The organism is Enterococcus sp. DIV1368d, from assembly GCF_050542975.1.
In the GTDB taxonomy this organism is placed as follows: Bacteria; Bacillota; Bacilli; order Lactobacillales; family Enterococcaceae; genus Enterococcus_D; species Enterococcus_D casseliflavus.
Window position 1 is genome coordinate 2,648,015 of the sequence record NZ_CP172939.1, and the last position, 230,686, is coordinate 2,878,700.

Genomic DNA, 230,686 nt, shown 5'->3' on the forward strand with positions numbered 1-230,686 from the left:
ATCATACCACCACGAATGGAAAATTTCAAAGCATTTTCAAGAAAATTAGACAAAAAACTCACAATGCCAAAAATCCTAAATTAAATGAAAAATCCCCGTGTCGCTATGTGGAAGAAAAAGCCTGTTATATCAACAGCTTTCCCTTAAATGCTACCAAATTTAGCGTGATTTTCAAAGCAATAACCTCTATCGGATTCTAAAAGAAGTTCTTAGAAAATTAGAAATTTCTAAGAACTCGGTCAATTTGTCTTTCTTGATCTTTGCGTTTCAAGGATTCCCGCTTGTCATATTCGCGTTTTCCTTTCGCTAAACCAATCAAAACTTTGGCATAACCATCCTTGATATACACCTTTAACGGAACGATCGTCATGCCGGTATTTTTTGTTTCGCCAATCAGACGAGCAATCTGCTTTTTATGCAGTAACAGTTTTCTTGTCCGTAGTGGATCATGATTAAAAATGTTTCCTTGCTCGTAAGGGCTGATATGCACATTGACTAAGAATGCCTCACCGTTACGAATACGTACAAAGCCGTCTTTCAAATTGATCCGACTGTTACGGATCGCCTTGATCTCGGTTCCCTGTAAGACGATCCCCGCTTCGATCGTATCGAGGATCGTGTAATCATGGCGGGCCTTTTTGTTTTGGGCGATTAATTTCCCTTCTCCTTTAGGCACGGGCCATCCCTCCAATTATTTTTTCTTGATTCCTTTGTAAAAAGGTTTTTTCTTTTTCACTTTGCCAGCTTTTTTCGGCTTGCCTTTGCCTGATTGCTCAAAGCGTTTCCCTTGGTTTTTCTCAGGGTTTCGTTGTTTTTTTCCACGGCGGCTAGCTTCATTTTTTTGATTGTTGTTACGTTTGTTGGCTTTTGGTGCTTGCAGTTTTTCAACTTCTTCTGCTGCTACCAGTTCGAAATCGATCTCTCTTGTTTCTGGATCAGCCTTTACGACTTTGATGCGAACTTTCTGACCAATTTTAAAGGTCAGACCTGTCCGTTCACCCACAAGTGCCAGATGGTTTTCCAAATAATGGAAGTAATCTTGCTTCAGATTATTGATATGGATCAACCCTTCAATCGTGTTAGGCAGTTCAATAAACAAGCCAAACTTAACGACGGAACTGATGATACCGTCAAACTCTTCTCCTACTTTATCGGCCATATACTCAGCTTTTTTAAGCGCATCGACTTCTCTTTCTGCATCGACTGCTCGTCGTTCCATTTGGGAGCTGTGCAGCGCGATGTCCGGCAAGATTTCAGCCCATTTGTTTTGGTTGGCTTCTGAGACATCTTCACTGTAAGATCGAATCAAACGATGCACGATCAAGTCGGGATAACGACGGATCGGTGACGTGAAGTGGGTATAATCTTCCGCTGCCAAACCATAGTGACCGACGTTTTCTTCAGAATACTTCGCTTGTTGCATACTTCTTAGTAGCATCGTATTGACAACCATTGCCTCTGGCTTATCTGCGACATCTTCAACAACTTTTTGCAATTGTTTTGGTGAGATCGAGCCATTGGTCTGCTTGACTACGATCCCTAAAGCAGATGCAAAATCAAAGAAGCGGCGCATTTTCTCTTCTTTTGGTTCCTCATGGATCCGGTAAATAAATGGTAAATGCTTCTGATTGAAATGACGCGCCACGGTTTCATTGGCTGCCAACATGAATGATTCGATCAATCGTTCGCCGACGCCCCGTGCTCGTAGAACGATTTCTTGCGGGTGTCCTTCTCCATCGACCAAGACTTTTGCTTCTCGGTCTTCAAAAGAAACTGCCCCACGTTTGATGCGCATCGCTTCTAACACGTGATGCAAGGCGGCCATATCATGGAACATCGGTACTAATTCCGCATATTCTTTGGTGGTTTCTGGATCATTGTCTTCAATGATTTGATTGACTGCTTGATACGTCATACGGGCACTTGTTTGAATAATACTTTGGAAAATATTGTAATCTGTGACGATCCCCTCTTGGTTGATCCACATTTCACAGCTCATAGTCAACCTTGGGACATTCGGATTCAACGAACAGATCCCGTTTGATAAACGCTGTGGGATCATCGGAATCACACGATCCGTAAGATAGACACTCGTTCCCCGATCAAACGCTTCTTTATCCAATGCGCTGTTTTCGGTCACATAATAAGAAACATCGGCGATATGCACGCCCAAATAGAAGCTACCGTCAGGCAATGCTTTTACGGTCACCGCATCATCCAAATCTTTGGCATCCGCTCCATCGATTGTTACAATCTGTTGATCTCGTAAATCCCGCCGTTCCGGAAAGTCGGCAGGATCGATCGTATCTGGTACTGCATCTGCCGCTGCTAAGGTTTCTTCCTCGAATTTTGTTGGAATCCCGTTCGCCACGACGATCGATAATATATCCATTCCAGGATCGTTTTTATGTCCTACAACTTTCGTGATCAACCCCTCTAAGCTTTTCGAATAGCCTTTTTCTGGGTAATGGCTGATCTCAACGATCACGATGCTGCCGTCTACTGGACGAATTCCTTGGGCGCCGATAAACACCTTTAAATCGCTTAGTTTTTTATCTTTAGGTTGAACAACGCCATATAGATCCGATTCTTCGATCTCTTTTTCGTCAAATAATGTAAACTCGCCGACCAACTGACTGATGGCGCGTTGTTTGATTTCTACGACCTTTCCCTCTGCGCCGCGATCTGAAAAAGGATCGGCAACATGCACGATGTCTACAGCAACGGTATCGCCGTCCATGGCATAGCCTGTTGCTTCTTTAGGGATATAAATATCGTCTTCTTCTTCATCCAACGTGACAAAGCCGAAGCCCCGCTCGTTGGCACGAAAGGTTCCTTCCACAAACACTCGTTTCATTGGTAATTTCACTTTGCCTTTTTTGTTAAAAATCACACTGCCTTCTCGTTCCATCGCCGCTACTGTCTGGACAAGATTCTTAAAGTCTGTACTTTTTTGAAGTCCTAGACCTTCAGCAATTTCTTCCATTGAAAAACTTTTTTTACGGCTTTCTTCGAGAAACTGAACAATTTTTGTTTTAATCGTTTCTGTCATAACTCACTCTTTCCAAGCAAGTGTTTCTAAGAAAGCAAACACATCCTGCTCTAATTTTTTCCGTTCTGGTCCAACTGTCACCACATGACCACTTTGAGGATACCATTGAAGCGTATAGGGAACATGGGACAATGCCGCTGCGGTTTTGAAAACCGTCTGTGGATCGATCATTTGGTCCCTTCCTGCTTGCGCCAGGAAGATTGGGCGCTCGATTTTTCCTAAATGCTCAGCTGTGGTTTGTCCGACTGTTTCGATTCCTTGCAGTTGTTCTCTGACCTTACGAGGGACTTCTGCCAATATTTCTTTTTGGGTCGCCTCATCTAAATCAGCGTAGGGTATGACCATTTCAGCATACTTTTCAAAATTGACTGGTACTTCGTTCTTGGTTTCAAATAACGGTGAGCAAAAAAGACCGCCGCCCATCAATGTTGGGTCTTGCGTCAAACGATCCATCGCTAAAATCCCACCCATCGAAAGTCCAAGAACGGTAACTTCCTCATAGCCTTTTTCTTTCACATAAGCAACTGCATCCGCAGCATCCTGCTGCCAAACAGTCATTCCTTGATTTAAGATATCATCTGGATTCGGTGTACCATGTCCAGTAAACATCGGTGTATAAACCGTGTAGTCTTTTTGTTCTAACGAACGACAAAGCATGCGCACATCGTTAGGACTACCTGAATAGGCATGGAACAAAATGACCGCTCGTTTGCCGTGTTCAGCAAAAACCGGTTTTGGTTGATTAAATGTTTTCATGTTTCCTTTCACCTCACGTCCAATTCTACCATAGTTAGCAAGAATACTTCGACAAATGCGATCAAAATCTTCCCGTTAAAAAGAAAAAAACCTCTCTTTACGAGAGGTTCGCTAACAAAGTGATTAGTTTGATGAAAGAAAAGCCAAAATAAAGAGCAAGACCATCCAAACAAAACCTAAAATGGCCGTTGAACGCTGCATCACCGCTTCAAATCCACGGGCTTTTTGCTTACCAAACAATTGATCTGCACCGCCGGTAAAGGCACTAGCTGCACTATTTTGCTTGCTAGGCTGCATCATGATCGTAATGACCATTAAAATCGAAATAACGATCACAGCAGTTAATAAGATGTTATACACGTTAGCTCCTCCTTGCTTGCTAAAGTCGTCCTTTCCATTTTAGCATTTTCCGCTGGAAATTACTACTCTCTTTTTGTCATTGACCGTTGCAGGACGGTTTAAAAAAAGACTGTCCTTTCTGACAGCCTTTTTCTCATAGATCACTTTCGTTCAAATCAGCGAACGAGTACGTCATCGTATTCTGGTTTTTCTTTGAACTCTTTGACCGCAAAGGAGCAGACAGGCATAATTTTTTTCTCTTCCCGTCTTGCTTTTTCAACAACCGCTTTGAGTAATTTTTGCGCCAATTGCTGTCCGCGATAATCAGGGTTGACGAAGGTGTGGTCTACTTCTAGAACATTATCTGGCGTTTCTTGCCATGTGATTTCTCCCACCTCTTTTTCTCCATCATACAAAGCAAAACGTTTATTTTCTTCTTTGATTTCCATTGCTTTCTTCCTTTCTATCAGACGATGTCTGTATTTTGTTTGATATTCTCAATGAATTGCAAAACGGTTGGCCAATATTCTGGTGCATCTTTCACTGCCTGTAAATGTCCCATATTCGCAAAGAGGACTTTTTGTTTCGGTCCAGCCGTTGCTTCCATTAAGGTATTGATCTCTTTTTCCGAAAGAAACGAATCTTTTTCTCCTTGTAAAAACAGCACAGGTAAATGGTTGCTGCCGACTTGTCGGGTCACCGAGATCTGCAAGAAGGGATAACCGACTAATTGTTTGCTATAGCGATTCGCTAAGCGCAAAAAGCGTTTGATCGGTAACCGAGAAAATTGCGGCAAACTTGATCGGATCGCACTGTAAACGGACGTATAGCTGCTGTCTGAGATCAACCCAGCCACTTGCACCGGCATGACTTCTCCACTAGCCAGCAGCAAGGTCGCAGCCCCCATTCCTAAACCATAGAGGAAGATTTGTGTTTGTGGGTCTTTTTCCAAAATCTTATCGATCCACAAAAGCAGATCCATCCGATCTAGCCACCCTAAACCGATCTCTTTGCCTTCACTGCGGCCATGTGCACGTAAATCAGGAACTAAAACATTGTAACCAGCAGACCAGAATTTCTCGGCTGCCTCTTGACAATCTGCTTGCCCATCACTGCGATACCCATGCAAGCAGATCACCCACGTTTTTGCACACTGATCAAAGACTTCCGCTGTTAGGATCAGATCATCGGCGGTCGTTACCGTACATTCCGAACCTTGTGTCCAAAAAGCCGAACTCTTTGTTGCGATCCGCTCTTTGTATGGAATCCCCAGTTTCTTTCTGCCTTCTTTTTCATACCATTCATTGTTTCGCATAATGATCGCCGAAACAAAATAGCGTACGCCCTTTTTCAAAACAGACGTGCGATATACATAGTACACCAAAAAACCAAAAATAAGCAGTAGTAGCAATAGCCAAACCATAGGATCCCCCCTTAATTTTAGTTTACCATTTACAATGGATTTCAGCCAAAGTTTTGTCGCAGGTCTTAATTAAGTCCTATACTTTTAAAAAAACTTTGCCCTGCTTATCTGTTAGAAGTCAGGGCAAAGTTTTGATTGGTTAACTATGTTTTCGTCGATAAAGTATGCCAACGCTTGTAACGAGTAAAATACTTCCAAGGATACTCCACACATAAGAAGAGCGCTCGTTTGTCTTAGGCAATCGTTTTTCAGTAGTCGCATGGTTTGCGTCATTCTTGTTGTCATCTTCCGGTTGTTTAGATGTATCTGGCTTTTTAGGTGATAACGGGACCTGCGGCTTTTTAGGATCACTCGGGGTTTTCGGTGTCTCTGGCCCTGTATAAGTGTTGACTAAGTTATAGCCATTTATTTTGGTGGTGTAATCTGGAACTTTTCCTTCTTGGATCGTGTAGGTATAGGCTTTTCCTTCGGGATCGTATTTTGGCAGCTTATCAAAGCGATAGGTCCAGTTGCCTTTTTTATCGGCTTTTACGATTTTTTCTGCGTATTTTTCGCCGTTTTGCATCAGATTGACAGTGATGCTTTCAGGGCGGGTATTGAACTTGTTGTCGTAGTCATTCCATGTCTTTGTTCCTGATACTTCTGTCGTTTCGGTGTTACGGTAGGTGTTGACTAAGTCATAGCCGTTTACTTTGGTGGTGTATCCTGAAACTTTTTCTTCTTGGATCGTGTAAGTGTAGGCTTTTCCTTCGGCATCGTATTTTGGCAGCTTATCAAAGCGATAGGTCCAGTTGCCGTGGTTATCTGATTTTACATTTTTTTCTGCGTATTTTTCGCCGTTTCGCATCAGCTTGACAGTGATGCTTTCTGGGCGTGTGTTGAATTGGTTGTCGTTGTCATTCCAAGTTTTTCTTCCTGAAACTGTGGTTGTTTCCGTATTGACTAGGTCATAGCCGTTTACTTCACTGATATATCCTGGAACATTTTCTTCTTGAATCGTGTAAGTGTAGGCTTTTCCTTTGGCATCGTACTTAGGAAGATTGTCAAAGCGATAGGTCCAGTTGCCGTGGTTATCTGACTTTACATTTTTTTCTGCGTATTTTTCGCCGTTTCGCATCAGCTTGACAGTGATATTTTCAGGGCGGGTGTTGAATTGGTTATCGTTGTCATTCCAAGTTTTTCTTCCTGAAACTGTGGTTGTTTCCGTATTGACTAGGTCATAGCCGTTTACTTCACTGATATATCCAGAAACGTCTGCTTCTTGAATCGTGTAAGTGTAGGCTTTTCCTTCGGCATCGTATTTTGGCAAATTATCAAAGCGATAGGTCCAGTTGCCTTCTTTATCGGCTTTTACGATTTGATTGTCGATCTCTTTACCGTTTTGCATTAATTCGACAGTAATACTTTCTGGTCGGATATTGAGCTGATTGTTGTTATCATTCCATGTTTTCGTACCTGAAACTGTTGTTGTTTCCGTATTGCGGTACGTATTGACTAGATCATAACCGTTGATTTCACTGGTGTATCCTGGAACATTTTCTTCTTGGATCTTGTAAGTGTATGCTTTTCCTTCGGCATCATACTTAGGCAGATTGTCAAAGCGATAGGTCCAGTTGCCGTGGTTATCTGATTTTACGACTTGCTTGGCGATTTCTTTATCATTTTGAATCAGTTTGACAGTGATGCTTTCAGGACGGGTATTGAACTTATTTTCATAGTCATTCCATGTCTTTGTTCCTGATATTTCTGTCGTTTCGGTGTTACGGTAGGTGTTGACTAGGTCATAGCCATTTACTTTGGTGGTGTATTCTGGAACATTTTCTTCTTGGATCGTGTAAGTGTACACTTTTCCTTCGGCGTCATACTTAGGCAGCTTATCAAAGCGATAAGTCCAGTTGCCGTGGTTATCTGATTTTATGACTTGCTTGTCGATTTCCTTATCATTTTGCATCAGTTTGACAGTGATGCTTTCAGGGCGGGTATTGAACTTATTGTCGTAGTCATTCCATGTCTTTGTTCCTGATATTTCTGTCGTTTCGGTATTGCGATAGGTGTTGATTAGGTCATAGCCGTTTACTTTGGTGGTATACCCTTCAACGGGTGTTTCTTGAATTGCGTAATCATAGGTCTGACCAGATTCGTCGGTTGTCGGTAGATCGGTAAATTCATAATGCCATTCCCCCTCTTTATTTGGGGTAACCGTTTTTGTTTGGAACACTTCACCGTTTTGCAGTAATTGAACCGTAATGCTTGTCGGACGGGTATTAAATTTGTTGTCATAATCGTCCCACGTTTTGGTTCCGCTGACTGTCGTTGTATCAAGAGACAGCAGGTGATTCATTGCAGCTAGTTTGATTATCGGTACAACTGTTTCATTGGCTTGAAGATCCCAGCGATGGGTTTCCGCATTGACCAATACCGTATCAGCAATGATACTGCCGTCAACATTTTGGTGGACATCAACTGTATCACCAACAGCCAAAATCGTTCCTTGGAAGGGACTATTAATCGAAATCATTTGATTTTCTGGCTGATTAATAAAATTCCACAGGATAACGGCATCATCAAAATCTTCTGTTTCATGACTATTGCGCGTCGTGCCATCTGTATATTCTAGTTTGATTTGCGACTTGATATTAACGGCACTTGCTCCTTCGGTATCCACATTGATGAGCACAGGAGACGTGCCTTTTGTTAGCCCTTTGATGGTAATAGGTGTATCTTTTTCTAATTCTGTTTTTGAAAGAGTAACGACTACCTTTTGATCTTCTTCATCAATAGTATCTGCCGAAAAGGAAATTGGTTTCTTGTCGACTAGATAACCGTCTGGCGCTTCTGTTTCAACAAAAGAATAATCCCCTTCTGGAAGATCCGTTTCGATTACTTGTCCATCATCATTTGTGACCTCTTCATCAACCTCTTTATGTGTCTTTTTATTTTGAAGTTCGTAAACACCGTCATCAAGCGGGTTGCCTTGTTCATCCGTTAAGGTCAAAACAACCTCTTGAGTATCATTTTCAGCACGGGCGGTATTGATGACCCGCTGATTATTATCAGTAAAGTCTTTGGTTACACCGGGTGTTTGCGGATAGGCTCCTAGCCTTTCTGACGTCGCCTGTAACGTTGAAAATACCTTTTTAAAATCTATATACGGTTCACTTGCGGATTGATCTTGGAAAACTTCGGAAGTTTTCAAGTGATCCATTCTCTGTCCATTTACAAAAACGGCAGGTTGTTGATTTTGATCTGCTAAATCTACTGTGACTGATGGGCCAAAGACAACTTTGTTTTTTCTGCTATCAGTTCCTGACACAAAAGAAGAATTTGCGATCGTATTGACCTTTTGAATATAATTGATTTCTGTTGCCAACGAACCATCCTGAACACTGGTTCCAAAATTGACATTGCCATTTAGTTCCCCCACTGCTAAGTTTCCGTTCGTGTGGGTATTTAGCGTCGCATGGTTAGCAAAAATATGAAAGAACTGGGCTTCCCCTAGAAGTGCGTCATCAACTTCTGGCACATCATTTTTAAAGATGCCGCCACTTGATAGTTGTGCAGCTGATGGCGCACTTGCTTGTGTATCAGGCGTAGATTCTATTGCTGTTGATGCGGTAGTTGATTCTGCTTGTGGTTTTGACTCGCTGCTTTTTGTTGCAGGCTGGTTTTCGGAAGCATCTGTTTGTTCCTGACTGTCAGCAAGCACTGCTTCGGCACTCGTTGCTTCTGTGGATTCATTTTCAGGTAGAACAACTGCTACATCTGTTGTATTGATGATGTCTTCTTTCACTTGTCCATTTTCTTCCTCTGTTTGAAGAAAGGCGGATTTGATTGTCAATGTTTTAAGAGCTTTTGTTTGAAACGTTAGCGTCATTTGGCTAAAGGAGCTGCTAGTAGTTTCTTCCATCAGCTGCTGTCTTTGCGGATCATATGTAAATGGCGTGCCGTTGCTTTGGATTGATTCTGGCAGAACCGTTTGTTCTCCTTCACTCAAACTGAATGCTAGTTGATTAGCAGCAGACTGCTGATTCTTTTCTACCTCGATCGTCCAAGTGATTTCTCCTGTGGTAGGATCTGGTAATGAGGTCACTTGCGCTGTGCCCTTTTCGTTTTGAAATAGGATTGTTTTGGGATTCTCCTCGGTGTCCGCATTGGCTGTGATGACTGATAATAAAGGCGCCAAATAGGATAACATAATTAAGGACAGCATGAACATTGGGTAAGCTATTTTTTTCACATAAGTACACATTTCTCTTCCTCCAAACAACAAATTTTACTCAGGTGATTATCCTAATCGGAAAAAAGAGAAAATGCAAAATGACCCAAATTTTGATTCTGTGAGAAAAATGAGAGCAAAAACCGAAAAATGGGTCCTGCTCTCAAGGAAATTTGTGAAAATGAAATAGGATTCCTTTTGTTTGAAAAACAATAGAATATTTTTTTCATGATAAATACTCATAATCCAGAAAGAATCTTTTGTTTGTGATAAAAGTTCTTTCATTGAAAACTCTTAAACATCAGGAGTGATTGGCTACTCGCTAAAATTTCACTTGTCAAAAAAAAATAATTGTAAACTGAAAATGAAAATTTTCATAAACAATCATATTATTTTCATTTTCGGTTACAAAAATTTTAGCAGATTCTTTAAAATCTTATTGTTATTTTCCCTCTATTTATAAGTTCTCTTAACTTTTCAACTTACATTCTATAGAAAAAAACTGTTCCTTGTTCATCTACTAGAAACAGATTTTTTCTATATAGCTTTCATTCACTTTTAATTACTAAAAGTTTGAACAATCTCCTCTTGATCAAAGTCACAAGCCACATCCAAGGACAAAGAATCTGCAGTAGCCAATGCACCCCATGACAAACAAAATCTTAAATCAGCTGGACTTTGATTCCCCTCAATATAATAAGCTGGGAATCCCGAGTCAGATCTGTCAAGTTGATATACACCCCCGGATTTTTTCAGGAAACACTCATCGTCATAATATTGAGTTACAGCAAAATTAAGGTTATTGGCAGATTTTTTTAACAAATATTGCGCGCCATAGTATCTTTGCCCACTAACGATTTCAAAATCACGGAAAGAGTGTCGAGGAAGATCCGTTTTTATCTCAAGTTTTCCCTTCCCTTTGATCATTTTTAAATTAGGCAATAAGATAAAGCGACCGATTATTTCGCTGACCCAATCTGGATGACTTTCACCGTAGTCACTCGAAAAATTGCTATGACCATCGATTACTTTAAAAGAAATCGGCTCCCCGTTAAAAGATAACCACCAGTTGCCAACAGTTGTGGGTAGCAACTGTTGACTATAAAGATCGCCAAACGATCTGTCTGGTCTTTCATCACATGAATCAGACACAGCTATATCCTTACAATGCTTTTCTATATATACCAATAGATCTGTATCGTCTGTAACGACAGAATATGAGCTACCATCATCAATGATTAATTCTAAGCTGCCTAATGGATGCTGAATGTACGGAAGATCTACATCACGATTCCAGCCTTCCCACTCAGGATAAGAATCAAAGATCAAAAGATCATCCAAAGAAATGCTGGGTAAAAAACCAGTTAGCACCCCTTCATAAAGATAAGTATCTTTGATTGCATCCAATAAATTATGGCCGCTCAGCCAAATAAGCGACTTTCCATTTTTCTTCTTTTCAATCGAATGCAAAATACTTGTGTCACCTGAATAATCGGTAATCAGCCAATTATACTGGAGGATCACTTCTTTTGGAAGTAGGTCAATAATTCCTGCAGCCGAAACAATATGTTCTACTTCCTTTGATACTACATTATTTATGTACAATTTTTTCATCAGCGTTCTCTCCTAAAATACTAAGTTTTCCTATAGTCTATCATACAATTAGCATACCGATAAAACTCGTAAAAAAGTCCCCCCATGTCAATTACACATGGGGGGACTCTACCATCATTTCAGTTCAGCCAAACGAAAATGTTTGATCAAACTAAAATTATTTATTTTTTAAGTTGTAGAAAGCTTGCAAGCCTTTGTATTCAGCAACTTCACCAAGTTGGTCTTCGATACGTAGTAATTGGTTGTATTTTGCAATACGGTCAGTACGTGAAAGAGAACCAGTTTTGATTTGGCCAGCGTTTGTTGCAACTGCGATATCAGAGATTGTTGAATCTTCTGTTTCACCTGAACGGTGAGAAACTACTGCAGTGTAACCAGCTTCTTTCGCCATTTCGATAGCATTGAATGTTTCCGTCAATGTACCGATTTGGTTAACTTTGATCAGGATTGAGTTACCGATACCGTTTTTGATTCCTTTTTCAAGGATTTCAGTATTTGTAACGAACAAGTCATCCCCTACTAATTGAACTTTGTCGCCTAAGCGTTCAGTTAATAGTTTCCAACCATCCCAGTCGTTTTCATCCATACCATCTTCGATAGTGATGATTGGGTATTTGTTAACTAATTCTTCTAAGTAGTCAACTTGTTCAGCAGCAGTACGTTTTACGCCGTTTTCGCCTTCAAATTTAGAGTAGTCGTAAACACCGTTTTCGTAGAATTCTGATGATGCACAGTCAAATCCTAGGTATACATCTTTACCTGGTTCTAAACCAGCAGCTTTGATTGCTTCTAAGATTGTTTCAACACCGTCTTCAGTTCCTTCAAAACGAGGAGCGAAACCACCTTCGTCACCTACTGAAGTTTCTAAACCACGTTTAGACAAGATTGATTTCAAAGCGTGGAATACTTCAGTACCCCAACGTAAGCCTTCTTTGAATGTAGGTGCGCCTACAGGCAAGATCATGAATTCTTGGAAAGCGATTGGTGCGTCAGAGTGAGAACCACCGTTGATGATGTTCATCATAGGAGTTGGCAATACTTTTGTATTGAATCCGCCTAAGTAGTGGTATAAAGGTACTTCTAGGTAATCAGCAGCTGCACGAGCAACAGCGATAGAAACACCAAGAATCGCGTTTGCGCCTAATTTGCCTTTGTTAGGAGTTCCGTCTAAAGCGATCATTGCTTTATCGATAGCCATTTGGTCACGGACATCGTAGCCGATGATAGCTTCTGCAATGATGTTATTTACATTGTCAACTGCTTTCGTTACACCTTTACCGCCATAACGAGCTTTGTCGCCATCACGTAATTCAACTGCTTCGTGTTCACCTGTTGAAGCTCCTGAAGGAACCATTCCGCGGCCGAAAGCACCTGATTCTGTGTAGACTTCTACTTCGATAGTTGGGTTACCACGTGAGTCTAAGACTTCGCGTGCGTAAACATCAGTAATAATTGACATGTTTTGTCTCTCCTTTGAGTTTGTTTTATCTTAAGGGGAATGCCCCTTGCGAACAACTTAATTGTAGTGAAAAAGTGACGATTCTGCAAATGTTATTTTCATGAAAATGAAATTATTTTACAGCATCTAATAATGCTAGGAATGAATCAGCTTGCAAGCTTGCGCCGCCAACTAATGCTCCGTCAACATTTTCTTTTGCCATGTATTCAGCAATGTTTTCAGGTTTTACAGAACCGCCGTATTGGATACGTACGCTGTCTGAAACTTCTTTGCCGTATAATTTTTCAACGGTTTTGCGGACAACGCCACAAATTTCGTCTGCGATGTTTGCATCCGCTGATTTACCAGTACCGATCGCCCAGATTGGTTCGTACGCAATCACAAGATTACTTACTTGACCGTCTGTTAAACCGTCTAAGCCAGCAGTGATTTGTCCTTCGATCCACTCCGCTGTTTTGCCAGCTTCATAGGTTTCTAAAGATTCACCACAGCATAGGATTGGGATCATGCCGTTTGCAAAGATTGCTTTGGCTTTTTTGTTGATGTCTTCATCTGTCTCATGGAAGTATTCACGACGTTCTGAATGACCAATGATGACATAGTCAACACCTAGATCTGCTAAAGCTGCTGGTGAAGTTTCACCAGTAAAGGCACCTTCATTTTCCCAGTAGCTGTTTTGAGCAGCAATTTTTAATTCTGTTCCTTCAGCAGCATTCACTAATGTTTCTAAGAATAGAGCTGGCGAACCGATCACAGAGTCAACTGTATCGTTGCTAGGAATTTTTGTTTTGACTGCTTCAGCAAATTCTTTTGCTTCTTTCGCAGTTTTGTTCATTTTCCAGTTTCCGGCAATAATTGGTTTGCGCATGTTCTGGCACTCCTTTTCGTTATCAAGCGTGCAAAGGAGATCCTTTGCACGGCTTGTCATTGATTATTTATCGTTGATCGCAGCTAGGCCAGGAAGTGTTTTTCCTTCTAGCAATTCAAGGCTGGCACCGCCACCTGTTGAGATGTGGGTAAATTTGTCAGCAAAACCTAATTGTTCTGCTGCAGCTGCAGAGTCACCGCCACCGATGATCGTTGTTGCATCTTCAAGGTTGGCAATTGCTTCACAAACACCAATCGTACCATTTGCGAAGTTAGACATTTCAAACACACCCATAGGTCCGTTCCAAACGACTGTTTTTGCGCCTTTTAATGTTTCAGCAAACAAAGCGATAGTTTCAGGTCCGATATCTAAGCCCATTTGTCCTTCAGGAACATCACCAGTATGTTCTTCTGTTGGGACATCATTTGAAAATTCAGCAGCAGTGATTGAATCAACTGGTAATACTAATTTATCGCCAGCTTTTTCGATCAATTCTTTTGCTAATTCTACTTTGTCTGCTTCCACAAGAGAATTACCGATTTCCATACCTTTTGCTTTGTAGAACGTATACGTCATTCCGCCGCCGATCAAGATTTTGTCTGCTTTAGGAATCAAGTTTTCGATTACGCCGATTTTGTCAGATACTTTTGCTCCACCAAGAATCGCGATCATTGGACGTTTTGGTTCTTCGACTGCTTCACCGATGAATTTGATTTCTTTTTCCATTAAGAAACCAGCAACTGTTGGGATACCTGTTGAAGCGATCCCTACGTTTGAAGCGTGTGCGCGGTGTGCGGTACCAAAGGCATCATTTACAAAAACATCGCCTAAAGAAGCCCAGTATTTACCTAGTTCAGGATCGTTTTTGCTTTCTTTTTTGCCATCGATGTCTTCGAAACGAGTGTTTTCAAAAACAACGACATCGCCATCTTGCATGTTGTTGATCGCTGCTTCTAATTTTTCGCCTCGGGTTTCATCCACGAAAGTTACTTCTTTGCCTAACAATTCGCCTAGACGTTTCGCAACTGGCGCTAAAGATTTTCCAGCTTTATCTGCTTCTTCTTTCACACGACCTAAGTGTGAGAAAAGAATTGCTTTTCCGCCGTTTTCGATCACGTAATTGATTGTTGGTAATGCTGCTTTGATCCGTGTATCATCTCCGATCACTCCATCTTTCAATGGAACGTTGAAGTCCACACGTACAAGAACTTTTTTATCTTTTAAATCGATATCTTGAACTGTCATTTTCGCCATGAACAGATTCCTCCTAGCATAATTGTTAAAAAAAGCGGAGAAGCGCGATGCTTCCCCGCTTTCTCTTGCGATGGTTTAAATTAAAGTCGTTCGCAACTCTTATAGGTTAGCGAAGTATTCTAAAGTACGTACTAATTGTGCAGTGTATGACATTTCATTGTCGTACCAAGCAACAGTTTTAACTAATTGTTTGTCGCCAACAGTCATAACTTTTGTTTGAGTTGCATCAAATAATGAACCGTAAGTCATACCAACGATATCAGAAGAAACGATTTCGTCTGTGTTGTAACCGTAAGATTCGTTTGAAGCTTCTTTCATTGCTGCATTGATTTCATCAACAGTTACTTCTTTGTCAAGAACAGTAACTAATTCAGTTAATGAACCAGTTGCAACAGGAACACGTTGAGCAGCACCATCTAATTTGCCGTTCAATTCTGGGATTACTAAGCCGATCGCTTTAGCAGCACCAGTTGAGTTAGGCACGATGTTTGCAGCAGCAGCACGGGCACGGCGGAAGTCACCTTTAGGGTGTGGTCCGTCTAGAGTCATTTGGTCACCTGTGTAAGCGTGGATTGTAGTCATTAATCCTTCAATCACACCAAATTTGTCGTTCAATGTTTTCGCCATAGGAGCTAAACAGTTTGTTGTACATGAAGCACCAGAGATAACTGTTTCTTCACCTGTTAAAGTTTCATGGTTTGTGTTGTAAACGATTGTTGGAACATCGTTTCCACCAGGAGCTGAGATAACTACACGTTTTGCACCAGCTGTTAAATGTTTTTCAGCAGCTGCTTTAGAAGTGAAGAATCCAGTACATTCTAACACGATTTCAACACCTAGTTCGCCCCAAGGCAATTCTTCAGGGTTGCGGTTAGCTAAAACTTTGATTTCGTTTCCGTTCACATTGAATGAACCTTCGTGAACTTCAACTGTACCGTTGAAACGTCCTTGTGTTGTATCATATTTTAACAAGTGAGCTAACATTTTAGCATCTGTTAAGTCATTGATAGCCACAACTTCGATTCCTTCTACTTCTTGGATACGACGAAATGCTAAGCGTCCGATACGTCCAAATCCATTAATACCTACTTTAACTGTCATTTAAGATTTCCTCCTTATGAAAATCATAAAAATATTTATTTTAAAGGGTTGCCCCTTTTAAAATCTCATTTGCGCAAGCTTCATCGGTGATGAGCCAGGTTTGTTTTGGTGCATTTTTCATGTATGCATTGACCGCTTTGGCTTTTGATTGTCCGCCAGCGACCGCAAAAATGATTGGGACTTTTTGCAAATCTTTTAATTGAAGTCCGATGCGAGGAACTTTGTAGACGACCTCGCCAGCTTCGTTAAAGAAATACCCAAAGGATTCTGCAACTGCATTTTTTTGTTTTAACATCAGAATTTCTTGTTCTGACATTTTTCGTCGAGCCGCCATATGCAACGCCCGTCCAATACTATGAATAACACAATTCGCTTGACTTATCAAGTTTAAGACATCAACGATGGCGGGTTCTTTCAAGAGAAACTCGTAGGTGTTCATGCTTAATTGTTCTGGTACAAACAAGGAGCGATAATCGCCGTTTGTCTGCATCGCCATTACTGAGCTGACTGAGTTTGCTTGCACGTTGACTGATTCTCCGATACCGCCACGGGCTGGAACAAACAAGTTATGACGTTTGGCGGTTTCCAAATTGCCCAATTCCTCGGCAACTTTCGCCATTGTCGTCCCTCCCATCACTGCGATGGTGTTTTTGCCTTCTGGCAATAAGAGATCCAACGATTCATTCAGCAACTGGCCAAATTCAGCAATCACTTTCGGTTGTCGATCACCATCGCCGCTCGCAATCAAACAACGTTCGATGCCAAAGGTCTCTGATAATCGTTTTTCGATTTGGTGCATTCCGAACAGCTGATCCATCAGTGCACCGATCTTCGTGTACACTTCTTCTCCATAGGCGGTCAATTGCATGCCGCTTTTTGAAGAGTCGATCAGTTTTAGCTTTTTAAGGATATCTGTTTCCGTCCTCAACACGCGTTCCGTCATTGATAAACTTTCCGAAAGTGTCCGGCGGCCAACGGGCTGCATCCAATAAATATTTCTTAAGATACGGTAACGTTCCTGGAGTACAGCGAGAATATCCGGGGTGATTGCCTCAATCAATTTTAATTCATCGAGCATTTTATATCCTCCCGTTGGACAATTTTCGTCCTACAATGACTTAAAATGACCCATCGATTGCAAAAAAAATTTAAATCTGTTTCCTACACCAATAATAGTAGCACTTATCGCCTTGATACGCAACTATTTCAGTCACAAAATCTTGCTTTTCATAAAATCGTCATAATTTGAAAAAGAGGAAAGGATCGATAAAAAAAGGAAAGGCTTTGCTGCCTTTCCTACTCGTTAATAGTACGTTTTGCTTTACTCGAATCGTTTCCGCTTGGAAGAACCTGGGATATTCATAGCTTCACGATACTTTGCCACCGTTCGTCTGGAAATATCGATGCCCTGGGCTTTGAGGGCATCTGTCAACTTCTGATCTGACAATGGTTTATTTTTGTTTTCTTCATCGATCAGTGCCTTTAGCTGCTGTTTGATCGATGCCGTCGTCAGGTCATCACCGCTTTCTTGTGTCGAAACTTTCTGTCCAAAAAATAGTTTTAATTCAAACACCCCAAAGGAGGTTTCCAAGTATTTCCCGTTGACCGCTCGGCTGACCGTTGATTCATGAATCCCTAATTCTTCGGCAACTTCTCTTAAAACCAATGGCTTTAATGGGCGATCTGGTTGAGTGAAAAACTCCTTTTGCCGTGCAACGATCTGCACCCCGACACGATAGATGGTATCCCCTCGTTGCAGCAAGGTCTTTTTCAGCCACTCGAACTCTTGGGCTTTATTGTCTAAATAACTTAAGACCTCTGGATCACCGCTTTGCTTCAATTGATCAAAATATTGCTGCTGAAAGCGAACCTCTGGTAAGGCGCGTTTGTTTGATTTCACGATCGGCTGTCCTTTTTCAACCGTCACCCGCAGGTCAGGAACGATGTAAAGCCCATCGGTTGACCCAAACGCAGCCCCTGGTGTGGGGGTCAATGTTTGAACATAATCAAAGACCTTTTGGATCTCAGTTAATGGAATCTGCAGCGCTTTGCTGATTTTGTCCCACTTGCGCTCTGCCATTTCCGTAAAAAATTCTTCTAAAATGAGATAGGCCATTGGCGGCGCATAGTCATCTCTTTCCGTTTGCAGCATCAAACACTCTCTTAGATCACGAGCACCGACGCCTGCTGGATCTAGCTGCTGGATCAAGGTCAAGGCATCGAGCATTTGGATTGGGGTCCCACCAACAAGTTTTCCAGCTTCTTCCAGATCAATCGTCAAAAAGCCGTTTAAATCAATGTACTCGACTAAAAATAAAACGATCGTCCGCAAGAAGGTATCTCGGTAGTTTAAATGCACTTGATCAATGAGGTATTCGAATAAAGACGTATGCTGGTCAGGGATCTGGCTTAAATAATCCATCAATTGTTCTGATGAGCCATTGCTTTTGCTTGGTGTGATGGGCGAATCATATTCCCCCAGATCAATCAATGGATTTTCTAATGCTTGGTTATCTATGAAGGACAATAATTCGTCTGCAGAAAATTGCAACACTTGGATCGATTGCTGTAATTTCTGCGTCATAGCAAGCTTTTGCGTCTGTTTTTGTTGTTGTGAAAATTGCTGTTGAAATTTCATCATTCTACCTCTTGTTTTTTTCACTGAAATTGGTTAAACTAATATTTGTGCTTCGCGCCTTTAGTGTAGTGGATATCACGTAAGATTCCGGTTCTTGAGACGGGGGTTCGATTCCCTCAAGGCGCGTTTTTTCTTTTCGTTACAAGTATACTCGATTCAAATCAATAATTCAAAAGCACTTAGGGACCGCTGATGCGGTTCCTTTTTTATTTGTATCTATGTAAGAAGGCGAACTCGTCCTTCAACGATTAAAAGCTGCTTGCAGCCATAAGGCGAAAAAAAGAAGAGGATTACTCCTCTTCTTCCTCTTCATCCGCAAAATCATCTTCATCATCGTCATCGATAATGGTTAGATCTTCCTCAATGCTGTCAGGTAATTCTTCTTCATCATCGGTGCTATTGTCGGCGCCGATTTCTTGCAAGTCTGAATTGTATGCCGAGATTTCTTCATCCTCGTCATCATCATCATCAAAGAGATCATCTTCTTCGTCATCTGACAAATCAGTATCCTCAGGATCATCATCGTTATAATCGATTGCGTCTTCATCATCGTTGATAAAGGCATTGACTTTTTTACGTTTGCGACGACGTGGTGTATCTTCATCCTCGTCTTCGATGCCATGGTTGACTTCTTCATCGATCGAATCAATGGCGTACCATGAACGTAAGCCCCAACGATTGTCGCCTAAAGAAATAAAACTACCGTCGATATTCAAGTCTGTATAAAACTGCGCCAATGAATCACGAATCTCGCTGTCTGAAGTTTCAAGATAGTTTTGAATTTGGTTGACCAAATCAGAAAAATCCATCACGTCACCGCGCTGCTCTAAAATCGCATGGGCAACTTCAATCATCGACAATTCGTTTTTATTTACACCTTCAAATACATTAATTTCCAAACGGGACACGTCCTTTCACAGTCTACTCCTAATCATACAAAATTCCGCCTCAAATTGCAATTTTTTCTTTCAATTTCCCTTTGATCAAGCGGTAAATTCTAAAGATAGTTTGTATTCGCCGACTTTGTCAGCAGCCATGAACAAGTCATAATCGATATCGATCTTTCCCGAATATGGACGGTCTTTCAAGCTAACGTGCAAGTGATTGGTGAAGGTGTGGAACATCATCAAGCCATACGGGGTTTGGTAGCTCGTCTCTAACCGTTCCTTATAAGAAAATTTCAAACGCATGCGCATTTCCCCTGAGCGAATCAATTGAATCAATCCGTCTGGCATGATTTTCATCGTGACGGGAACGTCGGTACCGTCTGGCTGGATCTCTTTGTAACGGATATATAAGGTATCACCGATCTTGACTGCTTGTCCTTGCAGATCAAACAGAAAGTTCTCTGTTTCCCCTGCTTGACGTACATTGGTTGTTAAATGAATCGAGATTGGGATTCCTTTTGATAATTCTTGCATGTACGTGTGCCTCCTTTGAAGATTTCAGTTTCATTCTTGCTTTTTTTCATTCGTTTGTCAATCATTTCAGTTGATTCTCCTTGGTCTATTTCTTCATTGAAAATAAAAAAGCGAAAACAAAAGCAAGTTTTCATTCTTTTCTCCAAGTAATTTTCCAAGAATCGTATATAATAAGGATAACAGGTATTTTTAAAGGAGTTTAACCGATTTGACTATCTATATAATGGATCAAACCTTACCACGTATCCACAATCCTTATGAGCCGTTTGCTTTTACCGATGTTGCCACCGAAGCTGCTGGCAAACTGGAACAAGTTTATTGTCATTTTTGGCAGTTGTCCGATACGATGATTTTAGGAATGAAAGATACCCGGCTGCCTTTTTTGATAGATGGTCTGCAGGTTTTGAAAGAAGCTGGCTATGACTCGATCATCCGCAACTCAGGCGGGCTTGGGGTCATCAATGATGCCGGTATTTTGAATGTCTCCCTCATTTTCCCTAAACATTTGGCTGCCACTACGGATGCAGCCTATGAAATGATGGCGACATTGTTGCAAACAGCCTTTCCTGAGCGGATAATTTTGGCTTATGAAATTGCTGACTCGTACTGCCCAGGCACCTATGACCTGAGTATTGACGGAAAAAAAATTGCTGGCACAGCACAACGACGGATCAAAGACGGCGTGGCTGTCATGATGTATCTGAGCATCAATGGCGACCAACCAGCCCGCGGCTCTCTCGTTCGTCGTTTTTACCAAGCAGGTTTAAAAGAGCGCTTTGGTACGGATGGCTATCCAGCCGTCAATCCTGCGAGCATGACCACTTTAGAAGCGGCTCTCGGCCGTAAGTTTACCACACAAGAGGTGATTGACCGCTTGCAAAAAGCCCTGCTTTTCTTGATCACAGACCAATCCCTATATCCGCTTGAGTCACTGGATCAATGGCTTTCAGAAAATGACCTTAGCGAACAAATGCAGCAACGCTTAGCTGGCATGGAAAAGCGAAATCACCCAATAAAGGAGTTTAGCGATGAGCCTACCATATAAATATCAAACCTTAGCGATAGAAAAAGTGTTTCGTGACCCTGTTCATAACTATGTCCATGTGCAGCACCAAGTGATTTTAGACTTGATCAATTCCAAAGAAGTGCAGCGTTTGCGACGAATCAAACAACTAGGGACTGCTTCTTTCACCTTTCACGGAGCAGAACACAGCCGCTTTTCTCACTCCTTGGGGGTTTATGAAATCAGCCGCCGCATTTGCGATATTTTCCAACGCAATTATTCGATTGAAAAAGTTGGACCGAACGGCTGGGATGATAAGGAGCGTTTAGTGACCTTGTGTGCAGCATTGCTTCATGATGTGGGCCATGGTCCATACTCCCACACCTTTGAGCATATTTTCCATACAGACCATGAAGCCATCACAGTGGCGATCATCACTTCTCCTGAAACGGAAGTTCATCAGATATTGAACCGAGTGGAGGCTGGATTTCCTGAGAAAGTGGCAAGTGTCATCACTAAAACCTATCCAAATCCCCAAGTCGTTCAAATGATTTCCAGTCAAATCGATGCTGATCGGATGGACTACTTGCTGCGCGATGCTTATTTTACCGGCACTGAATACGGCACGTTTGATCTGACCAGAATTTTACGAGTGATTCGTCCGTACGAAGGCGGTATTGCTTTTTCTATGAATGGCATGCACGCTGTGGAGGACTACATCGTCAGTCGTTACCAAATGTATGTGCAAGTTTATTTCCATGCGAGTTCTCGAGGGATGGAAGTGATCTTAGCCCACTTGCTGGATCGTGCTGCAGAACTTTATCAAGTGGATCAGGAAATGTTTCAAAGCCATTCGCAACTGCTTCTCCCATTTTTAAAACAAGAATTCACTTTAGATGAATACTTGAAACTCGACGATGGCGTGTTGAATACCTACTTTACCCAATGGACGGAAGAGAATGATCCGATCCTCAGCGATTTAGCCAAGCGGTTCTTAAATCGTAAACCGCTAAAATCCGCTCGCTTTGACGATGAGACACAGTTGCCGATGATTGAAGAAATGCAGGGACTGGTGGAAAAAGTCGGCTTCAATCCCCGCTACTATACTGCCATCAATTCAAGCTTCGATCTGCCTTATGATTTTTATCGACCAACTTCTGGTAAGCATCGGACACAGATCGAATTACAGGAAAAAGATGGTTCCCTTGTAGAATTATCCCAAGCCAGTCAACTTGTTGCAGCCTTAGCAGGACAAACCCAAGGTGACCAACGCTTTTATTTTCCAAAAGAAATGATTGACCCCAACATCCAAAATCACTATGATTTATTTGGAGAGACGTATCAAGAGTTTGCCAAGCACATTCGCAATGGTGCTTTGATCAAACCAAGCCACTAGGAGGAACTTATGAGTATCAAACTGATCGCCATCGATATCGATGGCACCCTGCTGAACAACGACCGCAAGATCACTCCAGCAGTTTACAAAGCATTAAAAGACGCAGAAGCACAAGGCGTGCGCATCGTTTTGTGTACGGGACGCCCCTTAACTGGTGTCCAAGATTTATTGAAGGAACTAGACTTATTTACGGACAATGATTTCGTGATTACCTACAATGGCTCTTTGGTTCAAAAAACCAAAAATCAAGAGATCATCTCTGAATTCGGCTTGTCCCAAGATGACTATCTCTTTGTTGAGATGACTGCGAGAAAATTAGGGGTTCACCTTCATGTAGAAACTGAGGATACCATGTATACCGCTAACCGCGATATCAGTCCTTACACGATTTATGAAGCCTTCTTAGTCAACATGCCATTGAAATATCGGACACCAGAAGAAATGACTGCTGACTTGAATATCATCAAAATGATGATGATCGATGATCCCGAAATACTGGATCAGATCATCCCACAATTGCCGAGTAGTTTGACCGACAACTACAATGTGGTTAAAAGTGCTCCATACTTCTTGGAAGTCCTAAATAAACAAGCCCATAAAGGAGCTGCTGTCAAAAAATTGGCGGAGCACTTAGGCATCAAACAAGAAGAAGTCATGGCGATCGGCGATAATGAAAATGATTTAACCATGGTGGAATATGCTGGTATCGGTGTGGCGATGGCCAATGCTACTGAAAACGTGAAAAATGCCGCAGATGTCCTAACCGCTTCAAATGAAGAAGACGGTGTAGCAGAAGTGATCAACAAGTATGTTTTAACTAATAACTAAGTGCAAAAAAGTCAGGTTTCCTTTTTATCGGAAACCTGACTTTTTTATTTTGCCAACCACTGTTCAACTGCCCATTTATGGCTGCCGCGTTTCAATCGTTGGATCGCTTCTTCTGGCGTGTGCCAAGACAATTGATTGGTTTCTTCTGTCGGTTCGCAAACTTTTTTCCACTGTGTCATTAAATAGAAATAGCCCGGGTGATGGTAAAATGTATCGCGATGGCGCGAATAGAAGTATTCAACTGCCTCCCCTAGATACTCAGCAATCTCCCCTTCAAATCCAAGTTCTTCAATCAATTCTCGTTGGATCGCTTCTTCTTTGCTCTCATTTGGCTCAATTTCACCACCAGGCAAAAAGTATGCGCCGTTGGGTGCTTGCACCAAGATCACTTCATTTTTTTCGTTTGGAAGAACGACATACGCCCCATATCTTGATTTGTATGGTTTCCCCGCTTCTTTTTCCCCGAACACAATTTCCTTTTCTGGCATGATTCCCTCCACCAACACTTTCTTTCCATTTTACCCTATGCCAATAGTCTGGACAAGCTGGAAATAACGCTCGGTTGTCTTTTATTCGTTACAAAAAGAGAAAATATGTTATCATACAACTATCAAGATCGAAAGGATGATTTACCCATGAAAATGGCTCACACATGTGTCCGCATCAAAGACTTAACGGCTTCTCTAGATTTTTATCAAACTGCCTTTGGTTTTGAAGAATCTCGCCGTCGTGATTTTCCTGAACATAAATTTACTTTGGTTTACTTAACTTTGCCTGGTGATGATTACGAGCTAGAGTTGACGTATAACTATGACCATCCTGGCTATGAGTTAGGCGACGGCTATGGCCACATCGCCATCAGTACCGATGATCTAGAAGCGCTTCATGAGAAGCACCAAGCTGCCGGATTTGACGTCACTGACTTGAAAGGACTACCAGGGACTTCTCCATCTTACTATTTTGTGAAAGATCCTGATGGCTACAAAATCGAAGTTATTCGCGAAAAATAAAGCGAAGGTGATCGAAAAAAGGACCTCGTGTCCTTTTTTCTTTTTCGATTCATTTCGATTCATTTACTAGTAGAAAGGTTTGATCAAATGAAACCCATTATCGGCATCGCTGCTAATGAACGACCAATGATTGAAGAAGCAGAACATTGGTTGTCCTATACACCCAAAAATTTTGTGACCCATATCCAACAAGCCCAAGGCATTCCCCTATTATTACCAATGGGTGTCGTGGAAGATGCTGCGACTTACATCAGCAAAATCGATAAACTCTTGTTAGCCGGTGGTCACGATGTCTCCCCTGTTCACTATGGCGAAGATCCTCATCCATTGATTCAAGGCATTCACCCTGATCGTGATGTCTTTGAATTGGCATTGATCAAAGAAGCAGTGGCTCAAAACAAACCGATCTTTGGAATCTGCCGCGGCATGCAGTTACTCAATGTCGCATTTGGTGGGAGTTTGTACCAAGATCTCTCTTTGATCGATCACCCAACGATCAAACACGTGCAATTGCCGACGTTCTTTCAATTCCCTACACATCGGGTAAAAATCAAGGCAGACAGTCGTTTGGCTGCTCTTTTAGGCACAACCTATCACGTCAATTCTTTTCATCACCAAGCGGTCAAAACCGTTGCGGATGATTTCAACGTGATTGCCACCGCTCCTGATGGTGTCGTTGAAGCCATTGAATCCACTGCCTATGGCGCACCGATCTTAGGCATTCAGTGGCATCCTGAGCTAGCCGCTCACAAGCTGCCTTCTGAGCAATCGATCTTCAACTTTTTTGTGCAGGAATTCTAAAGTCTTGCCCCTTGTTTTCTAGATTTTAGCGAATAAAAAACGCCCGATCACGAAAAGGATCGGGCGTTTTGCTTATTTTTCGTTTTTCATTAACACTAGTGATTGTTTCAACGTTGCTAAAATTCCATTGTCGTTATAGATCAAGACATTTGATTTGTACATTTTTGCAGAAACCAGCATCAGGACAATTGTGGTAACAGCAAGGATCCCTACTGAAATCAATGCACCGCCGATACCCACTGTATCATTAGCAAGCCGTACTGGCATAATGAAGGAAGATAAAAATGGTACATAGGAAGTTACTCGCAAGACCACGTTATGAGGATCCATACCGCCTAGCACGATTCCAAGCATATACCCGCCTAATGAAAGATACGTTACTGGAATGATGGCTTTCGCCGTATCTTCTGCTTTGTTCACTAACGACCCGCAAAGGGCTGACAAGACCGAGTAGATCAAAATTCCTAAGAAGACGAAAACGATCGCAAACACCAGGAAGGGACCAAAAATGCCATCTGTCGAAAAGTTTGCCAACAAGTCTTTTACCATTGGGTTATCCTTGATCCAGAAATAGCTCCCGCCAAAAATCGCAACATAAGCAACTAGCTGGGTCGCTGCAACCATGATTACACCCGTCAATTTGGCATAGTAATGGATTTGCGCCCGTGTACTAGACAAAATGACTTCCATGATGCGTGTGCCTTTTTCAGAAGCGATCTCTTGTGCAATGATCTGTGCGTAAGTAATGATAAAGAAAAAGAGGATGATTGTTGCGATCATACTTACTAGTGATTGCATCGCGGTATTGTCTTCCCCATAAGTCATTTCGCCATCTTCACCGAAGGAAACTTTTTGACGATCAAGCGGTGCGACTTCACTAAGGACTGCCACTTGCTCAGCAGTCAAGCCAAGCTCACTAGCTCTATAGGAAGACTGCAACCCCGTCAATAACTGTTGGATCGTCAGCTCTAATGCTTGCCCCATTGAGGACTCGCTTAGTAATTCCCCTTGGAGCGTATCCCCTGAAGCAGTAATAAGTAACAAAGCATCAGCATCTTTGTCTGCCATCTGTTGCTGCCCTTGTTCTTCGCTGTCAACAATTTCAAATTCAAAATCATCGCCGCTTTGGTCCACAAAGGTCTGCGCAATGGCTGGTTCATTCGCATAAACGGCAATTTTGTCGACACTGTTCATACCATCAGCAAAATAACCAATGAGATAAAATGCCCCCGTTGCAATAAATGGCACGAGAATCATAATCAAAAACGAAATTGATTTGATATTTTTTTTATAAACATCTAATGCGATTACCCAAAACTTACTCATTTATTTTTCCCGCCTTCCGCTTAAAGATTTCTTCTAACGTTGGCGGTTGTTGATTGAACATAGGGATATAACCATCCGCCGTTGCTAAATCAAATAAGGTTTTTCCTACTGCAGGATCAGCGATCGTAATATCATAGCTGCCATCTTCTCTGGCAAGAACTTCCTCGACACCTGCCACTGCCAAGAGCTGTTCTTTCGTCAAGTTGGATTCTAAATAGACTTTCGTCCGCCCAAAGGATTCGCGAATTTCATGAACTTTTCCGTTTAAGACGGTTTGACCATCCCGCAGCATAATCAAGTGATCGCAGATTTTTTCCACATTATCCATATTATGACTGGAGAAAATGACACATGAGCCATTTTTTTTCAGTTCAATGATCCCATTTTTCAACAGTTCTGCATTGACGGGGTCTAACCCACTAAATGGCTCATCTAAAATCACCAATTTTGGTTCATGGATCAACGTTGAGATCAGCTGAACTTTTTGCTGATTTCCTTTTGATAGCGATTTGACTTTATCGGTTTTCTTGCCTTTGACTTTAAATTTGTCCATCCAATAGTCGATTTTTGGTACGATGTCTTCTTTCTTCTTGCCTCGTAACCGCGCGAAATAGATCAATTGATCTTCAATCGTTACTTTTGGAAACAAGCCGCGTTCTTCTGGCAGATAGCCGATAATATTGTATTCTTTTTCACTAATTTTATGGCCATCCCACAATACTTCCCCTTGATCAGCTTTCAAGAAATCCAAGATCAATCGGAATGTCGTCGTTTTACCAGCACCATTTTGACCAATCAAGCCCATGATCTGTCCATCATTGATGGTAAAGGACAATTGATCGACTGCTGTATAATCGCCAAATGTTTTTACTAATTGTTTTGCTTCTAACACATGCTCACCTTCCCTATCTAATAAAATATATCACTAAAGAAAAAGCCGATAACGGCGCCAATGATCGCTCCGACAAACATCAAGATGACGGTATCGCGGATCACTCGTTGACGCTTCGCCAGTTTCTCTGGTTCATTGTAATAACTTGCTCGATTTTTATATAAGAATTTCATCAGGATCGTGGTCAATCCTACCCCAATCGGGATAAACACCAGCCCCGTAATCAATCCTAGTCCAAAGGACCAAAATGGATTTGTGCGAATATTGAAATAACGGATCAGAAAATAAATTGCTGCTAATATCACTAAACTGATCACCGAAAGTAGAATCGATTTTTTCATTAAATACCGTGTTTCATTATCGATCCGTTCTTGATAGCTTTCTTGGTCACTGAAAATCGCTGGTGTGTCAGGAGACGCTTTAAAATAAAAATAGCGATCTTTATAATTGCTGATATAAGTCCAGCCTCCTGCTTGATACATCGCTAAGTAATCAACGATCTCAGAGGGCTCTCCTTCGAAAAAGTCTACTGCATATTTGGTCGTTTCTGGGTCTCCTTTGATAAACTTCAAAAACCCTAACCGATTCATCTTCACAAAGTGCCACCCTAACGACGCTTGTTTTTGCAGACGAACCATTTCCTTTTCTGGGTAATAGGCTACACCAAGTGAAAGAAGGTATTTCTTATTGATGCCCATCTTGCTCTCCCCCTAACGCTTCGAAAACCTGTTCTCCGATTTGATAAAATAATTTGCGCCGTTGAATATCTTTCTCCAGAACTTGTCTTCCTTCTGGTGTAATCTGATAGATTTTTTTTCGGTCAACGCTCTCCTCTAAATCGATCCACCCCTTTTTCGTCAGCTTCTTTAAAATCGTATACATCGTTGCGGGACCAATCTCAAACGTCCCTTGGCTCAGCTCATGGATCTGTTTCATGATGAGATACCCATGTTTCGGCTTTAAAAGCGCTAATAAAATCAAATAGGTTGAATCTGTCAATGCCTCATCCATTTGATTCCTCCGTCCCACTAGCTATATCACTTAATGATATATTATCGAATGATATAACCAGCGTCAATCTTTTTTTTCTGATCTGCTAACATTGCTGGAGAATGACTGCTTTCTTAATGTTCATTCTCACTTTTCTCGTTAGCAATTGAGTGAACCCCAACAGCAGTGCATGGAACAAAGAGTAGAAGTTAGAAACGTCAAAGACATTCTTCAAAGACTTTGTCCCCAAAATAAAAAAAGCAATAGCCACTTTCGGCTATTGCTTCAAAAACGTTTCTTCTATTACATATGTTCCGCAACTAAAGCTTTCAATTGATCTTTTGTATGCACCCCAATTGCTTTATCAACGACTTGGCCGTCTTTTTTCAACAACAAAGTTGGAATAGACATGATCCCGAATGAAGCTGGTGTTTCAGGATTTTCATCCACATCCATTTTCACGATCTTCAATTCGTCTTCCTCATATTCATTCGCTAATTGTTCCAAGATCGGCGCTTGCATCCGACATGGACCACACCAAGTTGCCCAAAAATCAATAAGGACTAAGCCTTTATCGGTTTCTTCTGAAAAAGTTTTATCAGTAATTTCTTTTGCCATCGTACTTCCCCTCCATTTTTAAAACTAAAAAAAGTATACCACGTATCGGAAGTTTTTTAAAATCGTCTGCTTACAAAAGGTAAGGGGTCTTAACGATTAGTTAAACTTCACAATGGTCGCCCCATTGCCCCCTTGATTTGCTGGCGCAAATTCAAAACTTTTCACCGAGCGATGGTTTTTCAAATAATCGGTAATCCCTTGACGCAGCGCACCGGTTCCTTTTCCGTGGACGATCGTCACTTGCGGGTAGCCTGCCAAAATCGCTGCATCCAAATACTGATCCACTTCATTAAGGGCTTCTTCGTACCGCTTGCCTCGTAAATCCAACTGATTGACCACTGGACTGCTGTCAGCAGAACGAATCGTATTGACGATACGCTGTGTAGGCTCCTTCACTGGCGCTGCTGGTTGCAGATCTGTTTCTGGCAAATTCATTTTCAAAATACCGATTTGGACTTGCCATTGATTTTTGCCTGCTTTTTTCAACAAGACTCCTCGCTGCCCATAAGAAGTTACGAGCACTTCGTCTCCTTCTTTCAGTGTCTTGGCTGCCTTGGCTTTTTGCAGAACCTTGTTTTTTTGCAGATGTTCTTCTTGCTGTAGCCCTGATAACTTGGTGCGCGCGTCGATCAGCTCGTGTTCTTTGACCTTCGATTGACCGCCGGCTAACTGCATTTTACGAATATCGGCAATGATTTTTTCAGATTCTTCTTTGGCTTCTTCAACGATCTGATTGGCTTTTTGCCGAGCTTTCGCCAATTCTTTTTCACGTTCTTCAAAGAAATAACTATAGGCTGCTTCTAGCTCTTGGTGCAAGCGGGCCGCTTCTTTTACATGATGACGGACTTCAAGATACTCGGTTTCCGTCATTTTTCTTCGATTTTCTAAATCAGCGATCATTTCATTCAGGTCTTGGCTTTCTCCATCCATGATCTCTTTGGCTTGATCAATGATCGTATCTGGCAAGCCAAGTCTTTTCGAAATCTCAAACGCATTGCTTCGTCCTGGAACCCCGATCAACAAGCGATAGGTCGGACTTAAGGTATCAACATCAAATTCCATAGAGGCATTGATCGTATTGGATCGGTTATAGCCATAAACCTTCAATTCAGGATAATGGGTCGTCGCCATGACATAAGCCGACTTAGCCCCAAGTTCGTCCAAAATCGCAATCGCTAGTGCCGCCCCTTCTTGAGGATCGGTTCCTGCGCCTAATTCATCAAAGAGAACTAAGCTTGTCTCGTCGACTTTTTTCAACACTTCAACGATCGTTGTCATATGAGAAGAAAAGGTCGATAGACTTTGCTCAATGGATTGTTCATCCCCAATGTCCGCAAAAATCTCATTGAAGACACCCATTTGGCTTTCTTCTTCTGCCAGAATTGGTAAACCAGCTTGGCCCATGATCTGTAATAGCCCTAATGTTTTTAAGGTGATGGTTTTCCCACCGGTATTCGGCCCAGTAATGACAACGGCTTGATAGTCTTTTCCAATCGTAATATCGTTAGGAACGACTTTTTCTTGATCGATCAATGGATGACGTGCTTGCTTAAAAAAGACATGGTTGTCTTGATTGATTGCTGGTACGATTGCCTTCATCTCTTTTCCAAAACGAGCCTTGGCATTCATGAAATCCATGATCCCGATCACATACGCATTATGGAGGATCTCTCTTTGATATGGGGCTAACTCTGCTGACAATTCTGCTAGAATACGTGTAATTTCATCCCGTTCCGCAATTTGATGCTGGCGCAAACGGTTATTTTGTTCCACTACTTGTTTCGGTTCGATAAACAAGGTTTGACCAGAGGAACTTTGGTCGTGGACTACCCCGCCGAAAACACCTCGGTACTCTTGTTTGACTGGAATCACATAACGCTCATTTCGCATGGTTACGATCGTATCACTTAAATACTTTGCATTGCCACCTCGGACGATGCCATCCAATGTCTCGCGAATCGTCCGTTCTGCTCGTCGGATCGATTGGCGAATTCCACGTAGTGCTGGAGAGGCATCATCTGTGACTCGGCCATCCTCATCGATCGCTTCTTTCAAGCGTCGATTCAAGGTTGGTAAAGACACCAACTGTTCTTCCCAGTGATACAAGCGGGAAAATTCAATCTCGCTTTCAGACAAATCAGCAAAAAAGCGTTTCAATTCCTGCGTAGTTGATAGGACACGGGCAACTTGTGCCAACTCAATGCCGTTTAAATCGGCGCCAATTTCGATCCGTTTCATTTGGGGACGAATATTCTCAATCTTCGGTACAGGGATTCCGCCTCTTAAACGTTGGATCTTGATCGCGTCTTCTGTTTCTGCTAGCCAAGAGGAAATGACCTGCGCATCACTTGATGGCGCAAGCTTTGCTAAAGCTTCTTTCCCTTGGGCTGTTACAATATACTGACCGATTTGACTCTTTACTTGTTCAAATCCTAAAACATCAAGGATCTTAGTATTCATTCTTTTCTCACCTGCTTTGTTTTAACTTTTTGTTCCTAAGAAAAAGGCAGAATGGCTCTGCAACCATCTGCCTGCTTTTTACCCAATCACATCTGTGATCCACAATCGATAGAAGTAATCTGAGAGAATCGGCGACCGATCAACGATGAAATTCGCAGTTCCGCTCGTTTCAAACAGATTTTGAATCGTGGCAAACGGGATCATTGAGAGGATCATGAAAAACATGTACAAATTAATATACATCAAGATAACATTCAAAACACCCGCAACTGCCCAGTCATAACCACCTAAAAAACGTAGGCGTTTGTAACGCAAACTGTCTGCAAAAATCACTAATAGTTTGGTGATCAGCCAACCAGCAAAGAGCACCATCACAAAAGCGATGGCCGCATAATAGGCTTTGTCTAAATCTAAAGCCAGTTCCATATCGTAGTATTTTAACTTTGAATCCGCCGTTACTGACATATAAGGAACATAGAGCTCAATTTTTTTCGCAATTTCTTGGTAATTCGCAACTGCAAAGAAAAAAGAGATCAAATAGCCCAAAACTGAGACCAATTGTAAACTGGTTCCGCGCCGCGCGCCGCCATAAAAGGCTGCCAACAACAAAACCAAGACAAATAATCCAATCATTTAGGAATCCTTTCTACGCCGCACTACCCATGGGCTGTCTTTTCTTGAATTTTTCGTTTCCTTTGTTCATTTAAGATCTGTTGTGCTTCCACATGATTATGGATCTCCACATCACTGCGACCTGTCTCATCGAGAACTTTCCGTGCTTCGGATTCGATCGCTTCGATCCGCTTGATGCGATTCTCAAGCTCCGTTGCTTTAATGGCTTGTCCCCGCAACTCGTCCACTTTTTTTTGTAGGACCAACAGCTGTTCTTGTTTTTTCAGCTGGTCGGAAACAGCGTTGATCGCTAATAAGATCGACGCTTGTTCTTGATCGGTTTGTGGCGATAATTGCATGATCTCAAGCAGTTGGTCATTGACCAATCTTGTCACCATATCCATGTGTTCTTTGCTTTCGCGTCCAATAATCGTGTAACTTTGATTCGCGATAACTGCTTTATAGCGTTTCTTTTGCTCCGTCATAGGAATATTTCCTCCCATTGCTTACATTCTGCTCTATTCTATCACTTATTGAACATGTGTCGCAAACTCTTAACTATTATACGTGATTTTCTTATGAATTTCCATGCCAATCGTTTGTTTGCTGATCGTCTTAGTAAAAAAGAATAAGAAGTATGGTAAAATCTTAAAGTATCCTTTTGTCTACCTAAAAAAAGACAAAAAATCAGGAGGAATCAAATGAGTACGATCGTTATCAAAGTACCAACTTCAACTATCCAAAAAATGCAGCAATTTTATCAACGAGAATTGCTGGCGAAGAAAGTTCCTTATACAGTGTTTGTCGCCAAAAAAGGGCCAACGACGATCACTGCTTATACGTCTGGAAAAGTCATGTTTCAAGGAGCGACTGCTGAAAAAGAAGCTTCCTTATGGGGCGATACGGCTAGTGCTGTACCGGATAAGAAAAAAGCGACTGTTTCAACCACTGCGTTGCCAGCAGGATTTAGCGAAAAAAGCGTCGTCGGCAGTGACGAGGTCGGCAACGGCAGTTATTTCGGTCCTTTGGTGGTCTGTGCCGTCTATGCCAAAAAAGAGCAATTGCCACAGCTGAAAGTCTTAGGTGTCAAGGACTCAAAAATGCTGACAGATCCAGAGATCCGTAAGATGGCGCCGAAAATCAAAGAATTGGTTCCTTACCAATTGCTCACTGTCACGCCCAGAAAATACAACGAGATCCAACCAAAATACAACACGGTCCGAATGAAAGTTGCTTTGCATAATCAAGCCATTCGTTTGCTTTTGCAAAAAATTGCTCCTGAGACACCAGATGCCATTTTGATCGATCAGTTCACGAGCGAAAAAAATTATCGCACCTATTTAAAGTCGGAACAAGCAGCGGTCACTGAAAAGCTCTATTTTGCGACGAAAGGGGAACAATATCATCTGGCAGTAGCGGCAGCCTCTATTTTATGCCGTACAGTCTTTTTGGATGAATTAGATGCAGCCTCCAAAGAAGTCGGTATGCGTTTGCCTTCTGGCGCCCACGCAGCTGCTGACCAAGTTGCAGCAAAATTACTGCAGCAAGGTGGCATAGCACTATTAGGCCAATATGCCAAACTGCATTTTGCGAATACCGAAAAAGCACAGAAACTCGCCAAGCTGTGAGTTATCGTATTTTCAAAAAAACTGCCGCTACTTCTGAATAAAGGAAGCAGCGGCAGTTTTTGTCCTCAGTACCAGTTGAATGCTGGGAATCAAAGCCCTAAGCCCGCTGCTTCGATTCCCATCGTGATCAACCCAGCCAAATAATTTTCTGAAAACCGATCGGAAAAGTGTAATTTTGGCAAGACGCCATATTGAAACACTGCTGCCAGCTGCTTTTCCAAAAAGGAGCGCGACACGAGCGCCTGCCATTCAGAGGGCAAAAACAAAATGACTTGATGCGGGTCCGTCACTGCCACGATCGCTTGAAGAGTGGCAGTCACTTGTTCTGGGATCGCCTCTGTTGCCAAAGGGTAAGAAGCCGTGTAGAGATGCGGCAAATGCTTGATTTCGCCACTTAAATGGTTGGCTCCTTTAAAGAGCTGTTGGTCGATGACCAGTCCCGCACCTGGCGGATAATTTTTCGGAAAATAAATGCCAGCCACGATTTTTTTCTCTTCTTTGAAATGGAATACCGCTGCATTCACGTCATTCTCAATAAGCGTTTTTACCGCGATCTCCTTTTCAATCAATTCCCCTAGCGCCATGTCCTTAAATGCTGGAGCATCCATGATCTTCAGTCTTCCAGCAATTTCCACACCAGGAATTCCCACGACTGCCAAGCTGATTTTCGGGTATTCCTGTTTTATCTGACGAATCACTTGCAAGAACTGCGGCAATCGGCCCTCTGCTGACTGCTCATAATGCAAAATGTTCCCGATGAGATCGACGACTGAAAAACGAATCACGATCTGCTGGTCTTCTTCGATAAACTGAATGATCAACAACAGTGTCCGTTGCGCATTGTACTGGTAAGCCGCAGCTTGACGTCCTCCCGTTCGTTGCGGTTGATCCGTCGTCAAAAGCAACTGCTTTTCAATCAATTCAGGAAGCAGCTTGTTGATCGTTACCACGCTTAATTGAGAGGCATCTGCCAGTTGGCGCTTGGTCATAGGCGCTTGCTGCTGTTTTAGCAAATCCAGCAATACTGCCTGATTATGTAATTTAATGGTCGTTGGCTGATAAGCTTTCATTTTTCTCCCCCTCAACGCTCCTATTTTAACAGATAAAAAGCTGGGAATATACCTTTATTAATTTTGTTAACAAAGGTATAATAGAAGCAACTTATTAAACAAAGTTTACTAAGTTCAAAAAAAAACGATTTATGTTGCTTATTAAAGGAGTTGTCGATAATGAAAATTGAACACATCGCACTATATGTCAATGATTTGGAAAAAATGAGGACATTTTATGAAACCTACTTTCAGGCGGTCAGCAACCCAAAATACCATAATCCGAAAACAGGCTTCCAATCCTATTTTTTGACTTTTGATTCTGGAAGTCGGTTAGAATTAACGACCAAGAAATTTTTAAGCCCTCGTGTCAGCGAGAGCTTAGGCTACACTCACCTTGCGATTGCAGTTGGTGATCAAGCTGACGTCGATCGATATGCTCAACGGTTTGTTGAAGATGGCTACCCTCTTTTAAATGGTCCTCGTACAACAGGCGATGGCTATTATGAAGCAGTTGTCCAAGACCCCGAAGGCAATTTGATTGAATTAACCACCGACGATTTACCGTCTTAGAAAGGATTTTGCAATGAAAGAAGACTTTGATTATCAAGCGATGTTGGCTGGTCAATTGTATCAAGCTGCTGGCATTCTCCCTGAGAATGGCTCAGCAGAGGGAAAAAAACGTGCCCAGGAAATCAACCATTTACCAGTCGATGACCGAGAAGGAATCATCGCCAAAGAAAAAGCACTCTTTGGCAAATTTGGGCAGCATTGCTTTGTCCAACCACCCCTTTTTGTTGATTATGGTCGCCATGTTGAGATTGGTGATCACTTTTATGCCAATATGGATTGCATTTTTTTAGATGTCAATAAGATTCTGATTGGTGATCATGTGATGGTGGGACCACGGGTCAGCTTCTATACCGCCGGTCATCCGATCGATTCTGTGGTCCGCAGTCAAGATTTGGAATTTGGTCTCCCGATCACCGTCGAAGATTACGTTTGGATCGGGGGCAATAGTACGATTTTACCAGGTGTAACGATCGGCAAACATGCCATCGTCGCTGCTGGTTCCGTCGTCACAAAAGATGTGTCGCCGAATACGATCGTCGGCGGCAATCCAGCCCGTGTGATCCGTGAGATTCAGCCGGCTGACAAAGAACATTGGGAAACTGCCGCCCAGCTCTATCATCAAAAACGAGCAGACTGGCAGAAGCAGCAAAAATAACGAAACAAAAGGAGACGCCATGATTTTTACAGACTATCACGTCCATAGTGATTACAGCGATGATTCTTGGTATTTGATGGAAGATGTAGTCAAAGACGCCATTAAACTAGGCTTAGCAGAAATCTGCTTTACCGATCATGTGGATTATGGAGTCAAAGAAGACTGGCAAGCGACGGATACGTACCTCGTCGGGGCCAATAAAGTTGTAAAAAATGTCTACTACGACTTGTATTTTAACGAACTGGCACGCTTAAAGGAAACATACAGTGACCAAATCAAGCTAAAAACTGGGCTGGAATTTGGGATACAAATGCACACGATCCCACAATTTACCCGTCTTAATCATTCGCATCCCTTTGACTTCATTTTACTTTCCGTTCATCAGGTAGACGATCAAGAATTTTGGACTGGAGAATTTCAAAAAGGACGCAGCCAACAGGAATGCTACGAGCGCTATTATGATGAAATGTATCAGCTAGTCACGACATATAAAGAGTATTCCGTCTTAGCCCATATGGATTTGATTCGTCGTTATTTAGATAAAGAGAAGGACGCTTTTGAACAAACGAAAGAACAAATCGCAGAGATCTTGAAAGTCGTGATCAAAAATGGCAAAGGCATTGAACTGAATACCTCTTCCCACCGTTACGGAATCAACGGGTATACGCCATCGATCGAGATCCTCAAGCTTTATCGTGACTTGGGGGGAAGCGTGATAACCATCGGCAGCGACAGTCATAAACCAGAGCAGCTCGGGTTTCAAATCAAAGAGGGACAAGATCTTTTACGGTCATTAGGATTTACTAAGCTCTGTACGTTTGAACAGATGCAGCCGATTTTTCATCGTTTTGCTTAACCTGCACAAAAGCTCCGTCTTTTGCAAAAATCATCCCCTCTTCTTTCGTTATAAACCTAAGTATTTTAAACAACAAAAAGAACGACCGCTTCAATCTGCGGTCGTTCTTTTTTTAGACATTAGTTCGTCCAAGAAGCAACTTCTTCTGGGTGATTGGCTACCCATTCTTTGGCTGCATCTTCGGCTGACGTTCCGTCATTGATTGCTAACATGACTTCTTCCATATCTTCTTGTGTCCAGTTGAAACGATCAAGTACTTCGTAAACTTCTGGCATATCATCTGCTAATCCTTGGCGTACAACAGTATTGATGCTTTCTGCTTCACCCATTGTTCCTTCTGGATCATCCAGATATTTCAGATCATATTTCGCAAACATCCAATGTGGAGACCAGCCAGTAATAACGATCTCATCTTGGTTCTTGATGGCTTGGCCTAATGCCACTGTCATCGCTCCTGAAGAAGAGGTAGCGACATTCCAATCTGAAAGGTTATCATACGTTGCAACTGTATTTTCCGCTGCATTTACAACACCAGCGCCTGGTTCGATACCAGTGATGGTTTTTCCAGCTTCGTCAGAAAGGTCTGCGATGGAATCTACATCCATATAACTTGGTACAACGATCCCCAGTTTTGCCCCCTCTAAGTTAGGACCTAAGTTTTCAACTTGGTCTTGGTACTGTTCATACTGGGATTGATGCGTAGATGGCAGCCAAGCAGCGACCATCCCGTCAACTTCCCCTTTTGCCACCGATTCCCACATGATGGCATTATCCAAAGGCGTCGTATTGACTTCGTAGCCCATTTGCGACAAAACTTCTGCCACCACATGGGTAGATGCAACTTCCGTATCCCATTCGACATACGCCAAGTTCACCGTGCCTTTGCTGTCAGAAACATTTCCAAAGGCAAACGATGCTCCAATCAAAGCAACGACTGCCGCTGCAGCAATCCCGCCAAAAAGACGTTTTTGTTTACGACTTGTCTTGCTGGCTGCTTTTTGATGTGCCGAACGATTCAAATTCTGGGTAAAGCGATCCATGATGATCGCCAAAATAACTAAGGATACCCCACTGACAAATCCGTTACCGACTTGTGCTCGTTGTAAGGCGGACAAGACGCCGCGCCCTAACCCAGGAGCACCGATCATTGACGCGATCACGACCATTGATAATGCCAGCATCGTGGTTTGGTTGACCCCAGCCAAAATAGTGCTTTTGGCTAGTGGCAATTCTAATTTGATCAGTTTTTGCCAGCCAGTCCCACCGAAGGAATCAGAGGCTTCCACCAATTCACGAGAAATTTGGCGAATCCCTAAGTTCGTCATCCGAACGGTTGGTGGTAGAGCAAAGATCACTGAGGCGAAGACCCCTGGAACCATCCCGATCCCAAAGAAAGCAACCGCAGGAATCAAATAAACGAAACCAGGCATCGTTTGCATAAAGTCTAAGATCGGCGTCACGATACTTTGCGCTTTTTCGCTTTTCGCCATTAAGATCCCTAGTGGAATCCCAATGATGATCGAAACCAAACTCGACAACAAGACCAACGTCACGGTGTTCATCAAGTCTGTCCATAACCCTTGGTTATAGATGAACAGCAACCCGACAAAAGTAAAAGCTGGCAAGCCGAATTTTTTGCGTGAAACGAAAAAGGCAGCAGCCGTCAATAAGACAATCATTAATAACGGTGGTACAAACAGTAATACATTTGTAATAGCGTCCATGATAAATTGTCCGAAAGACTGTAAGGCTGAAAACAATCCACTGAAAGTTCCTGTTAGCCAATCAGTAAAGTTTTCGACCCAATCAGCCACCGGAATCGTATGTTGTAAGAAATTATCCATTTGTCACTACCCCTTCCTCTGCTTGAGCGGCTGAATCAGTCTCAGCCAATGCTTCAATCACACTTCCGCGGATCACGACTCCGATCAAACGATCGTTTTCTACCACGGCTAAAGGTGTAGGCGAATCATAGATCAAATTGAAGATATCCGTTACCAGCATATCTTTATCGATCTTTTTAACATTTTTATCAATAACTTCCTTCAAGGTCAGATTGTTTTTCCGTGCCTCACGAGCAGACTCGGCTGTCAGGCTTCCTTTTAGGTGACGACGTTTGTCGACGGCTAACAGCATGCTGACTTCTTCTTTCCGCATCCGGTTCAATGCTACGCTTGGTCCATCGATCTCGATGTTCGTCGTCAATGCTGGGACCATGATGTTTTGCGCAGTCAAGACTTTGGAACGATCGACATCTTCCACGAAATCACGCACGTATTGGTTGGCAGGATTCGTCAAAATATCTTCTCCTGTACCGATCTGCATGATCTGACCATCTTTCATTAAAGCGATCCGGTCACCGATCCGCAAGGCCTCGTTCAAATCATGGGTGATAAAGATAATCGTTTTTTGAACATTGGCTTGCAATTCTAAAAGTTCATCTTGCATTTCACGGCGAATCAGCGGATCTAATGCTGAAAAGGCCTCATCCATCAAGAGGATCTCTGGATCATTGGCTAACGCACGGGCAAGTCCCACACGCTGTTGCATCCCTCCAGACAGCTGGTCAGGGTATTGGTCTTTAAAAGAAAGCAATCCTGAGTTTTCTAACGCTTTTTCCGCTTTCGCTGTTCGTTCTTCTTTCGAGACCCCACGGACTTCTAGTCCGTATTCTGTGTTCTCTAAAATTGTCCGATGAGGGAAAAGGCCAAAGCTTTGGAAAACCATGTTGATTTTGTGACGGCGAACTTCTCGTAGTTCCTCTTTACTCATTTTGGCAACATCCACGCCATCTATGTAAATATCTCCGCCAGACGGCTCGATCAATCGATTCAATAGTCGAATCAATGTTGACTTCCCGCTTCCAGAAAGGCCCATGATGACGAAAATCTCGCCTTCGTTGACTTCAAAGTTCACATCATAGACCCCGACGGTGGCACCCGTTTTTTCTAAAATCTCGTTTTTGCTGCGTTGTTCTTTGACCATGGCAAGAGCTTGCTGCTTTTTCTTACCGAAGATTTTGGTTAAGTGTTCCACTTTAACTTTACTCAAATGATTAATACTCCTTTTTCTGAAAAATTCCACGAAAGTGACCATACTATCTTAACAAGATGTGGTCACTTTGTCAAAAAAAATTTCCCAATGCTTTTTCTTTTGCAAAAAAAGCATGGGAATCAGGAAAAAGAATTACGCTGAATGGTCCGTTGGATAGAAGAAATTGATCATGCGCTGCAACGCCAGTTCATTTCCGACAAAATAAATCGTATTGCCTGCACTGAATTTCGCATAAGGTCCTGGTGACAACAACAATTCTTCGGTTGTTTGGATTGCGATAATCGTCGCCCCTGTGGCTTGCCAAATATTCAATTCATTGATACTTTTTTCCAAATGCTGCGCTTGTTCCGTCAACTGAAGTTCAAAGGGCACAAACGGACTCATATGGTGTACCTTTTTGGTCTGCTGCACTAACATGTTCAACAAGTCAGAAAAATTATCCAGCTCTTGCTGCTGCCGCTCCACACTGTCTAAAATGTCTTGTCTGATTTCTTGGATCGACTGCACATCTTGGTATTGTTCAACAAAGGCCTGTGCTTTTTCCTTTGAAGCAATATAGGCGCCGCTGCCATGACGGACGTCCATGATTTCTAAATCAACTAATACATTGATCGCTTTGCGGGCTGTTTCAGGAGAGACATTGAAATTGCTGGCTAATGTTGAGCGTGCATGGATCTTTTGCCCAACTTGGTAGCGATTTTCAACGATTCGTTCCGCGATCGCTACGGCAATCTGCTGATAACGAGGCAAAGCGACCTTCTTTTTATCTTGAAACTTATTCGTCATGATGAACTTCCTTTACTTTTTTTTCATCATAACAAGAAACATTGTTGGTGGCAACTATTCACTGGTTCGCGAATTTTTGATCAAGCGGGCACGAATGATCGCTGTTTCTTGCTGTATCTGCTGCTGTAGATCTTGCAGCAGTGTTTCATTTGTCTCATCAAGATCAATCAAAGTATAGGCAACTCCGGCTTTTCTCTCACTCGCCAAATTATCGATATCCACGCCTGCTTCAGAAATGATCCGCAATAATGGGGCAAAAGCACCAGGCTTGTCGTGATAAAACAGCGCTAAGCGATACGGTGCCAAAAAAGGCAACTCTGCATGGGGGAAATTGACCGATTCTTGAATCGTCCCAGCGCGTAAATAGGCATGCATGCGATCAAAAACTACGTGATCCCCCTTTTCCAAGGCATTGGTAGTACTGCCGCCGATATGCGGATAACACAACACTTTCGGTTGTCCGATCAAGCCCGCACTAGGAAAATCAGTGATGTATTGTTTGAGCTGATTTTTGGCTAATGCTTCTAAGACGGCTGCTTCTTCCACGATTTCCCCGCGACCAAAATTCATCAACACTGCATTTTTTTTCATCTGCTGAATCGTTTGTCGATTCAGCATGCCTTTGGTCTCTTGACTTAAAGGGAGCAAGACCACCACAAAATCTGATTCGGTCAACAGCATTTGCAGGTCACTGACTTGCTCGTAATCGTGTGCTGCTTTCTTCGTTCGGGCATAGCCCAAAACCTCCATCCCTAGCTGATGACAGGCTTTTGCCACCCGTTCACCGATCTCTCCTAACCCTAAAATACCGATGGTTTTTCCAGCTAATTCTTCGCCAATCACTTCTTTTCGCCGTTCTTCAGCTACCTTCAACACCTCTTCTGCTTCAATTTGACCGGACGCTAGTTCTTCTTGTAAATCGGCTACCGTCTGGATCGCTTTGAATAAGGGGCGAACGCTGAGAAATAAATTGGATAGCACCAACTCTTTGACTGCATTGGCATTGACACCATGACTATTGAAAACTACTGTGCCATTTTGAGTACACCGTGCCAAATCGATCGTATTGGTGCCTGTTCCTGAGCGAGCGATCACAGCTAATTCTGGTGTGATCCATTCGTTAGGAACCGTTGAACTGCGCACAAACAGCGCCTCTGGGGCCGCTTGATTTTTTAACGAGTATCCTTTTTTGATTGCTCGCTTAGCTATCGTTTCGGTCATCTTATCTAACTGATAAATCGTCTCCATAAAGCAGACCTCCTTTTGTCTTTAGTGCGTATTAGTCAAATAGTACAAAAAAGTGCGGTAAAATGATAGCAATACGCAAGAGAGGATGATTTCTATGCACCTGTCGATCACAAATTTTCCAGATGAACAGCCGATCGTTGGCAAAGACTCGCAGCTTCAAGACACAACTTTAGGAGACTATGTCGAAATTGGCGAAGCCAATCACATTGATCATTCTTCCATCGGCAATTATACCTATACGGGGCAATATTGCTTTATTCAGAACAGCCAATTAGGACGTTTTATCAGTATCGCAGCGATGGTCCGCATCGGCCCTACCAATCATCCCTATGAACGCCCTAGTCAGCATCTTTTTGCCTATAATGGCGAAGGCTATGGATTTGCGCCAAAGGACGAGTCCTTCTTAGAAAAACGCAAAGCAAAAACGACCGTCATTGGCAATGATGTCTGGATCGGCCACGGTGCCGTGATCCAATCTGGTTTGACCGTCGGTGATGGTGCCGTGATCGCCTCAAACGCAGTCGTAACCAAAGATGTGCCGCCTTATGCGATCGTCGGCGGGGTTCCAGTAAAAGTGATCAAATACCGCTTTGATCCAGAAACGATCACTGCTTTGCAAGAAATCGCTTGGTGGAATTGGAATCGTGCAGAATTAAAAGCACGCTATTTAGACTTTCGCCTCCCAATCGAAGATTTTGTAGCAAAATACACCCGTTGATTATGCACTTTTTCCGCTTAGTACGAGGAATGAATGATAACACATCACAGTCATTCATTCTTCGAAAGTCTTTGCCCGGATGATTTTTTAGAAATAAATAAAAAACACAAAATATCTATTGTATCGAGGAATTCCTGTGCTAAAATGGAGAAATCAAATGAAGTTTTTCACGAACTTTTAAAGGAGTGTTCTATTTGTCCATTTTAGACTATCGTCCATTGAATCTATACACCAATTATCGCGAAGCTGCTGAGACGTTTCCTGACACCCCCATCATCCATGATGAAGTGTTGCCAGCATTTCCTGAGCTTGGCTATCGTAGTACCTACCGTTCGAGCCATGAAATGATTTTAAAGCGTGCTTATCAACTTGCCTCACTTGGCGTGCAAGCAGGAGATAAAATCATTCTGTATAAATCTTCAAAATTCGATACGTATTTGTTAGCAACGGCTGCTTCTTACCTTGGCGCAGTGCCTGCTATGATCTCTTACCATTTCCCTGCTGAAACCATCGAAGTGTTTGTGGATCGCTTAGAAGATCCATTCATCTTATTTGATGAAGAAACCGAAGGCCGCGTCGCACAAGTGAAAAATAGCAGTACTGATAAACAGATTTCTGTTCGTCATCTGCTGCAACAACCAGCGGAACCCGTGGCACAAACTGAGTTACCGGCGGATCAAATTTCCTATATGACCCACACTTCTGGAACAACGGGTATTCCAAAATTGATTTGTCATTCGGCAAACTCCATGGGCTGGCGGACAAAATGGCAAAAAACGATCTTCACCAAGATTGATCGCACCAAGGCAGACTCTGATTTAATTGCGTTCCATATTTCACCGGTGCACTCCCGCTTCAATATCGGCATCTCATCCTTGATGGCGATGGGCTTTCCGATGATGCCATTAGCCAATGCCAACAGCGCTCATGTCGTAAGCATGTTAAAAGAATATCCACCAATCGCTTTGGAAACTCATCCAAACAATTTTGTCCAATGGAGCTTCGTGGCAAAAGAACAACCAGATGCTTTCGCCAATATTCGTTACTATCACTCAACCTTTGATGCCATCAACAATCAAACAATGGCCACTTTTTTAAATACTTCAGCAACAAAAGAAGCAATCTTTTTGCAAGTCTATGGTCAAAGTGAATGCGGGCCAATGATCCTAAAAGCACATACCTTAGAAAGCATCGCTACCAACGATGCCCGTGATATGGGTGTTGGTCTAGAGGACTTAACGAGAGCACGGATCGCCGATGCAGAGGGCAACGAGCTGCCAGCCAATACCGATGGGCACATCCATTTCCTTTCAAAAGGACGCGCGTTGACCTATTATAAAGAAGATCAGCGTTTTGCTGACAATGTCTATGGCGCTTGGTGGGACAGTGGTGACTACGGCATGATGGATGATCAGGGACATCTTTACTTAAAAGACCGTCAAGTGGACTTGATCAAAAATATTGAAAGCAATCTTGCTTTGGAAGACCTTTTGCTGGATCATTTAGACTTCCTTGCCGAAGTTGTGATCGTTCGCGACAAAGAAAACTCACCACAACCAATCATTGCTTTAGCGCCAAATCGTGAAATGGATTGGGATGCTTGGTGGAAAATGGTGGCTGATCTCCCTCACCTCAATCAGCCAATTTTACGCGACTACGAAGATATCCCACGAACAGCAACCATGAAAGTCCAACGACTACAAATTGAAAAAGAATTCAAAAACGCAGAATAAAACAAAAGAAACGGCCAGCAGATTTCCCTGTTGGCCGTTTCTTTTGCTTTCGCTGTTTTTCTTTGGCTGCTGTTATTCTTTCGCTGATCGTTTTCTTGAGTAGATACGTTCTTTAGGTTGCCCATATTGACTTAGCTTTGTTTCAGCTAACGTGATACCAAAGCCCTCTCCATCAGGTACCAGCAGCTTTCCTTTATGCAAAGTTGCAGGCTGTGTAATGACATCATCATAAAAGTAACGGTCAGAAGCGGAAAGGTCCCCGGGAAAATGGAAAATATCTTGACTCGCAAATTGCAAATTCATGGCTCGTCCCACACCAGACTCAAACATGCCGCCTAACCAAACGAGTAGTCCATGGGTTTGACATCGATCAAGGATTCGCAAGGCTTCGGTGATCCCACCGACACGGGGGATTTTCAGGTTGATCGCACGGCAGCTGTCCAGGGCTGCGACGGTATCGACGTCTTCTGCCGTTCGAATATCTTCATCCAAACATAGAGGCGTCTTCATCTGCCGCTGTAGCTGACTGTGCCCCACCAGATCTCGTACCTTAAGTGGTTGCTCGATCATCACCAAGCCTAAGTCATCAAGTGCCAAAATGCGTTCTGGCTCACTCTGATAGGCTCCGTTTGCATCTGCCATCAAAAGCAATTCTGGAAAGGCTTGTCGAATCGCTCGCAAGGGTACCAGATCTTGCCCAGGCTTGATTTTTAATTTGATTCGTTGATACCCTTGGGCGACATAATCGGCAACAAGAGCCACTAGTTTTTCGACAGAGTCTTGTATGCCAAGACTAACGCCAACAGCGACACTCGGTCGGGTTGCGGTATAAAGCTCTTTCACACTTTGATGCGTTTGCTTGCCATATAGATCCCAAATCGCTGTTTCCAAAGCCGATTTTGCCATGTAGTTTCCTTGGACCGTTTGAAACAGCTGCCAAACTTCTTGCGGATGCTCGATCTCTTGGTCAATCAATAATGGGATCAGTGCTGTTTCAATCACTTGTCGAGCAGAAAAGAGGGTTTCTTCAATGTAATCTGGCTGCTCAAAAGCGACCAATTCACCGATGCCCATCGTTTTATCCTCTGTCGTCACCAAATAAAGATCAAAAGCTTTTTCTGTTAATTGTCCATAACTTGTCACAAAGGGTTGTTTGAGGGGCAAGCGACAGGCGATGCGTTCAATTTTTTCAATCTTCATTGCGTTCTCTCCTTGTCAATCAGCTGACTGTGGCCCCGATCCTTTTACAAACCATTGATCGATTTCATGACGAACCTGTGTCGGCTGTTCTAAATGGATACAATGTCCAGCATTAGCAACGACTTTGATGGTCATCTCTGGTTGCAGCTGCTTCATTTGGTGGGCGATTTTACGAAACTTTAAATCTTTTTCCCCCGCTAAATAAAGAATTTCACAAGCTAGCTGCGGAAGTGCCGACCAACAGCTTGGCTGTTTGCCAGTACCACCGTAAACCAAGCTTACTGCCAAGCCAAATTTGTTTTGCTGCAAGCGTCCTTGCCGTACAGCAGCCTGCTGCGCTAAAGGTAGCTCCTTTTGACTAGCAAACAACGGCAGTTCTTGCCAGTAATCGACAAAATCGACCAAAGGCTCCCTTAGTAAGCGCAACGCTAAGCGACGATCGTGCCGCTGACGAGCGAGTCGTTCCGCTGGATCAGCTAACCCAGGTGAACCACTCTCAAGCAAAAGATGGGTCACTGCCGTTGGTTCCATGACCGCCCAGACAAGTGCGATTCGCGCCCCCATCGAGTAGCCATACAGGCCATAACGTTCAATCCCTAACTTCGCTAAAAGGTGTGCGAGATCCTCCACCAGTAAAGGAAGTTCATAACGCATGGGATGGACATAAATCGATGAGCGTCCATGTCCAATCAAATCGATTGCCAATACATTGTAAGAACCTTCCTCTGCAAAAACCGGTCGAAAGCTTTCCGAAGAACCCGTGAAGCCATGCAATGCCACAAGGGTTGGTAAGGCTGGTCGGTACGGTTGCAACCACTGATAAAAATAACTGACGCCATTTATCGTGTCCCTCATTGCTGCGCTCCCGCCTCGCTAAACTGCTGTTGCAGTGCTTGCCAAGTGTTGACCGGATCTTTTTGCTCACCCTTCACTTCGATTATTTGAAAACGCGGCCGCTGGCTTGTTTTCGTTAAAATCGTTTGAAACTCTAGCAAAGAGGTCGGTGTGTGCCAATCTGCCTCATATAAGGCCGCCACTTTTTGAAACTCAAGGTCTAACGGCGTGCCAAAGAGCGGGACAAAGTCGTTTGGTTCTAAGGAGTTTTGTGACAAAAAGGAAAAGATCCCACCACCGTTATTATTCAGTAAAATGATCGTTACTGGCAATTGATACTGACGCAGTAGTTGTAGGCCGTTCATATCATGGTACAACGCTAAATCACCAATCAACAAGTAGGTAGTCTTTTGACTGGCGGAAGCAATCCCAGCTACGGTCGAGACAAGGCCGTCGATCCCATTGACGCCCCGATTTCCATATACTCGATAAGTGGAGCTAGTTTTGCTGCCGTAGCGATCAAAGAAACGGATCGCATTGCTGTTTGCCAAAAGAATTTGCGCTTCTTCAGGTAGACATTGTTGGAGCATGCGCACAGCGCTGCTCTCATCCCATTGTTTCAACTGCGGACTTGCAGCAATCACCTGATCTGCCCGTCCTTGAAGTGCTTGCCATTGTTGTTGCCACGCCGTATGTTTGACGATCGGCAACTGGGTGATGGCCGCCACGAAAGTGCTGATCGCTGCTTCGATCAAATAGTTTGCCCGATGCAACTGGTCTTGCCACTGTCCCGATGGATCAACAAAGAGCCACGTCGTCGTATCCGCTGCTTTGTTCAACCATAATAGGACATTTTTAGTGACTGGTAAGCGACCAAAACGCACGACCACTTCTGGTTGGAAGGCAGAAGTCAATTGCGGGAAAATAAGATCGGCTTGACTGATAAATGTTCCTACTTTGGTACCGGCTGTCGCCAAATTGGTCAATGGATCGCCGACGATCGGCCAGCCTAATTTCTCTGAAAAAGCCAGCAACTGCTGCGCTTCTTCGATCGTAAGGCTTTCTCCAGCAATCAGAATACCTTTTTTATCAAAGTAAGGGGCTAGCTGGGTGATCATCTCTGCTGACAGCTCTTGTTGTGGTGCCAGATAGCTCACGTCTTGCTGAATACTGCATTGGCGACTAAAGTCAGGCAACAGCGGCTCCCGTAATGGAAAGTTGATTTGGACCGGGCCTTTCGGCTGTTTTTGCGCTTCGATCGTGCAAGTTGTAGCTTGCCAAAAACTATAACGCAACAAAGCAGGATCGTTTTCTGGCACGGTCATCTCTACCATCTTTTTGACGTGAGAGGCATACAAATTCTGTTGGTCCATTGCTTGTGGCGCCCCAACGCCCCGCAGTTCTGGCGGGCGATCAGCCGTTAAGACGATCAATGGCAAGTTGGTGGCCTCTGCTTCACAAATCGCTGGATAATAATTGGCTGCTGCAGTTCCAGAAGTACACAGTAAGATCGTCGGCTGGAGATCAACTTTGGACATCCCTAAAGCAAAAAAAGCAGCCGAACGTTCATCGACAGCCACCATACAGGTGATCTCAGGATCACGATGCAATAGTAGCGCCAATGGCGTTGAGCGTGAACCGGGACTAATGACCGCTCGCTTCGCACCCGCTGCTTTTAGTCCTTGGATCGCCGCTAATAAATAGTCTGTCATGACTGTCTGGTTATTCATCTCCTAAGATCCCTCTCCTCATCGGTTGAAATTTTAACCGTGTTTCTTGACGTTCGGATTCCGCATCTGAATCGGCAACGATCCCACAGCCTGCATACAGCGTTGCTTGATTGCCGCTAAAGAAACCTGAGCGGATCGCCACAGCAAACTCGCCAATATCTTCTTGAATACCCAACCAACCGATCGGTCCACCGTACATCCCTCTGCTGGCTGGTTCATGGGTACGAATCCATGAGACGGCTGCTTCTTTCGGTTCTCCCCCCAATGCTGGGGTCGGGTGTAGTTTTTGCACGGCGCTCAGAAAGTTGACTCCTGCTTTTCTTTGCCCTGCTAAAGGAACAAACAAATGCTGAATGTCACGATTTTTGATGACGGAGCGGGCTTCTGATTGAAAACCGTCAGCTAACAAAGTAGCCAATGCCGTTTCCAAGCGATCGACAACTACTTGATGTTCATGGGTATTTTTTGCGTCCGCTAAGAGGGCTTGTGCCAGTGCCTCATCTTCTTCTTTGGTTTTGCCTCTTGGCGCGGAACCTGCGATACTTACCGTTTCAAACTGATCGACAGTCGCTTTTAGCAAGCGTTCTGGCGTCGCACCAGCAAAAACATGGCCCCCATGTTCGATGGCAAAAAGATAGGTATTCGGCTGCTGTTGCGCCAACCGTTGCAACACCGCAGCACTAATGATCGACTGCTTCGTTTCTACCTTCATTCGTCTTGCCAGAACCACTTTTTTCAACGGTGTTTCAGTTGAGCGAATGGCTGCCACTGTCTCTTCGACCGCTTGCAGCCATTGGGGCACATCTAGTTCCTCTTGTGCCTGAAAAGCAGGCGTTTCTGCTACAAGACTCTTGTCCGAATTGGCCTGCAACCAGCTTGCGACTTTTTCCTGTAAGGCAGCGACTTTTTGTTGTCGTTGTTCCTCGGAAGAAGCGGCTACTGTATAAACGACGCCACACTGATCGCCAGTTTTGCTGACCAGTATTTTTGGCAACGCAAAGAGACCAGCACCTAGCTCAGCCCAATCCTGACTGACTTCTGCCTGTTCATCAAAAGCAAAGCCGCCAACTAACTGCGCCTGAAAAGGTGCCTCTGGTTGATAGTGGGCTTGCTTTAAGAGAGAGCGGACTTCTGAAAAGTCTGCAAGTTTGGGTTGCGAAAAAGTGGCTAACCAACCCAACCCTACCATACTAGTCGTTTCATCAGGAGTACGCCAGAAATAGCGTTCCCCTCGATATTCTTGTGCCGCTGCATAAAGAGCCAGTAAGTCACACCTTTCTATAGGTTGATACTCACTCAAATAGGTTTTCCCGGCAGCGATCGCTGCCTCATAATTACTTGTTGATTTGCTGTTCAATGTAGTTCACTCTTTCTTCACTCAGCAATAGCCTTTTTAAAACTTTACCGCTTGCTGTGCGCGGCATTTCTCGCACGTGATAAAAACGGCGCGGAAATTTATAGTGGGCGATCTGCCCTTCTAACGTATCCAATAAAGCTTTGAAGTGGATCGGTTCATTTAACGTTAAATAAGCCGCGACAGATTGTCCCCACTCCTCGTCTGGTTCCCCCACCACAGCTGCCTCTTTGACCGCTGGATGCTGCAACAAGGCTTGCTCCACTTCTGCGGGATAGATGTTTTCTCCACCAGATATGATCAGTTCGCTTGCACGACTGACTACATACAAAAAGCCCTCTTGATCAAGATAACCTAGATCTCCTGTGGCAAACCAGCCCTCTTGGTCCCACTGCTGTGGACTGCGATCGTTTAAGTAACGGGTCGTGATCGCCGGCCCTTGCAGTTGGATCTCTCCGATCGACTGGGTACTTTCAGCAGTCTGGTGGTCTGCCATTTTCCCATCCGTCGCAATTCTTAAATGGATACCTTGCAGGGGAATCCCAGAGGCGCCAATTTTTTCTGAAGCTTTTTCTGGCGGCAATGCCACCACTTGTGAACAGGTTTCTGTCATCCCATAGGATTGGATCACAGAAAGCTGTTTTTGCTGGCATTTTTCCAATATACTTTTAGCAATCGGACCGCCGCCTAGCAGGATATAACGCAACGAATCAAAGCCTTGTTGGGGCACCAAGGGCAGCAAATCTGTCAACATTTTTGCCACCAAAGAAACGATCGTCCCTTTTCCTGCTTCAAGGTCTTTGGCCATTTCTACAGCATCAAAGCGCTCATACAAACGAACACTCATTCCAAGTCGCAGTGAACGCAAGAGAATTGATAATCCACTGATATGGTACAGCGGAACTGCACAAAGCCAACAATCCTCGCTAGTGATGACTAAGTTCTTTTGCGTCGCTTCGGCACTTGCTAGATGATTCCCAAAGGTTTGCGGCACACCCTTGGGATTGCCAGTCGTACCGGATGTATACATAATCGAAGCTACCTGTTCTACTTGATAGATTGCTTTATTAGGAACAAACGAAGGATCAAAAGAACCGATAAAAGCCTCCGCCTGTTTGATCGCTTGTCCAAAGGTCAAGCTGCGAACACCCGAAATCACAGCCTGATCCGCCGCGATCACCCAGTCGCAGTGGGCATCTTGCAATTGGAAGGAGATTTCAGCGGCTGTCAATCGCGTATTCAGCAGCTGGACTTCGATCCCCAACTCCCATAACGCAAGGATCGTAAAGACCATTTCAGGGGAGTTATTGCTAAAAAGAGCTACCCGGTTTGGCTGATCAACGAATTGGGCTTGATAATAAGCAGCGTAAGCATAAACCTCTTTTTGCAAGGCAGCAAACGACCAGCTTTTTTCATGCCAATAAAAAGCTGGTCGTTCTGGATGAAGTTGTGCTTGCCTTTGCAGCCAACTCCCAGTCATTATGGGAATTTAGGGAATTGGTCGAAGTCTGGTTGACGTTTTTCTTTAAACGCGTCACGACCTTCTTTGGCTTCATCCATCGTGTAATACAATAAGGTCGCATCGCCGGCCAATTGCTGAATGCCAGCTAATCCGTCCGTATCGGCATTCATTGATGCTTTGATCATACGTAACGCCAACGGGCTCTTTTGCAGCATCGTTTCGGCCCATTCCATCGTTTCATCTTCTACTCGATCAAGAGGAACGACCGTATTGATCCAGTTCATTGCCAATGCTTCTTCGGCGGTATATTGTTTTGTCATGAACCAAACTTCTTTGGCTTTTTTATGACCGATCGTCCGTGCAAGATACCCCGAACCATAGCCACCATCAAAACTACCGACATTTGGTCCTGTTTGACCAAATTTAGCGTTGTCAGCGGCAATCGTTAAATCACAAACCAATTGTAAAACATTTCCGCCGCCGATCGACCAGCCTTTGACCATGGCGATCACCGGTTTTGGCAACGTTCGGATCAAGCGTTGCAGATCCAATACGTTTAAGCGAGGAACCTGATCTTCCCCAACATAGCCACCGTGACCACGGACTTTTTGGTCTCCGCCTGAACAAAAGGCTTTGTCGCCGGCGCCTGTCAAAATAATCACGCCGATGCCTGGTTCATCGCGACTGATCGAAAATGCATCAATCATTTCAAACACCGTTTTTGGTGTAAACGCATTGTGGACTTCTGGGCGGTTAATCGTGATTTTCGCCACTTTTCCATGTTGTTCAAACAAAATTTCATCGTACTCTTTTAAGGTTTTCCATTCTCTCATTACTTGTTCCTCCTCAATTCACATAGCTCTATTATACACATATCTAGTCGCTTTTCGTTAGAAATTGCTTTGGTTAAGGGAATTTCTTAAGACTTCTCCCCCTGTTGCCGACTTTCTGAGAACTTCGGCTATTTCTAACAAAACTCGTGCTATAATCATGGTAACTTTCTTAGAAAAAGGAGCAAAAAATGAACTTACTAGAAGCTTTAGAAATCGAAGTAGAAGCAGCAACAGCCGATTTTGTTCGTTTACGAATGCCCATCAAAGAACAGCACAAACAGCCTTTTGGTCTCGTTCACGGTGGCATTAACGGCGTTTTGATCGAGACTGCCTGCAGCATCGGTGCCAATCAAGCTTTGGCTCAAGAAGAAGCCTTCGCCGCCGGCATTGACCTACAAGTCAACCATCTAGCCGCCGCCCAAGAAGGAACCCTGATCGTAGAAGCTAGTCCTGATCGCATCGGCGCCCGTATCCAAACTTGGCAAGCCACTATTTGGTTAGCTAGCGGGTTAAAAACTGCCGTTGGTCGCTGTACCTTGACGACAGTGCGCAAATAATTCTTTTCGCTCCTGTGTTGTAAACACGGGAGCATTTTTGGCCTGCTTTGAAGAAAGATGCCACCAGTTAACCCCTTATCAAAGATATTCTTTCATTATAAAGATATTGAGAATATGAGCGTAGTTTTTTCAAAAGGTACGTTGTTTTTTTACAGAATAGGGGTCTTTCGTTATAATGTAGCTAAGAAAGCGAGGCTTATTATGAAAAATAACCGATTGATCCACTTTTTAGGCGGCAAAACAAGCTATTATGTCTTAGGACTGATTATCTTGTCGGCAGTTGCTGTCTTTTTGCTAAATCAGATTTCTTTTTTATTTACACCCTTTTCAGCCATTCTTACAGCTATTATCCCACCCTTTTTATTTGGGCTGATCCTTTACTATCTGTTTAATCCGGTGGTCGATAAATTGGAAACGAAAAAAATTCCCCGCAGTGCTTCGATTGCTGGGATCTATCTGTTGATTCTTTTGTTGATCGTCTTTGCTGGTTTCCAGCTTTATCCGATTTTGGAGCAGCAAACCACCGATCTGATCAATAGCTTACCAAGTTTGGTCAGTGACTTTGAGAAAAACGCGACCGCCTTTTTAGAAAATACCCCATTTCAAGATGAGATGGCACAAATTACAGACACACTACAAAATATCACCAGTAATATCATGAGTTTTATTGGAGACTATTGGCAAACTGGTGCCGCTGGGCTCAGCAGTTTATTTTCAACCATTTCGACCTTGTTCATTGCTTTGTTTACTGGACCGATCATTGCCTTTTTCTTATTGCGTAACCCAAACAAGTTTTATTTTTCGGTCCTCTCATTAGTGCCACCACGTTTTCGCAAAGACTTTAATGAAATCGTCAAGATCTCTGACTTACAAGTCGGTGCCTTTTTGAAAGGACAAATCATTTCATCCCTGATTTTAGGGGCGATCTATTGGGTTGTTTTCCTCTTGATCGGCCTAGAGTATGCCAGTATTCTGGCGATCGCCGCTGGTCTGCTTTGCATCATCCCCTATATTGGACCTTTTATCGTCTTTTTCCCAGGGCTTTTCATTGCCGCACAAGACTCCACCGGGATGTTGGTTAAGTTTTTGATTGCTTGGTTTGCTGTACAGCTGCTTCATGGCGATTTAGTCGTGCCCCGTGTGATGGGTGACCGATTGAAAATCCATCCTATTACGATTCTGGTTGTTTTATTGGTGATGGGTGATTTGATGGGAATCGTTGGGGTGATTTTTGGAATCCCGATTTATTGTCTGCTAAAAGTTCTTGTCGTTTACGTGTTCCGCAAATTCAAGCAGCGCTACAACCGCTATTACGGTCAAGACGGCAAATACTTCCACAGTGCCTTCACTAGCAAAGATTACCTAGGTGATGAAGACAAAGGCACCAAGAAAAAAGCCTAAAAAACTGTCGCGAATCGTTGGTTCGCGGCAGTTTTTGTCTATTTTATTTCATCTCATGTTCCAAAAAGAAATGATAGAGCGCCCCTAATAAATTGGCGTCATTTTGAAATTTGCAGGCTTGGATTTCCGGCTTCGTCAAGGTCTGCTGCAAAATCGGTAAACTAGCCAGCAGTTGCTGATACTGACGGTCGATTTCTTCCACCACGATCGCTTGGGCACTGATGCCACCACCAATCACGAAGCGCTCTAAGTCAATCACGGCTTGAACATTGAGTATGACACACGCGATTTCTCGGCAATACGCTGTAAACAGTGCCCAGACCTGTGGCTCTTTTTGATTGATAGCGTCAAAAACTGCTTCACCATCAGCAAGATCAGCTAAGCCTAGCAGTTGGGCGCTGCGACGGATCATGGCGACCGCTGAACCGCTAAAACCTGCCAATTGCTGCAGGGTCAATCCCTGATTATTTGGTTGCTCAGCGTTTTCTGGAGCATCGCTTCTCTTAGTGGCATTTAGTAGAAAACTTAATTCCCCTGCTTGAAAATGTGCACCTTGGATCAGTTTTCCTTCAACGATCACACCACCACCCAAACCAGTACCTAAGGTTATGGCAGCCCCATTTTGAATCCCTTTAAGGTTTCCTAGCCACCATTCAGCTAATGCGGCTGCCTTGCCATCGTTGGTCACAGCCAGCGGCACTTGGTACTTTGCCAGCAGCTGTTTTAAGGAGACTCCATCTAAAAAAGGCAATGCCCCGCCAAACGAGATCGTCCCTGTCTCTGGGTTGACTTTTCCTGGAGTACTAACAGCAATGCCCCGAATGCTCCCATGAACGTCTTCAACGATCGTTTCAATCCCTGTCAGAAATTCCGTAAGATTTTTCGGCGTATCCATCCGTCCTCGTGTCAGAATATTCCCCGAGCGATCAATGACAGCCGATTTGATTTTCGTGCCGCCGATGTCGATGCTTAAATAGTTTTTATTCACTGAATCCCACCCTCTGCTTCTACTGCCCATCGCAGGACGGTTTTGGCTTTATCTGGTGAAACTTTTCGCGGATCAGACAAATAGATTTCTCGATGCTGGAACGTGTCCATCGTTGGACGGATCACTAACTGTTCTTGTTTTAACAGCTCCTTCATTTTCGCAAAGGTTTCCGCTTCAGTGTCAAAAAAGCCTGTATGCATCGCTTGCAGGCACAATCCTTCTTCATAGCGCTCAAAGATGAGCTTTTCTAGATTTGGATTGTCTTTCTTCTCTTTGACTGCCAAGAGCTGTTCTTGAAACAGTGTTTCCGTGACTGGTTCTGGTTGGCGAATCATGATTTTGTAGATCAATTCTTCTTTGTTGACGGCACCGTCTGGCTTTGTCAGAGAGGTCCACACACCTTCTAAAGGAAAGACCGTGTATTCAAAGGGTTCATTGCCAAAAGCCCCTTTTTTCAATCCCATCCTGAGTGAATAAGAAATCGTATATAAAGCGGCGATCTCTTCGCTGAATTCAGGTCGATTCGGATCGCCGCTGCCGCTCAAACTGATAAATTGATACGTTGGCACCTCGATCACTGTTGGTTTTTTGGGAAGATAGAGCTCTTTTTCTAGTTTGCGCCATTCATACTTCATAAGGACCCTCCTCGATTTGCTTTTCTTTATTTTACCATGAATCACTTGAGCCGACCGAATGAAATATAGGCTGTTTAAGTGAAGGAAAATAACTTGGTCAGCACCATTTTCATAATGAAACTAGTTTGACATTACAGAAATTTCTCTATCTTCCTTGCCTTCGCTCATTGTTTTACTATGAAAATCTCCTTTCTTCTATCTTTTCAAATACAAAAACTGCAGAAATCAATTCAAGAAGAGAGTGATTTCTGCAGTGATCGAGCCTCGGCTCTTTTTTTATTGTCTTACAGCCTCATTAGAGGCAAAGCGTTTTGAAAAATGTTGTTCTAATCGCTTTTGCCCGGCTTCAATCAAAATGCACAACAGCCAATAAATGATGGCAACTAGCACATACATGGACATGTAATCAAAGGTTCGTCCGCCAACGATCTTAGCTTTTTGAAAAATATCAGGAATCGTGATCATTGCTGCCAAGGAGGTTCCTTTCAACAAATCCATTGCCACATTACTCAATGCCGGTACAGAAATACGAAAGGCTTGTGGCAAAATAATTAGACGCATCGTTTTCGTAAAGGATAACCCTAACGCATAGGCAGCATCAAATTGCCCACGATCCACACCAGCAATTGATCCTCGGTAGATTTCCCCGATAAATGCGCTGCTGGTCAATGTAAAACAGATGATCGCAGCACTAAGCGCCGACAATTGATAAGGCAAGCCAAAATACAGTAGGAACAGCAAGACCAACGCTGGGACGCCTCTTAGAAATGAGAGGTAGCCCCGCACGAACCCTTTAATGATGGGGTTTTCCAGCATCCCTAAGAAGGTGAGTGTGATCCCTAATACGTTGCCTCCTAGAAACGAAACGACAGCAATGCCGACCGTATAGGACAAGCCCGACAGCAAATAGGGCAATGACTCCCACATCAACGGCAAATCAAGGGTTGGAATATACATTAGTCTGTTTCAACCGTTTGGATCGCTTGATCAGATTTTACTGAAATATCGGTTTGAAAATACGTTTCCGCAAGTTCTTTTAAACGGCCGTCTTCTTTCATTTCTGCTAAAACAGCATCCACTTTTTCCTGCAATGCTTGATGATCTTTCACAAATAAGAAGCCCGTTTCATTCGGATTAAAGTAGACATCTTCCAAAATTTTTACAGGGATATCTGGCAAAGCAGCGACTGCCATTTTTTGCAAATAATAATCATTCAAGATCACATCCGTTCGACCATTCGCAACATCTGTCAAATACTGATCATTCGTTGCGTTGTCGTAAGTCACTAATTCTGCCCCATAGGATTCGGCTAAGCGCATGTAGCTGGTATTCGGTTCACCAGCAGCTTTTTTGCCATCCAAATCTTCTAAAGAAGCAATCCCAGAGTCATCACTTTTACGCACGATCATACTATCGAACGAGTATTTAATAGGCGTTGAGAGACTGAATTTTTCCGCCCGTTCATCTGTCAAACCAAAATCGTTGGCAGCAAAATCGGCTTCTCCACGTGTTAAAGAAGAAACTTGTCCATCGACATTGTACTCTTTAAATGTGATCTCTACGCCTAATCGTTTGGCGACTTCTTTTGCCACATCGACATCATAGCCCACTAATTCATTTTCATCGTTATAGTAAGACGATGGATACAAGGTTCCCGAAGTAGCAACAACCAATGTTTTGGCTTCTTCCACCTTGCTTAAACTGGTGTCTTCTTCCGTTGGTTTGCTGCAGGCACTTAACAAGACTCCCGCAAATAAACCTAAAAAGCCAACCATTGCAACGATTTTCCCTTTTCTAACTTGTTTCATAATATCCTCCTCTTAGTCTCCTTGTTTTGGCAACAGAAATCGTTGCTGTGTTTCAAATAAATAGCCGACTTGGAAAAGTAGATCTTCTCTGCCTTTAGACGCCATAAATTGGATCCCTAGCGGCAACCCTTCCTCACTAAGAGCAGTTGGCAAGCTGATGGCTGGCTGCCCCGTTAAATTGGCTAATTGAGTGTAAGGTGTCAGAGCATAGCTCTTGGCAAACATTTCTTCGATCAACTCACCCGCAGCATTTTTTCCAAGCGTCTCGATCTCATGCAGTCTTTGGCGTATGCTATCGCTTTGTAAGTCTTCCTCAATCAAAGGGGCTGGATAAGCCGTCGTCGGGGTCAAAAAGAGATCATAGGTCGAAAAGACTTCTTCCATCTTTTCTGCCAGCTGATCCCACCACTGCAAGGCAAGAACGTAATCGGCGGCAGGCAGTTTTTTGCCATATTGGTAAAGTGCCCAGGTCATCAATTCCATCCCTTCCCGTCTGACCGGTACTTGACGAGCAGCATCGATCTCAGCAAACATCGCGGCTGTTTCGCCGCCATTCATGGCGTAATAAGTGGTCATCATTTGCTGACCATCCACTGGATAGCCCACTTCAACGACTTCATGCCCCTGCTTTTCTAAAAATGTGGCTGCACTTCGCACTGCTTGGATGGCAGTTTCAGACACTTGGCCACCGGTCGGCGATGCGGTAGTAAAAGCAACCTTCAACCGCGGTTTTTGACTCGCTTGCTGATGATGCCATTCTACTTGCGGTGCCTGATAAGGGGCAGTCGGCTGTGACGTCCGCAACGCATAAAACAATTGTTCCGTATCACGCATGGAAAGCGTCAACGCAAAGTTGATGGAAGCGCCTTGCCAGCTGCGCCATTCACTAGGACCCACAGGCATCGTACCACGGGTTGGCTTCAAACCGATCAATCCGCTAAAGGATGCTGGAATGCGGATCGATCCGCCGCCATCACTGGCACCCGCAATCGGAAACATCCCCGAAGCCACTGCCGCTGCCGCACCACCACTGGAACCACCGGCTGAATAGGCAGGATTCCACGGATTACGTGTAGGCCCATATAATGTTGGATCAGTAATATTTTTGAATCCAAATTCTGGTGCATTGGTTTGCCCTAACGGCACAAAGCCTGCCTCTTCTAAACGGGAGACAAAATGAGCCGTGCGGCTGGCTCGTGCATTTGCAAACAGTTTGGCTCCTGACGTTGCTGGCCACCCTGCTTTGGTTTGGCCGAGTATTTTTAACGGCATGGGTTGTCCCCCAAAAACCGTTTTTTGAAGATGCTGCTCGTAATGCTGGATCGCTGCTTGCGGATCAAATGTTACAAGCGCATTCAAAAGCGGATTTTGTTGATTGACTTTTTCTTCGATCATCGCCACCCGCTCTGCAAAACTGATTTGTCCTTGCCGCAATTGTTCCGCCCAATAGGTCGCATCTTGCATGCTTGCCCCTCCTTTTTCTCAAACCCTCAAACAATTATCTAAACTGTAACACACGAAAAATTCTTCTTTATATAGACTACAATATACCAAACACTAGGAAATCTTTCAACAAAAATAGAACAGTTTTTAAACCTGTATCACATCATTATCAAACGTTCCAATCTTTTTACTACTGGCTGTCGACCAACGCTTCTTCTTAGCTGCCCGAATCATAACCTAACAAAAACGGCACATCGCCAAACGATGTGCCGTTTTGATTTACTTGTATTTTTCTTCCAGCTTGCTCATCCAAAGACCTAACCAAGCCCCCAAGACAAACAAGATAATTCCGATGACGGCCGTTACCCAAGTAAAGCCGCTATAGTTTGCCACCGGAGGAATCACGATCAATATCGTTGAGGCAATAACGATCCCTAAAATGAAGTGATAGACTTTTGAATGATAATGGGTCAATAGCCACTCCATCAATTTCGAAAACAGCAGCATCACTGCCAAGCCGCCAATGGCGATCGGTAGAAAGACACCCATGATGTCAAAGCTCTTAAAGCCTTTCAACATCGGATCATAAAGTCCCAAAACGAGCAAAAGGTTTGAAGGACTCAAGCCGGGAACCAAAACACCTAACGCGATCAGACCGCCGGCGATCACAAAACCTATGAAATTGGCAGGGATCGTTCCTAAGATATCGCCCATAAAATAGAGGAACAAGAAGCCGATGACCATACTGCCGAAGAACCAAATCAAATCACCGGTTGTCCGTTTGCTTTTCAAGGTCGATTCTTTAGCAAGTGCTGGTAACGTCCCAATAATTGCCCCCGCAAAGCCCCACAAAACGATGATTTGATAGTTTTGCAGCAGCCACTCTAATGGCTTTGATAAAAGCCCGATCCCTACGATTCCCCCGATCCCTACTGGCAGGAAAAAGAGGAGATTCTCTTTAAAATTCTTCGTCAGATGTGCCATAAAGCGCAGCATCCGCTCATAAATGCCTAAGATGGCTGCCAATACGCCACCTGAAACACCAGGCAAGATAAAGCCCAAGGCAATCACCACGCCTTTAAGAAAACGTGACAAAATACTTTCGTTTCTCTGTTTTTCCATTTACAATTGCTCTCCTTAGCGATGGTTTTCACCAATCGTTCTTTTTTCATCAATCCCTTTAACTATACTTGATTGCCAAAAAAATGGAAAGTAATTTCTAATTCCTCATACAAAGACAGATTTCAAAGTTCTTTCAGCATCAAGAAATCCGTCTGCTCATCATCCCCCATAAAAAAGGAGTGACTGCCAACTCTTTCAAAGCCCATCGTATGATAAAAAGCCAACGCATTGTCGTTAAATTCCCAAACGCCTAACCAGATCGACTTTTTCTGCAGCTCTTTGGCGGTCTCTTGGGCAAACAGCAGCAGTGTTTTGCCATAGCCTCTGCGCTTATGTTCTTTTTTGATATAGATTCGTTCAATTTCCAACCCCTCTGGGGCAATCGCTTCCGTTTGCGCCTCACCCCAGTTAAGTTTGATATATCCTACGGTTTGATCATTTTCTTGTAAAAAATAAAACGCCGATTGCGGATTTTCTAACTCTCGGGTCAGTTTCGGCAGATTGTAGGCTTCTTCTAGATAGATACGAGTATTTTCCTCCGTATTGAAAGGAGCAAATGTATCGTAATAGGTGGATACGCTGATTTCTCCCAATTCTTCTAAATCTGCCAAAGTACATCGTTTGATAGCCATCAAAACGCCTCCTCATTTTTTCAAGCTATTCTATCACATCTCCATCATCCCTTGCAAAAGCAAAAAGGACAGACAGCTTTCCCCACTGTCCGTCCTTTCATAGACTTACTCTTTTATAACCAAGAGCCAGAAAACTGATGGATCACCATCGTACTCGGATCTTCCTCGACCTCACCAGTGATATAGCTTTTTGGTGAAAACGTCATTTGCGGGAAGATTTCTACACCCTTAACGGTTTGTCGTTGATTATTCAATTCTAATCCGTGGTTTTGCAACAGTTCCGTCACTCGGATCACATTGGTGACGACATCTTCCGTTTTTTCTGCCCGGACAAATTTTCGGTCATCGTAATCGTGGTACCATTCTTCCATAAAGGGATGATGCGGCACCGCTCCAATGATCCCAGTAGAAATCTTGGTTTCGATCTCAAAGCCCATAAATGCCTCCAGTGTCAAGAGCTCATCTAAAGGTTTGACCACCTCGATATCGGTATCCATATAAATACCGCCTTCTGTCACTAACGCATACAAACGAACCACATCTGACACAAAGGCCCATTCTTCTTGGTCATAGGCCTCTTTTAGATAAGGACCGAATTTTGAAAGGTCGATCGTTGATTCATCCCAACGTTTGATCTCATAATCCGGACAATATTTTTTCCAGGTATCCATGTATTTCTTTTCTTGTTCACCTAATGGATTGCCGCCAAACCAGCAATAATGAATAATTTTTGGAATCATCAATCTCTCTCCTTTAGTTTATTGGTCTCTTTTAAGTGTAGCTGATTTTGCAATTGTTTCAAAATCATATACACTTTTTTCAGCGAAAGCAGTTGCTCCTGCTCCTGGGCATGATCAGAAAAATCCATTAAAAAAAGCACCAGAATCAGCGATTCTAGCGCCTTTTTGAGGGATTACTTATAAATAGCGATTGTCCCGTAAAACGGCTTTTTTAATATCTGCCACCGTTTGCGTCCCCGCAAGCTGCATGACCATCTCCAATTCTTTTTTGAAGAAATCAAAGACTTGTTGAACACCGGTAGCACCACCTAGAGCCAACCCATAGATCACTGGGCGGCCGATCGCCACTAGATCTGCTCCGCAAGCAATCGCTTTAAAGACATGCTGTCCTCGCCGTACCCCGCTATCAAAGACGATCGGCGCCCGACCTGCCACTGCTTCAGCCACGATCTGTAAGGAATCAAAGGAAGCTGGACCACCATCCAATTGGCGTCCCCCGTGATTTGAGACCCAAATCCCTTGTGCACCTGCCCCTAAAGCTCGTTCCACATCTTCTTCTGATTGCACCCCTTTGACATAAACTGGCAAGTCAGATTCTTTGGCGATAAAAGCGACATCCTGGGGACTTAATTTTTGTTTTGAGGAGCCGTAAACGGCATCCATCGTTTGTCCGATCCCTGATTGATAGGCCTGAACGATCGGCATTGCCAACGGAAAGGTGAAGCCATTGCGGCGATCCGTTTCTCGATTGCCCCCCACAGTTGCATCTGCGGTCAAAACGATCGCTTTGGCGCCATTGCGTTTTGCCATCGCCAAGATGTCTTTATTGATGCCATCGTCTTTACTCATATAAAATTGGAACCACTGCGGCGCTTCTTGGCCACCAGCTGCTCGGATTTCTTCCAACGTACAAGAGGCATACGAACTCGCCGTATAGATCGTGCCAAAACGTGAAACCCCTTTGGCTGACGCTTGTTCTGCCGCAACATTTGCTAAGCCGTGGGCGGCAACAGGCGCCATAATGATTGGCGCTGACAACGTATCACCGCCAAAGGACAACGTTGTGTCCGGTAATTCAATGTCCTTTAAGACATGAGGAATGATCAATTTGTGATTGAAGGCGCGTTCATTTTCTTGATAGGTAAAAATATCCCCCGCACCACTGCTGATATAGCCATACCCACCTTTAGGAATCACTTCCTCTGCCGCGATCTCCAAATCGCGCATATTGATAAAATCGATTGCTCCTTCTGCGGTACTTGCTTGATAAATTTTTTCCATGCCTTTCCCTACTCTCCAATAAGATAACGTTTACATTTTCATCCTACCCCTGATTGCAGGATCACGCAACTCATTCGCTCACTCCTACTCAACACGCTGCTTTTACTTTCCCACTCAAGACAGCCCTCCATTTGAGTGGGCTGAATTATTTTTATGTTCGTGAGAAATATTCTGCCAACAACAACGGCTGAATCGTTGGATATGTCCAGTTGGCAGGCGGCTCTGCCATTACATAGATTGCTTCGATTTCTGAGGTCAATTCATCCTGCAAGTCCGTGATCTGGGCTTCAAACACCAAGCCGTAATCGGTCTCCCCGTTTTTTTCTACACCATAGATAAATAACGGTTCTAGGGTAAAGTGCTTGGCGCCTGTTTCTTCTTTTAATTCACGGGCAGCACACTCTGTGATGCTTTCTCCTAGTTCTCGCTTGCCTCCAGGGATCTCCAAGGTGTCTCGTTCTTTGTGTTTGACATAGACGAACTTTTCTTGGTACTTGCTGATGATCACGGCAAAAACTAGCTGCTCTTCTGCGATCTTTTCAAGCTCGAATATCGTTACGTTACTCATTTTTCTCATTCCTTTCAAAAAAGCAGACATGCTTCTAAAATAAACAGTCGTTAAATCAAAAAAAGTGCTGATCCCTTATGGAAAGGGTCAGCACTTGCAACTTATTACTCTTCTTCTTCCGCCATGAATGTGTTGAAGACTTCTTCAATCATATCCCATTCTGCTTCTGTTTCGATCTGTTCTAATTCACCTTCAGAACCGTCTTCGTTTTCAATATAAGCGTACGCTTGTAATTCAACGTCTTCTTCTTCTGGTACGCCTGCTGGATAAAGCAAGACGTAGTTGCGGCCGAATTCTTCCGTACCGTCAACCGTTAATAGAATTTCGTATAAAGTTTCATTTCCTTGATCATCGATTAAAGTAATGTGTTCATGTCCTTCATGATCGTGATCGTGGTTATGATCGTGTGTATGTTCTGACATTTATTTTCCTCTTTTCTGTAAATTAAAACAGCTGTTTCCCAGCACCATCTAAATAATTCTGCAAAATCATGACTGCTGCTAATTTATCAATCACTTTTTTTCGTTTGGCACGCGATGTATTCGCCTGTTCTACCAGCATTCGTTCTGCTTGAACGGTCGTCAGACGTTCGTCTTGGTAAACGACCGGCAAACCGAATTGCTGTTCGATCGCTGCGCCGTAAGCCATAGAAGCTTCCGCTCTAGGTCCGATCGTATTATTCATATTTTTAGGTAGTCCTACCACAAAACGTGAGACTTCATATTCTTTCACCAATTCAGCAAGTCGATCATAACCGAAATTGCCTTCATCTTCATTGATGCGAATGATCTCGATCCCTTGTGCTGTCCAGCCCATTGGGTCACTGACCGCCACGCCGACTGTCCGCGAACCAACATCCAATCCCATGATTCTCATTATAGGTTGATCCCGTGATTGCCTAAATAATAACGGATCAGAACTTCCATGATCTCATCCCGTTCGTGACGACGAATCAAATTCCGGGCATCCCGATAACGAGGAATGTAAGCCGGGTCGCCAGAAAGGAGATAACCGACGATTTGATTGATCGGATTGTATCCTTTTTCCTCTAATGCTCGGTAGACGATAGCTAATGTTTCGCTGACTTCTTTTTTACGGCTATCATCAAAATCAAAGCGAACTGTTTCATCTGTAAAACCCATTTCACGACACCTCTCTTTTGTATAGATTTTAGCATATGTTCCTACTATATTGTACTAAACGTTTGATAAAACTACAAACATATGCTTAGATTTTCTCCATTATAACAAAGGTTTATGATGTTTTTATGAACTTTCTTAAAAAAAGCTAGAAAGCGCGATAGACATACTGGTTTTCTGGTGCTTCAATCGTCTTCTCTTGGTCTGCTACCACCATCGGCAAGTCCCGTTTGAAGGGTTGATAGTACTTCGATTGGATCGTCCCTTCCACGTGGAGCCACTGGTTATTTTCTGCCGTTGTTTGTTGTGGTAATTCCACTCGCAAGCCAAAAACGCCTGAATCAGCCACACAATGGATAATGCCAAAACGAAACAAAAAGATTTCATTGGCATCATCTTGATCTGCATGGTACACAAATCCATCATAGGTGATTTTCTTGCCAATAAATTCGCTCGGGTACGTATAGATCAACTCCATGACTTCCAAGTAATTTTCTTCCGTTATCGCAATCGTCTCATCTTTGGCGTAACGTGCCAATGCTGCATCCATCTGAGTGTCATAATCTTCTTTGTTAAAATAAAGACTTGTATCGGGTTTCAGATATTGGGTCGTCATTTCTGGATCCCCCACAGATTCTTCACTTAGGGGGAAATTAAACCCTTTTGCTTCAACGATCGTCGTATCCAAGCTAACGGTGGGGAAAAAGAGACCCACGATGATCGGTAAGGCTAATAGAAAATACGCAATCACTCGTTGGTGTTTTTTCTCTAATCCATGCTGGTGCTCATCGTCATGATGATGCTCGGGCTCTTGTTTGACCCAAAAATACAGCTGGACCAAAGCCAATAATAAAGAAATGATCATGGATAAAATAGCGAGATAGCGATAATGAATGTTGATAAACTGATTGAGTTTACCCGTCACTTGCAAATACATCATCAATTCAAAATAGCCTGATAAGATCAAAAAACGAACCATTCTTTACACCACCCATGCATAAATTGAAACGACGATTGCGACTAAACCAACTAAAGAAGCGATAAAACGCCCCGAAAAGTACCGCTTCATCATCAACAGGTTTTTAATATCTACCATTGGACCAAAAACCAGGAAACCGACGACTGGTCCAGTGCCGAATAAACTCAACAACGAAGAGCCGATAAAGGCATCTGCTTCGGAACATAGGGATAACGTTAATGCTAACAGCAGCATGACGAAGACCGCTAACAGCTTCGTGGAGCCTAATGTCAGCATCAAGCCAGTTGGCAGATAGGTCTGCATCGCTGAGGCGATCAACGCACCAATGATCAAATAACGCCCAGTATCGAAAAACTCATCCAAACTATGCTGCAGCAAATGACGAATCTGCCGAAGGAGCGGATGACTGCTCTTTTCCGTTTGATGGTGGGCGTGATCATGCCCCTGATGGTGTGGGTGAGCTGCCTGCTCATTCCCGCCACTTAATTGATTGGCAAGCCGTGTTTTTAAGATCTCTTGTTTGTTAAAATACGCCAGCCAGATCCCCACGACCATTGCGACCAATAAGCTGCCCAGTACACGCAAAAAGGCGAACTTCGCGGAATTTCCAAAGGCAATGAATGTAGAAAAAATCACGATAGGATTGATGATCGGTGCAGTCAGCATAAAGGCAAACGCCGTATACACTGGCACCTCTTTTTTTACGAACTGATTAACGATCGGTACGATCCCACATTCGCAGGAAGGAAAAAAGACCCCCAGACCACAACCAACTGTGATCGATGCCAATTTGTTTTTTGGTAAGAGTCTCGTGACTCTTTCTGGCGTCAAGAAGACTTGTAAGGCACCTGAGATCAAGCAGCCCAATAGGACAAACGGCAAGGCTTCAATGACGATAGATAAAAAAATAACACTCATTTGCAGGACAGAATTCGGTAATGCCTGAAACATAACTTTAACCTTCTTTATCAATAAATTCGAAACGCTGGAATTACTATACGTTTTTTCCTTTTTTTATACAACGTTTTTTTTAAAGCAGCCTATTTTTTTAATCGTTGCTTTAGATTTCCCTTATCTTTGAATCCTTCTTACTCACCTAAGCGATCAGCTGCTAGCAGATATTTTGACTTTTCCTCAAGAACAGCGTACATTTTCCATGGAGGAATGACTTATGCAAAAAAATCAACCGATCCAAGAGCAGCTCGCCCAACAACCGTTGGCACTACTCTATCTCTCTCAACCGAATTGCAGTATTTGTGTTGCGGACAAACCACGCATCCAAAAACTGGCACAAACCCAGCTACTCCCCCTATTTACCATCAACACGCTGGCAGAGCCAGAAGCAGCCAGTTTATTTTCGGTCTTGACGGTTCCCGTCGTCCTCTTGTTCGCGAATGGGAAAGAAGTGTATCGTGAAGCCCGCATCATCGATTTCACACGTTTGACTCAACAAATCTTGCGATATCAAGAAGCACTCACAAGCGTTGAAGAGCAAGATTCCTACGAATCACTTTTTGACCAGTTAGACGAGTAAGATCAATGGTGAAAAAGCAAAAAACAGCTGTCAGATCGTTGTATATACTACGATCTGGCAGCTGTTTTGTTGGTTCCTATTTATGTGATGCGATTATTCGCTTAGTGATGGTTCTTCTACTGGTTCTTCATGGGACAAGACGTTGCCTGAATGCAAGAAATAAATCAATGTTTGCAATTCATTGGTTAAGTCAACGTTTTGAATCAGCACGCCTTTTGGTGCAGTGATCCGTGCAGGTGTAAAGTTCAAGATTCCTTTAATGCCAGCTTTCACAAGCTCGTTCACTAAATCTTGTGAATGTTGTGCGGGAACCGTCAAAATAGCCACATCGATCTGCTGGATCTTCACTTGTTCCTTCATGTCATCCATTGGATAGACCGGCACACCATCTACGATTCGACCAACTAGATCTTCGTTGACATCAAATGCAGCACTGATCCGAATGCTGTTGCTTTGGTGAAATTTGTATTTCAACAAGGCGCTCCCCAAGTTTCCGACACCGACTAAAGCTACATTCGTCATGTGGTCTTCGTTCAATGTTTTCGCAAAGAACTGCATCAAGCTTTCAACGTCATAGCCATAGCCGCGTTTTCCTAATTCACCAAAGTAGGAAAAGTCGCGGCGGATCGTCGCACTATCAACTTGAACAGCTTCACTTAGTTCGGTCGAAGAAACTTTTAATTTGCCAGCTTGGTGCAAAATACGCAAGTAACGATAATATAAAGGCAATCGCTTCGCTGTTGCCTTTGGAATTTGATGATCTTTCAAAGAATACTCCCCCATTGTGAAAAATTCACTTGTGATGAAGCTATCATAACAAATACATTGTTCAAAAATCAATTTGAATGCTCATAATTTGAAATATAAATTTTATAATGGTAAAATCAAACTTTTTCCCAATCGCCGTTTCCCCTAAAATATGATAGACTTGTAGTATTGTAACCTTGATACAGACAAGTTTCTTAAAGATAGGAATGACATACACATGATTTTATTTCAAGCCAACCAAATCGCCCGTCTTTTCGGAGCCGAGGTTTTATTTGAAAATATCCAATTAGAGATTGCCAGCAATTCCCGAATCGCGCTTGTTGGGCGCAACGGTGCTGGTAAATCAACGCTACTGAAAATTATTGCTGGACTCGAAAGTCCTGATAAAGGAACGATCGCTAAAAACAAGACCGCTACGATGGGCTACTTAGCTCAAGATACCGGACTTGATAGTCAGGCCACCGTATGGGAAGAAATGCTAGGAGCTTTTGCAACGGTTCGGCAGATGGAGCAGCGCATGCGTACCTTAGAGATCGCCATCTCCGAAGCAGATCCTGCTGCTGACTCTGGCAATCTCCTGAAAGAATACGACCAATTGCAACATGAATTTGCAGAAAAAAACGGCTATGGCTATGAAAATGAAATTCGCTCCGTCTTGCACGGTTTTCAGTTTGATCCTTCTTTTTACACGCAAGCCATCAATACCCTTTCTGGTGGTCAAAAAACCCGCTTGGCATTAGCAAAAATGCTACTGCAAAAACCTGATATCTTGATCCTCGATGAACCGACCAACCATTTAGACATCGAAACGTTATCTTGGTTGGAAAACTATCTACAAGGATATGCCGGTGCGTTGCTGATCGTTTCCCATGACCGTTACTTCCTAGACAAAGTCGTCAACGAAGTCTACGAACTGAGTCGTCAAAAAATGCGCCACTACAAAGGCAATTACAGCCGCTATTTGACCCTGAAAGCGGAGCAGCTGCAAAGTGAATGGAAAGCCTTTGAAAAGCAGCAAGAAGAAATCAATAAACTGGAAGACTTTGTTGCCCGCAACCTTGTCCGTGCGTCTACCACCAAACGCGCGCAAAGTCGCCGTAAGCAATTAGAGAAAATGGATCGGCTGGATCGCCCGCAAGGAGATGAAAAATCCGCCCACTTCCTTTTTTCTATTGAAAAGCCTTCAGGAAATGTTGTAATGCAAGTAGAAAATGCCGCTATCGGTTATTCTGAAGAAGAAGTTTTATCGGCGCCCATCGACTTAGATGTTCGGCGCAAAGATGCGATCGCTTTAGTGGGACCGAATGGGATCGGCAAATCAACCTTACTGAAATCGTTGATTCATAAAATCCCCTTTATTCAAGGAAAGGTGCATTTTGGCGCCAATGTCTCAATCGGGTACTATGACCAAACTCAATCCGATCTGCATTCAACCAAAACGATCCTCCATGAGCTTTGGGATGACCACAGCACCACACCTGAAGTCGAGATTCGCAATATATTAGGCAGCTTCTTATTTTCTGGAGAAGATGTTGAAAAGCCGATCACGCTATTAAGCGGTGGCGAAAAAGCCCGTGTCGCTTTGGCAAAATTAGCCATGGACCATGACAATTTCTTGATTTTGGATGAGCCAACCAACCATTTAGACATCGACAGCAAAGAAGTCTTAGAAAATGCGCTGATCGATTATGAAGGCACTTTGTTCTTCGTATCTCATGACCGCTACTTTATCAATCGAATCGCCACCAAGGTCGTGGAACTGTCTGAAAACGGCAGCAAGCTCTATCTCGGCGATTACGATTATTATTTAGAAAAGAAACAAGAAGAAGCTGAGATCGCAGCAATGTTGGAAGCAAAAACAACCGAAACCACCCTCTCAGCGGGCAAGCAAACCTTTGTCCAAAGCAAGGAACAGCAAAAAGCCGTTAGAACCTTACAGCGAAAAGTCACCCAAATCGAAGAAGAGCTTGCCACGATAGAAGAAACGATCCAGCAACTGGAACAAGACATGACCGCACCAGAAGCGTTGAATGATCATGTAAAATTGACCGCGTTGAATCAAGCGTTAGAACAAGCCCGCACTGAACAAGAAGCCCTATTAGAAGCATGGGAAAATACTAGCTTAGAACTAGAGGCATTTGAAAGTTGATCGTGGAATCGGTCTGTAGGCCGATGACAAGCGCCCCCTCCTTTGTTTTACTTAAAGAACAGGATGAATACGTAAGATTCGTAAAACAAGGAGGGAAAAATGCAAAAACAGACAGATGTTTATCGAAAGCGTCGGCCAATGATTGTTTTAGCAGGATTGGTGTTGATTTGGATAGGGTTCAATCGAATCTCTCATCACGTGTTGTACGGAGAGTTGTCCGAACACGTGTCTACCGCCGTTGCCTATGATGAGAGTTATGACGACGAATATATTTACTCTCAAGCTATTTTTAGTGATGACATCAATGCTTATTTATGGGAAATGGACATCACGACACCGATTTTCTTGCAGACGAACGAAGAATGGGCCGATAGATCCTATGGCAATGACGGCAGCCAAACCTTAGCAGAAAACGGCTGTGCGATCGCTTCTCTTGCGATGGTTCAATCCTATCTTGAAGGCTATCCCATTTCGCCACTAGAAGTCCTTGATTGGGCAGGAGATCATTATTACGTTGACGGCCAAGGAACGGACTGGCGGATTTTTTCTGACTTTGCCGATGCAAACGGCTACAACTACTATGATCTTGGCACAGATCTAGCCAGTGTTGAAGCTTACTTGCAACAAAATCATCCCGTCATCGTTTCTGTGACTCCAGGGGAATTTACAGATGGCGGCCATATTATGGTCTTAGGTGGAATGATGGACGATCAAGTGTTTGTCTTAGATCCCAATGATGACCCGCAAAAATCCCATTACGCTATCTATTACACACTAGATGAAATCGCTGATCAAAGCTTACGCTTTTGGACCTTCAGCTGATTGATCAAAAAAAGTCCCCGTTCGGGGCTTTTTTCTTTGTCGTGGCGTAGGCAGCAACTGGATCTTACTTTTTTAATAAAAAAACCATTCTTTCTCCCCTTAGGAATCCGCTTTCTATTATAATGGAAGAAAGAAAGGTGTGAAGTCTATGAAAATCGGTATCCCAAAAGAAATCAAGAACAATGAAAATCGTGTGGCATTGCCGCCCTCGGGAGTCTATGAGTTAGTCCAAGACGGACACGAAGTCTTCGTTGAACAAGGCGCTGGTGCAGGATCAACCTTTTCTGATCAAGCGTATCAGGAAGTCGGCGCTACGATTGCTACCGCTGAAGAGGTTTGGGCCTCTGAATTGGTTATGAAAGTCAAAGAACCTTTACCAGAAGAATACCCCTTTTTGCATGAGGGACTGGTTTTATTCACCTATTTCCACGTAGCCGCCAATCAACAGCTTGCTCAAGCATTGATCGACAGCAAAGTGATCGCTGTTGCTTATGAAAACGTCCAGCTGGCGAACGGCACCCTGCCTCTGCTATCGCCTATGAGTGAGATCGCTGGAAGAATGTCTGTTCAAATCGGCGCACAATTTCTCGAAAAAATATATGGCGGAAAAGGGATCCTACTTTCAGGTGTTCCCGGCGTCCGTCAAGGTCGGGTAACGATCATTGGTGGTGGCGTTGCCGGTGAGAATGCCGCGAGAGTCGCCGTAGGTCTAGGCGCACAAGTGACGATTTTAGACGTTTCGATCCCACGCTTACAAGAGCTGGATCGACAATTTTCTGGTCAAGTTCAAACCTTGTATTCCAATCGCTTGAATATCGAACGAACGATCCAATCCGCAGACTTGGTGGTAGGAGCGGTCTTATTGCCAGGACAAAAAGCCCCGTGCTTAGTGACCCGCGAAATGGTGAAACAGATGCCTGAAAAATCCGTGATCGTCGATATTGCCATTGACCAAGGCGGAATTTTTGAGACCGAAGACAAAGTCACCACCCACGACGAGCCAACCTATATCCGGGAAGAAGTTATTCACTATGCAGTGGCGAATATGCCAGGTGCTGTGCCGCAAACGGCAACCATCGCATTGAGCATTGCCACCTTACCGTATGCCCAGCAGCTAGCGAACGATCCTTTAGCAGCGTTGCGAGATAATCAGGCACTTGCCAAAGGGGTCATCGCCTATGAGGGCGCATTTACTTCAAAAGAAGCCGCTCACGATCTGTCATTGCCTTTTACCGATCTATCGGAATTGATTTGAGCCACTCTCCCACAATAAAAACAGCAGCCGCACAAGTAATTCGCGGCTGCTGTTTTGCTTTCTATGAGAATTTCCTTTTTTGGGTAGCATGGGCTTTGGAAGTATGCTATATTCATACTTAAAAAAAATTCGACCTAGACAGGAGGAACACTGTGCTTACTCAACAACAAATCCAAGCATTTCCTAAAGTAGAACTTCACTGCCACCTCGACGGTTCCATTCGTCCAGAAACATTGATAGCCATCGCCAATCAGCAAGAACTACCGATCGAGCAAGACATAGAAGCTGTGAAAGCACAGATGCAAGCCCCCAAGGATTGCCATGACCTGAGGGATTACCTTAGCTGTTTTGATTTCGTTCGGCCGTATCTGCAAACACAAGAAGCGTTAGCTGCCGCCGCCTATGACGTGATGGAACAAGCTGCTCAAGATGGGGTCGCTTATATTGAGATCCGCTTTGCTCCCAGCTTATCGATGGACAAAGGACTTACTTGCAGCCAGACCATCCAAGCCGTGATCGAAGGCATCGCACGAGCAGAAGAACGCTACCCAATCAAAGGCAATGTTTTGGTCATTGGGATGCGTCAAGAAGACCTACCAGCTATTACGGCGATTTTTGATGAAGCGATCGCTCTTACCGATGAAAAAGTAGTCGGCATTGATCTGGCAGGTCCAGAAGAAGATGGGTACGTCCCTGATTTAGCTGCCAGCTATCAAGTGTTCCTCAAGAACCAAAGTGTCCAGCTGACCTTACATGCAGGCGAATGTGGCTGTGTGCAAAACATTTATCAAGCCATCGAAAGCGGTGCGCAGCGGATTGGCCACGGCATCGCCTTAAAAGGAGATCCTACTGCTCAAGCATTTGTTCGAGAACAAAATCGCTGTATCGAAGGCTGTCCTACCAGCAATGTTCATACGCGTGCGATTCCCACATACTCGGCATACCCATTAAGAGAATGGCTGGAGGCCAAGATCCCTTTTTGTTTGAACACCGATAACCGAACGGTCTCAAACACGACATTGACCAATGAATACCTACAAATGGCTCATCATTGCGACATGACCGAATCAGAGATGCGCTTCTTAAACGAAACTGCCGCTCAGCATTCCTTTGCTGAAGCTGCCGACAAAGCGGTACTCTTGAAAAAAATTCAAGAATGGCAATTCTAATAAACATGGACGCTAGTGATCCCCACTGGCGTCCATGTTTTCTTTCCTTCACGCAAAGAAGAGCCGATCGATCCGTGTTAACCCCAAAGCATCGATTTCTAAAAGAGCTCTTTCGTAAATTTCTGTATTCGTTAAAGCCGCACTCTCGTGGGCATCGATCCCAATAATACAAGAGCAGCCGACTTCCTTGGCGATCTTCCAAAATTCAGGATGCGGATAGCCACCGTTCGTATAGCCTGCCAAATTATACTCCAACGGCAGCTGATACTCTTTGGCTTTTTCACATAAGCGGTAGGCAACTTCTTCACAATGAGAATCGAAGGTTTTATAGCCCCGCATGAACACATCTGGGTGTGCCATATAAGCAAAAATTTCTGATTCAATTCCCTGTAAAGAAACACGGAGATAATCTTTGATCGCTTTTACCGAATCCCCGGGTGTATGGTCGTAATAGTGATTGCTTTCGATTTCAGGAAAGTGATTGCCAAAAATCAAATAGTCGATCGACAGCCTTTCTTTCTCTGCAACTAGCCAAGGGATCATTGTTTCAAAATATTCACACTCTAATCCTAATTTCACATCGATTTGTCCTTGGTATTTTTCCCTTAAGCTTTTCACCGATGAAACGTAATCTTCCAATTGCGCAACATCCATCCGCATGGGGGAGACATACCCATCCTCAAAGGGCCAGGGACAATGATCAGCGAAGCCAATTTCCTTAAAGCCAGCTTGGATGGCTTTGATCACATAGTCTTCATCAGAATCCCGTGCATGTTTGCATCGAGTTGTGTGGGTATGATAGTTTGCTTTCCACATGGTTATTCACTCCTTCTTATTACATTTAGGTTAATTTGTTTTTGTGATCGCATTTTAGGTACACTCTTCTTGAGGCGCTATCCTTCAAGCCGTTCGCTATTTTACAGAATCCTTTGTAAGCGGAACCATTTTTTCGAAAAATAGTACTAGCTATCAACACCTATCACTTAGCAACTTCCTCATTCTGGATTTATTCCAGTCCATTTCATTATAGAATTGCGGCTATCCCAAGACAATCAAAAGAAAACTGCAATCGGTTGCTTCTTTTTCCATCACTTCCATTGAGTCGTTTCTCTTGGGACAAATGAATTTTTCAAGAGGACGTGTCTTGGTGCGGTTTTGTCTCCTTGTACCTCTTGAAAAAGTAGCTGGGTCGTCCAATCCACCATCTCCTCTAAAGGTCGTGCGATGGACGAAAGCAAAGGGCTAGTACAAAGACAAACATTGGTGTTTTCATAACCAATAACCTGAATCGCTTCACCAATCTTTTTATCCAGTGAATGAAGGGAACGTAAAGCGCAGGCTGCAAAAAAATCGCTTGCCGCAAAAATGCCATCGATAGAAGGCCATTGACGAAAAAGTTGATCAAAGGATGTTTGCGTGACATTTACAAAATCGAGTATGACCTCGTGAACATGGATCTCTGGGTATTGGTCCATCACTTGATAAAAACCAGCTGATTTTTCTTGAACGGAATGTAATGTCTTTGGTCCATTAATGAAGAGGATCTCGCGACAACAATTTTGGCTTAAGATCTGTGCTGCCAACTGTCCACCTGAGGTATTATCCGCAGAAACGGAGGATACTTCATCGCTAAGGACTCTACCCACACTCACTAGAGGTAATTTGAGAACCTTTTGCAACAACGGACCTTGCGTACAAAGGTTGGTACATAAAATTACCCCATCAATATTATTTGCGAGAAACAAGTTCAAAAAATAGGTTTCTCTTTCAGGATTCCCTTGTGTGGTACCAATCATCAAACTATAGCCTTTCTCAATCAGTTGCGACTCGATTCGGGTAATAAATTGATTATAAAAATCATTTTTCAAATCATAGATCAGCAAGCCTATCATCTTTGAGGAATTGTAATAAAAGGACCGTGCTAATTCATTTGGTACATAATCAAGTGCTTGAATTGCTTCTAGCACAATCTGCTTTGTTTCTTCATTGACATATTTTCTGTTATTGATCACTCGTGAGACGGTGGTCACAGATACATTGGCAAGTTTTGCCACGTCTTGCATGTTTGCCATTGGTTCCTCCTTTCGCTCTTTTACATGTCTCGTAAATATTAAATCCTTTTCCATTTGATCCATTATCCGAATGCAACAATCTAAAATACTTCTTTTTATTCTATAATAACAAATTTTACATCATATTTTTTATTTTTATGAAAATAAAAAAGTTGTTTAGATGAAATCTCATCATAAACAACTTTTCTATGCTAGATAAAATTTGCATTCAATGCCAGCGTTTTTTAAGAAAACAAGAAAACTACTCCCGTGTTCTCTTACACAATCATCTACACAAACCCCCAGCTAATTTTTTAAATCTAAGCCTTCAATCAACGCCACCGCACGATCGATCCCAGCGTCTTTTGTTTCTTCTAGCACCACGTAACAGTATGGCTTGTGTTTGATCAGAAGCTGTAAAATTTCTGAATACCGTATTTGTCCTTCGCCTAATGGGACAGGGATCACCTCTTCTCCCGAGAGTTCAAAATCCTTTAGGTGCAAGCAGACGATTTTCTCTCCGAAAAGAGTAAATGCTTCTTCTTCCAATGCGACTTGATCAGCAGCCGTTTTTGCGGTGATCAAATTCGTTGGATCGTAAATGATCCCTAAATAATCAGAAGGAACACGTTCAATCAGCTCGGCGATGCGCTGATTCGAATACAGCGGATGATTCAGTCCGGCTTCGATCCCTACCATGATTTGATATTTTTCTCCCACTCGAACGAGTCGCTGGATCACATGGATCAAGTCTTCAAAAACCTCATCTGAAAAATTCTCTTCACTATATCCCAGTGCGGCAATGACTGAGCCTGTTTCTGAAGCCACCATGCTGGCACCAAAATAACGGGCATGGAATAAATAGCGCTCAAATTTCTGTAAGATTTTTTCTCGTTCCTCTGGTTCGGGATGAATCAAGTTACTATAACAACTTAACAAAGCGATTTGAACGCCTTGTTCTTGGAATTCATTCTTGAAGAAGGTCCCCATACCTGGACTCATCTTTTCAGGAGCACTTAGATCTGGAAAAGACGCATTCAAGGCAAACTGAACGTTTTTTATTTTCTTTGCACCTACCGCTTGTGCTAACTGCTTTGGTGTATATTCTCCTGAGAGGTCATGCCCTCGGATGGCTAAATGAATCATCTGACTCCTCGCTTTCTACTATTTTTTCCCATTCAATAATCAAATTTTCATAAGGTTCTAGCCTATGGTTACCCCGCGCCAGCGCTTCACCTGATAAGCGTTCGAAACCGGGGAGATGTAAGGTAAAGTCAGCTGTCGTCATCCCTAAGTTACTGATCCAGAGTTGGACATGGGTCGCTGACTCTCGGCGATACTTCATCACACCTTCCGAACATTTGATCAACTGGCGCTCTGATTCATAAGGGAAAAGTTCTTTGCGACAAAACGACTGCCATATCAAACTGTCTGGTAAATTGCTAGGTAGCGCACCTAAATAGATGATCTCTCCTTGAGCCAGTTGTTTCTTAGCTAGTAGCGTTTGGTCATTCCCTCGTCCGATCGTTTCCCAATCTTCTGGGCAGTGAAAAACTGTGACCAAATGATCCAAAGGTTCTTTTAGGCCGTCATAGGTTAGCTGATAAGTCAGTCCTTTCACCGTAAACTGCTGGATTTGGTCAAACCCGAGCCATTCTCCTAAACGATCTAAGCCATTCGTCGCTGGCCACGCCAGCTCTTTTGTCCGATCCCCCGTCATCGGGCCTAAAATCAGCTTGCCTCCTGCTTCAGTAAAGGCGGCAAATTTTTTCAACAAGGTAGGACTGATCCAACGAACAAATGGGGCAAGAACAACATCATACTCTTCTAACGGACTATTTTCTTGAATGATTTCTACACGAATTCCTTGCCGAATCAGACTGCCGTAAAATTCGGTAAACAGGCTGCGATAATCATAAACACCCCCATGATCGATCGTGTAAAAACGTTTCGAGTAATCCGAGTAGATAATGGCTATTTTTGCCGATACATACTTCGTTTCCGCTAAAAGTGGTGCGATCTGTTGTCTTAGTTCGCCAATCCGAACTACCTCTTCATACCCACGATCTGGCTCTCCCCAAGCAGTTAACACGGCACTATGGGGTTGCTCCACACCATAGCGATGTCCACGAAAATGCCAAAAGCAGAAGGATTTCAAATTACCAGCATAGCCAATGAACGCTTCACTTGTGACAAACCCATGAGGACGAGGTGCCGCATAATTTTCAATATGACCTGCATTGGCAGTACAAGTTTCTAACAATAACATTTCCTTGTTGCGCGGTTTGACATTCCGCCAACGATCCAAGTTCATCGTATACGCTGGATAGTTGTCTGCCGGTGCATACGTATCAAAACCAGCAATATCTAAATCAGCAAATAGCTCATCATTTTGCAAGTTAAACCCAAAAGCGGAGTTATGGGTAATGGGTAACGCGGTCTCCATTCGGATAAAATGACAAAGATCATGCGCAAACTCATTCAACGTATCGGTGGTAAAACGGCGAAAGGCATTCATCAAGGAAGAATTATGCAAAAATGGGGTCGTTAGCGGCAAGACGACATCCTCAAATGCGTCATACCACTCACTCCACACCTTCGTTCCCCAACACTCATTGAGGTTAGTCACGGATTGATAGCTGTCTTTTAAATACGTATGCCAACGCGTTTGGCACGTCGTACAGTAACATAGATCGACATGACATTTAAACTCATTGTCCAATTGCAACATAACGACATTTTCATGTTTTTCGGCAATCTCAGCGATTTTTCTCGTCAAACGATAGGCATAACGGCGAAAGTCCTCGTTGTTTGTACAGACATGCTGTCTTGAGCCGTGATGCATCTTCGTTCCATCTTGGTTAGTGACCAATGCTTCTGAGTACTGTTTTGTAAACCAGCGGGGTGGGGTCGGCGTTGGAATACATAAGCAAACATCGATGCCATTTGCTTGGTACTGTTCTAGCGCACGTTCCAACAACGAAAAATCATATTCTCCAGGTTGAGGCTCCAAGTCGCGCCACATGAATTCCCCAATTCTAGCAAAATTCATGCCCAACGTTTTCATCGTGTGACTATCACTTTGCATGATTTCTTCCGACCAGACTTCTGGATACATGCAGGCGCCGTAATAAATATCAGGAAACAGTGGTTGCTCATGGAAAAACGCCTGTAGACGAATCGCTACATAGCGAGCGATCATATGCGCCCCGAGCTTTGAAAAGTGGGTATCATCTGCGAGACCTGCAGGATAATTGGGGTGCTCATTCGGTGCTAACCAAACAAAGAGTGCCTTGGAAGCTTCTAGTCCTAATGTGTCATAATAATGATAGGTATAGCGATTTAAATCAAACAAAACTACTTCTTCCGTTCGACTAAGTTCTCTTAAGACAGGTAAAAATGCTGACAACGTATGCGCCAATCGTCCCTCTTCTCCTACCCGCCGTTCAACAGGTGTACACAGGATCGGGATTCCTGCTTTTTCTTTGATTTGACGGATCATGTCTGTCAAATGAGCAATGTACGCCTCCATCGTGACATGATTTTTCTCTTTTTGGTCATTATGTCCAAATTGCAGTAGGACGACTGTATTCGGTTCGACTTCTTGCAGGAGTTGCTCAAACAACCCTTCTTCGATAAACGAACGAGTCGTACTGCCGTTTTTTGCAAAATTGTGTACGTTTACTTCTGGGGATAGATAGCTTGGTAAGGCTTGTCCCCAGCCCATCATTGGCTGTTGATCAAGGGGATAATCCGCCATGGTTGAATCTCCGCCTAGAACGATTTTCATTTCTTTTCTTCCTCCATCTATTTACTATCCGATTTCCAACAGCTTTGACAAGTCTGCTGGTTTTCTTGCTGAACTTAAGCTGTATTAGAAATCGCTTTCTTTTCTATTATACAAAACATTGGCTGACGAAAACATAGAAAAATCAGAGCAAAAGCTGCGAAAATACGAGCTTTTCCGCAGCAACCAACAGTGATCAGCTCTGACCTTTTCGATATTGTCCTGGGGTCATTCCCGTGCACTTTTTAAATAAACGATTGAAGTAACTGGGATTATACCCAAGGTTTTCTGCGATTTCATTGATTTGGTGATCGGTTTCGAGCAGCTGCCGTTTTGCTTCTACGATGCGAACGTTGGTTAAATAATCAATAAAGTTGACCTGCTTGGCACGCTTGAACTCCTTACTCAAAAAGATTGGGTCTACTTCGAAACGATCCGCAACATATTCTAACGAAATTTGTTCATTGCGAAAATCAGATTGGATGTACTCCGCTACTTTTTGGATCATTTCACTATAAGAATTAGCGACATTTTCTTGCCAGAGGATGGAGACGGGCTTTAAGAAATGATGGTACAAAAAGGCTTGGATCTGATTGATGTCTAAAAGTCGTTCGATTCGCTCTAACACAACCGTTTTCGATACATAATCCGTTCGTGAGACACCATTTTCATTTAAAAGGTAATCGACTTGATCATACAGTCGATTGACCACATAGATCACCGCAGCCTGTTGATTGTTTTCTGCCACGACCTGTTCCAAAAACCGCTGGACACTTCGTTGCAATTCTTCATGATAGCCACTTTTCAGCGCTGTTAAAATCAAGTTTTCTTGCGAAAGAGAATACTTCGGCAGCGGACGCATTTTCTCTCCTTGAAGCACTTGATTTTCGGGAATCAACCGTTGCAGATGGATTTGCTTTTTGAGACGTTGGGCAACTTCAGGCAACTTGCGAATCTCAGTTTCTTGTTGCGAACTAACGATGGTGACATAACGACAGACGATCAAATTGATTTGCTTGGTGACCATCGTGAAGTAATCTGTCAGTTGCTGCTCTTGATTGACCACAAAAACCAAAATCCGCCCTTCATTTGACGAAACGATGGTTGATTCTGGGAAAAACATGGCTGTGACATCCGTTATAATGTTTTCTAGCGCAAACAAAATGTGGGTTTCATCTTGTGAATTTGCTTGATTGCTTAATAGATCATTGAGTTGGAAATAAAACAGGCGATACCCTTGGTCACTTAAGCGCCAGTTTTTTTGCTGCAGTAATTGTTGCGATTCTTCCTCTGACAAATAGCCATAATACCCTTCCATCAAATGTTGGATCACTTGCCGCTTCAGCGAATCTTGAAAGCGTTCCGCCTGATTTTGTAGCAATCCTTTTTCCCGACTTAATTGTTGCCAACGGTCCACCAAAAACTCCAGATCGTTTTCTTTTTTCCATTGGGTATTACCAAAGAGCTGATCCATCGTTTTTTCAAAAGGTTGGTATTGTTTTTTTGCCAAAAAGAGACTCATGACTGCCACACAAGCAATAAAAAGAATACTTACGACGATCAGCACTCTAGCCAAATGAGTGACTGGCTCGGTAATCAATGCTAAGGGAACGACGGTATAAAATGTCCATATTTGGTTGAGTCGCGTACTGTTTACGGCGATCATGCTATAATCATTGCCATTGATCGATTCGACCCAGGTTCCTTGATGCTCCTCACTCAGCGGTTGGATAACATTCGCTAAGTTCTGATCGCCAATAAAACGAAAACTCTCATGATTAAAGGAAATCGCTGCGAGACCATTTTCAATTTGAGTATCATAAAAATACTTTAACAATGATTGCTCGTCGATCGTTGCAACTAAAAAAATTTTAGGCTGATCTTCACCTTGGCTATCAATGTTTTGTACAAAAATCAATTCATCCTCTTCTTCAATGATCTTCCACTGATACTGCCTACCATTATCGATCCGATAGCGTTCAAATGCTGTTTTGGTTTGCTCGAGCGTTAATTCATACGTGCCGCCACTTTCAATCCCAAAGGGCGCCTCTCCGAGCGAATAAATACCGATTCGATTGACATAATTGGAGCTATTGGTTAAGTAAAACAATTCTTCCGACAGCTGGATCAACGTCTGATAATTCGTCGTTTCCAATAAATCTTCTTGGTAGCGCCTTTGAAACGATTGCCCCCAAACGCTTAAAGTCACTTCCAGCTGCGAGAACTGTTGGTTGATGTTACTAACGATTCCTTCGACTTGGCGATTGTTTAGTTCTTGATACGATCGTTGTAATGGTCCGATCAAATAGGCATGCAAAAAGATTGCAACGGCTAATAGCGGCACGACGATCCATAGACTGGCTAGCTGCAGTTTTCGATGAAAACCGCCTGTTTTAAAGTACTTCATTCCCAAACACCCTTGTAATAGATTTTATGTAACAAATTGTCATGCGAAAAAACGCATGACAACCTATCCACAACTATTGAAGTGTATCATCCTTTGACGGATCCAATCAGCATTCCTTTGGCAAAATGTTTTTGCAAAAACGGATAGAAGATCAAAATTGGTAAAGTCGCCACAATGATGACTGCAAATTTGATTCCTTGTTCAGGCGGCACATAGTTGGGGTCCATACTTGCTAACGCATTGGCACCACTGGAGGCCATCGTGATCTGTCTTAACAATAACTGAATCGGCCATTTTGCTGAATCGTTGATATAGAGCAATCCACTCATGAAGTCGTTCCAGATACCAACGGCGTAAAAAAGGGTGAAGGTCGCGATCACTGGTTTTGATAAAGGCAAAATGATTTTCCATAAGATCCCTAGTTCCGTACAGCCATCCATCTTGGCGGATTCTTCCAATTCGATCGGCATTTCTTGGAAAAAGTTTTTGATGATCATTAAGTTGAACGGATTGATCGCGATTGGCAAAATCAATGCCCAATAAGAATTGATCAGTCCTAAATTTTTCACCACGATAAACGTTGGGATCATCCCACCTGAAAAGAGCATTGCAAAAATCACGAGATTCAACAAGGTGTTCCGTCCTTTTAGGTGCTTGCGTGATAAAGGATAGGCAAAGGTGAAGGTACAGAAAAGCTGCACCAGCGTGCCAACGATGGTAACGCCGACCGTTACAAGCAAACTACGGATAAAGGTGTTGGTTGAAAAAATAAAGCGATAGGAGTCGAGACTGATCTCATTTGGCCATAAGAAAAACGAACGTGTGGTCAATTCTAACTCCGTAGCAAATGAACCTGCGATCACATAAATAAAAGGAATCACCATGAATAACCCAATCAATGCCAAAAATAGCGCATTAAAAATGTCAAATATTTTCCCTGCCTTCGTATTGTGTAAAGTATCCATCTTTTTCCTCCTTAGTATAAGCCGCTTTCGCCAAAGCGTTTCGCTAATTTATTGGTACAAAGTACGAGGATGATCCCAACGATCGATTTAAATAATCCGACGGCTGTTGAGTAACTGTAAGCGCCATTGGTGATCCCCATCATATACACATACGTATCAAAAACATCTGCTACTGTTCGGTTCAACTGATTGGTCATCAAGAAAATCTGATCAAACCCAGTAGACAAAATCGACCCGATCCGCATGATCAGCATAATGATGATCGTCGAACGAATCGCAGGCAAAGTGATGTGCCACACACGACGAAAACGTCCTGCACCATCCATGATCGCGGCTTCGTATTGTTCCTGATCCACACCTGATAAGGCAGCTAAATAAATAATGGTCCCCCAACCGATCTCTTTCCAAATCGATTGCATTACGATCATGGGGCGGAACCATTGCGGGTCTGAGAGAAAGTCGATTTCAACGCCTGTCAACGAAGCGATAAATTGAGTGATCGCTCCATGATCGATGTTGAATAAGATATGCCAAAGACTAACGACGATCGTCCATGAAAGAAAATGTGGTACATAGACGAAGGTTTGAATGGTCCGCTGAAACAGCTTGTTGCGCAATTCATTCAGTAACAGTGCCAAAAAGATGGGTGCTGGAAACGAAAAGAAGATGTTTAAAAAGGCAATCATCAACGTGTTCCACAAGATCCGAAAGAAATCAGGATTATTGAAGAAATCCATAAAATTTTGTGTTCCGACCCATGGACTATCTGCGATTCCTAAAAAAGGCACATAATCTTTGAAAGCAATGATCAACCCATACATCGGTGCATAACGAAATACTGCAAAATAGATGATCCCGGGAATCGTCAAAATATAGAGCCATTTATTTTGTTTAAAATGGTTGAGAAAACTCCCCCATTGCTCTTTCGTTTTCGGCACTTTTTTTATTGTTGTTTCCATTCATTCTCCTCCTCTAACTCCGCTCCGATCAGTGCTAAACAACAAATCGTATTTAGACCCCACTGTGACAACACATTGGTCGATACCCACGGCATTTCTTTTATTTTTTTCCACGTTGTCGCTGCTTCAATGGTCGCTTCGATCGGCAATGGAACACCCGATTTGTCATTATCAAGCAATAACTGCCAAGCCCTTTGACTGATTGCTTGATCGTTACGCACTCGCCCAGCAAAGGCCATCATCGTCGACGCAAACATTGGCCAGGCAAAATGAGGTTCCGTCAGTCCCCCGTTTGATTCTTCTGCTTTTCTCTCAGGACTCAAGCTATAAAACCAGCCAAACTCCCCTAACATCTCTGTCCACTCGGGGTCTTCCAGCACTTGAGCAAGTTCTAACCAAACTTGCGGCGCCCCAAAGGAGATGACCATGTGATAGCCGCCAAAATTCCCAGTTCCCATATAAGATAAGGTTTTGTCTTGTGGATCAAATAACACTGTGGGACCAGACAATAGGCGCTGGGGCATGGCTTTGATGCAGGTGATGCCGGTGCGAATTTTTTCAAGGTAAACAGGATCATTCGTCCGTTCCCACTGGGTAAACCAGTTCGAGACTAGCGCAGCCCAATCTGGTCCGATGCGAATCGGTATCCGCTTCGTTTCTCGTTCATAAAACTCGCGCATCGGTGGTAACGCATCAAAAGCATAGGTTTCATTGTCTTTGACTTGTTCCATAATCTCCCCAATGCGTTCATCCGCTGTCAAATAGTAGTAGTAGCGATGGAGACCCGCCATTGAAATTCGAACTTCTTTTGCTTGGCAGCCCCAATGAACGACATTATGCCGTGACCCTAATCCTTTGTATTCACCAGCATGATACTGATCGACTTCTGAAGTATGTCTCGTCATGCTTTCAGCCAGATAGTAGACGCTTGGATCACCAGTCCGTAAGAAATCTAGCCAAAGCCACATGTTAGGGACCAATTCAGTGTTTTGCCAAGCGTACCCACCAAGATCGTAGCGCCATTGGTGTCGAAACTGATCATAGGTATGCATGACATCACCATAGTTCCAATAGCCATACCAACTTCTTTGTTGGACTTCTGCTAAATAGAATTGACGCATCTCAGCCAATTGTTGCTCCAGCAACTGTTTCGTTTTCGTTGATTCGTCTGGTAAACTGATCCTGCCAAAAACCTTCGTCTCTTGATAACGCTCTGGCAATGAAACGATCTGGGCAGGTTCTTGGTTTTCTTGAGCTAAGCCCAGCAACACTTCTTCTGACGGGGCTTCTTCATATAGATCCAACCAACAACGCGTCGTATTTGCTACACCAACTGCCGTCGAACGAACCTCTTCCATTCCTTCGTATCCGCTAAGCATATGATCCCGTTTGGAATAGTGCTGAAAATCCATTGGCTTGGCATTCGGTGACCACTGCCACATCGTGATTTGGGTTTCTTTTTGGGTGATGCCTGTCACCTCGATCGCAGATGGTGCTTTTTCCCAAAATTTCTCCATGCTGCAAGCAACGCCGCCGGTTTCTCCCCCAGCGTAAAAGGTACCTGAATAATGCTCGCCATCCCCAATGGGCAACCAACAGTACCCAGCTTCGGTCTGTTTTTCTAATTCAAATGACCGATGATTGATTTGATTGACCCGAAAATTATCCCAAATAGCATTTTCCACCGCATGAGACAGCATCGGCTCGTCCGCTGGGGTCAATGAAACGAGCTGTCCACTGGCTTGTTCTTGATAGGGAATGTTTTGTTGATAGTGTCGCCGTGAAAGTAACAATTGTGCCGCTTCATGATACACAGCATCTGCAATAAATTTGACTTGTCGATTCCAATTTTCACCTGTCAACGCATAATCAAATGCTATCCCCATGCCTTCATAAGCAAGTGGTTTGATGATAATGACCGTATGAATGATTTCCAATTTGCTGATTTCGCGAAAGATACGGAACCGCAAAATAAACTCTTGCACCACTTCTTGATTGATCTCAATGACGCCCGATACTTTGATAACGGCTTTCTCGGAACCATTTTCTTCCAACATCAAGTCCGTTACTTTGGACTGCACCTTTTTGTTTTGGTATTGCAGGATTGCGTGAAGATCTTGCAATTTTTTCTGCCCATTGACCGCTACCCAGTCCAATACATTTTTCCCTTCCCCATGTTTCGGGAAGAAGCCTTTGATCGTACCGTTGTCAAAATAAATACCGTTGTAAGCTTCCCTAGCAATCGCCTGTTTCTTCTGGACACGCTGTTTTCTTTGAAAAAGTAACTGCGTCGTTTCTGCCACCAGACCACTGTGTCCTGTCCATTTCACACTGCCATCTGGCCAGTAAGCCAGTACTTTCGTTTGCAACGGCTCCTCCCCCAGCAAAAACAGTTCCTCACTTAGAACCTCAGGTTGTAAAGCTCCTTTTTCCCAGGGATACCCAAAACTCAGCCCACGTTTTCCCTTAGGTTTATTTTTGAGCCATTTCAATGCCATGTTCGATTTCCTCCTCTTCCCTCTCTGCAGGTTGAACTGCATCGTTTTGTTGCTTTAGCTTTTGTTCATTTTCATCAAATAATTTCAAGTAAATCCCCATTGTGCCAATGATCCACATCCCAATACTTAAAAATGGCAGGAGACCGGGGAGAAAAAAGCTGATCGTACTACAAATCCCAAACCAAAGGACGCCTAAAAAGGTGCCAATAGGTTGAAAAAAAAGAAAGCGTAGCGAAGCGCCTAGGTACTTCTTCGATGGGAGCACATAATATTCGTACATGCTAAGCAATGTATTGATCACAGCGATCGCGACGCATTGGCTAACGATCAATAGGATCAAGCCTGTTTGAGTCAATGCCGCTAAAAATCCTTGCTGGATCACCACCATGGGGCACAAATAAAAGAGAATGATCGGCAAGCCCAAGCGATTCGATCGCCAAAAGTTCCTGCGGTAATACCCAAAGAACGTTTGAAAAAAAGGCGGCGATTCCTGTTTAAGGGTTTTCTTTGCTACGTGGAATCCGGCTTGTACGCTAGGCGCCAGTCCAAAGATGATCCCACCTACTAGTGCACCTATAATAACGGTTACATTTATCAGCAAACAATAAAAGACAAAATCTGCTGCTTGATATGCTTTCTGCCAATTCATCACCGTTCCTCCTCTAAGGAATATACCTTCAAGTCTTTATAGCGGGCCTTCATTGGCGCCATTTGCCGAAATCCGATCGCTCCTTTAGTTAATACGGGACCAAACTGTTCCTCATCAAGGTACCTTAACACCAATAAGTCGTTGATCCAAAAGGAAATCGTTGCACCTACCTTATCGATTCTTAGGTGATAAAACCCTCGGGCATCTGCTACATTCGGAAGTGGGTCTGCGCCTTGAGCGACCAGATGAAACCCATGGCTTTTGCGCAAATTACACGTTTCAAACGCCCGTTCCTCCTCATACTTTCTTCGAAAATAAGAAAGGTGGTAAGCATCGATCCCTCCAGAATGATACTCGGGATATGCCCCGGTTCGTTTGGGTACTCCAGAATCGAAGATCGAGCCACCCTTGCGATTGGCTGCTGCAAAAAAGAGCATACATAAGCCTGGTTCAGCCAGTGGTTGAAACTGCCAGGTGATTCGTAGGTCCGCTGGAAATTGTTGAGGCAGCCATAAAACAAAATGTGGTTGTTTGTTTGATTCTTCAGAATACGTATTCGCCAGAATCATCCCGTCTTGGAAAGTAATTTTGGGCTGTCCTTCAGCAATAAAGTGTTGAATATCTGCTGCTTGATTCAGCGGATTTTCATAGATCAATTTCGCTACCATTTCTTCTTCTCCTTTTATGCGTATATGAGCTACTTTTCTCTTTTCATAGTAAACTTGACCTACATTTCTAACAATTGACTTTTTTTGAATTCCTTGATATCAAGCGTTAGATCAGGGTTTCCACTTGTTTTTTTCCATTTTTTCTTTTCTGATTTCTTACTACCTGTCTCGTCTCACCTGAATAGTACTCCATTTTATTAGCTGAATAATTAGCTGAAAAAAATCATTGAAAAAGAAAAAGGTTGAGAGCAAGATCCACTCAACCTTCTTCGACTGTCGTTATTGTGCTTGATGAAGGGTATTCGTTTCTTCCATCAGCTGCGTGCCTCCTTGATTCTTCCAAAGTTCGATCGCAGCTTCCCAACCCGCTTCATCGATTTGTCCCGCAATAAATTGAACCCGCGCATCACTAATGATCTGATCAAGCTGTGCCCCTTTTGTTACATACGTATCTGTATTATAGGAGGCTGCTGGGTTAAAGACAGCGTGCTCTAAATCAGCTTCCATCAATGACAATCGTTTTTCATAGCTTTCAGTAGCCGCTTCTGTATCAGGCTTAGCAATATAGTACAGGGTATCTTCCGTTACATTCATCCCAATTTGTGAGTACCCTTTGACCGCATTGGCTAACGCTTCAGCTTCTGATCCTTCTAGTGCGACGGACATTCCATCCACTACTTCAAAATTGATTCCTTCGATTCCGTTGTTCAGCAATACCTGTGCTTCTTTATCATTTAATTTATCAAGGAACGTCAACACCTCTTTTAGATGTTCCTCTGTCTGGACACTCGACTTAGGAATCGCCAAGAAACCAGAATAGCCATCTGTCGGTAACGCATTCATCGTACCGCTATTATCTTTTAAATTCCCTGTAAAGACGACGAGGTCTTCTTCTCCAGCTTGTAATAATTTATTACTGATTTGTGCTGCTCGTGAATACGTATCAATAATGATCCCACCACGTCCATTGATAAACGGCTCATCCCATTTATCTGCTGCCATGGTTGCAAAATCACGATTGACATAATCTTGTTCCACCATATCTTTAACAAATTGCATTGATTCTAGGTATTCTGGTTGCATAAAGGATGGCTCTAAAGCGCCGTCTATTTCTTTCCAAGCATTTCCTGCCCCAAACCAAGTAGCTAACACATCGTAAGGACTATTTGAATTGATCGAGCCAGGCCATTGGGGAATAATCAAACCAAACGTATCATTTTCACCATTCCCATCGGGATCGTTCTCAGTAAATGCTTTGGCAACCTCATAGAGATCATCGATCGTTTCGGGTACATCCAAGTTTAAGTTTTCTAACCAATCTTTTCGGATGATCACCGCCGTCCGCATCGCATCACGTTTTCGATAAATTCCGTACACTTTGCCATTCACAGAAGAATTACGCAAAACATCCTCGTTAGATTGAGAGAGATTAGGATAATCAGCTAAATAGTCGGTCAAATCCCAAAAAGCGCCATTTTCTGCTGACTTGATAAATCCTCCTGATTTTCCTTGAATGACCATCACTTCTGGAATATCATCTGAAGCTAACGTAATATTCATTTTATCCTCGTAGGATGTATTGGGTGCCCAGGTAATATCAATGTTTTTGCCAGTGTAAGCTTCTAATTGCTTCAAAATCTCGTTGTCACTTGCAGGTGGTTCAGTTTCAATGTACGGCGATAAAATCGAAATCGTATCATAATCTGTTGTGGAACCTGCTTCCTCCTTCCCACATGCCGACAAAAAGGCGACTGATAGTAACCCCAAACCAAGAATCGTACTTAATTTTTTCACTACTTTTCCTCCTTAGATTTTGTTGTTGAGCCCGATTAAATAAACCGCTTTCAATACCAAAAGCATAACGAAAAGCAGGATTTCCAGCAATTGACATTTTTTGTTAATCGTTGATATATGGCTAGATAGGGAGTTTTGCTCTACATTTGCAGGTATCGTAAATTATAGGAAAAAGAATAAATAGTTCTTCGTGTTCTTAGTTCGCTCAATCAATCTTATTATCGCAGTTTTTCTGATTCCTATCATTCTTAAATTCTAGTTATAGAAAGCATAGCCTAAATACTGAAGTTCTTATTCGTTAGAGCTTTGGGAACATCTTATCATGAAAAAAAGACCAACTCATTGGTCTTCTTTGATAATTCATCAGTTTTTTAGTACTAAGCGGATCACCACTTATTCATATTTGACAGAAAGAGTACTACCGCTCATACACATCATTTTGATCCAAGGTTGGCGCTAACGCAGTGACGATCGTTTCCACCATCTTTAAGTTCTCAACTCCTGCAATCTTGCCGAACTCGTCGGCATGGATGGAAAGATTTTTTAATGTTAGATTGCGGATCGGTTCTGCTGGGCTGGCCTCGATGAAAAAAGCACGCACGCTTTGTTGTCCTGTTTTGGTAGCTTGCACGTTTTCAATAGTAATGTCGCAGACCTTTGCTGGACCTACTGGAATAGCTGGTTGTACCATCAATTTGTGCCAATAGTCGGGAATCTCTTCCTCATAATCAGCTGGCAGTTCTGGATAACTATAATCTGGGTACCAATTTGTTTGTAAGAGAAAAAGAAAGCCAACATCCTTCATCGTTAAATCCGAAGCAGTGACCTTGCGTATAAATCCACCTCGATTGTTGGCGGATTTGATCCGAAACCCTGCGCCAGTTTGCTCAAAGACAACTTTTTGGATTTTGATCTCTTCGATCCCACCCGAAGTTTCACTACCAATGGCAATTCCTGAACCATACCCTAACTGACAGTCTTTGATCGTGATTTTCCGACAGCTTCTTTGCTGGGCTAAGGCTTCTGCCCCACGTCCCGCCTTGATCGAGATATTGTCATCGTTGCAGGAAATGTAGGCATTTTGAATCGTGACTTCTTCACAGGAATCAATATCGATGCCATCAGTACTAGGCCCTTTTCCATTGTCTATCGTGATGCCGTCGATCAATATGTGGTGAGAATACGTGATTTGGGTATTCCAAAAACCCGACTGTACCGACGAAATATCTTTGATGGTTACTTGCTGACTTTCATAAACAAGGATATTTCGTGGGCGCTTGCAATCATAATCTGCTGCCCAGCGTAAGCCTTTCTTTGCGTAATCCGCCATCATCCCGCTGGCTTCATCTGTTCCCCAAAACGTTTGCCACCATGTTTCTCCACGACCATCAAGTTTTCCTTTTCCAGAGATCATGACATTTTCTGCGTGAAAAACATTGATCATCGCTGCAGGCCACTTCATATTGATCCCTGCGACCCGATTATCTACTTCGGGATAATCGGCCAGTTCTTGACTACCATACAGAATCGTATCCTCTGAGACAATCAAGTGCACATTGCTTTTTAAAAACAATGCGCCGATTTGATAGGCGCCGGGTGGTGTAATCACTGTTCCCTGCACAGTTGATGCTTGGTCAATTTCTCGTTGCAATAATTGCGTGATGTCTTCCATTCTTGCTTGCCTCCTACGTTTTTGTTTTAAGCTGTTGATAGGTTTGTCGATACCCATGATTGTAAAAATTGCGCATCGCCAACCTTTTTTCATCTATCATTTCGTTGGATAGAACTGAGTGCTTTTTACTGGCGCTGTCCATCAAGTAAAGCGTTCCTCTTGGCACATCTCGTTGTCTTTTCCCATGTGCTTTCTGGCGTCCTTTTTTCCTACATTCTTTACTATAGTCCCCTTAGCGGGAAAAGAAAGTCCTTTTTGATTTCTGGGGATCGTCTTTTTTTGCATCGTCCTTTCTTGTTAGAAAAATGCGCCTTTTTGTCTACAAAAGCAAAAAGGCGCAACCTGTCAAGGGAGGAAATAAGGTGCTTAACTAACTGTTTCTCATTGGGAAAACCAACGCAGATCATTTCCAAAAGCTTGTTCTACGTGAGTTTCTTTTGCCCCACCATGGATAGTTCGACTGTTTCTTGGCAACTTATTGCGTCACTTATAGCCGCTCGATCAATGATCGCTGCCTCTTTAAAGCTGATCTCCTGACACTGTTCAAAAATCATTTTCTTTTGCCCTTTAGCTGATTCAAAGGCAACGGACTCAAAAGCAACGCGTTGGATCGGTGAAACCTGCTGTGCTTGTTCATCGACAAACCCTTTTAGCTCGACCAAAGGGTTCTGCCCTACGATACAGGTATTCTTGACCAAAATATCCGAAATGATCGGTAACTGTTGGGCTGCCTGACCATCGGCATTGTAAGCAACAGGATGAGCCATGAAACGATCCAACAGGCAATCGATGATCGTCACTTGACGAATATAGCCACCACGATCATTCTGCGCTTTCAATTCTAGCCCATAAAGCGTATTGGTCAGTTGACAATCTCGAAAAGTGATATTTTCGACACCACCAGATTGCTCACTACCAATCGCGATGCCATGTCCCCCTCGAATAGCCAAATCAAACAGCCGAATATTTTTCGCTGGTCTATTGATGTGATTTCCTTCTGGATTTTTACCAGATTTGATTGCGATACAATCATCACCCGTATCAAAAACGGTGTCAAAAATCAGAAGATTTTGCGAAGAATCTGGATCCCATCCATCGCCATTGTCGATGCCTTTGGACTGAATAGTCACCCCATGGGTCACAACGGTGTCACAGTAAATCATATGGACAGTCCAGCATGGTGGATCAATCAACGTCAGCTCTGTCAAATGGATGTTTTTGGCCTGCATCATACAGATCAAACGTCCCCTTACTCGTCTTCCAGGTTTTCCATCAGAAACATATTCTGGATACTGTTCACGGTCTGCATAAGAGTTTCGCATCGCCAGTCCTAATGGATTCCCGCCACCAATGATCGTTCCTTTGCCACAAAGACGGACATTTTCACAAACGATACGCCCTCGATCGCCCCGATCGATATACCCAATGTTGATCAATGAACGGAAGCAAAACAATTCCCAGCCTTCATAACGGCTTAATGGCAAGCCCTCTTGATTCACGCTTCCTAAATACTCGTGAGGGGCAACCCGATATGTTTCTATGTCGAGGCTTGCTTGCAATGTGCCATCTACCTGAAAAATCATATTGCTTTTTAGCTCCAAAGCACCAGAAAGGATCACCGCCCCTGCTGGGATCCAGACAGTGCCATTGCTAGGGCAATCGTTGATCGCTTGCTGGAGAATGGCGGTACTATCTTCTTTGCCTGCGCTATCAGCATGGTAGGGTGCTTGCGTAACATCTAACAAAACACTTTTTTTCTTTGTACGAAAGGTCGTCGTGACTGCGGTATTTGTAAGCAGGCACCCCTGATGATCGAGGCAGATAATCGTTACTTGATACGTTTGATCGGCAGATAAGTTTGTCAACGTCCAATGCGTCTTGTTTGTTGGTCTGGTTTGGATCAAATCGTTGTCTAAAAACAATTGATAACCAAAAATAGCTTGGGCGTGCAGCGGCTTCTCCCATATAAGGGTCGCTTGATGAGCGCCGATCGTGCTTGGTACGACATGAAAATCAATTACTTGAAATGGTTCCATCAGTTTGTCCTTTCTTCAACGAATTCATTCTATAGAAAAAAGATATTCCAAAACAGCGAATATCTTTTTCCACACTTATTTAAGACCAGTCGTGCTGATGCCTTCAACAATGTATTTTTGGAAAATAAAGAAGATGATCAACACAGGCAGCAAGGAGACGACAGACATCGCGAACATCGCTCCCCAATTGGAGGTGCTGCTAGCATCTAGGAACTGCTTTAAGGCAATCGATACCGTGTAGTTTTGCGGACGTGTAAGGTACAGCATCGGCCCGATCAGTTCTTCCCATTTCCAATAGAAAGAGAAGATCGCAGCGTTTGCCAAGGAAGGCTTCATCAACGGTAGAATCACACGGAAGAAAATACCGACCCGTCCACAGCCGTCCATTTTTGCTGCTTCATCTAAATCTGTCGGGATCGCAGAGACGAATTGAACCATCATGAAAATAAAGAAAGCTTGTCCGAAGTATGAAGGAACGGTTACCGGACGAATCGAGTTAAGCCAGCCTAATTGATTGAACCAAAGATACTGAGGCACCATGATGATCTCTTGCGGCAGCATCATCGTGACCAAGATACAAGCAAACCAAAAGCCTTTTCCTTTGAAAGGAATTCGACCAAATCCATAAGAAATGACAGCCGAAGAACAGACCGCCCCTACCATTGAAATCAACGCGATTTGCAACGAGTTGAAAATATAGCGAATGAAGGGAATCCCTGCGATCCCTTCAAACCCCTTGGTAAAATTTTCTAACGTCCAGCTTCGGGGGATCAACTCCGTTGCCGTTCGAAAAATGTCACTACTAGGTTTAAAGGCACTAAACAGCAGCCAGAAAATCGGATAAAGCATCAGTAATGCAGCAACTAAGATCACGGCATCAAAGAAATAATTTTGTTTTTGTTCACGCATCAATCAAACCTCCTCGTTTTCTTTAAACACCCAAAATTTCGATGTTGCGAACAACAGAATCGTAATCAACCCAACGATGACCAGTAAAATCCAAGCTAAGGCTGAAGCATAGCCCATTTTGAAATCGGTAAAGGCTCGTTGATACATGTACAAGGAATAGACTAACGTGCCGTTACGGGGTGAACCCGTCCCATTCGAAATGATAAACGCCGGTGTAAACGTCAAAAAGGCCATGATCGTTTGATAGATCAGATTGAAAAAGATGATTGGCGTCAGGACTGGAACAGTGATATTGAAAAACTGTCTGATTTTTCCTGCCCCATCAATTTCCGCCGCTTCGTAATAATCTTTCGGAATATTTTTCAAACCGGATAAGAAAATCAACATCGACGAGCCAAATTGCCACGCTGCTAATAAAATCAAGGTCATCAACGCTAAGCCAGGACTTTTAAAGAAGTAGATTGGGTCTAAGCCGATCGCCGCTAGCACGCCATTGATCAACCCTGAATCGCCAAAAAGATTCCGCCACATGATCGAGACCGCCACGCTCCCACCTAAAATCGAAGGGATATAAAATAATACCCGATAAGCGCCGCTTAATTTCGATGGGCGGTTGATCAGCATCGCCACTGCCAATGCGACGATCAGCCGTAAAGGGACTGCCAACACAACATATTTCAGCGTAACAGTCAGTGACTGAACAAACTTGGGATCATTCGTAAAAATCGTCTTAAAGTTATTCCAGCCAACAAATTGCGCCTCTGTCAATAAATCATAGTCATGAAAAGACATAAATAGAGAAATCCCCATCGGGACGATAATAAAAGCAAAAAAGCCAATGATGAAGGGTGAGATAAATAAGTAGCCTGTAACCATATTCTGTTTTGATTCTGGTAATCGATTAAACCAGCTTTTGAGTTTCCCAGGTTCTTTTGCCGTGGGTGATTTTGATTGTAGTTCCATAATTTTCACTTCCTACCTCCTATAGTTGATTACGCTTACAAGTTGATTTTAACGAAGTGCTTCTTAAGAATGAATAGAAAAAAAAGCACAGAAATGTGAAAAACTAGAGGACCTATATTTTTTGCCTCCATTGTTTCTCTTAAAAAAACGCCTTTACTGAAAAAGTCAGTAAAGGCGCCGCAGCTATGCTTATTGATAGTTTTCTGCAAAAATTTCTTCGCAGCGTTGCGTAAAGGCATCATAGGTTTCTTCTGGTGTCATCGTGCCATAAGTGATCTCTGCGTACAGCTCTTTAAAGTACGTGTTGATTTCAGCAAACCCAATTGGTGGGATTGGGGATGGATCACCGACGATGTCTGCAATATCATCTAAGAAATCAGAGGACTCTTGTTCTTCTGGTGTCATGTCGGCATAAAGCAATTCTTTGATGGCATCATTGGAAGGAATCCCCCGCTCAGTACCGATGATCTTATTGGCTTCTTCACTATTCACTAAAAAGTCAACAAACTTCGCAGCTGCTTCTTTTGATTCAGAAGCATTCGCGATCGAATAAAAGAACCCTGGTCGATACGCCATCGCCCCGTTTTCTGAGTCAAATGGACGAGCCAAGTTGATCTCGACATCTTCTGCGGCGGAGGCTTTATAGGTCAAGTATTGATTGGACCAAGTCATCATATAGGCTGCTTTTCCTTGTGAAAACGGATATTGATCCATACTGTTGGCATTACTAGTCACTTCTGCGGTTGGCATTGCTTTGGCTTCCGTAAGATCTGCGATAGCCCCCATAAATTCAACCCAGTTTTCTTTGGTAAAACCGATCTCTGGTTTGCCGTCTGCATCGTATTGGTATAGATCTTCGCCTTTAGTACGTAAAAAGTATTGCAAAATCGTACTGTTGTCATTGTTATCATTCCAACCGTAATCACCTGTTGCTTCAGCGATCGCTGCCGTACTTTCTACAAGGTCATCGAAGGTATAATTGCTAAAGTCGATCCCAGTGCCCCCTTGTTCTACCAATGATGGATTGTAGAGCATCGCCATCGTATTGACAGAAGTTGGTATGCCAAAAACTTTTCCATCTAACTCGCCAGTTGCTAAAATCGATTCTTTGATATCATCGGTTTGAATCTCATTGCCGATAAATTGCGACATATCTGCTAATTGATTTTTCGTTCCATATTGCGCAATGTACTGCACATCCATCTGGATCACATCAGGTAATTCTCCAGAAGCCGCTTTTGTCGCTAGTTTTTTCCAATGGTCATCCCAAGAACCATATTCATATTCAACTTTGATGTCAGGATTTTGTTTCTCAAATTCTTTGATTGATTCGATATACTTCTCGTGTCTGACTTCTGAGCCCCACCAGGTAAAGGAAATCGTCGTTTTCCCATCTGCATCAGCTTCTGAGCTTCCGCTACTATTGCCGTTGTTGCCACAAGCTGCTAAGGTCGCACCAAGAAACAACAAGCTCGCTGCTTTTAAAAAAGTTTTTTTCATTCTTCTACACTCCTTTTTGTTTGCGCTTACAAGGTGATTGTAATGGAAATCCCCGTTAATAAAAATGAAAAAACAAGAGCAAATATGTGAAAAACTAGACTGTCGTTTTTGCTGAAGGCTAAGCCTTCACGGGCAATAGCTAGAAAAAAATAGAAAAACAGATGAAAAATGTAAAAAAACAGACATGCTCTATTTTTTCCAATATACTATGCTATACTAGCGTTGAAAAGGCTTACTTTTCAAAAAACAAGGTAGGTGGAAACAATGAAAAAAATACAAACCGGACTGTTTCGTCTTTTTACGGTAACAGCTTATTTTGCTAAATTAAACCTTTTATGGCTTTTCTTTACCCTTTTAGGGTTGGGGATTTTTGGCTTCGGTCCTGCCACCGCTGTCACGATCAAATGTTTACATGATTTTCGTAAAACTGGTCATGACTATTCAGCTGTTGCCTTCTGGCAAGCCTACAAGCAAGCCTTTCGCACCTTTTCCCTTTTTGGCATTGGACTATTGAGTACAGTACTCCTGTTGTTGTTTAACTTACGGATTACTCATTTTTTCCCGACTGAAATGGCTTGGCTGCGTCCTGTCTATTTACTTTTAACGATTCTCCTCCTTTACACTGCATTCATCAGCTTTATGACCTATGCCAAAGCCGAACAACACGCTTGGAAACAGACCTTGTACGTCAGTATCTTTCTAGTCTTTCGCTACCCACTGCAAGGCCTTGCCTTGTTGTTTACCTGGTATTTATTGTTTCTCTTATTGACTGCCAAAACCTCCTTGTTACTCGTCTTTGGACTGGTGATTTTCTTGTTTTTCGCTGAATTTTTTCATGGTCAGATGATTGAAAAAACCAAACAATTGCAAGCAAAGCGAGGCAGTGTCCATGAAGTCCCAGAAGCTGATCAATCACTTTAAAAAGCAGCCTTTTGAGCGACAGTTACATTTTGTCTTTTTTGCGACGGTGGCAATTATCGTCTCATTGGCTGTTCTCCTGACCTTAGTTTGGCGACAAGTCTACATGGCGCAGCTGAAAGAAGCCGCGTATAAAGATGTCTCGATCATTTCAACAAATATCGCCAAACGTTTAACTGCCGTCGAAACCCTCTCTTTTCGCATTATCGATAGTGCACCGATCCAAAATGGCCTACAAAGGATCTTGGCACAAGATTCCTTGCAATCCTTAGAGGCGATCGACCAAAAGAATGCCTTAAGTGCAGAAATCAACGCCCTCGTACGCAATGAATCAACGATTCAAAACGTCTATCTCTTTACCCCAACGAACGAAAACATGATCAACTTTCTAGCCGAGACCGACCATATCTTTAATGGACAAACCATCAAAGATATGATCGAGACTTTGCCCGATAAGCCTGCCAAAGGGAGTTGGTTTTTTGCAAAGGACCTTTCTCAAGGTGTCTACCTGCGAAAAATCTATTCAACAACCGATCTTTCTTTAACCTATATTGGCACGGTGATATTTCTAGTCAATACGTCCTTCTTTCGTAACGAGATCGAAAGTCTTCCCATTGTTTCCGAACAAAACCAATTTTTCATGGCGTATCAGAACCAATTTTATAGTACCGCAAATGACGAGCAAACCCTAGTTGCGGATCAAAATACCTTGCAGCAGAAAATGGAAACCTTCCAGCGATCAATCGGCTCCATGACGTTTGATAATCGCCAGTACTACTATGCGATGGATCGGAAGACGATGCCGAATATGACCTTCATTTATTTACTGCCTGAAAACCAAGTCTTAGCGGATCTTTATAAACTACAAGGCCTTTCCATCGCTGTGAGTTTGCCTTTTTTATGCTTGATTATTGTTGTGATTCGGAAAATAAGCAATCAGCTGACCCGCCCTTTAGCTGACTTAGCTTCGCAAATGGCCGTTCTGCGGAAAACGAAAAAACTGGCCTCTTTAAAAACCCTCGCTGTCCCAGAAAATAGTCAAGAAGAGATCATGGTCCTTTATGAAAGCTACAATACGATGATCGATGAATTAAATGCCTTGATCAAGGACAATTATGAAATGCGTATTTTATCCCAAGAAATCGAATTTAAAGGATTGCAAGCACAATTAGATCCGCATTTTCTCTACAATACGTTAGACTCGATCAACTGGATCGCCATTGAAAATCAGCAGTGGCAGATCTCAGAGATGGTCACCTCCCTTGCCTATTTGTTTCGTAAAAAAATCGATACCAAGTCTGACTTCACGACGCTGCAAGATGAGTTAGATATCGTGCATGCCTATATCAATATTCAAAACGTTCGCTTCGGGAAACGGATCGAGTATATCGAAGTAATTTTGGTGAATGACCTGTCCTTTAAGATTCCTAAGTTACTGATTCAACCATTGATTGAAAATGTCTTTAAATACGCCGTCAATGATATGAAGGAAACGTGTCGCCTCGTCCTTACAATTGAACAACAAGCAACCTTTCTCCAAGTCAGTGTCGCTGACAATGGCCCTGGTTTTAAAGCCAACTTCTCGATTGAAAAAGAAGGCGGCATCGGATTGACCAATATTCAAAAACGATTGCAACTGCATTATGGTGACCAAGCGTCGTTAGCCATCGTCTCCTCGATTCCCTTCAAAAAGACGACGGTGCGCTTTGTGATCCCCTTAAAAGGAGTGAGTGAAACATGAAAAATATCCTCGTTGTTGACGATGAACCCTTGATAGCAAATGGTGTGGCTAACCTCGTTGCTTCTTTTGATTTCCCATTAGTGGTCAAAGGAATTTACACAGACAGTGAAGAAGCCTTGGCATTTTGTCAGCAAAACACCATCGACATCGTGATTACCGACATCAATATGCCTAAAGTCAATGGACTTGCCTTGATCAAAAAATTAAAAGCCATCAATCCTGCGATTCAAATCATTATTTTGACAGGCTTTGGCAGCTTCTCCTTTGCCAAAGAAGCGATGGCTTTAGGGGTCAAATTTTTCCTTGAAAAACCTGTTTTTCCGAGCAAGCTTTCAGAAGCGTTGGCTGAGACGATCGAACGCTCTGAACGTCGCCAAATGGAATCTACCCTCTATTTAAAGCAACAAATTGAACAATACATCAATAGCTGCGGAGAAGAACCGCTGCCTGAATCGTTCGTTTTTCCATTTTGTATGTACTTATTTGATTCGAAATTCTATCACGCCATCGCTAAGCGGATCGAAAGCTATGAGAACCATCACGAGTTGGTGATCGGTCATCAAAACAAAGTTGGCTATATCCTGAACTTCAGTACGGAAAATACCTTTAATCTCTTTTTTAAAACGAAGGTACAGGCTGCGCATCTAGGAAAAGGGATCGCCATCAATTGCTGGGTCGAAACTCCCGAAAAATTTTTACTCAGTTATCATTTAGGCAAGCGAAACTTGGATAAGGAGTTTTATTTTGATACCTTTGAAGTCATCCAAGAAGCCCAAATCTCACAAGAAAATGTCTATGAAAATAGTCTCTACATGGAATATCGTGAAAAACTTTTGGCATTGATTGACAAAGGAGAACTGACTTTAGCCCAAGTTCTTACGGAAAACTTTTTTTCTACCTGTCGCATGGAGCTTTACCCTGTCCAACTATTGCGACTGCAAGTCAACGATTTGTTATCGGCAATTTTTGAAAACCATCGCATCAAAAAAGACATTTACTTTGATGACTATTCCCCAAAGATCATGCTCTTGAATAATTGGCACGAACTCCAGTTTATGCTGCTTCACTGTATCGATTTGATGCGGGGCAGCTTAGATGATAGCGAGAACATGCAGCTGTCCCAAAAAGTCAACCTGATCATCGAAGAATATTATGACCATGAAGCATTGTCATTGAAATGGATCGCAGCCCATCTTTTGTACTTAAATCCTGAATACTTAGGAAAAACCTATTACAAAGAAACCGGGATTCGCTTCAATCAAAAATTAGCCGAATACCGCATCCAAAAAGCACAAGAACTGCTGAAGAAAAACTACAAAGTCTACGAAGTGGCAGCGATGACGGGCTTTAGCAATGCGCCCGAATATTTTGTTCAAACGTTCAAAAAGATTACTGGTATGACACCAAAGAAATTTTTGAAGCAGCAAGAAAAAGCCCTTCTCTCTTAACGTTTCTTCTATAACGAAAGCATTGTTTTGCTATTTCAACAAAAGAGGTAGTCCGCTCACGAATGTGAGCGAACTACCTCTTTGACTAACCAGTGATTGATGTCAAACAACTGATGCGACCGTGTTCGTTTTAAGGAATGAGCGTTTTGTCTAGCTTACAGCGTAAAGACTTCCTTCAACTCCTGTGTCACTGGCGAATCATCCGGATTTGTTTCCATGAGTTCTGCCATGTAATGCCACCATTTTTGGTTGATCTCGGTTGCCGCTAACTGCTGCCAGCGGGTTTCATCTTCAATCTCAAGGTAGCCAAACAACGCAAGGGTTTCTGGATCTAAGAAAATCTGGTAGCTTTTCGCCCCGTGTGCTATGAGCTGCTCTTTTAGTTCTGGCCATAGTTCGCGATGCCGTTTTTCATATTCTGCTTCATAACCAGGATGTAGCTTCATCCGAATCGCTTTTTTGATCATCTTTGTCTGCTCCTCTCTTTATTGCGTAAGGTGTTCTACTTAACAAAATGAAACCAATAGTTCAGTAAATGCTAAGACTGTCAGTGATTGCCCGTAAGGCATCGCCGTAATCGCAATGTTTTTGTAGTACGCCAAGTCTTCTCCCATTCCAGTACCGATGGAAACATTTTGGACTTCTCCATCTTCTGCGACTTGTTCGATCAAACCGGCTAACGCTTTATAGGCAACATCTTCCCAAGCTTTGTCAATGTAACGCTTATGAACGGCTTTTAAAATCCCATAGGCAAAACCAGCCGTCGCGGAAGCCTCCACATACGAGCTAGGATCGTCTAACAAGGTGTGCCACAGGCCACTTTCATCTTGCATTTCTTGCAAGGCAGTTAGTTGGTCTAAGAGTGTATTGATCAAGAAGCCCCGTAACGCATCTCCTTCTTGCAAGTCGAGAATGTCAATGATCTCAGGAATAGCAATGGTGATCCAGCAGTTGCCTCTAGCCCAAAGCGCTTGCGCATAATTGTGGCGTTCTTCAAAGGTCCAGCCGTGGAACCAAAGCCCAGTTTTTTTATCCACTAAGTATTTGATATGGATCATAAATTGTTGTTTTGCTTCTTCGATATAAGCCGGACGATTCAGCAACATGCCAATTTTCGCCAAAGGCAAAGCGGTCATCATCAAGGTATCGTCCCAAAGCTGGTTGCGATTTTCTGGTCCATAGGTTGCATGCTGCAGACCATTTTCATCGGTTCGCGGCATATCATGCATGACCCATTCCGCCCATTGTTCAAGGTAAGGCAAGTAACGAGAATCTTTGGTGTCTTCATAAAGATACGCCATTGCTAAAAGCGGCGCCATCGTGTTGACATTTTTAGGGGGCGCGCCTTCTAACATCCGCTGCTCAAACCATTCTTCCACAACTTGGAGCGCTTTAGGATTTTTGGTGATTTGGTAGTTTTTATAAATGCCATATAGTCCCACCCCTTGCGGCCAGTTCCAAATCCCCCAGCTTTTATCATCAACGATCAAGCCGTCAAAGTCTAATAGAAATTCACCATTGTCATCCTTGATCGTCGTTAAATTTTCGATCATGCGATCAATTTTTTCTTCCACGACACGTTTTTCCACAAATAACTGTTCTAAAATCACCATTGGGTTCATCCTCTCATTTCTCTTTGATAGATTGATCGTAACACGCTTACATTTACACAAAAATAGCAGTTATTGACACTTTACTATCTATTCTTGTATGATAAAATCAAACGAGCAAGAAAGGAGCCAATCATGGAGAAGCAAAGTGCGGACACGATGATCAACGATCGCTTTGAGGCCTTTCATATCAAAGACATCGTAGAAGAAAACAATACCCTTTATCATTACCATAGTTTTTATGAGATTCACTGTACCTTAAAAGGATCAGCGGTCTTCTTTATCGATGGCGGAGAATTCCCTCTAGAACCTGGTACGATCATCTTGATTCCTCCAAACGTCTTGCATCGAATCGTCCATCAAACTTCTGATTTTTTCGAGCGAACCTACCTGTATATCAATCCTAGTTATCTCACTGCCCTCTCCACTACCCAAACAGATCTCACTGCCTGTTTTCGTAGCAACGGCGGCATCAACAGTCGTATTTTATCGATCGATGCTGACCAACTAGACCAGCTGTTGCGACCTTTGCGCAAAAAAACGGATAGCAATTATGGTACCGACTTACTTTATCAAAATCATTTGATTGCATTTTTGATTTCCATCAATACGATTGCCTATCAGGAAAAAGAACCGCTGTTTTTATCCGACTCACTCTATAAAAATAAAGACATTTTGGCTGCCATTACCTATGTCAATCAGCATTTGACCGCTGATCTCTCCTTAGAGACCGTCGCCAAGGCCCTTTTCATGAGTCCATACTCGCTTTCAAGGACCTTCAAAAAAGAAACTGGCGTCGCCTTTCATGCCTATGTCGTCAAGAAACGACTCTTAAAGAGCAAAGAAATTTTACGTAAAACCAGAAGCGCCACCGCCACCTTCGAAGCTTGCGGCTTCAACTCCTATACTCATTTTTTACGCTGCTTTAAACAAGAATTTCAGCTGACACCAAAAGAATTTTTACAAGAAGAGGCCCAAAATCAGTTTGTCCGTTTTACGCATTTTGCAGGGAAAAAATAGCAAGCAGATGAAAAGATTTGCTGACAAAAAAGACTCCCTTACATTGACGATCGTAAGAGAGTTTTTCATTCAATCTTTTAAAAACAGCTACATAAGTTCCTCAGCAGTTCCCCGCTCGAAATAAAGAAAATAGCGATTGCTGATCACTGACACAATCCCAATCATAACCAACAAGACCCCTGACAGGATCATCTGCATCCCTGCTGTTTCATTGCCGCTGACTAGTATCAGCAAGCGTGATGCATAAGGTGCTAACGTGACCCCTAAATTGTAAGCAACGATCGAGACGATCGTGCCAAACTTAGCTTCTGCTTCACCACCAGTCGTCAGCAAGTGGGTGAAAAAAGGCATGATGCTGCGAAAGGCAAAGCCTAGTAGTAAAGAACAACCCAAGAGCAGCCCCACCGTCTGCAAGGGATACGTCAAATAGATGCTGCTTCCTGCAAGCAATGCCGCAATGGGCAGCAACCAGCGATGTAGGCGGCTATATATCAAGCCAAAGGCATTGCCGGCGATAAATGCCCCCGTCGCAATAGCGGCGATCATGTTACTGCCATCGGTCGCATCACCGATTCCTTTTTCCAACAACAACGGGGTGATCTGCAGATTGTAGTTGATAAACAAGACAACGATTAGAAACAAGAGCACACCCAGAACGAATGATCGCTGTTTCCGTTCTTTTGAAACCGTGACGTTCGCCAATAACGTCTCATTAGTCACAGCCTGTGTTTCGTTTGGAATAAACAGCTGGACAAAGAAGAGACTGATCAGGGCAAAGCCATAAACCAAGAAGGACATTTCCCAACTGATTTTCACTAGCTGCCCAACCAGCAAAGTCATAAAGATACCACCTAAACCACCGACGGCACTTTCTAATCCAAGAGCTTTGGCTTTCTTTTGCGGCTCATTTTGAAACAGCAAACTAATCATTTGAATCGCCAAACGATTGAATAAGCCGATCCCAAAGCCAAGAATCGCGCGTGAAAGAAACAAGACGGGAAAGCTCCCCTGATACCATGCCGGCAGCGTGCCAAAAATCGCCACAATGACCAAGCCGGTGACCATCGTGTATTTTTTGCCGATCCTTTTTTCGATCATGCTAGTAGTAAAAATCCCCAGCAAAAGAAACAATGACGGAATCGTGGTCAGTAACCCGACGTAGACCGCATCTACTTCTGGAAAGCTTGCCGCAATTGCGGGAACATTGGCAGAAATCGCCGGTGCCGAATAAACGACCATTGCCACCGACAGTAGTGCCAACAACTTCATTGAAAAAAATTTCATAGCTACCCCTTTTCTTTTTTCAAAATACTTTTTTAGTTTCTCTGAGCTCAACCGGATAAGACACCAAAGCAATCTTTTCCTACCTCTTTATTATTTGCTGGATCGCCAGCATTTGACCAATGCTTCCTACGCTGAGGCTTTATGCTTGAAAAGCATTGGTCTTCTGCATTTGCTGCAGACCGTCACCGATTGTCTGCGAAAAAACCTTGCAGTCTGTTTTACTGCAAGGTTTCCTTCGATCATTCATTTTTTAACCATCCTATCAGCTACATAAGACACCCCAAGAGAACTTATTTCTGCAGCTGTTCTATGACATCTTTCGTAATTGCCTCAGCAGTGATACCAAGTTCGGATAAAACGTCCGCTGCTCGGTAATTATCATAAAATTTCTTTTCTAAGCCATAGTTTTTGACGGCAATCTCACGATCACCAAGATAGCTGGCAATCATTTGTCCATAGCCGCCCTCTCGTATGCCGTCTTCCAACGTGACAACGAGTTTATGCGCTCGTGCCACAGCATCCAGCAACTCTTTGTCGACCTCTGAAATAAACTTAGGATTGATCACCGTTGGCGTAATTCCATGTTGCATTTTCAATTGTTCTGCGATCTCTTCTGCTAGCGCATAAAAGTTTCCAACACCGACGATGGCTACCTGCGTACCAGCTTGAGTCACCTCATTTTTTTGATCGCTATAGTCAGTAGAGGCTGCTCTTACCGTTTCGTTGACAGGTCCAACCGGTACCCGGATCGCAACCGGAGCGTTGGTTTGTTCCAGCGACCAATCCAACATTGCCAGATATTCTTCTTTAGAGGTTGGCGCAAGATAAATAAGGTTGGGAATATGTGCCAAAAAGGGGATATCAAAAATTCCCAAATGGCTCTCGTCATTCATGCCGTGAATCGATGCACCATATACCAGAATCGTTCCAGGCAGATGATTTAAGGCCAAATCATGGGAAATTTGATCAAAACTACGTTGCATAAAGGTAGAAAAAACGGCCCAGACAGGTTTTGCTCCATTTTTTGCTAACCCAGCAACCATCGATACCGCATGTTCTTCTGCAATACCCACATCTACAAATTGTTTGCCTGCTTTTTCTCTTTGTTCCGGAGAAAAAAGCAGCATCGGTGTACCAGCGTTTACTGCCACGACTTTAGGATCTGTCGCCATTTTTTCTAATAAATAATCCGTCGTTAAGCTATTGTACGTTACTTGATTGCCGCCAGCAGAAATATATTCGCCGGTTTCTAAATGAAAGGGACCGCCTGCATGAAACTTTTCACGATTTTCTTCCGCAAACTTGAAGCCTTTGCCTTTGATCGTATGAATGTGTAATAAAACAGGATGATCAATATCTTTCACTTTTTCAAATAAAGCGATCAAGGCAGCGAGGTCATTTCCGTCATCTAAATAGTGGTACTCAAAACCAATCGCTTTGAACAGATTGTCTGCTGCTTGCCCCTTGGTTTCCCGCAATGCCCGCAAATTCTGATACATCCCTCCATGATTTTCTGCGATCGATTGGTCATTGTCGTTGAGGATCACGATAGTATTGGTGCCTAATTCCACAATATTGTTCAAGCCTTCAAACGCTAAGCCACCTGATAGAGAACCATCGCCAATGACGGCAACGACGTTATACGTTTCATTTTTTAGGTCACGGGCTTTCGCCACACCATTTGCCAACGAAACTGAGGTGGAGGTATGACCGACCGTAAAGAGATCGTGCTCGCTTTCTTTCGGATTCGTGTAACCAGAAACCGCATCATACTGCGCAGCATCAAGAAAGGCATGGGCGCGTCCCGTCAACATTTTATGGATATAGGTCTGATGAGACACATCAAAAATCAGCTTATCGGTGGGGGAATCAAAGACCTTATGCAACGCGATCGTCATCTCAACCATCCCCAGATTGGGGCCATTGTGCCCCCCATGGTGACTGATTTTTTCCAATAAAGCAGCTCGTGCTTCTACTACCAGTTCTTGAAGTTGCCCACTGGTCAATTCTTTTAACGCTTTGGGGCTTTTGATTTTTTCTAATAACATGTACGTACCTCCTGTAAAAATGTTTGAATGGTTCGTGTATTTACTCACAAGGAAAAAGACACGAAGTCGAAATGAGTGGATCGTTCTCTAAAATGAAAAAAAGCGGCAATCGGAGATGGACGCTCTTTTTTAAATTCCTGTCAAACCAAGAAATAGCAAGTTATCCTAAAGGGAAATCGTAATTTTTCTGAGTTTCAACAATCGCTGCTCATTTCTTCTATCTAAAAAGATACCACCTAGAGTTGACTTTAGGTCAAGTAGTTTTTGAAACATTTTGAACAAAACGAGGTTGATTTTTTCTAATTATTGAAACAATTGCAGGTTTATTCTCTATAAATTTTCTTTTCTAATACATATTCCTAGAGGTTCATTTGATATGTCATAGTAAATTATAAAAAACTGCCATTAAACAGGATCCATTCCCTGCTTAATGGCAGTTTGCTTACTTCCGATACATCTTAAACAGGAATTTCAAGATAAAATCAGTTGATATAACAACGTTTTAAAAGTTGCTGGTAGAAGAATGGAAAACTCACAAAAATTGGTTTGAGCTTGCCATATTTGAGCACTACACTACTCAAATTATCTTATCTAGAACATCGACAACCTGACTATCAGACTTAGCATATAAATGCCCATATGTTCCTAAGGTGATCTGTATATTCGCATGTCCAAGTCTTTCTTGAATCACAAGAGGTTGTATGTTCTGCTCAATTAATAAAGCCACATGAGAATGTCTTAACGCATGAAGTTTTATTGGATTCACACCTGCTATTTTTGCAGCATCTTTTAACCAATTAGAAAATGAATAGGATGGAGTGAAAGTCCCATCAAGTTGAGATACGTATTCAAAATTTCCAATCATGGATTGAAGTTTTTTCCATCTTTTTAACTTTCCACTTAAGGCTTTCCCAATCCCAATGGTTCGATAAGACTTATTTGTTTTTGGTGTAGAGAAGTACCAATCATTTTTACCTTTGTAAATAAGTGTCTTTTTAATCGTTATCTGACTCTTCTCTAAATCAACATTTTCCCAGGTTAACGCTTGAAGCTCTCCGATTCTCAAACCCGTATAGAAAAGCATTTCATAAACGATTTTTCTATGTTGGTTTTGAATAGAATTTTCAGGAATCACAGCCATTACTTTTCGAAATTCTTCAACTTCCCAAAATTCAACTTTCTTATTTTCTTTTGGAAAATAAGAAACACTGTCTACTGGGTTTCGCTCAATTAAACCTTCTTTAACAGCCCGATTCAAAATGATTCTCAAATGTCCCAGAATGCGATTGATATAAGTCCCGGACAGTGTTATGATTTCTTCTTGCTTTCTAGAATTTCTAGTAGCTGTTTGACTCAATTCATGCATCCAATCTTCAACTTCTTGGCTATTGATGTCTCTTATCCGTATTCGATAAAAATAAACCAATTTCTTTTCAAAAATAAATTGTGCATTTTCAAAGGTCTGACTTTTGACTTGTTTCTCATACCAATTAACAAAACGTATTTTGTAGAATTCTTCAAAAGTCATTTGGCTTGTAGATCTTAGATGAGAAGTTAGAGTTTGATGAAATCCGTGAGTAAGCATATATTGATCGTATCCTCTTTTAGCTTCTCTTTGTGATTCATATCCTCTTTTAGTTTTTTGAATTTTCTTACCATCTGCATCTGTGCCCAGATAAGCACGGAAGAACCATTTTTTTGTTTTCTTATCTTGATATATGTTACTGATTTTAACCATATATTCTCCTTTTACATAGAGAATTATGAGCCTAACGCCATTATAATATCTATTGGATTGTTTGTATATTGAATAATTTTTCAATAACTCTTGCAGGTACAACACTTACTTGACGGTTATAATAGAATGCTATCCCTTCAACCTGAGCTAGATATTCTTTACATTCTCTAATGATTTGCTTTGCTTGATACGGTTTAAATCCCAATTCAGTTAAATCTTTACAACTAACCATTGTTTCAAAACATTTCTCCATAGCATTTCTCCTAAAAACAAAGCACTATACATACCAACTACTAACTAATCTAAGGTAACTGCACTACTAAAAAACATTTTTTTCAATCATTTTGAATTGCTTTAGGTTAAGCACATAGGAATTTCACCTCTCCCAAGTTTATTGCGAGCCTTACGGAAGTATCATTATATTCTGTCATTGTCATCGCAACTTGAATACCTAATCCAAGTGTTGTGTTAGTCTTGATTCGCTTAATTACATCATGGCGTAACTACACAGCAGCTCATATGACAGGGGATGTTATTCAAAATGAATATTCAATTTTCAAGGATCAAATCTTTCTTACACTAATAACAACAAAATAGTGGTTGGAAATGACACAAAAACAAAGAAAATTTTATTTCTTTCCTACGGATAGCTTGAGATGGAGTTATTGGCTTAAACAATTAACTTCAAAGTATTGGTATAATAGTATTAAATTGGTTTAAAAGAGGAGGTCTAACATATATGGTAATTATTGATGTTTATGGAAGAATTAATAAAACAAAAATATCAGATAAATTAAAAATATACATTTCTAATCTTCCGACTGACTGGAAAGAAGGAATTATCGAGGATATGCTAAAAGAGATAAGACAACAAAAAATTGATATAGACGAAAATGTAAGGGCTTATAGAAAAAGTTTTCACAGAGAGTATTCTTTAGAGTATTTAAGAGAAATTGTCTAATTTAATGTAGCAAACTACGCAGAATACAGTTTAAACTCTATTGAACACTGTGTTGAATGCCTTGCTGATAATATGGTGTACCTATTCTTTGATTACACTTACCAAGACATACCTTTTTTTGACTGGACGACCAATTGTTTTGATGGAAGGCTTTGTGAAGAAGACTATGCTGAAAAAGTCATTACTTTTTGTAATTTCATAAATAAAGACATAGATAATGGTATCCACATGAATTGTATCTATACAAGCAATATGAATGATTTAGAAAACACGAGAATACTACTCAACCTAGGTTTTCGCATACGCTCTGAATTTAACGGATGGAAATCAACCGAAGAGTATATTCATAACTTAAAATTAATGGGAAATCGTATCGATTCCATTATTAAGTCTGAAAATGATTACTACAAGTTCAATTACATCATGAATGGAATATTTGAGGATAACAATTATAATCAAAACCATTTTTTGAAGACTTTCACATTATTGGAGCTAACATTACTAACTCCTAATCAAAAAACAAAAGAAATAGATTCTTTATTGGCTCCATATCTTAAAAAAATTTACGATGACGATTGCACCACGGCTGCAGGGATATTAAGGCAGATGAGAAATAAAATTGGACACGGAGATTTCAAAAATTTCATAAAAAAATCAGAAGAATTTGCTGGGAAATTTATGAAGAATTATAATTTTGACTACAGTGAATATAGTAGACAAAATTGGATGCTATTGCACACTTGTTGTTTGCTATATGATTTACTTCGAGAAGTTTTATATCAACAAATAGAAGAAGCCGGAAATTAAAATATTTATTTAGAAATGCGATCCTCTACTTTTGATAATCGTGATTCATCGAAGTTTTTCAATTTAAGATGTATACAAAAAAGCCAGAAAGATTTTTGTCTTTTCGGCTTTTGACTATCCTATTATCATTATTTGCATTGTCTAAGAGCTCTCATAATCGATCTTCAAAATATTCTTTAATATGAGGGTTATACATTAAAAATTCTTTCAGTATTAAAGAGATTTCCTCTCTCTTTAATTCACCTTTTACTTTAAATAATTTATACCTATCAATTCCTTCAATGTGCTGAGGATAAATTTTCCCAGTTGATTCAAGTTTTGAAAAAACTTCAAAGTACTCTTCTCTTTTAAAAATCCTTACAGAACCATCAATATGCTCGAAATAATTGTTTTCTCTATCAAAGGTAAAATGGGCGAACTTTTGAGCAACATATTTATTTCCAGAAAACGGAGGAAAACGCTCCGATTGATATTTATATTTTTCCATAGGAACTACTAATTCTTCAACATAATATTGCACAACCTGTTTTTCTACATCTAACCATGACGGACGAAAAATTGTATATTTAACTGGATAGGTAAGTAATTGGACATTGTTATCTGGATCATCAAATTCTGTGTAATGAAGGGAAGCCTTAAAATTATTTTCACACATAAGAATCTTTTCAGAAAATTTAGGACCATAATAAATATCTCTTTCTATTATCTCTTGATACTCTGATTTTTCTCCTTGTTTAAATGGATCTAACCTCACAAAGACTTCTTTACCTGAATTGACAAACTTTGAAAGAAGTAAATTGATATCTACAAAATTACTATTCCCATATCTTCTTAAAAAAGCATGTGGAAATATCAACGATTCTCCTACAATAATCCCGTGTCCTCTAATATCTTGATCATTAGTAAGTCTAATCATTCCGTCATCATTAACACTCAAGCTAAACTCATTTTCAATCCTGTGAGTTTTCGATATTATTTGTTCTACATAATCATCCAAGCTATTCATTACCATATTCCATTGAGGGGCTCTCTTCATTTTCATGCTCCTTAAAAATTTAATAGGTGGTACATGAGATCATTTCAAATTTTAAAATCTCATTTTAATTAAAGACCCCATGTTTTACCTACAAGCTAAAACATAGAATTGTTGTACTAAATTAGCTAAAACTACTCATTATTTTGGTATAAGCATTCTTTACTAACTTAAACATTTTTTCATTGCCGTTAATGCTATCTGGATGATATATCTTAACAAGAGTTTTATATCTGTCTTTAATGCATTGTTTACTAATTTCTCCATTACATGTAAAGTCTAATATTTCTAAATATGGTTTTAATGCTAGAATTTGTTCGTTGCCTAAAACATCTTTTTTTTGAGTAGTTGTTTCTTCTTTGTAGCCGACTTTAGATGTAAGACTGTGATCCCTATACCCAATATTGTAATAAATGTCAGCAAGGTGTTGACTTAATGTTTCTCTATCCCATAACTCAATATTCGTTTGTAAAGCAGTTCCAACAGCATCTGATGAATAGTTTGCTGGAGCTACAACAATGCCTCTATCTAAACCTCTGACAGTTACTCCTGTAAATATTTCCTGTACTGCCTTATTTCCAACAAAAGAGTTGTTATCATATCTTTTAGCTTGGAATCCATACTTCAGATTGTTTCTATTTGCTATTATATCTACACCTCGATCCCCAGATCCTCCAACTCTTTTTACATCTCTAAAACCCATAAATTTAAGTAAAATAACCAAATATTCTTCAAATTCATAACCAGTATAAGAATCCACTATTTCAATTTTGTAATTCAAGATATCTGGTGAATTTGGATAAACTTTAGTTGATTGGTTATTAGTCTTTCTATTTGCATTATTTGTTTGTCTTTTCAGAGGTCTCTTTATTATAGTTCGCTACTAGTTTCATTGCTGGTAAACATGTATCTTTAATTTTTTTAGTTGATAGATAAAACACTATGAACACAACAATTAAACCTATCCAATTGAAACTGTTAAATCTATAACTGAAAAATTGACTGATTTCGTTTAAAATAAATATTACACAATAAAGCCAAATTAACCCTAATAAAAAGAACAAACCTAGCTGAATGAAAGAGTAAACAGAAATTCCTATCATTGTCATTACAAAAGTATAATTTTTTTACCATATCTAATTATCACGTACAGTATTACTATACTTACAACCAACGCTAACTAATCAGTAATTGCGTTCAAACCTGCTTCACTCCTAATTATGAACTTGTTTTTCCTCATTGAAATATTCCGTTTATTTATCTTGAAGATTCATCATCTTTTTGTACCTTATTAACAACTAAAAATAACAACAATAATAATTAATCTTAGTATATCAACATTAATAGAACAATACAAGAATCATCATCTTATGTATAGACAATGAAGAAGCAAGTGAAAAAAAACTCACCTCTTCATTTTGATTATCCTCTGAGCTCAAACCTGTGAATAGCCTGTAACAGTGCAATTGTGCACTCTTGATAACAATCTTCATCAAAATACCCTTGCCTAGTAGACATCTTGACTATCAACGGATGGAACTTTATTATAAGTTTTTCAAAAGCCTGCTCATCACCTGATCGAGCTGCTAAATAGAGATGTCTTATAAACACATTTGAACATTCCCTTCGAGAAGATTCTATTTCAAATTAGTAATCTCTTTTTTCAACTTTTCATATAATCGCTTTTTGAAATTTGTAACCCCTTGTCTACTAATCCCAAAAATTTCTGCAATCTCTTGGTCAGTTTTTCCTAGAATGTGTTTTTCCAAAATAAATTTCTGTTCTTTATTATTTAGATTAACGATGACTTCGTTTAACTTTTCATCTTGGACCACAAGATAATATTTTTCGATAAAAACTTTTGAATGAATTTCTTTTTCCATGTTAGTTATGCCCAGAAGAGAATGTAGCATCGGTTCATTCATTATCTCTTTATCATAGAATTTTGATTTTCCTTTATAATAATTAATAGCAGCATTGTGAATTACCTTTTGAAAATACTTTGTTAATTGCGCTTCTAATTTGTCATTACTTTCATACTTCATATGGTTCACTTCCTCATTCAATATGAATGAAGTTTGCATATTAAAATAGATAATTTCCTAACTACTTTCTTCTATACTGCCAAAAACCTCTATTAGCTTTTTCCACGTTAATGCTTTTATCTTTAGCCTTCCTAGGCAAAATATTCATTGTAAGGTTTTTATAGGTGAATATAAATTGCTGATCTTTTGTTATCAATTCATAAAGCTCTTTATTGGAGATAGGACGACCAGCTTCCTTTAGCAATGAAACAACCTTTAGACTAATTATGGAGTACGGAACTCGTCCACTTGTTTTTTCCTTTTTGGACATCATATTTTTTTGATATTCGCTCTCTTCCATAAGCTTTGAGGAACGTGACTGCTTCTCTAACTTTGTCATCCTATCTAGAAGCTCAGTATAGGTTTTCGAAAGTGCTCTCCTTTCTTCCAATATTGATTGCATTTGCTCATACAAATACTTTTTTTCTGTCAAATTATCCATTTTGTATACGCCTCCTTCTTAAAATAACAACAAAATTAAAGACTAAAATGACACAGAAAAAGGAAAAACTTTAAACTTTTATTGTTTAAAGTTCTTCCTTTCATTTGTTTTGAAAACCTTTTTTATTGCGAATTATGTGTCCTATATTGAAAGCACTATTATTGCTTATTTTTAAATTACGAGACACAATTTCAACTTTAAACTAAGTTGTCATCCATTTACGTTCTTTAAATTATTCCTTTTTCAAGGAATAATAAAACTTCTCCGCTAAAAATTTCCAGGCAGTGTCTTTCATACTCTTTTTTGATGAAAAACTACAATCTCACTCTTCTCAAAATCTGGTATCTTAACATTGAAAAATTGGTCTAAGAAAAAATTGAATGTCGCTTATTTTAAGCGTTTAACTAAATAAAGCTATTGTCAATTTTTTTGAAATAATTACTTGCTTAACTTAGAAATTTCTATTTTTTTTAACACCAGAATAAGAGATAGCAAAATCCCCCCCATCAAAGCCAAGCTAATCCTACGTACGATATATATTCAAATGAAAAGGTCGAATACGAATGCCACGATAGTCAAAAAAATTCTTCATACTCATTTCCTTTCATCGGTTAATTAGTTCTATGCTGCTTTTCCTTCAAGTTTTTATTTGGAATAGAGACAGTCTTCTTTTTGACACCATCAGCACGAATCTTAAAAGCCTGTTCTGACTGAATAGAATCATTATAGCCAGTATAGGAAGACAACCACGCAAGAGCAGTTACTTCTCCTGTCAATTCGATCTCATCATCATAGTGAAGCTCTGTCATAGAAGTTTCTGCAGGTAAAGTAATATCAATTTGATCCTCCTTAACTTCTGAATACACAGTGATTCGCTGTTCTCGTACCAGTTCTGTACGCCCACCTTCACTATCATTTTCATAAATTGTTTGGTTACTTAAATAGTTTAATTTCCCGAAAGTTTGTTGCACATCAAAATCTCTTACTAAATTGTCTTCAAATTTTAAACTCATGTTTCTTCCTCCTAATCTATTACTACTAATGATTTTGCTAAGACTTGTAATTCTAATGAGCGACTGGCAGTTCCAATGTTGTTTCTTTTTGCACTAGGAACTAGTTTGACTTCTTTCAATTCAATCTCTTTTCGTCCCTCAAAACGAAGCGAATTCCTTAGGTTTGGAACAATGATTTCAAAATCAGGATGAAGCGCAGAAGAAGCGATAAATATGCGACAAGGAACACGTTTTCCCTCTACATAAATCTCACGCTCTTCCTTCACAGTTGCTTTAATAGTTTCCCCTAATTGCTTTTCTTTTAAGATAATGCTGGTGACACGATTCGACATTTCAATTCCTTCTTTCTTTTTAAATTTTAGCTTCGTTTTTTAGTTTCTTTTTCTTTTTCTTTTAACTTTCGGTAAACGAAATAACTTGTAGCACTAATAATGCATAAACTACCTAGAACAACACCAATTTTTCGATTTGTCTCACCAGTTTGCGGCAAACTACTCTTTTCTTTTGGAACAGGTTGATTTGTCATCTCTTTTTTCACAATCTCACCATCTTTCGTAATTTCAAATGCAATTAATTCTAGATCTAGCTGAAAGCCTTCAGGAGCTGAAAATTCTTGGAAATAGTACTTACCAGCAGGAAGCTGACTAAATTGAATACTCCCATTTTTATTTGTTTTTCCTTCATAAACAACCTTCTTGTTCTTATCTAAAAGACGAATACCAGCATTTGATAGAGTTCCTTCTGTCGTTGCATCTTTTTTAGTCAACTCAGCAGTTCCCTTGATCAAATGATTTTTTACTTCAAATAAAACGACTAAATCATCTACAGTTACTTCATCCTCACTATCCTCTACTATGGAAGATACTAATAAATCACCGTTTTCTGAGAAAATTTGAATTCCTTCTTTGGTAGAAATAATTGTAAACGTTTCTGTAGTTAATACATATTTTTCGGAAGATGGCTGTGTTTCTTTCAAGTAAAATGTTCCAACCGGAATATTTTCAAAGAGAGCAATGGAATCCTCACCAGTCTCAATTGTTTGAATCACTTGATTATCACCTGTTTCTAGAGTAAAAACAGCTCCTTCACCATTGCCTGTCCATTGAAACTCGTAACCCTCATCAGCTATTAAAGTCGCTTCTTCATTCACTTTTTTAAGACCAAATTGATTAAAATGCAACTGATTCAAGATAGCCGTTTCTTCATCAGAATCTGAAGAATAGATATGAATTGTTTTTTCTGTTTCATGATCAGTAGCTAAGAACTCAAACTCATATTTCTTTTCATCTAAGATATGAAGTTCTCCCGAAACAAGTTCTTGAATATAATACTGCCCTTCTGGTAAATGCATATCGCTAAATTGTTGTTTTCCTTCAAAAACTGAATCGAATGCTAATAATGCATCAGCCGGAATAATCGTCTCATCTTCTAATAGAAACTCTTGATTGGTAAATAGTCCGAAAGTTTTCTCTTCACCAGGTATTTTTTCAATGACTGGCTGATTTCCTTCCCAATCAGAAATGGCCTCCTCATTTTTATGAATGATCAAGTTTAACCGTTGAAACTCATTTTTTGCCTCGATTGATTCTGATATCAATTCAATTTCTTGTCCACCATAGGAAAATTCAAATGGGATTGGTGTATCATCGAAAAGAAATCCATCTGGTGCTTCTTTTTCAATTGCCTCATATTTTCCTAAATATAATTTTGGCATATCAACGAATGCTCCTTGAGCATCTGTTCTTACGGTTGCGACCACTTCTCCTTTTTCCGCATGAATATGGTTTCCAACCTTGATATCCTCCGCTGCTTGAATATCAAAAACTACATCAGCAAGAGGGATATAGTCAAAATGAATCTGATGCAACTCACCAAATTCAGACTCTTCAACAGTCACAGAACTTGCTTTTTGTCCGTTTTTTTTCATTTTGACTATCCCTTGTTGGGCTTTATTATTAAACACCACTTCAATTGTTTTATTTGGCTCGACGATAATTTCTTTGCTTTCACCTTTATTTACAAATCCATCGCTTGCGGTAACTTCAGTGATTTTCACTTTTGTTCCAGCAGAAACATCTTGTAAAAGAGCTTGACCATTTTTATCTGTTACTACCTCTTTTTCTAACCCATCGTATTCTAATTTCATTTTTGTATTAGGGATTGGTAATCCTGTATCTTCATCAGTTTTTTGAATTTTTACATGTCCATTTAAATGAACTTTAATGTTCAAATTCATTTCACCTGCATTCGCTAATTTAAATGTAGCAACCGTTTGTTCACCAGGTTTCTTATACACGAAACTCTGTCCAACTTGATCTTTTGGTACAATGCCATATTGGAGTGTACCTGATTCCTTAGAGTCCTTCGTGGCAGTTAACTTCAGAGTGTTCCCATTTTTTTCAACTTTAAGGTTTGCCGTATTAGATAATAGATGACTGTAATTGGGCAGTACATTCTGAGAATCAGTTAAGGTAATGGATTCTCCAACCTTTAGCTCAATCGTTTGATTATGAAAGCTAGGCTTCGTATGATGTCTACTTACCTGATCTAGTACCGCTTTTTTACGATTCGCATAGTTTGGTAGTTGAGTGGATAGAAGTTCATCCCCATATTCTTCCCAAATAATACTTTGAGTAATTCCATAATTTTCAACGGTTGGATTGACTTGATAGCCGTAATAGGCAATCAAAGATAATTTTTCTCTTTCAGCTGACGTCATCTCAGACGGTGTAAAATCAGAGCCACCATTTAGCATCACACCATGTTCGATACAAAAGGCTGGTTCATTATTTGCTTTAATCATATAGACACCATCATCAGTCCAATGAAGCCCACCCATAGACTTTATATGCCAAGTAGAGACATAGTTAGCAACTTTTGTGTAATTGACTGTAGCAGCCAAAGCCATAATTGGAGCAATAAAAAAAGCAATCATCACTGTTAATACACTCAACAGCGTGATTGCTTGATGTTTCTTCTTATTCATTTGTTTTCCTCCTGAGTAGTTTTTAAGTATTTTGCAAATATTAAATCATCAACTTTTCAAAACACCTCCTTCCATAATAAAAAGACCTCTAGTATATACATACTAAAGATCATGGCGCAGACAAATATTTGGTTTCCTGCTTAAAAAAATTCGAATTAAAACCAAAATATCTAAACATTCTTGGCATGATTCTCTAAATTTACTAATCTTCCAAGTAAATCATGAACAGTTATACAAAGGTTCCTTTCAGAACATGAAATGGAGTCGCCATAATTCCCCTCTAGTTTACTTGCATTTTTTAATGCAGTATCCTTTTGTTGTACAGGATTTCAAATACTTCGGGATTATTTTCTTCATACCCAGACAATCCATTTTTTTAAGTGTTATTCCAATTTTTGAGAAATAGTTTTTTTTAGTTTAAAAGCTTAACAAACCAGTTTTAATTGCTTCATATAGACTCAAGATCTAAATACTTAGCATCCAAAACTATCGGAATAAAAACAAAGTTCGAATTCATATTATTCAATTTCCACAACATTTTTTATACTTCAAGCCACTTCCGCAGGGACATTTGTCATTTCTTCCAATCTTTTTCTTTCCAGATTTATTAATAATTGTTTGTAATCTAGTACCGAACGTCCTTTGCCCATATTTTATAAGATCGTCTAGTTTCTGAGGATCTATATCCTCTCTTCTTCTTTCTTTAAATTCTAAGTCAACTATTTTTCCATTTGAGTCTGTAAAGAGATTAATGAACATTAGTTTTGAATAGTTGCCATAGGCTAACATTCCATCGCAATACTTCAACATCATTTCAGATGGATATTTTTCAATCTCTGGTTGTTCTATGAACATCACATATCTGCAATTCTTTCCAGAAGATACCGCAGGAAGCATACGACCTAACTCATTTTGTCTTCTTTGAAGGGAAATAATACTATTTAAGAAAAATTGTGCTCCTTCAGTTGAAAAATCTAGTAAAAAATTGGAAAATAGGAGTTTTCTATCTATATTCTTTTTGCTAAGTGTAGAAAGCAGCTCTAGCCGTACTGAATCTAGCTCTCTTTCTGGTCTTCTCCCCTGATTTTTCGACCACAAAGACATAAAATATTCATCCAGTTCTTGTCTGTAACCCCAACCTTGAATAATAGAATTTTTTTTACCGCCACTCATTGTCTTAGGATACATGTTGTGTTCAATATACATTCCTAAATGATCTAACTCATCGGTTAATCTTAATGACGCAACTTGAGTAGCATTTTTCCTGTTTTCAAGGTAATTAAAGAAAATGAATGGCGATTCAAAATAATCTTTATATGTTCTCAGATCGTCAATAGACATTACAATAGTACCTGCTTCAATGTTGATACTATTCAGCTTTTCTGCTTTTGCTGCAAATTCATTAAAGTCGTCTATAGTAATACACATTGAGTAAATGTAATCGTAATTGTCCATTACAAAGATAGCTTTTTCTACTTTATTTTTATCATATATCGGAGATCTATTTTTACGATTCAGATAAGCTAAAGTTCTCTGACATTGCTGATCAGCTTTCTCCACTAAACTCTTATAAGATCTTAAATGTGATTCATAGTTTATAATAGCTGGTATTGGTGAGAATGAACCGGCTTTAACTTCGACTATAATAAGACTGTTTTCATACTCAATAATAATATCGTTCTCATTCATTCTTTTTAAAGACTCTTTTTCAGGATAATAGTTATCTCGAAAAATTTTGGATTCGGGTAGTAACTCTGCAAAAAGCTCCACAATAGCTGACTCAGAAGATTCTTTTTGCGTTTGCTCCCAAGCATCCTTATTAGATATATTGGACTCAAATAACAATTTTTGAAGAATGCGATAAATATTATCAAATAAATTATAATATGCGAAACAATAAAAACTATCTTCAATTTTAATAAATGGTTTTTTCTGTATTGGAAACCCTATCGTAGGCCAATACTCAAAACCATTTGCAGAAAAATTATCAGCCTCACCTATTGAAAAGGATAGTTTTTTAATAAATTCTATAGGCCAGTTAGTGATTTGTTTTATATCATTCGTTGTGCTTCCAAACATTCTAGCAAATAAATCTCTTCCTTCTTCAACAGCTTCATTCTTAGGATTTTCAAAATCAAAGTTAGGATTTTCCATCATTTCTCTAATTTTGGATATTGCCTCTCCTCGTCCTTGAGTTAAGCTATGTTCGATTGTAATTAAACCTTTAATAATTTCATCTGCAGAAATATTAAAATTTTCCACAAGTAGATTATCCAGTGGTTTCAGTAATGTTTGTAGATGTTCTTCAACTTGAAATTGATATCTTTTTCCTCTAACTTGAGAAAACATCTGAGATTCTACAATATAAGATATGCTATCTTTATCTAGTTTTAATACTCTTTCTGCATGTGCTCCCCAGTAGAAATACCATTCTTGAATTGTATTATAGAGATCTATTGTCTCGGCTTGAATTTTATGAAAATACGATTCTTGTTCACCTTTCACATATTTTATTCCTTCTAAATTTACAGCATTTGAAACAAGTAAACTTTGAATATATTCGATTGCTCTATTTTGTAATATCTGATCATTCGAATAATCTATTTCCGAGCCCATCATAACAGTAGAAAAATAGTCTGTAGTAACAAGAAAATTCATTAATTCAAGCGGTTTTACACAGTGAAGCATCTGAATTATATTTTCTATTTTCGCCGTGATTTCTGCAGTTTTTTCTTTATACAAATCTGCTAGTTCGCTGATTTGAGTGTTTCTCATTGGTGTAGATAGATTGTTTGAAAAGGCAATATGATTAAATTTTACATGCTTTTTAGACATCTCTCATTCTCTCCCTAATTTTCAGATGATATATATTTCTCTAAATAGGACAAATATCTCTTGTTCAAACCAAATTTCACATCGAACACCCAAGCTAATAAGACGCTGTCTAATTTTTTTATCATGTTATATGCTGGTCGGTATTCATCTCCATTTACATCCTTGAATGAAGTGACTATTTTTACATCATCTGAAAAAGAATCTAACAAACTCTTTTCAAATGATTCTGTTAGCAAAGATTTCCCATTAATATTAGCAATTTGAGCGTACAAATCCAGTTCATTAATGTCCATACTAACTTTGGGTTTTTCTAAAATATACTCTTTTCTCTTTTTTAAATATTGAGTTATCGAAATAGAATCAGTATCACTACACTCAAGTAAAATTGCCATAAAATGTTCAAAAGACATAGTAATCTTGGGATTTCTATTTGTTCCAATATATTTTTCATCTAGAACATGGATATTCGATGATAGGGAATCGATTGGATACATAGACAAGTGCAAGCATAATGGTTCAATAACACTACTTTCACCTTCAAAAGAAACTATATCGTTTATAAACTTGTACTTCTCATTTGAGCAGATATATTCATATGCATTTTCAAGAGTTCGATATGCTTTTTTTACTTTATTATTTATCTTTTGCTTTACTTCATTATCATTTGAGGAACTATTCAATTCTATTGTTCCTGATTTACATTCAATAATAGTAAGGTATTCTTCTTCCCTAATAACAATGTCTACTTCAGCAACCTTATTGTTGAAAGGATAATAATTTAAGGAATGAGCAATTTCACTAAATAGTCCCGATGATGCGGACAAATTATATACTAGTTTCTCGAACTCAAAACCCTTCCTATTTTGATATTTTGAGAATTCCTTTTCAGTACTAATTGAGCGATAAATTGATTCTACTTGAAACAAAATATACTCTACGAATTCTTCAATTGACAAAATGAAAATTGAATTATTAAATCTAAATAGCCTTTCATTGTTTAAATCCTCGATTTTCCTATTTTCAAAATCAAATGAAAACAAATCTACAAATTTTGTGAAATCACTAGATTTAATGGTCCAGCATACTTTCTTGATTTCTTCTATCCCTAATAAATAATCTTCTCTTTCAAATACTGATTTCTTTGCTTTCTTTGAAAGTGGTTTCTCTGAATTTTTATAGTTTTGGAGAAATAATACATACATCACTATTGAGAGAACAATTTGGAATAGTGCTCTCCTTTCAATATCAATCTCCGAAAAAAAAACATCATCGATAGAATCAAGAACTATATTAATATAAATAACAGTTAAGAAAATTGACTTTGGTTGCTCAAACTCTATCAAAGATTTGAGATCTTGATGATCACCTCTTAGTTTCTGTCTAAATTCTTCAATTTCAAGTTTTCTTATTTTACTTTGAAGATCTTGAGAATCGTTAAAACCAGTTTTCAAAATTTTTAAAGCTGTTTGATTTGACCTGATATGAGATCCCGTTTGAAAAAAATCGTTGTATTGATTAAACACTAATTCTAAATTATCATTCATCGTTATTCTCCGTTTGGTTATTTTCTATAAACAAATTATACAATAACGATTTCACATTTGATACATTCAATCTTTATCAACTTTTACCATTAAATCATTAGTTTTTAACGCTGTTTTTGTAATTGAATTAGAAAAATTAATTAAAATATTTTTGCTTAAAATTCCTAATCAATTTTCTACTCTAATTTCCCTATAATCATATCTAATTTCTTCCATCAACACTTCCCATCTTTTACCAATCCTTCTCATAAAATCACGACAGGCTGTCAAGTAATTAGGAGTGACTACCTCATTTGGACAATATTGGTAGTTAAAACGGGACAATCTAGGACAACTACAGGTGAAAGTTCATATTTTTACCTGACTAATAACAAAGAAAAGTAGAGAAAAAGCCTGATATACAAAGACTCTTCGCATTCGAAAATAAAAAAACTGCTTCGAATCTTCTTATCTTCTGGGTTCAATAATTAAGTCTTCTCGCTTTTTTGATCTACAATTTTTATCCTACCACCCTAAATTTCAAAAATACATAAACTTATCTCTTACTTACAACACCTAAAAAACGCAGTAATATTAATAGTTACAGCCGTTTTTCCTCTGGTAGAAAACTGTGGTAGAAAACTGTGGTAGAAAACGCAAAAAAAGCGACAAAATCGTCGCTTTTGGTAGAAAAGTGGAAAACTGACAGCTAAAATGGTGGCTCATTTCTCTATTTGTTTATTGATTTAACGCCATTTTAGCTGGGTTTCCACCCTATTTCCGATACATCTTCAATTCCAAGAACAAATCATTATAGATGCCCAGATACTCAGCACCTAAGTTTTCATAGACTTCGAGGTGTTCCATTAATTCATCGGATGGATAGAATTGTTCGTCTTCGGTGATCTCGTCAGGCAGTAATGCCATGGCTTCTTGGTTAGGTGTGGAATAGCCGATGTATTCTGCGTTTTGTGCAGCGTTCTCGGGTTCTAGCATAAAGTTCAAGAAGGCGTAAGCACCGGCTTCGTTTTGTGAGGTCTTAGGAATGACCATATTATCAAACCACAGGTTGGAGCCTTCCGAAGGGATCACGTAATGAATGTGCTCGTTTTCGTACATCATGTCGGCTGCTTCCCCAGAAAATGTGACCGCAACCGATGCTTCTTCGTTGGCCATGTACATCTTGATTTCATCTGCGACGATGGCTTTGATGTTTGGGGTCATGGTCCGTAGCTTATTGAATGCCTCTTGCAGCTGATCATCGTCTTTGCTGTTAAGAGAATAGCCTAAGCTGTCCAAACCTAATCCCATCACTTCACGCGCGCCATCGATCAGCATGATGCTATTTGCTAATTCGGGTTTCCAAAGATCGTCCCATTGGGTGATCTCACCTTCATCAAAGAACTTATCGTTATAGACGATCCCCAGTGTTCCCCAGAAATAAGGGATGGAATATTGATTGCCTGGATCAAAACTCAGGTCCAAAAAGCGAGGGTCGATATTGTCTAGCCCTTTGATTTTACTGTGATCCAATGGTTTTAAAAGATTTTGTTCCATCATTTTCTCAATCATGTATTCACTCGGTATGGCGATGTCATAGGACGTACCGCCTTGTTGGATCTTCGTGAACATCGCTTCATTTGAGTCAAAGGTTTCATAATTGACCTTGTAGCCAGTCTCTTCTTCAAACTTACTGATCAAATCTGGGTCGATGTAGTCGCCCCAGTTGTAGATGTTGACGACTTCAGCGCCTGCCATACCAGAGGAGCGTTCCAATTCACGGACACCAAAGAGCAAGATCAGGACGATCGCAACAATACCGATAATCAGAGATTGTAGTCGTTTCATCGCAGATTTGCCACCTCCACACGGCGGTTTTTACGCAATTTCTTCGCGCCGTTTTCTTTACTGATAAAGTAATAACCTACCACCAGGATCATGGAGAATAAGAAGACAAGTGTACTTAATGCATTGATTTCTAAACTGATTCCTTGACGTGCTCTAGAATAGATCTCTACTGATAAGGTACTAAAGCCATTGCCTGTCACAAAGAATGTCACGGCAAAATCATCGAGTGAATAAGTAAAGGCCATGAAATAGCCGGCGATGATGCCCGGTGTCAAGAAAGGCAAAATGATATTTTTAATGACTTGAAAATTATTCGCGCCTAAATCACGGGCAGCATCGATCATTGAATCGTTCATCTCTTGCAGTTTCGGTAAGACCATCAAGACCACGATCGGGATACTAAAGGCGATATGCGAAAGCAATACGCTGAAAAAGCCTAAGCTAAACCCACGGAACAAGTTGCCGATCATCGTAAAGAAAATCAAGAAGCTGGCACCAATGATGACATCTGGTGAAACCAACAAAATATTATTCAAACTCAACAATGCCGTTCTCGTTCGACGTTTGCGGGTATAGTAGATGCCCATCGCTCCAAATGTGCCGATGATCGTTGCCAGTAATGCTGATAAAAATGCCAGCATAAAGGTGTTCAACACGATGATCATCAAGCGGGTATCTTGAAAGACGGATTGGTAATGTTCAAAAGTGAAACCCGTAAAAGCATTCATGGTGCCTCCTTCATTGAAGGAATAGAAAATCAAATAAAAGATCGGCACGTACAAAAGAATAAAGACGACGATCAGATAAAGATTGGACCAGCGAAATTTTTTCATTTACGTTGCCCTCCTTTTTTCTTTTCTCCCGTAAACAACATCACGAGGAACATGGCGATGATCAAAATGACGCCGATGGTCGAACCCATGCCCCAGTTTTGGGTAACGAGAAAGTGCTGCTCGATCGCCGTACCAAGCGTGATCACTCGATTGCCCCCAATCAAACGGGTCAACATGAAGAGGGAGAGCGACGGAATGAAGACGGCTTGGACGCCGCTTTTCACACCGTTTAACGACAGAGGGAAAATCACTCGTCGGAAAGTATCATAGCTGTTTGCCCCTAAATCGCGACTGGCACTGATCAAAGAGGGATTCATTTCTTCTAAGGCATTAAAAATCGGCATGATCATAAAGGGTAGTTCGATATAGACGGCAACCGTCAAAAAGCTGAAGTCGGTAAACAAAATCTGCTTTGGTCCAACACCCATGATTTCTAGGAAGTTGTTGACACTGCCATGAATGCCGAAAATCCCAATAAACGCATAGGCTTTTAACAATAAGTTGACCCACGTCGGTAAGATGATCAGCAGCAGCCACAAATCTTTGTGACGCAGCTTAGTTAAGAAATACGCTGTCGGATAGCTGATCACTAAGGTAATCAAGGTGATCAAAAAGGCATACCAAACCGAGTTTAAAGTCATGATCAAATATTTGCCAGAACCTAAGTAGCTTTGATAATTGACCAGCGAAAAGTTGCCGTTCATATCAAAAAAGGATTGGTAGATGATCAATAAGACTGGTGCAATAACAAATAGCAATAACCAAAAGACATAGGGTATCGCATAAAAACGACGCATTTTCGTCATTAGCTTTCCCTCCTAATCTTCGTAGCTCTCTAAACGAGCATCAAAATCTTCTTCGGACTCATTGAAACGCATGACGTGGATATCTTCTGGTTCAAAGGAAAGCCCGATCTTGCTTCCTTCAGTGGCTTTTCTTGTAGAGTGAACCATCCACTCGTTGCCTTGTTCGTCGTAACAAATGATCTCGTAATGCACGCCTCGGAACAATTGCGTGTCTACTTCAACGACCAGCTTGCCTTTTTCCTCCGTCGTCAAATTCAAATCTTCTGGACGGATCACGATCTCAACAGCTTCATTCGGCCGCATCCCGCCATCGACACATTCAAATTGCTTGCCGACAAACTCCACTAAGTTGTCTTCGATCATCGTGCCTGTGACAATGTTGCTTTCACCGACAAAATCCGCCACAAAATGGTTGATTGGTTCATCGTAGATATCCACTGGTGTGCCGCTTTGAACAATCTTCCCTTTGTTCATAACGAAAATCTCATCACTCATCGCCAACGCTTCTTCTTGGTCATGGGTGACAAAAATAAAGGTGATGCCTAGTCGCTGCTGCAATTCCCGCAACTCGTATTGCATGTCGGTTCGCAATTTCAAATCCAATGCGGACAATGGTTCATCCAGGAGCAATACTTTGGGTTCATTGACGATCGCTCGTGCGATTGCGACCCGTTGGCGTTGTCCTCCAGACATTTCGCTGATTTCACGATTCTCATAACCAGGAAGCTGTACTAACCGCAACGCTTCTAAGACTTTTTTATTCACTTCATCTTTTGGTAATTTTTTGATTCGCAGACCAAATGCCACATTTTCAAAAACGTTCATATGTGGGAATAAGGCGTAATCTTGAAAGACAGTATTCACTTGCCGTTGATTGGCAGGAACGTCATTGATTCTTTGTCCATCAAAATAAACGTCGCCTTCTGTTGCGTCCGAAAAACCCGCAATGATGCGTAAGATGGTTGTTTTTCCACAACCTGAAGGACCTAACAATGTATAAAAGCGACCTTCTTCAATATCAAAACTCACTTTTTTCAAAACTGTTTCATCATCATCAAATCGCTTCACCACATTGTTGAATGAAATTATTGTTTTTCCCACACTCTTTCCTCCTGTACTATAAATAAGAATCTGTCACGACTACAAGCACACGGCTTTTTTTGCCCGCAATATTTTTTAATTGATGCGGCTCAGTCGCCTGATAATAAATCGATTGGCCTTTACGAGCCTTGTACTGCGTTTCTCCTAGTGTCAAGGCCACACTGCCCTCTAAGACATAGATAAATGTTTCTGCTAACGATGGTTCAAAGGTCTTGTATTCGCCCGCTTTATCAAAGGTCAGCAAGACTGGCTCCATTTCTTTTTCATTGGAATCGGGAATCAGCCACTTCAATTCATAGCCATTTTCTTCATCATAATAAAGCGTGCTGTCTTCTTCGCGATAAACCACTTGATGCTGCGCATTTTCTTCTCGGAAAAATTCCTCTGGTGTCACGCCTAAAACTTCTAAGATCGTAAAAAAAGTTTCCATAGAAGGCGAACTCAAATCACGTTCCAACTGTGAGATATAGCCTTTCGTCAAATCGGTCCGCTCGCCTAATTCTTCTTGGGTCAAATTCTTTTGAACGCGCAAATTGCGCAGCTTCTCGCCAATCTCCATGTTCATTCCCCCTTTGATTGACACAACTGCAAGTAAAAAAAGTTTGCTATAAGTAAACTTCATGTTTAATTTCACTTTTTCTAGTATACAAATAATTGCAAAAAACACAAGCCTTTTTTCTTCATTTTTTTGAATTATTTTCTCTCTGATCAAAAAAAGGAGTGACGCTAAACGCTTGTATTATAAAGGAAAGGAGTGGCGGTCCCGTCATTTTCGCTTTTCAAAGGTTTAAAAGAACAACTTCTATTTTAACGAAGAAAAGGTAGATTTAATAATGATCTGTTTTTGCTGATTTTTTGATAAGAAGACCTACCTTTTCTTGCTTCGCTGGTTAAAAAAATAAAACTTATGGTATTATGAGTACAAACCATCAAAGGAGTGTCTGAAATGACGAATTTCTCTACCTTTCGTGTCATGAATGAACCAAATTTTACTGCTTCACTCACAACTGCAACCCTTGACGAGCTGCCAGCAGGCGATGTGCTTGTCCGTGTTGATTACTCAGATGTCAATTACAAAGATGCCTTGGCAGCAAAAGAAAATGGCGGCGTGATCCGCACGTATCCGATGACGCCGGGAATCGATTTAGCAGGGGAAGTCGTGGACAGTCAGTCTGCTGATTTTGCCCCAGGCGACCAAGTCTTAGTGACAGGTTATGGCTTAGGGGTTTCTCACCCCGGCGGTTACAGTCAATTTCAACGGGTCCCAGCCGAGTGGCTCGTGAAACGTTCTGCTGGTTTTTCAGCAAAAGACAGTATGACCTATGGCACTGCTGGGTTCACAGCAGCTTTAGCGGTGCAAGAATTAGAACAGCTGCACTTAGCAAAAGACGCTGCTATTTTGGTGACAGGCGCTAGCGGTGGCGTCGGCAGTGTCAGCATTGCTTTATTGAAAAAACTGGGCTATACAAATATAGTGGCGCTATCTCGGAAAAACGATGCGCAATGGTTGTTAGACCTAGGCGCAGCAAAAATCATCAGTCCTGATGACGTGGTACCAGAAAAGGTCAAACCATTAGCAAAACAAACGTTTGCAGCGGTCATCGATACTGTTGGCGGTCCATTGCTTGCGGCAGTGCTTCCGCAAATCGCTTATGGGGGCGGAGCCTTCTTATGTGGCAATGCTGGTGGGATCAAAATCGAAACGACTGTCTTACCTTTTATTTTGCGTGGGATTCGCGTAATTGGGATCGATTCGGTCAATGTTTCCCATGAGATCCGCTCGGCATTATGGGAGAAATTAGCGGGTGAGTGGAATGTGATCGATCAGCTTTACACGAAAGCCATCACTTTGGCAGACTTACCAGAAACATTGGCAGCTTTATTAGCAGGCACGCACCAAGGACGAACGATCGTTGAGGTGTCGCAAGCGCAATGAGAATTTTGATTACGGCTGGCGGTACTTCCGAAAAAATCGATGATGTCCGTGCAATTACGAATCATTCCACGGGCTCACTTGGTCAGGCCATTGCCAAGGAATGGCTGCAATACCCTGAGGTAACCATCGATTACGTTACGACGAAAACTGCCAAACAACCGCCGACCGATCCACGAGTTACCTGTCATTTCATTGAAGGGACCACGGACTTGTTGGCGCAGTTGACCGATTTATTGACGTCCCATTCGTATGCTGCCGTGATCCACAGTATGGCAGTCAGTGATTTCACCCCTGCTGCTCATTTTTCAGAAGCAGCGTTTTATGAAGCAATCAACGATGCCCTACCAGCTTATGACAACCAGGTCACTCCGGCATTGATGGCACACGTGCTCTCACAATCTGAATCAACGGCAGGCAAAGTTTCTTCCAATACTGATCATTTGTTTTTAGTGTTGAAGAAAACCCCGAAAGTGATCCAAACCATCAAAGCATTACAGCCGACAACCTTATTAGTCGGATTCAAATTATTAGTAGACGTAGCGGAAGCCGAGTTGTTTGCGGTCGCACGAAAAAGTCTGCTGGCTAGCCAAGCGGATTATGTGTTGGCCAACGACTTGACGCAAATTTCTGGAAACCAGCATGTCGGACACCTTTTGACACAAGAAGGACAAATCGGGACTGGCCGCACAAAAGCTGAGATCGCAACCTTGATCGTTGACACATTACGCAATGACCTGCGTGCTTAGCTAGATGTTTTTTTAGAAAAGGAGAAAGAATCATGAAACAAAAACACGTTCTGCTTGGCGTCAGCGGCAGTATCTCTGCATACAAAGCAGCCGACCTGACCAATGAATTAACCAAAAAGGGCTATGCAGTGGATGTCTTAATGACTCAAAATAGCACACAATTTATTACGCCTTTGACGTTACAGTCATTATCCAAACGCCCGATCCATGTCGATGTTATGCAAGAACGTCAACCAGATCGGATCAATCATATTGAACTAGCCAAACAAGCCGATCTTTTCTTGCTCGCCCCAGCCAGTGCCAACAGCATTGGCAAGCTGGCGCATGGGATAGCCGATGATTTGATCTCAACAGTTGCCTTAGCGTTGCCGTTATCCGTGCCTCGCTTGATTGCGCCAGCCATGAATACCGTCATGTACGAAAACCCGATTGTTCAAAGAAATTTGGGGATTTTGAAAGAAGTCGGCTTCCAAGAGATTGAACCCCGTGAAGCGTTACTGGCTTGCGGTGATTTCGGCAGAGGCGCATTAGCAGCAACAGAAACGATTCTCGAAAAAGCATTGACTGCTTTGGAAGTACGGAGTGTCTAACAATGAAAAAAATATCAACTTTTGAACTTGTCTTAACAGCTTTCTTTTTAGGAATCTTGATTCTTTTAGCATCGGTTCCCTTTCTTGGGTTTATTCCCTTAGGACCAATCAATGCGACAACGATGCACATTCCTGTGATCATTGCTTCCATTGTATTGGGCCCTCGGATCGGCGGCTTTTTAGGCGGCGCCTTTGGGATCATCAGTATGGTGCGTTCGACGTGGATCATCACCCCGCTTTCTTTTGTCTTCTCTCCTTTCGTACCGATTTATGGGAGTGATCAAGGAAGTTGGAAAGCGATCCTCGTAGCGCTGATCCCCCGTATTTTGATTGGTGTCGTTCCTTACTTTGTTTATAAGGGCTGTCAAAAAATCTGGAAAAACAAACAGCAAAGTCTTTCGCTACTGATTGCTGGTGTTGCTGGAGGCTTGACGAATACGATCCTGGTAATGAACTTGATCTACTTCTTGTTCCAGCAAGAATATGCAGAGGTTGTGGGAAAAGCCGGCAATGCTGTCTATGCAGCGATTTTGGGTGTGATTTTCGCCCAAGGTGTACCTGAAGCCATTGTAGCGGGAATCGCCACGATGGCAGTTGGAACCGTCCTTTTGCGCTTAGTCATGAACCGCAAAAAAAATCGTATCTAAAAAAATAGCGACCGCCCTAAGTTAGCTTTTTGGCTAACTTAGGCGGTCGCTTCCCTTTTGAGTGTCTTATAAACTTTGTGTCACTTGGAGTGCCTCGACAAGCTCTTGATACTGCTCTTGAGTCAAATACTCTTCATAAAAGGTCAGATAATCATCGATATCTGCTTGGGTCAAATAAGGCAGCTCTTGCTTGATTTGCAGCAGCAGTTCTTCAAACTCCTCATCCGTCAGCATATAAGAAGACCAATCATCGGCTTCATCATAGCTATCCCAGTACTCATCATCATAATCATTTTCATACCCATCGTCATAGCTGTCATCCCAGCCATAATCATAGGGAGAAAACAATTCTTCTGGGTCAATCAATTCTTCCGCTGTAGGGATCGCAACAGCAGTATCACTTTTCTTTCCTGTAAAAGTCACCGTGGCTCCGATAGTGGTTTGCAGCTCATCCGCTTGCACGAAGTGAAAAGCCATTTTCTGCTGATTTGTTTTCGTATTGACGGTCATAGCTAAGTCAAACTGCTCGACTTCTTCCAGCATCGTTTCTAATTCGGCGACTTGCTTTTGATCGGCACCGTGTTCTTGGGCATAGATTGCATAATCTGCCAATTCTTCTTTGGTAAACGTATGGCCGATCGTATCTCCATCTCTTTTGAAAGCATCCGGTTCAAAGGTTTTCAGATAGTCTGCAAATGTCTCATTATGAAAAAGACTGTTCATGGTAAAGAGGTTTTCAGGCTCTTTTTCTGCTTCGGTTGTCCCCTCGCCGTCCTCTGCAAAAGTTCCTTCGCCAAAGTAAGAATCTAAGGTTTCTTGATCGATGCGCAGGTATTTCCCTTCATATTCCGCAGTGTCTGGTTTTGTCCCATAACTGTCACTACCAAATGCGCTGATATACCCTTGCAGTGTTTCATAGATTTCAGCTGACACATACGCTTCTTGTTTTTCTGGATCGACGATCAGCTTGATCGGCAGCTCCTGCCCCCCAAAAGCGACTGCCAGATTGAGTAAAATCGCTTTGGTTTCTTTGTCCTGGACGAAGTCCCCTTTAAATGACGAGCCGACTAACTGTGACATCAACATAGAGGCATACCTATCGGCTTCTTGACCGTATTCGCTGCTGCTGCCCATCTCAAAGGTATCGATCGTCGCTTGGAATTCACCAGCATTCGCTGCTTGCTGATTCGTCAACTGTTCGGCAAACTGTTCTTGCGGTAATTTCGTACAACCGCCGAAAAGAAAGGCGAACCCAACAAACAAAATGACGCGTCCCCACTTTTTCATCCTGCTCACTCCTTTTCGTTTATTGTACCGAAGACTGAGAAAGCTTACAAACCTAAGCTCTTTTTTATCAGCTCTCATAAAAAAAAGACTGCCCCTCAGGACAATCTTTTTGCTATTCTATTCTTCGCCGATGATTCGGACTTCTGTTTCTAAGGTGACATCAAAGGTTTCTTTGATGACTTGTTGGATATGAGCGATCAGTTCAACGTAATCCGTTGCAGTGGCTTGATCGACATTCACGATAAAGCCCGCATGTTTTTCCGAAATTTGGGCTCCGCCCCATTTCAATCCTTGTAAGCCTGCATCTTGGATCAGCTTGCCGGTAAAATGACCGACTGGACGTTTAAAGACACTCCCACAAGAGGGGTATTCTAGCGGTTGCTTCAATTGCCGCAATTCTGTCAGTTCATCCATCCGCTTTTTGATTTGCTCTTGATCGCCTTTTGCTAAATCAAAGCGACTGCTTAAAATGATCATCTTTTGCTCTTGTAATTTGCTATGACGATAAGCAAATTCCATTTCTTCCTTGGTATAAGTCACGATTTGACCATTAGCCAGCAAAACGTCGCAGGACGCAAAGACATCTTGGATTTCGCCATCATAGGCGCCAGCATTCATAAAGACGGCACCGCCGACACTGCCAGGAATCCCGCAGGCAAATTCAAAACCAGTCAACGATTCATGCAAAGCGACATAGGTGGTATCGATCAACTTTGCTCCAGCATCGACGATCAAAGAAGTGCCGTCCACCACGATTTGGTTCATTTCTGATAGCATGATCACCACGCCACGAATACCACCGTCACGGACGATCAAGTTGCTGGCATTTCCTAAGACGATCCAAGGAATCGCTTGTTCTCGGCAATAATCAAGCAGCTGTTTGGCTTCATCTGCTGTTTTGGGAAAAGCCAAAATGTCTGCCGGTCCACCAGTTTTTGTATACGTATAGTTCAATAAGGGTTCATCTTTTAATAAGGCAATTTCAGGGAATTGCGCAATCATCAAGTCTTTATTCACGAGAAGGTTTCCTTTCACAATAAACATCTCACTTATTTTAGCATGTTCAAGGAAAAGTTGCTACCTCTGGTGAATCAAAGAAAAGCTTAATAATCGAATGACCTGATTAATAAAGAGTCAGCTTCAAAAAAAGTGTTTTGTTATTTCAGATAATCGTTCTTTCATCTCCGTAGTGACTTTATCGACTACTTCTAAGTTGCTGCGATGCAAGAAGTCCACACTGCAAATATGCTGACAAAGAATCGTCCCTTGAACTTTACTTTATTGTGTTTCGGTAACTGTTTGAAACGCATTCGATCGAGCAAATTTTTCTTCTACATATTTTTTTGAGCTACTGAGTGGCATCACTAAGATGGTATTGAAACTCTTGTTATAATAATCATTACTAACCACTACACACGGTCTTTTTTTGCCATTTCATTTCCTTTGGTGGGATTTAAGTCAATAAAAGAATATCTCCTTGCCTTACCATTCAATGTTCTCCTCACCTAAATCTTTTTCAAAAAACATCTCACCTGTGTCAAATTTTCCCATTTCTTCTATGATCGCTAATTCTTGTTTCCAAAAAGCTTCAAAGGAAGGCGCTGCTTTTTCGCCTCTTACCTTGATCTCACCTTCTGGGGTAAATTCAAAAATTACCCAGTGATTCTCTTTTAAGCCTAGTATTTGCCGCACACTTTTTGGAATAGTTATTTGATTTTTCGAAGTCATTTTCGCTGAAACTTGCGCTTTGATCGTCATGAAACTGCCCCCTTTTCAAAATGACTGTATCATAAAATGGAAGTAAGCGTAAGGAGCCATCGTTCCTTTTCCGTACTACAAACGAATTTTCTCTAGCATCCAAATTTAATCCTCATTCTTCCTCCTTGTTTTCCTCATTCCGCTCACTTGCTTTGCGCTTCTGGCTTTTTTAGGTAAAATGGGAGGCGTAGTGGAAAATAAGGAGGAGTCTCAATGAAATTTATTTCTTGGAATGTGAATGGTTTACGGGCCATCGTTAAAAAAAATTTTTCTGAAGTGTTTGAAGCCCTCGATGCTGATTTCTTTTGTTTACAAGAAACAAAGCTGCAAGAAGGTCAGATCGAATTGGATTTACCAGGCTATCATCAATACTGGAATTATGCGGAGAAGAAAGGCTATTCTGGCACAGCAATTTTCGCAAAAGAACCTGCACTATCGGTCCGTTATGGATTAGGGATCGAAGAACATGATACGGAAGGTCGCGTCATCACGCTGGAGTATCCTGAATTTTTCTTGATTACTTGCTACACACCGAATTCCCAAAATGAATTGCGCCGCTTGGATTATCGCATGACTTGGGAAGATGCCTTTTTGGCTTACTTGACTGAATTGAAACAACAAAAGCCAGTGATTCTCTGTGGTGATTTGAATGTTGCCCATAAAAATATCGACATCAAAAACTGGAAAACCAATCAAAGAAGTGCTGGGTTTACACCTGAAGAACGGGAAAAGTTTTCGACTCTTTTGGCTGCTGGCTTTACCGATACGTTCCGCTATTTCTATCCAGATGCAGAAGGTATTTATTCTTGGTGGAGCTACCGTTTCAACGCTCGCAAAAACAATGCTGGCTGGCGCATCGATTACTTTGTCGTTTCGGATGACTTAAATGAGCGCTTGCTAGACGCCAAGATCCATACAGATATCATTGGCAGTGACCATTGTCCGGTGGAACTGGATCTCAACTAACCGTAGGAAAACTTCAGTTTTTCTTAACGTTTGTTCGCTTTTCATTCTTTGATTTTGTGCTAGAATGGCAATGAGGTGAGTCTGATGAATTTTATCGCAATGGACTTTGAAACAGCAAATTATCAAAAGCATAGTGCCTGTTCCCTTGCACTAGTCATGGTACAAGATAGCAAAATCGTGGGCGAATATTACACATTGATCCAACCGGAAACGGAATTTTTTTGGAAAAACATTCAAATTCATGGCATCCGTCCAGAAGATGTAAAAGAAGCGCCTAAGTTTCCTGACGTATGGAAACAAATCCAACAATATTATCAACTGAACAGTTTGATCGTTGCGCATAACGCTGGTTTTGATACTGGGGTTTTGGCGGGGTGTCTTGATTATTATGGGTTGTCACAACCAAATTATCTTTCCTTATGTACGGTGCGAACGAGCCGCAAACTGTATCCAGAATTTACGAACCACAAATTAAACACGGTTTGTGAGCAATTACAGATTCCTTTACTAAACCACCATGATGCACTAGAAGATAGTCGGGCATGTGCCCAAATCTTATTGCGTCAAGAAGAAGAATTTGGTATCGATCCATTAAAAAAATTGGTTTTAGTCAAATAAATAAGAACGTGCGTCCTAAAGTCAGCATTGCGCTAGCCTTTAGGACGCACGTTTTCATTTAAGGAAGGATTCATTTTAGGTCAGATCGATCCAATAATGACAGATTACAGCGCCATCTTCAGGATCAATGACTTTTTCTGTCAATTTACCACCATTGTTTTCAATGACTTTGGCGGAGGCGCGATTGGCTTCTTCACAGGTTACTAACACGTTGTTCAAGCCAAATTGTTTGGCCTTTACCAATGACTGTGCCAGCATTGCCGAGCCGATGCCTTGCTTTCGATGGTCTGGGTACACCGAATACCCGATGTGTCCGCCAATTTGGCGCAAATATGCATTAAGTGTCAGACGCAGATTCAAGAGACCGACCACTTTTTGATCTTGGATAGCCAGATAGGTACGGGCGGGAACGAATCCTTCTGGTACCGTTTCTGCTGTTTTAAAATCTGCCAATCCCCCTAGCCAGTCTTTGGCTGTGGGACTTTCTACAAGTCCTGCCCCACCATGGATGACTTCTTGATTCTTCTCGAAGGCTTGCCGATACGCTTCGATTTGATCGCAGTCTGCGATCGTCGGTTCCCGAAACTCCATTTCCTTCACTCCTTTTATGATTCAAAAAGACGTGCCATCATCAAAACGTCAACTTTTTGCCCCTCGCGGGTTTGTACCGCTTCTTTCATACAGCCTTCTGTTAAAAAACCAAATTTTTGATACAGATGGATCGCCCGTAGATTTCTCGCTTGGACGGTCAACTCGATTCGGGTCAATTCGCCAACTTCTACTACCCAGTCCAGTAATTCTTCAATCAGGAGCGAACCTAAGCCCAAGCCCCAATAGTCTTTTAAAATCGAGATACCGATCTCCCCGACATGGGCTAATTGCCACTCTTCATGGCCTTTGACTGATGCCATGGCGATCAATTGTTCTTGATCAAATGCTAACAACAGCAAATAGTCGTCCCGTTCATAGATAGCATCCAGCTGTTCTGCCAATAAGGCTTCTGGCAACGCCAAGCCGCTTTCGTCCATCAATAGAAAATCCGTTTCTTCTCCTAGCTGTTGACTGACTGCTAACACAGCTTTGGCATCAGCACCCGTGGCTTCTTTGATCTGTAATTGGATCTCACTCATGAGCTGCCTGCCATTTTGTTGTGATCCGTTGCAAAAAGGCGGTTGCTTTGGTGCCATATGCATGACATTTCACAAGACGTTTTTGTTCATCTGTATCATCTTTTTCCAAAATCAGTTCTAAATAATCTTCTGGCAGGGAGGCTTCTAAGAGATTGCCCCACTCGATCACACACAAGCCATCCCCTTCGAAATAATCATCCAGTCCTAAATCATCTGCACCGTATTCCACCCGATAGACATCCATATGGTACAGCGGTAGCCGTCCATTGGTATATTCACGAATGATCGTATAGGTCGGACTTTTGATCAGTTGCTCGATTCCTAGCCCCAAGGCGATGCCTTTCGTCAATGTTGTTTTGCCAGCACCTAAATCGCCCGTCAATACCAGATTATCCCCTGGCTCGGCTGCCTCTCCAATGATTTTTGCAAATGCTGCGGTTGCTTCTAAGTCGTTAATGGTAAACATAGTCCCCATCCTTTGATCAATCTAATTTACTAGTTGCTAGTATAGCTTGTTTTTCAAGGAATTGTAAAGAAGGAGCTTAGGAAAAATTCCCCAACGATCACTGGATCGTTGATTCATACGGACGCCCCCTGCTTTGCTGCCCTCAACTTTCCAAGAGCAAAACAAAAAACTGACCCTCAAGGGATCAGTTTTTCATAAGTGCAGCAATTGGCTGCTTATTTTTCCATTAGTGTTTGTGCCGCAGTAATGATTGATAATTTGTAGACATCTTCTTCATTTGAACCACGAGACAAATCAGAGATTGGTTTGTTCAATCCTTGTAAGATTGGTCCAATCGCTTCAAAGTTACCGAAACGTTGGGCGATCTTGTAGCCAATGTTTCCTGATTGTAAATCTGGGAAAACAAAGACGGTTGCTTTACCTGCTACTTCAGATTCAGGAGCTTTCAATTGCGCAACTGCTGAGATATACGCAGCATCGAATTGCAATTCTCCATCGATTTGGTATTCTGGTGCCAATTCTTTGGCGATTTTTGTTGCTTCAACGACTTTATCTACTTCTGGTGCTTTCGCAGACCCTTTCGTTGAGAAGCTTAACATAGCAACTTTTGGATCGATTTCAAATAATTCAGCGGTTTTCGCTGAGTCAACAGCGATTTCTGCCAATTCTTGTGCAGTTGGGTTTAAATTGATGGCACAGTCTGAGAACAAGTATTTTTCTTGGTCACGACCACGAACCATTAGGAAAGCACCACTTGTACGGCTCACACCTGGTTTTGTTTTGATGATTTGTAAAGCGGGTCTTACTGTATCACCCGTAGAATGGATCGCTCCTGAAACCATTCCTTCAGTAATGCCCATGTAAGTCAACATTGTACCGAAATAGTTGACATCTTTTAAGATTTCTTCTGCTTGTTCTTTCGTTGCTTTGCCGTTGCGGCGTTCCACAAAAGCTTCAACCATTTCATCCCAACGATCATAATTTTCAGGATCTAAAATTTCAAAGTTTGATACGTTGATTCCGCGAGCTTCCGCTGCTTTTTCGATTTCAACCGGGTTACCGATCAAAACAGGTTCAATCAATTCTTCTGAACGTAAACGGCTAGCAGCACCTAGGATACGAGGATCTGTTGCTTCAGGAAAAACGATTTTGATATGACGACGCACGATTTTAAATTTTAAACTTTCGAATAATTCCACGGGTAAAGACCTCCAGTTTTTTTATACCCTTCCATTGTACAATAATTGCGAAAAAAAGAACAGATAAAAATCCTGTATTAGTCGATTATTTTAAATATCGTTACCTTTTTCACAAATTCACTCATTCTAAATAACACAGTTTTACAACTGTGTTATTTTTTCTGGCAACGCCCAGGAAATCGGTTCTTCCCCTAACGCCAGCAATGCTTGATTGATCTTAGAAAAAGGCTTCGAACCAAAGAATCCTCGATGCGCTGATAACGGACTTGGATGAGGCGCTGTTATAATAATATGCTTGCTGGTATCTAGCAAAGCGGCTTTCTTTTGGGCGGGTTTGCCCCAAAGAACAAAAATGACCGGTTCTTCTCGTTGATTCAATTTTTCGATGATCGTATCAGTCAGCTGCTCCCAGCCATGCCCGTGATGTGAATAGGCTTGCCCTTCACGTACTGTCAACACGGTATTCAACAATAAGACCCCTTGTTGCGCCCAAGGCACGAGATAACCGTGGGACACAGGTGGAATCCCTAAGTCATCGGCTAATTCCTTGTAAATATTGCGTAAGGAAGGCGGTATTTTGACCCCCGGCTGCACGGAAAACGACAGTCCGTGGGCTTGGTGAGGGCCATGATAAGGATCTTGACCTAAGATGACAACTTTTACGTCATGGTATGGTGTCAGTTTAAGTGCTTCATAAATATGATCCATCGCTGGATGGATCTTTTGCTGGGCATATTCTTGTTTCAAGAAAGCCCGTAGTTGTTGGTAATAGGGTTGCTCAAATGATTCTTGCAATTGCTCTTGCCAATCATTGTCCAATAGTCGTTTCATGGCGAATCTCCTTTGTTTTCTTCTAGGATAACAAATCCCTCCCCTTAGAAACAAGAATTACTCTTCGAAAGAAAAAAAATGCGCGATTTATGGTACACTATTTGTAGAAACGATTAAGAAAGGACGCTGACAATGATCAAATTAATTGCTTCTGATATGGATGGTACGCTTTTAAATGCTAGTATGCAGATTTCAGAAGAAAATATCCAAGCAATCAAATATGCCCAATCCAAAGGAATCGAATTTATGGTCGCAACTGGCCGTAACCGCAAAGAGGCTTTGCCGCCGCTGCAAGAAGCCGGGATCGACTGTGCAATGATCACCTTGAATGGTGCCCAAGTCTACGACGAAGCGGGCAATTCATTATTTACTGTGCCGATCAGCCATGAACAAACTCGTTCGTTGATCGACCTACTAAAAGAAAACGACATCTATTTTGAGATCTCAACGAGCAATGGGATCTATTCGGAAAGTCAGACACGTCGGATCGAAAATTTTGCGATCCATACGGCAGAAGCTATGCCCCATTTAACCCATAAGATGGCGATCGCTATGACAGCTGCCCGTTTAGAATTTTTACCGATCAATTATGTCGATGATTTCAGTGAGTTGTTTTCGATCGAAGAATTAGAATTTTTGAAAGTGATCTGCTTCCATCAAGATGGTGCGCGGGTATTGGGTCCTATCACGACAATCATCGATGGGTACGGCGATTTAGTGGTGACTTCTTCTGGACAAAACAATATTGAGATCAACCACCGAAACGCGCAAAAAGGAATCGCAGTGGCGCATGTCGCTAAAGATCGGATGATCTCACTGGAGGAAGTGATGACGATCGGTGACAACTTAAATGACGTAAGTATGCTGCAACTGGCAGGCGTTAGTTTTGCAATGGGAAATGGCGAGTTAGAGGTAAAAGAAGCCGCGAAGTATTTGACGGACACCAATATTGAGTCTGGTGTCGGCAAAGCGATCGTTCGGGCAATTGATGAAAATCTTTAAATCACGCAGCTTTTTGGGGATACATGAGGAGGCGTAAGTATGTCAGAATTTTTCATCCAAGACAGACAACTTAGCAGAGTCACACGCACCATTGTCAAAGATGAAACAGGCAAATCACTGTTTTTAATGGTGGGCCGCTGGGGAACTAAGGGCGATGCTCTTTCCCTTTACCGCTTGAATGGGCAAATGGTCGCTAGTATCAAACAAATCAGTTTTACTTTTGGTACGCGCTTTGAGATCTACAAAGACTTTGAGAAAGTCGGTACACTGCAAAAAATCTTTAACTGGCCGGGTGATTTCTACTATATCCAGCAGCTTCACTGGGCCGTCCACGGCGATATCTACAATCATCGCTATGGGATCCATCATTTCAATAAAAAGATCATGGAAATGGATAAGGCGACCTTATTGACGGGGGATTATTATGTACTGGATGTCGTTGATGATCGGGATGCACCAGTCTGCATCTGTATCGCTGCCGTCATGGATTACTGGCTGTACAATCGGCACCGCAAGAAAGACCATCCTCTTGAGCTTCGACTAACAAATGGAACCAGCTGAAAAATCAGCTGGTTCTTTTTTGCATATGGTCGTATAGGTGGCCACTGATCTCTCTTTGTGCCACGACTTCAAAGCCATGCTTTTCATAGAGCCGCTTCGCATGGGGATTTGTTCGGTCAACACTCAAGCCGATCACCTCATAGCCATCTCTAGAAGCAATTTGCGGCAACGCTTCTAATAAGGCTGATCCGACACCTTTGCCCCGAAATTTCTCCGCCACACAGATGGTATCTAAGTACCATTCATTTGGTAAGGTCTCTTCATCGATAAACAGCTTCATGTCTTTACTCAAACCGTACTGTTCCAGCACTTTATCTAGAGGCTGATCGATCGTCGGCTCTTCTTTGTCTGGGTATCCAAAGGCGACCCCAGCAACTTCCCCGTCGATCTCATTGACCAACGCACGGCGAAAGCCGTAACGATAGTCGGGTTCTAGCATGGCATCTGCCAAGATCTCTAAGGTCTTTGCTTCACCGATCTCTTTGACAAAGGGCAATTCCATATCCTTTAAAATGACTAAAACAAGTTCAGCCATGACAAAGCGATCTTCTTTTTTTGCAAATCTTATCACGTTTTCTCCTCCTTACTTCTATACATAGAATAACAATTCTCTCAAGAAAAACCAAGTTGAATCGACAAAGGTTCAACACAAAGTTTTCCTTATTTATTCATGCAATTCCAACGGCAAGCCGTCTGGATCTTGGAAAAAGGTCATTTTCTTATTCGTAAAGGTATCGAAACGAATCGGTTCACACGCAATTCCTTTGGCGGCTAACTTTGCCACGACTGCTTCAATATTTTCCACCGCAAATGCCAAATGCCGCAAGCCAGCTGCTTCGGGAAAGCTTGGTCTTGCTGGTGGGTTTTCCACCACAAACAGTTCTATTTCTGATTCCCCAAAGCGCAGGTCGATTTTTACATCTTTCTTTTCTGGGCGCGCATGTTCACGAATCACTTCAAAGCCTAATTTCTCTACATAAAATTCTTTGGTCTGCTGGTAATCACTGGCGATGATCGCCACATGATGCATTTTTGAAAACATTATTGCCACTCCTTTGTATTGGACTCCTCTCTCAGTTTAAAGCCTTTGGCTGCATTTTACTAGAAAAGACTGCCGAAGTTCTCCTCTTTTCATAAATGGTTTCTGTTATACTAGAAAGCGGAAGGTGATGAAAAAAATGAAACTACTTTATATTTCAATCTCTGGAAATACCCGTGCATTCGTCAACCGCTTGTTGGCCTTTGCGGATCAGCAAGACACTCCGAGTACTTGGGAAGCCAAAGAAATTCATGACAACAGTGTGTTTGAACAAGAAGACGAACCTTATGTGGTTTTTGTCCCTACCTATTTAGAAGGTGGAAATGGCGTCGATAACGGCGATCAGGAGATTCTCACAGAAACCATGCGGGAATACATTGACTATGAAAACAACGCAGCTCTTTGCTTAGGCGTGATCGGCAGTGGCAACAAAAACTTTAATTATCAATATTGCTTGACCGCAAAGCAATATGCGGAGCAATTTTCGATCCCGTTCTTAGCGGATTTCGAGCTGCGAGGCACGACCCAAGATATTGAACGGATCTATGCTTGTTTGAAAGAAATCGATCCTGCCCACAGCAACACTTAGCTTTAGCCAGCATTCATTAGCCATTAGGAGGACTTTTGCATATGGAACCACAAACGATGGTCATTTTGATCATACTCGCCAGCATTCTCATCTTGACCGCACTAGATATCTGGAATCGATACAAAGTACGCCGTTACGTTCGGCTGGCTTGGGGAAAGCTTCCCCGTCAGCCCCGCTTTGATAAAGAAGCGAGTTTGAAAAAGGCTTGGCTGACTGAGAAGAAGTTTCACGATTTTGATAGCGAGGTCGATGACATCACTTGGTATGACTTGGATGGCTTTTCGTTGTTTGAGTCCATTAATCTGACGTTTTCCAGTGTTGGTTCAGAAGCATTGTACCAGCAGTTACGCAATTTTCGCTTCAAAACGGACAAACATCTGACCAAATTGATCGACTTTTTTGCTGCTGACAGTGCCGCACGCGAACAATCCCAATATACGTTTGCTCGTTTAGGAAAACAAGATGATAATTTTTCGAAAGCCTACTTGGCCAATGAAGCTGCGCAATCGATCGGTTCTCTGCCTTTCTTTGTCTTTTTAGGTGTGCTGCCGTTAGTCGGCATCTTGCTGCTCCTGCTGGGGTTTGTCCAAGGCATCCTGTTGACGTTGGTTAGTGTCGTTTTCAATACGATCTATTACTCCATCAAAAAAGCCAAGCTGGAAACAGAACTGAACAGCATGCGCTATTTGGTTCAAACGATTGCCTGTGGCAGTCAGATCGCTAAAATCAACACGCCCCTCCAAGATGAGATCAAACAATCCTTGGCACCATTAAAAAAGATCACTCGTTTCGCTTTCTCGTTTCGTGCCAAAAACGGCAGCGAAGGAGATATGTTGTTTGAATACATCAATATCATTTTTATGCTGCCGTTTATTTCCTATCAAACGGTCACCACTACCTTGGCAAAGCACCAACAAGCAGCCATCGATCTGTGGAATTTGCTGGGAAAATTGGAAGTCGCAGCCGCCATTTTAAATTTTCGCACGTATATGCCCATCACTTGCCTACCGACCTTCCAAACAAGCGGAGGTGTACAAGCAACGGGTACGTATCACCCGCTTCTAAGTGAAGCAGTCATGAATGATGTTGCTTGGACCCACAATACCCTCGTGACTGGCTCCAATGCCTCGGGCAAATCGACGTATGTCAAAAGCATCGCCATCAATTGCATTTTGGCACAAACGATCCAGACAGCAGTTGCCGAAACCTTTACGATGGTTCCCGGTCATGTCATTACCTCGATGGCTGTCGAAGATGACTTGTTTGAAGGCGACAGCTATTTCGTCGCGGAAATCAAATCCATCAAACGCCTGCTAGACACCGTTGCCACGAACCAGCGCTGCTATTGTTTTGTTGATGAGATTTTAAAAGGAACCAATACGGTGGAACGGATCGCTGCTTCTGCCAGCATCATCCATTGGCTGCGAGCCTACCCATCATTGGCATTTGTCGCCACTCATGATATTGAGCTGACTGAAATTTTGAAAAATGATTGCCGCAACATTCATTTTTCTGAACAAGTCACGGAAGATGACGGCATCTCCTTTGATTACAAGGTCAAATCCGGTCCTGCCTTGAGCCGCAACGCGATCGCCCTCTTAAAAGTCATGGGCTACCCTGAAACGATCGTTCAAGACGCCTATGCCGCCGCCAATGATTTTGATCAAAACCGTAAATGGCAGGATTTATAACTTCATACAAACAAAAGCGCCTTATCCTGTGACTAACACTGGGATAAGGCGCTATTTTACGTTTCATTTAGTCAAACAAACCAGTCGCTAAACTGTATTGCTCTCCTTGTAACACATCGTATTGGATCAAATTGTAGGCATCATAGATTTCTTGGGCTTCTTGATCCAACGCAAGGGTCGTCTGCCATTGTCCGCCTTGATAATATTGCCCCATCTCAAAAGCCGGCAGCTCATCTTGCAAGGCTAATAACAACTGGTAAAACCCGCTCGTTGGTTGGTCACTGGCTTCTAATAGGTTCGGCGCAAAGTAAAAGGGACTTGTTACAGGTACATCTTCTGGCGCAAAATTCCCTTGCGAATCAACCATCAAAAACTCGGTTTCATGCAGGGCAGCCGTTTCATTTTGCTCCTTGATCTCATCGGCATAAATGCCTGGTAAATGATCGCCCCAAAAGACGACCAGCGTTCGCCGATCCAGCTGTTCTAATTCAGCCACAAAGTTTTTCAACGCTGTACTGCTATAAGAGATATCCTGTAGGTAGTTTTCCAAAGAAGCCATATTGCCCGGACCGCTCGCTTGGTAATTCAACGTATCGTATTTGCCAGCATAGGGCATATGGGTCTGCATCGTCACTAAATGGACAAATTGCGGTTGCTGATCGTTTTCCAACAATGCCAGCACTTCTTTGTAGGCCGCCTCATCAGAGATATAGGGATTATTTTCGATTTTGTCGGTATAGGTCATCGTCTCTTGATCGATAAACTGTTCAAACCCCATCACCCCATAGACATCCTTGCGTTTGTACATCGATGTATCGTAAGGATGGATCGCCGTTGCCGTATACTCTGATTGTTCCAAGAAAGAAACCAGGGATGGCAGTTGCGTCAATTTCGGCACTAGCATCGTGTAAGGCGTCGTCATCTGTGGATTCAATAGGCCCATGGCAAAACCAGTCAACGCTTCAAACTCGATGTTTGCCGTACCGCCTCCATAATTTTGCGAAAGCATTTTTCCACTGATGGTTTGATCGGCGACGTGGTAATAGTCTTTCAACGGATCGCCGGTGATCGACAAGCCATTTAAATGGCTCGGGTCGGAAAAGCTCTCACTCATCACATAAACGATATTTGGTGCTTCACTTTCACGGTCTTGATTTTTCTCCGCCGCCTGTGCATTGTAGGTGTCCGCAATCGCTTGGATCGCTTCTTTTGAATACCCCTCAGGCTTCGTCATGGCATCTACCCGCAGGTTGTACAAAAACCCACCGATGAATCCCGTATTGTAGTAGTTCATTTTTTGTGAATACGGAATCCAGAGCGCCGTCTGATTGTAGGCTTTGCGTAAAAGGTTGTTGCTGTCATTGAAGTGAGAAACATAGACTAAGCCCAGCGAGCATACGACCAGCACCGCTCCTCGCATCACTTGCAAACGCCGGTTTAATTTGCGGCTGCGATAGATACTCCAGCCGATCGCCCCGATCGCCGCCAGAGCGAAGAGGATGGCTAAGAAAAAGGCGCCATTGCCGATCATGGTTCGTAGAAGGTCGAATTGAGTGACCATCTTTAAATCATCGGGATAGATTGGTTCTTGGCGATAGACCATCTTCGTGTGGTTGGCATACCCTAAGATTCCGATGACGACACTATAAAAGATGCCCCCAATCAGTACCGAACCTGCCAAGCTGGCAAACACCCCATACACCAGCAGTAGCACCCCACAAGCCAAGAAAAACTTTGCTGTATGCCACGAAAAGGCAAATTTCAAGGCTAATTCAACGGAAAGATTGTTTTGACACCATTGCAAATATAAATTACTGAAAATGATCAACAGGACGATGGCGATGCCTTTTAATGCGATCTTCAGATAAGGATGGCTATTTATTTTCACGAAGGAACATTCCTCCTTTTCTACACGTTCTAGGTACCCTCGTATTTTATGCTTTCAAGACAAGAAAGTAAAGCCAGGGCAAGAAGATTTTGTTATTTTTAAAGAAAGCAACCCTCATAAAAAAGAGTCTAAGGTTTCTTGCCCCCTAGACTCTTCTTTCTATCCGAATGGAACTCAATCACTGGTTTCGTTTATTTCCAAAAATCGTCAAAGATCGTGACTGGCAAGTGGCGTTTGTGTTGCGTTTTGTTCCACCAGTTTTCAATGGTTTGTTGGGCTTCAGCCGAAATTTCCTTGCCTTCTAAATAGTCATCGATGTCGTTGTAGGTCACTCCTAAAGCTGCTTCATCTGCCACTAAAGGTTTGCCATCTTCCAAGTCCGCAGTTGGGACTTTTGTATACAACGCTTCTGGCGCGCCTAAGTATTGCAAGATTTGACGGCCTTGGCGTTTATTCAAACGAAACAGTGGTAAGATATCGGCTCCGCCATCCCCGTACTTCGTAAAGAAGCCGGTGATGTTTTCCGCAGCATGATCTGTTCCCAGAACAGCCCCTGCTTTTTCACCCGCAATGGCATATTGCGTGATCATCCGTTGACGGGCTTTGATATTGCCTTTGTTAAAGTCGGAAACCGCTAACCCTGCTTCTTCCACCGCTTGTACTTGCGCATCGACGGCGGCTTTGATGTTTACCCGCAGCTCAATGTCTGGTTGGATAAACGCTAGTGCTTTTTTGGCATCTTCTTCGTCTGCTTGTTCCCCATAAGGTAAGCGTACCCCTATGAACTGATAGTTAGGATTCCCAGTTTCGCTGCGCATTTCCTCCATCGTCAATTGCGCAAGCCGTCCAGCTAACGTCGAATCTTGTCCACCACTGATCCCCAAGACAAACGTATGCAAGAACGGATTCTTTTGCAGATACGCCTTTAAAAAATCAATACTCTTACGAACTTCTTCTTTCGGGTCGATGGTCGGTAAGACTCCTAATTCTTTGATAATTTCTTGTTGCATGGTCATAGAAACGCCTCCTCTTATTTTTTGAAGCAGCTGACTGATCCTAGGACCAGCGCAGTTGCGGATTACAAAATCGCGCCATTGGTTTGTTTGCGTACTTTTTCAATCGTGCGCATTTTATGATCCCAGCATTCTTGCGAAAGATCGACTGGGTATTTCTGTGGATTCAAGTCACGTTTGTACTCGTCCCAAAGGGAATCCAAGCAATTCGTCGCATAGGCTTTGATGTGTTCTAAGTCAGGCACTTGATACACTTGCTGGCCATCCACAAAGATGTCTTGCAATAATGGTCGCGCATCAAAGTTCGTCACTGTTTTGTTGATAAAGGTATGAACAGGATGGAACATGAACAGTTCGTCTTCTGCTTGTGGATTTTCTTCCCATAGCGTGACATAATCGCCTTCTGACTTGCCGTCAGATTTACGGGTGATCCGCCAAACTTGTTTTTTCCCAGGAGTCGAAACCTTTTCAGCATTGCTGGATAATTTGATGGTGTCGATCATTTCTCCCTGTTCATTTTCGATGGCCACCAGTTTATAAACCGCGCCTAATGCCGGTTGATCGTAAGCGGTGATCAGCTTGGTGCCGACACCCCACACATCGATTTTCGCCTTTTGCATTTTCAAGCTTAGAATCGTATTTTCGTCTAGATCATTGGAAGCATAGACTTTGGCTTCCGTGAATCCCGCTTCATCCAGCTGTTCACGGACTTTTTTCGAGATATACGCCATATCGCCGCTGTCGATCCGCACACCTAAGAAATTGATCTTATCCCCCATCTCTTTGGCCACACGAATCGCATTTGGCACACCTAAGCGCAATGTATCATAGGTATCGACTAAGAATACGCAATCTTTGTGGGTTTGGGCATACGCCATAAATGCATCATAGTCATTGCCGTAGGATTGCACGAGGGAATGGGCGTGGGTTCCGCTGGCTGGGATGCCAAAAATCTTCCCTGCCCGCACATTACTCGTCGCATCTGCTCCGCCAATATAAGCCGCTCGGGTCCCCCAAATGGCTGCATCCAATTCTTGTGCCCGTCGTGAACCAAATTCCAACAAGGGATCCGTGCCGATCACGGATTTGATGCGGGCCGCTTTCGTGGCGATCAGTGTTTGGAAATTGACCATATTCAGTAACGCCGTTTCGATCAACTGTGCTTGTGCCAACGGCCCTTCTACTTGAATGATCGGTTCATTGTTGAAGACTAAATCGCCTTCTAACGCAGAACGAACGGTACAAGCAAACTTGAACTCCTTTAGATACTCTAAAAAGGCTTCTGGATAGCCGCCGATTTCTCGCAAGTAGGCAATATCCGTTTCTGAAAAGGATAAATCGTTCAAATAGTCGATCAATCGTTCCAGACCGGCAAAGATCGCATAGCCGTTTTCAAAAGGCATGTCACGGAAATAGCATTCAAACACCGCATTACGATCGGCTCTGCCTAACTCCCAATAGGTTTGCATCATGTTGATTTGGTAGAGATCGGTGTGCAGCGTCAAGCTGTCATCTTTAAATAATTTCTGCATGTTCTTACTCCCTCTAGCTTACTTCTTCTCATTATAGCAAAAAAAACACAAAAGACAGAAAATCTTGTTTTTTTCAAAAAAAAGTTGGGTTTTTGCTAGTACAAGGCAATACATCTGAGAACAAATTGCTCAAAAGCATGGGTCAGCCTCCTACTTATTGGCGCATCATTCCTGCGCGCGTATAAGGTCGCCCCTTTGTTCAACGTTTGATTGCTCTTGCAACGTGCATGTCCCAACTTCTTTCAACTACTATTCTTTCACAGGCAATTGAACAAGAATGACATCTTTCCTCGGTTTAGAAAAGGTGATGCCTCTTGCTTCCATTTCTTTACGAATATTAACATTGACGGTCACGTCTTTGCGATCGACCTTCAGCAAACGATGAATCGCTGTGTCGACTTCTTCCCGACTGATTTTCTTTTTATTGTTGATCAATACTAAAGAAATCGTATCAAAACTATCCACATAGAGAATCTGCGTCCGATCAAGCGAGTACAATTTATAGTATTTGATCGCTATTTTGTCGAATAGATACTTGGAGATGTTCGGGTAAAAAGTTTCCATATTTAGATTTTGGTTTACTGGGGTTTCAATCAACTTCATGCACAACATCCTCTCTCGAAACTAATTCTGTTAAAATAAAGCGGCCAACACCGCCGTCTTCCGCGCGCTCAATGATTCGATCACAAACTGCTTTGATCGCTGGGCTGGCATTTGCTACAGCCAAAGAAACATCCACCGCTTCAAACATCGCAAGGTCATTTTCACCATCACCGATCCCGTAGCTTTTGGCAGCGGGAAAAGCTTCTAAAAAGGAACGGATCGCGGCACCTTTGGTCGCCAATGGATCAACGATCTCCAGTGTTTGGACAAAGGATTGAAAAATCGCAGCCGTTTCTGATTGGATCATCTCCCGCAGCCGTTCTCTTTTTTCGTCTGACGCTTCCATCAGTTCGATTTTGATGACCTTTATCTCTGGATGTTCCTTCATAAACTGCAGCACGTCGTCTTTATGAAGACATTCGTTGTAAAAGAACTCATATTTGTAGTCAGCGATGATTTGTCCTCGCTCCCCTAACTCCGCGAGTAACTGCTTGCGGCTTTCTTGAAACTGCGCTTCATACAAATGCGCTTGTGGGGAAATGATGCCATGGTCAGTATGTAAGAAATAAAAAACCTCTTCTGTTTCTAAGATACCAATCACTTGCGCCAATGTCTTATAGGGCAAGGTATGCGTCAAAACAGGCGCTTCTCCTTTTACCATCAGACCAGCGCCGTTTCCAAAAATCACATCGCAGGAAAGGCCTTCTTCCGCCATCATATCTTGAACAAGCTCAAATCCTCGCCCTGTGACAAACACAAAGTGATCCCCTTGGGCTTGCAAACAACGGATGGCTTCTTTATTGATCTCATGAATCGGGTGCCCCATTTCTTGGAACGTCCCATCAATATCAGAAAAAACTATTTGCATCTTATCTTCCTTTCTTTGTTATAATTATAGCACATTTTAAAAAACGCAAAAAAATTTTCTTGACTTTGTCGTTACGTCAACCTTTAGGATACAGGTGTAAGGAGGGAAAAGCCGATGGAATATACGATCAGTGCCTTAGCTAAACTGTCAGGAGTCAGCAGCCGTACCCTGCGGTATTATGATCAGATCAAGTTGTTACAACCGCAACGCACCAACTCAGCTGGTTACCGTATCTACGGGAGACAGGAAGTCGATCGCCTACAGCAGATTTTATATTTTAAGTCTTTTGGGCTGTCATTAGAAACGATCCGCGGAATCTTGGATGAGCCACAAGAATCGATCCAAACGGTCTTGTTGCAGCATTACCAACAGCTTTTACAAGAGCGAGCAGCCCTGGACAGTCTTTTGACCACCTTAGCGCAAACAATTGATTATTATGAAGGAGAAAAGACGATGACCGATCAAGAGAAATTCCGTTATTTTAAGGAACAAAAAATTCGTGAAAACGAAGCGAACTACGGTGCCGAATTACGAGAAGCCTACGGTGAGGAAATCATCGAACAAAGCAATCAAAAGTGGCAGCAGATGACCCAAGTCGATTATCAAGCACTGACCGACAACGAAAACCGCTTATTGCAGCTGATAAAAGAGCTATTGAATGAAAAGGAAGGGAAACGAATCCCTTCTGACAAAGCCGAAAAGGCTTTTGCTGCGCATCAAGCATGGCTTAAACAAGCAGCGCCCTTTTACTCAGCAGAATATCACCGATCTTTAGGGGAAATGTACGTTCAAGACGAGCGTTTTACCGCCTATTACGATCAAAAAGCAGGCGTCGGCAGCGCGCAGCTGTTGAAACAGATCATTGACCATTACACCAAATCCCATTAAAAAAACGATGCGCAAGCACTGCCCGCTCAGGGGCCTGTTTGCGCATCGTTTCGTCTGTAGCTATCGTTTGATGAACTCATAAGGCATGCGATAGTTGCCGCTTTTTTCCATTACCGCCAATTGGACGGCAGTCTCCCCGCAAGCTTGCAAGTGATGATCGATCGTTGAAAGCTGCAGCAGCTCGCTGATGTATAGATTGTCCCGTCCAATCACGAGCCATTCTCCCGGCGCCTGCGACTGGATCCCAGCAGCAACATGATCCCCATTGGTGAAAATCGCTTCGACTCCTTTATCTGCAAAATAAGCAGCCGCTTCTTTGCCATCTTCTTCCGTCAAACAATCCCAAAAAATCAAGTCTTCGGAAAAGGTCGAAAAATAGTCATGAGCCAAACGGACCGTGATTTTTGAATTGCTGCTGAGCTTGCGGCTGCGTCCCAATGTCACGCCGATTTTCTGGATGCCTTGTTCCTTAAAATACGTGAAGACCTCCTTGATCGATTCCTCTCGATCGATATAGGTGCAGCCGTCAGTCAAATACGAGATATTTTCACAAAAGACGATGCGTCCGTAAGAACGATAAGGCAATAAGGTTTCGATCGGATTCGCCCGCGAAGTAATGATCAAAGCATCAAAACTTTTCGCCGCAAATTCTTGCAAATATGCTTCCTCTACTTGCGGATCATAGTTCGTGGCTAAAAGCGTCACCTTATAGCCACGAGCAAACGCTGCTGTCGTGATGCCGCTCAATAATCGATCAAAATAGGGATGATTGACAAACGGCAGGATCACACCGATATTTTTGGTTTTGCCGACACTTAATGCCCGCGCCGTGTAATTCGGAATATAGTTGACCTCTTCCATGACAGCCAGGATCTTACGACGCTTTTCTTCACTGACATAAGGATTGTTATTAATGACTCGTGAAACCGTTGAGACCGAATAGCCGGTCAAGCGTGCAATATCCCGAATGTTTGCCATGACTCACTGCTCCTTAAACGAATAATTGTTCTTTCATATAGTCTATCACACTTAACCCACATGTATAAAATTCATAGTAATCGTTGTGATGGATAAATCCGATGCGCTGAGACCCGAAGTGTTCATCACACGTCAAGTGACTGATCTCATCCACAGGAATTTCTACTAACCGTTCTTGAAAGAACCCTTTGGGCTTCGTCAATACCAGTTGTTGTCCATCAAATGCCAACGTCACATAACAACATTCCGCACCATTTTTCTTCATGTATGTATTCATGTTTCCATCCCGCCTTCCTTTTTATAAATCAAGCATACTGTATGAAACGCGTCTCAGAGCAAGTCATTTGTTTCACTTTATGACAAAAACCGATCGCCCTTCATGTGAATCACTTCGCATATTTTGCTTTTGTTGGTACAATAAAAAGAGAACAGTGCGAAAAAAAAGCGCTATTTTTTAAGGAGGACCGCAAAGTGACATTAGAAGAAGCTTTTTTATTAGACACCTTGCGTTGCCGCTTCAAATTTTTAAGAGAAGAACGCGGATTGAGCCCAAAAGAAGTATGCCAGCATCTCGATGTGTCTTACCCCGATTACACCTTATACGAAGCAGGCGATTGCTTACCCGATGTATTGACGCTGCTACACGCAGCTTCCCTCTATAATGTTTCTGTCGATTACTTATTAGGACAGACAGAACGACCAGAACGGTATTTATGTTAACAATCGACTTTATCGAAAAAACGATCAAATGGTCGTTTTTTCTTTTGCCTCTTTCCCACTTTTCATCGATTAGCAACAATTGTTATCTAATCAAATGAAAAAAATCAAATCATGCGGTTCTTCTTGAAAAAAAATGATAGAATAAACCATCATACATAGAAGGAGTTCAAACAAACATGACCTATGCACTAGAACTAACCGATTTACGCAAAGTCTATGCTACCGGCGTTGAAGCGTTGCGGGGCATAAATTTGACGGTGGAAGAAGGTGACTTTTATGCCTTGTTAGGCCCAAACGGCGCTGGAAAGTCCACCACCATCGGCATTATCACCTCTCTTGTCAATAAATCTTCGGGAAGCGTCAAAGTCTTCGGCTACGATTTAGACAAAGAATTGGTCCAAGTCAAACAACAGATTGGTCTGGTTCCCCAAGAATTCAATTTCAATCCCTTTGAAACGGTCCAGCAGATCGTTGTCAATCAAGCTGGGTATTATGGTGTCCCTCGCAACGAAGCCATCAAGCGCAGCGAAAAATACTTGAAGCAGTCGAATTTGTGGGAAAAACGCAATGTTCGTGCGCGGATGCTGTCGGGCGGGATGAAACGCCGTTTGATGATTGCTCGTGCCCTGATGCATGAACCACGGCTATTGATTTTGGATGAACCGACGGCAGGTGTCGATATCGAATTACGGCGGGAAATGTGGAGCTTTTTGAGGGAATTGAACCAAAAGGGCACAACGATCATTTTGACGACCCATTATTTAGAAGAGGCGGAAATGCTTTGCCGCAACATCGGGATCATCCAATCTGGTGAACTGATCGAAAACACCAGCATGAAGTCCTTATTGGCAAAACTGCAATTTGAAACCTTTCTTTTTGATATCGCACCGATCAAGCAAGCACCAACGATCACTGGGTATCCGATCCAAATGGAAGATGAACAGACCATCGCTGTTGAAGTCGCTCGAGATCAAGGCGTCAACGATCTTTTTGCCCAATTCAGTCAGCAAGGGATCAATGTCCTCTCCATGCGCAACAAATCCAATCGCTTGGAAGAACTATTTTTGAAAATCACCGAAGAATCACACGAAGCGGAGGAAAACCATGTTTAGTCTTTATTTTACAGCCTTAAAAAGTTTAGCGGTCAAAGAGACCAACCGCTATTTACGGATTTGGGTGCAGACCCTCGTCCCACCCGTCATCACTACTTCCTTATACTTTATTATCTTTGGGAAAATGATCGGCAGCCGCATCGGCGAAATGGGCGGCTTTTCTTATATGGAATTTATCGTTCCTGGGCTGATCATGATGTCGACGATCACTAGTTCTTACTCTAACGTGTCTTCTTCCTTCTTTTCACAGAAGTTTCAAAAAAACATTGAGGAACTCTTAGTGGCGCCGGTCCCTACCCACGTCATCATTTGGGGCTTTGTCTTTGGCGGACTTGGACGTAGTATCTTGGTGGGCACATTGGTGACCATCATTTCCCTTTTCTTCGTCCCATTACATGTTTATTCTTGGGTCATCGTTGTCTTAACCCTTGTCATGACCGCCATCTTATTTTCATTAGCAGGGTTGCTAAATGGGATCTTCGCCCAATCCTTTGACGATGTTTCCATCGTGCCAACCTTTGTTTTACAACCATTGACCTATCTTGGAGGCGTCTTTTACTCCATCAGCATGCTGCCGCCGATTTGGCAAACGATCTCCAAAGTCAACCCGATCGTGTATATGATCTCTGGTTTCCGTTACGGCTTTTTGGGCACCATCGATGTCCCGATTTTCCTATCCATCGGTATTTTGGTCTTGTTCATTGTCGTCTTATACAGCGTATGCTGGTACTTGATCCAAAAAGGCCGCGGGCTGCGTAGTTAATGAAACTTAAAATTTTTCTTTCTTTTCAAGACGATTTCCGTTGGAAATCGTCTTTTTTTTCATTATATTTAAAAATCTACAACTAGAGGCTGATTTATTGATAATCATTTGTGATAACCTTAACTTATTAACTTTTTTAAGAGGAGGAATGAAATGATTGTTTTAGAAGCACGAAACTTAACAAGAGTCTACGGAAAAGGCGAATCAACCTTCAATGCGTTAAAAGGAATTGATTTAAAAATCAGAGAAGGTGAGTCAGTAGCGATCATCGGAAAAAGTGGTTCCGGAAAATCCACATTGATGCACTTATTGGCGTTACTTGATCAACCCACTAGCGGAGAATTGTTCTTGATGGGTCAAAACGTCAAAGGGAAAAAAGCGTCAGAATTAAATCACTTACGAAATGAAACATTTGGTTTTGTTTTCCAACAATTCTTTATGAATGCTAAAGATACAGTCCACGAAAACGTCATGTTGCCATTAAAAATAAATGGCATGCGCCGCAGTCAACGAAAAAAATTGGTTGATGAAGCCTTACAAGCTGTCGAATTATCAGAAAAATCCAAAAATAAAGCAACCGATCTTTCTGGCGGTCAAAAACAACGGGTCTGTATTGCCCGCGCCATCGTTAACAAACCCAAGATCATTTTTGCCGACGAACCGACTGGAAACCTTGATTCAGCGACTGGTCAAAAAGTTGAGGACCTTTTGTTCGGCCTCAATAAAAAAGAAAATATCACCTTAGTCATCGTCACTCACGATCCTGAGCTGGCTGATCGCTGTGATCGTCAGATCCATATCAAAGATGGTTTAGTGATTGAGGAGGTAGAAAAATGAAACTAATCGATTTAATAAAATCTTCTGCAGGAAATCTCTTACGCAACAAAGGTCGAACACTTCTAACGATCATCGCAATCTTTATTGGGTCTTTTACGATCTACTTAACACTAGGTATTAATACCGGCGTCAATAATTATATGGATCTGCAGTTAGAGACTGTTGGCAATGATCAGCTTTTAGCTGTCTATAAATCAGAAGGGACTGGCAGCATGGTTCCGGGCAGCAATTTAAAAGAATACGATCCAGAAAAAAATACCGCTGAGGCAAGTATGATCACTCCAAAGGATATCGAACAAATAGAAACAATTGACCATATCCAACGAGTGGAACCAATCGCGGCTTTAACACTTGATTATATTCAAGGACTAACTGATTCAAAATATCAACTAACTGCCATGGGCTCAGCTGGTGTTGATTTAGATTTAGAGGCGGGGCGACAAATCAATAATGAAACAGACGCATATGAGATCGTCCTTGATCAAGAATATATCGAACCACTAGGTTTTAAAAATGCTCAAGATGCATTGGAAAAAGAAGTCGTTCTCGGAGTTTCTGCTCAAGCGACTGGCGAACAAGAAACTGTGACCGCCAAAGTCGTTGGAGTCCGTAACTTTAGTTTTATCCAAGCAGGCATGACCATTTTGAACCAAGCATTAAGCCAGCACGTGCAAACAATCGCCGAAAAGGGATTACCAGACAACTTAAAAAATCAATCCTTTGCAGCACAGGCCTATCTAGAGGATGGCCTGTCCAACACAAAAATCGATACGATCAAAAAAGAATTGCGTGAACTCGGGTTTCAAGGTATGACGATCGAAGATGAAATCAATATGTTCCGACTGGTCATCAACGCTATCACTGGGGTTCTTACACTCTTTGGCGCTATCTCATTACTTGCCGCTAGCTTTGGTATTATCAATACACTTTATATGTCAGTTCAAGATCGTACCCGTGAGATTGGATTGATGAAAGCATTAGGCATGAGCCGCAGCAAGGTCTTTCTCACCTTCAGTTTCGAAGCGCTTTTGATTGGTTTCTTTGGCGCCCTCACCGGAATTCTCGCCGCTTATGGTTTAGGAAATGTCATCAACGATTACGCTGCGAACACCTTCCTAGAAGAATTGACTGGTTTTGAATTGATCGGCTTTTCTTGGTCGAACACGCTGACTGTTATGGGTGTCATCTTATTGATTGCCTTTTTAGCCGGCACATTGCCTGCTAACCGAGCAGGTAAACTAGATCCAATCCAAGCTTTGCGTTATGAATAAACATAAATAGTTACTGGACAAATAAAAAAAGATGAACTTCGTTAACGAAGCTCATCTTTTTTCTTTTATTAGGCATTCAAAACGACTTTTTCCAGTAATGCACCGGCTTGGTGTCTGCCTTCTAAATCAGTACTTCCAGAAAATTGCTGCACGCGATCCATGTTGGTGATCAAAACGATCACCATGGTTTCTTTGCCTTGCTGCTTGATAAAAGGCAGATCCATTTGTGCCAGTTTGGTTTGCGGAGTGACTTGCTCCCCAGCTTTGATAAAGACTTCAAAGCCTTGACCGCCAAGGGAAACTGTATCGATCCCCATATGCACAAGAACTTCCACGCCGTTTTGGGTTTTGATCCCGACGGCATGTTTTGAAGGGAACACAGTGGTGACTTCGCCACTGACTGGTGCAAAGATTTGGCCATCTTGTGACTCGATGGCATAGCCTTCTCCCATCATTTTCGTTGAAAAAACTTCATCTGGTACATCTTCTAATGGGACGTATTCACCATGGGTCACGGCATGCAGATCCACTTCGTTGGTGTAACGATCGCCTTCTGCTGCTTGATTTGGTACCAAGAACCAGCTCATGGCAAAAGATAAGCCGATCGCCAAGATGATCCCCAAAACGGCGTAGATAAAGTATTCCCCGATATAGGCTGGCAAACTAAAGATACTTGAAAGAATGTATCCATAAATACGAACACCGAAGAAACTGATGAAGGCAGAAGCTACAGAACTACCAACTGTTGCTGCGATAAAGGCTTTTTTATACTTCGACAAAATCCCGAATAACGCAGGTTCTGTGATCCCTAACAAGCCTGAAACAGCCGACGATAGAATGATCGATTTTTCTTCTTTGGTTTTGACTTTGAAATAAATAGCTGCTGTTGCGCCGGTGATTGCCATATTTGCCATAAACATCATTGGCATCAGCATATCATATCCTTGATTGGCAAAGTTTTGCAAAGCGATCGGGGTCATGGCATGATGCAGTCCCGTGAAGATTGCGATTGGTCGAATCGCCCCTACCACGATTCCTGCTAAGACAGGCGAGATAGTGAATAATCCAGCCACGCCAGCAGCCAATAAGTTTCCTAGATGGATGCTGATTGGGCCAATGACCGTTAATGTCAAGATACCAGCGACAAACAACGAAATCGTCGGTGTAAACACGGTACGCAGCACTTGTGGTAAGAGTTTATCGACCCAACGGTAAATATAACTGAGCGCCAGCACGGCAAAGATAATGGGAATCACTGTCCCTGCATAGTTAAAGACGGGTACTGGCAATACGCCGAACAAACGAAAGGCGGAAATGCTCCCTTCGGCTACCGCATTGGTCATCGTTGGAAATTGCAGCGTTGCCGCGATTGCGATCGCTAAATATTGATTGGTTTTAAAAATCCGAGCGGCAGAAGCAGCAACAAAAAATGGCAAGAATGTGAATACGCCGCTCGCGATCATGTCGATCACTAAATAGGTATCTGTTTGATTAGAGATGACATTCAATGCCACCAATCCAGCCATCAATCCTTTGATCATTCCTGCGCCAGCGATAGCTGGAACGATCGGACCAAAAACGCCAGAAACGGTATCCATAAATAAGGAAACGGCGCCTTTTTTCTCTGATGACTCCCCTTGGTTCGCTTCATCAAGTCCTAATTCTTTGGCTAAAGGTGCATAATAATCAGCAACATCCGTTCCTATCACTACTTGCAGCTGATTGCTTTGATATTTTGTTCCTACGACTTTGGGTGTTTTTTCTAACGCCGCATAGTTGACTTTTTTCTCATCCTTTAAATCAAAACGCAAGCGAGTCATACAGTGCCATGCATTGTTGATATTTTCTGATCCGCCAACATCTTTAATAATCTGTTTTACGATGTCTTCTTTGGTCATCTTTTTTCCCCCTGTTGTTTGCTAACGGTCCTGATCCTTTTGACGGGCGCCCTTTCAGGTGTTTCCGTTTTCACACACATAGTAGCATGCTCACACAGACTTGTAAAACCAGTCCTTTTTTGTTAAAAACAGAATAAAAACGCTATATATCAACGTTTTATTATAAAACAGGTAAAAATTGGACTGGTTTTATGGTGTATATCCAGTTTTTATTAGACCAAATTGACAGCGGTTGCCAAGCATGTTTCAATGGCTATAGCAACTAGAGACAAAAATTGGAGTGAATGAAATGACACCAACGATCATCACCGACGTCAAAGCCTTTGCGATCAAACCTGATCGTCATAACCTTGTTGTCGTTAAAGTAGAAACGAACAAAGGCGTATCTGGGTTAGGTTGTGCAACCTTCCAGTTTCGCCCACTAGCCGTAAAAACCGTCGTTGACGAGTATTTACGCCCCCTCTTACTTGGCCGCGATGCCAATCAAATCGAAGATCTTTGGCAAGTGATGAATGTCAATTCTTACTGGCGGAATGGTCCGATCACCAACAATGCCATCTCAGGAGTCGACATGGCTTTATGGGACATCAAGGGACAACTAGCCGATATGCCATTGTATCAACTGTTAGGTGGAAAAGCGCGTACGGCGATTCCCGCCTATACCCATGCCGTGGCAGATAATCTCGAAGACCTTTATCAAGAAATCGATCGCTTCTTGGCTGAGGGGTATCGCTATATCCGTTGCCAATTAGGCTTTTATGGTGGAAATCCTAGCCAACTGCAAACACCCGATCAGCCCATCGCTGGTTCCTATTTTGATCAAACAGACTACATGGACACAACACTGAAAATGTTTGCTGCGATCCAAGAACGATACGGCAATCAATTTCAAATGCTGCATGACGTGCATGAACGGCTGCATCCAAACCAAGCGATTCAATTTGCAAAAGCCGCTGAGCCTTTCAATCTCTTTTTCCTAGAAGATATTTTGCCGCCGGATCAAAACAAGTGGTTGCAGCAACTCCGCAGCCAGTCGGCGACCCCGATCGCGACCGGCGAATTGTTCAATAATCCGATGGAATGGCAAGAGCTAGTCAAAAATCAACAGATTGACTTTATGCGTGCCCATGTCTCACAAATCGGTGGGATCACGCCAGCATTGAAATTGGCTCACTTCTGCGATGCGATGGGCATTCGGATCGCTTGGCACACGCCGTCTGATATCAGCCCTGTCGGCTTAGCCGTCAACACCCATCTAAATATCCATCTGCACAATGCCGCGATCCAAGAAACGATTGCGATCCCAGCAAATACCCAGTCGGTCTTTGGTGGTAGTCCACAACCTGAAAACGGCTATTTTTATCCCATCGAGAAAAGTGGGATCGGAATCACGTTCGATGAAGCAGCAGCTGCGGAATTTCCCGTGGTTTACCGTCCTCATGAATGGACCCAGAGCCGTACACCAGACGGCACTTTGATCACTCCTTAAACACAACAAAAGACATCCCCTGTCCAATCGACAGGGGATGTCTTTCTTCTCTCTGGGTAAAGACGACGCAACTGGCACCTTTGCTTTCCCAAAATCAATCGATGCGTGAGCGATGGATCTCACGGTCAAAGGGACGGATATAGGTCACAGCATAATCAATAGCAACGATATTGCTGAACTCATACACGCGGCCGTCTTCTAAAATCGCCCGATTGCTGATCTGCATTGCCGGCGTCCCCCGCTTACACAATAAAATACCCGATTGCGCGGTCGATGTGGTGATGGGGGTATAGCTTGTGATGTAGTGGGAAATGCGGTATCCGCAGCTTTCGACATAGCGTTGGATCGAGTGCTCCACGATTTCTTGTGTCAATTCAGGAAATAGGCTGACGGGCAATTTAGAGGTTTCCAGCTGTTCGATTTTATAATTGACGATCCGCACTCGTTCAAAGGTCCAGACTTCCTCGTCTGGGCCTATTTGGAAAATCTGCTGTTCATCCAACGTTGCTGCCGCCTTATTCAAGGAAATCATTTTGGAATGGATGCGGTCATAAGGGGTGCGGGTCAAGGAATTAAAGATCATTGGGTTTTTGACCCATTTTTCATGGATAAAAATCCCTGAACCTTGTACCACTTTGACGATCCCGATCTCTTCAAGGTTTTTGATTGCTTGCTGGATCGTAAACCGAGAAACGCCATAGGTTTGCGCAAGGGTTCTTTGGTTGGGTAATTTGCCGGCAGAAAATTCTTCCTGATAGATTTTACTCAACAGATCTTGCACGATAAATTCACGTTTTTTCATAACGGCTCCTTCATTTGAGCGGGAGCGATCTCGCTCATGGACCAACTGCAAGCCTTCATATCGATACGACCACTGGCTTTGAAGACCACCCCTTCATCGACGAGTGCTGCTTTTCGCCCATTGGCGGAGGGACCAACTAAGACGCCATCTGCCCGCACGACTCGATGGGCAGGGACATCCTGAGGGCTCAGGCGCATCGCTCGCCCGACTGCTCGCGCGCCGTTGATTTGTCCCAATTTCCACGCAATCTGACTATAGGAGACGACTTTACCAAAAGGGATCTGCCGCGCCAGCGCATAGACTTCTTCATAGAATGGATTCATACTGTTCGCTCCTTCTTTGATCTTTCTATCATAGTACTGGATTCCCTACCAATAGTAAATGAACAGACGCAACTTTAACAATAGCCATACAAAAACTCGATTCCTTCTCTAGCAAGCCAAGAACGAATCGAGTAGTCATTAGTTTGGAAAATCAAAGTAGGTTTTCGCATTGTGATAAGAGATGTCTGCGACGATCTGCCCTAAATACATTTCATCTGCTGGCAGTTGACCATCTTCCACCCATTCACTGATCACCTGACACAAAATCCGCCGGAAATACTCGTGGCGTGGATAAGACAAAAAGCTGCGGGAATCCGTCAGCATGCCGACGAAGTTTCCGAGAATTCCGCCTTCTGCTAGGGTCGTCAACTGATGCCGCATGCCAGAATACGTATCATTGAACCACCAAGCAGAGCCTAATTGCAGCTTGCCTTTGCTTTCTTCTTGGAACGCCCCCATCAGCGCAGTCAACACTGGATAATCTTTGGGGTTCAGTGAATACAAAATAGTCTTCGGCAGTAAGCTTTCCACCTGAAGCTGCGCCAATGTCCGACTTAAGCCGCTCGCTAGACGGTCGTCCCCCATCGCATCACCGCCACTATCAGGCCCTTGTTGTTGGAAAAGTTTTTGACTGTTGTTGCGAGTCGCCATCAGATGCAATTGCGCGGTCCATCCTTGCTTCGCGTATTCGCGCATCAAGTCAATCAGCAAGCCGGTTTGAAACTGTCTGATTTCTTCATTAGTCAGTGTCCCAGTGGTCAAACGCTTCTGAAAAATCGCTTCAAGTGCAGCGGTATCGTAGGCTTCCTCTCCAAGACGTGATAGACTGTGATCTGCTAAACGACAGCCCCGTTGCTGGAAGTAAAAAATACGTACGGCCAATGCTTCAACCAGCGTTTGATAGCTAGTGATTTCTTTGTTCGCAGCTGCAGCCAATTGCTTAAGGTATGCTGGAAATTCTGAATTCTGCAGATTGATTGCTTTGTCAGGACGAAAGGTAGGATACACAGCAAAGGATTCTTCTGCCAGCTTTTGATGATACGTCAACGAATCAATGGGATCATCCGTCGTACAGATCACCTCAACGGCCATCTTTTTGATCAGCCCTCGTGGTGAAAATTCCTTCGTCTGCAACTGTTGATTGGCTTTTTCCCAAATGCTTGCTGCATTGGCTAGTGTCAACCGCTCATCAATACCAAAGATTCGCTTCAATTCCAAATTGGTCCAGACATATAATGGATTGCCAATGCAAGCCTCCAAGGTCTGCGCCCAAGCACAGAATTTTTCGTAGTCATCAGCATCGCCAGTGATCAAAGATTCTGCAACACCATTGGCTCGCATTAAGCGCCATTTGTAATGGTCCCCCGCCAGCCACGCTTGGGTCAGATTGGTGAAGTTTTGGTCTTCGAAAATCTCTTTCGGATCTAAATGACAATGGTAATCAATGATCGGCTGCTTTTTTGCATACCCATGGTATAACTCTTTGGCAAAGCTGTTTTTCAAAATAAAATCGTCAGTTAAAAACATTTCTTCGCTCCTTTTCTTAACGCCCCACGCTCTTGTCGATGGCTTCCCACAACCCTAATAAGTAGGAAGCGCCGATCGCCCGATCATATAAGCCATAGCCTGGACGTCCCGTTTCTCCCCAGATCATTCGCCCATGATCTGGTCGAATATAGCCGTCAAAGCCATTTTTGTACATCGCTTCTAGGATCTGATACATGTCTAACGAGCCTTCAGAGGAGAGATGCGGTGCTTCATAAAAGTCTTTGTCATTGCCCAAGTATTGAATGTTACGAACATGGGCAAAAGGAATTCGATCCCGGCGACAAAACTCAGCCAAAATCTCATAGACATTATTGGCTGGGTCTTCGGCGATACTGCCAGTACAAAGTGTGATACCATTTGACGGACTGTCGACCACGTTACAGACCCAATCCAGATCATCACGGTTTTTAACGATACGCGGCAGACCAAAAATCGAATAGGGAGGATCATCTGGATGAACAGCCATCTTGATGCCGACCTCTTCGCAGGTGGGAATGATGGCTTTTAGGAAATAAGCAAAGTTTTCTCTTAATTTGTCATCATCGACATCCTTATACGCAGCAAACAATTCTTTGACATGAGCCAAACGTTCTGGTTCCCAGCCTGGCAAGGTATAGCCAGAGCTTGACTCCTCAACTTCTTTGACGATCTCTTCTGGGTCTTTGTCGATCCCTGCTTTTTCAAATGCCATCGTAGAAGAACCATCGGCTAAGCGATAATCGAGATCCGTTTTGATCCAATCAAAAATCGGCATAAAATTATAGCAGATCACTTCGATCCCGTATGCTGCCAAATTACGAATCGTTTCTTTGTAGTTTTCGATATACAGGTCTCTCGAAGGCAAGCCAATCTTGATGTCATCATGAATATTGACACTTTCGATCACCTTCAGAGAAAGTCCAGCTGCTTCGACTTCTTCCACGAGCGCCTTGATCCGTTCTTTGGGCCAAACTGCTCCAGCAGGCAAATCAAAGAGTGTACCGACGATGCCTTTCATCCCAGGAATTTGACGGATATCTGCTAACTTGATTTTATCGTATTCTTTTCCATACCAACGAAATGTCATTTCCATTTTTTATTCGATCCCTTCTACTGTTTCATGTAATGTTTTACGGACTGCGCCGGTTCCTGCTAGCATCTTAGCGAACAAATGACCCACGTTTTCAGCGATTCTTGCTTGATAGAGATCCAACCCGAAAATCTGCGGATTTGCTAAGATTGGTCGAATGATCTCTTGAACATCGGCGGCTGACCCCAACTGACATTCATGTAAAATCTCTTGCAATTCTGCTAAGAGGGGATCAGGACTTGGGACAAATGGATGGCCTTCATCATCGATCGCTAAGAGATAGCGCAACCAGCCAGCAATCGCTAAAGGAATAAAAGTCAGCTCAGAAGCCGAGCCTTCTTTCTCCACATACTTTTTGATGGTTTCACCAAAACGGATGGCGATTTTCTGTGAGGTGTCTGCGGCGATGCGCTGTGGGGTGTCAGGAATCAGCGGATTCGGTAAACGAAGACCGACCACCTCATCGATAAATTTCTTTGGCTGAATGATCTCAGGATCTTCCACTACCGGCAAGCCTTCACGATAGCCGATTCCTTTGATCAAAGCGACAATATCTGGATCGGTCATTTCCGCAGCAATGGATGTATAGCCGAGTAAACAGCCGAACAAACTCATTGCCGTATGCAGTGGATTCAAACAAGTTGTGACTTTCATACTATCGGTTTTGTCTACGATCTCTCGACTCGTCAAGATCACCCCTGCTTTGTCTAAATTCGGGCGACCGTTCGGGAAATCATCTTCAATCACCAAGTAATGAGTCGCCTCTGTGTTAGCAAACGGAGCGATCGTCGTTCCTTTATCGGTCCGGATGACTGGCAACTGCTGAATGCCAGCTGCTGCTAATTCTTCTGCAACTGCTGTTGAAGGATTTGGCGTAATCCGATCGATCATTGACCACGGAAACGTCACTTGCGCGTTGTTTTCTAAGTATCGGACAAACGCTTCTGAAACATGCCCCAGCTTTTGCCACTCTTTTGCGATGGTGACCATCGCCGTTTGGAAACGGAGCCCATTTTGCGAAAAATTATCGGTGGAGACCATAGCAATCGGAAGAGCCCCTGATTGAAAACGATCCCATAAAAAGCTAGCCAAAATGCTCATTGTATGGTTGACCTGATGAGGACCCGCAGCGAGATCCGCTTGGACGACAGGCAAAAAATTCCCCTGACTGTCTTTTAAGCCATAGCCTTTTTCTGTGATTGTTACGGTGACCAGCTGCACAGAAGGATCGCTAAACAACTGACGTACCTTTTGATAACTATCGGTGCAAGATGGATGACAATAATAACTGGCAGCTGTCGATTGCAAAAGTTTTTTCGTTAATTGACCATCCTCATGCATGATCACTTCTAGAATATCATTCTCATAAGGTGTATATACTTGATCGATTATCTGTTCATCAAATGTTTCGCAGACAACGATGCCGCTCGATAATTCGTTCTGATCAATCAAGGATTGAGCGATTTCTGCATGAAACGCTCGGTATAAATTTCCTCCGCCAAAATGAAGCCATCTCGGCTGTATTGCTGTTTGAGCATCAATCGCTGCTTTTTTTTCAGCAGGAAAAATGACGTGCGCCTTTTTCAAGACATTGTGATCAAACATGAATATCCTCCTTAAATTACACAAACTGATATATTAGTATTCTAATCTACGCAAAAGAAAAATGCAAGCATTTTCAAGAGAGAAACCTGCAATTTTTTTGTTCGCAAGAATGATTCTTCCCTGCGAGCAAAGGCTAGTATTTTCTCTAGACTGTTCCATTTCTGGTTTGACCTTACTGCGTTAAATGAACAAGACAAAAAAACACAGTGAAGTGGCGTTCACTTCGCTGTGTTTTTTATTAGGCATAGCAGAATTTGACTGTGTTTCGCATCACTCAATGGGATGATAACTAAAACCTTGCCCCAGTACTTCTGAGACATTATTGACGATCACAAACGCTTTGGGGTCAATGGTCTCAATGATTTGTCTGATCTGCATAAACTCTTGGTCGCTGGCCACGATCAGCAGCACTTGCTTGTCGGCTTGCTGGTAACCGCCTTGGGCAGCCAACAGGGTCGCACCCCGAGCTGTTTTATCAAAGACCGCTTCTCGAATCTCATTCACGTGGTTTTCACTTAAGATCATGATAGATTTCTTTCGGTTAAAGCCGGTTTCAATGTAGGTCATCACACCAGAGGTGATCACGATCGATAAGATCGCAAACAAGAACTCTTCAAACCCGAAAACGAACAAGTTCATGGAAACAACGATCGCATCGGTCGCCAGCAAGCCGATCGCTGGATTCAAATTAAAGTATTTCTTGAAAATCAGCGGTGGAATCGTTGTGCCGCCGCTGGAAGACTGATTTTTGTACAAAATCGCTACTCCTAAAGCAAAAATCGCACTGCCAAAAATCACGGAAAGCAACCGGTCTTCAGCCACCATATATTCCGGAACTAAAGCAATTGCTACTGGAAAAGCAAAACTACCATAGAGGACTTTCATAAAAGGCCCCTTCCCTAAAAAGGCATAGGCAAGAATAAGCATGAGAATATTCAAGACCATGATCACAGCCGCTCGATCCCAACCGAGTGCTGACTCTAATAAAATACCGATTCCGCTGACACCGCCAGCTGCCACATGATGCGGTCCTAAAAATAAATTGATGCTTGCCGCTAACAAGAAAAGTGCTGCGGTGATTTTTCCATAGGTTTTCAGAATTGTCATTTGTTTCCTCTTTTCTCTGTCATTTTCACGGTTTATTCAAGCTGCTTTGCAGCCATTCTTACTCCTCACTATACGCCCATTTGATGTCACCGACAAAATTTATGTTTAGCCAGAGGGAATAACCGGAAATCTGTTGGCTGATTGCCTGATTCAATCGTTCTCGCAAGGGATCTTGCTGACCTACTGTATCGAGAGGAGTTGCAGGTAAAATCACTACATCTAATTCCACAATGACTTGATTACCGACTTTGGCGGTACGTAACACAAAGTCCACCACTTCTTCTGCGCGCAATTCTTTTTCAACGATCGTCATGATGGTCTCCCGCAGTTCTTCTTTTGGGGTAGAGGAAGTCAATTCTAAAATCGCTGCTTTCAACTCTTTTATCGAAAGCTGGATAAAGAACAAGGTGATCCCGATGGAGATGATTGGGTCGACATACATCGCAAAATTCCCATAGGGACTGGCTTGGATCAGCCAGGACACAAGAAATGAACCGACGACACCCAGACTAAAGAAAAAGCCGAAACGCCATTGTTCTAGTTCCACCCAATAAAAGGGATGGGTCAGTGGTTTCTTTTTTAAGTACAAGTAAAAAGAGAAACAGTAGATCGTACCAACCAGCGAGAAATACAAACCGATTGGATCAATCATGCCATCACTGACGTGTAATAAACTAAAAGCAGACTCAATGATCCCATAAATTGAGATCAGCAGGATGATACTATATTGAATAAATACCACTAATGGCATCAATGCCTCTTTACCGAATGGGAAACGTTCAAAATCTTGGGCTTGGATATATTTTGCCACGTACAAAGCAATCAGTGACATCACTGCACCAATCAATGTATAGACCCCATCTAACAAGAGGACGTTATAACTGACCAGCAACCCAAAAAGCAAGGCACCGCCACCATAGATACTCCCAGCGACAATCGATGCCAACAAAAGCTTGCGTATTTTTTTCTTTTCACTCATGATATTCCTCATCTTTCACAAAAAAACTATTCTTTTAATTGCGTTCTTCTATCTATAAGCCTATCTTCCCATATAAATAACATGAAAAACAGTCAATTTTTTCATACAAAGCGGAAAAAAATAGTGTTGCTGTCAATCATTCACTCTATTCTCTAATGACGTATATACGGTTTTCCTCTTCCTCTCTTTTTACATTCTGGTGTAAATCCCCTTGACTACACAGATTGATTCCCTTATCATCAAGGGTAACCATATTCAATCAGAATTTTCAGAATATTCCGTTATATTTTTCATGACGGCGATTCATTGGAAGACAGGGAGGATGAAGAGAGTGAAAGAAACAAAACAAGTCCCATGGACAGGAGAACCAAATCAACGTGCGATCAACTATTTGAATGAAGAAGGCAAAGTGATCGTTTGCCCAACCAAAGTCGGCTATATCATTGCCGTCTCTGATAAAAAAGGGCTGGAACGCAAGTTTTCAGCGAAGAATCGCAAGCGTAACAAACCAGGCGTCGTTCTTTGCAGCTCATTGGAACAGCTACACGAATTAGCTGAATTAAATGCGGAAACCGCCGCTGTTTATGAAACGTGTTGGAACAATGACGTGTTATTCGGCGCGATTTTGCCTTGGAAAGAATCAGGAAAAGCCTATATCCCAAACGATGGCTCAGAAGAATTGATGACGGACGTACGGGGAACCAGCTGTTTCGTGATCAAATTCGGTGTCCCTGGTGAGCAGATCTCAAAAGAACTTTGGGATCAGAAAAAGAAATTGCTTTTCGCCAGCTCAGCGAACCCTTCAGGCAAAGGAAACCGCGGACTTGTTGAAGGGATCGGCGAACAAATCGCGCAAGAAGCCGATCTAATCATTGAAGGCAACGACTATGTTGCATCGATCCAACCAGACAAAACGCTGGAAACCCGCTATGAGCAAGGAGTCATGGTTTCTTTCGTTGATAAAGACGGCAACTTGATTCCTGAGCAAGGAGACCAACGCTCCATCACTCCCGCACCTGTTTTGATCCGTAAAGGACTCGATGTTGAAAAAATCCAAATGTACCTTTCTGATCACTTCAACTCATGGGACTATCGCCACGGGGAGTACTATTAAGTCTTTTTGTAATAGACAAACGCTTGTTGATCCTCTATTCTAAATCAGTACAGCTATATTTCGTCAGATTCAACAGCAGTTGGAAACTGCCATCGAAACAAACGAAAGAGAGTGAAGACCGCCTTGCGGGTCTTCACTCTCTTTTTTTTCAGCAATTTCATTGATTCTTTCGCTTGATTTTTCGAGCCTCCAGCAATCATACGTTTAAGAAATCGGACATCATTTAGTCTATCTACTGTATAGATTGCTGTTTGAGCCATCCGTTGGGTAAAGGTATGTTTTCTTATCGTGCTTCCCAGCGTTTTTTGATTTCAAAGGCAATCGATTTTGGTCTGCGGTCGCGAGTAAATATCCCCTTCTTATTGCCATCGATCCGACGAATATTCGCAGCTGTTGCAAAATCAGCAAAATTCCATAAGTGTTCCCCAACAACGTAATCTAAAGCATCCAGCACTTCAAAATTGGCTTTGTAAAAATCAATTTGGAATTCTTCTGAATAAGGTGTCCGATAGAGTGAATGCAAGCCTGAAATCGTGTCCGCTCCGAATTCAGAAAACATGATCGGTTTATCAGGGTACTTTTCGTGCCACTTTTCAATTTCTTGTCGAAGCCCTATCATTGCAGAGTCAAGATCCCCGTGCTCTATATACCAGCCATAATAGCGATTCAAACAAAGAATATCAACGAGTTCTGCTGCTTGATCTAAATCTGGCGATGCATTGACGATGTTTGGTATCACAATAGGCCGTTTTTGATGGTCTAATGCTTTAGCCAATTCAACCAACGGTTTAAAATATGCTCCGGCACCTTCTTGATGACTCGCTGGTTCATTCGCGATCGCCCATACAACCACACATGCATGGTTCTTATCACGTTCAATCAACTCTTGAATCACCTTGTGATGGTTCTCATGTGTTCTCAGCGTCTCCCAAGTATTTTTCTTGTTATTGTTCAAATTGACATCTACGTGAAAATTAGTAAACAGTCCCACACCGGGAACCTCGTCAATAACAACGATTCCTTCACGATCAGCAAGCCGCATTTCTTCTTCTGAATAAGGATAGTGCGATGTTCGAAAAGAATTCGCACCCAGCCATTTCATAAGGTTTTTATCCAGATTCGCAACGGCGCCGTTGTACCCCTTACCTAATACAGGGAAATCTTCGTGTTTGCCAAAACCTTTAAAATAAAACTCTTTATCATTGATATAGACTTTATTCTGTTTTATTTGAATCGTTCGAACACCGAATTCTTCAGTATAGGTATCGATCAAAAGTTCTTTATCAAAGAGCGATACCTCCAATCGATAAAGATAAGCATCCAGTGGTTGCCAGAGTCGAGTTTCAGAGATTACTAACGGTTGTTCAACATCACTGCTTTGGGCGATCAACTGATTGTCTTCATCCCAAATTTTCAGCTTGATGGTATCATAGTTCCCAGTAATCGACACTTCTGGCCGAACCGTTGTTACCCCACCGTGATACTCATAATGGATCACGATATCATCAATATATGTTTTTTTCGTTGTGTATAGTTTCACAGGACGATGGATACCACAATAATTGTAAAAATCAAAACGAGGTGTTACCGATGGTCGGTCATTTTTTTCTTGATAAAATCCACATGGCAGTGTACTTTCATCCAAGATATTTGAAACACACACTTTTAAATCGTTTTTCCCAGCATGAACCAAAGAATCAATGTCTATTTCAAAGGGAGTAAATCCGCCAATATGGTGAGCTGCTTTTATTCCATTGATATAAACAACTGCTTCATGAGTCACGGAGGCAAAGCGCAACACTTTTCTTTCATCCATTAGAGAAATTGGGATCATCATTTCTGTTTCATACCAGAAGTTTCCAACATGTTTCCTAATTGTTTCATCAATTACTTGGTCATCAATAGACCCTGGTACCGCGATCAAGAAAGGATCTTTCAAAGGTTTCGCTGGATCAATTGCTTCATTCTGTTTTTCAACTTGAACACGCCAGATGCCGCTTAAATCGATCAGCGAACGTGTTTCATTCATCACGGGATACAACATTTTATTTACCTGCTTTCTGCATGTTTTTGTTCCTCTAAGTATGCATCTTTATCGATCAATTTGAACCATGGATACCAAAGGATCGGCGACAAAATCAACTGCAAAAGAAGCTGCAGAATAATGATCGATACACTACCGCCAATACTAGCATGAAATCCTACTGGCAATCCAAAGATCGCTTGTGCACCAATCGTTCGTTCGATGAATCCGATATTGGTTAAGAAGTACGCGATTCCTAAACAAATCGAATTATTGAAAATAAAAGGTACAGCCATTTTAAAGTTTAGAACTAATGGAGTTCCAAAAATTACCGGTTCAGTGATACCAAATAATGCTGGGATGATCGAAATTTTTCCCATCTCTTTATAGCGTTGGCTTTTGCTTACAAACAGCATCAGCAAGACCAGTCCCAATGCCGATCCTCCCCAGCAAACGATATTGATAAATGCATGAGTAACAATATTCGGTAATGGCTGCCCTGCTTCATAGGCAGTCAGATTCTCAACATTCAAAGCCATCCAGATCGGTGTGACGATTGGTCCAATAACATTCGTTCCATGAATACCCAAGAACCACAAAAATTGTTGAAAAGCAATAATCAGCATGACCGCCCAGATAGAACTTCCGACTCCTTGCAACGGCGTTTGAACGATCGTAAAAATCAGCTGATGCAGATTGCCAAAGGAAGTAAGACTAAACAAGTACGCGACAAAACCGGAAAGTGTACCCAATAAAATAGTTGGGATCAGTGCTTCGAATGAACGCGATACCATGGGTGGGACACTCGCAGGCATTTTGATTGTCCACTTCCGTTCCTTAATAAATACATAGCCTCGACCAACTAAAAGCCCAATTATTATTGCAGAAAACATACCGCTCGTTCCAATCCAAGTAAGTGGAATCGCAGTGATATTGGCCTCGTCGACGGTATAATTACCTAATGGTGTAAAGATCAAGAAGCTCATGATTGCAATCAACCCGACAGTTGTACCATCTTCTCCCAAGTTAAATTTGGCCGTCAAATTTTTTGCTATCAAAAAGACAAGATAAATTGAAATTGCACCAATCGTCAAATTGTTGATTGCGCCAAAAAACACATCAAGTCCGATAGTGACGAAAAATTCCGCAACACTTGGTATTGGGAATGCACGAAAAATAACTGCAAATGAACCAAAAATCATAATACCGATCAGTGCCATCATTGCATCAGAAATCGATTTTATATACTTATTATTACTGAATTTCGTGACCCCTGCCAAGACCCCATCAAAAGTAGCCATTATTTTTTCCATCTGTTTCTCCTTCTCTCTTTAATATAAACTTCTTCCTTTGCTATTAATTAAAATGTGCACTTGTTAACTAATATATTAGAATATTAGCATGCGCTTTCAAAGGTTGCAATAGTTTTTTTTATCTTTATTAGTTATACTGAAAAGACAAACTAATATATTAATAAAAATAGGAGACGCCAAATGACTATAGCAAGCTATAAAGATGAAGCTTATCACATCATTAAAGAAAAGATTATTCGATTGGAATTATTGCCTGGGGAAAAAATCTCAAGAAAACAATTTGTGTCTATGCTGGATATCGGTGATACTCCCGTTAGAGAGGCCATTCTTCAACTGAAAAGAGAAGGGTTGTTAGTCATAAGACCTCAAAGCGGAACGTTTATCTCCAAAATCAATATGCAGCAAGTTCGGGAAGCAAAATTTGTACGAGAAAAATTAGAATCTGCTATTGTGGTTGAAGCGGTTGGGATTATTGATGATGCACAAATTGAATCCCTTCGGCAAATCGTCGAGATGCAAGAGATTTACTTAAAAAACGGCAACTCGGAAAAATTCTTTGAATTGGACGAAGAGTTTCACCAATTTTTTTACCTGGTGACCGATAAAACACATGTTTATACTTGGTTGCTGGATTTAAATGTTCATTTGAATCGCTACCGCCATTTGACCTTAAAAGTAAAAGACTTTGACTGGATGAATATCCTGCAGCAGCATTGGGATATTTATGAAGCGCTGAAAGCCAAAGATGCAGACCTTATCGCAAATTTAGTTTCTCGTCATTTAGACCTCGTTGATGAAAATTATGAAGCTGTTTATGGTGAGTTTCATGAGTACTTTGATTAATTCTATACGTTGGAAGCTGCAGACAAAGGGTTGCTTGTTTGATTGCGAACCAGCATAAAAGACCAGTCCGATAGTTTTCGGACTGGTCTTTTATGCTTCAGACATTAACATGACTGATTAAGTATATTCATCCGTTCCCCCCTAATTATCACTTGACAACGAATGATCGCTCCTGCTGGTTCTCCGAACTTCGTGATTCATTTTTTTCGCCATCTATCATGAGTGATCGCTTCAAATGCTTCTTTCCTATCCCTTGATTCGATTTACAGACTGCTTGGTACTGCCGCAGTTTTCTTATCTTCCTCATTGCTTCTATTAACCAGTTCATTATTTTATAGAGTGTTAACCACGAATCGAAAAATACCCAACATAACTTTTAACTTATATAAATAGATCCTTCATCGCCACAAACATGAACCGATTGTGCTGTTGGTGACATCTTTTATGTATAGCAAAAAACCGATCTGACCACGAGCAGATCGGCTTTAGATCAGTTTATCACTTTTTGGATGTTCTATAACGGCACTATTTTTGTTCCGTGTACTTCATTGATCGACAATGCATCTAGAACAGATGCTGCGTTCCTATAAGTTATCCCTGCTCCTGGTAAAATAATCAGTCGATCAGCTGCATATTCTATAAGCTTTCTCAAATGAGCAAAATTTTCTACAATACTTTTGTGTGCAGGACCGCCATGAGTTAAAATCCGATGAACATTTCTATGACTTAGCCAATCAATCGCCTTTAGCTGTTTCTCAACTGTCAACTCATCAAAAGCCATATGAAAGGTAATTTGCATCTCCCCTGATGCTTTTATCAATCGTTCCATTACTTCCTCATCGATCCATCCATTTTTTAAACAACCAAAAACCACACCATCGGAACCAAGCTGTCGACAGATCGTAATATCCGCCATCATCGCTGCAGACTCCTCTTCAGAAAAGGAAAAATCTCCTCCTCGCGGTCTTATCATTGTCATTACTGGAACTTCTTTAGAATGAGCAATCGCAAGGGCGTGTTTGATCACTCCATAGGAAGGGGTCGTCCCCCCAACCGCTAAGTTATCACACAATTCAATTCGATTGGCTCCAGAATCAATGGCTGCCGCAATTGTTTCGAAATTTTCTGCACAAAATTCTTTGATAACACTAGTCAATCGTTTGCTCCTCTCTAGGCATCCGAAAGCCGTTTCCAAAATATGACTTCTGCCAGCGTTTAAATATGAAAAATCCGTTCTGCATAGTGTTTTTCAATCTGCAGATTTCGTTCATGACCGCCATCAATATTCGCACTTAGATAGACCGGCGGCTCATAGCCTTCTTCAACCATGAGTTGAATGGCTTCATACATTGTTTGCTGTAATAAAAGCACTGCAGCAAACGATGACGTCCCACAGACCCTTGTATCAAGGCCGTCAATATCCAAAGAAGCGTCGCCAAAAGCAGAATGATTATCCAAAATGACATCTGCAAACTCGTAAAGTTTTTTTCCGCTGCTGTGTCTCGATTCCGCACGTTTTGAGACATCTAAAGAAGTTACTACGATCAATTTATTCCCATGTTCTTTGATTTCTTTCGCCATCTCAATTGCCATAGGATTTCGACCAGAATTCGATATTAAGAAAAAAACATCACATTCATTAATCTGCACTTTATGCATCAATGTCTTGCCAACACCTTCGCACTGTTCATACATTCCGCCAGCAGGATCCATTATGACTTTTGTTGGAATCAAGCCTCCGGCTCTTCCACTGATTTCAATAGCCGCAGCATAGGAATGACCGCTGCCGAATGACTGAATGATTCCGCCATTCATAATTGCAGAAGCTGTGATTTTTGCCGCTTTAGTAATGTTTCCCGACTCATTTTCTTCCAGCAATTTCGTTAATCGTTTGCATTCTTCAAAAAAAGTTAACATCTTGAATTCACTCCTTTTTATACTGCTTCAGTTGTCTACATCACACCTAATACACGTAATAGAATTGATAGTACGATGATCCCTAAAATTGCTCGGGTCGAATTTACATGTTTTTTCCCTAATAGCCAATAAATGATTCCAACTAATAATGCTGGAATAAGCATTGGCATAATTTGATCCAATGTCTCTTGAATATTTAACGAGACTTCCCCAGTCTCAAAAGTCAACACAATCGGGGCCCTTACAACTGATGGAATCATTGCACCAATGACTGTAACCCCCAACAGAGTAGCAGCATTAGTCAAAGCATTGAGATGTCCAGACATACTGGTTACAAGCTTTACACCTTGATGATAGCCAATACGAACAGTGAAAAATCGGAAAACCAAAATCGCAATGTTGACTAATAGCCAAATCACTACACCTATCGCATTTCCTTGTAAAGCCAAGTAAGATGCAACAGAACCAAAGACCGTTGGAAATAACACGCCAAAAATTGTATCCCCGACACCAGCAAATGAACCCATTAGACCCGTTTTTAAGCTTGCAACTGTATCTTTAGCTTTATAACCCTCTGCCTCTTCCGCCGCAATGTCCATACCGAGAATAAATCCGCCCATATGAGGAGTTGTGTTAAAAAATTGACTGTGAACTTTCATCATTGCCTTTCGTTTTTCGCTGTCTTCACTGTAGAGCTTCTCAATGACTGGAAGCATCGCATATAAGTATCCGCCGCCCATCATACGTTCATAATTCCATGACAGCTGACTGCCGTATAGCCAATCGATACTAACTTTATTTAAATCTTTTTGACTAATCTTCGTATTCATTTTCTGCTAGACCTCCTTTAGAATCATTCATCACGGCCGAAAAATTACCATTACCAACAGAAGTTGTCATTTTTTTAAACTGATAGAGCGCCAATGCAAATCCTAATAAAGCAACACCGAACATCGGCATCTGCAAATAGGCGACTGCTATAAAACCAATGATCAGGTAAGTCAGAAAGTTCTTTACAGGTAAATATCTCAGCAAAATGGCTATACCTACTGCCGGTAGCATTCCACCGGCAACAGACAATCCACCTGTCAACCACTCTGGAATAACATTTGAAACAAATTCAACAATCGTTTCTCCAAAACTAAATACGAGAAAAATTGGAACACCTCTGGATAATCCCCAACTAAAGGTACCTAATAGATGATATCGTTTTATTTTTGCTGGTTTCATTTCATCAACTGCTTTATCAATTCTCTTTTGGAAAAACACATTACAGAATCGTGCGAGAATATCTAGTTGAATCATTAATAAAGCAACTGGTACTGCTAAACCAATACCAAATTCTACTCCTCGCCCGCTTGTCACTGCGAAGACAGTCCCGACAATTGCTGCAGTCATGTAGTCAGGTACACTTGCACCACCATATGCTTGAATCCCCAAACCCATAAGTTGTAGTGTTGCTCCAACAGCTAAACCCATCTCAAGGTCTCCCATGACAAGTCCTGTGATGGTCCCCATGATCAACGCTTGATTTGCAAAGATGTTTATTCCTAAATTCTCAACGATTGCATAGAATCCTAATAATGATAAAACGATGATTTGCCAAATCTCAATGTTCATCTCGTCCCCTGCTTTCTATATAATTGTGAAAAAGCTTTTTCTTCTTCCATTGGTACCATTTGAGCAGTAAAAATGATCCCTCGCTTTTCCAATTCTAATATTTTTTTGATCGCCTCTTCTTTTAAAAACAGTGATTTTTTCACTTGGATAGTTCCCTCTTTTGCACTCGCATTCCCAAGATTGACATAATTGATTGGTGTACCTAAAGCGATCAGCTTAAATATACTTTGAATCGTCTTCGTAATTATCATCACCTTTTGTCCTTCGTATAGACCTTCTTTAAGACGCCTAGCAGCGGTTTCAACTTTCAGAATGCTCAGCTTTATACCTCCTGGAATAGCTGTTTTTAACGATGCTTTGGCTATTTCATCATCCACGATCTCATCATCAATAATCATCACTCGGTTTACACCAAGACTCCCTATCCAGAGTGTTGCTACTTGTCCATGAATCAATCGCTCGTCCAGCCTTACATGTGCAATTCCGAGATGAGTTGTTTTGTTATTGTCACCATTTTCAAGTATGGGCGTAAGATTAGAAACTTTTTCTTTGTCCATCATTCTCGTGGACCGAATGGCTTCTTTTCCTTCTTTCAGCAAATCACTTACAATTTGCGCTAAGGAGACTTTGTCATTCATACGCAAACTAAACGCTTGAAGCAGCATTGGTACATTCATTCCTGCAACGATCTCAATGTTTCTTGAAGAAGTCTCTTTTAACTGGATAGCACAGTTAAAAGGTGTTCCGCCCCAAATATCTGCAAGAATCAAAATTTCATCTTCTTCGGCAAAACAATTTACCACCTCTTGTAATTCCTTCTTGAAATCTAACGGACTGGCCTCCGAATAAAAAACACAAGATTCAACATTTTCCTGAATACCCATTATCATTTCCGCCGTCTTCTTTATCCCCTCAGCGAATACATCATGACTTATCAAAACAATCCCGCAACTCATTCAAGCGCCTCCTTTAATGTTAATTCAATAACTGAAACGAATTCATTTGGTTTGATGATTGGAACATTGAGCATCAGCATAGTCGGATCTAAAGCTTCCTTAATATGAACTTCTGTGATTTCTTTATAAAGATCAGTCGTCGCTTCCCGTTCTCCTCCTAAGTTTTTTGTATCTGAAAAACGTATTTCAGATCCATCATGAAGCAATCGTGCAAAAGAAACTTTCCCACCTAAATCAGGCAATAGAATTGTTCGATACGGCCAACTAAAAATATGAAGATACAATTTATCCCCTTTTTGAGTATAGCGGCAATCGATTGGTGGGCGATAGCTGCACGAAGTTGAACCATAGATCGATTCACCATTTCTGACAAGCCACTGCCCTACTTCTGAAAGGATAGATGCGCTTCGGTCATCCCACAACCCTCTGGCATTCGGACCGATGTTCATAGTAAAGTTTCCGCCTTTCGATACGGTATCGATAAGCTGTTTGAGAACTAGCTCACTTGATTTAAATTGAAGATTGTCACGATCATATCCCCAACTATTATTTAAAGTTTGAACAGTCTCCCACAGTGCATTTTCGTCTTCTAATCCTTTGTTTCTCGAAAACTGTTCCGGTGTTTGTACACCTCTACCTAATCCTAAACGATCGTTGATTAAAATATCGGGTTGCAACTGTAAAATTTGTGTTTCCAGAACCTTACTTCCCCAGTCTTCTGCTCCTTTTCCTAATGAAGTTCCCCAATCTCTACTTTTATATGAAAAATCAAACCATATATAATCAATCTTTCCATAATTACTAAGCAGTTCTTTGACTTGATTTGACATAAATTTGCGATAAGTATGCATATCGCCAGGATGACGTTCAATATATTCGTGCTTATTTCTCATAGGATGGTAGCCGTCTACTTCAAATCCGTGGTGATGCCAATCCAGAAGAGAATAATACAGACCGATCTTCATTCCAACATTTCGGAAGGCTTCGATTAGTTCATTTAAGAGATCCTTTCGATAGTTTGTATTGCAAATTTGATAATCTGTCTCCTTAGTATCCCATAAACAAAAACCATCATGATGCTTTGCGGTGATTATGACATATTTGAATCCTGCCTCTTTTGCTTTTTTTGCCCATTCGTTAGGATCTAATAAATCTGGATTGAAGTGATCAAAATATTTTTTGTATTCATCGACACTGATCTCTTCTAATGTCTGAACCCATTCATGTCTAGCCGCTACGGAGTACAATCCGAAATGGATAAACAAACCATATCTGCTTTCTGAGAACCATTTTTTTCTATTTGTAATTTCTGCCATGTTATCCTCCCGAAAATTCAAATTGATCGACCACCTAAATGATATCGGTTACATCTTGTTTTGGCTATATATGGAGAAATTCTTGATGTTTGTTCATAAATTTGTTCAATACTAAAAAAAAGCAGTTTTATCCGCTAAACTGACTATGACCTACGAAATTATTTATAAATTAGGAGGACACTATGACTGCTGTACTAGCATTCGATTTGGGCGCAACCAGCGCTCGAGGCATTGTTTATCGTTTAGAGAACGGTTACTTGGAAGAAGCTGAGGTTTTCCGATTTGACCAATACCAATACTACCTATCAAGCTCTAAAGAGTATCATTGGGACATGAGAAAGATAAAAAGAAACATCAAAAAAATTATTGCAAAAGCTTACCATCAATATCAAATCCAAAGTATCGGCTTTGATACATGGGGATGTGATTTTGGACTAATTGATGAAAATAATCAATTAGTGATGGATCCTCTAAGTTACCAAACCATGCTTCTTCAAGAAAATAGTCATTATGGAAGAGACTTGCCTGATCTCTTTCGTCAAAAAACAGGAATAGAAAATGCATCCATTAACAGCAGCTCGCAGCTTATCTATCTGAAAGAGAAACATCCAGAAAAAATAAAAAAAGCCAAAAAATTATTAATGATGCCGGACTTAATTCATTTTTTATTGACAGGGTCGCTGCTTTCCGAGACGTCGATTGCTTCTACGAGTCAATTATTCGATTTAGAGAAAAACAACTGGTCCTGTGAATTACTAAAAAAAATAGACATTGATCCTGCTCTTTTTTCAACAATCGTGCTTCCTTATACACAGGTAGGTACTGTGCCTATTGAGCAAGCGGCTATTCCAGTCTACTCCGTTATGCAGCATGATACAGCCAGTGCTGTCTACGCATTACCGAGCACAGAACACACAAGCATTTTCTTGTCATCAGGCACATGGTCAGTATTAGGAAAAAAAGAAGAGAGCGGGATTTCTCTACGTCATCCTTTACAAAACGGCTATTCTTATGAGCAATCAGGCGATGGAAAGATTTTGCAGTTAAAAAACTTACTAGGCATGTGGTACATCGAAGAAGCATTGACAGCGATTCAAAAAAAGCATTCATTGACTATCGAGGATTTACAACCGCTTAACAATACCAAACCCCTCTCTTTTTATTTCGACACTGGCGATCACCGATTTTCTAAGAAAGGAGAATTCACCGCCCTATTGGAATCGTACGGTCAAAAACAAGGATATAGCCGACTTTCCTCTCCGCAAGAATTAATCACGACAATTTATCAAAACCTAGCTTTTAAATACACAATGATATTTGAAGCTTTGATAACACAGTCGCCGCAAACAATTTTTCTTTTTGGCGGCGGAAGCAGGTCTTCTTGGTTAAATCAACTCCTTGCTGATTTAACCAAATGTACTATCACAGTATGTTATCCAGAGAGTTCCGCTTTAGGAAATGCGCTTGCACAATACACCTCTTTAAAAGAAATAAAGTCTCAAGAAGAATTGATTATGCTTGTGGCAAACTATGCTCCACTCAAACACTATCATCCAAAAAAAAATGATTCTTTTGAGGATGCCTATAAGATATATCAATCGCTATTCTCAAAGTAAAGATCTCTTTTAGCAAAAGACAGGAGGAATAAAAATGAATCATCCAAAAATCGGTATTAGACCAACTATTGACGGCAGACAAGGCGGTGTCAGGGAAGCACTTGAAGAGCAAACGATGGCGATGGCTGTAAGTGTGAAGGAGTTTATCGAATCAACTTTGTTTTATATGGATGGAACGCCGGTCAAATGTATGCTGCTGTATAAAACAATCGGCAGTTTTGCAGAAGCCAGCTTTGTAGACGATGCATTTGCAAGAAACGACGTCATTGCAACTTTAACTGTAAGCCCTTGCTGGTGTTACGGAACCGAAACACTTGATCTTCGGCCTGACACTTTTAAAGCGGTTTGGGGGTTCAATGGAACGGAACGACCAGGAGCAGTGTTTTTAGCTGCGGCTATGAGTGCCTACGCTCAAAAAGGAATGCCTGCTTATAAAATTTATGGAAAAGAAGTACAGGACTATGATGATACCAATATTCCAGAAGATGTGAAAGAAAAAATTCTGCTTTTTGCTCGCGCCAGTATTGCAGCGGGAGAATTAAAAAATAAATCCTATGTGAATATTGGAAGTTCCTCGATGGGGATTGCAGGAAGTCAGATTGATCAATCTTTTTTTGAAAAATATTTAGGGATGCATGTTGAATACGTAGATATGATCGAAATACTAAGACGAATTGAATTAGGTATCTATGATGAAAAAGAGTACCAGAAATTACGTGAATGGATTACTGAGTATTGTAATGAGGGGATCGATGTTAATAAAGGAAAAGATTATCCAGATGTAATAACACATTCTCGTTATATTCCAGATTCAGAACAGTGGAATTTTATTGCAAAGCAAACCATTATCGTTCGGGACATTTTATTGGGAAATCCGCGTTTAACTGAACTTGGTTGGGTTGAAGAAGCAAAAGGAAAAAATGCTATTTCTGGCGGCTTTCAAGGTCAGCGTCAATGGACTGATTGGTTGCCAAACGGAGATTTTTTAGAATCGATTTTAACAAGTACCTTTGATTGGAATGGTCCAAAACAGCCTATTGCTTTTGCGACAGAAAATGACACTTGTAATGCCGCAGCTATGCTTTTTGGAAGCCTACTCACAAATAAAGCTGCTGTTTTCTCGGATGTGCGTACTTTCTGGAGTCCAGAATCTGTCAAGCGGCTGACTGGTCATCAATTATCAGGAAAAGCTGCAAACGGTGTCCTGCATCTTTTAAATTCAGGTGCAAGTGCCCTTGATGGAAGCGGCGGCAGTCTAGACAATGACGGGATGCCTACCATGAAAGAGTTTTGGAATATGACAGATCGAGACATTAAAAATTGTTTGGAAAAAACGAAATGGTGTCGTGCAAATTATGAGTACTTCCGAGGAGGCGGTTTTTCCAGTCAATATCATTTACAAGCTGAGCTACCTTTGACCTTAATACGTATCAATCTGGTTGAGGGAGTCGGCCCCACCCTCCAACTTGCTGAAGGATATTCTTGTGTGCTCCCTTTGGCGATCCATGATACTTTAAACAATCGGACTGATCCAACTTGGCCCACAATTTGGTTTGCTCCTAATTTAGGTGAACCTGGATTTGAAGATGTCTATCGTGTGATGTCTTCTTGGGGAAGCAACCATGGTGCCAGTGTACATGGTCATATAGGAGCAGAATTAATCACTTTAGCAAGCATGTTGCGAATTCCAGTTTCTTTACACAATATACCTAGAGAACGATTGTTTCGACCACACGCTTTTGATGGATTTGGAACCAAAGATCTTGAAAGTGCTGACTTTGCAGCATGCAAAGCCTTTGACGCATTCTATAAATAATAATGAAAGTAGGATAACAATGTATTTAGAACAAAAACAGCAATTAATTGATTATGGAAATAAGCTTATTGATTTAGGTTATACGCTAGGAACTGGCGGAAACCTTAGTCTTTATCTGCGGGAAAAAGATCTTATGCTGATTACTCCCTCTGGAATTCCATTTTCTGAGATCACCCCTCAAGATATTGTTCTCATGCGCTGTACCGGAGAAATTATCGAAGGAATAAAAAAACCTTCAAGCGAATGGCGTATGCACGGTATTATGTATGAACAGCGCCAGGATCTCCATGCGGTCATTCATGCCCATACGCTTTACTCAACAGCTTTTGCTGTGGCAAGAAAACCTTTTTCTGCTTCTCACTATATGATCGCTGTCGCCGGCAAAAACGTCCGTTGTGCTGACTACGCATCTTTTGGAACGGAAGAACTTGCACAAAATGCTTTCAAAGCGATGCAAAATAGAAAAGCAGTTTTGTTAGCCAACCACGGGGTTCTTACAGGAGGGACAACTCTTTTTGATGCTTTTAACGTACTGGAAGAACTAGAATATTGTGCTAAGGTTCATATATTAGCAACTCATATCGGTAGTCCATCAATTATTAATGATGGGGAAATGGCCAACATGGCTGTCCGTTTTAAAACTTATGGACAGAAAAGGAACGATATATGATAAAATAAAGAAAATTCTTGCTAGGAGATAGAAGGATGACAGATTCTAGAAGGAAACAAATATTGACATTATTAAAAAAGCATAAAAAGATGGACAATATTGATCTACAGAAAGCTTTGTTCTGCTCTCTTTCTACACTGAGAAGAGATCTCCTGCTACTTGAAAAAGAAGGTTTGATCCGCCGATATCGTGGAGGCGTTGTACTTGAAGTTGAAAGAAACCATGTGATCTCAACTAGGTACCGAGAAAATGTCATGATTCATGAAAAAGAATACATTGCCGAGATTGCCAGTACCTTTTTAGGACCAGGAATGAGTATTTTTATCGATTCCAGTTCAACTGCCAAAGCGCTTCTTCCCTATCTGTCAGAGTTATCAAATAGCGTAATTATTACTAACGGACTACAAATTGCCTATGAATTATTACATGAAAGTCAAGAAGGGACAAAGATATATATGATCGGCGGCGAGGCGATAAAAGATGCAGAAAGTGTTGTTGGCGATTATGGTAACTCTTTCCTAAACTTGTTTCAAATTGATTTGTTTATTTTAAGTTCTACGGGTATCGACTCCGAGGGAATTTATGAGGCTAATTTTGCACAGGCCCTTTTTAAGAAGAAAATTATGCGTATGGCACAGCAGAACCTTCTGCTTGTCGATGATACAAAATTTGAAAAAAAACACGCGTATAAACTCGCCGATTGGTCAGCATTGGAGTGTTTCATCAGTAATAAAAAACCGCCAGAAACATACCTAAAACGCGCACAAATACTTAATATTGATTTTTTGTTTTAATCTCAAAATTTTACTTGCAAGTTATGCCGCTCTATTTTTAGAACGAACTAAAAACTATAACTGCTTGCGGTTATAGTTTTTTTAGTTCGTTGACAGAAAAACGAGCTTCTTTGAAAGAGCGATATTTTCTTTGCGGTCCTCATTTAATCATCGACCACTTTATTTCTGCTATAATACCCTCATAAACACATAGGAGGTACTCGATGAAAAAGCATTCCTCAATTGTTTTCTAGGGGACGACGCCAATGACAGTGACTTTGGACTACACTTACTGCTGGGTTGTGGGCTGCCGCAACACAGTGCTTAGCACAAAACGAAAAAACTAAGCGTGGTACGGATTGCGAAATCGCATGAAGCTGGAAGCAGAAGTAATCGTTACGGACGGTGAATGTGTCCCTAGCCAAAGAAGCCTGATGAAGAACGAACGGAACCCTTTTCTCTCAAAAGAAATCATTCTTTTGGAGGAAAGCAAAATGAGAAAAGATGAAAATACGACCTTTGTTTGTAAAAACTGCAGTACGCCTGTGGCACCCTTGACCAATGGTTCTTACCGCAACCATTGTCCCCAGTGTCTCTACTCGTTACACGTGGATATTCGCCCGGGTGATCGTCAAAATACTTGCCATGGCTTGATGCGACCGATTGACTATCGCCAACATTCCAAAAAAGGCTATCAGCTGCTGCATGAATGCACCCGCTGCAAAAACCAGCAGTGGAATATCGTGGCACAGGATACGCAACAGCCAGACCATTTTATTGAGTGGTTGGCTCAAACCGCTGCGTATCACTAAAAAACCAAAGAAGACCATGCTTAAGGCTGGTCTTTTTTGGTTATCAGAACAACGGACCCCTTATACCACTAACTGCTCATAGACATTGTCGTCATAAGAAGTGCTTACTTTAACCTAAAAAAAAACAGCCCGCTGTCTCGTCGATTAGTTGACGAAATCAGCGGGCTGTCCTGCTAGTGTCTTCTTGATGATTTTACATTGGTTTGTGCTTATTCAAAAACGAATTGATTGTGATACAGTTCCGCATAAAAGCCATCGGCAGCCACCAATTGATGGTGATTGCCTTCTTCAATGACTTCGCCGTCCTTCAAGACAACGATGCGATCGGCATTCAAAATCGTCTTCAAGCGATGGGCAATCACAAAACTGGTTCGTCCTTTGATCGCTTCATCCATTGCTCGTTGAATTTTCGCTTCAGTCACGGTATCAACGTTACTGGTGGCTTCATCCAAAATCAACAATTCTGGATTGGTCAAAATCGTTCGGGCAATACTCATCAATTGTTTTTGACCAGTACTGAAAAGATTGTTCTCTTCGGTGATCTCCGTGTCATAGCCTTTTTCCAACGTCATAACAAACTCATGGATATTGGCTTGTTTCGCTGCTGCAATGACTTCGGCTTCAGTCGCTTCTGGTTTCCCAAAAGCAATGTTTTCGCGAATCGTCCCTGAGAACAACACGGATTCTTGCAAAACGATTCCCACTTGAGAACGCAGCAGATCCAAGTCTAGCTCCCGGATGTCGATGCCGTCAAAGGTCACAGAACCACCATTCACATCATAGAAGCGATTCAACAGATTCATGATGGTCGTTTTTCCTGAACCCGTCGGCCCGACTAATGCGACCATTTCGCCTTTGTTGACTGTGATCGAGACATCTTTTAGGACCAATTTTTGACTGTCATACCCAAAGTCCACATGATTCAAAGCAACCGCCTCTTTGATGCCCTTCACTTTGATCCCGTCTTTTGGTTTGACTTCATCAGGTTCATCAAACATCTCATTGATTCTGCGCGCACCGGTGATCGCCAATTGAATCATGCTGTAACCAGAAGAGATCTGCATCAATGGTTGGTAATACTGCTGCGAATACTGGACAAAGGTCACAACTAATCCTAAAGCAACGGAACGTTCTAAGTCACCGTTTAATGCTAACCAGCCACCAAAGAAAATCACGATTGCCGTGTTCAACAAGGACATCCCTTGCATCAAGGGGAAAAGCAGCCCAGAGTAGACTTGCCCTTTGTAGGTAGCTTCCCGGACTTGTTGGTTGTGGACCAGAAAACCATCGATGGTTTCTTCTTGCAGTCCATTGGTGATGATGATTCGTTGACCACTGATTTTTTCATCGATATAGCCGTTTAATTTTCCGACTTCATCTTGCTGCAGATCGACATATTTGCGGGCTTTTTGGATCACGATCACCGCGATCAACACCGCAATCGGGGTAGAAGCAATCGTTGCCCATGCCAATTCAACGTTTTGACGGAACATCATGATCAAGATCCCCACCATTAAGACTACATTGGTCAGCACTTGCAACAATGCTTGGTTCAGACTGTTTTGGATGTTATCCAAGTCACTGGTGAAACGGCTCAAAATATCACCGTCTTGATGAGAATCAAAGAATTTGATCGTCAATTTTTCCAGTTTATTGAATAAGCCGATCCGCATTCTGTTGGTTGATTTTCCCACCACTTGCGTGAACAAGATACTATAAACAAAATTGGCTGCACTGGCTAAGACATAAAAAATCAACAGTTTCCAAATGATTGATAGAAAAGCCGATTTATCATCGACCCCTTGCATCAAACCGCCAACATAATTCGCCAACTCTTGGAACGCTTCTCCGACAAAGACTGGCGCTTGCACTTGCAGATACGTTGCTAGAATCACCGTCACAAAAATGAATAGAAACGACCACTTGTATTGTTTTAAGTAATGGTAGAAAAATTTACTCGCTTTGAACAAATCTGTCATGGTTACTCCTCTCCTTTCTGTGTTGCGAAGATTTCTTGATAAATAGCATTGTTATTGGCTAAAAATTCATGGCTTCCTTCACCAACCAGACGTCCATTATCTAAAACGAAGATGCGGTCGGCTTTCACAACAGAGGCAATCTTTTGCGCGATGATGATCGTTGTCGTGTCTTTTAATTGTTTTTCAAACGCTTCGCGAACCAATTTTTCCGAACGAGCATCTAATGCACTCGTACTATCATCCAAAATCAAAATTTTCGGTTCACCGATCACGCCTCGAGAAATCGATAAGCGTTGCTTTTGTCCTCCAGAAAAATTGCTGCTGCGCTCGGAGACCGGCGCTTCAAACCCAGCGGTCAATTTTTGAATAAATTCACTGGCTTGGGCGATTTCCGCTGCGCGAGACATCTCAGATTCTGAGGCGTCTTTTTTCCCTTGCCGCAAGTTTTGGGCAATCGTTCCTGAAAAGAGGATCGCTTTTTGCAAGACAAAGGCGACCGTTTTACGCAAGCTTTGTTCATTGACTTCTTTCAAATCAACGCCGCCTACCCGCACGACACCTTCCGTTGGGTCAAACAAACGGGGAATCAGCTGCGCCAGTGTTGATTTGCCGGCACCAGTCGCCCCTACGATCCCAATCATTTCGCCAGGTTTGATGGTGAAACTGATAGCCGTTAGGGCATTTTTTTCATCCCCAGGGTAACGGAAGCTGACGTTTTCAAAAGCGACACTTCCAGACAATTCTTGTTCTGGGACATCTTGGTATTGCAGATCCGGTTCGGTATCTAGAATCTCTTTGATCCGTTTTAGCGAAACTGCAGCCCGTGATGTCATCATCATCATCATGCCGCCGATAATGATCGCCATCATAATTTGCATCAAATAGTTCATGAATGAGGCAATTCCCCCAATCAAGGTTGGGTCATCTTTCGCTAGATCACTGACAAAGAAAATCGCGCCGACCACTGCTAAGTTGGCCGCCAGCATAAAGGAGGGGATCATTACAGAGAACAGGGTTCCTACAATAATATTATGCTTCGTTAACGTTTCACTGACTTTAGAAAAGCCTTGCAGTTGGTTGTCTTCTTGAACAAAAGATTTCACCACACGAATCCCCATCAAATTTTCTTTGGCGATCCCATTGATTTTGTCGATCAAGTTCTGGATGATCATAAAGTGTTTGCCCATCCGTGTAAAGGAGAGTGCCGTAATCACTAGGACAGCGATAATTAGTAAGACGATGATCCACCAAAGTTGCGGCATGGTTGTCATCGCCAAAATGAAGGCACCGATAAATAAGAACGGGATGCGAAACAACGATTGCAGCGAGATCATCACTAAGTTTTGAATTTGCGTGATGTCATTGGTCAAGCGCACCACTAGGTTTCCTGCCGAGAAGGTTTCGATATTACCAAATGAGAATGTCTGGATTTTCCGAAACATCTCTTCCCGAATATCGGCACTAACGCCTTGCGCCACTTTCGCAGAAAAAATCGTGTTGATGATCCCTGCAACAAGGCCTAGCAATGCTAGCCCAATCAGCTGCACACCAATTTTTTTCATTTCATCATTGTTTTCGGTAATAATTGATTCTAGCACTTGCTGCAAGAGCTTCGGCTGCCATAATGCAGCAACGACCATTAAAATGACCGATAATAAGGCAATGCCAGTTGCCGCTTTGTACTTTTTGACATGGCGTAAGACCAGATCCATATACGTACCACTCCTTTGTGTTTAGCAGAAAAGACTGCCAAAAAATTTCGGTTGCACAACAATTTACCATGGATCACGACGGGAAACAAGCGAACAAATAAAACAAAAAGAGCTTTCATGAAAGCTCTTTGAAAATATTGCATAAATGTTGTCGAAAATAACGAATAGTAAAGGGATTATGATGATCCTAGATACTGGTTTGATTATTTTTTGTCGCTAAATCTTTGACTTACGATTCGCTGTTTTCCAGCTCACTTTTTTGTTTTTTTGTCAGTTTTTGTTTGACTAAATCGTAGGAAACCAAAATCATTTGTTCGATGTTTTCTTCCATCAAGGCATCAGATGCCAACTTGATGGTATTCCAATGGGTCTTATTGGCATAATACCCTGGAATGATGACGTCAGGAAATTGCTCTCGCAGCGTTTCGTTGACCTCGGGCAGATTTTTCAAAGTCAAAAACGCTGTTTCTTCTGGTTATGGACTCATGATTCCAAACTGCTTTCCTACTAAATCAAAGTAGATTGCATCCCAATCTTCGCGATAATAGACTTTGGCTCCCGGCAAGCCTTCCCCAAATGCTTGAAATCGCTGCATTTTTTGTGCAATTTTTTCTTCAATCGATGTACTCATTGTGTGTCCCCCACTTTCTGCTATCAAAATCGCCATTTTCTGTCTCAATTTTGACAGATTGAATCGCTTGCTGCTCTATTTCCTACTATTATACATGGTTGTCGTGGAAAAAGGGATTTTTTATCAGTGGCATGTCGACTGATAATGACGTTACATGCAGCTGTATGCGGCGTTACATTCATTCACCTTTCTCAGAGGACACAAAAAAGCCCTCATCAGCGAGTAAGTTGTACTCGCCAATAAGGGCAATTGATTACTAGATGTCATGGACAAGATTCATTTGAGAATCTTAGTACCAACCATTTGCTTCCCAGAATGCTTTGGCAGCAGACCAAGAACCATAACGTGATGCAACATATTCATCGGCAACCTTTTCTTGGTTAGCAGCTGAATAGTCACCATTTAAGTAAGAGTTGGTTAATTGGTAACGGCCATAGTATTGTCCGTTTGTCGCTGTGTAAGAACCACCAGATTCTTTGTTGGCGATCCATTCTTTTGCTGAAGCTTCTGAGCCGCTAGCTGAAGAGCTGTAGCTTGAGCTGCTTTGTGTGCTTGCAGCAGCAGATTGTGTGTTGCTTGATTGTGAAGCTGCTGGTTCACTTGGTTGTTGTACACTTGCTGCAGCAGTCGTGTTTGCAGATTCTGTATAAGTTGCAGTGCCATCTGTAGGGATGATCAATGCTTCCCCAACAAAAATCAAGTTTTTATCAGCAATCTCGTTTGCTTCAACGATCGCATTGATCGTATCATCAGAGCTATAACCATAAAAGTTAGTAGCGATTGTTGATAATGTATCACCAGATTGAACAGTGTATTGTTCGTCTGCAAAGGCGTCTTTCCCACCTAAGAAAAGGCCGAAACCGGCAAGGACAGCTGTACTAAGTAAAACAGTTTTTAAAGACTTCATATAATTAAATCTCCTTCTTTTGAAACTCATTTTGCGTCATTTGAGATGACTCAAGCGCATAAACAAGTCTAACATCGAAGAATATTTCATAGGTAAAGAATTCATTACAGATGATTACGAAAACGACAGTTGCCTTACGTTTCGTAAGAATTTGAGAATCCTATCATATCAAGCTTTATTCTGCTGTAATTTTTAACATTACAGTTATTTTGTTTTCAGGTAAACCAGTTAACCTTAGAAAACCTTTCCTATATTACAAAAAACCCTCTTTTTACACAGGATTGTAACAAAAGAAGGAACGAGACAAGGTCTCATTCCTCATTTACTTTCTATTTTTTCTTCACTGGGATCAATTTATTCATGACGATCGCCGCAATTGCACTTAAAGCAATCGGTGAATCTAATAAATATTGTAAGAATTGAGGCGCAGATTCTTTGATTTCTGCTGGCATAAACAACAAGCCGATGGCAATAATCAACGGTACCCCGATAATATACAACTCCCGCTCGGAAAACTCTTCATTCTTAATGACCCGAAAGCCGCTCAACAAAATAATGACGCAGACGACTGCGAACACGCCGCCGATGACAGCAGAAGGTACTGCGTGAATCAAGGCTGAAAGTTTTCCCATGAAGGACAATAGGATAAACCAGACGGACGCCATCACAAAGACTTTTTTACTAGCAACCCCTGTGATCGAAATGATCCCTGCATTGGTAGAATAACCAGTTACAGGTGTCGTTCCAACTAAGGCGGCAACCAAGCAGCCTAACCCTTCACCGATCACGCCTTTATTGATCTGTTCATCTGTAACAGGTTCTTCTGTCACGGAACTGACCGCATACCAAGTACCTGTTGTTTCTGCTAGGAGCACCATATAGATCACTAGCATCGTTAAGATCGCTGAAACATCAAAGTGCAGGCCATAGTTTAGAAATACCAGTTTTGGCAGACTAAAGAAAGAAGCATCCGCCACCGACTGAAAATCAACGCCCCCCATAAAGGAAGCAATCACGGTACCGATAACCAAAGCAATAATGACCGAACTGATTCGGAAGTATTTTCCCATTCCCGGAAAATAATCGCCTAACATGGAAAACAAAATCAAAATCGCCGCAGTAATCGCAGCCAACAACATGTTTTGATTGGCACTTAGTGTTTCAGTGGCAGGATAGATATTGCTGGTAAAGGCCGTTGGCAGCAATGTCAACCCAACGATCATAATGATCGTTCCACTGACGATCGTAGGAATAAAATGACGAACGATATACTTATAAATGCCCGTAAAACCTAGTAAAATGACTGCTGCGGCACCAACAATGCTGGCACCTAACACCGTGTCCATGCCGTTGGCACCAAAATAAATACCGATGATCGCTCCAACGGGTACAAAGGATGGTCCTTGACATACGGGTAATTTCAAGAAAAAGAGGACTTGGATCAAAGAAGCGATCCCTGCTCCTAAAAAGGTCGATTGGATCAAACCTGATGCGTCTGAAGAGGACATCGCCACCGCGGTTGCGATAATAAATGGCGGCACATACACGTCCATTGCCAACACATGCTGTAATCCTAAAAGTACTGCTTGACCAAAGGGAATGTCTTCGTTCATTCCGATCGTTAAATGTTTGTTTTTCGTTGATTCCACTGTCTCATTCTCCTCATTTTTCGTGTACTTTTTTTCCTTGGACCCAGACTTGGCGAATATTTTGCATCGTTGCTAAGTACAGGATTTTTTGTAATCTTGCTTCGGGTGAAGTAAACACACCGAAGTCAGGCAAAGGATTTTCTTTTTGTCGCGTATCGATCACTTGCACATCAAACGCATACCCTTCTTTGATGACACCTACTGGTAATTTTAGTGCCTCACCGCCGCCTTTTGTCGCCAATGAGAACGCATCGATCACGGATATACGAGAATCAGCTACTCCTCGTGTGTTTTGAGGAAGCGTGACATCCACGCCATCTTCTAACATTCTCGAAGACATCACAGCTTGTTTGATGTTGTCATACAAACTCGGTGAAAAACCGCCGGAGATATCCGTTCCTAAACCAATCGTGACCCCTTGTTCTTTCAAGCGCTTGATTGGGATCACGCCATTGGCAAAGTAGGCATTTGAGATGGGACAGTGCGCAACTGCGGCGCCGGTTTCGACAAAACGGGCGCCGTCAGCTGGGCTGATGAAATTGCCATGAGCCATCACTGCTTTTTCACGCAACAAGCCAAAATCTTGCAGCACTTCGGTATCCGTTTTACCAAATCGTTCTTGAACAAAGTCATGTTCCCATTGCCCTTCACTGCAGTGGGTCTGAACATGAACATCATATTTTTCAGCCAATGCGCCTAACCCTGCCAAGCCTTCATCGGTACAGCTGGGGACAAATCGCGGAGTGACCACAGGATAAACGCCTTGTGGTGCGGTCTTTGCGATTGCTTGTACTTCTTGAATAAAACGTTCTGTATCCGCTAATGCCTCTTCTGTTGACGCGTCTCGATAAAAAGCAGGATTGGCTTGGGGATCGTCCATAACGACTTTTCCGACTAATCCCCGTTGACCAAGAGTGGCACAAGTCTTCGCCAATTGAAGACTCGCTTCTAGATGGATCGTTGCAAAATAAAGAACCGTTGTCGTTCCTCTTGCCAATAGCTGTGCTACCAAATCTTGATAGACAGCTTTGGCAAATGCTGGATCGGCATATTTTGCCTCCAGCGGAAACGTGCATTCATCTAACCAGACATTTAACGGTTCATCTAACGCGATCCCTGCTTGCGGCCATTGTGGGGCGTGGGCATGCAGATCGACAAACCCTGGTAAAAAGCACTGGCCTTCGGATAAAGCCTGAAGATTCTCTGATGCTTTTGCCAGCTCTACCTCATACCCTTGATCTGTTTTGGCAGTAACTTTCGTGATGATCCCTGCGTCATCGACTTGAATCAATGCATCTTCTATATAGTCTAGTTTTCCATCAGTTGGTGTATGGAAAACATCTCCTTTAAAATAGCGAATGGTTGCCATTTGTTTGATTTCCCCCGTTCTCTAAGACATTGTCAGGAAAAAGCCGTTCATTTAATGTTCCTTTTTCACTAACACGATGTTCTTATTTTAACGCTATTCGAAAATAGTGCAATAAAATTCACTATCATAAAGGAAGATAAAACGATAAATGTTCGGTTTTTATGCGATTTTAAAAAAAAGACACCGTCTAGAAATAAGACAGTGTCTGCTTTTTGAGAATATTCGCTTGGTTTATCTATAACTAAGGCGTTACCTAAACTAGACTAACGGTCAGGTTTTTTCCAAGGGCAGAAGCAAGTTTGGATAACGTTTCGAAACTTGTATTACCCCCTCTCTCAATACGTGCAATGGTTGACTGAGGAACAGCGGCGAGCTCTGCAAGTTCTCTTTGTGTGAGTCCTGCACTTTCTCGCGCTTTCATCAATGCTACAGCACTAGCAAGTTTCGCTTTTTCAGCTTCATATTCAGCTTTGAATTCAGTGTCTTTCATTTTTTCTTTTAAAAAATCATTGAATTTAACTGTTGGCATCTTTGATCTCCGCCTCTTTTTTCTAGTTGATACAAAACTACTTAACATTCTCTTTGTCGATTACACCGAATCAACTCCAAATCATTTCTCCATTATTTTTCTTTACGATTCCTACGAAATACCACCAATCCACCTACTAGCAAACACAGTACTCCTGCAATCGAGCCCCATTTTGCTGGCTCTAAAAAGCTTTGGATCCTTGAGGTCTGATTCGTTGCCGTCGTTCCTGATAGCTGAAACAAGAAAGCCAGCGGCTGATGTTCAAAACGAAGAATGACAAACAGGAGTGTCATCAAAAGAAATTGATGTACCAGACTCCCTTTGCTTTGTGTGGCATACTTGGCTAAACTCTGCTGCTCAATTGCTTCGGGTTTTGCCGCCAAATACTGTTTCGTGAGCCATTGATTCAATCCCGCATTAAAGAAACTAATGACAAATAAACTTATTGGGATCAAAAGATCGCTGCTAAATAGAAGAACACCAACCATCAATCCAAGCAAATACGCCGGTACTAACTGTTTTTCTAGCAAGCGTGCGAGTTTTCCCCCGAGAAACATTGCGCCAAAAAGGCCCAGTGCATAAGGCAAGTAAACGTGAGTACTGAGCGCTTGGGGCCCAAATCGACCGGTAACATAGACCGAGCCGAAAAGAAAAAGAAAGTTACCGATCACTCCCCGAATAAAGGTGAGGATGTTCAAGTGAAGCGGCTGTCTCCACGACTTACTGCGTTTCGTTAAAGTGATCAGCAGCAAAGCAAAGAGAAACAAGAAACCAGTGATTGCCCACTCAAAGAGGGCATTCGACTTGATCAGCCTGGCTGCTCGCAAGCCAAACAGTAAGAGAAAGAAAAAGAAATACAACAAAAATTGCTTGTTGAATAACTGGTTGCGCTGCATCAACGGTCTTTTTGGGAGGTTGTTGAAGGTTTGACTACTCTTAGCTGCCAGCACAAAGAGTGCAAAATAACTGCCAAATAGGCCAATGCCTTGAAGGTCATCAGGCAACCGTAAGGCAAACAGTAAAACCACAAGAAAGAACAGCGCCTCCTTCCAATCATTTTTCAGCGGCTGTTCAGTGAGCTTGGCTTTTTGGCGTACCATCAGATCAGCTGGCGGCAACCAAGAAGCACTGATCCCCAACAAACCAGCAGCTGGCAAGAGTGCCACACTCCACCAAGTGCTCAAGATACCTACCAATGCGCCGGCGCCGCCGATCAAGACACTGGCTGCTAACAATGATGGTGCGAAAAGCGCCGTAAGCGTCTGTAAGAAAAAGACCCCTGTCATGCGAAAGGTATAAAAGAGCGCAAAGGCTAATGCTGCACTTAGCGACTGCTCTTTGCTCAAAGATAAAAAATAAAGATACGGAATGATCGTGATCGTATTGCTGATAATCAAAAGTGCGGTATGGGATTTTAAAACTTTCATCGTCCGACTCCTTGCCTTGATTTAAAGTTCCATCTTTCTTCTATCCTACACCTTCAAGCAATCCTGTCAACGTGCGTACCAAATTTAAGCAAAAAGAAACCAAGTGTTTTGTCAAAGGACTGACACTTCGTTTCTTTTTCTTATTGCGATTTTCGGTTAGGAGCCAGTAGACTGAATCGTTTGCTTAATTGCCTGAATTTCTTCATACAACCCTTGAAACTCTTTTGCAAGCTCACTCATGATATCTGCGCTCATCAAAAGATCTTCCGCATGACTTAATAGTAAGGACATCCAGACTTTTTCCCCTTGGGCTTCTTGTTGGACTAACTTCCGATGTGCCAAATGGGCTTCATGATAGTGTTCTTTTCCTTTTTCGATTGCTTGCAGTGCAGCCAGATTCTGGGCTTCTCTTCCTTTTTGAATACTTTCAAAAAAGCAACTTCTTGCCATACCCGCTTGCGAGATAATCTGAAAACAAATTTGTTCTTTTTCTTCCATTCTACTCTCCTATTAATTCAAGTGCTTGTTCCAATGCTTTTTTTCCATCCATCATGCCATAGGTGCGCATGTCGATACTGGCTGCTGGACAAGCAACTAAGCCTTGGACTTCATTTAATCGGTAAGAAACTTGCGGTCCTAACAGTACGCAATCAGCATCTTTTGCTGCAGTCGTTACTGATTCAATGGAGAACGCATCGATCGCCACCGTTTCTCCTTTTTCTTGCGCTGCTTTTTTCATATTATTTACTAAGACACCAGTAGACATGCCGCCAGCGCAAACTAATACTATTTTTTTCATCATTGTTCCTCCATTTTCTCGTTATTTGTTACTCAACGACTGTCGCTTGGGTTTGCAGATTCTTTTCTTCAGCTAGTGCTGCTTTGTCTTGCAGACGCATAAAAGGGATATAGATGATGATACATAAGACAAATTGAATCAATTGTGCAATGATCCCTTGCCAGCCATTCACTAAGAAGCCACCGAAAATAATCGGAAATCCAGTTGGGATATTGACTCCATTGTGATAAGGCAAAAAGCCGACAATCGTTAAGAGATATGCTGACAACACGGAAACAGCCGGTGTTAACATCAAGGGAAGCAGCATTCTGATATTCATCACTTGAGGAATCCCAAATTTGATTGGCTCAGAAATACCAAACATGGAAGGGATCAAACCAATTTTACCAACAGCTTTTAGCTGCTCTGATTTGCAGCCAAAAATAGCCAGTAAAGCGACTGCAAATGAACGAGCCCCGCGATTGTTCAAAATAAAACCAATCGTAAACAAATGTGGTAATGCTTGACCGGCACTGTACGCCGCCAGATTATCAAGTCCTGGTTGGTAAAAGACCAGCATCAAAATCGGATAAACAGCCAACACTCCGTGAATGCCAAAGAACCAAAGAAATTCGATAAACGCCACAATGATCATGCAGGCAAGAATATTCGCTCCTAGCAAGGTCAGTGGAGCTTGTACCCAAGTATAGATCATATCTGTCAGCGTGCCATAAGGGGTTGCCGCCATGCCCACGTAGATGATGCCCATAATGGCTGAAACAATAATTGCTGGCACGATCGCTGCAAAGGATTTGTTGACGATCGGCGGTACCGAATCCGGCATTTTGATCATCAAATTCTTCTGTACACATAAAATGTAAATTCTGGCACCCAACAATCCACCAAACATGGCGACAAACATCCCACCGGAGCCAAGGGTCGACAACTCCATCGTACGAGTTTCTTCTAAAGTCGAAATCGGACTCAAAATCAAAAATGAGACCAAACTCATGATACCGGCATTTAGTTGATCCGCATTTAAATGCTCGGCTAATTTGTAGCCAACTAGAAAGGCGACATAAACGGAAACGACATCGATCGTCATCGCGTTAACTTGGGTTAATAATGCTTTCAAACCAATTTGTTCCATTATCTGTTGCGTTGCCCCAATGTCGATCGCATTGATCAAGGAAGCAATGGAACTGATCATCATGACGGGCATTAAGCCCATCATTGCATTGGCAATGGCTTTCATATAAATATTGTTTTGTACTTGAACGGCTGCAGCTAGTATTTTATCTTTCAGTGTATTCATAAGGTCCTCCTTCACTTAATCCCGCAAGTATTTATCTTTAAGCAGCTGGATTTTCTGCTGTGAAAAACCCAGTTCTTCTTTTACATACGTCTCAATCCCCCCATGAGCCTCAATCAAATCCAAAGCGGTTTGTAAAAAACACCGATCAGCTTCTTTGAAGTATCGCATTGCTGCCACAAAATCGGGGTTGTTCGTTTCTTCTTGTATCTGCTTGAGACTCTTGGTATTTTTCTCCCTTTTGTACTCGTTGGTCAGCAGGTAATCTTCCATGACCTCTTCATAACTGACACCCAACAGTAACTGAATCAGGGCAACCCCATAACCGGTGCGGTCTTTGCCACCACGGCAGTGCTGAACCACTGCACCTTCAGCTTCCAAATGAATGTCCAATACTTCTTTATAAACGTTCTTGCATTGACTGTTTTCAACAAATTCATAATTTTGCCGAATCATCAATTCTTTTGCAACTTCGGTGGTGATTTCTTCTGCAGAAAGCGCCATTGGCTCCCCTTCTTCTGAAGAAGCTAAAGCAGCAATATCAGCAATCGGTGTCAAATAAAGCACCTGAGCATTCCCAATGGGTTTGTCTTCATTGTCTACTCTTTCTTGGGCATTACGGTAGTCAATAATTTTCTCGATTCCCAGAGCTGCTAATTTTTTCTGATCGGCTTCTGTCAATTTGCTCAATTCGTCTGAGCGGTATAGTTTTCCAGTCACCACATATTTTCCCTCTTTGGTCCGATAGCCGCCAAAATCGCGAAAATTATATGCACCTTCTAAGGTTACTTTTTCATTTGTCATATACTACTCCTTTAAATAATTAATGAACGTCATAAAGTCCGTTGTTGCAGCTAGTTTGTTAACTTTATCCAACGAAGAACATTGTTTGATCAAATGATCATTCAGCGGTTTCACTTTTAAGTGATCTTGTTCAGCAATCACTAATAAGAAAACGAGACGAACCGACTGTTTGTACCAGAACACTGGCTTTTTCAAGTTTGCAACAGCAATCACCGTTTCTGAACCAATCAGTGCATTGGGATGAGGGAAAGCGACCGACGGTAAGAAATCGGTTCCAAAAAAGGCTTCTCGTTCAAAAACTAATGTTTCAAAATTCTCAGGCATTGAATACTGTTCTTTGATTTGTTGGCATAAAAAATGCAATACCGCTTCTTTTGTTTCAAATTCTTGTTCACAGATGAATAATGATTCCTTAAAGTAGTTCAAAAGCACTTCTTCTGTGAAGACAGCGGCCAATGCGGCTTCGATCTTTTTGATCATATCCGGTTGCATAAAATAATCAACATTCATAACAGGAATCGTTCCTTCGTAAGGAAGCGGAATCGAAGAAAAGATGAAATCGAACTCCTGCTCTTCGATCATTTGCAAAAATTCATATTGATTGCATACCGTGACTTTCTTGATATAATTGCGAAAATAAAACTCAAATTTCTCTTTAAGGAAGGTATTGGCCGCTCGACCTAGGTCATTGACCACTAAAATATACTTGCGCTGTGTTTGCGAATTTTTCTTATTTAAAGCCACATCAAAGTGCATCGCCAAATAGCTGAGTTCATGATCACTGATGGTCTTTTCAAATTGCTTTGCAATGACTTGACCGGCAATGATGGCTAAATCATAAGCGACATTACAGTGTACCTTCACCTCATTCAACAAAGGATTTTTCAGCTCGATCCCCAATTCGATCCGATCGATCAGCGGAGCAAAGTGCAACATCAACATCGTTTGCAGATCCAAGTCTTTGCTGAAATCGATTTGGCGGCTTTCCTTGATCGCTTTTAAAATTTTGCTGACCAATTCTGCTGCTTCATCTGAAACAGTCATCTTTTCATTTCTAGGGACTACTCGTTTGCCAACGATTTGCCCTAAAACATAATTTCGCTCGTATTCGGTAAAGTGTACAGCACATTCTTTTTCAATTCTGGCTATGATTCGCTCTCCTAGTAACGTCTGTTCATCATTGGTCCTGCCGCTGATTGGCAGATTTCGATCCAAGTAGCGGCCGCTTTGCATGCGTAAGACAGCGATCGCTAAATGATTCACCAGATTGTTCAAAATAGCCTCCGACATGGGGTAGGCTTTTTGCGAAAACTCCGACGAAACGATCGCTTTTATCTGCTGGTGAAGAAGCGACGGTGTATCTTCGCTGATTGTGCCCTCTTCTAACTGCTTGATATGGGTTCTTTGCAAATAATTACTAGCCATAAATCGTCTCAAGTCAAATTCGCTGCCGCTAAGTTTCATTCCGTAATACGGCTTCGTTTGAATGGAGAGCTGGTAATGGCTTAGTATCCGTCGCAGCTTTTTCAATTCTTGAGATAGCTTACTCTGAGAAATGAATAAGCGTTCGCAAAGCATTTCGGATTTAATATACGTTTCTTCTTGAATAAAGAATTCAATAATTCTAGAAACAAAGTCGTCATTGTGGGACGCTTGTTCTTTCCTTCGCTGAAAAGCTTCTTCGTTCGTTATTTGTAAATACAACCCACTCCCTTTTTTCGCTTGAATCATACAACCGTATCGTTCTTGATGCTGGTTGATTTCTTCTGCATAACGGCGAACGGTTTTCCTGCTAACACCCAACTCGGCAGCAGCCGCTTTACTCGTCATAAAACCGTCATGCTCCGAAAGTGTTCTTAACAACAATAGGCTTAATTTTTCCATCTCTCTCTCCCTCGCTTACTAGTTTAGAGTCAAACCCAAGCAACCTCCATAGGTATATCTTCCCTTTCATTAAGGGAAATTTCTACAAGAAGTTTTATGAAATAAGTCAAAAAAAAGAACGCCGCAAGCGAAAATCCTTGCGGCGGTTCTGGTTCTATCCGATTGATCAGTCTTCTTGCGGATAGGCATCGATAGTCGTGGTGTGTTGCTGAATCCAAAGTCCATGCCCCTCTTTGACAATACGCAACTTGCTGTCAGGCAGCAACCGGCATTCGATTTCTCCCCCTTGAAGCTTCACTCTGATTGCTTCTTGCTGATAAGTGATCGTGAAGGTCAGTGATTCGATTTTCTGTGGCAAATGATTCGCCAAGTGAAGTCCGCGATCATAGGTCAGACCAGCAAAACCATAAATCAAACTCAACCAGCTGCCGCCCATATTGGCAGCATGAACACCGTCTACAACATTCTTTTGCAAATCATTGAGATCCATCAGTGCGGTATCCATGAAGTAGCGATACGCTTTTTCAGTGTCGCCGATTCGGCTAGCCATCACACTAAAGATGGAACGAGACAACGAGGAGTCATGGGTCGTCACCTGCTCGTAATAGTCATAGTCTCTTGTTAATTGATCTGCTGAAAATTCATGGGTAAACAGCATCTCTGCTAAAACAGTATCTGCTTGCTTGCATACTTGATACTTATAAATGATCATTGGATGATAGTGAAGCAGAAGCGGATAATTCTCAGCAGGTGTTTCCTCAAATGGCCACAGCGCTTGATCTAAGAAGGAATCATCTTGTTTCGTTAGCTGCCGCTCTTCATCGTAACCGAAGTACATCAAGTCAGCCGCTTTTTCCCAATCGGCAATCAATTCTTGATAGACATGGTATCGTTTGGCCAATTCGACCGCATAGCGTAAGTTATTTTGTACCATTTTGTTTGTATAAAAATTGTTGTTTACCAAAGCGCTGTATTCGTCTGGTCCTGTCACTCCATGAATACAAAACCGCTCTTGTCCTTCTTTTACAGCAAACGTGCCATAATGAAACCAGAATTTCGCTGTTTCAAAAACGACTTCTTTACCAATTTCTTCAATAAAGGGTTGATCACCCGTGATACGTTCATATAATTGAAAGCCATAAACGATATCGGCATTGATATGCAGTTGTGCTGTACCTGCTGGATAATAGGCACTCGTTTCATTACCGTCAATCGTACGCCAAGCAAACAATGCCCCAGCTTGATTCAATTCTTTTGCTCGTTTTTTGGCTTGCGGCAAAATACTTGCACGATAGGAAAGCAAGCTTTTGGCTATCTCGGGGTTCGTATAAATGAAGAAAGGCAGTAGATACATTTCTGTATCCCAAAAATAATGTCCTTCATATCCTTCACCCGTCAGCCCTTTTGCGGCGAAATTCGTTTTCCCATCACGCCCTGCACCTTGGTTCAAATGAAACAAATTGAAACGGATCCCTTTTTGCAAATAGTCATCCCCCACGATTTGAATATCGCTGGCTTGCCAGAAAGATCGATAGTAATCCGCTTGTTCTTTTAATAAGACAGAAAACTCATCGACTCTCTGCTGAAATGGTGTCTCCCCAACCCTTTGCAGCAATTTGACCTGAAAAATCGAAGTTGACGGTTCACCAACTGTCAAATACTGCTTTTCTTGATGCAGCTGAATAGCGATTTGCTTTTGACTATTTGGTGCTGTCCATACTTGGTATGCGCCCAGTTGTTCTTTTTCCAATTGATGATTCTTACTGGCAACTCGAGGATCATCTGTTTTATTGACAGAGAATTGCTGATTTAATGTGTGGGATAGTTCGATCGGTTCTGAAAAATCGGCTGTTATCACTTCATAGCGGCAAACATAGAGTTCACTACGCGTCATTGACGCAAACGAAGTTAACCCCAACTCAAAAGACTTTCCGGTCGGAGTAGTGATCCGATAACTTTCCGTCAGAATCCCGTCAGCTAATGCAAGACTCATTTGCGTTCGTTCGACTTGCCATTCCTCAACCGAAGAATCCTCCTCGCCGATTTTCAAAATAACTCCACGCAAGTTTGGCAATTTGCAAATCGTTTGATGTTCTTTTGCATACCCATAAGCCCATTCGCCATACTGAATCGGCTCGCTGTCAAAAAAGCCGTTGACAAACGCCCCAGGATTTCCTGGATACAGTTGATTGACCTTCAAAGGATGCCCTGCACGGACGCCGATTTGCCCATTTCCTAAAGCGAACAATGTTTCTAGATACTCCATTTTCTGATGGGACAGCTCATCAGCTGTCAATAGAAAGTCGTTTTTCTTCATCCTTTATCCTCCAAGTCTTTTGGTTTATTCCTCGTTATCTTCACTTAGTTTCTATCCTACACTTCTAGCCAATGATTGCAAGGCTCAGCTCTTAGTCCTTTTGCCACAAGCATCTCTTTAGAGCCGAGCAGCGAATGTATGATACCATGAAGCAAACACGAAAGAAGGCGATTTCTTGGATTTATGGCTTACAAATGTTCAACTTGAGACGAGTTATTTAAAAGAAGGCGACTGGTCTTATGGAACCAAAACAGAAAATACAGCAATTGGGATCAATGATGGAAAAATAGCGGAGATCGTGCCGATGACTGAATGGCAGGCATCAAGTGAGGCGACGATCATTGATGGGGAAAATCAGTTATTGTTGCCAGGATTGATCGAAAAACATTGTCATTTGGACAAAAGTAAATTAGGTACTTCTTGGCGTCCAGTAACGCCGGCAGCTAGCTTGGTGGAACGATTTGAAACTGAGATTCCTCAATTAGATGCCTTACCACTATCGATCAAAGAACGCGGACAAGCGCTGATTGATTTAGAACTACCTCACGGTGCGGTGATGTTCCGCTCACATATCGATATTGAACCAATGACTCAGCTGCGCTATTTTGATGCGATTACCGAATTAGTCGCCGAACAACCTTTTGGCTCGGAGTTGGTCTTATTCCCACAACATGGCTTATTGCGCTCAAATGCAGCTTCTTTGATTGAAGAAGCCTTAGCAACGGGCAAAGCTTCTTATATTGGCGGTGTTGATCCTTATACACTCGATCAAGATTATAAAACTTCCTTACGGACAACTTTTGAACTTGCTCAAAAAGGGCATGTCGGTATTGACCTCCATCTTCATGATCGGCAAGAAGCTGGCAGAGCGACCGTCAAAGAAATGATTCGTTTGACAAAGGAATTCAATATGCAAGGAAAAGTAGCGATCAGTCACGCCTTTGGTCTAAATGACTTTGAAGGCGCAGAACGCAAAGAAGTCTTTCAAGCGTTAGCAGATTTAGAGATCCACATCATTTCAAGTATTCCCATCAGCCTAGGAACGATCCCGCCACTGAAGGAATTGCAAAGCTATGGCGTGGCTGTTCATATCGGTTGCGACAATGTCTATGATTCTTGGTCTTCTCTTGGCGACGGTTCTTTACAAGAAAAGCTGGCGCGCTATTTAGAGATTTTTGCTGTCAAAAGTCAGGAAGACTTGACGCAAGCCCTAGGTCTGGTTACTGATGGCAAAGTGCCATTAGATAAAAACGGTGCGCAGCAATGGCCTAAGGTTGGTGATTCGGCTGATTTCTTGCTGACACCAGCTGCTTGTACGGCAGAATTTGTCGCCCGCAAAGGCTTCGTCAGCAAAAGTTTTTATCAAGGAACGGTTGTCTTTTCAGCTGAATAAACTATCTGATAACAACGAAAAGAAAAGCCATTGTCTGAACTCAGCAGACAATGGCTTATTTCTTTCGATCATTAAACGTTTCTCAAAAATTCCATTTTACCCAATCAGCAAATAATTCTGGCCAACGGACAACCGACGCTTCGATCCCGTGTTGATCGCTGTTGGCGGTTTCTGGCGTTCCTAAACTTAACCCGTGACCGCCCCGAGGGAAAATGTGTAGCTCATAAGGTATATTAAATTTGCGCAGCTGTTCAGCAAAAAGGAGGCTGTTTTCCGCCAAGACTAATCCATCTTCTAACGTATGCCAAAGAAACGTTGGTGGTGTCTGTTCATTGACTAAAGTCTCTAAAGACAAGGCGGCTTTTTCTGTTTCGTAACGATCTGCTAATAATGAACGGAAGGAATCTTGGTGCCCAAGTTCTCCACTAGATAATACTGGGTAGCTCAACAGTAACCCGTTAGGCCGCCATTCTTCATTGGTTCCTTGTAAAGCCTCTGCTAGAAAAGGTTGCTGCCAAGACACACCCAAGTTAGCAGCTAAATGGCCACCAGCTGAAAAACCAGCAACGATGATTTTTTCAGGATCGACGTGCCAGGTGTCATGATTGGTGCGGACAAGACGAACGGCAGCAGCCAATTCCTTTAAGGCTAACGGATAGACAGCCGGTTTGATACTATAATGCAACACAAAGGCTTGGAAACCAAAGCTCATCATTTTGATGGCGATAGGTTCCGCTTCTCGATCCGACAACATTTCATAGCCGCCGCCAGGACAGATGATGACCGCTGGTCGGACACGATCTGGTTCCATTTCAGGAGAATTTTCGATGACATAGGTAGTTAAACTTGCTTGGCTTTCTGGTAAAAGTGCAGATCTTTTTTCATGTATCACGGGTTGCGCCTCATTTCATTGTAATTTTATAGACAATTGGTTGGTCGGTTTCAATTGGTTCAAAAGTTAGTTGCAAGCCTTCATTGGTCACTTGCCAATCAACAGGCTGTTCTTCGTATCCTAGAATCGTGACGGTTTTGATGATGCCGTGAAATTCTGGCAAATTTTGGTCTTTGGATTGTGCCAGTGCTTGGATCCTTGCGTAGCCATTCTCAGGACTTGCCATGCCAATCGCATACAACGAATCCCCCTGAACCGTAAAGCGGAAATCCTGGCTCGTGTATGTCGTCGCCTGTGCTTCTTGAAATTGGCCCGAAACTACGGTCGTGGGCCCTTCCCCTGCTTTGCGCCATGGTTTCGCTTCATAAATGGCTTCACCATTTACATCCAGCCACGCACCGATTTCTTTTAAGATCGCTTGATCTTTTTCTGGGATCGAACCATCCCCTTTCGGCCCGATATTCAAAAGGAGATTGCCGTTTTTACTGACGACTTCGATCAAATCCTGTAAAATCTCACGTGTTGTTTTATAATCCAATGTCGTGGTATAGCACCATGAATTACGAGCGATTGCTGTGTCTGTTTGCCAGTAAAAAGGTTGTGGTTCGGCAAATTTCCCCCGTTCAATCTCCACGATACCGCTACCAAACATCATGGCATCGTGCTTGTAGCAAATACCAACTTGTTTGCCCCATTCAGCCCCACGATTGTAATAGTAAGCAGCAAAAACTTGCAAATGCTCCTTGAAGGCTTCATGTTGGATCCACCAATCAAAATACAGCAGCTCTGGTTGATAGTTGTCGACGAGTTCACAGGTTCTAAGCAGCCAATCATCTAAAAATTCTTTTGACGGGTATGGCTCGCTAAAGAGACTTTCATGGTCTGGCTCTCGCATCGCTGGCCAGTAAAAGTCGCCTTTTGCCAACGGTTCCTTGATATCACTGTCAAAATCCTTACCGTGTCCCATAAAAAACCAATGTTCAGCACGATGAGATGAGGTACAAAAATGCAGGCCTTGCTCCTCTGCTGCTTCTTTTAGTTCCCCAAGAATATCTTTTTTCGGCCCCATAACTGACGCATTCCATTCAGACAGTTCGCTTTTATACATCTGAAACCCGTCGTGATGTTCTGCAACGGGAAAAAGATAGTTGGCACCGGCTTGTTTGATCAAGCGAATCCATTCATTTGCATCAAATTTATCTGCGGTAAACATCGGAATAAAGTCTTTGTAGCCAAAGTTTTTTTGTGGACCATAGGTTTCAATATGGTGATCGTATTCTGGATGACCTTTGATGTACATATTTCTTGAATACCATTCATTGTGAAAGGCTGGAACACTGTACAGTCCCCAATGAATGAAGACCCCAAATTTTGCTTTGCGGAACCATTCCGGTAGAACAAAAGCGCCCAATGACTGCCAATTTGGAAAAAAGGGGCCTTGATGCGCGACTTGCTGGATCGTTTCTACTGTGATCATTGTTTTTCCTCCAAAATACCGACTGTTTCCAGCCATGTTTTTGCAATCAACACATGTCCTGCAGTCGAGGGGTGCACGCGATCACTGCTTAAGACATAGGATGATTGATAAAGCAAAAAATCATCAAACTTTTCCTGCGTATCCCCTAAAAGGATACCATACTCTTGCGCTACTTTGGCAAGCACTTGTTGGTAATTGGCAAGCATTTTTCTTAATGGATCTTCTTTGTTGGCTTCAACCATAAACGGGCTCAAAAGAATCATCCCCTTGACATTTGGCAAGGTCTGCTCGATCAAATCACGCAGCTCTGATTCAAATCTCTCGATTCCCACTAGTTCTGTTTGAGCAAAGGTTCCATCAAAATGCCGCCACACATCATTCACACCGATCATGATCGTTACCCAATCTGGTTGAAATGCCAACACATCGTCCTTCCAGCGCTTCTTCAAATCGACAACCGTATCCCCACTGACACCCCGGTTGACGATCATTAATTCCATTTGCGGGAGTAATGCTGTGGTATAGGCGTTGATCAGATGAACATAGCCGTCCCCCCATGAAGACCAACCTGCGGGTATCGCTTGATAATTTCGATTGCTATCTGTGATCGAATCCCCCATAAAAAGCAGACGATCTTTTTTTTCCACTATCATTGTTTTCCTCCTTAAAGAAAGAAGACTGATCCGCTGGTGCTGGATCAATCTTCTTAAGTGATTGCTTATCCAAAGGCTGTATACTCACTTTTGCCAAGGAACCGTTGGCAAATCACTCGAGCGATTCTTTGTTTGTTTTTGATTAGTCCCCAAATTCTTTCGCTACTTCTACCCGTTTTTCGTTTTGATCTTTTGCATTGTTCATGTCAAATTCCAAAACGGTTTGATAGCCAAGACCATCTGCTGTTTCTTGCATTTCTTTTAGCAATTGATCAAATTCTGCTTCATCTTTGGCAAAAACCATTCGCCAAGAGTACTCAATGATCGTCGCTTTGGCTTGGTTACGCAACGTAGAGATTTCTGAACTATCTTCTGGCGCTACATAGCTGGCACCAGGGGCAACTAACAATTGGTCGTTCTCCTCTAAATAGCCAATGGTGGATTCTGCACCACCCATATTTTTTGACCAATCTTCTTTTACAGGATCGGTTGTTTCATTTTGGTAGCTTTCCCACATCGTATAAGCATAAGGGAAGCCTGTATCAGGATTGATATCGATCGGTAATACCGTATTGACGTTGAGTGCAGATACGCCATCTTTGTAACTTCCGCCACCGTATTCTTCTGGCACATCCCCATCACCATCTAGCAATGCTTGTTTTCCGAACTCAGTTAAGACAGGCTCGCCGTCTTTCATTTCCCAAGTCAAGCCTTCTGGACCACTACTGCCGCTTGTTTGAGAAGAATTTGCTAACACACCTTCTGATGAGTACAGCCAGTCAATGAAGGCTGCGATTCGCTCTGGGTCTTCGGCATTAGAACCGATCCCGATAAATTGTTTGCCACCGTATACTTCCGCACCATAAGAGAAGATTTTTTGATCTTGGATCGGTGCCAACATAAAGCCTTTTCCTTCAGTCAAGTTCGTAGTCGTATTAAAAGCCGCTTGACCTAACCAAGGCCACCATGAGAATAAGACTTGTCCTTCTTGGAATTTTGCAAAAAGTGTATCGTAATTTTGCGTCGTTGATTCTGGATCCACTAAGCCCATTTGATTGGCTTCGAAGTAAAACTTAAGTGCGCGAATATATTCAGAATCACTATCGAGAATGCTTTGATAATCAGAACCATCCGCTTTTGCCAAGACAAATCCTGATTCATCGTACCCATAGTAGGTGACCAGCTGTTTGCCTGCATTCATCATGTTGCCGTCCCAATCGCTGAATAGAGAAAACCCATAAACTTTTTTCCCAGAATCTGTTGTTGGATTGTCTTCTTGCATTTTTTGAATCACAGGAAGCAGGTCTTCCAATGTACCGATTTCTGGGTATCCTTGCTCCCCATAAAGATCCCAACGCACGTAAGCACCAAATGTAGGATCTAATCCTTCTGAAGGATCGGTGGCTTTTAATGTAGAAACGGAAGTTGGAAAGCCATATAGACCATCGGCATCTTTGTTTAGATTTTGAACAGCCGCATCGAAGCGCTGAACGTTTTCCATAGTTTCATAATACTCGCTCGCATCGGTCAACAAACCAGCTTCAACCAGTTCGTTGTATTGTTGGCCATTATCAACAATGATCAAATCACCCAAATCGCCTGCTGCTGTTCTCGTTTGATAAAGGGTATCACCGTTTCCAGCAACGTTTGGTGCGATGATGTTCAATTCCATATTGAATTTATCCCGCACGATTTTGGCAAACCAACCTTCTTGCATCCCCATATAGTTGGCTAGCCCATTATAGACATCGATCGTGATCGTTTCATCGTAGCCACTTTCGCTAGAAGCGGCATCTGTGTCAGATTCAGCTGCTCCTCCACAGCCGGCTAAACTACCTAGCAATGTCATGCTTAACAAACCTGTTGCTACATATTTCGACATTTTTTTCATTTTCTTCCCTCTTTCTTTTTATTAACCTTTCACCGCACCCAACATAATTCCTTTGACAAAATACTTCTGGAATAGCGGATAAATGAACATGATTGGTAAAACAACAATGACTGAAACGGTCATGCGGATCGACGTCGGCGTCTGCGTTGTTGCTGCTGAAGCGATGCTGGAAAGTGATCCCGAGGTATTTTTGACCATTTGTGCCAACGAATTGGCTTGATTGATATACGTATAAAGAAGGTATTGCAAGGAGTAGAGACTTTGATCCGTAATGTAAATCAGTGTATCCTGGAAGGAATTCCATTGACCCACTGCCGAGAAAATCGCTACTGTTGCTAAAATCGGTGTACAGTTGGGTAAAATTACCCGAAAGAATACTTGAATGATGCCAGCTCCATCCATTTCAGCTGCTTCTTGCAATGATTTGGGGATCGACTCAATATAGGTTTTCACCAAGATGATATTAAAGGGCTGAACGACAGCCGGCAAAATATAGACCCAAAAGTTATTCGTTAAACCTAATGTCTTCATCGTGATGAATAATGGAATCAACCCTGCATTGAAATACATTGTAATCACGACAAAGCGATACCAAAATTTTCGTTTCCACATTTTTTCTTGGGTAAACATGAAGCCTAAGAAGGCTGAAGCTAAGACAGTCGCGGCGGTACCAATCACCGTTCTAGCCACCGAAACCGTTGCGGCTAGAGGCAATCCTTTTAGCTGTAACACTTGACTATAGTTTTCAAAATGGATCTCTTGTGGAAAAAAGCGAATTTGGCCTAACGCACTCAACTCATTATTACTGATTGAATTAATGATCAAGTAATAAAAGGGATACGCGCAAATCAACGTAATCAAAAAGAAAAAGGTATAATTGAGGATACTAAACGTCAGGTTTTCACGTTTGCGTACTTTTTTCGCCTTTTTCTTTTCACTAATCGATAGTTCCATTGATATCCTCCTCTTCTAAATAATGGATGTCCCCCGAATTTTTTTCGAAGCAATATTGACGATGGCTAACAAGGCAACAGAAATGACACTTTTTAGCATACTGATCGCGGTCGCTAGCGATAGACTATTTCCGCCCATCCCTAAATTGTAGACATACAAATCGAGGACTTGGATCGTGTTTCGATTGAATGCGTTTTGGAAGACAAAGTACTGATCCATTCCGTTGTTCAGCAAGTTGGCGATAGACAGCATCAACATCACAAGGAACGTCGGCATCAAGGCAGGTAGTGTGATATGACGCATCAGGTGGAAACGATTCGCCCCATCGATTCGTGCCGATTCATACAATTCGGGGTCAATTCCTGAAATGCCTGCAAGATACATGATGGCACCCCAGCCCAAGCCTTTCCAAATATTCCAAAGACACATCATCAGCCACGTATGATTGCCGCTATCCAAAAATTTGACTGGATCGGTAACGAAGCCCCATTCTTGCAGCAACGTGTTTACCAGCCCTGTTGAAGAAAACAAGCTAAAGGCAATCGTATACACCAAAACCCAACTGATAAAATTCGGTAGCGTGGTCAGCGTTTGGACCAAATTTTTAAACCATTTGCACTTGATTTCGTTCAGTAAAATGGCGAAGCCTACTGGTAGGATCGAAGTGGCGATCCCTAAAAAACTCATGGCAAAGGTGTTTTTCATTACTTGTACGATCTGATCCACTTGTGTTGGACTAGAGACAAGAAGTCGAAACCATTTGAAGCCTACGAACTCGCTGCGCGCTAAACCTAATGCTGGTTTGTAATCATAAAGTGAATAAATCCATCCGTGCAAAGGAAAATAAGAGAACAAAAACACGAGAATCAGAAAGGGAACGATACATAAAAACAAAATCTTCCCTTCTCGTGTCACCCGCTTATTTTTTCTTGGGACACTGCTTAGTTTACTTTCCATTTTCCTCCCCCTTTTTTGTAACCGCTTTTACATTTTTAATACTAGCACCTGAATGCTTATTTGCCACCTGTGAAAAATAGAGGTCAATCCGTACATTTTAGACTTCATTTTTCTTTTATTTATAAAGAACGTTGATCTATCAATGTTTTCGCTAGAAACCGCTCGAATGGCAAGGCTTTCAAAATTTGTTTTTTGCGAGTACTATAGGAATATATCAATTTTGGAGGGATATAAATGAAGTACAATCCTGATGGTCAACTGTACAAAATAACCACCGTTTTTTCACAATTCACATTGTTAAATTTACTATATATCATTAGCTGTTTGCCAATTATTACGATTGGTGCTGCGACAGCTGCCCTTTATGAAGTGACGATTCGTTATGCGGATGAGGAGCGTGGTGAATTGATTGTAGGCTATGTGCGAGCGCTACGTGCAAACTTTATGAAATCCACCGGTAGTTTTCTCCTTCTTGGGCTCCCCATGGTAGCACTACTGTATAGTAGCTTGTTTTGGTTTTCCTCAAAAACCATTCTTGCCAGTATTTTTGCTTTCGTTCTAATTGTTACAGCTATTTATCTGTTTATTGTGTTAGTCTATTGCCTTGCCTTAATTGGACGTTATGAAAACAGCTTTAGGCAAACACTAAAAAATGCGTTTCTGTTACCGATCGCGGACCCTATCCGTTCGTTAGCCCTCGCACTTATTCCTATCGCTGCGTTTTGTTTTGTTATTTTATTTCCGTTGTTTAAATTTCTCTTGTTGATTTTTGGCTTTTCTTTTGTTATTTATTGTAGTTCGTTCCTGTTGCTTTCTATCTTTCGTAATCAACAAGCATGAAAAGAATCAGTCATCTCTCACTTTTTCGTCGTCTGAGTCAGTTTTCCATTCGGCGACAATTGTTCATTCTTTATCTACCTGTTGTTTTTTTATCCACAGTGACTATAGGTCTCTTATTGGTCTACGATTCAACCAAACAGCTGACAGGCAATTACCAACACTTGGCAGAGTTGAATGCTCAGCGTGTCAAATCTGTTCTTTTTGATACAACAAACACGCTGACAAACACGGCGAGTTCCTTATCAAACGATACCCATCTACGTCAACTTTTAACTGCCAATTACCTTGACGACCAAGAAGCGATTGTGGACATCAATAGCTATGATCAACTAGATGAGATCAGAAATCTTCAAACCTCGATTGCGAAATTAACTATCTATACGACGAATCAAACCATTCCGAACTATAAATATTTTCAACAGGCAGATGACACGATTCAAGCGACCGCCTGGTACCAACGAGCTCTCAAGCAACCCGATGCTTTTTTGATGACGATGCCAGAGGATTACAAAGCAAATCGTTTGAGTCTTTATAAGACGTTGCCTTTGCCTTTATCAAAAGAAACAGCCGTTTTGGAGATCCAAGTCGATTACAATTATCTCAGTAACCGACTTCGTAATTCATCCTATGAATTGGAATTACAGTTAAATGATGATGTCATCTTTTATAGTGACAAAATCAATCAAGTTGGGGAACCGGGACAGCTGACAGCTCTTTCTGAGCCGCAAACGAGTGCTGCCTTTTTAAAAAATGATGGTACCAAGGTGATGCTCACCAAAAGCACCTTACCCATGAGTAACAAAGAAGATATCATCACGATTTATAGTGCGGATACAAATGCCTATCGTAATCTACGCGCCAATCTGATCCGTTGGAGCACGATCGTTTTGGTGATTTTGATCACTACTTTCATCATCGTCTTTCTCTTTGCTCGATTCTTTACCAAACGAATTTCTCAACTGCAGCAGGCGGTCTACTTTGCCTCGATCGAGGATTATGATTTCTTTCAAAATATTAGCGGCGAAGACGAGATTTCACAGATTTCTCTTGATTTCCATAAGATCATTCAACGAATCAAGAAAAAAGAAGAAGAGATCTACCGTTCGCGTCTGGCACAGCAAGAGCTATTGACTCAGCAGCAGCAAATGGAATTTAATATCTTAGCGGGGCAGATCAATCCCCACTTTTTGTTCAATACGTTAGAAACGATTCGCATGATGGCGATGACTTCTGGCAATTCTGACGTCGTTTATGCCATCAAGTTACTGGCAAAATCGATGCGCTATACGCTAGAAGCCCACGGAACCAAGCGAACGAGTTTAGAAGAGTCCTTAGACGCGGTTCACGTGTATGTCAAGATCCAGCGGATGCGCTTTGGCGATCGAGTCAACTTTTCCTATTCAGTCTCCAATGAGATCGACCAAAAAGAAGTCCAAATATTGCCCCTCCTGATTCAACCATTGGTGGAAAATGCCATCTCCCATGGCTTGGAAGGCATCACCTATCCAGGGTTTGTCCGTTTGACGATCACCAAAGACGGCCATGATCTGGTGATCGTGGTACAAGACAACGGCAGCGGGATACCGCCAGAAAAACTCGAACACTTGCAGCAAAAAATCAAGACGCCCTCCACCCATGCCAAAAAGAACATTGGACTAGCCAACGTCAATCATCGGGTCAAAATGTTTTATGGACCTGAATACGGCTTGACGATCGAGAGTGTGCTGGGCAGCGGCACACAAGTCACCTTGCGGATCCACGATCTAAGCCAAGATTCATTTTCTCCTCACTAAAACAGTAAAGCCCCCCTTCGATTCCTGTTTCAGAAATCGAAGAGGGGCTTTTGATTGATTAGAAATCCCGCACATGAACGGTTTGTTGTGGTGAAGAGGCGCTGGCATAGCAGCCTACCATGATCCCAGTAAAGACACCGCCAACTTCAGTAGTCAGATATTTTGTTTCTCCCCTACCTAAAGGCTGTGCTTGTCCTTGCTCATCAACAACAGAAAAACGATAAGTTTCTTTATCGGCGCTCAGCTGCAAGGTGACTGTATCTGCTGCATAAGGCAGTTTCTTTTCCACTTTCCATAGGGAACCGATTTGTCGACGGAAAACTAGCTGCTGACTGGACGCCGTTTTTTCCAAGTAGCCCTCATAGTGATGGGTGGCATTTAAGAAAACCGTCAATCCCGCTTGTCCATCCGTTAGTTGCCGACAATCAAAGGTTGCCTGAAATTGTTGCTCAAAGGCGGTTTGCCGTTGGAACACTGCGGCGAGTTTGCCTTGATCAGACAGACCCGTCTGATTAGGATGCAGCAAGAAGCCATGTGGCTCTTCTTCAATCAACGCAGAGTCCCATTCGAATAAAGTCACGTAATCAGGCTTGCTGCTCTTCTTTTGTGTTTCCTTTGGTGTCGCCGCTGTGTCTACCTGAATGGTTTCTGGCAAGTGACCTTCCTCGCCAAACACCGGCCATTGGTTTGACCAGTCCACCGGTAGCAGGCATGTTTCCCGCCCTAACAAATGCCTCAAAGGATAGCTGATGGGGCGTACTGCTAGACAAACTGCCCACCAGTTGCCTTTAGTATCTTGCACGAGATCCGCATGCCCTGCGGCTTGCAGTGGCAGATTCGTACTGCGATTGGTCATCACTGGATTGTGGGGATATGCTTCATAGGGTCCCGTCAAGGAACGGCTGCGGGCCATGGTCAGCATATGCCCATAGGACGTTCCGCCTTCGGAGATCAACAGGTAGTAATAACCGTCTTTTTTATACAAGTGGGGGCCTTCTGGATCAGCCGCTCCGCTGCCCGTCCAAATATTTTGCCGCGGGCCTAGATCTCCAGAAGCCAAATCGATCGTCCGCAGATAGATCTCCTTATGGGTGCCTAAGTAATAGGTCTGTCCATCGTCATCTGCGAAAATTGTTGGGTCGATCCCAGGGGTGTCCAGCCAAATCGGGTCAGACCATTCACCAGCGATGTCATCCGTCCAAATCAGAAAATTGCCTTCTCCTCCTTCGTTTGCACCAACATTGGTGCAAACGAGGTAAAAGCGGTCCTTGATGAAACGCAAGGTTGGGGCATACAGACCAAAAGCATTGGGGTTTTTCGTCGGTAGCTGCAACTGCTCAGGTCGCGAAAGTCCATGGCCAATCAGCTGCCAGTCTGCCAAGTTTTTACTGTGATAGATTGGTAATCCAGGAAAATATTCAAAAGTACTCGTCACCAGATAAAAGTCTTCACCGACACGGCAAATACTGGGATCTGGATGAAATCCAGGTAAAATTGGATTCGTGATGGTTCGCATGGGCATCTAAAACTCCTTTATCGTGGTTTGGTCAGCCGTCAGCTCATGGCTCGTTTTTCCAGCAGTCGTGTGTATCTGCAAGAATGCTTGCTGGATGCCAGTCAGCTTGACGATCAGTTCTTGATCGACTCTTTCGACAGCCACCTCGCCAAGCCACTCACCGTGGTGATCATAGATAGCGGCAGCGGTCTTGTCTTGCGGATCAAAAAGATGGATCGTTGGATGTTGGGCATAGTCATAGACTGCTTTGGTTTGTTCATGGCCTTCGATAATGACTTGATTTGGTCGGACTAACAGTGGCAAGTGGAAATAGTCATAGGTTTCTTGGTACCAGCGTCCGCCCTCGTATGCTTTGCCAGATAAATAGTCGATCCAATGCCCCTTCGTTTTCGGTACGTAAAAGGAGACTGTTCCTTGATCATTAAAAATGGGCGCCACTAAAAGGTGTTCCCCCAGCATGTATTGGCGATCCAAATGATGGGTCATCTCGTCTTCAGGAAACTCTAAGACTATTGCCCGCATCATCGGAATCCCCGTTTGAGCGGTTAGCACCGATTGGGCTTGCAAGTAAGGCATCAAGGACAGTTTTAACTTGGTAAAGGCTTTAGCTACCGCCACGGCTTCGTCGTCATAGACCCATGGCACTTTGTATTCCCAGCTGCCATGGTAACGGCTATGGGAAGACAGCAGACCAAATTGTGTCCAGCGCTTGTAGAGGTCTGGAGTTGAGCCAGCTTCAAACCCTGAGATATCGTGGCTCCAATACCCAAAGCCGCCTAATCCAAAGGATAGACCGGCTCGCAGCGACTCTGCCATCGATGGATAATCCGAGGTACTGTCGCCGCCCCAGTGTACAGGCAAACGTTGCGAACCAACCGAAGCTGCCCGCGCAAAAACGATGGCTTCTTCTGCTCCCTTGACTTCTTTCAGCAAGTCAAAGACGACCTTATTGTATAGATAGGCGTAATAATTGTGCATTTTTTCTGGATCAGAGCCATCATAGTACACCGCATCGGTGGGAATCCGTTCACCAAAATCCGTTTTGAAGCAATCCACCCCCATGTCTAATAAGGTACGCAGCTTGCTGTTGTACCAAGCGACCGCTTCAGGGTTGGTGAAGTCGACGATCGCCAAACCTGCTTGCCATTTGTCCCATTGCCAGACATCTCCATTGGCACGTTTCAAAAAGTAGCCATTCGTCATTCCTTCATCAAACAAGGGTGATTTTTGCCCAATGTAAGGATTGATCCAGACACAGATTTTCAATCCTTTGGCTTTCAAGCGCTGCAGCATTTTTTCAGGTTCTGGGAAAGTTCGTTCATCCCACGTGAAGTTGCACCACTCGTATTCTTTCATCCATAAGCAGTCAAAATGAAAGACCTCAAGAGGGATATCACGTTCTGCCATACCGTCTACAAAAGACGTCACGGTTTGTTCATCATAATCCGTCAAGAACGAGGTACTTAGCCATAACCCAAAGGACCATGCAGGCGGCAGCGACGGTTTTCCCGTCAAATCAGTGTAGCGCTGGATCACTTGTTTCAGCTCATCGCCGGCAATCACAAAGTATTGTAGCGATTGTCCTGGATTGCTGAATTGAACACGCGAAACTTTTTCACTCCCCACTTCGAATTGCACCCGATCTGGTGAATTGACAAAGACGCCATACCCTTTATTACTTACATAAAAAGGAATATTTTTATAAGCTTGCTCTGTACCAGTCCCCCCATCGGCATTCCAAATATCAACACTTTGGCCATTCTTCACGAAATTAGTAAAGCGTTCCCCTAAACCATAGATCGTTTCTCCCACATCCAGAGTCAACTGCTCGCTGATATGGGTATTTGCTTGCGGATCGATCACTAAAGCTTTGCTGCGAGGCTTGCTTTGGGTAATCAGCTGTTCTTTGTAATAAAACGAAGCTGTCACATTTTCCTCTTTGGTGATTACGACTTGCAAGTCTCCCGAGCGAAAAACATAGGATTGCTCGTCTTCTGAAATATCAGGAGTGATCGCTTCTGTCATCAATTCAAAATCGGGGGCTTTGGCTTGGACCCCTTTATAGTTATAGAGGGTGATCCCAATGATATTGCTTCTAGGGGTAGTGACTTCCATCGTTAACAATCCGCCATCCAGCGTTGCCCCTTTATGTCCGACATAGCTATAAGGCAGATATAAAACCAATTTGTTTTCTTCTTTACGGGCATCGTAGACATGCACCGCAAATTTCACATCAAATCCTTCACGAAATAACCAACCGCCATCTGAAAATTTCATTTTTTTCCTCCTTGTTGGATCAATGTCAACGCCCCTAACAGACCAGAATCATTATAGTAACGACAAGTCTCGATCGGCACTTGGAAATCTGGCCAATGGGGGTTCTCATTGATTGCTTGTTTGATTATAGCTAATAGATCAGGGTGTTGGCTGATGCCGCCGCCGATCAGTATTTTTTCGGGATTCATCGTGACAGCTAGGTTGTAAATCGCAAGTGCGCCATAACGTGCCCACTGTTTCAGGATCTCCTGCGTTTCAGGATCACTCGACCACTGCTGCATGATGGTTTCACCTAAAATCTCCTCTGATTCAGGAATCGCTTTTGCCCGCCGATAGGCAGCAATCAGTCCTCTCGTTGAAGCTAGATCATGGAGGGTCGCAAAAGAAGATGCTTGAAAATCAGTGATCATCATTCCGAATTCTCCTGCCCGAAACCCATTGCCGTGAATCAACTGGCGCTGATGAACGAGCGCGCCACCAATACCGGTGCCTAATGTGATCATGACAAAATCTTGTACGTCAGCAGCATTGCCGGTAGAAAGTTCTGCTAAAGCAGCACATTTCGCATCATTTTCGATCCAGATCGGATAAGACTTGGTTAAACGCTGCTGCAGCTCTTGTACGACAGCACAGCCGTGTAAAGGAGCCAACGCCCCCGCCATGATCGCTCGGCCATTGACTGAATCAATGAAACCAGGAAAACTCAGCCCGATCCCTTCGATGATATGCACTTGCTCGACTTCTTTTATTTTGGCAGCTAAGGCAGCAAAAAATTCATCCCGCGTATTACTCGGGGTTTTGATTTTGCCTCGGTCCAGCCATTGATTCTTCTCGGTAAAAACCCCGAATTTGATATAGGTCCCCCCTACATCAAAGCACAGGCGTACATCTGTCATTTCTCCTCCTCCGTTCGAAAAGCGCTTACAGTTTCATTTAAATTATATAAAAGAAAAAAAAGAAAGCCTACTTCTTAGAATAGACTTTCTTACTATAAAAATTAGCTTTTTTCTGTCTCCGATAGGCAATAGGATACTTCTTTTTTATTTCAGCATTGCTCCATTTGAAGCAATGACTTCCTTATACCAATCAAAAGAATCTTTCTTGATTCGATCAAACGAACCATTCCCTTCATTGTCACGGTCTACATAGATGAACCCATATCTTTTTCGCATTTCACCTGTAGTAAATGAGATGAGATCAATACAGCCCCATGCTGTATACCCAATCACATCAATGCCGTCTTCCTCGATGGCAAGCATCATTTGTTTGATGTGTTCAGCTAAATAGTCAATCCGTTCGGGATCATGAATGCCGGTTTCTGTCATTTGGTCATTAAAACCAAAGCCATTTTCCACAATAAAAATCGGCAGTTCATAACGGTCCTGCAAGAGATTCAGCATATAGCGCAATCCCATGTGGTCAATCGTCCAGCCCCATTCCGTCATCGTTGCATAAGGATTCGTTGTTAGCACACTGCTGCCCAACAAAGGATCATGTAGATAGTTTGCATCTGAGCGGGTAGATACTGTATTGCTTAAATAATAAGTAATACCGATATAATCAACGGTGCCGTTTGCCAAATCATCAAGATCGGCTTCTGTCACATCGATCGTGTACCCTTTTTTCTGCCATTCATTGAGTATTCTTTTTGGGTAGTGTCCACGGACATGTACATCTGTGAAATAGAGTTGATTATTATCTTCTTGTTGTGCTAACAATTGATCACGAGGATCAGAAGTCAGCGGGTAATTAGGTGTGGCAGCTAAACAGCAGCCAATTTGAAACTCAGGATTGATTTTTTTCGCAGCTGTGACGACCCGAGCTGAAGCAACAAACTGATAGTGAGCGGCTTGGTACATGCCTGCTAGTTTCTCCTCATCCTCGTCAAAGATCACACCAGAATTGGTAAAACTGTAAATTGGATTATCGATGATCCGCTGATTGTTGATCTCGTTAAATGTTAGCCAATACCGCACTTTTTCTTTGTAGCGTTCCATTACAGTTTGCGCAAAACGTTCAAAAAATCCGATCATCTTTCTGTTGCGCCAAGCCCCATAGGTTTCAACTAAATGATAGGGCATCTCGAAATGAGACAACGTCACAACAGGTTCTATTCCATATTTTTGCATCTCGTCAAAGACCTGATCGTAAAAATACAGCCCTTCTTCGTTCGGTAGTTGTTCATCTCCTAAAGGAAAAATTCGTGTCCATGCGATACTGATTCGCAAAGCTTTGAAACCCATTTCCGCAAAAAGTTTGATATCTTCCGGGTAACGATGGTAAAAATCAATGCCTTCATGATTCGGGTAATATTCCTCAGGCAAGATTGTGTTGGTAATTTTCCGAGGCCGATCTTTCGTTCCTGCTGTCATCACATCGGCAATACTGATCCCTTTCCCGCCTTCTTGCCAAGCACCTTCCACTTGATGAGCGGAGATCGCACCGCCCCATAAAAAGTTTTCTTTCATTTTCAAACTCCTATCCTTCGTTGTTTACGGTAAACAGAATCCCTTCTGCTTCAATTGTTCCGGCCGTTGTTTCGTACTCGATTACTGTATCTGGTCCACAATTTGTAACGATCACGGGTGTCGATAATTGATAGCCTTTATTCAGAATCGCCTGCCGGTCAAAGGTCAACAAACGATCTCCTCGTGCAATTGTCGCACCATTTTCGACGTTAACATCAAAAAACTCACCATTTAGATTCACGGTATTCAATCCGACATGGATCAATAATTCAACCCCTTGATCAGATTTAATACCAATCGCATGCTTAGAAGGGAAAACAGCAACAACAGTGCCCGCAAAAGGTGCCCGAATGATTCCTTCATCGGGGATGACCGCAATTCCTTGTCCAGCGATCCCGCTGGCGAACACATCGTCTTCCACTTCTGCTAAAGGCATCACTTGTCCTTTTACCGGTGAATAAATCGGAGTTGCTGCATTGGTTAAGATACTTTCTACCTCTGATTCAGGCTCTGCTTCAAATTCTGTTAGTTCACTTTCCTTCACGCCGAAGAAATAAGCCAGTAAAGCACCTGACAACAATGAAACGGTAATTCCGATCAGATAACCCACCAAAGGACTGTAAACAGGCAAGGAAAAAATATTATGGAAAACATACGCATTCATCGTCACACCAAAAGCGCCTAACACCGCTCCGCCTAAACCACCGGAAATAGCTACGATCGGCAAAAGTCTTTTGTAACGAAGAATAATCCCATAGACGATGGGCTCTGTCACACCGGCAAAGAAGCCAGTCAAGGCCACTGGGCCTGCCAAAGCACGCATTTTCGAATGTTTTTTCGCTCGTAAGAAGAAGCCAACTGCAATCCCGATTTGAGCAAAAACAGCGGCCAATGCCATTCCTTCAATAGGGTCTCCACCTAATCTTGTCAGATTATCTAACGTTACAGGTGTAAAGCCCCAGTGCAAACCAAACATAACCATGAAGGTCATCCCGCCGCCTAAAACGATGCCTGAAAGGATCCGGCTTTTTTCAAATAACCACATTACACTTCCTGATAAAAGATCCCCGAAAAAGGTGCCGAATGGACCAAAAAGGATAACGGTCAATGGAATCATGATCATCAAACTAAGCATTGGTACGGCAAACAATTGAATGTCTTTATAAATAATCTTTTTCAAAAATTTATCTACAAATTGATAAATGAAAATAGCCGCAAAAATCGGAAATAGGGTTGTGGCATAGTCCACGGCTTGAACTGGTATCCCCAAGAAATTTGTATTTTCCACGCCAATCAACCCAGTAAACTGAGGTTCCAACAATGCTGCACCAATCACACCGCCAACGTACATGTTGGCACCTAATCTTTTCGACAACGTGATCCCTAAGAAAATCGGTAAAAAATAAAATATTGCATTACTCGCGGCACTCAAAATGACATAAGTAGAAGATTCTGCTGATAACCAATTAAATTGGGTCAAAACCGTCAGCAGTGCTTTTAGCATCCCCGAACCTGCTAGAGCAGGAATTAAAGGAGAAAAAGCACCTGAGATAATTTCAAATACGGCGTTCAAATTAAAACCTGTTTTTTTCGAAGAACCTGTTTCTTGATCTGATAACCCAGCCATAGCTGAGATCGTCGCATAATAATCTGATACATTGCTGCCGATTACGACTTGATATTGTCCTCCGCTTTGTACAACAGACATCACATAGGGCAGTTTTTGAAGTTCCCCTTTATTGGCCTTGGTGTCATCCTTTAAGCCAAAACGCAATCTCGTTGCACAATGAACCAAGCTGTCGATATTTTTTTCACCACCGATCAAGCGAATGATCGCGGCACTTTCGTTTTCAAATTTCATAATTATTCTCCTTTTGCGTATAATAAAAAGCGTGATCTAGAAGACACCTCAAACAAAAGACTCGTTTGAGTGCTCACTCTAGGTCACGCCTGCTTTACCAGTAACGATCCGTTAAGATGCCAATCGATTTAAATGTAAGGTTAAATACAACACTTCATCTTCAGTGATTTCCCACTGATACCTATTTTCCAGAAATTGCTTGATTTTCATAGCACACTCATAATCCAACGGATATTTCAGTTGAATCACATCTAATAAACTAGACGCTGGTTGAGCTGGTAGCTCATTGCTCATCTGTCGTTTAACAAAGTAGCGAATGTGAGTGATGAATCGGGAAAAATAAATAGAGTCTTGTCTGAATTCTTTGCCATAATGATAATTGATGATCGTCAAAATATCTTTCATGACTTTGGAAATCAGCATTGTTTCTTCCATTCCGTTGTTATCGCCTAAAAAATTCACGAAATGCAGCGTAATAAAAGCAGCCTCATCTTGCGGAATATTCAGATGTGTTCGCTTTTGCATCAGCTCAACCGCTTGAAGACCAATTTCATATTCTTTCGGGTACACCTGCTTTAATTCCCATTCTAGGGGTGTTTGAATTTTCATCCCTTCTCTTGCCCTCGTCAGAGCAAAACCGATATGGTCTGCAAGTGCCACTAGCAGTGCAGGATTGCTTTCGCATTGAAACGCTTCCTCAAACAATTTTAAAATATCGCTGGCCAGTTGCAGATCACGATATTCAATCCGTTTAAGCAGCTGTTCCAAATCTGCAATGCTTTTTTGGTCGTTAATGATGAATCGCTTTTCTATTTTCTTTTGATCGACAGTGTCGCCTGGCTTCAAACCAAAGCCGATGCCACTCCCCATCACAACTTCTTCTTGGTGATTGTCGTTCAGGACTAATGAAGCATTATTATTAAATACTTTGACGATTTCCATGGTCAACACCTCCTAAAATAAAACAAAAAAATAACGTCACCAACTAGCTATGATCTTTTTCCAAAACAAACGAATGGAGAAAATCTCATACCTGTGGTCACGCCTGCATTATCAGTAACGATCCGATGCACTTACTATACTTCAAAATGAAAACGACGTCAATAGCTTTTTTAAAGCATTTTCTTGTATGAGTTTCTGACGAGATTATTCAAAAAAATGGCGACAAAAAAAGACGTGTTGTCTCTTGCTGCCGCCATGCGAACCTGTAATGCCGCTTTTTCTTTTCACAAATTTCTCTTTTCATTGCCCATTCGATGGACTGTTTTCCTGAAAAACAGCTGCTCATGTATCAGCGAATTTTCTTATGTTTTCCGAAACTCATTCGGTGAAACCTGATGGTATTGTTTGAACTTTTTGTAGAAATAATCAACATTGCTGTAGCCCACCAATTCAGCGACTTCGTAAACCATTAGATTGGAATGACGCAAGATTTCCACCGCTTTTTCCATTCGTACTTCATCCAAGAACGCCAAATAATTTTTCCCAGTTTCTTTGCGAAACTTCTTGCCTAGATAGGCACTATTGTAATTGAAACGTTCCCCGATTTTTTTCAAGGTCAAATCTTCTTGATAATGCTTTTTCGTGTATTGGATCAATTCTGCAATGATATCGATTTGGTTCAAACTGCTGGCGACTGTTGCTTGCAAGTCTGCTAGTTTTGCGGTGATCACCTCTTGCAGCATTGGAAACGTCTGGGCGAGAAAAATCTGCTGATGTACTTCGTCTGTCGACCATTCGATCGCTAAGGCTACTTTTTCACTGATTTGATGCTGCAGCCATTCAATGTCACCATTGATTTGCCATTTGATTTCTTCTTCCAATGCCAATGAATGATAAAAGGTTTGATAATAGCGGGATAACGGCTGTTCTAACGGATCGTTTGCCAAAATCGCCTTGACTAATTCTTCACGCAAATCGCTTCGCTCTTCTGCTTCTTGCGTCGTATCCAAAACATGGTGAGAAATGACTTGATTGGGAAATAAGAAAATCAATTTACTCAATGTCTGGATATCGATCATCAATGGCTTCAAGTTATCTTGCGCCGCAAACCAGCGGGAGATCAAGATTTCTTGGTGAGCCATTTTTTTACGGCACCACGCATCGATCGCCTCGTCGGGAAAGCGTTCCTCGTTTAACAGAACCAAATACCGATGATGCCGATGGATCAAGGTGACGACTTGCGCCACTTGCTCCTGCAATTTCTCAACCAGCTTTTGGGCATCTGCCTCCTCGGAAAGTCGCAATAGCTTGATGGCTTGTGCGTCTTTGATCCCCGTTTGATCCCCGCCAAACAATTTCTCCATCAACTGACTCTTCTGATTTTTCTGCTGATCGGTCTTGGCTTTTTGATCGATTTTCGTCAAAATACCGATCAGCTCTTCTTCATCAACTGGTTTCAGCAAATAGGTCACAGCACCCAGCTGCAACGCTTGCTTGGCATAGTCAAAATCTGAGTAGCCGGATAAAATAATGGCAAAAAACAAAAGCCCTTCCTCCGATGCTGCTTGCACCATCTCAAGACCATTTTTTCCCGGCATACGGATATCAGCGATCACAACATCTGGCTTCAATTCGCGGATCATTGCCAAGCCAGCTTCGCCGTTTTCCGCCGACCCGACGATTTGATACCCCAGACGTTCCCAATCGATGATCAGAGGTAGCCCATTTCGGATCGATGCTTCATCGTCAACGATCAACACTTTACGCATTTTCCAACCTCCATTTTCAGCTACTCCTTCGTTACATCATGTTTCACTTGTCAAACTTGCCCCGTTGGTGCGAATCACCTCTTGATACCAATAAAAACTATCTTTCGGGATGCGCGCCAACTGACGTTCGCTTTGATTGTCGCGATCGACATAAACAAACCCATAGCGTTTTTTGTATCCATTCAACCAACTCAGTAGATCTGTAAAGGACCAAGCACAGTAGCCGATCAGCTCAACCCCATCCGTGATGGCCTTTTGCAGTTCAACCAGATGTTCCTGCAAATAGGTGATGCGGTATGGGTCATGGATCTGTTTGTCTTCTGTCAATTGATCGATAGCGCCTAACCCATTTTCAGTAATAAAAATCGGCAAGTCATAATTGGCTTGGATGCGCCGCAAAGCTACACGGAAACCAACGGGATCGATCTCCCAGCCCCAATCCGTTTTTTTCAAGTGGGGATTTTCTGCTGTCGCAAACATGGTTTCTTCGGGTGAGAACTCACCAGCCGCCGCTTGCATCAAATACGGATCGACTTTAGAAAATTCTTTCTTTTCAGCTGACTGCTTTTGCAAGTTGTTTTGCTGGGCCGTCCCACTGTGATAGTAATTGATTCCTAAGAAATCAGGTTTTGCCTGTTTTAATAGTGCTTGATCTTCTGGAGTGACTTCAGGAGCCAAGCCAACTTTGGCTAATTGCTTGTACACAAATTTCGGGTATTCACCTTTGCAATAGACATCTAAAAACCATGCGTTGTTGAAGGCTTCGCCATTTTCTGCTGCCAGCACATCTTCTGGGTCACAGCTAAACGGATACATCGGTCCATAGCCAAAACTTGGACCGATCTTGCCCTGAGGAACCAGCTCATGGAACAAATTGATCGCCTTAGCATTAGCAAGGTTGATGATGTGATTGGCTGCATACATCCGTTTTAAGTCCTTCAAGCCCGGCGGATGTGCCGCCCAACGGTACCCAAGAGAAGTGAAGACATTTTGTTCATTCATGGTGACCCAATAGGTGACTTTCTTTCCTAGGCGTTCAAAAAGGATACGACAATACCGTTCAAATGCTTCTGCTGTTTCTCGACCTTCCCACCCTAAGTATTTGTCTTGCAAAGCCTGGGGAAGGTCCCAGTGATACAGCGTCAAAATCGGCTCTACTCCTTGCCGAAGCAATTCGTCCACCAGCTTTTCGTAGAACGCCACACCCGCTTCATTGACCGCGCCTTCGCCATCAGGCAAGATTCGCGACCACGCCACACTAAAGCGATAGGCTTTCAAGCCCATTTGCTTCATCAAGGCAACATCTTCTTTGTATCGATGGTAGTGATCGATCGCCACTTTGCCGTTGGTTTCCTCAAAAGTATTGCCAGGAATTTGGGCATAGGTGTCCCAAATCGACGGACCTTTGCCGTCTTCTGCCCATGCTCCTTCAATTTGATAGGCCGCCGAAGCTGCCCCCCATAAGAAGTTTTCTGGGAAAGGATCTAAATTTGTGTGAAACATCAAGTTGCCTCCTTCATTTCCTAAACCGAAATAAATCGGTTACATTTTATCGTATCATAATTTGGTTGATTCGTAACAATTGCTAAAAGATATTTTTTAGGTGAAAAAACTGCCGCTCCTCAGAACGACAGTCGTTTCTTATTAAAACAGGTAATCATTCAAACGAGATTTCACATATTCAATGTGGCTGGATTCTAATTCGATTTGATCATGCGCCAATGCGTAATCTGTCAGTGTTTCTAAGTTTTCCTCATCAGCAACGATCTTCGCTCCGATGCCTTCTTGGAAAGAGGCATACCGTTTTTCCTTCAACTCGTCTAAGAAGCGGTCTTCTTTTAGTTTCGCTGCTGCTTTCAACGCTCGGGCATACGTATCCATACCAGCGATGTGGGCTAACAACAGATCTTCCATTTCAAATGACGAACGACGGACTTTAGAATCGAAATTGATTCCTCCCGGTGCGATGCCGCCGTTTTCTAAGACTTCGTATAAAGCGAGTGTGGAGTCAAAGACGTTGGTTGGGAATTCATCCGTATCCCACCCTAACAGCATATCTCCTTGGTTGGCATCCAGTGAGCCTAATGCGTTATAGCTACGGGCAACGGCGATTTCATGTTCAAAGGTATGGCCAGCTAATGTTGCATGATTGGCTTCTAGGTTTAATTTGAAATCTCCTTCTAAGCCGTAGTGCTGAATGAAGGCCATCGTTGTCGCTGCATCAAAATCATATTGATGTTTTGATGGTTCTTTTGGTTTCGGCTCTAATAAGAACTGCGGTTTATGACCGATTTTTTCGCCATAAGCGATCGCCATTTTGAATAGACGGGCGATGTTGTCTTGTTCAAATTTCATGTCTGTGTTCAACAAGGTTTCATAGCCTTCACGACCACCCCAGAAGACATAGTTTTCGCCGCCTAATTTTTTCGAGATGTCTAAGCCTTTTTTGACTTGGGCTGCCGCATACGCATAAACTTCCGCATTATTGGTGGAAGCAGCGCCGTTATTGAAACGAGGATGTGAGAACATATTTGCTGTGTTCCATAATAGTTTGATTCCCGTTTGTTCCATTTTTTCTTTGATTAAATCGGTGATTTCGTCTAAGTTTTGGAAAAATTCTTCTAACGTTTCTCCTGCAGGTGCCACGTCAACATCATGGAAACAGAAGAACTCTGCCCCTAATTTTTCGCAAATCTCGAAGAAGGCTTCTACTCGATTTTTCGCCGTTTCCATTTCGGTGTCACCAATCCACGTCCGTTTGTTGACGGGTGCGCCGAAAGGATCAGAGCCGTCTTGCGTCATCGTATGCCAATAGGCGATTGCAAAACGTAGATGATCTTTCATTTTCTTGCCTAAAACAACTTCTTCGGCATCGTAGTGGCGAAATGCAAACATATTGTCTGTTTTAGGACCTTCGTAGCGGATTTTTTCGATCTCTGGGAAATAAGTCATTGTTGTTGCCTCCATTTTATGTTTTTTAGTGTAATAAACTAACTTACTTGTTTCCAATCATTTAGAACCAAAAACGATTCCTCGCTTTGATCAGGTAGATTGCCTGCTGCCATTACGCTACTCGATTTGCGCCAATGCATGGCAGATAGGTGCGGTTTGTTGGTAGACGGTCCGGTAGATCGCATAAATTTCTTGGTATTTGGCGACATTTTCAGGAATTGGTGCAATGGCCTTGCCGTATTTGACAAAGGCGTTAACACAAGCAGTTGCATCTGGATAAATGCCGCTGCCGATTGCTGCTAGCATTGCTGCACCCATACCTGGACCTTGCTCAGTAGACAAACTCAGCATTTCTGCATTAAAAATATCGGCTTGCATTTGCAGCCATTCGGCATTTTTCGCACCGCCCCCCACAGAAACGATCTGGGTGAATTTCCGCTGTGCCCGTTCTTCCATGATCATTTGGGAATCTTTCAAAGAGAAGGTGATCCCTTCTAAGACCGCACGACTGAAATGCTTTTCGCGATGCCGTGTGTCGATGCCGATAAAACTACCCCTGATTTGGCTGTCGGTATGCGGGGTGCGTTCACCCACGATATAAGGCGTAAACAGCAGGCCTTCTGCCCCTGGGTTTACCTCACTGATCGCTGAAAGCAATTCCTGAAACGATTGGTTGGGGGCAAACGTATCACGATACCAGCTTAAGGAATTTCCAGCGGCTAACGTGACCCCCATTGAATACAACTTGTCTTTGATCGCATGACGGAAAAGGTGTAGATCTCCTTGATAATCAACCTCTTGCGCTTCTTCAAAGGATAAGAACACACCGCTCGTGCCAATCGACACCATGCCGACACCTTCGGCGATGATCCCTGAACCTAATGCAGCACAGGCATTGTCTGCGCCACCTGCATAGATCGTCACCTCTTGTTCAAACCCAAAGGCTTCTTGCAGCTCTTTTCGCATTTGCCCCACAGGCGCTGCTGATTCAAAAAGCGGCGGCAGTAAATCCGATGCGATTGCGAATTTTTCTAGAATGGCTTCAGACCAGCACTTCTTTTCGATATCCAGCAGTAACGTACCCGCTGCATCGGAATAATCCATCGAATAGTTCCCAGTCAGCCAAAAAGCCAAGTAGTCTTTTGGCAGCATCATGTGACGAACTTGTTGCCAATGTTCAGGCTCGTGTTCTTGGACCCATAAAATTTTTGGTAAAGTGAACCCTTCCAAAGCAACATTCTTGGTGATTGCTTTTATTTCCTCTCCAAAGGATGCCATGATCGCTTGGCATTGTTTGGTGGTCCGAACGTCATTCCATAATATTGCCGGACGAATGACTCGGTTTTCTTCATCCAATAAAACAAGACTATGCATTTGCCCAGAAAAGCTGACGCCGATCAATTCCTTTTGCAGCGTTGGAAGCTGCTGGATCAAGGTTTTGATCACCTTATCTGCCGCCTCTTGCCAATGCACCGGCTCTTGCTCACTGAACCCCGGTCTAGGGGATGACAATGGATAGTCAGCACTTGCTGTTCCTTGGAGTTCCCCGGTTTGATCAAAAACTAAGCCTTTTAACGCACTTGTTCCCAGATCCAACCCTAAAAAATAAGCCATCTCTTCTCTCCTTCCTCTGTTTGAAGCAGTTAACCATTGACTCTCAAACGGTTAATTAGCATTCAAAACTAACTAATCGAATAGTAAACGATTCTCGCATTCCCGTCAAGCGCTTTCAACGAATCTTTCATGGTTTTTCCTTCTCAAACTGCTGCTCCTACATTCTTCGTCTTTTCTTTATTCTTCAGCTTGCACAATATTAATTTGCACGGTAAACTAACACTAATCACATCTACGAAGAGGAGTACACATGATTATCAATAAAATGGGCATACGCGAACAAAATGAAGCGGCTGTATTGAAGACGATCATTGACAATGAAAATGTGTCACGAGCGGAAGTGTCAAATTTGACCCATCTCAATAAAGCGTCTGTTTCTCAAATAACCAAAAAACTGATCGACACGGACTTCGTGCGCGAAGTCGGCATTGGTGATTCCACTTCGATCGGTGGTCGCAAACCGATTCAATTGCAATTCAATCACCGTAGCAGCTTAGCTGTTACCTTTGACATCGGCTATAACTATGTTAGAGGGATGCTCTCTTATATCAATGGCGAGATGATCGCCTCTGCCGACCATTCCCATGAATTGATCACCAAAGAAAATGTACTAGCGACGATCGATTCCATGATGATAGAGTTTTGGCCGCAAATGCCGCAAACCACTCATGGATTAGTAGGAATCTGTTTGGCGATCCACGGCATCGTTCATAATCAGACGGTCACCTTTGCCCCCTACTACGACTTGGAACACTTTGATTTGATCGCCCCTTTGAGCCAAAAATACAATACGGCGGTCTATATAGAAAACGAAGCCAATCTGACGGCTTTAGGCGAGTACTGTTTTTCTTCTGATTCCACGAATTTACTGAGCGTCAGCGTCCATAGTGGGATCGGTGTCGGAATCATCGTTGATGGGCAGCTACAAACCGGTACTCACGGCATGGCGGGGGAAGTTGGCCATTCTACGCTCTTTCCTCACGGCAACTTGTGCCCTTGCGGCAATCGAGGCTGCTTAGAGCAATATGCGTCGAACAAAGTCTTGTTTGACACCTACAGTCACTATACAAAAACAGCGTTCGTTAATTCGGATACCTTTGCACAAGCCTATCATGCCGGAGAAAAATCAGCAGTCGAATTGGCGCAACAAAATGTTGAGTTTCTTAGTATTGGGCTAAACAATGTCATCACTTTTTCTGATCCCGAAGAAGTCTATATCAACAGCTCGGTCTATCGCAAAATTCCTGATTTATTACTGGCGCTGCAACAAAAATTGACCAGCCAGTTCACCAAAAACACGAAGATCAAAAACAGCCGATTAGGCGATCAAGCCCCGCTGTTTGGCGGTAACGTTTTAGTCGCGAAACATTTCTTGAATATCAACGATTTGCGCTTTGCGGCACTTGATCTCTCCCGTGCGATCCGTTAAATGAACGCTGGACTGAAAACTCAGTCCAGCGTTTTCTTTTGGTAAAAGGGTATCGCTATCCTTTGATTCCGCCAGCCGTCACACCGCCCACGATGTATTTCGATAGAAACAGGTAAATCAGTAGCAAAGGAATAATACTTAATGAAATCCCTAGATACATACTGCCAAATTCAGTACGGTAAACATCAGTTTTCAGCAATTGGACCAGCATCGGCAACGTATACTTTTCCGTATCGTTGATCAAGATCAAGGGCATCAAGAAATTATTCCACGAGGTCACGAACGAGAAAATCGCCATGGTGGCTAAGCCCGGTTTCATCAAGGGCAACATGATGCGATGGAAAATTTTGATCTCGCCGGCTCCGTCCAAACGAGCAGAATCTGCCAAATCAGGATGATAGATCGTTTCTAAGTATTGCTTTAAGAAAAAAACGGTAGCAGGTGATGCGATCGCTGGTAAAATCAATGGCAGAAAATTATTTAAGAGCCCTAAGCGATTCATAAATTGATAAAAACCGATCATGCTAATTTGCTGAGGAATCATGATCAGCCCAAGAATGACAGCAAACAGGACTTTCTTGCCACGAAACTCATAGGCGATCACGCCATAAGCTGTCAATGCCGAAAAATATACATTGAGAACGGTAGCGCCAGCCGCAATCAAGAAACTATTTTTAAATCCATTGAAAACATTGAAGCCTCTGCCCATTAAGACGGACCAGTTGTATTGGAGATTACCGCCAGGCCACAAGGACAGCCCTTGCTGGATCTGTTCTGCTGAACGGGTCGCATTGACTAAGACGACCCAAAACGGCAGAATACTTAAGATGGTCAGCAACACCAAAAAGACATAGATCAACAATCGTTTTGCCCGATAGCTATTTTCCATTTATTTTCGCCCCACTTTGCTATTTTCTTTGAAAAATTGAAACAATAACGTGCTTAATACGATTGAAAGTACCAGTAATAGCACCGACGCGGTTGCGGCAACGTTGAAATTCCGACTCCCGGTAAAGGCTTGGTTGTAGATAAACATCGTGATCGTTAAGACACTATTGTTGGGATTGCCGTTTGTCAGCAAAAAAGGAATGTCGAACATTTGCAAGCCGCCAATCAAAGACGTCACCAATGTATAAAGCAAGATTGGTTTTAACAAAGGCAGCGTGATCTTGCGGAAAATTTGACCATCATTGGCTCCATCGACCATTGCTGATTCAAAAAGAGTATCATCAATGCTCAAAATGCCCGAAACCAAAACGATCGTGGTCTGACCATACCACATCCAAAATTGGATAAAGGAAACGATCAGCCGAGTGCCCGTTTCACTACGGAAAAAGTCATAGGGCTGGTCCAAAACACCGAAATGCTGCAAGACTAGGTTGATCGGACCTAACGGAAAACTGAACAAAACGAAAAATAAGATTGCTACTGAAGCGGCAGTAATGATGTTGGGTAAGTAAAAAGCGACTTTGAAGAAGCCTTTCCCCCGCAAGCGCAACTTGATATTGGTAAACCATGCCGCCAGCAACAGAGCCAAGCCAATTTGAGGGACAAAGTTTACGCCCCACAAAATAAAAGTATTGCTGATCGATTTTAAAAATAATGGGTTGCGAAAAATCGCAAAATAGTTATCCAGTCCGACAAGATTGGCAGCTGGATTCCACCCTTTTAGATCTGTAAAGCTCAGGTAAATCGTATAGAGAATTGGATAAAGCTGAAAAACCAAGAATGCTAGAAAAAATGGTGCGATAAATAATAGCCCATAGCGATGATACTGTTCAAATCTTCTCTTATTCTGCATCGTAATCCCCCTGATATTTTTTTCTTCTACTGTCAACTTCTGCCTGTAAAGACAAGCCATTTAAGCAGCGCATAGTACCTAGAAAAGGTTGAAACCGACCCCGTCTTCGGTGCCGGTTTCAACAACACCTAATCTACTTGAACATCTGGATAAGCATTGACGACCGCATCTTTAAAGTTTTGGATCGCCGTTTCCTGATCCACTTCACCTTTTGAATATGGTGTCAAACAACTATCCGTAAAGAGGGTTTCAATCGTTTGGTCATACTCGGTCAGAATTTTCGCGTTGATGTCTTGAACCATATCGGCAAATTCTGCATAGTGGTTTTGACCGCCTAAAAATTCCTCTTGGTATTCGCTTTTAATTTCTTCAACGACTCGCTCATTTGATACAAAATCACCGGTATCTTCGGCCCATTGTTTTAAAAATGCTTGATCTGTGGTCAAGTAAGCCACCAATTGCGCCGCTTCTTCTTGCATCTCAGAATTTGCCGTAGCACCGATCCATGTGCCGCCCCAGAACCACGACGACGGTCCTTGGATCATGCGCCAGTCCCCTTCTGTTGAGCTGGAGTTATCGGCAGCTGTCGCATTTGGTTTTAACCAATAGTGCAGCCCCCATGTCGGCAAACTATAACCGAATACATTGTCGCCATTCATTCCAGCAAACCAAGCTTCTGATTGTCCTTCTGTATCTTGTGTCAGGCCTTCTTCTACAAATTTTCGTGATATATCCAACAAATCATACAAACTGTCGTCGATCACTAATTTACCGTCTTCAACCCAGCCATGTTCGCGTTGACCATAAAAAGGCTTCGCCAAATCTTGGACACTAGAGATCATATAGGTGGTTCCACCACTTTTTTCTTTGACTGCTTTGGCTTCCTCATAGAACTTGTCGTAGTCTGACAAGGCCGCTTGCGCAGCCGCTGGATCATCGATCCCTAGCAGCTCTTCTGCCATCGACGCCCGGTAATAAAACCCGCCAGGAGCAGCTTGCCAAGCCAAGGCATGAAGAACCCCGTCTTTTGAAGTTCCTACGTCTTTGACATATT

Annotated in this window: 205 protein-coding genes, 1 tRNA gene and 2 pseudogenes (1 of these 208 only partly in view); 52 read left to right on the forward strand and 156 right to left on the reverse strand. The window is 42.3% G+C overall.

The window, feature by feature from the left end:
* Positions 1-217: 217 nt before the first annotated feature.
* The 14 genes from smpB to rpoN form a co-directional block, all read right to left on the reverse strand.
* Positions 218-676, reverse strand: a complete 459-nt coding sequence (smpB, locus tag IGJ44_RS12460; RefSeq protein ID WP_008380870.1) for an SsrA-binding protein SmpB — start codon at positions 674-676, stop codon at positions 218-220.
* Positions 677-691: 15 nt separating this feature from the next.
* Positions 692-3,052, reverse strand: coding sequence for a ribonuclease R (rnr, locus tag IGJ44_RS12465; protein ID WP_167826959.1), 2,361 nt, complete (start codon positions 3,050-3,052; stop codon positions 692-694).
* 3 nt (positions 3,053-3,055) lie between these two features.
* Complete coding sequence (locus tag IGJ44_RS12470; protein ID WP_430605753.1) at positions 3,056-3,808, reverse strand: alpha/beta hydrolase; 753 nt, start codon at positions 3,806-3,808, stop codon at positions 3,056-3,058.
* Between the two features lie 123 nt (positions 3,809-3,931).
* Entirely contained in the window at positions 3,932-4,168 is a 237-nt protein-coding gene (secG, locus tag IGJ44_RS12475; RefSeq protein WP_005228700.1) for a preprotein translocase subunit SecG, read from the reverse strand.
* Between the two features lie 155 nt (positions 4,169-4,323).
* Entirely contained in the window at positions 4,324-4,596 is a 273-nt protein-coding gene (locus tag IGJ44_RS12480; protein WP_060792847.1) for a GNAT family N-acetyltransferase, read from the reverse strand.
* Positions 4,597-4,613: 17 nt separating this feature from the next.
* On the reverse strand, positions 4,614-5,570 hold the full coding sequence (locus IGJ44_RS12485) for an alpha/beta hydrolase (protein ID WP_074536102.1): 957 nt from the start codon (positions 5,568-5,570) through the stop codon (positions 4,614-4,616).
* A 139-nt stretch (positions 5,571-5,709) separates the two neighbouring features.
* Entirely contained in the window at positions 5,710-9,819 is a 4,110-nt protein-coding gene (locus tag IGJ44_RS12490) for a Cna B-type domain-containing protein (RefSeq protein WP_270266675.1), read from the reverse strand.
* A 525-nt stretch (positions 9,820-10,344) separates the two neighbouring features.
* Positions 10,345-11,400, reverse strand: a complete 1,056-nt coding sequence (locus IGJ44_RS12495; protein ID WP_167826957.1) for a hypothetical protein — start codon at positions 11,398-11,400, stop codon at positions 10,345-10,347.
* Between the two features lie 157 nt (positions 11,401-11,557).
* Complete coding sequence (gene eno / locus IGJ44_RS12500) at positions 11,558-12,859, reverse strand: surface-displayed alpha-enolase (protein ID WP_005234360.1); 1,302 nt, start codon at positions 12,857-12,859, stop codon at positions 11,558-11,560.
* Positions 12,860-12,971: 112 nt separating this feature from the next.
* Positions 12,972-13,727, reverse strand: coding sequence for a triose-phosphate isomerase (gene tpiA, locus IGJ44_RS12505; RefSeq protein WP_060792838.1), 756 nt, complete (start codon positions 13,725-13,727; stop codon positions 12,972-12,974).
* Between the two features lie 63 nt (positions 13,728-13,790).
* On the reverse strand, positions 13,791-14,981 hold the full coding sequence (locus IGJ44_RS12510; protein WP_005234355.1) for a phosphoglycerate kinase: 1,191 nt from the start codon (positions 14,979-14,981) through the stop codon (positions 13,791-13,793).
* Positions 14,982-15,080: 99 nt separating this feature from the next.
* Entirely contained in the window at positions 15,081-16,082 is a 1,002-nt protein-coding gene (gap, locus tag IGJ44_RS12515) for a type I glyceraldehyde-3-phosphate dehydrogenase (RefSeq protein WP_008380858.1), read from the reverse strand.
* Between the two features lie 40 nt (positions 16,083-16,122).
* The gene (locus IGJ44_RS12520) at positions 16,123-17,160 is read right to left on the reverse strand and encodes a sugar-binding transcriptional regulator (RefSeq protein WP_005228675.1); all 1,038 of its coding nucleotides are present in this window, start codon (positions 17,158-17,160) and stop codon (positions 16,123-16,125) included.
* Positions 17,161-17,403: 243 nt separating this feature from the next.
* The gene (rpoN, locus tag IGJ44_RS12525; protein WP_176323943.1) at positions 17,404-18,723 is read right to left on the reverse strand and encodes an RNA polymerase factor sigma-54; all 1,320 of its coding nucleotides are present in this window, start codon (positions 18,721-18,723) and stop codon (positions 17,404-17,406) included.
* A 51-nt stretch (positions 18,724-18,774) separates the two neighbouring features.
* Between rpoN and IGJ44_RS12530 the strand changes: the two genes are divergently transcribed.
* Positions 18,775-18,846: transfer RNA gene (locus tag IGJ44_RS12530), tRNA-Arg, on the forward strand.
* Between the two features lie 164 nt (positions 18,847-19,010).
* Here the strand turns inward: IGJ44_RS12530 and rpoE are convergent.
* A complete protein-coding gene (gene rpoE, locus IGJ44_RS12535; protein WP_005234347.1) occupies positions 19,011-19,619 on the reverse strand; it encodes a DNA-directed RNA polymerase subunit delta in 609 nt (202 codons plus the stop codon).
* An 84-nt stretch (positions 19,620-19,703) separates the two neighbouring features.
* Positions 19,704-20,141, reverse strand: coding sequence for a DUF1934 domain-containing protein (locus IGJ44_RS12540; protein ID WP_005228669.1), 438 nt, complete (start codon positions 20,139-20,141; stop codon positions 19,704-19,706).
* A gap of 223 nt (positions 20,142-20,364) precedes the next feature.
* On the opposite strand from IGJ44_RS12540, the gene IGJ44_RS12545 reads away from it, so the two are divergent.
* From IGJ44_RS12545 to yidA, 3 genes are read left to right on the forward strand one after another with little or no spacing between them, the layout of a single operon-like run.
* Positions 20,365-21,186 (forward strand): lipoate--protein ligase family protein, encoded by an 822-nt coding sequence (locus IGJ44_RS12545; protein ID WP_167827033.1) that lies wholly within the window; start codon positions 20,365-20,367, stop codon positions 21,184-21,186.
* Positions 21,170-22,540 carry an HD domain-containing protein gene (locus tag IGJ44_RS12550; RefSeq protein ID WP_010749809.1) on the forward strand — a complete coding sequence of 457 codons (1,371 nt, stop codon included), beginning with the start codon at positions 21,170-21,172 and terminating at the stop codon, positions 22,538-22,540. The genes IGJ44_RS12545 and IGJ44_RS12550 overlap by 17 nt, the downstream gene beginning before the upstream one ends.
* Before the next feature lie 9 nt (positions 22,541-22,549).
* Positions 22,550-23,368, forward strand: coding sequence for a sugar-phosphatase (gene yidA, locus IGJ44_RS12555; protein ID WP_123833581.1), 819 nt, complete (start codon positions 22,550-22,552; stop codon positions 23,366-23,368).
* A 44-nt stretch (positions 23,369-23,412) separates the two neighbouring features.
* Here the strand turns inward: yidA and IGJ44_RS12560 are convergent, their stop codons facing one another.
* A complete protein-coding gene (locus IGJ44_RS12560; protein ID WP_005228661.1) occupies positions 23,413-23,856 on the reverse strand; it encodes an NUDIX hydrolase in 444 nt (147 codons plus the stop codon).
* A gap of 147 nt (positions 23,857-24,003) precedes the next feature.
* On the opposite strand from IGJ44_RS12560, the gene gloA reads away from it, so the two are divergent.
* Complete coding sequence (gene gloA, locus IGJ44_RS12565; protein WP_413156983.1) at positions 24,004-24,378, forward strand: lactoylglutathione lyase; 375 nt, start codon at positions 24,004-24,006, stop codon at positions 24,376-24,378.
* 87 nt (positions 24,379-24,465) lie between these two features.
* The gene (locus IGJ44_RS12570) at positions 24,466-25,179 is read left to right on the forward strand and encodes a gamma-glutamyl-gamma-aminobutyrate hydrolase family protein (protein WP_015510190.1); all 714 of its coding nucleotides are present in this window, start codon (positions 24,466-24,468) and stop codon (positions 25,177-25,179) included.
* Positions 25,180-25,251: 72 nt separating this feature from the next.
* On the opposite strand, the gene IGJ44_RS12575 is transcribed toward IGJ44_RS12570, so the two are convergent.
* The 8 genes from IGJ44_RS12575 to zapA form a co-directional block, all read right to left on the reverse strand.
* Complete coding sequence (locus tag IGJ44_RS12575; RefSeq protein WP_005228656.1) at positions 25,252-26,505, reverse strand: ABC transporter permease; 1,254 nt, start codon at positions 26,503-26,505, stop codon at positions 25,252-25,254.
* Entirely contained in the window at positions 26,498-27,397 is a 900-nt protein-coding gene (locus IGJ44_RS12580) for an ABC transporter ATP-binding protein (protein ID WP_005228654.1), read from the reverse strand. Before IGJ44_RS12580 ends, IGJ44_RS12575 begins: the two co-directional genes overlap by 8 nt.
* A gap of 17 nt (positions 27,398-27,414) precedes the next feature.
* Positions 27,415-28,095 (reverse strand): DUF2812 domain-containing protein, encoded by a 681-nt coding sequence (locus tag IGJ44_RS12585; protein ID WP_010749814.1) that lies wholly within the window; start codon positions 28,093-28,095, stop codon positions 27,415-27,417.
* Positions 28,082-28,408, reverse strand: a complete 327-nt coding sequence (locus tag IGJ44_RS12590; protein ID WP_015510192.1) for a PadR family transcriptional regulator — start codon at positions 28,406-28,408, stop codon at positions 28,082-28,084. The genes IGJ44_RS12585 and IGJ44_RS12590 overlap by 14 nt, the downstream gene beginning before the upstream one ends.
* Positions 28,409-28,690: 282 nt before the next feature.
* Positions 28,691-29,005, reverse strand: a complete 315-nt coding sequence (gene trxA, locus IGJ44_RS12595) for a thioredoxin (protein WP_005228645.1) — start codon at positions 29,003-29,005, stop codon at positions 28,691-28,693.
* Between the two features lie 96 nt (positions 29,006-29,101).
* A complete protein-coding gene (locus tag IGJ44_RS12600; RefSeq protein WP_167826955.1) occupies positions 29,102-31,465 on the reverse strand; it encodes an endonuclease MutS2 in 2,364 nt (787 codons plus the stop codon).
* 78 nt (positions 31,466-31,543) lie between these two features.
* Complete coding sequence (locus IGJ44_RS12605) at positions 31,544-32,098, reverse strand: CvpA family protein (protein ID WP_005234314.1); 555 nt, start codon at positions 32,096-32,098, stop codon at positions 31,544-31,546.
* A gap of 23 nt (positions 32,099-32,121) precedes the next feature.
* Positions 32,122-32,562, reverse strand: coding sequence for a cell division protein ZapA (zapA, locus tag IGJ44_RS12610; RefSeq protein WP_005228634.1), 441 nt, complete (start codon positions 32,560-32,562; stop codon positions 32,122-32,124).
* Between the two features lie 216 nt (positions 32,563-32,778).
* Here zapA and rnhC point away from each other — a divergent pair, with 216 nt between their 5' ends.
* A complete protein-coding gene (gene rnhC / locus IGJ44_RS12615; RefSeq protein WP_167826954.1) occupies positions 32,779-33,705 on the forward strand; it encodes a ribonuclease HIII in 927 nt (308 codons plus the stop codon).
* An 89-nt stretch (positions 33,706-33,794) separates the two neighbouring features.
* Here the strand turns inward: rnhC and IGJ44_RS12620 are convergent, their stop codons facing one another.
* On the reverse strand, positions 33,795-34,775 hold the full coding sequence (locus IGJ44_RS12620) for an ROK family protein (protein ID WP_167826953.1): 981 nt from the start codon (positions 34,773-34,775) through the stop codon (positions 33,795-33,797).
* 159 nt (positions 34,776-34,934) lie between these two features.
* On the opposite strand from IGJ44_RS12620, the gene IGJ44_RS12625 reads away from it, so the two are divergent.
* From IGJ44_RS12625 to IGJ44_RS12635, 3 genes are read left to right on the forward strand one after another with little or no spacing between them, the layout of a single operon-like run.
* Positions 34,935-35,327 (forward strand): VOC family protein, encoded by a 393-nt coding sequence (locus IGJ44_RS12625; RefSeq protein WP_016619764.1) that lies wholly within the window; start codon positions 34,935-34,937, stop codon positions 35,325-35,327.
* Between the two features lie 13 nt (positions 35,328-35,340).
* Positions 35,341-35,982 (forward strand): sugar O-acetyltransferase, encoded by a 642-nt coding sequence (locus IGJ44_RS12630; protein ID WP_074535528.1) that lies wholly within the window; start codon positions 35,341-35,343, stop codon positions 35,980-35,982.
* Between the two features lie 19 nt (positions 35,983-36,001).
* A complete protein-coding gene (locus IGJ44_RS12635) occupies positions 36,002-36,838 on the forward strand; it encodes a histidinol-phosphatase HisJ family protein (RefSeq protein WP_074535527.1) in 837 nt (278 codons plus the stop codon).
* Between the two features lie 119 nt (positions 36,839-36,957).
* Here the strand turns inward: IGJ44_RS12635 and IGJ44_RS12640 are convergent, their stop codons facing one another.
* The 4 genes from IGJ44_RS12640 to IGJ44_RS12655 all read right to left on the reverse strand — a co-directional run bounded on the left by IGJ44_RS12640 (position 36,958) and on the right by IGJ44_RS12655 (position 41,926).
* Entirely contained in the window at positions 36,958-38,682 is a 1,725-nt protein-coding gene (locus tag IGJ44_RS12640; RefSeq protein WP_167826952.1) for an ABC transporter permease/substrate binding protein, read from the reverse strand.
* Entirely contained in the window at positions 38,675-39,889 is a 1,215-nt protein-coding gene (locus IGJ44_RS12645; RefSeq protein WP_005228609.1) for a quaternary amine ABC transporter ATP-binding protein, read from the reverse strand. The genes IGJ44_RS12640 and IGJ44_RS12645 overlap by 8 nt, the downstream gene beginning before the upstream one ends.
* Positions 39,890-40,024: 135 nt before the next feature.
* The gene (locus tag IGJ44_RS12650; protein ID WP_167826951.1) at positions 40,025-40,678 is read right to left on the reverse strand and encodes a GntR family transcriptional regulator; all 654 of its coding nucleotides are present in this window, start codon (positions 40,676-40,678) and stop codon (positions 40,025-40,027) included.
* A 54-nt stretch (positions 40,679-40,732) separates the two neighbouring features.
* Positions 40,733-41,926 (reverse strand): NAD(P)-dependent oxidoreductase, encoded by a 1,194-nt coding sequence (locus IGJ44_RS12655; RefSeq protein ID WP_167826950.1) that lies wholly within the window; start codon positions 41,924-41,926, stop codon positions 40,733-40,735.
* 94 nt (positions 41,927-42,020) lie between these two features.
* Between IGJ44_RS12655 and IGJ44_RS12660 the strand changes: the two genes are divergently transcribed.
* Positions 42,021-42,644: a DapH/DapD/GlmU-related protein gene (locus tag IGJ44_RS12660; RefSeq protein WP_167826949.1), complete on the forward strand. Its 624-nt coding sequence runs from the start codon at positions 42,021-42,023 to the stop codon at positions 42,642-42,644.
* A 194-nt stretch (positions 42,645-42,838) separates the two neighbouring features.
* Positions 42,839-44,377, forward strand: a complete 1,539-nt coding sequence (locus IGJ44_RS12665; RefSeq protein ID WP_167826948.1) for an AMP-binding protein — start codon at positions 42,839-42,841, stop codon at positions 44,375-44,377.
* A gap of 72 nt (positions 44,378-44,449) precedes the next feature.
* Here IGJ44_RS12665 and menC read toward each other — a convergent pair whose 3' ends face one another.
* The 6 genes from menC to menB are packed head-to-tail and all read right to left on the reverse strand — an operon-like array spanning position 44,450 to position 51,790.
* Positions 44,450-45,577, reverse strand: a complete 1,128-nt coding sequence (gene menC, locus IGJ44_RS12670; protein WP_086295663.1) for an o-succinylbenzoate synthase — start codon at positions 45,575-45,577, stop codon at positions 44,450-44,452.
* 15 nt (positions 45,578-45,592) lie between these two features.
* Positions 45,593-46,432 (reverse strand): 2-succinyl-6-hydroxy-2,4-cyclohexadiene-1-carboxylate synthase, encoded by an 840-nt coding sequence (gene menH / locus IGJ44_RS12675; RefSeq protein ID WP_167826947.1) that lies wholly within the window; start codon positions 46,430-46,432, stop codon positions 45,593-45,595.
* A complete protein-coding gene (gene menD, locus IGJ44_RS12680; protein WP_167826946.1) occupies positions 46,429-48,141 on the reverse strand; it encodes a 2-succinyl-5-enolpyruvyl-6-hydroxy-3-cyclohexene-1-carboxylic-acid synthase in 1,713 nt (570 codons plus the stop codon). Before menD ends, menH begins: the two co-directional genes overlap by 4 nt.
* Positions 48,134-49,498 (reverse strand): isochorismate synthase, encoded by a 1,365-nt coding sequence (locus IGJ44_RS12685; RefSeq protein WP_167826945.1) that lies wholly within the window; start codon positions 49,496-49,498, stop codon positions 48,134-48,136. Before IGJ44_RS12685 ends, menD begins: the two co-directional genes overlap by 8 nt.
* Entirely contained in the window at positions 49,476-50,975 is a 1,500-nt protein-coding gene (gene menE / locus IGJ44_RS12690) for an o-succinylbenzoate--CoA ligase (protein WP_167826944.1), read from the reverse strand. The genes IGJ44_RS12685 and menE overlap by 23 nt, the downstream gene beginning before the upstream one ends.
* Complete coding sequence (gene menB / locus IGJ44_RS12695) at positions 50,975-51,790, reverse strand: 1,4-dihydroxy-2-naphthoyl-CoA synthase (RefSeq protein WP_005228595.1); 816 nt, start codon at positions 51,788-51,790, stop codon at positions 50,975-50,977. The genes menE and menB overlap by 1 nt, the downstream gene beginning before the upstream one ends.
* A gap of 188 nt (positions 51,791-51,978) precedes the next feature.
* On the opposite strand from menB, the gene IGJ44_RS12700 reads away from it, so the two are divergent.
* Both IGJ44_RS12700 and IGJ44_RS12705 read left to right on the forward strand, forming a co-directional pair.
* Entirely contained in the window at positions 51,979-52,347 is a 369-nt protein-coding gene (locus IGJ44_RS12700) for a PaaI family thioesterase (protein WP_016612672.1), read from the forward strand.
* Between the two features lie 201 nt (positions 52,348-52,548).
* A complete protein-coding gene (locus IGJ44_RS12705) occupies positions 52,549-53,748 on the forward strand; it encodes an AI-2E family transporter (RefSeq protein WP_010749831.1) in 1,200 nt (399 codons plus the stop codon).
* Between the two features lie 43 nt (positions 53,749-53,791).
* Here IGJ44_RS12705 and IGJ44_RS12710 read toward each other — a convergent pair whose 3' ends face one another.
* From IGJ44_RS12710 to IGJ44_RS12780, 15 genes are all read right to left on the reverse strand, one after another.
* Positions 53,792-54,736 carry an ROK family protein gene (locus IGJ44_RS12710; protein ID WP_074535512.1) on the reverse strand — a complete coding sequence of 315 codons (945 nt, stop codon included), beginning with the start codon at positions 54,734-54,736 and terminating at the stop codon, positions 53,792-53,794.
* Complete coding sequence (locus IGJ44_RS12715) at positions 54,733-55,371, reverse strand: GyrI-like domain-containing protein (protein ID WP_074535511.1); 639 nt, start codon at positions 55,369-55,371, stop codon at positions 54,733-54,735. Before IGJ44_RS12715 ends, IGJ44_RS12710 begins: the two co-directional genes overlap by 4 nt.
* A gap of 276 nt (positions 55,372-55,647) precedes the next feature.
* The gene (locus IGJ44_RS12720) at positions 55,648-56,328 is read right to left on the reverse strand and encodes an amino acid ABC transporter permease (protein ID WP_074535510.1); all 681 of its coding nucleotides are present in this window, start codon (positions 56,326-56,328) and stop codon (positions 55,648-55,650) included.
* Entirely contained in the window at positions 56,328-57,179 is an 852-nt protein-coding gene (locus tag IGJ44_RS12725) for a transporter substrate-binding domain-containing protein (RefSeq protein ID WP_015510211.1), read from the reverse strand. Before IGJ44_RS12725 ends, IGJ44_RS12720 begins: the two co-directional genes overlap by 1 nt.
* Before the next feature lie 12 nt (positions 57,180-57,191).
* Positions 57,192-58,643, reverse strand: coding sequence for an amidase (locus IGJ44_RS12730; RefSeq protein ID WP_074535509.1), 1,452 nt, complete (start codon positions 58,641-58,643; stop codon positions 57,192-57,194).
* A gap of 258 nt (positions 58,644-58,901) precedes the next feature.
* The gene (locus IGJ44_RS12735; RefSeq protein WP_060793123.1) at positions 58,902-59,744 is read right to left on the reverse strand and encodes a DUF368 domain-containing protein; all 843 of its coding nucleotides are present in this window, start codon (positions 59,742-59,744) and stop codon (positions 58,902-58,904) included.
* A gap of 122 nt (positions 59,745-59,866) precedes the next feature.
* A complete protein-coding gene (locus IGJ44_RS12740) occupies positions 59,867-60,376 on the reverse strand; it encodes a GNAT family N-acetyltransferase (protein WP_015510214.1) in 510 nt (169 codons plus the stop codon).
* Between the two features lie 113 nt (positions 60,377-60,489).
* Positions 60,490-61,116 carry a glycosyltransferase family 32 protein gene (locus IGJ44_RS12745; RefSeq protein ID WP_010749841.1) on the reverse strand — a complete coding sequence of 209 codons (627 nt, stop codon included), beginning with the start codon at positions 61,114-61,116 and terminating at the stop codon, positions 60,490-60,492.
* 177 nt (positions 61,117-61,293) lie between these two features.
* The gene (locus IGJ44_RS12750; protein ID WP_010749842.1) at positions 61,294-62,397 is read right to left on the reverse strand and encodes an alpha-hydroxy-acid oxidizing protein; all 1,104 of its coding nucleotides are present in this window, start codon (positions 62,395-62,397) and stop codon (positions 61,294-61,296) included.
* Positions 62,398-62,548: 151 nt separating this feature from the next.
* Positions 62,549-62,965, reverse strand: coding sequence for an NUDIX hydrolase (locus IGJ44_RS12755; RefSeq protein WP_086337969.1), 417 nt, complete (start codon positions 62,963-62,965; stop codon positions 62,549-62,551).
* A 104-nt stretch (positions 62,966-63,069) separates the two neighbouring features.
* Positions 63,070-63,387 (reverse strand): DUF1292 domain-containing protein, encoded by a 318-nt coding sequence (locus tag IGJ44_RS12760; protein WP_005228559.1) that lies wholly within the window; start codon positions 63,385-63,387, stop codon positions 63,070-63,072.
* Positions 63,388-63,409: 22 nt separating this feature from the next.
* Positions 63,410-63,841, reverse strand: a complete 432-nt coding sequence (ruvX, locus tag IGJ44_RS12765; RefSeq protein ID WP_005234242.1) for a Holliday junction resolvase RuvX — start codon at positions 63,839-63,841, stop codon at positions 63,410-63,412.
* Positions 63,841-64,107, reverse strand: a complete 267-nt coding sequence (locus tag IGJ44_RS12770) for an IreB family regulatory phosphoprotein (RefSeq protein ID WP_005228556.1) — start codon at positions 64,105-64,107, stop codon at positions 63,841-63,843. The genes ruvX and IGJ44_RS12770 overlap by 1 nt, the downstream gene beginning before the upstream one ends.
* A 145-nt stretch (positions 64,108-64,252) precedes the next feature.
* Positions 64,253-65,083: a TIGR03943 family putative permease subunit gene (locus IGJ44_RS12775; RefSeq protein ID WP_086297853.1), complete on the reverse strand. Its 831-nt coding sequence runs from the start codon at positions 65,081-65,083 to the stop codon at positions 64,253-64,255.
* A 3-nt stretch (positions 65,084-65,086) separates the two neighbouring features.
* On the reverse strand, positions 65,087-66,034 hold the full coding sequence (locus IGJ44_RS12780; RefSeq protein WP_016608821.1) for a permease: 948 nt from the start codon (positions 66,032-66,034) through the stop codon (positions 65,087-65,089).
* A 220-nt stretch (positions 66,035-66,254) separates the two neighbouring features.
* On the opposite strand from IGJ44_RS12780, the gene IGJ44_RS12785 reads away from it, so the two are divergent.
* Positions 66,255-66,617, forward strand: coding sequence for a thioredoxin family protein (locus tag IGJ44_RS12785; RefSeq protein ID WP_167826942.1), 363 nt, complete (start codon positions 66,255-66,257; stop codon positions 66,615-66,617).
* 93 nt (positions 66,618-66,710) lie between these two features.
* Here IGJ44_RS12785 and IGJ44_RS12790 read toward each other — a convergent pair whose 3' ends face one another.
* The gene (locus IGJ44_RS12790; RefSeq protein WP_005228549.1) at positions 66,711-67,385 is read right to left on the reverse strand and encodes a redox-sensing transcriptional repressor Rex; all 675 of its coding nucleotides are present in this window, start codon (positions 67,383-67,385) and stop codon (positions 66,711-66,713) included.
* A gap of 217 nt (positions 67,386-67,602) precedes the next feature.
* Between IGJ44_RS12790 and IGJ44_RS12795 the strand changes: the two genes are divergently transcribed.
* From IGJ44_RS12795 to add, 4 genes are all read left to right on the forward strand, one after another.
* Positions 67,603-69,534 (forward strand): ABC-F family ATP-binding cassette domain-containing protein, encoded by a 1,932-nt coding sequence (locus IGJ44_RS12795; protein ID WP_167826941.1) that lies wholly within the window; start codon positions 67,603-67,605, stop codon positions 69,532-69,534.
* A gap of 99 nt (positions 69,535-69,633) precedes the next feature.
* Complete coding sequence (locus IGJ44_RS12800; protein ID WP_167826940.1) at positions 69,634-70,356, forward strand: C39 family peptidase; 723 nt, start codon at positions 69,634-69,636, stop codon at positions 70,354-70,356.
* 148 nt (positions 70,357-70,504) lie between these two features.
* Positions 70,505-71,611, forward strand: a complete 1,107-nt coding sequence (ald, locus tag IGJ44_RS12805) for an alanine dehydrogenase (protein ID WP_167826939.1) — start codon at positions 70,505-70,507, stop codon at positions 71,609-71,611.
* Between the two features lie 152 nt (positions 71,612-71,763).
* Positions 71,764-72,780: an adenosine deaminase gene (add, locus tag IGJ44_RS12810; protein ID WP_074535501.1), complete on the forward strand. Its 1,017-nt coding sequence runs from the start codon at positions 71,764-71,766 to the stop codon at positions 72,778-72,780.
* 48 nt (positions 72,781-72,828) lie between these two features.
* On the opposite strand, the gene IGJ44_RS12815 is transcribed toward add, so the two are convergent.
* From IGJ44_RS12815 to IGJ44_RS12890, 16 genes are all read right to left on the reverse strand, one after another.
* Positions 72,829-73,596: a histidinol-phosphatase gene (locus tag IGJ44_RS12815; protein ID WP_074535500.1), complete on the reverse strand. Its 768-nt coding sequence runs from the start codon at positions 73,594-73,596 to the stop codon at positions 72,829-72,831.
* A gap of 272 nt (positions 73,597-73,868) precedes the next feature.
* Complete coding sequence (locus tag IGJ44_RS12820; RefSeq protein ID WP_074535499.1) at positions 73,869-74,852, reverse strand: LacI family DNA-binding transcriptional regulator; 984 nt, start codon at positions 74,850-74,852, stop codon at positions 73,869-73,871.
* Between the two features lie 285 nt (positions 74,853-75,137).
* On the reverse strand, positions 75,138-75,977 hold the full coding sequence (locus IGJ44_RS12825) for a sugar phosphate isomerase/epimerase family protein (protein WP_074535498.1): 840 nt from the start codon (positions 75,975-75,977) through the stop codon (positions 75,138-75,140).
* Positions 75,949-78,621: a beta-galactosidase gene (locus IGJ44_RS12830; RefSeq protein WP_074535497.1), complete on the reverse strand. Its 2,673-nt coding sequence runs from the start codon at positions 78,619-78,621 to the stop codon at positions 75,949-75,951. Before IGJ44_RS12830 ends, IGJ44_RS12825 begins: the two co-directional genes overlap by 29 nt.
* A 193-nt stretch (positions 78,622-78,814) precedes the next feature.
* Positions 78,815-81,025, reverse strand: a complete 2,211-nt coding sequence (locus tag IGJ44_RS12835; protein ID WP_010749860.1) for a helix-turn-helix transcriptional regulator — start codon at positions 81,023-81,025, stop codon at positions 78,815-78,817.
* A gap of 86 nt (positions 81,026-81,111) precedes the next feature.
* Entirely contained in the window at positions 81,112-81,990 is an 879-nt protein-coding gene (locus IGJ44_RS12840) for a carbohydrate ABC transporter permease (RefSeq protein ID WP_005234200.1), read from the reverse strand.
* A gap of 11 nt (positions 81,991-82,001) precedes the next feature.
* A complete protein-coding gene (locus IGJ44_RS12845) occupies positions 82,002-82,949 on the reverse strand; it encodes an ABC transporter permease (protein WP_005234199.1) in 948 nt (315 codons plus the stop codon).
* The gene (locus IGJ44_RS12850) at positions 82,934-85,447 is read right to left on the reverse strand and encodes a hypothetical protein (protein ID WP_074535496.1); all 2,514 of its coding nucleotides are present in this window, start codon (positions 85,445-85,447) and stop codon (positions 82,934-82,936) included. Before IGJ44_RS12850 ends, IGJ44_RS12845 begins: the two co-directional genes overlap by 16 nt.
* Positions 85,422-86,096 carry a YesL family protein gene (locus IGJ44_RS12855; RefSeq protein ID WP_074535495.1) on the reverse strand — a complete coding sequence of 225 codons (675 nt, stop codon included), beginning with the start codon at positions 86,094-86,096 and terminating at the stop codon, positions 85,422-85,424. Before IGJ44_RS12855 ends, IGJ44_RS12850 begins: the two co-directional genes overlap by 26 nt.
* Positions 86,096-86,764: a DUF1961 family protein gene (locus IGJ44_RS12860; protein WP_074535494.1), complete on the reverse strand. Its 669-nt coding sequence runs from the start codon at positions 86,762-86,764 to the stop codon at positions 86,096-86,098. Before IGJ44_RS12860 ends, IGJ44_RS12855 begins: the two co-directional genes overlap by 1 nt.
* A gap of 279 nt (positions 86,765-87,043) precedes the next feature.
* On the reverse strand, positions 87,044-88,558 hold the full coding sequence (locus tag IGJ44_RS12865) for an extracellular solute-binding protein (protein WP_167826937.1): 1,515 nt from the start codon (positions 88,556-88,558) through the stop codon (positions 87,044-87,046).
* A gap of 418 nt (positions 88,559-88,976) precedes the next feature.
* Entirely contained in the window at positions 88,977-90,230 is a 1,254-nt protein-coding gene (locus IGJ44_RS12870; RefSeq protein WP_167826936.1) for a glycoside hydrolase family 28 protein, read from the reverse strand.
* A 422-nt stretch (positions 90,231-90,652) separates the two neighbouring features.
* Positions 90,653-92,266, reverse strand: a complete 1,614-nt coding sequence (locus tag IGJ44_RS12875; RefSeq protein WP_167826935.1) for a glycosyl hydrolase family 28 protein — start codon at positions 92,264-92,266, stop codon at positions 90,653-90,655.
* A gap of 75 nt (positions 92,267-92,341) precedes the next feature.
* Positions 92,342-93,175, reverse strand: a complete 834-nt coding sequence (locus IGJ44_RS12880) for a carbohydrate ABC transporter permease (protein ID WP_005234188.1) — start codon at positions 93,173-93,175, stop codon at positions 92,342-92,344.
* A gap of 3 nt (positions 93,176-93,178) precedes the next feature.
* A complete protein-coding gene (locus IGJ44_RS12885; RefSeq protein ID WP_016608843.1) occupies positions 93,179-94,138 on the reverse strand; it encodes a carbohydrate ABC transporter permease in 960 nt (319 codons plus the stop codon).
* Positions 94,139-94,327: 189 nt separating this feature from the next.
* Positions 94,328-95,638: an ABC transporter substrate-binding protein gene (locus IGJ44_RS12890; protein WP_167826934.1), complete on the reverse strand. Its 1,311-nt coding sequence runs from the start codon at positions 95,636-95,638 to the stop codon at positions 94,328-94,330.
* A 264-nt stretch (positions 95,639-95,902) separates the two neighbouring features.
* On the opposite strand from IGJ44_RS12890, the gene IGJ44_RS12895 reads away from it, so the two are divergent.
* Genes IGJ44_RS12895 through IGJ44_RS12905 form a run of 3 tightly spaced genes read left to right on the forward strand, consistent with a single transcriptional unit; the run spans position 95,903 to position 99,745 of the window.
* Positions 95,903-96,559, forward strand: coding sequence for a DUF624 domain-containing protein (locus IGJ44_RS12895; RefSeq protein WP_010749870.1), 657 nt, complete (start codon positions 95,903-95,905; stop codon positions 96,557-96,559).
* Positions 96,528-98,297, forward strand: a complete 1,770-nt coding sequence (locus IGJ44_RS12900) for a sensor histidine kinase (RefSeq protein WP_167826933.1) — start codon at positions 96,528-96,530, stop codon at positions 98,295-98,297. Before IGJ44_RS12895 ends, IGJ44_RS12900 begins: the two co-directional genes overlap by 32 nt.
* Positions 98,294-99,745, forward strand: coding sequence for a response regulator (locus IGJ44_RS12905; protein WP_005234181.1), 1,452 nt, complete (start codon positions 98,294-98,296; stop codon positions 99,743-99,745). Before IGJ44_RS12900 ends, IGJ44_RS12905 begins: the two co-directional genes overlap by 4 nt.
* A 155-nt stretch (positions 99,746-99,900) precedes the next feature.
* Here the strand turns inward: IGJ44_RS12905 and rhaM are convergent, their stop codons facing one another.
* Positions 99,901-100,212 carry an L-rhamnose mutarotase gene (gene rhaM / locus IGJ44_RS12910; protein ID WP_060791390.1) on the reverse strand — a complete coding sequence of 104 codons (312 nt, stop codon included), beginning with the start codon at positions 100,210-100,212 and terminating at the stop codon, positions 99,901-99,903.
* A 39-nt stretch (positions 100,213-100,251) separates the two neighbouring features.
* A complete protein-coding gene (locus IGJ44_RS12915; protein ID WP_034878380.1) occupies positions 100,252-101,358 on the reverse strand; it encodes a glycoside hydrolase family 88/105 protein in 1,107 nt (368 codons plus the stop codon).
* Positions 101,359-101,490: 132 nt separating this feature from the next.
* Here IGJ44_RS12915 and IGJ44_RS12920 point away from each other — a divergent pair, with 132 nt between their 5' ends.
* Positions 101,491-102,375 (forward strand): AraC family transcriptional regulator, encoded by an 885-nt coding sequence (locus IGJ44_RS12920; protein WP_167826932.1) that lies wholly within the window; start codon positions 101,491-101,493, stop codon positions 102,373-102,375.
* A gap of 87 nt (positions 102,376-102,462) precedes the next feature.
* Here the strand turns inward: IGJ44_RS12920 and IGJ44_RS12925 are convergent, their stop codons facing one another.
* From IGJ44_RS12925 to IGJ44_RS12940, 4 genes are all read right to left on the reverse strand, one after another.
* Positions 102,463-103,659: an MFS transporter gene (locus IGJ44_RS12925; protein ID WP_167826931.1), complete on the reverse strand. Its 1,197-nt coding sequence runs from the start codon at positions 103,657-103,659 to the stop codon at positions 102,463-102,465.
* A 290-nt stretch (positions 103,660-103,949) separates the two neighbouring features.
* The gene (locus IGJ44_RS12930) at positions 103,950-105,707 is read right to left on the reverse strand and encodes a 1-deoxy-D-xylulose-5-phosphate synthase (protein ID WP_167826930.1); all 1,758 of its coding nucleotides are present in this window, start codon (positions 105,705-105,707) and stop codon (positions 103,950-103,952) included.
* A gap of 577 nt (positions 105,708-106,284) precedes the next feature.
* Positions 106,285-107,445, reverse strand: a complete 1,161-nt coding sequence (locus IGJ44_RS12935; RefSeq protein ID WP_430605768.1) for a tyrosine-type recombinase/integrase — start codon at positions 107,443-107,445, stop codon at positions 106,285-106,287.
* A gap of 49 nt (positions 107,446-107,494) precedes the next feature.
* Positions 107,495-107,698 carry a DUF3173 family protein gene (locus IGJ44_RS12940; protein ID WP_430605770.1) on the reverse strand — a complete coding sequence of 68 codons (204 nt, stop codon included), beginning with the start codon at positions 107,696-107,698 and terminating at the stop codon, positions 107,495-107,497.
* A gap of 486 nt (positions 107,699-108,184) precedes the next feature.
* Here IGJ44_RS12940 and IGJ44_RS12945 point away from each other — a divergent pair.
* A pseudogene (locus tag IGJ44_RS12945) lies at positions 108,185-109,213 on the forward strand (hypothetical protein).
* Positions 109,214-109,364: 151 nt separating this feature from the next.
* Here IGJ44_RS12945 and IGJ44_RS12950 read toward each other — a convergent pair.
* From IGJ44_RS12950 to IGJ44_RS13020, 15 genes are all read right to left on the reverse strand, one after another.
* Positions 109,365-110,249 carry a hypothetical protein gene (locus IGJ44_RS12950; RefSeq protein WP_430605771.1) on the reverse strand — a complete coding sequence of 295 codons (885 nt, stop codon included), beginning with the start codon at positions 110,247-110,249 and terminating at the stop codon, positions 109,365-109,367.
* A gap of 121 nt (positions 110,250-110,370) precedes the next feature.
* Positions 110,371-111,027, reverse strand: a complete 657-nt coding sequence (locus tag IGJ44_RS12955) for a restriction endonuclease (protein ID WP_430605772.1) — start codon at positions 111,025-111,027, stop codon at positions 110,371-110,373.
* 641 nt (positions 111,028-111,668) lie between these two features.
* Positions 111,669-111,857: a helix-turn-helix domain-containing protein gene (locus IGJ44_RS12960; protein WP_195478108.1), complete on the reverse strand. Its 189-nt coding sequence runs from the start codon at positions 111,855-111,857 to the stop codon at positions 111,669-111,671.
* Between the two features lie 26 nt (positions 111,858-111,883).
* Complete coding sequence (locus IGJ44_RS12965; protein WP_430605773.1) at positions 111,884-112,291, reverse strand: sigma-70 family RNA polymerase sigma factor; 408 nt, start codon at positions 112,289-112,291, stop codon at positions 111,884-111,886.
* A gap of 61 nt (positions 112,292-112,352) precedes the next feature.
* Complete coding sequence (locus IGJ44_RS12970; protein ID WP_430605774.1) at positions 112,353-112,772, reverse strand: hypothetical protein; 420 nt, start codon at positions 112,770-112,772, stop codon at positions 112,353-112,355.
* A 611-nt stretch (positions 112,773-113,383) separates the two neighbouring features.
* Complete coding sequence (locus IGJ44_RS12975) at positions 113,384-113,785, reverse strand: DUF961 family protein (protein WP_430605775.1); 402 nt, start codon at positions 113,783-113,785, stop codon at positions 113,384-113,386.
* 11 nt (positions 113,786-113,796) lie between these two features.
* Positions 113,797-114,117 (reverse strand): hypothetical protein, encoded by a 321-nt coding sequence (locus IGJ44_RS12980; RefSeq protein ID WP_069663838.1) that lies wholly within the window; start codon positions 114,115-114,117, stop codon positions 113,797-113,799.
* Positions 114,118-114,143: 26 nt separating this feature from the next.
* Complete coding sequence (locus tag IGJ44_RS12985) at positions 114,144-116,771, reverse strand: SpaA isopeptide-forming pilin-related protein (protein ID WP_430605776.1); 2,628 nt, start codon at positions 116,769-116,771, stop codon at positions 114,144-114,146.
* A 522-nt stretch (positions 116,772-117,293) separates the two neighbouring features.
* Positions 117,294-119,606, reverse strand: coding sequence for an SEC-C metal-binding domain-containing protein (locus tag IGJ44_RS12990; protein ID WP_430605777.1), 2,313 nt, complete (start codon positions 119,604-119,606; stop codon positions 117,294-117,296).
* Between the two features lie 14 nt (positions 119,607-119,620).
* Complete coding sequence (locus tag IGJ44_RS12995; protein ID WP_430605778.1) at positions 119,621-121,150, reverse strand: NERD domain-containing protein; 1,530 nt, start codon at positions 121,148-121,150, stop codon at positions 119,621-119,623.
* A 753-nt stretch (positions 121,151-121,903) separates the two neighbouring features.
* On the reverse strand, positions 121,904-122,977 hold the full coding sequence (locus IGJ44_RS13000; RefSeq protein WP_010749877.1) for an ABC transporter substrate-binding protein: 1,074 nt from the start codon (positions 122,975-122,977) through the stop codon (positions 121,904-121,906).
* Entirely contained in the window at positions 122,974-123,810 is an 837-nt protein-coding gene (locus IGJ44_RS13005; RefSeq protein WP_005228535.1) for an ABC transporter permease, read from the reverse strand. Before IGJ44_RS13005 ends, IGJ44_RS13000 begins: the two co-directional genes overlap by 4 nt.
* Positions 123,807-124,616, reverse strand: a complete 810-nt coding sequence (locus IGJ44_RS13010; RefSeq protein ID WP_005234157.1) for an ABC transporter permease — start codon at positions 124,614-124,616, stop codon at positions 123,807-123,809. Before IGJ44_RS13010 ends, IGJ44_RS13005 begins: the two co-directional genes overlap by 4 nt.
* A gap of 12 nt (positions 124,617-124,628) precedes the next feature.
* Complete coding sequence (locus IGJ44_RS13015; RefSeq protein ID WP_074933291.1) at positions 124,629-125,717, reverse strand: ABC transporter ATP-binding protein; 1,089 nt, start codon at positions 125,715-125,717, stop codon at positions 124,629-124,631.
* A 16-nt stretch (positions 125,718-125,733) separates the two neighbouring features.
* Positions 125,734-126,276, reverse strand: a complete 543-nt coding sequence (locus IGJ44_RS13020) for a helix-turn-helix domain-containing protein (RefSeq protein WP_015510239.1) — start codon at positions 126,274-126,276, stop codon at positions 125,734-125,736.
* A gap of 387 nt (positions 126,277-126,663) precedes the next feature.
* Here IGJ44_RS13020 and IGJ44_RS13025 point away from each other — a divergent pair, with 387 nt between their 5' ends.
* From IGJ44_RS13025 to IGJ44_RS13040, 4 genes are read left to right on the forward strand one after another with little or no spacing between them, the layout of a single operon-like run.
* Positions 126,664-127,653, forward strand: coding sequence for an acryloyl-CoA reductase (locus IGJ44_RS13025; protein ID WP_151195164.1), 990 nt, complete (start codon positions 126,664-126,666; stop codon positions 127,651-127,653).
* Complete coding sequence (gene coaB, locus IGJ44_RS13030) at positions 127,650-128,399, forward strand: phosphopantothenate--cysteine ligase (protein WP_167826928.1); 750 nt, start codon at positions 127,650-127,652, stop codon at positions 128,397-128,399. Before IGJ44_RS13025 ends, coaB begins: the two co-directional genes overlap by 4 nt.
* A 32-nt stretch (positions 128,400-128,431) precedes the next feature.
* Positions 128,432-128,989 (forward strand): phosphopantothenoylcysteine decarboxylase, encoded by a 558-nt coding sequence (coaC, locus tag IGJ44_RS13035; protein WP_005228528.1) that lies wholly within the window; start codon positions 128,432-128,434, stop codon positions 128,987-128,989.
* A gap of 2 nt (positions 128,990-128,991) precedes the next feature.
* Complete coding sequence (locus tag IGJ44_RS13040) at positions 128,992-129,636, forward strand: ECF transporter S component (RefSeq protein WP_005228527.1); 645 nt, start codon at positions 128,992-128,994, stop codon at positions 129,634-129,636.
* Between the two features lie 66 nt (positions 129,637-129,702).
* Here IGJ44_RS13040 and IGJ44_RS13045 read toward each other — a convergent pair whose 3' ends face one another.
* The 4 genes from IGJ44_RS13045 to IGJ44_RS13060 form a co-directional block, all read right to left on the reverse strand.
* Positions 129,703-130,923, reverse strand: a complete 1,221-nt coding sequence (locus tag IGJ44_RS13045) for a hypothetical protein (protein ID WP_167826927.1) — start codon at positions 130,921-130,923, stop codon at positions 129,703-129,705.
* A 117-nt stretch (positions 130,924-131,040) separates the two neighbouring features.
* The gene (gene murB, locus IGJ44_RS13050) at positions 131,041-131,925 is read right to left on the reverse strand and encodes a UDP-N-acetylmuramate dehydrogenase (RefSeq protein WP_371875350.1); all 885 of its coding nucleotides are present in this window, start codon (positions 131,923-131,925) and stop codon (positions 131,041-131,043) included.
* A gap of 276 nt (positions 131,926-132,201) precedes the next feature.
* Complete coding sequence (locus IGJ44_RS13055) at positions 132,202-132,333, reverse strand: hypothetical protein (protein ID WP_005228524.1); 132 nt, start codon at positions 132,331-132,333, stop codon at positions 132,202-132,204.
* A gap of 72 nt (positions 132,334-132,405) precedes the next feature.
* On the reverse strand, positions 132,406-132,681 hold the full coding sequence (locus tag IGJ44_RS13060; protein ID WP_005228523.1) for an AbrB/MazE/SpoVT family DNA-binding domain-containing protein: 276 nt from the start codon (positions 132,679-132,681) through the stop codon (positions 132,406-132,408).
* Positions 132,682-132,894: 213 nt separating this feature from the next.
* Between IGJ44_RS13060 and IGJ44_RS13065 the strand changes: the two genes are divergently transcribed.
* Positions 132,895-133,647, forward strand: a complete 753-nt coding sequence (locus tag IGJ44_RS13065) for an exodeoxyribonuclease III (protein ID WP_167826926.1) — start codon at positions 132,895-132,897, stop codon at positions 133,645-133,647.
* Positions 133,648-133,731: 84 nt separating this feature from the next.
* A complete protein-coding gene (locus tag IGJ44_RS13070; protein ID WP_086291842.1) occupies positions 133,732-134,265 on the forward strand; it encodes a 3'-5' exonuclease in 534 nt (177 codons plus the stop codon).
* Between the two features lie 75 nt (positions 134,266-134,340).
* Here IGJ44_RS13070 and IGJ44_RS13075 read toward each other — a convergent pair whose 3' ends face one another.
* The 5 genes from IGJ44_RS13075 to IGJ44_RS13095 form a co-directional block, all read right to left on the reverse strand.
* On the reverse strand, positions 134,341-134,856 hold the full coding sequence (locus IGJ44_RS13075; RefSeq protein WP_167826925.1) for a GNAT family N-acetyltransferase: 516 nt from the start codon (positions 134,854-134,856) through the stop codon (positions 134,341-134,343).
* A gap of 14 nt (positions 134,857-134,870) precedes the next feature.
* Entirely contained in the window at positions 134,871-135,395 is a 525-nt protein-coding gene (locus IGJ44_RS13080) for a GNAT family N-acetyltransferase (RefSeq protein ID WP_010749888.1), read from the reverse strand.
* The gene (gene tsaE / locus IGJ44_RS13085) at positions 135,388-135,861 is read right to left on the reverse strand and encodes a tRNA (adenosine(37)-N6)-threonylcarbamoyltransferase complex ATPase subunit type 1 TsaE (RefSeq protein ID WP_034858989.1); all 474 of its coding nucleotides are present in this window, start codon (positions 135,859-135,861) and stop codon (positions 135,388-135,390) included. The genes IGJ44_RS13080 and tsaE overlap by 8 nt, the downstream gene beginning before the upstream one ends.
* A 215-nt stretch (positions 135,862-136,076) precedes the next feature.
* Positions 136,077-137,060 carry a phosphate acetyltransferase gene (gene pta, locus IGJ44_RS13090; RefSeq protein ID WP_430605782.1) on the reverse strand — a complete coding sequence of 328 codons (984 nt, stop codon included), beginning with the start codon at positions 137,058-137,060 and terminating at the stop codon, positions 136,077-136,079.
* A gap of 141 nt (positions 137,061-137,201) precedes the next feature.
* The gene (locus tag IGJ44_RS13095; RefSeq protein WP_060791407.1) at positions 137,202-137,891 is read right to left on the reverse strand and encodes a uracil-DNA glycosylase; all 690 of its coding nucleotides are present in this window, start codon (positions 137,889-137,891) and stop codon (positions 137,202-137,204) included.
* Between the two features lie 132 nt (positions 137,892-138,023).
* Between IGJ44_RS13095 and IGJ44_RS13100 the strand changes: the two genes are divergently transcribed.
* Positions 138,024-138,893, forward strand: coding sequence for a Cof-type HAD-IIB family hydrolase (locus tag IGJ44_RS13100; protein ID WP_167826924.1), 870 nt, complete (start codon positions 138,024-138,026; stop codon positions 138,891-138,893).
* Between the two features lie 39 nt (positions 138,894-138,932).
* Positions 138,933-139,454, forward strand: a complete 522-nt coding sequence (locus IGJ44_RS13105; RefSeq protein ID WP_005228514.1) for an LURP-one-related/scramblase family protein — start codon at positions 138,933-138,935, stop codon at positions 139,452-139,454.
* A 4-nt stretch (positions 139,455-139,458) separates the two neighbouring features.
* On the opposite strand, the gene IGJ44_RS13110 is transcribed toward IGJ44_RS13105, so the two are convergent.
* Positions 139,459-140,025: a GNAT family N-acetyltransferase gene (locus tag IGJ44_RS13110; RefSeq protein ID WP_167826923.1), complete on the reverse strand. Its 567-nt coding sequence runs from the start codon at positions 140,023-140,025 to the stop codon at positions 139,459-139,461.
* A 93-nt stretch (positions 140,026-140,118) separates the two neighbouring features.
* Entirely contained in the window at positions 140,119-140,496 is a 378-nt protein-coding gene (gene gloA2, locus IGJ44_RS13115) for an SMU1112c/YaeR family gloxylase I-like metalloprotein (protein ID WP_005228512.1), read from the reverse strand.
* Positions 140,497-140,632: 136 nt separating this feature from the next.
* Between gloA2 and nrdI the strand changes: the two genes are divergently transcribed.
* Positions 140,633-141,082, forward strand: coding sequence for a class Ib ribonucleoside-diphosphate reductase assembly flavoprotein NrdI (gene nrdI, locus IGJ44_RS13120; RefSeq protein ID WP_167826922.1), 450 nt, complete (start codon positions 140,633-140,635; stop codon positions 141,080-141,082).
* A 41-nt stretch (positions 141,083-141,123) separates the two neighbouring features.
* The gene (locus IGJ44_RS13125; protein ID WP_167826921.1) at positions 141,124-142,773 is read left to right on the forward strand and encodes a MutS-related protein; all 1,650 of its coding nucleotides are present in this window, start codon (positions 141,124-141,126) and stop codon (positions 142,771-142,773) included.
* A 67-nt stretch (positions 142,774-142,840) separates the two neighbouring features.
* On the opposite strand, the gene IGJ44_RS13130 is transcribed toward IGJ44_RS13125, so the two are convergent.
* The 5 genes from IGJ44_RS13130 to IGJ44_RS13150 form a co-directional block, all read right to left on the reverse strand.
* Positions 142,841-144,661 carry an LTA synthase family protein gene (locus IGJ44_RS13130; protein WP_167826920.1) on the reverse strand — a complete coding sequence of 607 codons (1,821 nt, stop codon included), beginning with the start codon at positions 144,659-144,661 and terminating at the stop codon, positions 142,841-142,843.
* A 191-nt stretch (positions 144,662-144,852) separates the two neighbouring features.
* Positions 144,853-145,677, reverse strand: a complete 825-nt coding sequence (gene nadE, locus IGJ44_RS13135; RefSeq protein ID WP_167826919.1) for an ammonia-dependent NAD(+) synthetase — start codon at positions 145,675-145,677, stop codon at positions 144,853-144,855.
* Between the two features lie 62 nt (positions 145,678-145,739).
* On the reverse strand, positions 145,740-147,206 hold the full coding sequence (locus tag IGJ44_RS13140) for a nicotinate phosphoribosyltransferase (protein ID WP_005228507.1): 1,467 nt from the start codon (positions 147,204-147,206) through the stop codon (positions 145,740-145,742).
* Between the two features lie 249 nt (positions 147,207-147,455).
* Positions 147,456-147,809 carry a DUF1827 family protein gene (locus IGJ44_RS13145; RefSeq protein ID WP_010749898.1) on the reverse strand — a complete coding sequence of 118 codons (354 nt, stop codon included), beginning with the start codon at positions 147,807-147,809 and terminating at the stop codon, positions 147,456-147,458.
* Positions 147,796-148,677 carry an HAD-IIB family hydrolase gene (locus tag IGJ44_RS13150; protein ID WP_167826918.1) on the reverse strand — a complete coding sequence of 294 codons (882 nt, stop codon included), beginning with the start codon at positions 148,675-148,677 and terminating at the stop codon, positions 147,796-147,798. The genes IGJ44_RS13145 and IGJ44_RS13150 overlap by 14 nt, the downstream gene beginning before the upstream one ends.
* Before the next feature lie 114 nt (positions 148,678-148,791).
* Here IGJ44_RS13150 and IGJ44_RS13155 point away from each other — a divergent pair, with 114 nt between their 5' ends.
* Positions 148,792-149,565, forward strand: a complete 774-nt coding sequence (locus tag IGJ44_RS13155; protein ID WP_074535470.1) for a MerR family transcriptional regulator — start codon at positions 148,792-148,794, stop codon at positions 149,563-149,565.
* Positions 149,566-149,625: 60 nt separating this feature from the next.
* On the opposite strand, the gene IGJ44_RS13160 is transcribed toward IGJ44_RS13155, so the two are convergent.
* Together IGJ44_RS13160 and IGJ44_RS13165 are read right to left on the reverse strand one after the other, a co-directional pair.
* Positions 149,626-150,543 (reverse strand): LacI family DNA-binding transcriptional regulator, encoded by a 918-nt coding sequence (locus tag IGJ44_RS13160; RefSeq protein WP_010749901.1) that lies wholly within the window; start codon positions 150,541-150,543, stop codon positions 149,626-149,628.
* A 13-nt stretch (positions 150,544-150,556) separates the two neighbouring features.
* Positions 150,557-150,820 carry a hypothetical protein gene (locus tag IGJ44_RS13165; RefSeq protein WP_005228502.1) on the reverse strand — a complete coding sequence of 88 codons (264 nt, stop codon included), beginning with the start codon at positions 150,818-150,820 and terminating at the stop codon, positions 150,557-150,559.
* A gap of 194 nt (positions 150,821-151,014) precedes the next feature.
* Here IGJ44_RS13165 and IGJ44_RS13170 point away from each other — a divergent pair, with 194 nt between their 5' ends.
* The 5 genes from IGJ44_RS13170 (at position 151,015) to IGJ44_RS13190 (ending at position 155,246) form a co-directional block, all read left to right on the forward strand.
* On the forward strand, positions 151,015-151,263 hold the full coding sequence (locus tag IGJ44_RS13170; RefSeq protein ID WP_008380673.1) for a helix-turn-helix domain-containing protein: 249 nt from the start codon (positions 151,015-151,017) through the stop codon (positions 151,261-151,263).
* 176 nt (positions 151,264-151,439) lie between these two features.
* Positions 151,440-152,375 carry an ABC transporter ATP-binding protein gene (locus IGJ44_RS13175; RefSeq protein WP_005228500.1) on the forward strand — a complete coding sequence of 312 codons (936 nt, stop codon included), beginning with the start codon at positions 151,440-151,442 and terminating at the stop codon, positions 152,373-152,375.
* Positions 152,368-153,138: an ABC transporter permease gene (locus IGJ44_RS13180; protein WP_005228499.1), complete on the forward strand. Its 771-nt coding sequence runs from the start codon at positions 152,368-152,370 to the stop codon at positions 153,136-153,138. Before IGJ44_RS13175 ends, IGJ44_RS13180 begins: the two co-directional genes overlap by 8 nt.
* Before the next feature lie 153 nt (positions 153,139-153,291).
* A complete protein-coding gene (locus tag IGJ44_RS13185; RefSeq protein WP_167826916.1) occupies positions 153,292-153,975 on the forward strand; it encodes an ABC transporter ATP-binding protein in 684 nt (227 codons plus the stop codon).
* Positions 153,972-155,246, forward strand: coding sequence for an ABC transporter permease (locus tag IGJ44_RS13190; RefSeq protein WP_167826915.1), 1,275 nt, complete (start codon positions 153,972-153,974; stop codon positions 155,244-155,246). Before IGJ44_RS13185 ends, IGJ44_RS13190 begins: the two co-directional genes overlap by 4 nt.
* A 68-nt stretch (positions 155,247-155,314) precedes the next feature.
* Here the strand turns inward: IGJ44_RS13190 and IGJ44_RS13195 are convergent, their stop codons facing one another.
* Entirely contained in the window at positions 155,315-157,144 is a 1,830-nt protein-coding gene (locus IGJ44_RS13195; RefSeq protein ID WP_167826914.1) for a glucose PTS transporter subunit IIA, read from the reverse strand.
* Between the two features lie 289 nt (positions 157,145-157,433).
* Here IGJ44_RS13195 and IGJ44_RS13200 point away from each other — a divergent pair, with 289 nt between their 5' ends.
* Positions 157,434-158,633, forward strand: a complete 1,200-nt coding sequence (locus IGJ44_RS13200) for an enolase C-terminal domain-like protein (RefSeq protein ID WP_005234111.1) — start codon at positions 157,434-157,436, stop codon at positions 158,631-158,633.
* A 94-nt stretch (positions 158,634-158,727) separates the two neighbouring features.
* Here the strand turns inward: IGJ44_RS13200 and IGJ44_RS13205 are convergent, their stop codons facing one another.
* From IGJ44_RS13205 to IGJ44_RS13235, 7 genes are all read right to left on the reverse strand, one after another.
* Entirely contained in the window at positions 158,728-159,435 is a 708-nt protein-coding gene (locus IGJ44_RS13205) for a GntR family transcriptional regulator (RefSeq protein ID WP_005234110.1), read from the reverse strand.
* Positions 159,432-159,758 carry an MGMT family protein gene (locus IGJ44_RS13210; protein WP_074933265.1) on the reverse strand — a complete coding sequence of 109 codons (327 nt, stop codon included), beginning with the start codon at positions 159,756-159,758 and terminating at the stop codon, positions 159,432-159,434. Before IGJ44_RS13210 ends, IGJ44_RS13205 begins: the two co-directional genes overlap by 4 nt.
* 138 nt (positions 159,759-159,896) lie before the next feature.
* Entirely contained in the window at positions 159,897-161,285 is a 1,389-nt protein-coding gene (gene uxaC, locus IGJ44_RS13215; protein ID WP_167826913.1) for a glucuronate isomerase, read from the reverse strand.
* A gap of 16 nt (positions 161,286-161,301) precedes the next feature.
* The gene (gene uxuA / locus IGJ44_RS13220) at positions 161,302-162,378 is read right to left on the reverse strand and encodes a mannonate dehydratase (protein ID WP_010749907.1); all 1,077 of its coding nucleotides are present in this window, start codon (positions 162,376-162,378) and stop codon (positions 161,302-161,304) included.
* Positions 162,379-162,381: 3 nt separating this feature from the next.
* Entirely contained in the window at positions 162,382-163,980 is a 1,599-nt protein-coding gene (locus IGJ44_RS13225; RefSeq protein ID WP_060791414.1) for a mannitol dehydrogenase family protein, read from the reverse strand.
* 270 nt (positions 163,981-164,250) lie between these two features.
* Positions 164,251-165,087 carry a YitT family protein gene (locus tag IGJ44_RS13230; protein ID WP_015510257.1) on the reverse strand — a complete coding sequence of 279 codons (837 nt, stop codon included), beginning with the start codon at positions 165,085-165,087 and terminating at the stop codon, positions 164,251-164,253.
* A 58-nt stretch (positions 165,088-165,145) separates the two neighbouring features.
* Positions 165,146-166,066: a cation transporter gene (locus tag IGJ44_RS13235; RefSeq protein ID WP_015510258.1), complete on the reverse strand. Its 921-nt coding sequence runs from the start codon at positions 166,064-166,066 to the stop codon at positions 165,146-165,148.
* A 322-nt stretch (positions 166,067-166,388) separates the two neighbouring features.
* Here IGJ44_RS13235 and IGJ44_RS13240 point away from each other — a divergent pair, with 322 nt between their 5' ends.
* Positions 166,389-167,180, forward strand: a complete 792-nt coding sequence (locus IGJ44_RS13240; RefSeq protein WP_034859003.1) for an L-threonylcarbamoyladenylate synthase — start codon at positions 166,389-166,391, stop codon at positions 167,178-167,180.
* A gap of 283 nt (positions 167,181-167,463) precedes the next feature.
* On the opposite strand, the gene uidA is transcribed toward IGJ44_RS13240, so the two are convergent.
* Together uidA and IGJ44_RS13250 are read right to left on the reverse strand one after the other, a co-directional pair.
* Positions 167,464-169,224 (reverse strand): beta-glucuronidase, encoded by a 1,761-nt coding sequence (gene uidA / locus IGJ44_RS13245; RefSeq protein WP_074535459.1) that lies wholly within the window; start codon positions 169,222-169,224, stop codon positions 167,464-167,466.
* A gap of 5 nt (positions 169,225-169,229) precedes the next feature.
* Positions 169,230-170,516, reverse strand: a complete 1,287-nt coding sequence (locus tag IGJ44_RS13250; protein WP_074535458.1) for a PTS sugar transporter subunit IIC — start codon at positions 170,514-170,516, stop codon at positions 169,230-169,232.
* Positions 170,517-170,696: 180 nt separating this feature from the next.
* On the opposite strand from IGJ44_RS13250, the gene IGJ44_RS13255 reads away from it, so the two are divergent.
* Positions 170,697-171,359 carry a GntR family transcriptional regulator gene (locus IGJ44_RS13255; RefSeq protein ID WP_074535457.1) on the forward strand — a complete coding sequence of 221 codons (663 nt, stop codon included), beginning with the start codon at positions 170,697-170,699 and terminating at the stop codon, positions 171,357-171,359.
* 514 nt (positions 171,360-171,873) lie between these two features.
* Here IGJ44_RS13255 and IGJ44_RS13260 read toward each other — a convergent pair.
* The 6 genes from IGJ44_RS13260 to IGJ44_RS13285 are packed head-to-tail and all read right to left on the reverse strand — an operon-like array spanning position 171,874 to position 177,168.
* Positions 171,874-172,515, reverse strand: coding sequence for a copper homeostasis protein CutC (locus IGJ44_RS13260; protein WP_074535456.1), 642 nt, complete (start codon positions 172,513-172,515; stop codon positions 171,874-171,876).
* Positions 172,516-172,574: 59 nt separating this feature from the next.
* Positions 172,575-173,276: an SIS domain-containing protein gene (locus IGJ44_RS13265; protein WP_074535455.1), complete on the reverse strand. Its 702-nt coding sequence runs from the start codon at positions 173,274-173,276 to the stop codon at positions 172,575-172,577.
* A 35-nt stretch (positions 173,277-173,311) separates the two neighbouring features.
* Positions 173,312-174,106, reverse strand: coding sequence for a PTS system mannose/fructose/sorbose family transporter subunit IID (locus IGJ44_RS13270; protein ID WP_074535454.1), 795 nt, complete (start codon positions 174,104-174,106; stop codon positions 173,312-173,314).
* Positions 174,090-174,896 carry a PTS mannose/fructose/sorbose/N-acetylgalactosamine transporter subunit IIC gene (locus IGJ44_RS13275; RefSeq protein WP_074535453.1) on the reverse strand — a complete coding sequence of 269 codons (807 nt, stop codon included), beginning with the start codon at positions 174,894-174,896 and terminating at the stop codon, positions 174,090-174,092. Before IGJ44_RS13275 ends, IGJ44_RS13270 begins: the two co-directional genes overlap by 17 nt.
* A complete protein-coding gene (locus IGJ44_RS13280) occupies positions 174,893-175,852 on the reverse strand; it encodes a PTS sugar transporter subunit IIB (protein ID WP_074535452.1) in 960 nt (319 codons plus the stop codon). Before IGJ44_RS13280 ends, IGJ44_RS13275 begins: the two co-directional genes overlap by 4 nt.
* A complete protein-coding gene (locus tag IGJ44_RS13285) occupies positions 175,849-177,168 on the reverse strand; it encodes an alpha-L-fucosidase (RefSeq protein WP_074535451.1) in 1,320 nt (439 codons plus the stop codon). The genes IGJ44_RS13280 and IGJ44_RS13285 overlap by 4 nt, the downstream gene beginning before the upstream one ends.
* 182 nt (positions 177,169-177,350) lie before the next feature.
* Here IGJ44_RS13285 and IGJ44_RS13290 point away from each other — a divergent pair, with 182 nt between their 5' ends.
* From IGJ44_RS13290 to IGJ44_RS13310, 5 genes are all read left to right on the forward strand, one after another.
* Positions 177,351-178,784 (forward strand): rhamnulokinase, encoded by a 1,434-nt coding sequence (locus IGJ44_RS13290; protein ID WP_167826912.1) that lies wholly within the window; start codon positions 177,351-177,353, stop codon positions 178,782-178,784.
* A gap of 34 nt (positions 178,785-178,818) precedes the next feature.
* Positions 178,819-180,600: an L-fucose isomerase gene (locus IGJ44_RS13295; protein WP_074535449.1), complete on the forward strand. Its 1,782-nt coding sequence runs from the start codon at positions 178,819-178,821 to the stop codon at positions 180,598-180,600.
* 19 nt (positions 180,601-180,619) lie between these two features.
* The gene (locus IGJ44_RS13300; protein ID WP_074535448.1) at positions 180,620-181,270 is read left to right on the forward strand and encodes an L-fuculose-phosphate aldolase; all 651 of its coding nucleotides are present in this window, start codon (positions 180,620-180,622) and stop codon (positions 181,268-181,270) included.
* A gap of 35 nt (positions 181,271-181,305) precedes the next feature.
* The gene (locus tag IGJ44_RS13305) at positions 181,306-182,064 is read left to right on the forward strand and encodes a DeoR/GlpR family DNA-binding transcription regulator (RefSeq protein ID WP_430605791.1); all 759 of its coding nucleotides are present in this window, start codon (positions 181,306-181,308) and stop codon (positions 182,062-182,064) included.
* 473 nt (positions 182,065-182,537) lie between these two features.
* Positions 182,538-182,855 (forward strand): RNHCP domain-containing protein, encoded by a 318-nt coding sequence (locus IGJ44_RS13310; RefSeq protein WP_010749914.1) that lies wholly within the window; start codon positions 182,538-182,540, stop codon positions 182,853-182,855.
* A gap of 209 nt (positions 182,856-183,064) precedes the next feature.
* Here the strand turns inward: IGJ44_RS13310 and IGJ44_RS13315 are convergent, their stop codons facing one another.
* The 14 genes and pseudogenes from IGJ44_RS13315 to IGJ44_RS13380 form a co-directional block, all read right to left on the reverse strand.
* Positions 183,065-184,834 carry an ABC transporter ATP-binding protein gene (locus IGJ44_RS13315; RefSeq protein WP_074535446.1) on the reverse strand — a complete coding sequence of 590 codons (1,770 nt, stop codon included), beginning with the start codon at positions 184,832-184,834 and terminating at the stop codon, positions 183,065-183,067.
* 2 nt (positions 184,835-184,836) lie between these two features.
* A complete protein-coding gene (locus tag IGJ44_RS13320; protein WP_074535445.1) occupies positions 184,837-186,546 on the reverse strand; it encodes an ABC transporter ATP-binding protein in 1,710 nt (569 codons plus the stop codon).
* 229 nt (positions 186,547-186,775) lie between these two features.
* Positions 186,776-187,213 (reverse strand): annotated as a pseudogene (locus IGJ44_RS13325) (MmcQ/YjbR family DNA-binding protein).
* 253 nt (positions 187,214-187,466) lie between these two features.
* Positions 187,467-188,084 carry a LysM peptidoglycan-binding domain-containing protein gene (locus IGJ44_RS13330; protein WP_008380639.1) on the reverse strand — a complete coding sequence of 206 codons (618 nt, stop codon included), beginning with the start codon at positions 188,082-188,084 and terminating at the stop codon, positions 187,467-187,469.
* Positions 188,085-188,413: 329 nt separating this feature from the next.
* Complete coding sequence (locus IGJ44_RS13335; protein ID WP_016612741.1) at positions 188,414-189,697, reverse strand: uracil-xanthine permease family protein; 1,284 nt, start codon at positions 189,695-189,697, stop codon at positions 188,414-188,416.
* Positions 189,698-189,746: 49 nt separating this feature from the next.
* The gene (gene guaD, locus IGJ44_RS13340; RefSeq protein ID WP_430605793.1) at positions 189,747-191,102 is read right to left on the reverse strand and encodes a guanine deaminase; all 1,356 of its coding nucleotides are present in this window, start codon (positions 191,100-191,102) and stop codon (positions 189,747-189,749) included.
* A gap of 253 nt (positions 191,103-191,355) precedes the next feature.
* The gene (locus IGJ44_RS13345) at positions 191,356-191,631 is read right to left on the reverse strand and encodes a helix-turn-helix domain-containing protein (RefSeq protein WP_074535443.1); all 276 of its coding nucleotides are present in this window, start codon (positions 191,629-191,631) and stop codon (positions 191,356-191,358) included.
* A gap of 92 nt (positions 191,632-191,723) precedes the next feature.
* The gene (locus tag IGJ44_RS13350; protein ID WP_430605796.1) at positions 191,724-193,058 is read right to left on the reverse strand and encodes a hypothetical protein; all 1,335 of its coding nucleotides are present in this window, start codon (positions 193,056-193,058) and stop codon (positions 191,724-191,726) included.
* Positions 193,059-193,214: 156 nt separating this feature from the next.
* Positions 193,215-193,556, reverse strand: a complete 342-nt coding sequence (locus tag IGJ44_RS13355) for a PTS lactose/cellobiose transporter subunit IIA (RefSeq protein WP_010749921.1) — start codon at positions 193,554-193,556, stop codon at positions 193,215-193,217.
* 1 nt (position 193,557) lies between these two features.
* On the reverse strand, positions 193,558-193,857 hold the full coding sequence (locus tag IGJ44_RS13360) for a PTS sugar transporter subunit IIB (RefSeq protein ID WP_010749922.1): 300 nt from the start codon (positions 193,855-193,857) through the stop codon (positions 193,558-193,560).
* A 28-nt stretch (positions 193,858-193,885) separates the two neighbouring features.
* Entirely contained in the window at positions 193,886-195,151 is a 1,266-nt protein-coding gene (locus IGJ44_RS13365; RefSeq protein WP_074535441.1) for a PTS sugar transporter subunit IIC, read from the reverse strand.
* 15 nt (positions 195,152-195,166) lie between these two features.
* Positions 195,167-195,952: a tyrosine-protein phosphatase gene (locus IGJ44_RS13370; RefSeq protein WP_074535440.1), complete on the reverse strand. Its 786-nt coding sequence runs from the start codon at positions 195,950-195,952 to the stop codon at positions 195,167-195,169.
* Positions 195,953-195,955: 3 nt separating this feature from the next.
* Positions 195,956-197,836 (reverse strand): BglG family transcription antiterminator, encoded by a 1,881-nt coding sequence (locus IGJ44_RS13375; RefSeq protein ID WP_074535439.1) that lies wholly within the window; start codon positions 197,834-197,836, stop codon positions 195,956-195,958.
* 166 nt (positions 197,837-198,002) lie between these two features.
* Positions 198,003-200,153, reverse strand: a complete 2,151-nt coding sequence (locus tag IGJ44_RS13380) for a glycoside hydrolase family 65 protein (protein ID WP_167826910.1) — start codon at positions 200,151-200,153, stop codon at positions 198,003-198,005.
* Positions 200,154-200,328: 175 nt separating this feature from the next.
* Here IGJ44_RS13380 and IGJ44_RS13385 point away from each other — a divergent pair, with 175 nt between their 5' ends.
* Positions 200,329-201,546 carry an amidohydrolase family protein gene (locus IGJ44_RS13385; RefSeq protein WP_167826909.1) on the forward strand — a complete coding sequence of 406 codons (1,218 nt, stop codon included), beginning with the start codon at positions 200,329-200,331 and terminating at the stop codon, positions 201,544-201,546.
* Between the two features lie 82 nt (positions 201,547-201,628).
* On the opposite strand, the gene IGJ44_RS13390 is transcribed toward IGJ44_RS13385, so the two are convergent.
* From IGJ44_RS13390 to IGJ44_RS13415, 6 genes are all read right to left on the reverse strand, one after another.
* Positions 201,629-202,438 (reverse strand): alpha/beta hydrolase, encoded by an 810-nt coding sequence (locus tag IGJ44_RS13390; protein WP_074535436.1) that lies wholly within the window; start codon positions 202,436-202,438, stop codon positions 201,629-201,631.
* 10 nt (positions 202,439-202,448) lie between these two features.
* On the reverse strand, positions 202,449-203,915 hold the full coding sequence (locus IGJ44_RS13395) for an alpha-L-fucosidase (protein ID WP_270266649.1): 1,467 nt from the start codon (positions 203,913-203,915) through the stop codon (positions 202,449-202,451).
* Positions 203,912-204,568 carry an SGNH/GDSL hydrolase family protein gene (locus IGJ44_RS13400; protein WP_016608390.1) on the reverse strand — a complete coding sequence of 219 codons (657 nt, stop codon included), beginning with the start codon at positions 204,566-204,568 and terminating at the stop codon, positions 203,912-203,914. The genes IGJ44_RS13395 and IGJ44_RS13400 overlap by 4 nt, the downstream gene beginning before the upstream one ends.
* A gap of 142 nt (positions 204,569-204,710) precedes the next feature.
* On the reverse strand, positions 204,711-206,459 hold the full coding sequence (locus IGJ44_RS13405; protein WP_167826907.1) for an ABC transporter substrate-binding protein: 1,749 nt from the start codon (positions 206,457-206,459) through the stop codon (positions 204,711-204,713).
* Between the two features lie 21 nt (positions 206,460-206,480).
* Entirely contained in the window at positions 206,481-207,413 is a 933-nt protein-coding gene (locus IGJ44_RS13410) for a carbohydrate ABC transporter permease (protein WP_005228460.1), read from the reverse strand.
* Between the two features lie 15 nt (positions 207,414-207,428).
* Positions 207,429-208,370, reverse strand: coding sequence for an ABC transporter permease (locus tag IGJ44_RS13415; RefSeq protein ID WP_005228459.1), 942 nt, complete (start codon positions 208,368-208,370; stop codon positions 207,429-207,431).
* A gap of 234 nt (positions 208,371-208,604) precedes the next feature.
* Here IGJ44_RS13415 and IGJ44_RS13420 point away from each other — a divergent pair, with 234 nt between their 5' ends.
* A complete protein-coding gene (locus IGJ44_RS13420; protein WP_060791434.1) occupies positions 208,605-209,210 on the forward strand; it encodes a YesL family protein in 606 nt (201 codons plus the stop codon).
* The gene (locus tag IGJ44_RS13425; protein ID WP_060791435.1) at positions 209,207-211,003 is read left to right on the forward strand and encodes a sensor histidine kinase; all 1,797 of its coding nucleotides are present in this window, start codon (positions 209,207-209,209) and stop codon (positions 211,001-211,003) included. The genes IGJ44_RS13420 and IGJ44_RS13425 overlap by 4 nt, the downstream gene beginning before the upstream one ends.
* A 58-nt stretch (positions 211,004-211,061) precedes the next feature.
* Here IGJ44_RS13425 and IGJ44_RS13430 read toward each other — a convergent pair whose 3' ends face one another.
* From IGJ44_RS13430 to xylB, 10 genes are all read right to left on the reverse strand, one after another.
* Positions 211,062-212,525 carry a glycoside hydrolase family 43 protein gene (locus tag IGJ44_RS13430; RefSeq protein WP_074535433.1) on the reverse strand — a complete coding sequence of 488 codons (1,464 nt, stop codon included), beginning with the start codon at positions 212,523-212,525 and terminating at the stop codon, positions 211,062-211,064.
* Entirely contained in the window at positions 212,526-214,796 is a 2,271-nt protein-coding gene (gene yicI, locus IGJ44_RS13435) for an alpha-xylosidase (protein WP_074535432.1), read from the reverse strand.
* Positions 214,793-215,692 carry an ROK family protein gene (locus tag IGJ44_RS13440; RefSeq protein ID WP_167826906.1) on the reverse strand — a complete coding sequence of 300 codons (900 nt, stop codon included), beginning with the start codon at positions 215,690-215,692 and terminating at the stop codon, positions 214,793-214,795. The genes yicI and IGJ44_RS13440 overlap by 4 nt, the downstream gene beginning before the upstream one ends.
* Before the next feature lie 144 nt (positions 215,693-215,836).
* Positions 215,837-217,264, reverse strand: a complete 1,428-nt coding sequence (locus IGJ44_RS13445; RefSeq protein WP_060791439.1) for a 6-phospho-beta-glucosidase — start codon at positions 217,262-217,264, stop codon at positions 215,837-215,839.
* 10 nt (positions 217,265-217,274) lie between these two features.
* Positions 217,275-219,125, reverse strand: coding sequence for a beta-glucoside-specific PTS transporter subunit IIABC (locus tag IGJ44_RS13450; RefSeq protein ID WP_074535430.1), 1,851 nt, complete (start codon positions 219,123-219,125; stop codon positions 217,275-217,277).
* A 111-nt stretch (positions 219,126-219,236) separates the two neighbouring features.
* Positions 219,237-220,067: a BglG family transcription antiterminator LicT gene (licT, locus tag IGJ44_RS13455; RefSeq protein WP_010749938.1), complete on the reverse strand. Its 831-nt coding sequence runs from the start codon at positions 220,065-220,067 to the stop codon at positions 219,237-219,239.
* Between the two features lie 362 nt (positions 220,068-220,429).
* On the reverse strand, positions 220,430-221,836 hold the full coding sequence (locus IGJ44_RS13460) for a response regulator (RefSeq protein ID WP_074535429.1): 1,407 nt from the start codon (positions 221,834-221,836) through the stop codon (positions 220,430-220,432).
* A 36-nt stretch (positions 221,837-221,872) separates the two neighbouring features.
* Complete coding sequence (locus IGJ44_RS13465; RefSeq protein WP_430605800.1) at positions 221,873-223,339, reverse strand: glycoside hydrolase family 1 protein; 1,467 nt, start codon at positions 223,337-223,339, stop codon at positions 221,873-221,875.
* Between the two features lie 141 nt (positions 223,340-223,480).
* The gene (gene xylA, locus IGJ44_RS13470; RefSeq protein WP_008380597.1) at positions 223,481-224,788 is read right to left on the reverse strand and encodes a xylose isomerase; all 1,308 of its coding nucleotides are present in this window, start codon (positions 224,786-224,788) and stop codon (positions 223,481-223,483) included.
* Between the two features lie 117 nt (positions 224,789-224,905).
* Positions 224,906-226,402: a xylulokinase gene (gene xylB, locus IGJ44_RS13475; RefSeq protein WP_060791444.1), complete on the reverse strand. Its 1,497-nt coding sequence runs from the start codon at positions 226,400-226,402 to the stop codon at positions 224,906-224,908.
* Between the two features lie 250 nt (positions 226,403-226,652).
* Here xylB and IGJ44_RS13480 point away from each other — a divergent pair, with 250 nt between their 5' ends.
* Entirely contained in the window at positions 226,653-227,831 is a 1,179-nt protein-coding gene (locus IGJ44_RS13480; protein ID WP_060791445.1) for an ROK family transcriptional regulator, read from the forward strand.
* Between the two features lie 55 nt (positions 227,832-227,886).
* On the opposite strand, the gene IGJ44_RS13485 is transcribed toward IGJ44_RS13480, so the two are convergent.
* From IGJ44_RS13485 to IGJ44_RS13495, 3 genes are all read right to left on the reverse strand, one after another.
* Positions 227,887-228,720 carry a carbohydrate ABC transporter permease gene (locus IGJ44_RS13485; protein WP_005228444.1) on the reverse strand — a complete coding sequence of 278 codons (834 nt, stop codon included), beginning with the start codon at positions 228,718-228,720 and terminating at the stop codon, positions 227,887-227,889.
* On the reverse strand, positions 228,721-229,632 hold the full coding sequence (locus IGJ44_RS13490) for a carbohydrate ABC transporter permease (protein WP_167826904.1): 912 nt from the start codon (positions 229,630-229,632) through the stop codon (positions 228,721-228,723).
* A 128-nt stretch (positions 229,633-229,760) separates the two neighbouring features.
* On the reverse strand, positions 229,761-230,686 hold the 3' portion of the coding sequence (locus IGJ44_RS13495) for an ABC transporter substrate-binding protein (RefSeq protein ID WP_074535427.1). It continues 400 nt past the right edge of the window; only the last 926 of its 1,326 coding nucleotides appear in the window; the start codon falls outside the window, past its right edge; its stop codon occupies positions 229,761-229,763.

Bases quoted from the DNA above. Each gene is read 5' to 3' on its own strand.
- IGJ44_RS13210 (WP_074933265.1), bottom strand. From the start codon at position 159,758: ATGAATCCATTCTATGAAGAAGTCTATGCGCTGGCGCGGCAGATCCCT.
- IGJ44_RS12735 (WP_060793123.1), bottom strand. From the start codon at position 59,744: ATGGAAAAACAGAGAAACGAAAGTATTTTGTCACGTTTTCTTAAAGGC.
- IGJ44_RS13355 (WP_010749921.1), bottom strand. From the start codon at position 193,556: ATGGAAGAAAAAGAACAAATTTGTTTTCAGATTATCTCGCAAGCGGGT.
- IGJ44_RS12965 (WP_430605773.1), bottom strand. From the start codon at position 112,291: ATGAAGTATGAAAGTAATGACAAATTAGAAGCGCAATTAACAAAGTAT.
- IGJ44_RS13375 (WP_074535439.1), bottom strand. From the start codon at position 197,836: ATGGAAAAATTAAGCCTATTGTTGTTAAGAACACTTTCGGAGCATGAC.
- xylA (WP_008380597.1), bottom strand. From the start codon at position 224,788: ATGACTTATTTCCCAGAGATCGAAAAAATCCGCTACGAAGGTCCTAAA.
- IGJ44_RS13360 (WP_010749922.1), bottom strand. From the start codon at position 193,857: ATGAAAAAAATAGTATTAGTTTGCGCTGGCGGCATGTCTACTGGTGTC.
- IGJ44_RS13490 (WP_167826904.1), bottom strand. From the start codon at position 229,632: ATGCAGAATAAGAGAAGATTTGAACAGTATCATCGCTATGGGCTATTA.
- IGJ44_RS13315 (WP_074535446.1), bottom strand. From the start codon at position 184,834: ATGACAGATTTGTTCAAAGCGAGTAAATTTTTCTACCATTACTTAAAA.
- IGJ44_RS13235 (WP_015510258.1), bottom strand. From the start codon at position 166,066: ATGAGTGAAAAGAAAAAAATACGCAAGCTTTTGTTGGCATCGATTGTC.
- nadE (WP_167826919.1), bottom strand. From the start codon at position 145,677: ATGACCATGCAACAAGAAATTATCAAAGAATTAGGAGTCTTACCGACC.
- IGJ44_RS13410 (WP_005228460.1), bottom strand. From the start codon at position 207,413: ATGGAACTATCGATTAGTGAAAAGAAAAAGGCGAAAAAAGTACGCAAA.
- IGJ44_RS13290 (WP_167826912.1), top strand. From the start codon at position 177,351: ATGACTGCTGTACTAGCATTCGATTTGGGCGCAACCAGCGCTCGAGGC.
- IGJ44_RS12755 (WP_086337969.1), bottom strand. From the start codon at position 62,965: ATGAGTAACGTAACGATATTCGAGCTTGAAAAGATCGCAGAAGAGCAG.
- IGJ44_RS12920 (WP_167826932.1), top strand. From the start codon at position 101,491: ATGGAGAAGCAAAGTGCGGACACGATGATCAACGATCGCTTTGAGGCC.
- IGJ44_RS13485 (WP_005228444.1), bottom strand. From the start codon at position 228,720: ATGGAAAATAGCTATCGGGCAAAACGATTGTTGATCTATGTCTTTTTG.
- IGJ44_RS12895 (WP_010749870.1), top strand. From the start codon at position 95,903: ATGAAAAAAATACAAACCGGACTGTTTCGTCTTTTTACGGTAACAGCT.
- IGJ44_RS13295 (WP_074535449.1), top strand. From the start codon at position 178,819: ATGAATCATCCAAAAATCGGTATTAGACCAACTATTGACGGCAGACAA.
- IGJ44_RS13205 (WP_005234110.1), bottom strand. From the start codon at position 159,435: ATGAAAAAACGTGAATTTATCGTGCAAGATCTGTTGAGTAAAATCTAT.
- tpiA (WP_060792838.1), bottom strand. From the start codon at position 13,727: ATGCGCAAACCAATTATTGCCGGAAACTGGAAAATGAACAAAACTGCG.
- IGJ44_RS12570 (WP_015510190.1), top strand. From the start codon at position 24,466: ATGAAACCCATTATCGGCATCGCTGCTAATGAACGACCAATGATTGAA.
- IGJ44_RS13370 (WP_074535440.1), bottom strand. From the start codon at position 195,952: ATGACAAATGAAAAAGTAACCTTAGAAGGTGCATATAATTTTCGCGAT.
- IGJ44_RS12985 (WP_430605776.1), bottom strand. From the start codon at position 116,771: ATGAATAAGAAGAAACATCAAGCAATCACGCTGTTGAGTGTATTAACA.
- IGJ44_RS13160 (WP_010749901.1), bottom strand. From the start codon at position 150,543: ATGGCAAACATTCGGGATATTGCACGCTTGACCGGCTATTCGGTCTCA.
- IGJ44_RS12600 (WP_167826955.1), bottom strand. From the start codon at position 31,465: ATGAATACTAAGATCCTTGATGTTTTAGGATTTGAACAAGTAAAGAGT.
- IGJ44_RS12785 (WP_167826942.1), top strand. From the start codon at position 66,255: ATGCAAAAAAATCAACCGATCCAAGAGCAGCTCGCCCAACAACCGTTG.
- IGJ44_RS13165 (WP_005228502.1), bottom strand. From the start codon at position 150,820: ATGAATACATACATGAAGAAAAATGGTGCGGAATGTTGTTATGTGACG.
- IGJ44_RS12915 (WP_034878380.1), bottom strand. From the start codon at position 101,358: ATGGTGATTTTAGAACAGTTATTTGTGGAAAAACGTGTCGTGGAAGAA.
- menB (WP_005228595.1), bottom strand. From the start codon at position 51,790: ATGAGAGAATGGAAAACCTTAAAAGAGTACGATGAAATTTTGTTTGAA.
- IGJ44_RS13265 (WP_074535455.1), bottom strand. From the start codon at position 173,276: ATGTTAACTTTTTTTGAAGAATGCAAACGATTAACGAAATTGCTGGAA.
- uidA (WP_074535459.1), bottom strand. From the start codon at position 169,224: ATGTTGTATCCCGTGATGAATGAAACACGTTCGCTGATCGATTTAAGC.
- IGJ44_RS12495 (WP_167826957.1), bottom strand. From the start codon at position 11,400: ATGAAAAAATTGTACATAAATAATGTAGTATCAAAGGAAGTAGAACAT.
- IGJ44_RS13450 (WP_074535430.1), bottom strand. From the start codon at position 219,125: ATGAAATTTGAAAACGAAAGTGCCGCGATCATTCGCTTGATCGGTGGT.
- IGJ44_RS13270 (WP_074535454.1), bottom strand. From the start codon at position 174,106: ATGAATACGAAGATTAGTCAAAAAGATTTAAATAAAGTTAGTATCGAT.
- IGJ44_RS13440 (WP_167826906.1), bottom strand. From the start codon at position 215,692: ATGACAGATGTACGCCTGTGCTTTGATGTAGGGGGGACCTATATCAAA.
- coaC (WP_005228528.1), top strand. From the start codon at position 128,432: ATGAAACAAAAACACGTTCTGCTTGGCGTCAGCGGCAGTATCTCTGCA.
- IGJ44_RS12855 (WP_074535495.1), bottom strand. From the start codon at position 86,096: ATGAATTGGCAGAAAGCATATCAAGCAGCAGATTTTGTCTTTTATTGT.
- IGJ44_RS13350 (WP_430605796.1), bottom strand. From the start codon at position 193,058: ATGAAAGTTTTAAAATCCCATACCGCACTTTTGATTATCAGCAATACG.
- IGJ44_RS13280 (WP_074535452.1), bottom strand. From the start codon at position 175,852: ATGAGTTGCGGGATTGTTTTGATAAGTCATGATGTATTCGCTGAGGGG.
- rnr (WP_167826959.1), bottom strand. From the start codon at position 3,052: ATGACAGAAACGATTAAAACAAAAATTGTTCAGTTTCTCGAAGAAAGC.
- tsaE (WP_034858989.1), bottom strand. From the start codon at position 135,861: ATGTTTACCATTAACGACTTAGAAGCAACCGCAGCATTTGCAAAAATC.
- IGJ44_RS12480 (WP_060792847.1), bottom strand. From the start codon at position 4,596: ATGGAAATCAAAGAAGAAAATAAACGTTTTGCTTTGTATGATGGAGAA.
- IGJ44_RS13080 (WP_010749888.1), bottom strand. From the start codon at position 135,395: ATGAGTGAGATCCAATTACAGATCAAAGAAGCCACGGGTGCTGATGCC.
- IGJ44_RS13305 (WP_430605791.1), top strand. From the start codon at position 181,306: ATGACAGATTCTAGAAGGAAACAAATATTGACATTATTAAAAAAGCAT.
- IGJ44_RS13395 (WP_270266649.1), bottom strand. From the start codon at position 203,915: ATGATCACAGTAGAAACGATCCAGCAAGTCGCGCATCAAGGCCCCTTT.
- IGJ44_RS12800 (WP_167826940.1), top strand. From the start codon at position 69,634: ATGCAAAAACAGACAGATGTTTATCGAAAGCGTCGGCCAATGATTGTT.
- IGJ44_RS12835 (WP_010749860.1), bottom strand. From the start codon at position 81,025: ATGAAGTACTTTAAAACAGGCGGTTTTCATCGAAAACTGCAGCTAGCC.
- IGJ44_RS13075 (WP_167826925.1), bottom strand. From the start codon at position 134,856: ATGGAGTTTCGGGAACCGACGATCGCAGACTGCGATCAAATCGAAGCG.
- IGJ44_RS12845 (WP_005234199.1), bottom strand. From the start codon at position 82,949: ATGGAAACAACAATAAAAAAAGTGCCGAAAACGAAAGAGCAATGGGGG.
- IGJ44_RS13225 (WP_060791414.1), bottom strand. From the start codon at position 163,980: ATGTTTGATCACAATGTCTTGAAAAAGGCGCACGTCATTTTTCCTGCT.
- IGJ44_RS13330 (WP_008380639.1), bottom strand. From the start codon at position 188,084: ATGAAGTCTTTAAAAACTGTTTTACTTAGTACAGCTGTCCTTGCCGGT.
- menE (WP_167826944.1), bottom strand. From the start codon at position 50,975: ATGACTGGGAGTTGGCTGCAAAGGCAAGCACAACTTCATCCAGAACGA.
- IGJ44_RS12880 (WP_005234188.1), bottom strand. From the start codon at position 93,175: ATGCGTGAACAAAAACAAAATTATTTCTTTGATGCCGTGATCTTAGTT.
- IGJ44_RS13025 (WP_151195164.1), top strand. From the start codon at position 126,664: ATGACGAATTTCTCTACCTTTCGTGTCATGAATGAACCAAATTTTACT.
- IGJ44_RS12830 (WP_074535497.1), bottom strand. From the start codon at position 78,621: ATGAAAATCGTTCTAGGCGGAGATTCAACCATGGCGGATTATCCCCTT.
- IGJ44_RS13150 (WP_167826918.1), bottom strand. From the start codon at position 148,677: ATGCAAATAGTTTTTTCTGATATTGATGGGACGTTCCAAGAAATGGGG.
- IGJ44_RS12540 (WP_005228669.1), bottom strand. From the start codon at position 20,141: ATGCAAGAATTATCAAAAGGAATCCCAATCTCGATTCATTTAACAACC.
- IGJ44_RS12950 (WP_430605771.1), bottom strand. From the start codon at position 110,249: ATGAAGAGAGCCCCTCAATGGAATATGGTAATGAATAGCTTGGATGAT.
- coaB (WP_167826928.1), top strand. From the start codon at position 127,650: ATGAGAATTTTGATTACGGCTGGCGGTACTTCCGAAAAAATCGATGAT.
- IGJ44_RS12825 (WP_074535498.1), bottom strand. From the start codon at position 75,977: ATGATTCATTTAGCCATCCGAGGGCATGACCTCTCAGGAGAATATACA.
- IGJ44_RS13420 (WP_060791434.1), top strand. From the start codon at position 208,605: ATGAAGTACAATCCTGATGGTCAACTGTACAAAATAACCACCGTTTTT.
- IGJ44_RS13045 (WP_167826927.1), bottom strand. From the start codon at position 130,923: ATGAAAAAGTGGGGACGCGTCATTTTGTTTGTTGGGTTCGCCTTTCTT.
- IGJ44_RS13365 (WP_074535441.1), bottom strand. From the start codon at position 195,151: ATGAATACACTGAAAGATAAAATACTAGCTGCAGCCGTTCAAGTACAA.
- IGJ44_RS13465 (WP_430605800.1), bottom strand. From the start codon at position 223,339: ATGTTTCACACAAATTTAGATCCTTTCCCAGAAAACTTCTTATGGGGG.
- IGJ44_RS12585 (WP_010749814.1), bottom strand. From the start codon at position 28,095: ATGGGCATCAATAAGAAATACCTTCTTTCACTTGGTGTAGCCTATTAC.
- rhaM (WP_060791390.1), bottom strand. From the start codon at position 100,212: ATGATCAAAAAAGCGATTCGGATGAAGCTACATCCTGGTTATGAAGCA.
- IGJ44_RS12740 (WP_015510214.1), bottom strand. From the start codon at position 60,376: ATGGCTATCAAACGATGTACTTTGGCAGATTTAGAAGAATTGGGAGAA.
- IGJ44_RS12630 (WP_074535528.1), top strand. From the start codon at position 35,341: ATGAAAGAAGACTTTGATTATCAAGCGATGTTGGCTGGTCAATTGTAT.
- IGJ44_RS12655 (WP_167826950.1), bottom strand. From the start codon at position 41,926: ATGGAGACGATTTATCAGTTAGATAAGATGACCGAAACGATAGCTAAG.
- IGJ44_RS12905 (WP_005234181.1), top strand. From the start codon at position 98,294: ATGAAAAATATCCTCGTTGTTGACGATGAACCCTTGATAGCAAATGGT.
- IGJ44_RS13060 (WP_005228523.1), bottom strand. From the start codon at position 132,681: ATGACGATCAAAGCGCAAGTTTCAGCGAAAATGACTTCGAAAAATCAA.
- IGJ44_RS13400 (WP_016608390.1), bottom strand. From the start codon at position 204,568: ATGATAGTGGAAAAAAAAGATCGTCTGCTTTTTATGGGGGATTCGATC.
- IGJ44_RS13190 (WP_167826915.1), top strand. From the start codon at position 153,972: ATGAAACTAATCGATTTAATAAAATCTTCTGCAGGAAATCTCTTACGC.
- IGJ44_RS13105 (WP_005228514.1), top strand. From the start codon at position 138,933: ATGTCAGAATTTTTCATCCAAGACAGACAACTTAGCAGAGTCACACGC.
- IGJ44_RS12850 (WP_074535496.1), bottom strand. From the start codon at position 85,447: ATGGCATTGAAATGGCTCAAAAATAAACCTAAGGGAAAACGTGGGCTG.
- xylB (WP_060791444.1), bottom strand. From the start codon at position 226,402: ATGGCTTATTTTTTAGGGTTGGATCTGGGAACAAGTGCGTTAAAAGGC.
- IGJ44_RS12640 (WP_167826952.1), bottom strand. From the start codon at position 38,682: ATGGATAATTTCTTACAACATACGATTCCGGTGGCTGATTGGGTCGAA.
- IGJ44_RS13255 (WP_074535457.1), top strand. From the start codon at position 170,697: ATGACTATAGCAAGCTATAAAGATGAAGCTTATCACATCATTAAAGAA.
- nrdI (WP_167826922.1), top strand. From the start codon at position 140,633: ATGAAACTACTTTATATTTCAATCTCTGGAAATACCCGTGCATTCGTC.
- IGJ44_RS13125 (WP_167826921.1), top strand. From the start codon at position 141,124: ATGGAACCACAAACGATGGTCATTTTGATCATACTCGCCAGCATTCTC.
- IGJ44_RS13230 (WP_015510257.1), bottom strand. From the start codon at position 165,087: ATGACAATTCTGAAAACCTATGGAAAAATCACCGCAGCACTTTTCTTG.
- IGJ44_RS12720 (WP_074535510.1), bottom strand. From the start codon at position 56,328: ATGTATATTCCAACCCTTGATTTGCCGTTGATGTGGGAGTCATTGCCC.
- IGJ44_RS12730 (WP_074535509.1), bottom strand. From the start codon at position 58,643: ATGCAAGATGCGACCTATTGGGCGGAACAATTGCGGCAAGGACAAATC.
- zapA (WP_005228634.1), bottom strand. From the start codon at position 32,562: ATGACGGAGCAAAAGAAACGCTATAAAGCAGTTATCGCGAATCAAAGT.
- IGJ44_RS12860 (WP_074535494.1), bottom strand. From the start codon at position 86,764: ATGGTAGCGAAATTGATCTATGAAAATCCGCTGAATCAAGCAGCAGAT.
- IGJ44_RS12990 (WP_430605777.1), bottom strand. From the start codon at position 119,606: ATGTCTAAAAAGCATGTAAAATTTAATCATATTGCCTTTTCAAACAAT.
- IGJ44_RS13185 (WP_167826916.1), top strand. From the start codon at position 153,292: ATGATTGTTTTAGAAGCACGAAACTTAACAAGAGTCTACGGAAAAGGC.
- IGJ44_RS12510 (WP_005234355.1), bottom strand. From the start codon at position 14,981: ATGGCGAAAATGACAGTTCAAGATATCGATTTAAAAGATAAAAAAGTT.
- murB (WP_371875350.1), bottom strand. From the start codon at position 131,925: ATGATTGCGCAATTCCCTGAAATTGCCTTATTAAAAGATGAACCCTTA.
- IGJ44_RS13175 (WP_005228500.1), top strand. From the start codon at position 151,440: ATGACCTATGCACTAGAACTAACCGATTTACGCAAAGTCTATGCTACC.
- IGJ44_RS12770 (WP_005228556.1), bottom strand. From the start codon at position 64,107: ATGGGTTTTACAGATGAAACAGTTCGCTTTGATTTTGATGATAGCCGT.
- IGJ44_RS12995 (WP_430605778.1), bottom strand. From the start codon at position 121,150: ATGAATGATAATTTAGAATTAGTGTTTAATCAATACAACGATTTTTTT.
- IGJ44_RS12520 (WP_005228675.1), bottom strand. From the start codon at position 17,160: ATGCTCGATGAATTAAAATTGATTGAGGCAATCACCCCGGATATTCTC.
- rnhC (WP_167826954.1), top strand. From the start codon at position 32,779: ATGAGTACGATCGTTATCAAAGTACCAACTTCAACTATCCAAAAAATG.
- IGJ44_RS12925 (WP_167826931.1), bottom strand. From the start codon at position 103,659: ATGAAATTTTTTTCAATGAAGTTGTTGGCACTACTGTCGGTGGCAATG.
- guaD (WP_430605793.1), bottom strand. From the start codon at position 191,102: ATGGCAACCATTCGCTATTTTAAAGGAGATGTTTTCCATACACCAACT.
- IGJ44_RS13100 (WP_167826924.1), top strand. From the start codon at position 138,024: ATGATCAAATTAATTGCTTCTGATATGGATGGTACGCTTTTAAATGCT.
- gap (WP_008380858.1), bottom strand. From the start codon at position 16,082: ATGACAGTTAAAGTAGGTATTAATGGATTTGGACGTATCGGACGCTTA.
- eno (WP_005234360.1), bottom strand. From the start codon at position 12,859: ATGTCAATTATTACTGATGTTTACGCACGCGAAGTCTTAGACTCACGT.
- IGJ44_RS13240 (WP_034859003.1), top strand. From the start codon at position 166,389: ATGAAGAGAGTGAAAGAAACAAAACAAGTCCCATGGACAGGAGAACCA.
- IGJ44_RS12885 (WP_016608843.1), bottom strand. From the start codon at position 94,138: ATGGAACTACAATCAAAATCACCCACGGCAAAAGAACCTGGGAAACTC.
- IGJ44_RS13155 (WP_074535470.1), top strand. From the start codon at position 148,792: ATGGAATATACGATCAGTGCCTTAGCTAAACTGTCAGGAGTCAGCAGC.
- menD (WP_167826946.1), bottom strand. From the start codon at position 48,141: ATGAATAACCAGACAGTCATGACAGACTATTTATTAGCGGCGATCCAA.
- uxuA (WP_010749907.1), bottom strand. From the start codon at position 162,378: ATGGAAATGACATTTCGTTGGTATGGAAAAGAATACGATAAAATCAAG.
- IGJ44_RS12470 (WP_430605753.1), bottom strand. From the start codon at position 3,808: ATGAAAACATTTAATCAACCAAAACCGGTTTTTGCTGAACACGGCAAA.
- IGJ44_RS12485 (WP_074536102.1), bottom strand. From the start codon at position 5,570: ATGGTTTGGCTATTGCTACTACTGCTTATTTTTGGTTTTTTGGTGTAC.
- IGJ44_RS13285 (WP_074535451.1), bottom strand. From the start codon at position 177,168: ATGGCAGAAATTACAAATAGAAAAAAATGGTTCTCAGAAAGCAGATAT.
- IGJ44_RS12490 (WP_270266675.1), bottom strand. From the start codon at position 9,819: ATGTGTACTTATGTGAAAAAAATAGCTTACCCAATGTTCATGCTGTCC.
- IGJ44_RS12875 (WP_167826935.1), bottom strand. From the start codon at position 92,266: ATGGAACCATTTCAAGTAATTGATTTTCATGTCGTACCAAGCACGATC.
- IGJ44_RS12545 (WP_167827033.1), top strand. From the start codon at position 20,365: ATGGATCAAACCTTACCACGTATCCACAATCCTTATGAGCCGTTTGCT.
- IGJ44_RS12760 (WP_005228559.1), bottom strand. From the start codon at position 63,387: ATGTCAGAACATACACACGATCATAACCACGATCACGATCATGAAGGA.
- IGJ44_RS13195 (WP_167826914.1), bottom strand. From the start codon at position 157,144: ATGACCAAAGAAGACATCGTAAAACAGATTATTAAAGATGTTGGCGGA.
- IGJ44_RS13020 (WP_015510239.1), bottom strand. From the start codon at position 126,276: ATGGAGATTGGCGAGAAGCTGCGCAATTTGCGCGTTCAAAAGAATTTG.
- IGJ44_RS12900 (WP_167826933.1), top strand. From the start codon at position 96,528: ATGAAGTCCCAGAAGCTGATCAATCACTTTAAAAAGCAGCCTTTTGAG.
- trxA (WP_005228645.1), bottom strand. From the start codon at position 29,005: ATGGCAAAAGAAATTACTGATAAAACTTTTTCAGAAGAAACCGATAAA.
- IGJ44_RS13425 (WP_060791435.1), top strand. From the start codon at position 209,207: ATGAAAAGAATCAGTCATCTCTCACTTTTTCGTCGTCTGAGTCAGTTT.
- menH (WP_167826947.1), bottom strand. From the start codon at position 46,432: ATGAGGGACACGATAAATGGCGTCAGTTATTTTTATCAGTGGTTGCAA.
- IGJ44_RS12725 (WP_015510211.1), bottom strand. From the start codon at position 57,179: ATGAAACAAGTTAGAAAAGGGAAAATCGTTGCAATGGTTGGCTTTTTA.
- IGJ44_RS12745 (WP_010749841.1), bottom strand. From the start codon at position 61,116: ATGATTCCAAAAATTATTCATTATTGCTGGTTTGGCGGCAATCCATTA.
- gloA2 (WP_005228512.1), bottom strand. From the start codon at position 140,496: ATGTTTTCAAAAATGCATCATGTGGCGATCATCGCCAGTGATTACCAG.
- IGJ44_RS13000 (WP_010749877.1), bottom strand. From the start codon at position 122,977: ATGAAACGACTACAATCTCTGATTATCGGTATTGTTGCGATCGTCCTG.
- licT (WP_010749938.1), bottom strand. From the start codon at position 220,067: ATGGAAATCGTCAAAGTATTTAATAATAATGCTTCATTAGTCCTGAAC.
- IGJ44_RS12715 (WP_074535511.1), bottom strand. From the start codon at position 55,371: ATGAAGTATGAATGGCGCAAACTAGAAAAAGAGCTCTATCTTCCCAAA.
- IGJ44_RS12975 (WP_430605775.1), bottom strand. From the start codon at position 113,785: ATGAGTTTAAAATTTGAAGACAATTTAGTAAGAGATTTTGATGTGCAA.
- IGJ44_RS12575 (WP_005228656.1), bottom strand. From the start codon at position 26,505: ATGAGTAAGTTTTGGGTAATCGCATTAGATGTTTATAAAAAAAATATC.
- IGJ44_RS12840 (WP_005234200.1), bottom strand. From the start codon at position 81,990: ATGGATACTTTACACAATACGAAGGCAGGGAAAATATTTGACATTTTT.
- IGJ44_RS13070 (WP_086291842.1), top strand. From the start codon at position 133,732: ATGAATTTTATCGCAATGGACTTTGAAACAGCAAATTATCAAAAGCAT.
- IGJ44_RS12550 (WP_010749809.1), top strand. From the start codon at position 21,170: ATGAGCCTACCATATAAATATCAAACCTTAGCGATAGAAAAAGTGTTT.
- IGJ44_RS13310 (WP_010749914.1), top strand. From the start codon at position 182,538: ATGAGAAAAGATGAAAATACGACCTTTGTTTGTAAAAACTGCAGTACG.
- IGJ44_RS12940 (WP_430605770.1), bottom strand. From the start codon at position 107,698: ATGGAGAAATGTTTTGAAACAATGGTTAGTTGTAAAGATTTAACTGAA.
- ruvX (WP_005234242.1), bottom strand. From the start codon at position 63,841: ATGAGAATCATGGGATTGGATGTTGGTTCGCGGACAGTCGGCGTGGCG.
- IGJ44_RS13095 (WP_060791407.1), bottom strand. From the start codon at position 137,891: ATGAAACGACTATTGGACAATGATTGGCAAGAGCAATTGCAAGAATCA.
- IGJ44_RS12625 (WP_016619764.1), top strand. From the start codon at position 34,935: ATGAAAATTGAACACATCGCACTATATGTCAATGATTTGGAAAAAATG.
- IGJ44_RS13180 (WP_005228499.1), top strand. From the start codon at position 152,368: ATGTTTAGTCTTTATTTTACAGCCTTAAAAAGTTTAGCGGTCAAAGAG.
- menC (WP_086295663.1), bottom strand. From the start codon at position 45,577: ATGAAGATTGAAAAAATTGAACGCATCGCCTGTCGCTTGCCCCTCAAA.
- IGJ44_RS12780 (WP_016608821.1), bottom strand. From the start codon at position 66,034: ATGTTTCAGGCATTACCGAATTCTGTCCTGCAAATGAGTGTTATTTTT.
- yicI (WP_074535432.1), bottom strand. From the start codon at position 214,796: ATGAAATTTTCAGATGGCGGTTGGTTATTTCGTGAAGGATTTGATGTG.
- IGJ44_RS12750 (WP_010749842.1), bottom strand. From the start codon at position 62,397: ATGGAAAAAATTTATCAAGCAAGTACCGCAGAAGGAGCAATCGATTTT.
- IGJ44_RS12870 (WP_167826936.1), bottom strand. From the start codon at position 90,230: ATGGAAGACATCACGCAATTATTGCAACGAGAAATTGACCAAGCATCA.
- IGJ44_RS13200 (WP_005234111.1), top strand. From the start codon at position 157,434: ATGACACCAACGATCATCACCGACGTCAAAGCCTTTGCGATCAAACCT.
- IGJ44_RS12970 (WP_430605774.1), bottom strand. From the start codon at position 112,772: ATGGATAATTTGACAGAAAAAAAGTATTTGTATGAGCAAATGCAATCA.
- IGJ44_RS13405 (WP_167826907.1), bottom strand. From the start codon at position 206,459: ATGAAAAAAATGTCGAAATATGTAGCAACAGGTTTGTTAAGCATGACA.
- IGJ44_RS13345 (WP_074535443.1), bottom strand. From the start codon at position 191,631: ATGCCAACAGTTAAATTCAATGATTTTTTAAAAGAAAAAATGAAAGAC.
- IGJ44_RS12635 (WP_074535527.1), top strand. From the start codon at position 36,002: ATGATTTTTACAGACTATCACGTCCATAGTGATTACAGCGATGATTCT.
- yidA (WP_123833581.1), top strand. From the start codon at position 22,550: ATGAGTATCAAACTGATCGCCATCGATATCGATGGCACCCTGCTGAAC.
- IGJ44_RS12815 (WP_074535500.1), bottom strand. From the start codon at position 73,596: ATGTGGAAAGCAAACTATCATACCCACACAACTCGATGCAAACATGCA.
- IGJ44_RS13460 (WP_074535429.1), bottom strand. From the start codon at position 221,836: ATGCGTAAAGTGTTGATCGTTGACGATGAAGCATCGATCCGAAATGGG.
- IGJ44_RS13430 (WP_074535433.1), bottom strand. From the start codon at position 212,525: ATGCCCATGCGAACCATCACGAATCCAATTTTACCTGGATTTCATCCA.
- IGJ44_RS13145 (WP_010749898.1), bottom strand. From the start codon at position 147,809: ATGAAGTTGATTGAAACCCCAGTAAACCAAAATCTAAATATGGAAACT.
- IGJ44_RS12820 (WP_074535499.1), bottom strand. From the start codon at position 74,852: ATGGCAAACATGCAAGACGTGGCAAAACTTGCCAATGTATCTGTGACC.
- IGJ44_RS13040 (WP_005228527.1), top strand. From the start codon at position 128,992: ATGAAAAAAATATCAACTTTTGAACTTGTCTTAACAGCTTTCTTTTTA.
- IGJ44_RS12620 (WP_167826953.1), bottom strand. From the start codon at position 34,775: ATGAAAGCTTATCAGCCAACGACCATTAAATTACATAATCAGGCAGTA.
- IGJ44_RS13320 (WP_074535445.1), bottom strand. From the start codon at position 186,546: ATGGATCTGGTCTTACGCCATGTCAAAAAGTACAAAGCGGCAACTGGC.
- uxaC (WP_167826913.1), bottom strand. From the start codon at position 161,285: ATGTTTTTAACTGACGATTTTATTTTGAAAAACAGCTTTGCCAAAGAG.
- IGJ44_RS12605 (WP_005234314.1), bottom strand. From the start codon at position 32,098: ATGATTGGATTATTTGTCTTGGTTTTGTTGTTGGCAGCCTTTTATGGC.
- IGJ44_RS12660 (WP_167826949.1), top strand. From the start codon at position 42,021: ATGCACCTGTCGATCACAAATTTTCCAGATGAACAGCCGATCGTTGGC.
- IGJ44_RS13335 (WP_016612741.1), bottom strand. From the start codon at position 189,697: ATGAACGAAGACATTCCCTTTGGTCAAGCAGTACTTTTAGGATTACAG.
- IGJ44_RS12560 (WP_005228661.1), bottom strand. From the start codon at position 23,856: ATGCCAGAAAAGGAAATTGTGTTCGGGGAAAAAGAAGCGGGGAAACCA.
- IGJ44_RS12700 (WP_016612672.1), top strand. From the start codon at position 51,979: ATGAACTTACTAGAAGCTTTAGAAATCGAAGTAGAAGCAGCAACAGCC.
- IGJ44_RS13140 (WP_005228507.1), bottom strand. From the start codon at position 147,206: ATGCAGAAATTATTTAAAGATGACAGCTTGACGCTGCACACCGATCTC.
- IGJ44_RS13065 (WP_167826926.1), top strand. From the start codon at position 132,895: ATGAAATTTATTTCTTGGAATGTGAATGGTTTACGGGCCATCGTTAAA.
- IGJ44_RS13415 (WP_005228459.1), bottom strand. From the start codon at position 208,370: ATGGAAAGTAAACTAAGCAGTGTCCCAAGAAAAAATAAGCGGGTGACA.
- IGJ44_RS12775 (WP_086297853.1), bottom strand. From the start codon at position 65,083: ATGGTTCGTTTTTTGATCTTATCAGGCTATTTTGAATTGATGATGTAT.
- IGJ44_RS13445 (WP_060791439.1), bottom strand. From the start codon at position 217,264: ATGAAAGAAAACTTTTTATGGGGCGGTGCGATCTCCGCTCATCAAGTG.
- IGJ44_RS12705 (WP_010749831.1), top strand. From the start codon at position 52,549: ATGAAAAATAACCGATTGATCCACTTTTTAGGCGGCAAAACAAGCTAT.
- IGJ44_RS13480 (WP_060791445.1), top strand. From the start codon at position 226,653: ATGATTATCAATAAAATGGGCATACGCGAACAAAATGAAGCGGCTGTA.
- IGJ44_RS13005 (WP_005228535.1), bottom strand. From the start codon at position 123,810: ATGAAAAAATTTCGCTGGTCCAATCTTTATCTGATCGTCGTCTTTATT.
- IGJ44_RS13010 (WP_005234157.1), bottom strand. From the start codon at position 124,616: ATGACGAAAATGCGTCGTTTTTATGCGATACCCTATGTCTTTTGGTTA.
- IGJ44_RS12935 (WP_430605768.1), bottom strand. From the start codon at position 107,445: ATGGTTAAAATCAGTAACATATATCAAGATAAGAAAACAAAAAAATGG.
- IGJ44_RS12980 (WP_069663838.1), bottom strand. From the start codon at position 114,117: ATGTCGAATCGTGTCACCAGCATTATCTTAAAAGAAAAGCAATTAGGG.
- IGJ44_RS12930 (WP_167826930.1), bottom strand. From the start codon at position 105,707: ATGTTATTAGAAAAAATCAAAAGCCCCAAAGCGTTAAAAGAATTGACC.
- rpoN (WP_176323943.1), bottom strand. From the start codon at position 18,723: ATGATGAAATTTCAACAGCAATTTTCACAACAACAAAAACAGACGCAA.
- IGJ44_RS12650 (WP_167826951.1), bottom strand. From the start codon at position 40,678: ATGACGAATAAGTTTCAAGATAAAAAGAAGGTCGCTTTGCCTCGTTAT.
- ald (WP_167826939.1), top strand. From the start codon at position 70,505: ATGAAAATCGGTATCCCAAAAGAAATCAAGAACAATGAAAATCGTGTG.
- IGJ44_RS13275 (WP_074535453.1), bottom strand. From the start codon at position 174,896: ATGAACATTGAGATTTGGCAAATCATCGTTTTATCATTATTAGGATTC.
- IGJ44_RS12890 (WP_167826934.1), bottom strand. From the start codon at position 95,638: ATGAAAAAAACTTTTTTAAAAGCAGCGAGCTTGTTGTTTCTTGGTGCG.
- IGJ44_RS13250 (WP_074535458.1), bottom strand. From the start codon at position 170,516: ATGGAAAAAATAATGGCTACTTTTGATGGGGTCTTGGCAGGGGTCACG.
- IGJ44_RS13300 (WP_074535448.1), top strand. From the start codon at position 180,620: ATGTATTTAGAACAAAAACAGCAATTAATTGATTATGGAAATAAGCTT.
- gloA (WP_413156983.1), top strand. From the start codon at position 24,004: ATGAAAATGGCTCACACATGTGTCCGCATCAAAGACTTAACGGCTTCT.
- IGJ44_RS12590 (WP_015510192.1), bottom strand. From the start codon at position 28,408: ATGGATGAGGCATTGACAGATTCAACCTATTTGATTTTATTAGCGCTT.
- IGJ44_RS13380 (WP_167826910.1), bottom strand. From the start codon at position 200,153: ATGAAGAAAAACGACTTTCTATTGACAGCTGATGAGCTGTCCCATCAG.
- IGJ44_RS12795 (WP_167826941.1), top strand. From the start codon at position 67,603: ATGATTTTATTTCAAGCCAACCAAATCGCCCGTCTTTTCGGAGCCGAG.